This window comes from Paraburkholderia sp. GAS348, assembly GCF_050434205.1.
GTDB lineage: Bacteria > Pseudomonadota > Gammaproteobacteria > Burkholderiales > Burkholderiaceae > Paraburkholderia.
In genome coordinates this window covers 1-206,345 of the sequence record NZ_JBNPVT010000012.1, presented here as the reverse complement: position 1 = coordinate 206,345, position 206,345 = coordinate 1, and the positions used below count along the sequence as shown (strand labels likewise).

Annotated in this window: 174 protein-coding genes, 8 tRNA genes and 3 pseudogenes; 125 read left to right on the top strand and 60 right to left on the bottom strand. The window is 62.7% G+C overall.

The window, feature by feature from the left end; all coding sequences use genetic code 11:
- Positions 1–183 precede the first annotated feature (183 nt).
- From P3T22_RS21095 to P3T22_RS21070, 6 genes are all read left to right on the top strand, one after another.
- Positions 184–1,026 carry a DUF1223 domain-containing protein gene (locus P3T22_RS21095; protein ID WP_429326001.1) on the top strand — a complete coding sequence of 281 codons (843 nt, stop codon included), beginning with the start codon at positions 184–186 and terminating at the stop codon, positions 1,024–1,026.
- A gap of 45 nt (positions 1,027–1,071) precedes the next feature.
- Complete coding sequence (locus tag P3T22_RS21090) at positions 1,072–1,710, top strand: cytochrome b/b6 domain-containing protein (protein ID WP_063496686.1); 639 nt, start codon at positions 1,072–1,074, stop codon at positions 1,708–1,710.
- A gap of 42 nt (positions 1,711–1,752) precedes the next feature.
- Positions 1,753–2,556: a molybdopterin-dependent oxidoreductase gene (locus P3T22_RS21085; RefSeq protein WP_063496685.1), complete on the top strand. Its 804-nt coding sequence runs from the start codon at positions 1,753–1,755 to the stop codon at positions 2,554–2,556.
- Between the two features lie 124 nt (positions 2,557–2,680).
- The gene (locus P3T22_RS21080) at positions 2,681–2,929 is read left to right on the top strand and encodes a pentapeptide MXKDX repeat protein (protein ID WP_063496684.1); all 249 of its coding nucleotides are present in this window, start codon (positions 2,681–2,683) and stop codon (positions 2,927–2,929) included.
- 364 nt (positions 2,930–3,293) lie between these two features.
- On the top strand, positions 3,294–4,223 hold the full coding sequence (locus tag P3T22_RS21075) for an EamA family transporter (protein ID WP_429326000.1): 930 nt from the start codon (positions 3,294–3,296) through the stop codon (positions 4,221–4,223).
- Positions 4,224–4,440: 217 nt separating this feature from the next.
- Complete coding sequence (locus tag P3T22_RS21070) at positions 4,441–5,013, top strand: ferritin-like domain-containing protein (protein WP_063496682.1); 573 nt, start codon at positions 4,441–4,443, stop codon at positions 5,011–5,013.
- 291 nt (positions 5,014–5,304) lie between these two features.
- Here P3T22_RS21070 and P3T22_RS21065 read toward each other — a convergent pair whose 3' ends face one another.
- Positions 5,305–6,507, bottom strand: a complete 1,203-nt coding sequence (locus tag P3T22_RS21065) for an MFS transporter (RefSeq protein ID WP_063496681.1) — start codon at positions 6,505–6,507, stop codon at positions 5,305–5,307.
- A gap of 260 nt (positions 6,508–6,767) precedes the next feature.
- On the opposite strand from P3T22_RS21065, the gene P3T22_RS21060 reads away from it, so the two are divergent.
- Positions 6,768–7,253: a DUF2569 domain-containing protein gene (locus tag P3T22_RS21060; RefSeq protein ID WP_429325999.1), complete on the top strand. Its 486-nt coding sequence runs from the start codon at positions 6,768–6,770 to the stop codon at positions 7,251–7,253.
- Positions 7,254–7,271: 18 nt separating this feature from the next.
- On the opposite strand, the gene P3T22_RS21055 is transcribed toward P3T22_RS21060, so the two are convergent.
- From P3T22_RS21055 to P3T22_RS21030, 6 genes are all read right to left on the bottom strand, one after another.
- Positions 7,272–8,099 carry a phosphodiesterase gene (locus P3T22_RS21055; RefSeq protein ID WP_429325998.1) on the bottom strand — a complete coding sequence of 276 codons (828 nt, stop codon included), beginning with the start codon at positions 8,097–8,099 and terminating at the stop codon, positions 7,272–7,274.
- Between the two features lie 46 nt (positions 8,100–8,145).
- Complete coding sequence (locus P3T22_RS21050; protein WP_429325997.1) at positions 8,146–9,192, bottom strand: ABC transporter ATP-binding protein; 1,047 nt, start codon at positions 9,190–9,192, stop codon at positions 8,146–8,148.
- Positions 9,189–10,103, bottom strand: a complete 915-nt coding sequence (locus P3T22_RS21045; protein WP_063498010.1) for an ABC transporter permease — start codon at positions 10,101–10,103, stop codon at positions 9,189–9,191. Before P3T22_RS21045 ends, P3T22_RS21050 begins: the two co-directional genes overlap by 4 nt.
- Positions 10,104–10,135: 32 nt before the next feature.
- Positions 10,136–10,960, bottom strand: a complete 825-nt coding sequence (locus P3T22_RS21040; RefSeq protein WP_429325996.1) for an ABC transporter permease — start codon at positions 10,958–10,960, stop codon at positions 10,136–10,138.
- Positions 10,957–12,036 carry an ABC transporter substrate-binding protein gene (locus P3T22_RS21035; RefSeq protein WP_429325995.1) on the bottom strand — a complete coding sequence of 360 codons (1,080 nt, stop codon included), beginning with the start codon at positions 12,034–12,036 and terminating at the stop codon, positions 10,957–10,959. The genes P3T22_RS21040 and P3T22_RS21035 overlap by 4 nt, the downstream gene beginning before the upstream one ends.
- A gap of 162 nt (positions 12,037–12,198) precedes the next feature.
- Positions 12,199–13,254, bottom strand: coding sequence for a LacI family DNA-binding transcriptional regulator (locus P3T22_RS21030; protein ID WP_063496675.1), 1,056 nt, complete (start codon positions 13,252–13,254; stop codon positions 12,199–12,201).
- Between the two features lie 182 nt (positions 13,255–13,436).
- Between P3T22_RS21030 and P3T22_RS21025 the strand changes: the two genes are divergently transcribed.
- From P3T22_RS21025 to P3T22_RS21015, 3 genes are all read left to right on the top strand, one after another.
- A tRNA-Leu gene (locus P3T22_RS21025) sits at positions 13,437–13,521 on the top strand.
- A 427-nt stretch (positions 13,522–13,948) separates the two neighbouring features.
- Complete coding sequence (locus P3T22_RS21020) at positions 13,949–14,593, top strand: hypothetical protein (RefSeq protein ID WP_429325994.1); 645 nt, start codon at positions 13,949–13,951, stop codon at positions 14,591–14,593.
- 84 nt (positions 14,594–14,677) lie between these two features.
- Positions 14,678–15,181 (top strand): YgjP-like metallopeptidase domain-containing protein, encoded by a 504-nt coding sequence (locus tag P3T22_RS21015; protein ID WP_429325993.1) that lies wholly within the window; start codon positions 14,678–14,680, stop codon positions 15,179–15,181.
- 70 nt (positions 15,182–15,251) lie between these two features.
- Here P3T22_RS21015 and P3T22_RS21010 read toward each other — a convergent pair whose 3' ends face one another.
- Positions 15,252–17,585, bottom strand: a complete 2,334-nt coding sequence (locus P3T22_RS21010) for an FdhF/YdeP family oxidoreductase (RefSeq protein ID WP_429326005.1) — start codon at positions 17,583–17,585, stop codon at positions 15,252–15,254.
- 169 nt (positions 17,586–17,754) lie between these two features.
- Here P3T22_RS21010 and P3T22_RS21005 point away from each other — a divergent pair, with 169 nt between their 5' ends.
- From P3T22_RS21005 to P3T22_RS20960, 10 genes are all read left to right on the top strand, one after another.
- A complete protein-coding gene (locus P3T22_RS21005) occupies positions 17,755–19,188 on the top strand; it encodes a PLP-dependent aminotransferase family protein (protein ID WP_063496673.1) in 1,434 nt (477 codons plus the stop codon).
- Between the two features lie 41 nt (positions 19,189–19,229).
- Positions 19,230–19,538 carry a helix-turn-helix domain-containing protein gene (locus P3T22_RS21000; RefSeq protein ID WP_063496672.1) on the top strand — a complete coding sequence of 103 codons (309 nt, stop codon included), beginning with the start codon at positions 19,230–19,232 and terminating at the stop codon, positions 19,536–19,538.
- A gap of 221 nt (positions 19,539–19,759) precedes the next feature.
- Complete coding sequence (locus P3T22_RS20995; RefSeq protein WP_429325992.1) at positions 19,760–20,890, top strand: BMP family ABC transporter substrate-binding protein; 1,131 nt, start codon at positions 19,760–19,762, stop codon at positions 20,888–20,890.
- Between the two features lie 50 nt (positions 20,891–20,940).
- Positions 20,941–21,489 (top strand): nucleoside deaminase, encoded by a 549-nt coding sequence (locus P3T22_RS20990; RefSeq protein WP_429325991.1) that lies wholly within the window; start codon positions 20,941–20,943, stop codon positions 21,487–21,489.
- 288 nt (positions 21,490–21,777) lie between these two features.
- The gene (locus P3T22_RS20985) at positions 21,778–21,966 is read left to right on the top strand and encodes a hypothetical protein (protein WP_429325990.1); all 189 of its coding nucleotides are present in this window, start codon (positions 21,778–21,780) and stop codon (positions 21,964–21,966) included.
- Between the two features lie 196 nt (positions 21,967–22,162).
- A complete protein-coding gene (locus P3T22_RS20980) occupies positions 22,163–23,563 on the top strand; it encodes an FAD-containing oxidoreductase (RefSeq protein ID WP_429325989.1) in 1,401 nt (466 codons plus the stop codon).
- A gap of 92 nt (positions 23,564–23,655) precedes the next feature.
- The gene (locus P3T22_RS20975) at positions 23,656–24,003 is read left to right on the top strand and encodes a cupin domain-containing protein (RefSeq protein ID WP_429325988.1); all 348 of its coding nucleotides are present in this window, start codon (positions 23,656–23,658) and stop codon (positions 24,001–24,003) included.
- Positions 24,004–24,111: 108 nt separating this feature from the next.
- Positions 24,112–24,429, top strand: coding sequence for a hypothetical protein (locus P3T22_RS20970; protein WP_429325987.1), 318 nt, complete (start codon positions 24,112–24,114; stop codon positions 24,427–24,429).
- Positions 24,430–24,513: 84 nt separating this feature from the next.
- Positions 24,514–24,900, top strand: a complete 387-nt coding sequence (locus P3T22_RS20965; RefSeq protein ID WP_063496666.1) for a DUF488 domain-containing protein — start codon at positions 24,514–24,516, stop codon at positions 24,898–24,900.
- A gap of 90 nt (positions 24,901–24,990) precedes the next feature.
- Complete coding sequence (locus P3T22_RS20960; protein WP_429325986.1) at positions 24,991–25,479, top strand: metallophosphoesterase family protein; 489 nt, start codon at positions 24,991–24,993, stop codon at positions 25,477–25,479.
- Between the two features lie 149 nt (positions 25,480–25,628).
- Here the strand turns inward: P3T22_RS20960 and proP are convergent, their stop codons facing one another.
- The 3 genes from proP to argA form a co-directional block, all read right to left on the bottom strand.
- The gene (gene proP, locus P3T22_RS20955) at positions 25,629–27,131 is read right to left on the bottom strand and encodes a glycine betaine/L-proline transporter ProP (protein WP_236720845.1); all 1,503 of its coding nucleotides are present in this window, start codon (positions 27,129–27,131) and stop codon (positions 25,629–25,631) included.
- A gap of 772 nt (positions 27,132–27,903) precedes the next feature.
- The gene (locus P3T22_RS20950) at positions 27,904–28,179 is read right to left on the bottom strand and encodes an oxidative damage protection protein (protein WP_082855080.1); all 276 of its coding nucleotides are present in this window, start codon (positions 28,177–28,179) and stop codon (positions 27,904–27,906) included.
- 102 nt (positions 28,180–28,281) lie between these two features.
- Entirely contained in the window at positions 28,282–29,670 is a 1,389-nt protein-coding gene (argA, locus tag P3T22_RS20945; RefSeq protein ID WP_063496664.1) for an amino-acid N-acetyltransferase, read from the bottom strand.
- A gap of 23 nt (positions 29,671–29,693) precedes the next feature.
- Between argA and hrpA the strand changes: the two genes are divergently transcribed.
- A complete protein-coding gene (gene hrpA / locus P3T22_RS20940) occupies positions 29,694–34,196 on the top strand; it encodes an ATP-dependent RNA helicase HrpA (protein ID WP_429325985.1) in 4,503 nt (1,500 codons plus the stop codon).
- A 237-nt stretch (positions 34,197–34,433) separates the two neighbouring features.
- Here hrpA and P3T22_RS20935 read toward each other — a convergent pair whose 3' ends face one another.
- On the bottom strand, positions 34,434–37,220 hold the full coding sequence (locus tag P3T22_RS20935; RefSeq protein ID WP_429325984.1) for a YadA-like family protein: 2,787 nt from the start codon (positions 37,218–37,220) through the stop codon (positions 34,434–34,436).
- Between the two features lie 621 nt (positions 37,221–37,841).
- Here P3T22_RS20935 and P3T22_RS20930 point away from each other — a divergent pair.
- The 4 genes from P3T22_RS20930 (at position 37,842) to P3T22_RS20915 (ending at position 41,782) form a co-directional block, all read left to right on the top strand.
- The gene (locus P3T22_RS20930; protein WP_063496661.1) at positions 37,842–38,861 is read left to right on the top strand and encodes a beta-propeller fold lactonase family protein; all 1,020 of its coding nucleotides are present in this window, start codon (positions 37,842–37,844) and stop codon (positions 38,859–38,861) included.
- 46 nt (positions 38,862–38,907) lie between these two features.
- Complete coding sequence (locus P3T22_RS20925; protein WP_063496660.1) at positions 38,908–39,906, top strand: sterol desaturase family protein; 999 nt, start codon at positions 38,908–38,910, stop codon at positions 39,904–39,906.
- A gap of 195 nt (positions 39,907–40,101) precedes the next feature.
- Complete coding sequence (locus P3T22_RS20920) at positions 40,102–40,932, top strand: EI24 domain-containing protein (protein WP_429325983.1); 831 nt, start codon at positions 40,102–40,104, stop codon at positions 40,930–40,932.
- 19 nt (positions 40,933–40,951) lie between these two features.
- A complete protein-coding gene (locus P3T22_RS20915; RefSeq protein ID WP_063496658.1) occupies positions 40,952–41,782 on the top strand; it encodes a competence/damage-inducible protein A in 831 nt (276 codons plus the stop codon).
- Positions 41,783–41,984: 202 nt separating this feature from the next.
- Here P3T22_RS20915 and P3T22_RS20910 read toward each other — a convergent pair whose 3' ends face one another.
- Complete coding sequence (locus P3T22_RS20910) at positions 41,985–42,449, bottom strand: rhodanese-like domain-containing protein (RefSeq protein WP_063496657.1); 465 nt, start codon at positions 42,447–42,449, stop codon at positions 41,985–41,987.
- 439 nt (positions 42,450–42,888) lie between these two features.
- On the opposite strand from P3T22_RS20910, the gene glnA reads away from it, so the two are divergent.
- From glnA to P3T22_RS20890, 4 genes are all read left to right on the top strand, one after another.
- Positions 42,889–44,304, top strand: a complete 1,416-nt coding sequence (glnA, locus tag P3T22_RS20905; RefSeq protein ID WP_063496656.1) for a type I glutamate--ammonia ligase — start codon at positions 42,889–42,891, stop codon at positions 44,302–44,304.
- A gap of 234 nt (positions 44,305–44,538) precedes the next feature.
- On the top strand, positions 44,539–45,681 hold the full coding sequence (gene glnL / locus P3T22_RS20900; protein WP_063496655.1) for a nitrogen regulation protein NR(II): 1,143 nt from the start codon (positions 44,539–44,541) through the stop codon (positions 45,679–45,681).
- Positions 45,682–45,716: 35 nt separating this feature from the next.
- Positions 45,717–47,234: a nitrogen regulation protein NR(I) gene (gene ntrC / locus P3T22_RS20895; RefSeq protein WP_429325982.1), complete on the top strand. Its 1,518-nt coding sequence runs from the start codon at positions 45,717–45,719 to the stop codon at positions 47,232–47,234.
- 207 nt (positions 47,235–47,441) lie between these two features.
- Positions 47,442–49,862, top strand: a complete 2,421-nt coding sequence (locus P3T22_RS20890; RefSeq protein WP_429325981.1) for a prolyl oligopeptidase family serine peptidase — start codon at positions 47,442–47,444, stop codon at positions 49,860–49,862.
- An 89-nt stretch (positions 49,863–49,951) separates the two neighbouring features.
- On the opposite strand, the gene xth is transcribed toward P3T22_RS20890, so the two are convergent.
- Positions 49,952–50,728: an exodeoxyribonuclease III gene (gene xth, locus P3T22_RS20885; RefSeq protein ID WP_063496653.1), complete on the bottom strand. Its 777-nt coding sequence runs from the start codon at positions 50,726–50,728 to the stop codon at positions 49,952–49,954.
- A gap of 255 nt (positions 50,729–50,983) precedes the next feature.
- On the opposite strand from xth, the gene P3T22_RS20880 reads away from it, so the two are divergent.
- Both P3T22_RS20880 and P3T22_RS20875 read left to right on the top strand, forming a co-directional pair.
- The gene (locus P3T22_RS20880; RefSeq protein ID WP_063496652.1) at positions 50,984–51,271 is read left to right on the top strand and encodes a hypothetical protein; all 288 of its coding nucleotides are present in this window, start codon (positions 50,984–50,986) and stop codon (positions 51,269–51,271) included.
- Between the two features lie 202 nt (positions 51,272–51,473).
- Positions 51,474–51,550, top strand: a tRNA-Met gene (locus P3T22_RS20875).
- Between the two features lie 107 nt (positions 51,551–51,657).
- Here the strand turns inward: P3T22_RS20875 and P3T22_RS20870 are convergent.
- Positions 51,658–52,356: an aspartate/glutamate racemase family protein gene (locus P3T22_RS20870; RefSeq protein ID WP_429325980.1), complete on the bottom strand. Its 699-nt coding sequence runs from the start codon at positions 52,354–52,356 to the stop codon at positions 51,658–51,660.
- Between the two features lie 259 nt (positions 52,357–52,615).
- On the opposite strand from P3T22_RS20870, the gene P3T22_RS20865 reads away from it, so the two are divergent.
- Complete coding sequence (locus tag P3T22_RS20865) at positions 52,616–53,908, top strand: amidohydrolase family protein (protein ID WP_429325979.1); 1,293 nt, start codon at positions 52,616–52,618, stop codon at positions 53,906–53,908.
- A 169-nt stretch (positions 53,909–54,077) separates the two neighbouring features.
- On the opposite strand, the gene P3T22_RS20860 is transcribed toward P3T22_RS20865, so the two are convergent.
- From P3T22_RS20860 to fixL, 6 genes are all read right to left on the bottom strand, one after another.
- Positions 54,078–56,186 (bottom strand): M3 family metallopeptidase, encoded by a 2,109-nt coding sequence (locus P3T22_RS20860; protein ID WP_429325978.1) that lies wholly within the window; start codon positions 56,184–56,186, stop codon positions 54,078–54,080.
- Between the two features lie 408 nt (positions 56,187–56,594).
- Entirely contained in the window at positions 56,595–57,455 is an 861-nt protein-coding gene (gene folD, locus P3T22_RS20855; protein WP_063496649.1) for a bifunctional methylenetetrahydrofolate dehydrogenase/methenyltetrahydrofolate cyclohydrolase FolD, read from the bottom strand.
- A gap of 225 nt (positions 57,456–57,680) precedes the next feature.
- On the bottom strand, positions 57,681–58,622 hold the full coding sequence (locus tag P3T22_RS20850) for a DUF2950 domain-containing protein (protein ID WP_429325977.1): 942 nt from the start codon (positions 58,620–58,622) through the stop codon (positions 57,681–57,683).
- A 20-nt stretch (positions 58,623–58,642) separates the two neighbouring features.
- On the bottom strand, positions 58,643–59,971 hold the full coding sequence (locus P3T22_RS20845) for a DUF3300 domain-containing protein (protein ID WP_429325976.1): 1,329 nt from the start codon (positions 59,969–59,971) through the stop codon (positions 58,643–58,645).
- 581 nt (positions 59,972–60,552) lie between these two features.
- Positions 60,553–61,197: an oxygen response regulator transcription factor FixJ gene (fixJ, locus tag P3T22_RS20840; protein ID WP_011488992.1), complete on the bottom strand. Its 645-nt coding sequence runs from the start codon at positions 61,195–61,197 to the stop codon at positions 60,553–60,555.
- Entirely contained in the window at positions 61,194–63,710 is a 2,517-nt protein-coding gene (gene fixL / locus P3T22_RS20835) for an oxygen sensor histidine kinase FixL (protein ID WP_429325975.1), read from the bottom strand. Before fixL ends, fixJ begins: the two co-directional genes overlap by 4 nt.
- 275 nt (positions 63,711–63,985) lie before the next feature.
- On the opposite strand from fixL, the gene aceE reads away from it, so the two are divergent.
- The 3 genes from aceE (at position 63,986) to lpdA (ending at position 70,467) form a co-directional block, all read left to right on the top strand.
- Positions 63,986–66,682 (top strand): pyruvate dehydrogenase (acetyl-transferring), homodimeric type, encoded by a 2,697-nt coding sequence (gene aceE / locus P3T22_RS20830; RefSeq protein ID WP_429325974.1) that lies wholly within the window; start codon positions 63,986–63,988, stop codon positions 66,680–66,682.
- An 86-nt stretch (positions 66,683–66,768) separates the two neighbouring features.
- Positions 66,769–68,415: a dihydrolipoyllysine-residue acetyltransferase gene (aceF, locus tag P3T22_RS20825; protein WP_429325973.1), complete on the top strand. Its 1,647-nt coding sequence runs from the start codon at positions 66,769–66,771 to the stop codon at positions 68,413–68,415.
- Positions 68,416–68,688: 273 nt separating this feature from the next.
- Positions 68,689–70,467, top strand: coding sequence for a dihydrolipoyl dehydrogenase (lpdA, locus tag P3T22_RS20820; RefSeq protein WP_429325972.1), 1,779 nt, complete (start codon positions 68,689–68,691; stop codon positions 70,465–70,467).
- Between the two features lie 317 nt (positions 70,468–70,784).
- Here the strand turns inward: lpdA and P3T22_RS20815 are convergent, their stop codons facing one another.
- The gene (locus P3T22_RS20815; protein WP_063496642.1) at positions 70,785–71,357 is read right to left on the bottom strand and encodes a phasin family protein; all 573 of its coding nucleotides are present in this window, start codon (positions 71,355–71,357) and stop codon (positions 70,785–70,787) included.
- A gap of 775 nt (positions 71,358–72,132) precedes the next feature.
- On the opposite strand from P3T22_RS20815, the gene pbpG reads away from it, so the two are divergent.
- Positions 72,133–73,317 carry a D-alanyl-D-alanine endopeptidase gene (pbpG, locus tag P3T22_RS20810; RefSeq protein WP_429325971.1) on the top strand — a complete coding sequence of 395 codons (1,185 nt, stop codon included), beginning with the start codon at positions 72,133–72,135 and terminating at the stop codon, positions 73,315–73,317.
- Positions 73,318–73,420: 103 nt separating this feature from the next.
- Here pbpG and P3T22_RS20805 read toward each other — a convergent pair whose 3' ends face one another.
- Positions 73,421–74,227 carry an IclR family transcriptional regulator gene (locus tag P3T22_RS20805; RefSeq protein WP_063496640.1) on the bottom strand — a complete coding sequence of 269 codons (807 nt, stop codon included), beginning with the start codon at positions 74,225–74,227 and terminating at the stop codon, positions 73,421–73,423.
- Positions 74,228–74,406: 179 nt separating this feature from the next.
- Here P3T22_RS20805 and P3T22_RS20800 point away from each other — a divergent pair, with 179 nt between their 5' ends.
- Both P3T22_RS20800 and P3T22_RS20795 read left to right on the top strand, forming a co-directional pair.
- Positions 74,407–75,129, top strand: coding sequence for a (Fe-S)-binding protein (locus tag P3T22_RS20800; protein ID WP_063496639.1), 723 nt, complete (start codon positions 74,407–74,409; stop codon positions 75,127–75,129).
- A 159-nt stretch (positions 75,130–75,288) separates the two neighbouring features.
- Entirely contained in the window at positions 75,289–76,704 is a 1,416-nt protein-coding gene (locus P3T22_RS20795) for a lactate utilization protein B (protein WP_429325970.1), read from the top strand.
- Positions 76,705–76,787: 83 nt separating this feature from the next.
- Here the strand turns inward: P3T22_RS20795 and P3T22_RS20790 are convergent, their stop codons facing one another.
- A complete protein-coding gene (locus P3T22_RS20790; RefSeq protein ID WP_429325969.1) occupies positions 76,788–77,351 on the bottom strand; it encodes a hypothetical protein in 564 nt (187 codons plus the stop codon).
- Positions 77,352–77,620: 269 nt separating this feature from the next.
- On the opposite strand from P3T22_RS20790, the gene P3T22_RS20785 reads away from it, so the two are divergent.
- The 10 genes from P3T22_RS20785 (at position 77,621) to iscX (ending at position 84,955) form a co-directional block, all read left to right on the top strand.
- Entirely contained in the window at positions 77,621–77,860 is a 240-nt protein-coding gene (locus tag P3T22_RS20785; protein WP_063496636.1) for a hypothetical protein, read from the top strand.
- Between the two features lie 247 nt (positions 77,861–78,107).
- The gene (locus tag P3T22_RS20780; RefSeq protein WP_429325968.1) at positions 78,108–78,605 is read left to right on the top strand and encodes a low molecular weight protein-tyrosine-phosphatase; all 498 of its coding nucleotides are present in this window, start codon (positions 78,108–78,110) and stop codon (positions 78,603–78,605) included.
- A gap of 147 nt (positions 78,606–78,752) precedes the next feature.
- Positions 78,753–79,283, top strand: coding sequence for a Fe-S cluster assembly transcriptional regulator IscR (gene iscR / locus P3T22_RS20775; protein WP_063496634.1), 531 nt, complete (start codon positions 78,753–78,755; stop codon positions 79,281–79,283).
- 74 nt (positions 79,284–79,357) lie between these two features.
- Positions 79,358–80,581 carry an IscS subfamily cysteine desulfurase gene (locus tag P3T22_RS20770; protein WP_063496633.1) on the top strand — a complete coding sequence of 408 codons (1,224 nt, stop codon included), beginning with the start codon at positions 79,358–79,360 and terminating at the stop codon, positions 80,579–80,581.
- A gap of 61 nt (positions 80,582–80,642) precedes the next feature.
- Positions 80,643–81,056: a Fe-S cluster assembly scaffold IscU gene (iscU, locus tag P3T22_RS20765; protein WP_429325967.1), complete on the top strand. Its 414-nt coding sequence runs from the start codon at positions 80,643–80,645 to the stop codon at positions 81,054–81,056.
- Between the two features lie 163 nt (positions 81,057–81,219).
- Entirely contained in the window at positions 81,220–81,543 is a 324-nt protein-coding gene (iscA, locus tag P3T22_RS20760; protein WP_028199494.1) for an iron-sulfur cluster assembly protein IscA, read from the top strand.
- Positions 81,544–81,720: 177 nt separating this feature from the next.
- On the top strand, positions 81,721–82,248 hold the full coding sequence (gene hscB / locus P3T22_RS20755; protein WP_429326004.1) for a Fe-S protein assembly co-chaperone HscB: 528 nt from the start codon (positions 81,721–81,723) through the stop codon (positions 82,246–82,248).
- A 140-nt stretch (positions 82,249–82,388) separates the two neighbouring features.
- Positions 82,389–84,260 (top strand): Fe-S protein assembly chaperone HscA, encoded by a 1,872-nt coding sequence (hscA, locus tag P3T22_RS20750; RefSeq protein ID WP_429325966.1) that lies wholly within the window; start codon positions 82,389–82,391, stop codon positions 84,258–84,260.
- A 140-nt stretch (positions 84,261–84,400) separates the two neighbouring features.
- Positions 84,401–84,742 carry an ISC system 2Fe-2S type ferredoxin gene (gene fdx, locus P3T22_RS20745; protein ID WP_063496630.1) on the top strand — a complete coding sequence of 114 codons (342 nt, stop codon included), beginning with the start codon at positions 84,401–84,403 and terminating at the stop codon, positions 84,740–84,742.
- Positions 84,743–84,757: 15 nt separating this feature from the next.
- Positions 84,758–84,955, top strand: coding sequence for a Fe-S cluster assembly protein IscX (gene iscX / locus P3T22_RS20740; RefSeq protein ID WP_007181290.1), 198 nt, complete (start codon positions 84,758–84,760; stop codon positions 84,953–84,955).
- A 132-nt stretch (positions 84,956–85,087) separates the two neighbouring features.
- On the opposite strand, the gene P3T22_RS20735 is transcribed toward iscX, so the two are convergent.
- The 5 genes from P3T22_RS20735 to P3T22_RS20715 all read right to left on the bottom strand — a co-directional run bounded on the left by P3T22_RS20735 (position 85,088) and on the right by P3T22_RS20715 (position 92,031).
- Positions 85,088–85,816: a glycine zipper 2TM domain-containing protein gene (locus P3T22_RS20735; protein ID WP_429325965.1), complete on the bottom strand. Its 729-nt coding sequence runs from the start codon at positions 85,814–85,816 to the stop codon at positions 85,088–85,090.
- Positions 85,817–86,145: 329 nt separating this feature from the next.
- Complete coding sequence (lysS, locus tag P3T22_RS20730) at positions 86,146–87,702, bottom strand: lysine--tRNA ligase (RefSeq protein WP_429325964.1); 1,557 nt, start codon at positions 87,700–87,702, stop codon at positions 86,146–86,148.
- Positions 87,703–87,824: 122 nt separating this feature from the next.
- A protein-coding gene (prfB, locus tag P3T22_RS20725) for a peptide chain release factor 2 (RefSeq protein WP_148662171.1) occupies positions 87,825–88,929 on the bottom strand; the annotation gives its coding sequence in 2 pieces (ribosomal slippage) (positions 87,825–88,847 and positions 88,849–88,929; 1,104 coding nt in all).
- Between the two features lie 197 nt (positions 88,930–89,126).
- Positions 89,127–90,833, bottom strand: a complete 1,707-nt coding sequence (gene recJ / locus P3T22_RS20720; RefSeq protein ID WP_063496628.1) for a single-stranded-DNA-specific exonuclease RecJ — start codon at positions 90,831–90,833, stop codon at positions 89,127–89,129.
- A 16-nt stretch (positions 90,834–90,849) separates the two neighbouring features.
- A complete protein-coding gene (locus P3T22_RS20715) occupies positions 90,850–92,031 on the bottom strand; it encodes a regulator (RefSeq protein ID WP_429325963.1) in 1,182 nt (393 codons plus the stop codon).
- Between the two features lie 118 nt (positions 92,032–92,149).
- On the opposite strand from P3T22_RS20715, the gene P3T22_RS20710 reads away from it, so the two are divergent.
- The 6 genes and pseudogenes from P3T22_RS20710 to P3T22_RS20685 all read left to right on the top strand — a co-directional run bounded on the left by P3T22_RS20710 (position 92,150) and on the right by P3T22_RS20685 (position 98,494).
- On the top strand, positions 92,150–92,395 hold the full coding sequence (locus tag P3T22_RS20710) for a hypothetical protein (RefSeq protein ID WP_429325962.1): 246 nt from the start codon (positions 92,150–92,152) through the stop codon (positions 92,393–92,395).
- A gap of 339 nt (positions 92,396–92,734) precedes the next feature.
- Positions 92,735–93,988 carry a lipoprotein-releasing ABC transporter permease subunit gene (locus tag P3T22_RS20705; RefSeq protein ID WP_063498001.1) on the top strand — a complete coding sequence of 418 codons (1,254 nt, stop codon included), beginning with the start codon at positions 92,735–92,737 and terminating at the stop codon, positions 93,986–93,988.
- A complete protein-coding gene (gene lolD, locus P3T22_RS20700; protein ID WP_063496624.1) occupies positions 93,981–94,724 on the top strand; it encodes a lipoprotein-releasing ABC transporter ATP-binding protein LolD in 744 nt (247 codons plus the stop codon). Before P3T22_RS20705 ends, lolD begins: the two co-directional genes overlap by 8 nt.
- 47 nt (positions 94,725–94,771) lie before the next feature.
- On the top strand, positions 94,772–95,560 hold the full coding sequence (locus tag P3T22_RS20695) for a TatD family hydrolase (protein ID WP_063496623.1): 789 nt from the start codon (positions 94,772–94,774) through the stop codon (positions 95,558–95,560).
- A 121-nt stretch (positions 95,561–95,681) separates the two neighbouring features.
- Positions 95,682–96,620, top strand: a pseudogene (locus tag P3T22_RS20690) (ComEC/Rec2 family competence protein); the annotation flags it as partial.
- 68 nt (positions 96,621–96,688) lie between these two features.
- Complete coding sequence (locus P3T22_RS20685; protein WP_429325961.1) at positions 96,689–98,494, top strand: recombinase family protein; 1,806 nt, start codon at positions 96,689–96,691, stop codon at positions 98,492–98,494.
- On the opposite strand, the gene P3T22_RS20680 is transcribed toward P3T22_RS20685, so the two are convergent.
- Entirely contained in the window at positions 98,431–99,552 is a 1,122-nt protein-coding gene (locus tag P3T22_RS20680; protein WP_429325960.1) for a hypothetical protein, read from the bottom strand. The genes P3T22_RS20685 and P3T22_RS20680 overlap by 64 nt on opposite strands.
- A 56-nt stretch (positions 99,553–99,608) precedes the next feature.
- Complete coding sequence (locus P3T22_RS20675; RefSeq protein WP_429325959.1) at positions 99,609–100,391, bottom strand: PDZ domain-containing protein; 783 nt, start codon at positions 100,389–100,391, stop codon at positions 99,609–99,611.
- Positions 100,392–100,569: 178 nt separating this feature from the next.
- Between P3T22_RS20675 and P3T22_RS20670 the strand changes: the two are divergent.
- The 6 genes and pseudogenes from P3T22_RS20670 to ftsB form a co-directional block, all read left to right on the top strand.
- Positions 100,570–102,546, top strand: a pseudogene (locus P3T22_RS20670) (DNA internalization-related competence protein ComEC/Rec2); the annotation flags it as partial.
- Positions 102,547–102,653: 107 nt separating this feature from the next.
- Entirely contained in the window at positions 102,654–103,457 is an 804-nt protein-coding gene (locus tag P3T22_RS20665) for an alpha/beta fold hydrolase (RefSeq protein WP_063496621.1), read from the top strand.
- Positions 103,458–103,700: 243 nt separating this feature from the next.
- A complete protein-coding gene (locus tag P3T22_RS20660; protein ID WP_063496620.1) occupies positions 103,701–105,368 on the top strand; it encodes a CTP synthase in 1,668 nt (555 codons plus the stop codon).
- Entirely contained in the window at positions 105,365–106,219 is an 855-nt protein-coding gene (gene kdsA, locus P3T22_RS20655) for a 3-deoxy-8-phosphooctulonate synthase (protein WP_054038194.1), read from the top strand. The genes P3T22_RS20660 and kdsA overlap by 4 nt, the downstream gene beginning before the upstream one ends.
- A gap of 228 nt (positions 106,220–106,447) precedes the next feature.
- A complete protein-coding gene (gene eno, locus P3T22_RS20650; RefSeq protein ID WP_054038196.1) occupies positions 106,448–107,731 on the top strand; it encodes a phosphopyruvate hydratase in 1,284 nt (427 codons plus the stop codon).
- Between the two features lie 107 nt (positions 107,732–107,838).
- On the top strand, positions 107,839–108,270 hold the full coding sequence (gene ftsB / locus P3T22_RS20645) for a cell division protein FtsB (protein ID WP_063496619.1): 432 nt from the start codon (positions 107,839–107,841) through the stop codon (positions 108,268–108,270).
- 177 nt (positions 108,271–108,447) lie between these two features.
- Here ftsB and P3T22_RS20640 read toward each other — a convergent pair whose 3' ends face one another.
- From P3T22_RS20640 to P3T22_RS20630, 3 genes are all read right to left on the bottom strand, one after another.
- Positions 108,448–108,828, bottom strand: coding sequence for a hypothetical protein (locus P3T22_RS20640; protein WP_063498000.1), 381 nt, complete (start codon positions 108,826–108,828; stop codon positions 108,448–108,450).
- Between the two features lie 187 nt (positions 108,829–109,015).
- Complete coding sequence (hslO, locus tag P3T22_RS20635; RefSeq protein WP_063497999.1) at positions 109,016–109,966, bottom strand: Hsp33 family molecular chaperone HslO; 951 nt, start codon at positions 109,964–109,966, stop codon at positions 109,016–109,018.
- 64 nt (positions 109,967–110,030) lie between these two features.
- Complete coding sequence (locus P3T22_RS20630) at positions 110,031–110,555, bottom strand: gamma carbonic anhydrase family protein (protein ID WP_063496618.1); 525 nt, start codon at positions 110,553–110,555, stop codon at positions 110,031–110,033.
- Positions 110,556–110,845: 290 nt separating this feature from the next.
- On the opposite strand from P3T22_RS20630, the gene P3T22_RS20625 reads away from it, so the two are divergent.
- From P3T22_RS20625 to P3T22_RS20580, 10 genes are all read left to right on the top strand, one after another.
- A complete protein-coding gene (locus P3T22_RS20625; protein WP_429325958.1) occupies positions 110,846–111,766 on the top strand; it encodes a ferritin-like domain-containing protein in 921 nt (306 codons plus the stop codon).
- An 84-nt stretch (positions 111,767–111,850) separates the two neighbouring features.
- Positions 111,851–112,735: an alpha/beta fold hydrolase gene (locus P3T22_RS20620; RefSeq protein ID WP_429325957.1), complete on the top strand. Its 885-nt coding sequence runs from the start codon at positions 111,851–111,853 to the stop codon at positions 112,733–112,735.
- Positions 112,736–112,838: 103 nt separating this feature from the next.
- Positions 112,839–113,669 (top strand): 3',5'-nucleoside bisphosphate phosphatase, encoded by an 831-nt coding sequence (locus P3T22_RS20615; protein WP_063496616.1) that lies wholly within the window; start codon positions 112,839–112,841, stop codon positions 113,667–113,669.
- Positions 113,670–113,800: 131 nt separating this feature from the next.
- The gene (locus tag P3T22_RS20610; RefSeq protein ID WP_063496615.1) at positions 113,801–114,436 is read left to right on the top strand and encodes an L-threonylcarbamoyladenylate synthase; all 636 of its coding nucleotides are present in this window, start codon (positions 113,801–113,803) and stop codon (positions 114,434–114,436) included.
- A 47-nt stretch (positions 114,437–114,483) separates the two neighbouring features.
- Entirely contained in the window at positions 114,484–115,146 is a 663-nt protein-coding gene (locus P3T22_RS20605) for a site-2 protease family protein (RefSeq protein WP_063496614.1), read from the top strand.
- Positions 115,147–115,152: 6 nt separating this feature from the next.
- Positions 115,153–116,355, top strand: coding sequence for a tryptophan--tRNA ligase (locus tag P3T22_RS20600; protein ID WP_429325956.1), 1,203 nt, complete (start codon positions 115,153–115,155; stop codon positions 116,353–116,355).
- Between the two features lie 24 nt (positions 116,356–116,379).
- Positions 116,380–116,991, top strand: a complete 612-nt coding sequence (locus P3T22_RS20595) for a class I SAM-dependent methyltransferase (protein WP_063496612.1) — start codon at positions 116,380–116,382, stop codon at positions 116,989–116,991.
- Between the two features lie 43 nt (positions 116,992–117,034).
- The gene (dapA, locus tag P3T22_RS20590) at positions 117,035–117,949 is read left to right on the top strand and encodes a 4-hydroxy-tetrahydrodipicolinate synthase (protein ID WP_429325955.1); all 915 of its coding nucleotides are present in this window, start codon (positions 117,035–117,037) and stop codon (positions 117,947–117,949) included.
- A gap of 129 nt (positions 117,950–118,078) precedes the next feature.
- A complete protein-coding gene (bamC, locus tag P3T22_RS20585; RefSeq protein ID WP_063496610.1) occupies positions 118,079–119,218 on the top strand; it encodes an outer membrane protein assembly factor BamC in 1,140 nt (379 codons plus the stop codon).
- A 7-nt stretch (positions 119,219–119,225) separates the two neighbouring features.
- A complete protein-coding gene (locus P3T22_RS20580; protein WP_063496609.1) occupies positions 119,226–119,999 on the top strand; it encodes an MBL fold metallo-hydrolase in 774 nt (257 codons plus the stop codon).
- 143 nt (positions 120,000–120,142) lie between these two features.
- On the opposite strand, the gene P3T22_RS20575 is transcribed toward P3T22_RS20580, so the two are convergent.
- Positions 120,143–120,841, bottom strand: coding sequence for a Bax inhibitor-1/YccA family protein (locus tag P3T22_RS20575; RefSeq protein ID WP_063496608.1), 699 nt, complete (start codon positions 120,839–120,841; stop codon positions 120,143–120,145).
- A 335-nt stretch (positions 120,842–121,176) separates the two neighbouring features.
- Between P3T22_RS20575 and ndk the strand changes: the two genes are divergently transcribed.
- The 17 genes from ndk (at position 121,177) to P3T22_RS20490 (ending at position 140,767) form a co-directional block, all read left to right on the top strand.
- Entirely contained in the window at positions 121,177–121,602 is a 426-nt protein-coding gene (gene ndk, locus P3T22_RS20570; RefSeq protein WP_012433533.1) for a nucleoside-diphosphate kinase, read from the top strand.
- Positions 121,603–121,808: 206 nt separating this feature from the next.
- On the top strand, positions 121,809–122,960 hold the full coding sequence (gene rlmN / locus P3T22_RS20565; protein ID WP_063497997.1) for a 23S rRNA (adenine(2503)-C(2))-methyltransferase RlmN: 1,152 nt from the start codon (positions 121,809–121,811) through the stop codon (positions 122,958–122,960).
- A gap of 215 nt (positions 122,961–123,175) precedes the next feature.
- Positions 123,176–124,324: a helix-turn-helix domain-containing protein gene (locus tag P3T22_RS20560; protein WP_429325954.1), complete on the top strand. Its 1,149-nt coding sequence runs from the start codon at positions 123,176–123,178 to the stop codon at positions 124,322–124,324.
- 87 nt (positions 124,325–124,411) lie between these two features.
- A complete protein-coding gene (gene ispG / locus P3T22_RS20555) occupies positions 124,412–125,716 on the top strand; it encodes a flavodoxin-dependent (E)-4-hydroxy-3-methylbut-2-enyl-diphosphate synthase (RefSeq protein WP_429325953.1) in 1,305 nt (434 codons plus the stop codon).
- A gap of 47 nt (positions 125,717–125,763) precedes the next feature.
- Positions 125,764–127,104: a histidine--tRNA ligase gene (gene hisS, locus P3T22_RS20550; protein ID WP_429325952.1), complete on the top strand. Its 1,341-nt coding sequence runs from the start codon at positions 125,764–125,766 to the stop codon at positions 127,102–127,104.
- 66 nt (positions 127,105–127,170) lie between these two features.
- Entirely contained in the window at positions 127,171–127,800 is a 630-nt protein-coding gene (locus tag P3T22_RS20545) for a YfgM family protein (RefSeq protein ID WP_063496604.1), read from the top strand.
- A 75-nt stretch (positions 127,801–127,875) separates the two neighbouring features.
- Positions 127,876–129,021, top strand: coding sequence for an outer membrane protein assembly factor BamB (bamB, locus tag P3T22_RS20540; protein ID WP_429325951.1), 1,146 nt, complete (start codon positions 127,876–127,878; stop codon positions 129,019–129,021).
- A 430-nt stretch (positions 129,022–129,451) separates the two neighbouring features.
- Positions 129,452–130,789: a ribosome biogenesis GTPase Der gene (gene der, locus P3T22_RS20535; RefSeq protein WP_063496601.1), complete on the top strand. Its 1,338-nt coding sequence runs from the start codon at positions 129,452–129,454 to the stop codon at positions 130,787–130,789.
- Between the two features lie 167 nt (positions 130,790–130,956).
- Positions 130,957–131,193, top strand: a complete 237-nt coding sequence (hfq, locus tag P3T22_RS20530) for an RNA chaperone Hfq (protein WP_063496600.1) — start codon at positions 130,957–130,959, stop codon at positions 131,191–131,193.
- Between the two features lie 57 nt (positions 131,194–131,250).
- Positions 131,251–132,438, top strand: a complete 1,188-nt coding sequence (gene hflX / locus P3T22_RS20525; RefSeq protein ID WP_063497996.1) for a GTPase HflX — start codon at positions 131,251–131,253, stop codon at positions 132,436–132,438.
- A 49-nt stretch (positions 132,439–132,487) separates the two neighbouring features.
- Positions 132,488–133,858, top strand: a complete 1,371-nt coding sequence (gene hflK / locus P3T22_RS20520; RefSeq protein ID WP_429325950.1) for an FtsH protease activity modulator HflK — start codon at positions 132,488–132,490, stop codon at positions 133,856–133,858.
- A gap of 12 nt (positions 133,859–133,870) precedes the next feature.
- Positions 133,871–134,773 (top strand): protease modulator HflC, encoded by a 903-nt coding sequence (hflC, locus tag P3T22_RS20515; protein ID WP_063496598.1) that lies wholly within the window; start codon positions 133,871–133,873, stop codon positions 134,771–134,773.
- Between the two features lie 45 nt (positions 134,774–134,818).
- Positions 134,819–135,010 (top strand): DUF2065 domain-containing protein, encoded by a 192-nt coding sequence (locus tag P3T22_RS20510; RefSeq protein WP_054041860.1) that lies wholly within the window; start codon positions 134,819–134,821, stop codon positions 135,008–135,010.
- Between the two features lie 228 nt (positions 135,011–135,238).
- Positions 135,239–136,390 carry an ATP phosphoribosyltransferase regulatory subunit gene (locus P3T22_RS20505; protein ID WP_063496597.1) on the top strand — a complete coding sequence of 384 codons (1,152 nt, stop codon included), beginning with the start codon at positions 135,239–135,241 and terminating at the stop codon, positions 136,388–136,390.
- Positions 136,391–136,592: 202 nt separating this feature from the next.
- The gene (locus P3T22_RS20500) at positions 136,593–137,939 is read left to right on the top strand and encodes an adenylosuccinate synthase (RefSeq protein ID WP_063496596.1); all 1,347 of its coding nucleotides are present in this window, start codon (positions 136,593–136,595) and stop codon (positions 137,937–137,939) included.
- Positions 137,940–137,942: 3 nt separating this feature from the next.
- Entirely contained in the window at positions 137,943–138,527 is a 585-nt protein-coding gene (locus P3T22_RS20495; protein WP_063496595.1) for a phosphoribosyltransferase, read from the top strand.
- Between the two features lie 353 nt (positions 138,528–138,880).
- Complete coding sequence (locus tag P3T22_RS20490) at positions 138,881–140,767, top strand: potassium transporter Kup (RefSeq protein WP_063496594.1); 1,887 nt, start codon at positions 138,881–138,883, stop codon at positions 140,765–140,767.
- A 197-nt stretch (positions 140,768–140,964) separates the two neighbouring features.
- On the opposite strand, the gene P3T22_RS20485 is transcribed toward P3T22_RS20490, so the two are convergent.
- Positions 140,965–143,307 (bottom strand): Tex family protein, encoded by a 2,343-nt coding sequence (locus tag P3T22_RS20485; RefSeq protein WP_063496593.1) that lies wholly within the window; start codon positions 143,305–143,307, stop codon positions 140,965–140,967.
- 144 nt (positions 143,308–143,451) lie between these two features.
- Entirely contained in the window at positions 143,452–143,712 is a 261-nt protein-coding gene (locus P3T22_RS20480; protein WP_429326006.1) for a hypothetical protein, read from the bottom strand.
- Here P3T22_RS20480 and P3T22_RS20475 point away from each other — a divergent pair.
- From P3T22_RS20475 to P3T22_RS20465, 3 genes are all read left to right on the top strand, one after another.
- Positions 143,615–144,622 carry a hypothetical protein gene (locus P3T22_RS20475; protein ID WP_063497995.1) on the top strand — a complete coding sequence of 336 codons (1,008 nt, stop codon included), beginning with the start codon at positions 143,615–143,617 and terminating at the stop codon, positions 144,620–144,622. The two genes, P3T22_RS20480 and P3T22_RS20475, sit on opposite strands and share 98 nt — an antisense overlap.
- Before the next feature lie 128 nt (positions 144,623–144,750).
- Positions 144,751–144,969, top strand: coding sequence for a DUF465 domain-containing protein (locus tag P3T22_RS20470; RefSeq protein WP_063496592.1), 219 nt, complete (start codon positions 144,751–144,753; stop codon positions 144,967–144,969).
- Positions 144,970–145,032: 63 nt separating this feature from the next.
- Positions 145,033–147,333 (top strand): ATP-dependent DNA helicase, encoded by a 2,301-nt coding sequence (locus P3T22_RS20465; protein ID WP_429325949.1) that lies wholly within the window; start codon positions 145,033–145,035, stop codon positions 147,331–147,333.
- Positions 147,334–147,480: 147 nt separating this feature from the next.
- Here the strand turns inward: P3T22_RS20465 and P3T22_RS20460 are convergent, their stop codons facing one another.
- Together P3T22_RS20460 and P3T22_RS20455 are read right to left on the bottom strand one after the other, a co-directional pair.
- Complete coding sequence (locus P3T22_RS20460) at positions 147,481–147,750, bottom strand: hypothetical protein (protein WP_429325948.1); 270 nt, start codon at positions 147,748–147,750, stop codon at positions 147,481–147,483.
- A 231-nt stretch (positions 147,751–147,981) separates the two neighbouring features.
- Positions 147,982–149,232, bottom strand: a complete 1,251-nt coding sequence (locus P3T22_RS20455) for a cupin domain-containing protein (RefSeq protein ID WP_063496590.1) — start codon at positions 149,230–149,232, stop codon at positions 147,982–147,984.
- A gap of 32 nt (positions 149,233–149,264) precedes the next feature.
- On the opposite strand from P3T22_RS20455, the gene P3T22_RS20450 reads away from it, so the two are divergent.
- Entirely contained in the window at positions 149,265–149,807 is a 543-nt protein-coding gene (locus P3T22_RS20450; protein ID WP_063496589.1) for an FKBP-type peptidyl-prolyl cis-trans isomerase, read from the top strand.
- Here P3T22_RS20450 and P3T22_RS20445 read toward each other — a convergent pair.
- The 4 genes from P3T22_RS20445 to P3T22_RS20430 all read right to left on the bottom strand — a co-directional run bounded on the left by P3T22_RS20445 (position 149,787) and on the right by P3T22_RS20430 (position 156,324).
- Positions 149,787–151,142: a hypothetical protein gene (locus P3T22_RS20445; protein ID WP_429325947.1), complete on the bottom strand. Its 1,356-nt coding sequence runs from the start codon at positions 151,140–151,142 to the stop codon at positions 149,787–149,789. The two genes, P3T22_RS20450 and P3T22_RS20445, sit on opposite strands and share 21 nt — an antisense overlap.
- Positions 151,129–153,825, bottom strand: a complete 2,697-nt coding sequence (mutS, locus tag P3T22_RS20440; RefSeq protein ID WP_063496587.1) for a DNA mismatch repair protein MutS — start codon at positions 153,823–153,825, stop codon at positions 151,129–151,131. The genes P3T22_RS20445 and mutS overlap by 14 nt, the downstream gene beginning before the upstream one ends.
- 146 nt (positions 153,826–153,971) lie before the next feature.
- The gene (gene lplT / locus P3T22_RS20435; protein ID WP_063497993.1) at positions 153,972–155,270 is read right to left on the bottom strand and encodes a lysophospholipid transporter LplT; all 1,299 of its coding nucleotides are present in this window, start codon (positions 155,268–155,270) and stop codon (positions 153,972–153,974) included.
- 250 nt (positions 155,271–155,520) lie between these two features.
- Positions 155,521–156,324, bottom strand: coding sequence for an inositol monophosphatase family protein (locus tag P3T22_RS20430; RefSeq protein ID WP_063496586.1), 804 nt, complete (start codon positions 156,322–156,324; stop codon positions 155,521–155,523).
- 374 nt (positions 156,325–156,698) lie between these two features.
- Here P3T22_RS20430 and P3T22_RS20425 point away from each other — a divergent pair, with 374 nt between their 5' ends.
- The 3 genes from P3T22_RS20425 (at position 156,699) to P3T22_RS20415 (ending at position 158,803) form a co-directional block, all read left to right on the top strand.
- The gene (locus tag P3T22_RS20425) at positions 156,699–157,535 is read left to right on the top strand and encodes an RNA methyltransferase (RefSeq protein WP_063497992.1); all 837 of its coding nucleotides are present in this window, start codon (positions 156,699–156,701) and stop codon (positions 157,533–157,535) included.
- A gap of 236 nt (positions 157,536–157,771) precedes the next feature.
- Complete coding sequence (gene cysE / locus P3T22_RS20420) at positions 157,772–158,608, top strand: serine O-acetyltransferase (protein WP_063496585.1); 837 nt, start codon at positions 157,772–157,774, stop codon at positions 158,606–158,608.
- Positions 158,609–158,656: 48 nt separating this feature from the next.
- Entirely contained in the window at positions 158,657–158,803 is a 147-nt protein-coding gene (locus tag P3T22_RS20415) for a hypothetical protein (RefSeq protein WP_429325946.1), read from the top strand.
- Here P3T22_RS20415 and P3T22_RS20410 read toward each other — a convergent pair whose 3' ends face one another.
- The 4 genes from P3T22_RS20410 to P3T22_RS20395 form a co-directional block, all read right to left on the bottom strand.
- Complete coding sequence (locus P3T22_RS20410) at positions 158,804–159,601, bottom strand: UDP-2,3-diacylglucosamine diphosphatase (RefSeq protein WP_063496583.1); 798 nt, start codon at positions 159,599–159,601, stop codon at positions 158,804–158,806. It lies immediately after the preceding gene.
- 47 nt (positions 159,602–159,648) lie between these two features.
- The gene (locus P3T22_RS20405) at positions 159,649–160,143 is read right to left on the bottom strand and encodes a peptidylprolyl isomerase (RefSeq protein ID WP_063496582.1); all 495 of its coding nucleotides are present in this window, start codon (positions 160,141–160,143) and stop codon (positions 159,649–159,651) included.
- A gap of 178 nt (positions 160,144–160,321) precedes the next feature.
- Entirely contained in the window at positions 160,322–160,903 is a 582-nt protein-coding gene (locus P3T22_RS20400) for a peptidylprolyl isomerase (RefSeq protein ID WP_429325945.1), read from the bottom strand.
- A 48-nt stretch (positions 160,904–160,951) separates the two neighbouring features.
- Positions 160,952–161,683 carry a tetratricopeptide repeat protein gene (locus P3T22_RS20395; RefSeq protein WP_429325944.1) on the bottom strand — a complete coding sequence of 244 codons (732 nt, stop codon included), beginning with the start codon at positions 161,681–161,683 and terminating at the stop codon, positions 160,952–160,954.
- 256 nt (positions 161,684–161,939) lie between these two features.
- Between P3T22_RS20395 and cysS the strand changes: the two genes are divergently transcribed.
- The 6 genes from cysS (at position 161,940) to P3T22_RS20365 (ending at position 169,189) form a co-directional block, all read left to right on the top strand.
- Positions 161,940–163,337 (top strand): cysteine--tRNA ligase, encoded by a 1,398-nt coding sequence (cysS, locus tag P3T22_RS20390; protein WP_429325943.1) that lies wholly within the window; start codon positions 161,940–161,942, stop codon positions 163,335–163,337.
- Between the two features lie 47 nt (positions 163,338–163,384).
- A complete protein-coding gene (locus P3T22_RS20385) occupies positions 163,385–164,446 on the top strand; it encodes a DNA-3-methyladenine glycosylase family protein (protein ID WP_063496578.1) in 1,062 nt (353 codons plus the stop codon).
- A 127-nt stretch (positions 164,447–164,573) separates the two neighbouring features.
- Positions 164,574–165,545: an acetyl-CoA carboxylase carboxyltransferase subunit alpha gene (locus P3T22_RS20380; RefSeq protein WP_007181378.1), complete on the top strand. Its 972-nt coding sequence runs from the start codon at positions 164,574–164,576 to the stop codon at positions 165,543–165,545.
- A 48-nt stretch (positions 165,546–165,593) separates the two neighbouring features.
- Complete coding sequence (tilS, locus tag P3T22_RS20375; protein ID WP_429325942.1) at positions 165,594–167,126, top strand: tRNA lysidine(34) synthetase TilS; 1,533 nt, start codon at positions 165,594–165,596, stop codon at positions 167,124–167,126.
- Positions 167,127–167,638: 512 nt separating this feature from the next.
- Positions 167,639–168,889: an aspartate kinase gene (locus P3T22_RS20370; RefSeq protein WP_063496576.1), complete on the top strand. Its 1,251-nt coding sequence runs from the start codon at positions 167,639–167,641 to the stop codon at positions 168,887–168,889.
- Positions 168,890–169,095: 206 nt separating this feature from the next.
- Positions 169,096–169,189 (top strand) — tRNA-Ser (locus P3T22_RS20365).
- Between the two features lie 69 nt (positions 169,190–169,258).
- Here the strand turns inward: P3T22_RS20365 and P3T22_RS20360 are convergent.
- Positions 169,259–169,745, bottom strand: a pseudogene (locus tag P3T22_RS20360) (porin); the annotation flags it as partial.
- A gap of 334 nt (positions 169,746–170,079) precedes the next feature.
- Here P3T22_RS20360 and P3T22_RS20355 point away from each other — a divergent pair.
- From P3T22_RS20355 to P3T22_RS20330, 6 genes are all read left to right on the top strand, one after another.
- On the top strand, positions 170,080–170,427 hold the full coding sequence (locus tag P3T22_RS20355) for a hypothetical protein (protein ID WP_063496575.1): 348 nt from the start codon (positions 170,080–170,082) through the stop codon (positions 170,425–170,427).
- A gap of 251 nt (positions 170,428–170,678) precedes the next feature.
- Positions 170,679–172,688, top strand: coding sequence for an extracellular solute-binding protein (locus P3T22_RS20350; protein WP_236720843.1), 2,010 nt, complete (start codon positions 170,679–170,681; stop codon positions 172,686–172,688).
- A 40-nt stretch (positions 172,689–172,728) separates the two neighbouring features.
- Positions 172,729–173,766, top strand: a complete 1,038-nt coding sequence (locus P3T22_RS20345; protein ID WP_063497990.1) for a microcin C ABC transporter permease YejB — start codon at positions 172,729–172,731, stop codon at positions 173,764–173,766.
- The gene (locus tag P3T22_RS20340) at positions 173,766–174,872 is read left to right on the top strand and encodes an ABC transporter permease (protein WP_429325941.1); all 1,107 of its coding nucleotides are present in this window, start codon (positions 173,766–173,768) and stop codon (positions 174,870–174,872) included. The genes P3T22_RS20345 and P3T22_RS20340 overlap by 1 nt, the downstream gene beginning before the upstream one ends.
- A gap of 5 nt (positions 174,873–174,877) precedes the next feature.
- Positions 174,878–176,503: an ABC transporter ATP-binding protein gene (locus P3T22_RS20335; protein ID WP_429326003.1), complete on the top strand. Its 1,626-nt coding sequence runs from the start codon at positions 174,878–174,880 to the stop codon at positions 176,501–176,503.
- A gap of 137 nt (positions 176,504–176,640) precedes the next feature.
- Positions 176,641–177,306, top strand: coding sequence for a C40 family peptidase (locus tag P3T22_RS20330; RefSeq protein WP_429325940.1), 666 nt, complete (start codon positions 176,641–176,643; stop codon positions 177,304–177,306).
- A 200-nt stretch (positions 177,307–177,506) separates the two neighbouring features.
- Here the strand turns inward: P3T22_RS20330 and P3T22_RS20325 are convergent, their stop codons facing one another.
- The gene (locus P3T22_RS20325; protein WP_429325939.1) at positions 177,507–178,457 is read right to left on the bottom strand and encodes a patatin-like phospholipase family protein; all 951 of its coding nucleotides are present in this window, start codon (positions 178,455–178,457) and stop codon (positions 177,507–177,509) included.
- 415 nt (positions 178,458–178,872) lie between these two features.
- Here P3T22_RS20325 and gltX point away from each other — a divergent pair, with 415 nt between their 5' ends.
- From gltX to P3T22_RS20290, 7 genes are all read left to right on the top strand, one after another.
- A complete protein-coding gene (gene gltX, locus P3T22_RS20320) occupies positions 178,873–180,282 on the top strand; it encodes a glutamate--tRNA ligase (RefSeq protein WP_429325938.1) in 1,410 nt (469 codons plus the stop codon).
- Between the two features lie 122 nt (positions 180,283–180,404).
- Positions 180,405–180,480 (top strand) — tRNA-Ala (locus P3T22_RS20315).
- Between the two features lie 154 nt (positions 180,481–180,634).
- Positions 180,635–180,710: transfer RNA gene (locus P3T22_RS20310), tRNA-Glu, on the top strand.
- A gap of 94 nt (positions 180,711–180,804) precedes the next feature.
- Positions 180,805–180,881, top strand: a tRNA-Asp gene (locus tag P3T22_RS20305).
- 61 nt (positions 180,882–180,942) lie between these two features.
- Positions 180,943–181,018 (top strand) — tRNA-Glu (locus P3T22_RS20300).
- A gap of 95 nt (positions 181,019–181,113) precedes the next feature.
- A tRNA-Asp gene (locus P3T22_RS20295) sits at positions 181,114–181,190 on the top strand.
- A gap of 153 nt (positions 181,191–181,343) precedes the next feature.
- The gene (locus tag P3T22_RS20290) at positions 181,344–181,808 is read left to right on the top strand and encodes a GNAT family N-acetyltransferase (RefSeq protein ID WP_063496570.1); all 465 of its coding nucleotides are present in this window, start codon (positions 181,344–181,346) and stop codon (positions 181,806–181,808) included.
- 74 nt (positions 181,809–181,882) lie between these two features.
- Here P3T22_RS20290 and P3T22_RS20285 read toward each other — a convergent pair whose 3' ends face one another.
- Positions 181,883–182,752, bottom strand: a complete 870-nt coding sequence (locus P3T22_RS20285) for an AraC family transcriptional regulator (protein ID WP_063496569.1) — start codon at positions 182,750–182,752, stop codon at positions 181,883–181,885.
- A 221-nt stretch (positions 182,753–182,973) separates the two neighbouring features.
- Here P3T22_RS20285 and rraA point away from each other — a divergent pair, with 221 nt between their 5' ends.
- Both rraA and P3T22_RS20275 read left to right on the top strand, forming a co-directional pair.
- Positions 182,974–183,468, top strand: a complete 495-nt coding sequence (gene rraA / locus P3T22_RS20280; RefSeq protein ID WP_063496568.1) for a ribonuclease E activity regulator RraA — start codon at positions 182,974–182,976, stop codon at positions 183,466–183,468.
- 54 nt (positions 183,469–183,522) lie between these two features.
- A complete protein-coding gene (locus P3T22_RS20275) occupies positions 183,523–183,924 on the top strand; it encodes a gamma-glutamylcyclotransferase family protein (protein WP_063496567.1) in 402 nt (133 codons plus the stop codon).
- Positions 183,925–184,165: 241 nt separating this feature from the next.
- On the opposite strand, the gene aceB is transcribed toward P3T22_RS20275, so the two are convergent.
- Together aceB and P3T22_RS20265 are read right to left on the bottom strand one after the other, a co-directional pair.
- Entirely contained in the window at positions 184,166–185,776 is a 1,611-nt protein-coding gene (gene aceB / locus P3T22_RS20270) for a malate synthase A (protein WP_429325937.1), read from the bottom strand.
- Positions 185,777–185,859: 83 nt separating this feature from the next.
- Positions 185,860–186,711 (bottom strand): (S)-2-haloacid dehalogenase, encoded by an 852-nt coding sequence (locus P3T22_RS20265; protein WP_063496565.1) that lies wholly within the window; start codon positions 186,709–186,711, stop codon positions 185,860–185,862.
- Positions 186,712–186,888: 177 nt separating this feature from the next.
- Between P3T22_RS20265 and P3T22_RS20260 the strand changes: the two genes are divergently transcribed.
- Together P3T22_RS20260 and P3T22_RS20255 are read left to right on the top strand one after the other, a co-directional pair.
- On the top strand, positions 186,889–187,791 hold the full coding sequence (locus P3T22_RS20260) for a LysR family transcriptional regulator (RefSeq protein ID WP_063496564.1): 903 nt from the start codon (positions 186,889–186,891) through the stop codon (positions 187,789–187,791).
- A gap of 238 nt (positions 187,792–188,029) precedes the next feature.
- Positions 188,030–188,464, top strand: coding sequence for a universal stress protein (locus tag P3T22_RS20255; RefSeq protein WP_063496563.1), 435 nt, complete (start codon positions 188,030–188,032; stop codon positions 188,462–188,464).
- A 261-nt stretch (positions 188,465–188,725) separates the two neighbouring features.
- On the opposite strand, the gene aceA is transcribed toward P3T22_RS20255, so the two are convergent.
- From aceA to P3T22_RS20240, 3 genes are all read right to left on the bottom strand, one after another.
- Positions 188,726–190,030 (bottom strand): isocitrate lyase, encoded by a 1,305-nt coding sequence (gene aceA, locus P3T22_RS20250; RefSeq protein ID WP_063496562.1) that lies wholly within the window; start codon positions 190,028–190,030, stop codon positions 188,726–188,728.
- A gap of 486 nt (positions 190,031–190,516) precedes the next feature.
- The gene (locus P3T22_RS20245; RefSeq protein ID WP_429325936.1) at positions 190,517–192,133 is read right to left on the bottom strand and encodes a DEAD/DEAH box helicase; all 1,617 of its coding nucleotides are present in this window, start codon (positions 192,131–192,133) and stop codon (positions 190,517–190,519) included.
- A gap of 578 nt (positions 192,134–192,711) precedes the next feature.
- Positions 192,712–192,981, bottom strand: coding sequence for an acyl-CoA-binding protein (locus P3T22_RS20240; RefSeq protein ID WP_429325935.1), 270 nt, complete (start codon positions 192,979–192,981; stop codon positions 192,712–192,714).
- Positions 192,982–193,141: 160 nt separating this feature from the next.
- Between P3T22_RS20240 and tsaB the strand changes: the two genes are divergently transcribed.
- The 4 genes from tsaB to P3T22_RS20220 are packed head-to-tail and all read left to right on the top strand — an operon-like array spanning position 193,142 to position 196,701.
- A complete protein-coding gene (gene tsaB, locus P3T22_RS20235; protein ID WP_429325934.1) occupies positions 193,142–193,966 on the top strand; it encodes a tRNA (adenosine(37)-N6)-threonylcarbamoyltransferase complex dimerization subunit type 1 TsaB in 825 nt (274 codons plus the stop codon).
- A complete protein-coding gene (gene rimI, locus P3T22_RS20230; protein ID WP_063496558.1) occupies positions 193,963–194,457 on the top strand; it encodes a ribosomal protein S18-alanine N-acetyltransferase in 495 nt (164 codons plus the stop codon). The genes tsaB and rimI overlap by 4 nt, the downstream gene beginning before the upstream one ends.
- Positions 194,444–195,652 carry a uracil-DNA glycosylase gene (locus tag P3T22_RS20225; RefSeq protein WP_429325933.1) on the top strand — a complete coding sequence of 403 codons (1,209 nt, stop codon included), beginning with the start codon at positions 194,444–194,446 and terminating at the stop codon, positions 195,650–195,652. Before rimI ends, P3T22_RS20225 begins: the two co-directional genes overlap by 14 nt.
- The gene (locus P3T22_RS20220; protein ID WP_429325932.1) at positions 195,649–196,701 is read left to right on the top strand and encodes a DUF1853 family protein; all 1,053 of its coding nucleotides are present in this window, start codon (positions 195,649–195,651) and stop codon (positions 196,699–196,701) included. Before P3T22_RS20225 ends, P3T22_RS20220 begins: the two co-directional genes overlap by 4 nt.
- A 123-nt stretch (positions 196,702–196,824) precedes the next feature.
- Here P3T22_RS20220 and thiD read toward each other — a convergent pair whose 3' ends face one another.
- Together thiD and lplT (P3T22_RS20210) are read right to left on the bottom strand one after the other, a co-directional pair.
- The gene (gene thiD, locus P3T22_RS20215) at positions 196,825–197,631 is read right to left on the bottom strand and encodes a bifunctional hydroxymethylpyrimidine kinase/phosphomethylpyrimidine kinase (RefSeq protein ID WP_063496555.1); all 807 of its coding nucleotides are present in this window, start codon (positions 197,629–197,631) and stop codon (positions 196,825–196,827) included.
- A gap of 56 nt (positions 197,632–197,687) precedes the next feature.
- Positions 197,688–198,995, bottom strand: a complete 1,308-nt coding sequence (lplT, locus tag P3T22_RS20210; RefSeq protein ID WP_063496554.1) for a lysophospholipid transporter LplT — start codon at positions 198,993–198,995, stop codon at positions 197,688–197,690.
- 220 nt (positions 198,996–199,215) lie between these two features.
- Between lplT (P3T22_RS20210) and alr the strand changes: the two genes are divergently transcribed.
- From alr to P3T22_RS20195, 3 genes are all read left to right on the top strand, one after another.
- Complete coding sequence (gene alr / locus P3T22_RS20205) at positions 199,216–200,286, top strand: alanine racemase (protein ID WP_429325931.1); 1,071 nt, start codon at positions 199,216–199,218, stop codon at positions 200,284–200,286.
- A 149-nt stretch (positions 200,287–200,435) separates the two neighbouring features.
- Positions 200,436–201,812, top strand: coding sequence for a DNA repair protein RadA (radA, locus tag P3T22_RS20200; protein ID WP_063496552.1), 1,377 nt, complete (start codon positions 200,436–200,438; stop codon positions 201,810–201,812).
- A gap of 143 nt (positions 201,813–201,955) precedes the next feature.
- Positions 201,956–202,234: a DUF2866 domain-containing protein gene (locus P3T22_RS20195; RefSeq protein WP_063496551.1), complete on the top strand. Its 279-nt coding sequence runs from the start codon at positions 201,956–201,958 to the stop codon at positions 202,232–202,234.
- Between the two features lie 61 nt (positions 202,235–202,295).
- Here the strand turns inward: P3T22_RS20195 and P3T22_RS20190 are convergent, their stop codons facing one another.
- Both P3T22_RS20190 and P3T22_RS20185 read right to left on the bottom strand, forming a co-directional pair.
- Positions 202,296–203,366 (bottom strand): CaiB/BaiF CoA transferase family protein, encoded by a 1,071-nt coding sequence (locus P3T22_RS20190; protein WP_429326002.1) that lies wholly within the window; start codon positions 203,364–203,366, stop codon positions 202,296–202,298.
- A 235-nt stretch (positions 203,367–203,601) separates the two neighbouring features.
- Complete coding sequence (locus P3T22_RS20185; protein ID WP_063496550.1) at positions 203,602–205,536, bottom strand: ATP-binding cassette domain-containing protein; 1,935 nt, start codon at positions 205,534–205,536, stop codon at positions 203,602–203,604.
- 135 nt (positions 205,537–205,671) lie between these two features.
- On the opposite strand from P3T22_RS20185, the gene P3T22_RS20180 reads away from it, so the two are divergent.
- Positions 205,672–206,151, top strand: coding sequence for a glutathione peroxidase (locus P3T22_RS20180; RefSeq protein ID WP_429325930.1), 480 nt, complete (start codon positions 205,672–205,674; stop codon positions 206,149–206,151).
- On the opposite strand, the gene P3T22_RS20175 is transcribed toward P3T22_RS20180, so the two are convergent.
- Positions 206,094–206,345, bottom strand: a 252-nt coding sequence (locus P3T22_RS20175) for a hypothetical protein (RefSeq protein WP_429325929.1), incomplete at its 5' end; no start/stop codon positions are given. The genes P3T22_RS20180 and P3T22_RS20175 overlap by 58 nt on opposite strands.

The window sequence follows — 206,345 nt, the reverse complement described above, 5'->3', positions numbered from 1 at the left end:
GCGAACCGGTAATTCAGCGGGAAATCGCACGCGCAAGCCTCCTGAACATAGCTTCGGTCCTCATGACGGGGCGCTTTTCAACAGCCTGCTAGGCGAACATCCCAAGCCAGAATAAAAATCAGAATAGGCTGTCATAAGTGACCTCGTGGTCCGACAAACGTGCAGATCCTGATGGAGCACGCCATGCAAACCGCACGAACCCGCTACGCGAACCGGTATGCCACCCGCTACCTCACCCGCGTAATCGCGCTGGCCGTAGCGCTCGCGATCCTCTCGGCCAGCGGTCTGGCAAGCGCAGCCGCTGCCGTATGCGCGTCGCACAGCCCATCCCACCGCGTAGCGCTAGTAGAGCTGTACAGCAGCGAAGGCTGCAGCAGTTGCCCGCCCGCCGACAACTGGCTGAGCCAGTGGAAAAACAGCGGCGCAACCCAAAGCATCGTGCCGTTGGCCCTGCATGTGGACTACTGGAATAGCCTCGGCTGGACCGACCGTTTCTCGCAGCATCGCTTTACCGAACGTCAGCAAACCCTCACCGACCTCTCCGGCGGCCACACCATCTACACGCCTGAGGTCTTCGTATCGGGCCGCGAACTGCGCAGCTGGTCGCAACGCGACAGTTTTCAGAGCCGTGTCGGCCAGGTCGTCGCCGAACCCGCTCGGGCGAACGTGGCGCTTGAACTGAAACACGAGGCGAAGGGTGCCTTCAATGTCGATGCGCAATTCACCAGCAAGGCGGCGGACGCAACGGGCTTACTGAATGCCTACGTCGCGGTCTACCAGAACGCGTTGAACTCGCAGGTCAGAGCCGGGGAAAACAGCGGCGCAATGCTGCATCACGAACGCGTCGTGCGGCAATGGATCGGCCCGGTGCCGCTCGTTGCCGGTAACGCGCAAATCCGCCGCGATATCCGCATCGACGATGCCGATGCCAACGCGCCGGCTGACACCTTCGGCGTCGTCGCTTTCGTCGAAAACGCCGCGACCGGCGAGGTGTTGCAAGTGGGCGAACTGGCCGCCTGCAATTGATCGCGCGACGCCCCCCGCAGCGCCCCCATTCAATCGGAGATTCTCATGGCAACGCCTCATGCTCTCAGCGAAACCGCTCCGCCCGCCACGCCGAAGAGCGGCACGATTCATCCGGTGTGGGTGCGCGTCACGCATTGGCTCAACGCACTCGCAGCCATCCTGATGATGCTGTCCGGCTGGCGCATCTACGACGCGTCGCCGATCTTCAAAAGCTTTACGTTCCCCACGGCGATCACGCTCGGCGGCTGGCTCGGCGGCGCGCTGCAATGGCACTTCGCGGCGATGTGGCTGCTGGTCTTCAACGGCCTGCTGTATCTCGCCCTGAACCTGATCAGCGGGCGCTTCGTGCGCAAGTTTCTGCCCCTCTCGCCGCGCGCCGTGCTGCACGACTTCGTCGCCGCGCTGACCGGCAAGCTCTCGCACGCCGATCTGCGCGTCTACAACGCGGTGCAGAAATTCGCTTACGTGTTCGTCGTCTGCGATCTGATCGTGCTGGTGCTCTCGGGCCTCGCGATCTGGAAATCCGTGCAGTTTCCGCTGCTGCGCGAGTTGATGGGCGGCTACGACAACGCACGCGTCGTCCATTTCTGCGCCATGTCACTGATGGCAGCGTTCATCGCCGTGCATCTGGTGATGGTGGCCCTCGTGCCGCGTTCGCTGCTGGCGATGCTGCGCGGACGCTAAACCGCTGATCCACGGAAACGCAAAGCTTAAGGACATCGAATCATGACCACGCCCGATACACAACCCGGTCGAAAGCTCGCCCCTAGGCCTGACAATCAGCTTGACCGCGAATCGATCCTGATCGATGCACGGCGCGAACTCGCGATGCCGTCGCGGCGCCTGTTCGGCAAGCGGCTCCTGACGCTCGGCGGCCTGTCGATGCTGACCGGCTGCTCGCTCACCGACAACGATTCGGTCAACGCATTCCTGACGGCCGTATCGCGTCTGAACGACCGCGCGCAGGCCGCACTGTTCGATCCGAAACAACTCGCGCCGACCTACACCGAAGCGCAGATCACGCGGCCGTTTCCATTCAATGCGTTCTACGGCATCGAGGACGTGCCCGATGTCGACGCCTCCGACTACAAGCTGAAGATCAGCGGCCTCGTCACCGGTCAGCGTGTCTGGACCTTGCCCGAGTTGTACGCGCTGCCGCATGCCGAGCAGATCACGCGGCACATCTGCGTGGAAGGGTGGAGCGCGATTGGCCGCTGGGGTGGCACGCCGTTTGCCGATTTTCTGCGGCGCATCGGCGCGGACACGAGCGCGAAGTACGTCGGCTTCAAATGCGCCGACGACTACTACGAAAGCATCGACATGCCGACCGCGCTGCATCCGCAAACGCTGCTCACGTTCTCGTACGACGGCGAGCGCCTGCCCGCGAAATACGGCTTTCCGATGAAGCTGCGCATGCCGACCAAGCTCGGCTACAAGAATCCGAAGCACATCGTCGAGATGTTCGTCACCAACACGTTCCCCGGCGGCTATTGGGTCGACCAGGGCTACAACTGGTTCGGAGGCTCCTGACGCGCGCGGGTCGGCGCTTGCACAGACGAATGCGCGACCCCGGGCGGCAGAAGCTTCGGAAATACCCCGGCATCACCTGGAAGCCGGTTTAGATTCACCATCCATAACGAAACGGAGTCATCCCATGAAAAAGTTCGCAATCGCAGCAATGGCCGTCGCCCTCCTGACCAGCGGCGGCGCCGCGTTCGCTCAGGCAAGCGGCGCAATGTCCAACGATGCGATGTCGAAGGACACGATGTCGAAGGATTCGATGTCCAAAGACACCATGTCGAAGGACAGCATGAAGAAGGACACGATGAAGCACGACAAGATGAAAAAGGGCAACGACGCGACGGGCATGAAGCACGAAGCGTCGGGCGCGATGGCCAACTGAACGTGGCCGGCGATGCCGCTTGCATAGCTTGAGCGCCGGAATCACGGGCGGCTCAAAAGCCGGGGGACGTCCCCGGCTTTTTGTTGCAAGCACGCAAAAAAGTTACGATTCTTTCAATCGATGCGGTGGGCGCTTACTGCATAATGCGGTGCGCGCCGAACATTTGGCGCGTGTCAGCCGCGGATCGATTCCGATCGACCGCCGCGGCGTTGTGGCCCCATTGGCCATCTATCGTCTTTCCGTTCCACCGACATGTCCGCCAGCCTCGCCCGTCAGACCGCATCGCCGATGCGGTGTCCGCCATCCCGCCACAGGGTCTTCAGCGGGGGCGCAGCACCTCGAGCGGCATGGGCGGATTGAACGCATGTCGCCGCAACTCCCAAGCCGTTTTTCGCGTGGTTTCCCGATCCGTTTGCCGCAGTCCCGCAATGGGCAGATCGCGCTCGCGCTCGCGGTCGTTTATCTCGTGTGGGGCTCGACATATCTCGCCGTGCACGTCGCGCTCGGTTCGTTTCCGCCCTTGCTGCTCTCAGGTCTGCGCAATCTGTTTGCCGGGGTAGGGCTCTTCATCTTTGCGGCGCGCCGCAATCCGGTCTGGCCGAGCGCGGGTGAAATCCGCAACGCCGGCCTTGTCGGCACGATGCTGGTCGGCTTGTCGAGCGGCATGCTCGCCTACGGCATGCGCACCGTCGGCACCGGCACCGCGGCCGTGATGGTTGCGACCGTGCCGCTGTTCGCGACGGTGATCGCGGCGGTGGCGGGGCGCAAGATCGGCAGAGGCGAGTGGTTCGCGGTTGGCCTCGGACTGGTGGGCATCGCGATCCTGAGTCACGGCGACAGCGCGCCGGGATCGGCGGGCGGCAGCCTGGCGATTCTGTGCGGTGCGCTTTTCTGGGCAGGCGGCGCGCATCTGGCCGGACGGCTGAAGTTGCCGTCGGACCTGTTTCTATCGACGTCGTTGCAGATTGGCCTCGGTGGCGCGATGTCGACGATGGTCGCCTGGGTCTCGGGCGAGCGGATGATGGAAGTGCATTTTCTGCCGGTGCTGGCCTTCGTCTACCTGATGCTGATCGGGACGATGACCGCCTATGTCGCGTACGGCTTTCTGATCCGGCATACGAGTCCGATCATCGCCAGCAGTTGCATGTACGTGAATCCGGTGGTTGCGGTGGCGCTCGGTGCGGTGTTGCTCGGCGAGCCGGTTACGCATTCGACGGTGATCGCGACGATCGTGATTCTGGCCAGCGTAGGGTTGTCTTTCTGGTTCGATTACCGGAAGAAGGGGCTCGCCTGAAGAGCGGCGGTGGCTTGCTGTCGGCTGCCGGTCGCACGCTTGAGTTTCTCCGCGAGGTCCGGTTCGCCTCAGGGTCTCTTTACGCGGATACCAACAAGGAGAGTCGCCAGCTCGGTGTATTCCGAACGTAGACGAATACGCCGTCCTTACGCCGGCGTATCAGGCGCGATTCGTGCGGGATACGCAATTCCCCAACACTCGATAAAGGAGAATTTCAATGGCGAAGTCTTCTGGCACCCAAGGCGCAGCATCTCAATTCAGCGATTCGTTCGTGATGGACATCAAAAAGATCCGCGACGACGCGCGTAAGCACATGTCGGATGGTCCGGTCACGCAAAGCTATGGTGCGGATCGTGACACGGTGCTGAAACTGCTCAACGACTCTCTGGCCACCGAGATCGTCTGCGTGTTGCGCTATAAACGACATCATTTCATGGCCAAGGGCATCAACTCCGAGGCGGTGGCTGCCGAGTTCGCGGAGCATGCGGCGGAAGAACAGGAGCACGCCGACCGCATCGCCGAGCGTATCGTGCAACTTGGCGGCGAGCCGGATTTTGCACCGGATGGTCTGACGACGCGTTCGCATTCGGAATACAAGGAGGGCGGCAATCTGACGGACATGATTCGCGAAAACCTGGTCGCCGAGCGTATTGCGATCGATACGTATCGTGAGATCGTGCGTTATCTCGGCGAGAAGGATGTGACGACGCGCCGTCTGTTCGAAGAAATCCTCGCTGTCGAAGAAGAGCATGCCGACGACATGGCCGATCTGCTCGAGGGCCGCGAGTAACCCGGTCGAAAAGCGGACGTTGAAAGCCAGGGGGCGAGAGGCGCCGGTTGGCCGCAACGCGAATGGCCGCTTGCGCTGCCGCGCTTGTTCGGGTGGAGATTGCCGGTGCTGGCGGGTCTGGATGGTTTCCCGCGCCGGCAATCTCTGCAACTTTTACCGCTGTGGTTCTGCATCTTCGGCTGAGGCGCTGCCGGAGGTCATTACAAAGTCTGCATTGGAGCAATCCTGTTGCACGGACACCAGACCGATAATTGGCGGTGCGCGTTTTGCTCCAGAACCCCAGCTCATGTATCAGCGTAGACCGGACGTGGCGGGACGCTTCAAATGATTCCACGCCGCCAGCCCGGCAAAACCAACCCCAGCGACACTCACCCCAAGCCACCCAAACGTCGGCCAAACCAAAGCGCCGACCCCCGACCCGACAGCACCACCAATAAAATAAGCCACCATATAAACAGTATTCACGCGACTCCGCGCTTCAGGCTTCAGCGCATAAATCCGCGATTGATTGGAAATCTGTGCAGCCTGCACACCAATATCGAGGATGATCACACCAATCACCAATCCAGCAATACTCTTCGCCGACAAGGCAAAAACAACAAACGAAATCGCCACCAGCGCAATCGACACCGTGATGATCGCCTGCGGTCCGCGTCGGTCGGAAAATTTGCCGGCGAGCGGCGCGGCCATCGCGCCGGCCGCACCGACGATCCCGAATAAGCCGGCGGCCTGCGGCCCAAGATGAAACGGTGCGCCCGCCAGCAATAACGCCAGCACCGACCAGAAAATGCTGAACGCCGCGAACATCGCCGCCCCGGTCAACGACGCTTCACGCAGCGCGCGATGCTCCACCACCAGGTGCCACATCGAGACCAGTAGCTTGCCGTACGGCAACGTCGACGTCGGCCTGCTCTTCGGCAGACGCATGATGATCACCACCGCCAGCACCAGCAGCGCGACGACCGAAGCGCCGAACACCGCGCGCCAGCCGAAGTACTCGCCGACAATGCCCGCCGCAGTCCGTGCCAGCAAAATCCCCAGCAACAGTCCGCTCATCACCGTGCCAACGGCATGGCCACGCTCGGACGCAGGCGCGAGTTCGGCAGCGAACGGCACCGCCTGCTGCGCGATGGTGGCGAGCACCCCGATCGCGAGGCTGGCGGCAATCAATACGGACAACGTCGGCGCCGCCGACGCCAGCACCAGCGCAACGCACATGCCCGCGATCTGCAACAGGATCAGGCGGCGGCGATCGAAGCGGTCGCCGAGCGGCGCCAACAACAGCATTCCGGCTGCATAGCCGAGCTGCGTCATGGCTGGCACCGCGCCGACCCACGACGCGCCGTTCGGAAACGACTGCCGGAAATCGTCGAGCAGAGGCTGGTTGTAATAGATGTTGGCGACTGCCACACCGGCAATCGTCGCGAGCAGAAGCAGCAAGCCGCGCAACGACCGGTCGGCGGAAGCGGGAGTAGAAGCGTCGGATGTGGACATGAGAGGGGACTGTCGATGGACCGGCCCATGCGCGGCCCTCAAGCGTGCCGATCATACCGGAGCAGGAAAGATCGTGCTGACGGTCCCTGATGCGCGCTGCGCTGACAGGCGGACGTAAAGGCAAAGCGGGCGAGAACCAGGCGCCGCGAAACCGCGAACTGGAAGCTGCATTGAAAGCCCTGTGGAAAAAATGAGATGGTCGTTCGGTTTTCGTTCGTAGAATCGGCGCGCGCAATAAGATCCATCACGTGACCGATTTCATGAACACAAGCTCGAAACCCGAAACCCGACGAATCAGCGGCTGGCTGCTCGTCGCCCTGATCTGCCTCGCCGCATGGGCGCTATCAACCGCAGTCGCATTGCGCGATCCACTCAAACTCATGCTCGAATGGGAATTGCTGGCGGTATTCGTGCGCCCTGAAACACACGGCTGGTATCGCACCGTGATCGCGATGGTCGGCTGCGACGTGATCATCGGGTCGTTCATTATTGCCGGCGCAGGCTGGCTCGCGTTGCTCGCGCGGCGTAAATCCGCACGCTTTCCAGTACAGGTGCAGGCATGGCTGTTGGCCATCGTCGTCATGCGAACCATCGCCTATCTGCTCGGCGAGCACATGACCCACGCCATTGGTATCGCCATCGCCATCCCATTCGATGGCTTCATTCAGGCCGTTGTGGCCGCCGCGCTCGGGATACCGTATTTCAGGCTGTCCCGGCGCGTACAGCAAACTTTTGTCGCCGCCTGAAGCGGCGCGGCGGCATCGTCAATCGATCAACTCGCCTTCAGATTCGTAAAACGGATACGGCCCATCGGCTTTGTCGACATACGCATGATGCGTGACGATGCCCGTCGCCGGATCGTAGCGATGCAGCGCATAGGCGGGCGGCTCCATCACGAATGCCGAGGGCGCATCCTCGCGCAGATCGAGTCCGACCTGATGCGCGGGCGCTGGCACCGCCGACGCAATCGTGCCGCCAAACCGCACGAACATCGGCCGATGCACATGGCCGGAGATCACCCGCTCGACGTTCGGATAACGTGCGATCAACGCGGCGAGCTTGTCGGCGGCAACGGGATCGAGCCGCAATTCATCCATGTGCCCGATGCCGCAAACGAACGGCGGATGGTGCAACGCGACCACCGTCGGCTTGCCTCGTGCGGCATCGAGTTGCGTCGCGAGCCACGCGAGACGTGCGTCGCACAAATTGCCGGCGCTTTCGCCCGGCACCATCGAATCGAGTGCGATCACCCGCAGCGGTCCGACATCGACCGCGTATTGCACGAACTCGCCGCCACTGTGCAATTCGGCGCGATCGGGAAATGCCGCGCGCAACGCAGCACGTTCGTCGTGATTGCCCACCATCAGGAAGTAGGGGATCTCGAGCGGTGCGAGCAGGGTTTTGAGGTGCTCGTACTGCTCCGGATCGCCCTGGTCGACGAGGTCGCCGGTCATGATCACAGCGTCGGGGCGCGGCTCCAACGCATTGAGCGCGGCGACAGTGCGCGCGAGATAGGCGCCGGTGTCGACGCGGCGGTAAGCCAGCGCGCCGTGCCGTTTGATATGCAGGTCGCTAATTTGAGCCAGCAGCATGGGGAGGTCCTCTTTTATAGTGCGCTAAAAACACAGCGCTATCTCATTACGATAGCGCAATCAGCGCGTCCTGCACGATCGAAATCCCGACCGGCGTGCCGCGCGCGAGTTCTACGCGGCCCGCGACGTCGATCAGCAAAGCGTCCGGTGCGGCGCCGCCGATCGTCAGCCGGGTGCGCTCGCCGAGAAACGCCGTGCTTTCGATATGGCCGCGCAATTGTGCGTTAGCCGGGTCGGCAAGGGTCGCGTCTTCGGGACGAAAGAAAAATTCGTGTGCCGCGCTTGCGCCCGCGGAGCCTGAGGGCAGCGGTACAGCGCCGCCGGTTGTCGTCAGCAGGCCATCGCGCCGCTCGCCGGCCAGCCGGTTGATCGTGCCGACGAATTGCGCGACCGTGCGATTCGCCGGACGGTAGTAGATGTCGCGCGGCGAACCGATCTGCTCGATGCGCCCGGCGCTCATCACGACGATGCGGTCGCCGAGTTCCATCGCTTCGGCCTGGTCGTGGGTCACGTAGACGGTCGTGATGCCCAGTTCACGCAGCAGCGTATTCATCTCGCTGCGCAAGGTGTCGCGCAAACGCGCGTCGAGCGCGGTGAGCGGTTCATCGAGCAGCAGCACGCGGGGTTGCACGGCGAGTGCGCGCGCCAATGCCACGCGCTGACGCTGGCCGCCCGAAAGCTGATCGATCGGCTTGTCCGCGTGGGCGGTGAGACGCATCATCGCGAGCAATTCGTCGACGCGTTGCCGCGCGGTCTCAGCCGGCACCCGTTTGATCTTCAGTCCGTAGCCGATGTTGCCGCGCACGGTCAGGTTCGGAAACAGCGCGTAGCTTTGGAACACCATGCCGACCTGGCGTTTTTCAATTGGCAGAGCCGTGACGTCTTCGTCGCCGAACGCGATGCAGCCGCCGGCATCGGGTGTTTCGAGGCCCGCGATCATGCGCAGCGTGGTGGTTTTGCCGCAACCGGAGGGGCCGAGCAGGACCAGTGTCTCGCCGGCGCCGATGTGCAGATCGAGCGGTTCGAGCACACGCGTGCCGCGGAACGTTTTCGCGCATTGCGTGAGCGTGATGGGAACGGAGTCGAGTTTCATGGCGTGGACGTCGGTGCAGACTTCGAATGGGAGGCGGCGGTGCGCTTTTTCCCCGCGCTGCGCTGGCCGGTCGCATCGACGCCGAGCCATTGCATCGCGACGAGCAGCGGCATCGTCATGATGAAAAACAGAATCGTGTAGGCGCTGCCGATTTCGATGCGTAGCGACGCATAGGTGTCGGCGAGACCGACCGGCAGCGTCTTGGTGTCGGGCGTGTGCAGCATCCACGTCAGGTTGAATTCGCCGATCGAGAGCGTCAGCACCGCCAGCGCACCGGCGACGATCCCTGGCCGCGCATTCGGCAGCACGATCGTGACGAAGCGTTGAAAGAAGCTCGCGCCGAGGCTCGCCGCGCCTTCTTCGAGCGTGCGCAGGTCGCTGCTCGCGCATACGGCAGCAACCGCGCGCACCATGAACGGCAGCGTGAACACCACATGCCCGACGACGATAAAAGCGACGCTCATGCGAAACATCGTGAAGCCGCCGTAGACCACCAGCAGCGCAAGCGCGGAAGCGAGGCCTGGCAGGGCGATCGGCAGCACCAGAAACTCTTCGATGATGCGCGAGAGCCGCGTCTTGCTGCGCGCCAGCACGTAGCCGGCGGGCACGCCGGTCAGCAGCGTGACCAGCAAGGTCGCCGCGGCCACTTCGAGCGAGAGAAATACCGAGCCGTGATACTGCGTCCACACTTCGCTGAGCCAGCGCAGCGTGAGTCCGCTCGATACGCCTTTGAAGTAGTTGACTGTGAGCCCGGCCATGATCGACATCACGACCGGCACGATCAGAAATGCGCACAGCAGCAGCGTAACGAGCCACTGACCGGCTGCCAGCCAGGTGCGTGACGTGGGCAGCCTGAGGCGCCGCGGGCGCGGCTTGGCAGCCGGCTGAAGGGGAGCACTGATGGAGTTCATCGACGTCTTGCTATCGGGTTTGGACACACCGCTCATGCGCTTGCCGCGACAGCCGAGCCGCTCACGCTGCGAGCGAACGCCAGTACGGCCCATGTGACGATGCCGAGCACGATCGAGAGACCCGCGGCTGTCACCATGTTCGCGTTCAGCGTGAACTCGGTGTAGATGGTCATCGGCAACACGTCGATGTCGGTGGCGAGTGTGAAGGCGGTGCCGAAGGCGCCCATCGCGGTCGCGAAACATACCGCGCCCGCCGAGATCAAGCCCGGCGACAACGCGGGCAACACGATGTCGCGCGTGATACGCCATGGCGATGCGCCGAGCGAACGCGCGGCTTCTTCGAGCGAGGCATCGAGCCTGGTCGCCGACGCCATCACGGTGACGATCACGCGGGGAATCGAGAAGTACAGGTAGCCGAGAAAGAGGCCGCTCATCGAGTAAGCGAACACCCAGCGGTCGCCGGTGAGTTTTAACGACAACGCGCCGATCAAACCCTGGCGTCCGGCGAGCATGATCACCATGAAGCCGACCACGACGCCTGGGAATGCCAATGGAAACGTCAGCAGCGCGAGCAGCGTGCGCTTTAGTGGAAACTCACGGCGCGCCAGCAGCAAACCGGCAATCACTGAAAGCACCAACGTCGCCGCCGTGACCGCTGCGGACAACACGACGGTCGCGCCGAGGCTCGACATGTAGCGTGGATTCGTCAGCATCGCGCGATAGGTTGCGAACGCGTTGCCGTTGCCGCTGATTTGTGCGAGCGCACCCATCGGCAGCAGCCAGAACGCGATGAAAACCGCCAGCGCCGGCGCGATCAATGCGATGCGCCAGCGCAGCGGGAATGTGACATCGTTCAATGCATCACCTGTAGATAGTGCTCTCCGAAGCTCGACTGCTTCCCGGCCATTTTGCCGAAGTCGACCGGCTTGGCGCGGGCATAGTCGCTTGCGGGCAGGAATCGGGCGGCGGTTTCCGGACTCCTTGCGTTCGCGCGCACCGGACGCAGATAGGCATCGGCCCACAGTTTCTGGCCTTCGTCAGACAGCACGAAATCGAGCACCTTCTTGCCGTTCGCTTCATGCGGCGCGCCCTTCACGAGACTCATCACGTATGGCACCGAGATCGTGCCTTCCTTCGGAATCACGAATTCGACGTTGGCGTGATCCTTGTACTTCGCGCGGTAGGCGTCGAAGTCGTAGTCGAGCAGGATTGGGATCTCGCCGGACATCACGCGCGCATAGGCGGTCTGCTTCGGCACGATCGGTGCGTTGGCCTTCAGTTTGCGGAACCAGTCGAGGCCCGGCTCGAAGTTGTCGAGCGTGCCGCCGAGCGCCTGATTCACCGCGACCGCGCCCGCGTAGCCGACAAACGCGCTCGACGGATCGAGGTAGCCGATCATGCCTTTGTACTCAGGCTTCAGGAGATCGGCCCACGAACGCGGGACCGGCTTGCCTTCGAGCGCGTCCTTGTTGACGAAAAAGCCCAGCGTGCCTGAATGGATTGCGAACCAGTAGCCTTGCGGGTCCTTCAGGTTCGCCGGAATGTCGTCCCAGTGCGCGGGCTTATACGGCTGGATGACGCCTTTGTCTTTCGCCTGGAACGCCGACGACACGCCGAGATACACCACGTCCGCGACCGGGCTCTTCTGCTCGGCCATCAGTTGCGCAATCGATTGGCCGGAGTTCTTGTTGTCGAACGGTACACGGATGCCGGTCTTTTGCCGGATCGCCTTGATCTGGCTCGCCCAGTCTGCCCATTCGGGCGGGCAGTTGTAGCAGATCGCGGTTTCGTCGGCATGGGCTGCTTGCGGCGCGAGGGCGGCGAGCGCTGCGGTGACGATCATGCCGGCCGACAACGCGGTGGCTGCCGTGCGGCCGAGGCGGCGGCAGAGCGGCTTGATCGAAGAAGCAACGCGTGTTGATAAGCGGATCACTGCGAGTCTCCTGGTGCGGAAGAGAGCGGGAGGTTCGGGGTTCGGAGTAGATGACGCAAATAGGGTGTTGCCAAGGGATGTTTCCAAACGATCTGTGAAAACCGTTCATAAAAACAGTGTGGGCAAACCGGCCCGGAGCGCGCGTACGTCTTACGCAAGCGACTAAGCAAACGGCTTCTCGGCCGCCGCCGAAGTTTCGTCGTGGTTCGAAATCGCCGCGATGGTGGCGCCTTCGCGCAAGCTGTGGGGCAACGTCAGCGTGAGCGACGTTTCCCCTAGTGTTTCGTAGGTGCCGGTTACGCGGGTCAGCAAACGCCGCCAGGCGGCGCAGCCGATCTCGCGATTCGGCGCGCAGACGCTTGCCAACGGCGGCGACAGCAATTCGCCCATGGCGAGTCCGTCGAAGCCGAGAATCGACATGTCGCGCGGAATCTGCAGGCGCGCACGGCGCAGGCCGCGCATCACGACCATGGCGAGCAGATCGTTGCTGCAGAAGAGGGCAGTCGGGCGGTTCGGGCCGCTGGTTAGATGAGCGAGCACGGACGGCGACAGTTCGTCGGCGTTGAAATCGACTTCGAGCGCGGGTGCGGGGGTGAGGCCGGCCTGCTGCATCGCCTGCGCGTAGCCGAGATGCCGTTGGCGGGCGCGGTCCGAGGCGGCCAGCGTGCCTGCGAGCATCAGGATGCGGCGATGGCCGTGCGCGATCAGCATGCGTACGCCATCGAACGCGGCGAGGCGGTTGTCGACCGAGACCGACGGACGCCGCACCGTGTCGTTATGCATCAGCACATAGAGCAGGCCGGCGCGGTCGAGCTCGTCGAGCAGCGGATGCGTGTCGGCATCGGCGACGGTCAGGATCAGGCCTTCCACGCGATGTTCACGCAGCGTTTCAATGGCATGGCGTTCGCGGTCGGCATCGTACTGGGTGGTCATCAGCATGAGCCGGTAGCCTTGCGCCGCGGCGAGCTCGTCGATACCTTGCAGGCATTCGGCGAACACGGGATTGGCGATCGTCGGCAGGATCACGCCGATCAGGCGCGTGCGCTCGCCGCGCAACTGCCGGCCTAGCGGGCTGGGGCGGAAATTAAGGGCGTCGATGGCTTGACGCACTTTGTCGAGCGTGACCGGGTTCACGGTATGCGGCGCGTTGATCGCGCGCGAGACAGTGGCGATGGAGAAGCCCGCGTGGGCGGCGACATCTTTGATCGTTGGGGTCATGGTTTCCGCTAGTCATGTAAACGTTTTCGCCAGCGGATTATCGGGAACGTTTGTGACTTGAGGATGACTCCAATTTTTGTCCCTGGCGGGCGAAGGTGAGGGTGGAGCGCGGCGGGATTGTGGCGGTTTGGTGCGCTCGACCGGCAATGGTAGAATTCGCGTCCACGTGCGGTCGTACCCCTGCCGGGGTGATGAAATTGGTAAACATAGCGGACTTAAAATCCGCCGCCTTACGGCTTGCCGGTTCAAGTCCGGTCCCCGGCACCACCCGCCCAGCAAAGGATTCGCGATTTTGCTTATTCCCGGCGAATCTGTGCGGTATGGGCTTTTTTGCCTTAAACCGGATTTCCCCTCTTCTGCCCGATCTTGCCAACGGCCGCTTAGGCCTGCCGATATGGTCGGCGCTCGCCCACATGTAGCCGACGAACCTGGTCGACCACGCATGCAAGTCGTTAGCGTCCTGTTCGGCATATTCGGGTGCCCACTTCTTGAGAGTCAACATTCTTTTCCTGCCATCCTTCCAGGTCGAACCTTTGTCCGTCACTTGGGCCTGCACGTAGTCGTCTATCGTGACGGATGGCCGCGTTGACAGGCCACATCGGCCCTCGGCGGCGAAGAGGCCGACAGAGATACCCCAAGCTCACGATTAATGTAAATTGATTGTTTTTGAGCATGCCTTTTGGCGGAGAGATCCATGAAGAACGGAAAACCGAAACGAACGCGTCGCGATGCAGACGGTCTTTTCCCCGACCTGCAGCAAAGCGATGCCCATTCGGCTAGCCGGCCCGATAACCCGTTCGGCGAAGAAACAGCCCGAACAACCGCTAGACGTGAGCGTGACGAAGCATCGCTCTGGAAAGACAATCTCGTTACCTTGCCTGCAGCGATCGAGTTGCCTCCGGGGTATGAGTCGGTGTCGCAGGTGCGCGAGTCGATGGAGCGGGCCTGGCGTATGAAATGGGTCCGTGAAAGCGGCAATGAGGTTGTCGCGGAATTTCCCGAGGGTTGGGCTGCGATTCGGCCGGCCAGCGGTGCGGTGGAGTTGCGGGACGCGAGCGGCGTGGTTCGGGCTGTGTACGGCTGGGCAGGGGATGCTGAAGTGAGACTGCTGCCGCGGTATCGGGTCGAATCGCAGGAGAACAGTTCGAGCGGTCTCGGCAGTCTGCTTGTCCGTGATCGCGAGAACGGACAGATTCTCGAGAGGTCGTCGACGTGGTCTGCTCAGACCGGGACTAACCACCCCGATTGGGCCCGACTGTCAGCTTGGCTCGACAAGCAGTATCCGCTTCATCGGGATCCGCTGCGGCTCTGGACGGATTGCGAAGCCAATCGCAGTTAGTTCGGCTCAACGCGAATCCGCATCCCGCTGCCTTTGCAGCGAGGCATGCGGCCCGTGCCGTCGCCACTCGCAAATAACCCCACCATGCAACACCTGAAATACCTGACCGGCTACCCTGCACATCTGCAAGAGAAGGTGAAAAACCTGATAGCCGACGAGCAACTAGGCCCTTACCTCGCGAAGCGGTACCCCGGCACGCACGCAGTGCAAACAGACCGGGCGCTATACGAATACTGCGCGGAGTTGAAGCGCGAACACCTGCGTAACGGCGCGCAAATCGACAAGGTCGCCTACGACAGCAAGCTCGACGTCGTGCGCCATGCGCTCGGGCTTCACACCAGCATTTCGCGTGTGCAAGGCGGCAAACTGAAGGCGAAAAAAGAAATCCGCGTCGCCTCGCTATTCAAGGATGCCGCGCCGGAATTCCTGAAAATGATCGTCGTGCATGAACTTGCTCATCTGAAGGAAAGCGACCATAACAAGGCGTTCTACCGCCTCTGCGAGTTCATGCAACCAGGCTACCACCAGATTGAATTCGATCTGCGCTTGTATCTCACGTACCGCGATCTGAAGAAAGATCAGACCTGAACGTCGAGCCTGGAGATTCACGTTCGATCCGAATCCCACGAAACTCGCAAACAAAGGCAACGGTCGGCCGTCAAGCAGCAACGGCTTCAACCATCTCAGCCGTCCCAACTGCCGACGCCGTCAACAACACCGGAATCGACTTCGAAGTCGGCGTCCCCGCGCCATCGGCGACCGAAGACAGCGGCACCAGCGGATTGGTTTCCGGATAATAAGCGCCGAGACATCCACGCGGAATGTCGTACTCCACTAGCAGGAACCCAGCCGCGTGACGCTCGATCCCATCGGCCCACACGCTCGTGATATCCACGCGCTGGCCCGCCACGAAACCCAGCATCGCGAGATCGTCCTTGTTGGCGAACAGCACACGCCGCTGCCCATACACGCCGCGATAACGGTCGTCGAGGCCGTAGATCGTCGTGTTGTACTGGTCGTGTGAACGCGTCGTCATCAAGGTCATCAGACGTTCGCCGTGCTCTGCGCGCGCCTGGTGAATCGGCGTGTCGACGTCGATCGCATGCACCAGGAATTGCGCCTTGCCGCTCGGTGTTTTCCAGATCCGCTCGCGCGACGCCACACCCAGGTGAAAACCGCCCGGGTTCTTGAGACGCTCGTTGTAATCCTGGAAGCCTTCGATCACCCGCGCGATGCCGTCGCGAATCAACGCATAGTCTGCTGCGTGAGCGAGCCAATCGACCTTGCTGCTGCCGAGCGTGGCGTGCGCCATGCGCGCGACGATGGCAATCTCCGACAACAGATTCGCCGAGGCTGGCTTGTTCATGCCGTACGAGATGTGCACCATGCTCATCGAATCCTCGACGCTCACGCCTTGCGCCACACCATTTTGAAGATCGATTTCAGTGCGCCCGAGCGTCGGCAGAATCAGCGCGTCGCGGCCGTGCACGAGGTGGCTGCGGTTCAGCTTGGTCGTGATGTGCACGGTCAGCTCGCACGAGCGCATCGCGTCCCATGTGCGTGGCGTGTCCGGCGTCGCGATCGAGAAGTTGCCGCCGAGGCCGATGAACACCTTCACCTTGCCGTCGAGCATCGCCTGGATCGTGTTGACGACGTCGAGACCATGCTCGCGCGGCGGCTCGAAATCGTAGACTTCGCCGAGCCGATCGAGAAACGCCTGAGTCGGTCTTTCCTCGATGCCGACTGTACGGTCGCCCTGGACATTCGAGTGCCCGCGCACCGGGCACAGGCCCGCGCCGCGGCGGCCGATATTGCCGCGCATCATCATCAGGTTCGACAGGATCTGCACCGTCGGCACGGAGTTCTTGTGCTGCGTGAGGCCCATGCCCCACGTCGAAATCACCGCGCGGCCCTTCACGTAGATGTCGGCGAGCTTCAGCACGTCTTCAAACGGCACGCCTGATTCGGCGACGATGGTGTCCCAGCTTTCGGCTCGCAAATCGTCGGCGAACGCATCGAAGCCGACCGTGTGTTCGGCGATGAACGCGACATCGAGCACGCGCGCGAGACCTGAGGCCGACGCTTCGTCGTCGAGTTCGATCACGCGTTTGGCGACGCCCTTGATCAGCGCGAAATCGCCGCCGACTTTCGGCCGGATGAACACGGAGCTGATCTTCGTGCTGCCCATCGTGATCATTTCGACCGGATGTTGCGGGCTTGCAAAACGCTCCAGGCCGCGTTCCTTCAGTGGATTGATCGACACAATGGTCGCGCCGCGCTTTGCGCACTCGCGCAGCTCGCCGAGCATGCGCGGATGGTTGGTCGCCGGATTCTGGCCGAAGATCAGGAGCGTATCGGCGTGCTCGAAATCGTCGAGCGTCACCGTGCCCTTGCCGATGCCGACCGTGTGCGGCAAGCCGCGGCTGGTCGCTTCGTGGCACATGTTCGAGCAATCGGGGAAATTGTTGGTGCCGTACATGCGCACGAACAACTGGTACAGGAACGCGGTTTCGTTGCTGGCGCGGCCCGACGTGTAGAAGGCGGCGCTGTCGGGATTGTCGAGCCGCAACAGGTGATCGGCGATCAGGTCGAATGCTTCGTCCCAGCCGATCGGCACGTAACGGTCGCGCACGGCGTCGTAGACGAGCGGGTCGGTCAGGCGGCCGTGTTGTTCCAACTCGAAATCCGACTGCGCCATCAGTTCTTCGACCGTGTGCTCCTCGAAGAAAACCGGCGTGACGCGCTTGCTGGTCGCCTCGGCTGCCACGGCCTTGACACCGTTCTCGCAGAACTCGAAGGTCGACGCATGCTCGCGATCCGGCCACGCGCAACCTGGGCAGTCGAAGCCGTCCGGCTGGTTCTGTTTGAGCAGCGTGCGGTAGTTGCCACCCGTCACCTTTTCCTTGATCAGGTTGATGGCGACATATTTGAGCGCGCCCCAGCCAGCGGCGGGGTGCGTATACGGTTCGATGCGAGCTTCGGGTTTCTTCATGATCTTGCGGCCGGATATGGCCTGGACGAGGCTTTTATGCCGATGCATGGAAGCCTACTGTGTTCCAAAAGCGGCGCAGCATACAGAAAATCGGAAAGCGGAGGGATACAGTTGCAGTTTATTCGTCATAGACTGGCGGTTCCGCCCACGCCTTTTTTGAGCCAGGTCCTTGAAACTGTACGAAAAACTCGCCGATGAAATGACCGAAGCCGTGCGCCGCGGCGTTTTCGCGGCGGGCGAGCGGATTCCCTCGGTGCGGCAGGCGAGCCAGCAGCACGGCGTCAGCATCAAGACCGTGCTGCACGCGTACGCATTGCTGGAAAGCCGGGGGATTGTCGAGACCCGTCCGCAGTCGGGCTATTTCGTGCGCGACGCGGTAGCGACGGCGGCAGCGCTCGACGAGCCGCGTCTGAGCCGCCAGCCGGCAGCCCAAACGCCACCGGTGGCCGCTGCGGTCGACGTGAGCCGCCTCGTGCTGTCGACCCTGCGCAGCATCCGCGCGCACGACGCCGTGCCGCTCGGCTCGCCGTACCCCGATCCGTCGCTGTTCCCATGGCGGCGCATCAACCAGTACGCGAATGCGATCGCCCGGCGCCACGCGAGCTGGAACCTGATCGACGACTTGCCGCCCGGCAATCCGGAGCTGATCCGCCAGATCGCGCGGCGCTATGCCGAGAACGGCGTGCCGGTCGATCCGGACGAAATCATCATCACGCTCGGTGCCACGGAGGCGATCAACCTCAGTTTGCAGGCGGTCGCCAAGCCGGGCGATACGGTCGCCGTCGAGTCGCCGACTTACTACGCGATGCTGCACGCCATCGAGCGTCTCGGCATGCGCGCCATCGAAGTGGCGACGCATCCGGTCCACGGCATCGATATCGAGGCGTTGGCCCAGGTCATCGCCCGGCAGAAGATCGCCGCGTGCATGGTGATGCCGAACTTCCAGAATCCGCTCGGTTTCCAGATGCCCGACGCGCGCAAGCAGCAACTGGTCGAACTGCTCGCTGCGCACGAGATTCCTGCCATCGAGAACGATGTCTATCAGGAGTTGTACTTCGGCGAGGCGCGGCCGTCGACCTTGAAGAACTACGACACCAAGGGGCTGGTGCTGCATTGCGCGTCGTTTTCGAAAAGCCTGACCGCGTCATACCGGATCGGTTGGGCCATGCCGGGGCGCTATCGCACGCAGGTCGAGAAGCTGAAATTTCTCAACACGCTGACTACGCCTTCGGTGCCGCAAGTCGCCGTCGCCGACTACTTGAGGCAGGACGGCTACGATCGCCATCTGCGGCATGTGCGCAAGGTCTACCGGCAGCAGGCGAGCATCATGACGGCGATGGTGCGGCGGTTTTTTCCGGCGGGCACGCGCATGTCGGCGCCGCAAGGCGGGTACGTGCTGTGGGTGGAATTACCCGAACGTGTCGATTCGATGCGGCTCTATCAGGCGGCGCTCGCACGCAGCATCACGATCGGGCCGGGCATGATGTTTTCGATGCGCGACGATTTTCGCCACTTCATCCGGCTCAATTACAGCTATCCGTGGACGGCGCAAACCGAGGCGGCATTGAAGACGCTGGGCGATCTGGTGGCGCGGATGGCTTGATGGGGCCTGGTAGCGCTTGAGAAAAGCGAGGAGACATCACGATGGCAGACGAAGAACTCGATTCGGTGCTGGTCGCCATACTGGCGCAGTTGTGGCGCGCGTATCAGGAAACGCCTGGCGGCGCGTGGTCGCTCGCCAGGCTTTCCAGGCAGGCGGACGTGCCGATGAGCGCCTTGCGGCGGCAATTGACAGCGCTGGTCGACGGCGGGCTGGTGGACGCCACCTTCACCGAGGAAGGCACGGGGACGGCGCGCCTGAGCGAGATCGGCCTGGGCTTGTGTGCGGCGCTGTTCGGCGAGGACGGTCCGCCAGACGATGAACCGGCCGGCCCAATGCCACCGGTTCATTGAGCTGCGGCCGAATTCGGCGCGAGGGCTTTGCCGATGTACTCGTTCGAAGATGTCGAACATGTCTGTCCGCGACCAAAATACAGATTTCGTTATGGGCGAGATAACGAATAATAATTTTTCCTCTGAAATTGACCTTCGAATATGGCCCCTTATGCTGGAGCCTTGCTCGGGACAATCCCGAGCGCTATGGCAGGCACCTGGAAACTATCTTCGGAGAATTCATGAAAGCAAAGCTGGCGCGAGTGCTGCATCACTCATTACGCATCAAAACCGTCCGGACCGTTCTCGGCGCAGCGCTCGGCGCGTCCCTCGCGTTCAGCGCCGGGGCGGCTGCAGCCGCAACCGCGCAACCGCTCGGCATCGCCTTTGTCTACCTCGGCAATCCCGGTGACGCCGGCTGGACCTATGCGCACGAGCAGGGCGTGAAAGAGGTCGAGGCGAAATTCGGCGACAAGATCAAAGTGACGCGCATCGAGAACGTGCCGGAGTCGGCGGATTCGGAGCGCGTGTTTCGCGAGCTGGCGTCCAAGGGCAACAAGATCGTGGTGGGCTCGAGCTTCGGCTTCCAGGATTTCGAGTTGAAGGTCGCCAAGGACTTCCCGGACGCCGTGTTCGAACATGCGACCGGCTACAAGAAGGCCGCCAACTTCGCCACCTATGATGTGCGGACCTACCAGAGCGCCTACCTGGCTGGGCTGGTCGCGGGTTATACGACAAAGTCCAACACGCTCGGCTTTGTCGGCTCGGTGCCGGTGCCGGAGGTGGTGCGCAACATCAACGCGTTCACGATGGGTGCGCGCTCGGTCAACCCGAATGCGCGCGTGAAGGTTGTGTGGATCAACAGCTGGTTCGACCCGGGCCGCGAAAAGCAGGCCGCCGAGACGCTGATCGGCCAGGGCGCCGACGTGCTGATCCAGAACACCGATTCGACGGCGACAATGCAAACGGCCGAACAGAAGAAAGTGCATGCATTCGGGTGGGACTCCGACATGAAGAAGTTCGGGCCGAATGCGCAACTGGGCGCATGCGTGAGCAACTGGGGCGTGTATTACACGCATCTGGTGCAGCAGGTGATGGCGGGCACGTGGAACAACTCGCCGGTGTGGTGGGGGCTGAAAGAGAAGGCGATCGATCTGGCCGACATCAACACGGACGCGGTGTCGCCGGCGGCGCAAAAGGCGTTGAACCAGACGCGTGACGACATCATCTCGGGCAAGCTCAATCCGTTTGCCGGTCCGATCGTGGATCAGTCCGGCACGGTGAAGGTCGCTGCGGGAAAATCCTTGAGCGATATGGAACTGCTGCGTTTGAACTGGTTCGTGCAAGGCGTGGACGGTTCGCTGCCGAAGTGATGAATTGACTGGTTCGCCTAACTCCTACTAAAGATTAAAGGAGATCGCCCGTGAGTCTTACCGTCCCGACCGATACCGGCGCCGCAGGCGTGGCGGCGACCTATCCGCCGCAGGGTCTAACGCCGACTCACGAGCAGATCGTGCGGCATCTGCGGCATTCGAGCCGGGTGGCCGAACGGGCGACGCTGCTGGGCCACCATCCGTTCGGCGCGGTGCTGGTCGGCCCGGATCAGGAGACCGTATTGATGGAGCAGGGCAATGTCGACACGGTGAATCACGCCGAGTCGGTGCTGGCTCGCGTGGCGGCGTTGAATTTCACGCCGGAGTACTTATGGAGCTGTACGTTGTACACATCGGTCGAGCCTTGCTGCATGTGCGCCGGCACGATGTATTGGGCCAATATCGGCCGCGTCGTGTTTGGCATGACCGAGAAGCGCTTGCTGGAGGCGACCGGCGATCATGCCGAGAATCCGACCATGAGCGTGGATTGCCGCTATGTGTTTGACCACTGCCAGAAACCCGTCGAGGTGATCGGTCCAGTGGCCGAGGTGGAGGGGGAGGTGATGGAGGTGCAGCGGCGGTTCTGGCTCGGCAGGTAGCGCTATGGCGGCGCACGCTCGCGCCAGACTGCCCTGACGCCTGCGGCCGTGGCCGTGGCCACCGGCGCCCGCCGACCACGGCGCAGGCGCAGCAAACCCATTTTGCCGGGCGGGCTAATCCCGCAATCTGACCCCACTGCCACAGGCATTCAGACTCGATTGTTCGGTTTGACGGACAAGTGCCTTCGCGTTCCTGGTATTTATCCGCGCCCCCGGTTTCCCTAAAATCCTCCCATCGAATGCAAATTCCGCGCCCCGCCGTTGCGGCTACGCGCGATGGGAGCCGTTATGCCAGCCTTGATTGCGAACCAGCTTTATCGGTCATCGGTGGTTCTGCCGATGGTCGCCCTCATGCAGGTGATGGTGTCGCAGGACTTCAACCTCGGCCAGGTTGGCTGGGTTGTCGCGACGCGCGGCGCGCAGGCCGCGCTGCAACGCTCGCGCGAATTCATCTGCGCCGCGCACTGCCGCGTCTGAACACAATCGGGCGCAATTCACACCCTATTCACACCGATCGGCCGGCGTCGTCCCCTGGACAGGGCGAAACGGGATCGCAAGCCGGGCACGGACGTCGCAGCGTGCAACAGAACCACCGAGAAAAGGGCGATAAAGGCAACGCGAGGCGCTGAGGGTAAGATGCTACGACCTGCATCCCAGCCTCGGGAGATCTGCCATGCCACAGCACTTCGACGCAGTCGTGATCGGCACGGGACAAGGCGGTGCGCCGCTCGCTGTCCGTCTTGGTCAAAGCGGCCGTAAAACTGCGGTTATCGAACGAGCTGCCTTCGGCGGGACTTGCGTGAATGTCGGCTGCACGCCGACCAAGTCTTATGTGGCCAGCGCCCGCGCGGCCCACGTGGCGCGTCATGCCGCGGACCTGGGCGTGCAGGTGAGCGGGGCGGTCAGCGTCGATCTGGCTGCGGTCAAGGTGCGCAAGGACAGGATCATCGGCCAATCGCGCGACGGCGTCGAGAAATGGCTGCGCGACGCGGCTAACGTCACCGTCTTCAACGGCCACGCGCGCTTCACCGGCGCGCATACGCTCGCCATCGGCGGCCCGGGCGGCGCGATGCCTGACGAACTCAGCGCCGACGAAATCTTCATCAATACCGGCACGCGCGCAAGCGTGCCGCCGCTCGACGGGCTCGAGCGCATTCGCTACTACACCAACTCCAATCTGCTCGACCTGACTGAATTGCCAGACCATCTGGCGATTGTCGGCGGCAGTTATATCGCACTTGAATTCGCGCAGGTTTTTCGCCGCTTCGGCAGCCGGGTGACGGTGCTGGTGCGCGGCGAGCGCGTGCTCACGCGCGAGGATGCCGACTTCGCCGGCTCCGTGCAGAAGGTGCTGGCACGCGAAGGGGTCGAGTTTGTCTTCGGCGTGCAGCCCTCGCGGGTCGAGCCGCATCCGCATCGAGACAGCGAGGTGTGCATCGGCTTTGCGCAGAACATTCCCGCGCTCGAAGCATCGCACCTGCTGTTCGCCACCGGCCGTGAACCGAATACCGACGACCTCGGCCTCGACGCCGCCGGCATCGCGACGGACCGGCACGGCACGATTCCCGTCGACGGCCAGTTGCGCACCAACGTGCCGGGCGTCTGGGCGATCGGCGACATCAACGGACGCGGCGCCTTTACCCATACTTCCTACGATGATTTCCAGATCGTCGTGGCCAATCTGCTCGACGGCGGCGCGCGCAGCGTCGACACGCGGATCATGACGTATGCGGTGTTCGTCGACCCGCCGCTCGCGCGTGTCGGGCTCTCGGAGGCCGACGTGCGCAAGGCCGGCCGTGATGCGCTGATCGCCACCATGCCGATGACGCGGGTGGGCCGCGCCCGCGAACGCGGCGAGACCGACGGCTTCATGAAGGTGCTGGTGGACGCACGGAGCAAGCAGATTCTGGGCGCGGCGATCCATGGCATCGAAGGCGACGAGGCGCTGCACACGTTCATCGACATCATGACGGCCGGCGCGCCGTATCCGACCTTGCAGTACGCCATGCACATTCATCCGACCATCAGCGAACTGGTGCCGACCTTGCTCGATGGACTCAAGCCGATGAAATGAGCGGTGCGCTCAGTGACAAGCGGGGTGGCGAGCGCGCGATGGGCGAACATGCGAGGCGGACGCAGGTGACGAGGACAGCCGGAGTACAAGCGATGAAACGCGTGATCGGTAGCGGCAATCTCTTCGATCCCGGCGCGCCGGCGCGCCTTGGCGAGCAAGTCGATGCGCTCGTGGAAGAAGCCGGCGTGAGCATCGAGCGGATCGTCTCCAGAGGGCACGCAAGCCCGCCGGAGTTCTGGTACGACAGTCCGCGCGCCGAGTGGGTCGTGCTGCTGAGCGGCGCGGCGACGCTCGAATTCGAAGGCGAGCGTGAGCCGCATCCGATGAAGCCGGGCGACCACGTGCTGATCGAAGCGCATTGCCGGCATCGGGTGGCATGGACGAGCGACACGGAGCCGAGCGTGTGGTTGGCGGTTTACTACCCTGGGGCTCGCCGCTGACTGATCGCCAGACCCCGCCGGACGGGTGGATGGGCGATCACCGATAGCTGAGATCACGTCACCCTAACGGGATTACACTCAAACTGGCACGTATCCTGGAGCGAGATCATGACTGATGCCGACCCCAAAAGCACTTTTCGCGGTCTTCCGTTGACCCCGGAACAGGACGCGGAAGTCAGACACTACATAAAAAAGCAGAAGCAACAGGGCGCGGAGTGGGACACGCCGGAACTGGCGGCCATGCTTCGAGACATGCTGGAACCGCCAGGCGATGACGACGTAGAATTCGATCCCGTCTTCGACGAAACGAAAGCGGCCGCGGAGCGTGCGGCCGCTTCGATCGACGAGGCGATGGACCCGATTGAAGCGAGCGAAGAGCGAAACGCAGCCATGGAAATCGAGGCGATGAAGGGTCTGAGGCGTTGAGCCTACATCGCAGAACCACTGACGAGCGGCGCTTATCGGTCCGGCAGGGGCGGTCGCGAGTCCACGACGAATCAGGAAAACAACATGAGCATTAGCATCGTGCAGCTTGGGTCTCCGAGAGCGGCTGACGAAGGTCTGCGTATCGGTACTGTTCGGCGGCCGCCACGCGGCGTACCCCGGACGGAATTCGCGACCCGCGACTATTACGATGTGTGGCTGCCTAATCTGTCGCCTGATGCGGAGTTGGTGAAAGAAGCCAAGGCGGTCGCGAGCGACGCCGATTGGACCGCGTTCGCGAAGAAATTCCGCGCGGAGATGAATGGCGGCGATGCCAGCAAGGTGTTGGACCTGCTTGCCGCATTGTCGAAAACGACAAACTTTTCCGTCGGTTGCTACTGCGAGGACGAAAGCCGGTGCCATCGCAGCATTCTCCGTCAGTTGTTAAACGAGCGGGCTGCGCTGATCAGGTGAGGCGTGCATGCGCGGCCGGCGCAGGTTTTGACGCGTGAGCTTGCAGAACATCAGTCAGCGGAGTGAGGCCGTTTGGCCGATACTGACATCATGACTTCGCGCGCCCAAAGCTCCCCAGCCACCCGAATCGGTTTGATCTCCGACACGCACAACCTCGTGCGCCCCGAAGTCCTGCAGTACCTCGCGGGCTGCGACGCGATCATCCACGCGGGCGATATTTGCAATCAGGCGGTGCTCGATGCACTCGCACAGATCGCGCCGGTCACCGCTGTGCGCGGCAATAACGATATCGACGAGCCAGCCGCCTCGCTGCCGACGCACGTCAAGCTGACCGTGCAGCAGGTGACGATCCTCGTCGTGCATGACATCGCCGACGTGGGCGACGATCTGCGCAGCGAAGGCATCGACGTGGTCGTGACGGGGCACTCGCACAAGCCCGCGATCAGCGAGCGCGACGGAGTGCTGTTCGTCAATCCAGGCAGCGCAGGGCCAAGGCGTTTCAAGTTGCCGATTTCCGCCGGTCTGCTGATCGTTGAAGGGGCGCACGCCAGCGCAACGTTCGATTCTCTGGTGACATAAAAAACGGGCCGGCAAATATCTGCCGGCCCGTTTTGGACATGCTCACGCTTATTGCTGTGGTTGCCTGCTGCCGCCCGTCATAGCGCTTGCAGGCGCTATGCGTACAACTTCAGCGGCTAGTTACTGCGCAACCCCGGCGCAACTCAGGATCAGGCACGCGCCGTAGCCGCGGCGGCGTAGCCTTCATCCATCTCCGCCGCTTCGCGCTCGCCGCGCAGCACCGCTTGCGCTTCCGCGCGCGTCGCCACGCACGGACCCGAGCCGAGCAGCGGCTTGCGGGCCGTTTCACGCAGTGCGAACACCGACACGATACCGATCAATGACGCGCCCATCAGGTAGTACGCGGGCATCATCAGATTGCCGGTGCTGTCGACCAGCCATGCCGTGACGAGCGGCGTCGTCCCGCCGAACAGCGACACCGAGATGTTGAAGCCGATCGCGAGCGCGCCGTAGCGGATCTTCGTCGGGAACAGCGCCGGCAGCGCCGACGGCATCACGCCGGTGAAGCACGACAGCAGCACGCCGAGAATCATCAGGCCGCCGAACACCGGCAGCACCGTGCCCATGCGAATCAGCAACAGCGCGGGAATCGACAGCGCGAACAGACCCACGCAACCGAACAGCATCACCGGCTTGCGCCCGATCGTGTCGGACAGGCGGCCGGCTGCCAGCGTCATCGGCATCATCAGCACCATCACGAGCAGCACGAGGAAGAGGCCGTGCGTTTCGTTGAAGTGCAGCGTGGCCGACAGATAGCTCGGCAGATACGAGAGCGCCATGTAATCGGTGACGTTGAAGATCAGCACGAGGCCGACGCACAGCAGAAGCGGCTTCCATTGCTGCATGAGCAACTCGCGGAAAGATTGCTTCGGCAGCGCTTTGTCTTCGGCTTCACGTTGCTCCGCCTGCTTCTTGAACGCGGGCGTTTCTTCGAGCTTCATCCGGATGTACAGACCGACCAGACCCAAAGGGCCCGCGATCAGGAACGGCACACGCCAGCCCCACGAGAGCAGCGCGTCGTTCGACAGCGTCGCCGTCAGGACCGCGACCGTACCCGCGCCGAGCACATAGCCGATCAATGTGCCGAACTCGAGGAAGCTGCCCATGAAGCCGCGGCGCTTGTCCGTCGAGAATTCAGCGATGAAGGTCGCGGCGCCGCCGTATTCGCCCCCCGTCGAGAAGCCTTGCACCAGGCGCGCGACCAGCAGCAACACCGGCGCGAAAATGCCGATTGTCGCGTAGCTCGGAATCAGGCCGATCGCGAAGGTGCCGATCGCCATCATGATCATGGTCATGGCCAGCACCCGCTGACGGCCGATGCGGTCGCCCAGCGGCCCGAACACCATGCCGCCGACCGGCCGCACGAGGAACGCCGCGGCAAACGTGCCGAAGGTGGCGATCAACTGCGCGGACGGGCTCGACGATGGGAAGAACACTTTGCCGAGCGTGACAGCGATGTAGCTGTACACGCCGAAATCGAACCATTCCATCGCGTTGCCGAGCGCCATGGCGCCGACGGCCCGCTTGAGGAGAGATTGGTCGACGACGGTGATGTCGTCGAGTGAGAGGCGTTGTTCTTCTTTGTGGTGTCGCCAGAAGCCGTTGCTGGAAGCGGTCAAGGTGAAAACTCCAATGACTGCGACGAAACTCATGAAAACGCGCATGAACGTTCCGCCACGGGTGCTGGGAAAGCGCAGTTTCGCGAGCAGAGCGATGGCGTCTCTCTCGCCCGAAGGCAATAGAAGGGGCGTGAAAAAGAAAATAAAACGCCCGTGCCTCGCGAATCATTCGCGAAAAAACACTCATCTAGATTGCGCTGACGGTTGCATCTGCGTGGCCGTGGAAGGGGGGCAGATGCATGAGGACGCTGGGGTGGCTGGAAGCTGGCCCACGCGCCGCTGGAAGGCTCGAAACGAAAAAGGCCGGTGCGCATTCGCCGCTCACGGTGTGAGATCGAGCGGAGAAACGTCCGACAAGCCTTCTTGTATAAAAACTATTCAATCCGGCCTTGGTACGCACTGCATGCCAAGTTTGAACTGAACGTGACTCGGGGTGAAATGCTGGCGAATTGCTGTTGGAACGATGCACATGGTAGCACGATGACAGAGGATCGTGCAAATCTGGGGCTCCGGGAGCGGCCCGCGTGAGACCCTCAACCCTTGCCGGGCGGGGGATTGAGCGGATTGCGGCGGTGTGGAAAGACGGCTTAAAAGTGGCCGGAAATGGACCGTTCGGTGAACCCGCCTGGCAGGAAAAACGAGGCACGGGCGAGCCAAAAAACGAAACCGGAACGCGTCCATCGGCGGCGTAAAAAGGACCGGGAAAGAGCGGAGGTTCACGCGAAAATCCGGGACATCGGGCGAAAAAAATCCGCGCACGCGGCGCGGATTTTCATGTCTGGCTCGAGTTCGCAGCCGCAAGCGCTTACTCGGCCGCCGGCGGCACGTAACCCTGCGCCGTATCCGCGCCTTCGCCGAAGAAGAACTTTTCGGTCTGCTTCATCAGATATTGACGTGCGCGCGGATCGGCCATGTTCAGGCGGTTTTCGTTGATCAGCATGGTTTGCTGCTTCAACCAGGCCTGCCAGGCTTCCTTCGAAATGCTTTCGTAGATCCGCTTGCCAAGTTCACCCGGCAGCGGCGGGAAATCGAGGCCTTCGGCTTCCTTGCCGAGCTTCGCGCATTGAACCATACGAGTCATGCTGTGCTTCTCCTTTGTCGACCGGAGTTAGTGCTTTAGCACTTACTCCGGTCCCATGAAAAAATAATTACCGTGGCGGGCAGTCGCTTTATATGGGGGCGCTCAGAGCTGTTTCATCAGCACGAGCGACTTGCGCTGCCAGTTATAGAGTCGGCGGCGGTCTTCCGGCAGGTCGTCGACCGTGACCTTGACGAAGCCGCGCTTCAAGAACCAGTGTTCGGTGCGCGTGGTGAGCACGAAAATCCGCGTGAGGCCGCGTGCCCGGGCGCGTTGCTCGATGCGCTTGAGCAGGCGCTCGCCGTCGCCGGTGCCTTGCGCTTCAGGCGCGACCGTGAGGCACGCCATTTCGCCGATGCGCTCCTGCGGATACGGGTACAGCGCCGCGCAGCCGAACAGCACGCCATCGTGCTCGATCACCGAGAAATGGTCGATGTCGCGTTCGATCTGATGGCGGCCGCGCCGCACCAGCGTGCCGTCGGATTCGAGCGGTTCGATCAGCGAGAGAATGCCGCCGACGTCGTCCGGCGTCGCTTCGCGCAGGCTTTCGAGGTTCTCGTACGAGATCATCGTGCCCACGCCGTCGTGCAGGAACAGTTCGAGCAGCAGGCTGCCGTCGAGCGCGTAGGGGATGATGTGCGCCCGCGCCACGCCGCCGCGGCAGGCGCGGATCGAATGCTTCAGATAGAAACCCGCGTCGCCGGTGACTTCGCCGCTTTCATGCAGCTTGTAGGCGTCGTCGAGCGACAGTTCGCGAATCAGTTCCGGCCCGTCTTCACCGGTCTCCATCAGGCCCGGCGTCTCGGTCAGGAACACGATTTTGTCGGCGCGCAGTGCGATGGCCGCCGCCGAGGCGACGTCTTCCATCGACAGATTGAAGGCCTCGCCGGTGGGCGAGAAGCCGAGCGGCGACAGCAGCACCAGCTTGCGGCTTGCGAGCGAATGGCGGATCGAATCCGCGTCGATCTTGCGCACCACGCCGGTGTGGGCGAAATCGACGCCGTCCAGAATGCCGACCGGGCGCGCCGTCACAAAGTTGCCCGACACCACGCTGATGTGCGCGTGCGCCATCGGCGTGTTCGGCAAGCCCTGGCTGATCGCCGCCTCGATATCCAGCCGCACTTCGCCGGCCGCTTCTTTCGCGGACTCCAACGCGCGCGCGTCGGTAATGCGCATGCCGTGCGAGAACTCGGATTCCACGCCGTGCAGGCTCATCTGCTCTTCGACCTGCGGCCGCGAGCCGTGCACCAGCACGATCTGGATGCCCATGGCCTGCAGCAGCGCGATATCGGACACGAGCGCATTCAGGAGCCCCTGATGCACCACCTCGCCGCCGAAACCGACGACGAACGTCTTGTTACGGAACGCATGGATGTAAGGGGCGACTGAACGCATCCAGTCGACAAATTGCGCGTGCTGGGCGAGGCCTTCCGTTGCGCCGGCGGGGGCCGGAACGCTCGCGGGCGCGGGGACGAGGTCGGTTTGGGAATTCATGCCGGGGATTATAATGCGCCCCCATGTCGAATGTACCCAAAAGTCCCGCTACGGCGAACGAGAATGCGGCGCCGGCCGCCGATCAGGCGAACGCCGGCGACGCGCAGCGCCGCAATGCGCAGGACGCTAACCGCAACACGCCACCGGCCGCGCGTGAGTCCCTGCGCTCCGCGGATGACGCGCGCGTGTCCGCACAGAAAAAAAACCAGCCACAGGGCGCGCGCCGCGAAGCGGGCGCGCAGGCGCCGAAAGCTGCGCATGAAGGGCGGAAGCCCACCCCACAGGGCGACGCTGCGCGCAGCCAGCCGACTTCCGGCGGCGTGGAGAAGCCCGCGCGCCGCGACGATGGACGCGGGCAGAGCGCGCTTCGCGGCCAACGCCAGCAGCAGGGCGATGAACGGCGCGCGCAGTCCGAAAACACGCGGGCTCCAAATCAGCCGAAGCGTGGCGACGGACGTGCCAATCAGCAAAGCGGTGCACCCGCGCAAAAATCGCCGCAAGCAGGCGATGCTCAAAACGGCCAGCCCCGTCGCGAGCCCCGTTCGCCGCGCGTTCAGCGCGTCGTCGAGCCAAATCCGATTCCGCCGATTACTTTCCCTGAAGCGCTGCCGGTCTCGGGCCGCCGCGAGGAGATTGCGCGCGCCATCTCGCAGAATCAGGTCGTGATCGTCTGCGGCGAGACTGGCTCCGGTAAAACGACCCAGCTGCCGAAAATCTGCCTCGAACTCGGGCGCGGTCTCGGCGCGGGCGGCACCGGCCTGATCGGCCACACGCAGCCGCGCCGGATTGCGGCATCGGCGACGGGCCGCCGGATCGCCGAAGAACTCGGCACGCCGTTCGGCGAAGTGGTCGGCTACAAGGTGCGGTTTACCGACAATCTTTCGCCGGGCGCGTCGGTCAAGTTGATGACCGACGGCATTCTGCTCGCCGAAACGCAGACCGATCCGCTGCTCAAAGCCTACGACACGCTGATCATCGACGAAGCGCACGAGCGCAGCCTGAACATCGATTTTCTGCTGGGTTATCTGAAAGAAATCCTCGTCAAGCGCCCCGATCTGAAGCTGATCGTGACCTCGGCGACGATCGACGCGGATCGCTTCGCACGCCATTTCGGCAGCGACGACAAACCCGCGCCGGTGATCGAAGTGAGCGGGCGTCTCTATCCGGTCGAGGTGCGCTATCGGCCGGTCGCGGAGGACAGCCCGGCAGTGAAGGCGGCGGAGGGGTCTTCCGCATCGTCTTCGCGTGAAAGGCCGAAGACCCAGCGCGAAACGGATCGCGATCTGATGGAAGCGATCGTCGACGCAGTCGACGAACTGTGCCGCGAAGGCCCCGGCGACGTGCTGGTGTTCCTGCCCGGCGAGCGCGAGATTCGCGATGCCGCCGAAGCGCTGCGCAAGCACCATCCGCCGCATACGGAAATTTTGCCGCTGTTCGCGCGTTTGTCCGCGGCCGAACAGGAACGCGTGTTCCGCACCTCGAACGCGCGCCGCATCGTACTCGCGACCAACGTCGCCGAAACCTCGCTGACCGTGCCGGGAATTCGCTATGTGGTCGATACGGGCTTGGCGCGCGTGAAGCGCTACTCGTATCGCAACAAGGTCGAGCAGTTGCAGGTCGAGTCGATCTCGCAGGCCGCCGCCAATCAGCGGGCAGGGCGCTGCGGCCGCGTCGCCGATGGCGTGTGTATCCGTTTGTATGAGGAAAGCGACTACCAGGGCCGCGTGCGCTTCACCGATCCGGAGATTTTGCGTTCGTCGCTGGCGTCGGTGATTTTGCGCATGAAGTCGCTGCATCTGACGGCGATCGAAACCTTCCCGTTCATCGAGCCGCCGCCGGGCCGCGCCATCGCCGACGGTTATCAATTGCTCAACGAACTGGGCGCCGTTGACGACGACAACCAGCTCACACCGCTCGGCCGCGAACTCGCGCGCTTGCCGCTCGATCCGCGCGTCGGCCGGATGATTCTTGCCGCGCGCGATCAGCAGGCGTTGAAGGAAGTGCTGATCATTGCCAGCGCATTGTCGGTGCAGGACCCGCGCGACCGGCCGATCGAAGCGCAGGAGCAGGCCGACCAGGCGCATCGCCGGTTCGCCGACGAGCGTTCCGAGTTCCTGCAATGGCTGAAGATCTGGAACTGGTTCGAAGAAGCGATCGCGCACAAGAAGTCGAACCGGCAATTGCAGGACGAGTGCCGCAAAAACTTCCTGTCGCAACTGCGCCTGCGCGAATGGCGCGACGTGCACTCGCAACTGCTGACGGTGGTGCGCGAACACGGCTGGCGTCTGAACGAGGCCGAGGCGACCTTCGAGCAGATTCACCTCGCGTTGTTGACTGGCCTGCTCGGCAACATCGGCCTGAAAGCCGACGACGAACCGTATTTCCTCGGCGCGCGCAGCATCAAGTTCTACCTCTGGCCTGGCTCGGCGCTGGTGAAGAAGGCCGGGAAGTGGGTGATGGCCGCGGAACTGGTCGAGACGAGCCGTCTTTACGCACGCTGCATCGCGAAGATCGAGCCGGAATGGATCGAGAAGATCGGCGAGCATTTGCTGAAAAAGTCGTTGTCCGAGCCGCATTGGGAAAAGCGCGCGGCGCAGGTGTCGGCGTTCGAGCGCGCGATGCTGTACGGCTTGCCGATCTATCACCGGCGCCGCGTGAGCTTTGGCAAACAGGACCCGGCGCGGGCGCGCGAGCTGTTCATTCGCGGCGCGTTGGTGGAAGGCGAATTCGATACGAAGCTCGCGTTCTTCGCGCACAACCGCAAGCTGCTCGCCGATATCGAGCAACTGGAACACAAGTCGCGCCGCCAGGACGTGCTGGTCGACGACGAGCTGATTTTCGGCTTTTACGATCAGGCGTTGCCGCAAGGTATTTACACTGGTGCGTCGTTCGAGCGCTGGTATCGCGACGAAGTGAAAAAGAGCGGTCAGCCGGAAGAGAAGCTGCGTCTGTTGTATCTGTCGCGTGACGATCTGATGCGGCACGAAGCAGCCGGCGTCACGACCGACCTGTTCCCGAAGCGGATGACGATGGCGGGCGTCGAGATGGCGCTCACGTATCACTTCGAGCCCGGTTCCCCGCGTGACGGCGTGACGCTCGCGGTGCCGCTGTATGCGTTGAATCAGGTCGACGCGCGACGCTGCGAATGGCTCGTGCCCGGCATGCTGAAAGAGAAAACGCAACTTTTGCTGAAATCGTTGCCGCAGAAGTTGCGGCGCCATTGCGTGCCGCTGCCCGAGTTCGCGGCGGGTTTCGTCGAGCGGCAGGGTGGTCCGCGCTTCGGCGCGGGCGGGTTGCTCGAATCGCTGATTGCGGACATTCGCGAGCAGACCCAGGTCGCGATGAAGCAATCGGACTTCAAGCTCGAGACGCTGACGCCGCATCTGTTCATGAACTTCAAGGTCATCGACGAGCATGGCCGGCAACTCGCGATGGGCCGCAACCTGTCGCAGCTGCGCGCTGAACTCGGCGGCCAGGCGCAGCAGCATTTTCAGAAGATTGCGTCCGGTGCGGCCGGGGCGGCGTTGGCGGATGCGGGCGGCGGTGGCGGCGTGGCCGCGGGCGCGCAAGCGAGCGGAACAGCCGGCGCGGCGAGCGGTGCGGCGTCACGAGGCAAGGGTGGCGCTGCGCCCGGTCCGCTTGCCGCGGCGCAAGACGGCGCGCAAGGCACCGCACTGTACGAAAGGCTGACGACATGGAATTTCGGCAAGCTCCCCGAGTTGCTCGAAATTCGCCGTGGCGGGCAGACGTTGTTCGGCTATCCGGCGCTGGTGGATCGCGGCACGCATTGCGACGTCGAGGTATTCGATTCACCGGACGAAGCCGCGCGCATCCATCGCGCGGGGTTGCGCCGGTTGTTCGCGTTGCAGCTGAAGGAGCCGATCAAGTATCTGGAGAAGAATCTGCCGGGTCTGCGTGAAATGGCCATGCAGTTCATGCCGCGCGGGACCCAGGAGGAACTGCGCGATCAACTGATCGACACCGCGCTCGACCGCGCCTGCCTGCAAGACCCGCTGCCGGCCGATGACGTCAGTTTCCATACGCGTCGCGACGAAGGGCGCAGCCGGCTGACGTTGTTGGCCCAGGAAATCGCCCGGCTGGTGGGGCAGATTCTCAGCGAATACGCGACGGTGACGAAAAAGCTGGCGCAGGCGAAGGCGTTCGCCGCTGCGCATGCGGACATGCAGAATCAACTCGATCAGCTGATCGGCAAACGCTTCGTGGTCGATACGCCCTATACGCAGCTGGCGCATTTTCCGCGCTATCTGAAGGGGATTGCGTTGCGCATCGACAAGCTGAAGGCGGACTCCGCACGCGACGCACGGCAGTTCGCCGAATTCCATCCGCTGTTGCAGAACTACCAGCGTGCGCTCGCGCAACGTGGTGGCGTGCTGGACACGCGCCTGTCGGAATTCCGCTGGTTGCTCGAGGAGCTGCGCATTTCGCTGTTCGCGCAGGAGTTGCGTACGCCCATGCCGGTATCGGTGAAGCGTCTCTACAAGGTCTGGGAATCGATGCAGCGCTGAGCGGCGGGTGGTTGGGGCGCTGCAGGTGCCCGCGCCGCTCGCGTAGTGTTAGCCGATGTGGTTCTTCACATGGCGTCGCGCAAAAAAAACGCGCGACGCCATTCCTTTTGAGAATGACGCCACGCGCAAAGGGCGCGAGCGCTTCCGGGCTCACGCCTGCTCGCTGCTGGTACAGCAACGCGATTGACTTCGATGTGACTGGCTCGGATCGAGCCGGTCACGCTTCTTGCCGAAGTTTTACCAGTGCATGCCTGCGCCGACCGACGCGCCGAACTGACCGCGTGAGTCGGTCGTGCCTTGCACCTTGTAGACCCACTTGCCGGTTTCCGACAGCTGCGACACGCCGATGGCCATTGCCGACTGGCCGCCATACTTGCCGCCCGCAATCGCCACCATGCCGTGACCCGGCAAGACCGCTTGCGGCAAGCCGGCTGCCGCCAGCGCCGATGCCGTGCCGCCGTACGAATCGCGACGGGCCGAGCGGATCTTGTCGTCGGTGTAGCTGTTAGCCTGGCCGACTGCGCCGCTCATGCTCTGCTGCAACTGATTGACGTTGACCGCGTCCGTGCCTTGCACGCCGGCTGCGACGTTGGTGATCTGACGCTCCTGACCTGCCGCGCCGACCGATACGGTGTTCGCGCGATCCGCGACCGAGCCTTGACCCAATGCCACCGAGTTGTCGGCGCTGGCGTTTGCCGCGGCACCGAGCGCGGTAGCGTTGTTGCCGCTTGCGATTGAATTCGCGCCCATGGCAATTGCGTTCGTGCCGGTGGCATTGGCGTTGGCGCCCATGGCGACCGAATGCGTGCCCGATGCCTGCGCAGCTTCCGTGTCGGTGTTGCCGTCGGCGCTGAAGAACGGCACGTTCGGATTCACGGTGATGTTCTGGACAGCGCTGCTGATTGCCGCGTTCAGTTGGCCGAGGTTGACGGCGTCGGTCGGATCCACGCCTTCGCCGACGTTGTGGATGACCGTGCCACCGCTGGCTGCATCGCCGCCGAGCGTCACGCTGTTCTTGTTGACGCTGCCGTCGGCGTTGGTGTCGTACATGACGGCGCCGTCGAGCTTGGCGGCGGTCTGCGCGCTGGCCTCTTTCAACTGGGCGACGTTGACCGCATCAGTGTCGGCGGTGCCGGCGGCGACGTTGGTGATCTGGCGCTCGCTATTGACGGAACCCACCGAAACGGTATTGGCGCGATCGGCAATCGAGCCTTGGCCGAGCGCGACGGCGTTATCTGCGGTAACGGCGGCCATGTTGCCCAGCGCAGTCGCGTTCGTGGCGAGGGCTTGCGCGCTTGCGCCGATCGCGGTGGCGCCTGCGATGTTCTCGCCACCTGTCGACAGCGGATCGTGGCCGGCGACTGCCTTCGCGCCGATGGCCACCGATCCGTCGCCGTTTGCCTCGGCCTGATTGCCGATGGCGACGCTGTTGTCGCCGCTGGCATACGCAGCATTGCCGCCAGCAAAGGCGTTCGTGCCGGAGGCGCTGGCGGCGGGACCCATCGCGACGGCGCGAAGACCGGTCGCGGCTGCGTCGTCGGTGCCGTCGTTGGCGCCGTTGGCCTGGAAGTAGCGCATCTCGCCGGCCGTCGCTGCGGTGATGGCGGCTTGCAACTGGCGCACGTTGACGGCGTCGGTGCCCGCGGTGCCGTCTGCGACGTTGGTGATCTGGCGTTGCATTGCGCTCGATCCAACGGACACCGCATTTGTCCGATCGGCCACTGAGTCTTGGCCTAGCGCCACGCTGTTGTCGCTATTTGCGGCGGCATTCGCGCCGAGCGCCACGCTGCCTGCGCCGAACGCATATGCGTTGGTGCCGAACGCGCCGGCCTGCGATCCGATTGCCTGAGAATCGGCCCCCATCGCGACAGAGTTCTCGCTTTGCGCCCACGACCCAGCGCCGACGGCGACGGCGCCAGCCGCCGATGCAATGCCCTGGTAGCCGATTGCAACCGAATTCACGCCGTTCGCTTGCGCGTTGTAGCCCACGGCCGAAGCGCCGGATGCTGTTGCGTGGGCGTCGCCCGGCGTCAGGGTGCTGTCGTTCGTGCGGACGTATTTGACGCCGCTACCGTTTTCCTGGATGTAGTTGCTGCTGGTGTCGCCAGCGATAGAGTAGAGTTGCGCGCCATTCACAGCGTCGGTGCTGGTGGCGGAAACCGTGCCTTGATGCACGTTCGTTATCGTTGTGCCGCCGGTTACGCCGCCGTCCGTTGATGCCGGACCGGCGAGCGTCACGCTGCTCTTGTCGGCAGGCGTTGTGTCGTACTGGACGCTATTTGCCGTGGCCGTTGCGATTTTGTTGTCGACGGCTTTGAGTTGGCTCACGTTGACGGCGTCGGTGTCCGCTGCGCCAGCGGCGACGTTGGTCAGGCGCCGTTCATTGCTCGCCGAGCCGACCGACACCTCGCCATGAGCCGTAAGGCCAGCGATGTCTGAATCGGCGGCGCCGAATTTTTCGCCCGATGCGGTTAGGTCGGCAGTCGTGGTGGACTTTGCGCCTAATGCAACGCTATTGACTGCGGTCGCCGTAGCGGCCGAACCTATGGCGACGCTGTCGGTAGCGGTCTTTGTAACGAATGCGTTCTCGCCAAACGCGACGCTGTTGGCTGCCGCGGCTTTACTCTGGAACCCGACTGCCACCGAACTGGCTCCGGTCGCTGCAGTGTTAGTGCCGAGCGCAATGGTTTCGCTGTTCAACGCACGAGCTGAGTTGCCAATCGCTATCGAATCGAGGGCGGCGGCTGTGGCTGTAGGGCCGGCGGCGATGGAGTTCATGCCATCGACCGCAAGGGCGTCGTCTGACCCATCGGCTAGTCCGCTGACGCTGAAATAATGATTGGCCGACGCCGGATCCGCGTAGGCAGCCGAAACGCTCCCCACCAACGCCGCCCCCGCCAGCACGACTTGCGCCATAGCCAGCTTCCGCGACGTCCCGCGTTTCGTCTTCGACCGAGTCGTTTCCGACGTAGCCACCCACGTGCCCGTCGCTTCACACCAAACCGATTTGTAGATCTTGTTCATTTTTTTCAGAAACTCCGCGGTTATTGCGTGCGTGGACTGCACGTGAAAGCGCGGCGACTCGAATCAGGCGTCATCGCCCTGGTATTTCGCGCACAAATAAGAACATATAGACCGCGGTTTTCCCCGTCGTCCGTTTTCTGTGTCCTGCTGAATTTTTCGCGCGTCCGAATCGCCTGCGTCACGCCCTTAAGTCCACAGGATTAAGTGCATGGGCGATGAACGGCGGGATTGTCAGGCGTGGCACGGCAGAGAGGGAATAAGCCAATTCCTAAACGGTTGAAAATAAATAATTGAATGTAATCTATTTTGATTAATTGAAATATAAATGCATAGAGCTAGGAAATATAAAGAATTATCTTTGTTTGTCTTATGTTTTGTTTAAAAACGTGAGAATGTAATAATTTTTTGTTTTGATTGAAAAGAGTTGCATTGTGAAAATCGGACGGAAGTTTTTCTTACGCGAAACCGACGTTACGTTGGTAGTGCAGCGGAATTAGCTGACAGCGTCGTACCGACATCCCGCCCGGTTTGCACTTTTCCGCGCGTCGCACCCGCATCCACGTCAACCGCTGGTCACAGCAAACGTTCTACAATGTCGGCTGTTCTCCGAAGTGAGTTTTCATGCGTAAATTTTTTCTTCCCGGCTGGACTGCCACGTTCGCCGCAGGCGCGGCGCTGGTCGCCGCCGCAGGCTTTTTTTCTCCGGCGGCCCACGCCAACAACGTGATCGTGCTCAATTCCGGCGAAGCCACGCTGAGCCTGATCGACGAGGCCACTCACCAGGTCGTCGGCACGGTGCCAACAGGTAAAGAACCGCATCACTTGATGGCCACGCCGGACAATTCGTCGCTGATCGTCGCCAACTCGGTGTCGAACAATCTGATGTTCGTCGATCCGAAGTCGGGCCAGGTTCAGCGCTGGGTCGAGAACATCGAGGATCCGTATCAGATCGGTTTCTCGCCCGACCGAAAGTGGCTCGTCACCACCGGGCTGCGTCTGGACCGCCTCGACATCTATCACTACGACAGCCAGAAGAACCAGATGACGCTGGCCTCGCGTCTGCCGCTCGCGGTGATGCCGAGCCACATGGCGTTCACCAATGACAGCAAGACGGTTTTCGTCACGCTGCAGGTGTCGGGCGAGCTGGCCGCTATCGATCTGGCCACGCAAACCGTCAAGTGGAAGATGAAGGTCGGTAAGGTGCCGGCCGGGCTGTGGATGACGCCGGGCGAAAAGTACCTGCTGATCGGCATGACCGGGGCGGATTACGTCGCGGTGGTCGACTGGCGCAATCAGAAAATCGTCAAGACAATCCAGACCGGCAAGGGCGCGCATAACTTCCGCTCGCTGGCTGACGGCAAGCATGTGGCGGTGTCGAACCGCGTCGCGAGCACGATCAGCATCATCGACGAAGACACGCTCACCAACGTGGGCGACATCACCGGCCTGATGCCGGGCCCGGACGACATGGAACTTTCCGCCGACAAACGCTATCTATGGGTGACTTTCCGCTTCGCGAAGCACGTCGGCATCATCGACCTGAACACGCGTAAGCTGATCCAGACGATTGCCGTCGGCCGTTCGCCGCACGGTATCTATTTCCTCAATCGCGCGCCGGTCACGGCGCCGAACGGCGCTTGACGCTGTCATCAGCGAACCGCCAGGAATGGAGTAACAGGCCGGCACGATGTTCCATCTGATTTTTTCTTCTCTCGGCAGCGCCGTCTCAGCGGTGCAGACGCTGCTGTACGTCGACGTGGTGCAGCCGCTGCTGTTCCGCTTCGATCTGATGGACTACGACGAAGACACTTACGATAGCCTTTATTGGGTGATCGTCGGCGTCTTCGAGGTGCTGGCGATGTACGCGATCCTGCGCCCGCTCGAGGCGCTGCGCCCGGTGGAGCAGTGGGGAAACCGCAAGGCAGTGCGCGTCGACGTGATCTACACATGGATCGCCAAGCTCGGCATCCTCAACCTGTTTTTCTTTTTCGCGCTGCAGCCGTTCTTCGACAACGTGCAGGCGTGGCTGCGGCTGCACAACATCGCGAGTATCGACTTCGACAATCTGTGGCCGGGTGTCACCACGCAGCCCCTCGTCACGTTCGCGATGTATTTGCTGGTACTCGATTTCGCCGGTTACTGGTATCACCGCTGGGAGCATCGGTTCGGCGTGTGGTGGGAGCTGCACGCGGTGCATCACAGTCAGCAGCAGATGTCACTGTGGTCCGACGACCGTAACCACCTGCTCGACAGTTTGTTGCAGGCTTCGTTTTTCGCAGCGATCGCACTGGTGATCGGCGTGCCGCCGTCGCAATTCGTCGTGCTGGTGGCGATCACGAACCTGGCGCAGAGCGTGCAGCACGCGAACATTCGTCTGTACTTCGGCTGGCTCGGCGAGCGCCTGCTGGTCAGTCCGACTTTCCACCGCCGTCACCATGCGATCGGCTACGGCCATGAAGGCCTGAAGTACGGTTGCAATTTCGGGGTGTTGTTCCCCTGGTGGGACATGCTGTTTCGGAGCGTGTCATGGAGCCGGGAGATGGAGCCGACCGGTATCCGTGACCAACTCGAAGGCCGGCGCTACGGTGACGGTTTCTGGGCGCAGCACTGGCTCGCCTTCGTGCGCATCGCCGGGCGGCTTTCGCCGAAGCGTCGCACCGAGGGCTGCGACGCCGCCCCGGTTTAAGCATTCTTCCGCTCACGCCGCCGGTTTTCCCGGCGGCGCGTCACGTGGTTTATCCTGTCCACGTTTGCACGCACGACCCTGGTTAGCTTTCTGTTCGGCATTCCGGTCAGTATTCCGATCCGTCCGCCGCACTTTTGGCCGGTTTGTCGCGCCGCTTCCCTTATTCCATCGTTTCGTTCACTGGCACTGGCTCGCATGAATGATCTGTTGCGCTCGTTCGGACGCGCGCTCGCAAGCGCGCTCCACCCGCGCATGCTCTGGCTGACCTTCCTGCCGTTTCTGGCGGCAACGGTCGGGTGGGGCGTGATCCTGTGGTTTTCCTGGCAGACGCTGATCGGCGCCACCCGCACGTGGCTCGAAAGCTGGTTGTTCACGCTCACGCTTTATCGTCTGTTCGACTGGCTCGGCTTTTCGGCGCTGCACGCGGCGATCGCGCCGTTCATTGTGATTGCGATGGCGATTCCGTTGATCGTCGTCACGGTGTTGCTCTTGATCGCCACGCTGTCGATGCCGGCGGTGATCCGCTTTCTGTCGGTGCGGCAATTCGCGGGCCTCGAAATGCGCCACGGCGGAACGTGGTACGGTAGTCTCGGTCAGGCGTTGTGGACCACGCTGGTCTGTCTCGTGCTGCTGATTGTCACGTTGCCGCTCTGGCTGGTGCCGCCGTTCTTCGCGCTGATTCCGCCGCTCCTGTGGGGCTGGCTGACCTATCGCGTGATGAGTTACGACGCGCTGGCGCTGCATGCCACGCGTGACGAGCGCCGCGCGCTGGTGCGGCGTTTCAGGTTGCCGCTGTTGTTGATCGGCATCGCGAGCGGACTGCTGGGATCGCTGCCTACGCTGTTGTGGGCGTCGTCGGTCTGGTTGATCGTGCTGTTCCCGGTGATCACCGCGGTGACCATCTGGATCTACGCGTTCATCCTCGTGTTCTCGGCGCTGTGGTTCGGCTACTACTGTCTGCGCGCGCTGCAACGCATGCGCGCGGAAGAGCACGGCCCGCGGCACGCGGCGCCGGTTCCCTACTGATTAAATGAAAGAGGCGGCAATGGCATTTGGCGTCATCATCATCGGCGACGAAATCCTGTCGGGCAGACGCGTCGACAAGCATCTGCCGAAGGTCATCGAGTTGCTGGGCGCGCGCGGGCTGTCGCTCGGCTGGGCGGAATACGTCGGCGACGAGCCGGAGCGCATCACGGCAACGCTGCGACGCACGTTCGCGTCGGGCGACATCGTGTTTTCCACGGGTGGCATCGGCGCCACGCCGGACGACCACACCCGTCAGTGCGCGGCCGCCGCGCTCGGCGTGCCGCTCGAACTGCATCCGGAGGCCGCTAAGCTGATTCAGGAGCGCATCCGCGATATGTATCCGGCGAACTCGGCTACGCCGCTCGATCTGGACGCGCCTGAGAACCGGCATCGTCTGAATATGGGCACGTATCCGCGGGGCGCATCGATCGTTCCCAACGGCTACAACAAGATTCCGGGCTTCTCGATCAAGCAGCATTACTTCGTGCCGGGTTTCCCGGTGATGGCGTGGCCGATGATCGAATGGGTGCTGGACACCCAGTACGCGCACCTGCATCACGCGATACCGCACGCGGAAAAGTCATTGCTGGTCTTCGAGCTTCCGGAGTCGCGCGTTACGCCGTTGATGGAAAAAATCGAACACGATTTTCCGGGTGTGCGCGTGTTCAGCCTGCCGAGCGTGGGCGATGCGGCGCGCGGCGGCGTGTATGCGCGGCATCATATCGATCTGGGTGTGAAGGGCGAGCCGGAAGCGGTGGCGGCGGCCTTCGTGAAGCTGCGCGAAGGCGTGCATCTGCTGGGCGGCGACATTGTCGAGCCCGAGGCGGCTGCGGCTAAACCGCGCGCTTGAGCCGCGCTTGAGCCGCGGATGATTCTCCGCACCCGCCAAACGTTGTTTGGGCGCGCTCGCGCCCGTGCCCGTGCCCGTGCCTAACTCAAGACTCAATGCATCATCGGCCTGTCACACGCAGCGCCGACGATGCGTCTAACTGCAATCCATCGCCCGCAGCCTGCGTGGGGCGAGCTGCAACGATCGGGCAAGCGCTCAGCATTCAGGCGCCGATCCACGGCAATCCGCGAAAGCACCAGCCCGACACCGTCTTCCGATGCCCCTGGGCGTCCTTGTCGCCTTCGAAGCCTTCCAGCAGGTCATACGCCTTGTCGTAGCCCGCCTGGGTGGCGGCGATCGCGGCGAGCTTCGAGCGCGCGGCGCTGCGGCACAAAAACAGCACCGGCGTATCGGGCGAGGCCGCATGGCTCAGTTGCTGAAGGAATTCCTGGTTCGGCACGGCGCCCGGATAGCGCGTCCATTCCACATGCACGTATTGCCCGTCGCCGATAACCGGCCGGCCGACCCAGTCGAGTTCGGCGCGGGTGCGCACGTCGACGAGACGCGTGCGCGGATCGAGTTGCAGCAGTTCGAACGCCTCGGCGGGCGATACCGCGCCCGCGTAGGGCAACTGGTTCTCGGTGCGGCGCTTGTCCGCCTGGGCGTACAACTGTTCGAGCGTGCTCATGAGCGCAAACCTCCTTCGGACCAAATGATCATTCTAGCGCGCAGCGTGTGGTGCGGATGCGGTTCAGAGACGGCATCCCGTCCGTGCGAAGCGGGAGGATGCGCGCTCAATGATGGTGCATATTTTTACAAATGCACCAAAATGGAGGCGGTAGTCGTTGTTGATTTTGTGGGCGCACTTAATCGGTGCGTGATGGGGCTCAAAGTTTTCGGGGCTGCATGCGGTTCGGTGCGTCCGTTCCCCGCAAACGCGCGCGCAGTGTCGTTTTGCGTCGGGTTGGCGCATACGTGGCATGGAAGCTGCTTTATTGATGTCGATCGATTTGTTCCAGCAGGCTTTTATGTTCGTCCTCAGCGATAGAGGGGTGGACGCGCCGGGGCGGGTCAGCTAGATTGGGCGGCGGCTGAACCCGCCGAATTCGTTAATCAGGAGATAGGTTATGAGTAAATCCGTGGCCGACGTCGTTCAACTCGTCAAAGACGAAGACGTCAAGTTTGTCGACTTCCGCTTCACCGACACGCGCGGCAAAGAGCAACACGTTTCGGTGCCGGTGTCGGCATTCGATGAAGACAAGTTCGAAAGCGGCCATGCGTTTGACGGTTCGTCGATTGCCGGCTGGAAGGGCATCGAAGCATCGGACATGCTGCTGGTCCCGGACGCGAACACCGCCTTCATCGACCCGTTCTACGAAGAGTCGACCCTCGTCCTGACCTGCGACGTCGTCGAACCGGCTGACGGCAAGGGCTACGAACGCGACCCGCGTTCGCTCGCGAAGCGCGCTGAAGCGTATCTGAAGAGCACGGGCCTCGGCGACACGGCCTTCTTCGGTCCGGAACCTGAATTCTTCATTTTCGACTCGGTCAAGTGGGGCACGGACCAGTCGGGCACGTTCGTCAAGATCGGTTCGGAAGAAGCACCGTGGTCCTCGGCGATGGACTTCGAAGGCGGCAACACCGGCCACCGTCCGGGCACGAAGGGCGGCTACTTCCCGGTCGCGCCGGTCGACACGTTCCAGGACATCCGTTCGGAAATGTGTCTGTTGCTCGAACAGATCGGCATCCCGGTCGAAGTGCATCACCACGAAGTCGCGGGCCAGGGCCAGAACGAAATCGGCACGAAATTCTCGACGCTGGTGCAACGCGCCGACTGGCTACAGCAAATGAAGTACATCATCCAGAACGTCGCGCACACGTACGGCAAGACGGCAACGTTCATGCCGAAGCCGGTGGTCGGCGATAACGGTTCGGGCATGCACGTTCACCAGTCGATCTGGAAAGACGGCACGAACCTGTTCGCGGGCAACGGTTACGCAGGTCTGTCGGAATTCGCGCTGTTCTACATCGGCGGCATCATCAAGCATGCTCGCGCGCTGAACGCAATCACGAACCCGTCGACGAACTCGTACAAGCGCCTCGTGCCGCACTTCGAAGCACCGGTGAAGCTGGCTTACTCGGCTCGCAACCGTTCGGCATCGATCCGCATTCCGCACGTGTCGAACCCGAAGGGCCGCCGTATCGAAACGCGCTTCCCGGATCCGATGGCGAATCCGTACCTGTGCTTCTCCGCGCTGATGATGGCGGGTCTGGACGGCGTGCAGAACAAGATTCACCCGGGCGAAGCGGCCGACAAGAACCTGTACGACCTGCCGCCGGAAGAGGATGCAAAGATCCCGACCGTGTGTGCCGGCCTCGACCAGGCGCTGGACGCACTCGACGCGGACCGCGAGTTCCTGACGCGCGGTGGCGTGTTCACGGATTCGATGCTCGACGCGTACATCGAACTGAAGACGGGCGAGCTGCAACGCTATCGTCAGTCGGTGCACCCGATCGAATTCGAAATGTACTACTCGCTGTAAGCGGCAATGGCGCTTCGCCCTTCAAACGGCGAAGCGCTTTGCCCGACGCTCGCGATCGGTCACGAAGGGACGGCGGCGCCGTCCCTTTTTTGTTAGACCCGAATGATTCGGCGCGCAATGACGCGCAAGGTTTGCGGCGTAGGGGCAATGAAGCCGGACAGTAGTTAGCACAACAAGCAGGGCAATAAGCGCTACACCTGATTGATCACCATCTCCTATCGGCCACACTGCAAGATGGTTCTGAAGAATTTGATGAAGGCAAGGAAAGGACACGAGCAGACGCTGTCGGACGACGCTCAGCTGGTGAGTTCCGGTTTGCTGCCGGGCTTCGAGGCATTGCCGACGGTTGTGCTGGTGCTCGAAAAGCGCACGCTGCGCGTGGTGTTTGCGAACCCGTCGGCGGAATCGATGCTTGATCTGTCGCGCAAGCAACTGAGGCAGATGGCATGGCAGGACATCTTCTCGAACGCCGACGAACTTGTCGCGACCATCTCCGCGATCGCCGCTCACCGTTTTCACGCGACGCATCTGGACGCCGTACTCGAGCGCCCGGGCCACGAGCCGCTGCATGTGCATGCGATCGTCGGCTTTCTGGAGAGCGCGCAAGACTACGTGCTGCTCGAACTGTTCGAGAATGAGCGGCATTTACGGTCTGACCGCGAGGAGCGCATCAATGACCTCACGTCGGTCAACAAACAACTGATCCGCAATCTCGCGCACGAGATCAAGAACCCGCTCGGCGGGATTCGCGGCGCGGCGCAACTGCTCGAGTTCGAACTCGGCGAGCGTCAGCGCGACGAATTGCGCGAGTACACGCAGGTCATCATCAAGGAATCGGACCGGCTGCAAACGCTGGTCGATCGCTTGCTGGAGCCGCACCGGCATCCGCATATCGTTGGCGACGTGAATATTCACGAAGTCTGCGAGCGCGTGCGCCAGGTGATTCTCGCGGAGTTTCCGCGCGGACTCACGATCGAGCGCGATTACGATGTGAGCGTGCCGGACCTGCGCGGCGACAAGGAGCAACTGATCCAGGCGCTGCTGAACATTGTGCGCAATGCTGCGGAAGCATTGCGTGAACGCATCTCGCAAGGCGACGCGCGCATCGAATTGCGTACTCGCGTTGCGCGCAAGATCACCGTGTCGAAACGCTTATGTAAGCTGGCACTGGACTTGCGTATCACTGACAACGGCCCAGGCATTCCCGAGGAAATCCGTGACCGCATTTTCTATCCGCTCGTGTCGGGGCGCGAGGACGGCAGCGGTCTTGGCCTGACGCTCGCGCAGACCTTCGTGCAACAACACGACGGGCTGATCGAAGTGGAAAGCCGACCGGGCCATACCGAGTTTCAGATTCTGCTGCCGCTCGACTGCTAACACCGAATGTATTTCAAGACTTCTGACCGACCTATATGAAGCCGATCTGGATAGTAGACGACGATCAATCGATTCGCTGGGTGCTCGAAAAAGCGCTCGCTCGCGAAAACTTCGCGACACGCAGCTTCGCGAACGTGCGCGAGGCATCGGCCGCGCTCGATCACGACAGCCCTCAGGTGCTGGTGTCCGACATCAGGATGCCTGGCGGCTCCGGCCTCGAATTGCTGCAAACCGTCCGTGACAAGGTGCCGGGCTTGCCCGTCATCATCATGACGGCGTTCTCGGACCTGGATAGCGCGGTCGCCGCATTCCAGGGCGGCGCGTTCGAATACCTCGCCAAACCGTTCGACGTCGACAAGGCGGTCGAGTTGATCCGCCGCGCGGTCGACGAAAGCATGCGCGTCGAACAGACGTGGGACGACCGCGTTGCCGAGGCGCCGGAAATGCTCGGCCAGGCGCCGGCGATGCAGGACATGTTTCGCGCGATCGGCCGGCTGTCGCATTCCTCGGCCACCGTGCTCATTACTGGCGAATCAGGCACCGGTAAGGAACTGGTCGCGCGTGCGTTGCACCGACATAGCCCACGCGCGAACGGTCCCTTCATCGCGCTGAATACGGCGGCGATTCCGAAGGATCTGCTGGAGTCCGAACTGTTCGGTCACGAGCGCGGGGCGTTCACCGGTGCGCAGGCCATGCGCCAGGGGCGCTTCGAGCAGGCCGAAAACGGCACGCTGTTTCTCGACGAAATCGGCGACATGCCGTTCGATTTGCAGACACGCCTGTTGCGTGTGCTCTCGGACGGCCAGTTCTATCGTGTCGGCGGTCACAATCCATTGCGCGCCAACGTGCGCGTGATCGCGGCGACGCACCAGAATCTTGAATCGCGCGTGCGTCAGGGCCTGTTCCGCGAGGACTTGTATCACCGGCTCAATGTGATTCGCTTGCGCTTGCCGGCGTTGCGCGAGCGCAGCGAAGACATTCCGCTGCTCACGCGCCACTTTCTGCAAAAGAGTGCACGCGATCTGGGCGTGGAGCCGAAGCGCGTGTCCGAAGATGCGCTCGCTCATCTGGCATCGCTGCCGTTTCCGGGCAATGTGCGTCAACTGGAGAATCTCGCCAACTGGCTCACGGTGATGGCGCCGGCGCAGACCATCGAGATCAAGGACTTGCCGCCCGATCTGGGTCCCGTGCAAGCTGGCGTGACCGATTTCGCGGGCGGGGGCAGTGGCGTGACTGGCACGGGTGAAGCAGGGCTTGCCGGAGGCGCGCCGATCAACGGCGCCAGCGCGGCCACGCATCCGGCTGCCGCTGCCGGCATGCCGGCAGCGGCGACCGTGAGCGCCTGGGAAAGCGGCTTGCGCACCGAAGTCGCGCGGATGCTGCGTGAGAATGCGGCCGACGTCATGGACGAACTCGCGCGCCGTTTCGAAGCGGCGGTGATTCGCGAGGCGCTGGATTTCACACGCGGACGCAAGGTGGAGGCGGCGGAGCGCCTCGGCATTGGCCGTAATACGATTACGCGCAAAATTCAGGAACTCAATCTCGAGCCCTGAGGTTTGCGGGGGCGAACGGGGCGGCTTGCCAGCCGCCCCGGCAGTTTTCGCTCGCTTAGGGCACTTATCAGGCCGCCCGTTGGACCGCTTGCTCGACAGCGCCATAAGCCGCGTCGGCGGCGCCTTCAACCGCTCCGGCACGGTGCGTCAAAGGCTCCCGGGCTCACGCAAGGCATAATCGACGCTGTTTTCATTCGACAGCTGACGATGCCCGATTCTCCTGCTTCTCCCGCTCCTTTCTCCTGGCCGCTTTCCCCCGATCCTTTTCTGTCGCTCGAGGCGCTCGACGACCCCGGCGCGCTCGCGTGGGTCGAAGCGCAGAACGCCCGCACGCGCGCCGCATGGTGCAGGAGCGCGGAATTCGAGTCGCTCAAACGGCGGCTTGCGGACGCTTATCTGCCGCGCGAGCGTCCGGTCATCCCCGATCGCTGGAAGGACTGGGCCTACGATCTGTGGCAGGACGAGCGCAATCCCAAAGGCATCTGGCGGCGCACGACGTGGGCGGCCTGGCGCAGCGGCGCGCCGGTCTGGCAGAACCTGCTCGACTTCGACGCGCTCGGTGCGGCCGAAGGCACGCCATGGGTCTGCGCCGACCTCGACATTCTCTATCCCGATGGCGATCGCGCGCTGATTACGCTGTCGCCGGGCGGCTCGGATGCGCTGGTTGTGCGCGAGTTCGACATCGACGCGCAGCGGTTTGTCGACGACGGTTTCGTGATTGCGAAGGCCGGCAAGCACACGGCTTCGTGGATCGACCGGGATACGCTGTACGTCGGCTGGGACAACGGTCGCAAGACGCTGACGCGCTCCGGCTATCCGCGCGAAGTGCGGCGCTGGACGCGGGGCACTGCGCTGGCCGAGGCGCCGGTGGTCTTCAAAGACGCGTTCGGCGACATCGGCGTGGAGGCGCACTACGATCCTGTCGAGCAACGTCACACGGTGGTGAGCAGCGTCGATTTCTTCGACTCGCACACGTATTACCTCGATAGCGCCGATGGCGCTTTGGAGGATGGCGTTGCGGGCAATGCTGCTAAGGCAGCTAAGGCAGCTAAGGCAGCTAAGGCAGCTAAGGCAGCTAAGGCAGCTGAGGCAGCTGAGGCAACTGAGGCAGCTAACGCAGCTAACGCAGCTAACACGGCTAACACGGCTAACACGGCAAATGCAGGCAGCGTTGCCAATAGCGTCAATGCCTGGCAGCAGTACGACGTGCCGTCGCACGTCGCGGTCGGCGGCTGGCAGGGCTGGCTGCTGCTGGAGCCGCGCCTCGATTGGGACTGCAACGGTATGCGCTATCCGGGCGGCGCGTTGCTGGCGATCCGCGAAGCCGCATTCTTGCGTGGCGAGCGTGACGTGGTGCCGCTTTTCACGCCGACATCGCAAACCTCCGCCTGCGAGTGGACGCACACGCGCAATTATCTGATCGTGTCGTACCTGGAGGACGTGCAGAGCAGGACCTCGCTGTGGATCCCCTCGCAAGCGGCTGATGAAGTCTGGCACTGGCATCAACGCCTCTTTCCGTCGCGTGACGACGTGCAAGCCAACGTCTCACCTGTCGAGCCGACATTGAACGACGAAGTGTTCGTTGATACCGACGATTATTTGCAGCCGCCTGCCTACTGGCTCGCCGATCTTGCCCGGGACGACTTGACCGATTGGGCGTTGCTCGACCGATGGCCGACTCAGTTCGATGCGACGCCGTTCGCGGTGACGCGTGGGCATGCGGTGTCCGCGGACGGCACGCGCGTGCCGTACACCGTGATCGGACCGCGGATTGCGCGACACGCTGCGCAAGGGCAGACTGCGCAGACTGTGCAGCAAGCGCCCGAGCAGACGTCCGAGCAGACGTCCGAGCAGACGTCCGAGCAGACGTCCGAGCAGACGTCCGAGCAGACGCCCGAGCAAACGCCCGAGCAAGCGCCCGAGCAAACGCGCCTCTGCCTGCTCAACGGTTACGGCGGCTTCTCGATTCCGTTACTGCCGAGTTATCTGACCGGGCCGGGCATTGGCTGGCTGGAGCGGGGCGGTGTGTATGTGGTGGCGCATATTCGTGGCGGCGGTGAGTTCGGCACGCAGTGGCATACGGCGGCGCAGGGCGAGCATCGGCAGCGCGCGTTCGACGATTTCATCGCGGTGGCGCAAGCGCTCATCAGCACAGGCGTGACCAGCGCCGCGCAACTCGGCATTCAGGGCGGCAGCAATGGCGGCCTGCTGGTCGCGGCGTGCATGGTGCAGCGGCCCGAACTGTTCGGCGCCGTAGTGTGCGAAGTGCCGCTGCTCGACATGAGCCGCTATCACCTGCTGCACGCGGGCGCGTCATGGATCGATGAATACGGCGATCCGGACGAGCCCGGCGAAGCGCGCGTGCTGGCGGCCTATTCGCCCTATCACCGCGTGCGGGCGGAAGTGGCGTATTCGCCCGTGCTGTTCACCACGTCGACTGCGGACGACCGCGTGCATCCCGCACACGCGCGCAAGATGGCCGCGCGCATGCAGGCGCTGGGTGTGCAAAGGGTCTGGTATCGCGAGAACATGGAAGGAGGCCACGGCGGCTCCGATGAGCTGGAGCAGGCCGAGCATGATGCGATGGTGTTCGAGTTCCTGTGGCGCTGTTTGAACGGCCCGGCGTAGGCTTCGGAAACGGGCCGACTGGCGGGCGCGACTGACGGTTCGCTCTGGCGTTGTTGAGGCCTCGCTTGAGGCCATGCGTGCGGCGCCGTTCAGCCGAGCTGTGCGACGACCGGTGCGTGGTCCGACGGCTGATCCCACTTGCGCGGCACCTTGTCGACATCGCAGGACGAGCAGATTTCGGCAAGGGCTTTCGACAGCAGAATATGGTCGATGCGCAGCCCCGCATTGCGGCGGAACGCCATCATCCGGTAGTCCCACCACGAGTAGATTTTCTCCGGCTGCTCGAACTGGCGGAACGCATCGACGAGACCGAGTTCAATCAGCCGCACGAATTCGGCACGCTCTTCGGGCGACACCAGATTCTGGCCTTCCCACGCTTTCGGATCGTGCACGTCGCGATCTTCCGGCGCGATGTTGTAGTCGCCGAGCAGCGCGAGCTTCGGATACGGCGCCATTTCGCTCGCGATCCAATCGTGCAGTGCGGCGAGCCAGCGCAGCTTGTAGGCGAATTTGTCGGTACCCGGCGCCTGGCCGTTCGGGAAGTACGCGGAGACGATGCGCACGCCTTCGATGGTTGCGGCGATCACGCGTTGCTGCGGGTCTTCAAAACCCGGGATGTTGCGCACGATGCTGCTTTCGTCGACGTTCAGGCCTTTGCGCACCAGGATGCCGACGCCGTTATAGGTCTTCTGGCCGGCGAACCAGCTCCGGTAGCCTTTTTCTTCGAGCTCGGCGCGGGGAAATTTGTCGTCGGTCAGCTTCAGTTCCTGCAGGCACAGCACATCGGTGTGGCTGGTTTCGAGCCAATCGATGACGTGCTGCAGGCGGACTTTGAGGGAGTTGACGTTCCAGGTGGCGATTTTCATGAAATTCTCACATTCTTGCTGGGCGAGGCTTTGTGGGGTACTGTCCCCGCGGTTTTGCCTTATTTTGCTTTAGCTGCCCCGTCTGGCGTCCCGGATTCGGGTTGGCCGGATCAGGTTGATTCCGATAGTCCCGCATCTTATCGCGCGAGACACGCGACGGTGAAAATTGCCTCGGCGTCCGTCGAAAATAAAAGCCCGATCCCGTCACGCCGCGGCGTATAGTGGGATCACCTTTACGCGCATCGGGGATGCATCATGGCCCAACTCTATCCAGCCCTTTATAAGGACTTCGAAGTGCATCCGCTAGTGTTTTCGCGGCAGTTCGACAAGTTCGACGGTCACAAGCGTCATGCCGAAGGTTACGACGTTGCGGTCCGCGTGTGCCGGCCGGGCGCCATCAGCGGCTCGAAGGCAAGCCGCGTATTTCGTCTCGTGCTGCCGTCCACGTTTTCCGATTTCGGCGTCGCGAAACGCAGCGCGAGCCAATACGGCGCGGACATCATCGACGGCAAAGTAGAAGGCGCGACCGTCGCGGATCTCTGAGGTGCCTGCTCATTTGCGGCGTCACTTGCGGCATCACTTGCGGCATCACTTGCTGCATTCACGTGCCGCCCGAGTGCGCCCGAGTGCGCCTGAGTGCGCCCGAGTGCGCCCGAGTGCGAATACGCGCGGCGCCTCGTCTGAAATTATTTCACCCGATTGTTTGACGTCTCGCGAACGGCCCTATACAATCGCTTTTCTCTGACGCGGGGTGGAGCAGTCTGGCAGCTCGTCGGGCTCATAACCCGAAGGTCGTAGGTTCAAATCCTACCCCCGCAACCAAGCATTGTTGAAAGCCCGCTAGCGCAAGCTACGCGGGCTTTTTGACTTCTGGCGCCTGCTGTTTCCTCATGCATGCGTCACGCGCACTAGCATTCAGTCTGCGGCTGTCAGTCCGACTCGATCGCCCATTCCACCGCCGCTTGAGCATGCAACGCGGTCGTGTCGAACACGGGAAGCGCCGAATCTTCCGGCTTGATCAGCAGGGTGATTTCCGTACAGCCGAGAATCACCGCCTGCGCACCCCGCGCAGCAAGTCCTTCGATCACGCGCTGATACACCGCCCGCGAAGCGTCATTGACGTTGCCGTGGCACAACTCGTCGTAGATGATGCGATGCACATCCGCGCGTTCGGCTTCGTCGGGAATCAGTGTCTCGAGGCCGTAGCGCTCGTGTAAACGTCCCGTGTAAAACGTCTGCTCCATCGTATAGCGTGTGCCCAGCAAACCGACCCGCTCGATTCCCGCCGCGCGCAGCGCGCTACCGGTCGGATCGGCGATGTGCAGGAACGGCACGTCGATCGCCTGTTCGATCGATTCAACCACGCGATGCATGGTGTTGGTCGCCAGTATCACCAGGTCGGCGCCGCCGCGTTCGAGCTGACGGGCGGCGTCGGCCATCTGTTCGCCGAGCGCGGTCCAGTCGCCCGCGCGCTGGTTGGCCTCGATCGACGCGAAGTCGACCGTCAGCAACAGGCTGCGGGCATTGTGGTGGCCGCCGAGGCGCGCCTTGGCGTGGCGGTTCATGAGCGTGTAGTACTCGGTCGACGATTCCCAACTCATTCCGCCGATCACGCCGATGGTTTTCATGGTCTTGCTCCGTTGGTGGATGATGCAGGCCGTTATGCGTCGAAGGAGAATGCCGACGCCGACGCCGAACGCTGAACGCTGAACGCTGAACGCCAGGCACCGAGCATTCGAAAGTCGAGTATAGGCGGGCGCCAGTGCACGCAGCCGGTACGGATTCCCCTCTGCGCACCGGTACGGCGACTTGCTAAAACGTCGCCACGCACTTTCTGGCGCCGATAGAATCGTAGTCACTCAAAGAGCGGTCAACAGGGAGCGAACCATGGATCTGATCATCCGCCGCGCGATGCTGCCGCCGAGCGCCGCGCCGCGTCACAAGCAGCCGGTCGACATCGGCATCGAAGCGGGCCGCATCGTCGCCGTCGAACCGAATCTAAGCGCAAGCGCACGCGAAGAAATCGACGCCGCCGGTTCGCTCGTTACGCCGCCATTCGTCGATCCGCATTTCCACATGGACGCGACGCTGTCGTACGGTCTGCCGCGCGTGAACGCGTCGGGCACCTTGCTGGAAGGCATCGCGCTGTGGGGCGAACTGAAGCCTGACCTCACGCAGGAGGCGCTGATCGAGCGCGCGCTGCAGTACTGCGACTGGGCTGTCGCGCGCGGTCTGCTGGCGATTCGCAGTCACGTGGATGTCTGTGATCCGCGCTTGCTCGCGGTCGAGGCACTGATCGAAGTGAAGCGCCGCGTCGCACCGTATCTCGACTTGCAACTGGTTGCGTTTCCGCAGGACGGCGTGTTGCGCAGCGCCGGCGCATTCGAGAATCTCAAGCGGGCGATTGCGATGGGCGTCGACGTGGTCGGCGGGATTCCGCATTTCGAACGCACGATGGCCGACGGCGCGCAGTCCGTGCGTATGCTGTGCGAGTTCGCGGCGGAGCAGGGCCTACGTGTCGACATGCATTGCGACGAATCGGACGATCCGATGTCGCGCCATATCGAAACGCTCGCAGCCGAAACGCAACGGCTCGGCTTGCATGGGCGCGTCACCGGTTCGCACCTGACCTCGATGCATTCGATGGACAACTACTACGTCAGCAAGCTCTTGCCGCTGATGCGCGAGTCGGGCGTCGCGGCGATCGCCAATCCGCTGATCAACATCACGCTGCAAGGCCGCAGCGACACGTATCCGAAACGGCGTGGCATGACACGCGTGCCGGAGATGATGGCAGCGGGCATCAACGTCGCGTTCGGCCACGACTGCGTGATGGACCCGTGGTACAGCCTCGGTTCGGGCGACATGCTCGAAGTCGCGCAGATGGGTTTGCATGTTGCGCAGATGACGGGCGTCGAGGGCATGCATGCGTGCTTCGACGCGGTCACGGTGAATGCCGCGCGTATTCTCGGTCTGGAAGACTTCGGCATCGCGCCGGGAAGCGCTGCCAATCTCGTGCTGCTCGACGCACGCGATCCGGTCGAAGCGATCCGTCTGCGCGCCGCGCGGCTCGCGGTGGTGAGCCGGGGCAAGGTGGTGAGCCGTGCGCCTGCTGCGCACGCGGCGTTGTCGCTGGAAGGGCGTCCTGCGCAGGTGGATTTCAAACTGCATCGCGCTTAAGCCGCGCGCCGCATACTGGTGCGAGAATGAAAAAGCCGGTAACTTTGAACTGCACCCCAAAAGTTGGACACCCGTCCAACGATTTGGGGTGTTTTTTCATGAGCAGGTCACCGGCTTGTTTATCGACGTCGGCGCGGTCCGCAACGCCGACTGCCGCTTCAACGCGAGATCAATGCGCCGCGCCAGGCGTCATGCCGTTGTGGCGCAACAAGGCATCGATATTCGGCTCGCGGCCGCGGAACGCCTTGAACGATTCCATCGCGGGACGGCTGCCGCCCACCTCCAGAATCTCCTTGCGATAACGCAGGCCGGTTGCCTGATCGAGCACGCTGCCACTCGCGGCTTGTGCGGCTTCTTCGAACGCGGCATACGCATCGGCGGACAGCACTTCAGCCCACTTGTAGCTGTAGTAGCCCGCCGCATAACCGCCCGCGAAAATATGGCTGAACGTGTTCGGCCAACGCGAGAACGCCGCTTGCGGCACCACGTGGAAACGCTCGTTGATCTCGCTCGCGAGTTCGGTGGCGTTCTTCGTACCGGACGCATCGAAACCGGTGTGCAGCTGCATGTCGAACATCGAGAACACGATCTGGCGCAACGTGCCGAGACCGCTCTGGAAATTCTTCGCGGCGAGCATCTTGTCGAACAGATCACGCGGCAGCGGCTTGGCGGTATCGACGTGCGAGGTCATGTCGCTCAACACGTCCCACTCCCAGCAGAAGTTTTCCATGAACTGCGACGGCAATTCAACCGCGTCCCACTCGACGCCGTTGATGCCCGACACGCCCAGTTCATCGACACGCGTGAGCATGTGATGCAGTCCGTGGCCGAACTCGTGGAACAGTGTGATCACTTCATCATGCGTGAAGCAGGCAGGCTTGCCGCCGACCGGCGCCGAGAAGTTGCAGGTCAGATACGCCACCGGCGTTTGCACGCTGCCGTGCGTGTGCTTGTGACGGCCACGCGCATCGTCCATCCATGCGCCGCCGCGCTTGCCTTCGCGTGCATACAGATCGAGATAGAACTGGGCGACGAGGCCGCGGTCCTGATTCTCGACGCGGAAAAAGCGCACGTCCGGATGCCAGACGGCCGCTTCGTCGCGACGGATGCGCACGCCGAACAGCGTTTCGGTGACCTTGAACAGGCCCTTGAATACGATGTCTTCCGGGAAATATTGTTTGACTTCGTTCTCGGAAAACGAATAGCGCTTCTGGCGCAGACGTTCGGCGGCGAACGTCATGTCCCACGGCTGCAGGTCGGTCATGCCGAGTTCGGTCGCGGCAAATTCGCGCAGTTCTTTCCAGTCCTGTTCGGCGTGCGGACGCGCGCGCGTGGCGAGATCTTCGAGGAAGGTCATCACTTGCGCCGGCGACTCGGCCATCTTCGGCGCGAGCGAGACTTCGGCGAAGTTGTTGTAGCCGAGCATGTGCGCTTCTTCCGCGCGCAGTTTCAGTTGTTCGGCGAGTACCGCCGTGTTGTCCCATTCCGGCTTGCCGTAGCCATATTGCGGACCGAGTTCCGACGCGCGCGTCACATACGCGCGGTACATCGCTTCGCGCATCGCGCGATTTTCCGAGTATTGCATCACCGGGAAATATGACGGGAAGTGCAGCGTGAATTTGTAACCGGTCTTGCCTTCGCGTTCGGCCGCTTCCTGCGCGGCTTCGATCACGTCTTCGGGCAGGCCGGCCAGTTGTGCCTCATCGCCGGCTTCGACGATATAGGTGTACGCGTTCGTCGCATCGAGCACGTGATCCGAAAACGCTTTCGACAACCCCGCCTGGCGTTCCTGCAATGCGGCGAAATGCGGCTTCTGGTCTTCCGGCAATTCCGCACCCGACAGGCGGAAATCGCGCAACGCGTTGCCCAGGATCTTCTTGCGCTCGCCCGTGAGCGAGGCGAAATCGTCGCTGGCGTTCAGTGCCTTGTACTTCTCGTACAACGCGAGATTCTGGCCGACGCTCGACCAGAATTCGGTCACGCGCGGCAGATTTTCGCCGTACACGGCGCGCAGTTCCGGCGTATCGGCCACGGCATTCAGATGGCCGACCACGCTCCAGGCGCGCGACAGCGGTTCTGTGGCGCGCTCGACCGGCTCGACCACGTCGGACCACGAAGCCGGTGTAATCGGCTGGGCGGCGCGCTCGACAGCGGCGGCTGCATCGGCGAGCAGGATATCGAGGGCAGGGGTGACGTGTTCGGGGCGGATTTCGCCAAAGCGCGGCAGGTCGGAGAAATCGAGGAGCGGATTGTCGTGCTTCGAGGGGGTAGTGGACATATGGCTTCCTGTCTGACGCGGGTGAACGGGTAATCGGTGCATCGACGGGCGCGCGCGAGGACGCCCCGATGACACTCCATGAGGACATTATTGGGGCGGGGCGCGCCGATTCCAATCCGTCGGCAGACAAATTATCAGATGTCGCGCGACTGCGTGCGCGGGAGCGAATGCCGCGCGCGGTTCAGACAGTGTTCGGGCGGCGGGCAGGCGCCGCGGTGTTGCCCCTGACTCGCCGCTCCCGCTGTGCAGCTGCACGCTGTACGAAGCCGGACGGTGGGAGTTGCTGCCCTGCCGCATTCTGGCTTTTTTCCCGGCGTGCTCAGGAGGATGGCTGGCGTGACGTATGGCGATCAGGCATTGAAGCCGTGCCTGCCGGCGAAACCGCTTCGCCGGCACGAGTTCGCGTCTTTAAGCCTTTGCGGCGGCTTCGCGCTCGGCGGCTTCGATCGTGTTGACGAGCAGCATCGTGATGGTCATCGGACCGACACCGCCCGGCACCGGCGTGACGTAGCCGGCCACGTCCTTGACACCCGCGAAATCGACATCGCCGCACAGCTTGCCGGCTTCGTCGCGATTCATGCCGACGTCGATCACGGCTGCGCCGGGCTTCACCATGTCCGCCGTGAGAATGTTGCGCAGGCCGGTGGCGGCGACCACCACGTCGGCGTTACGGGTATGGGCGGCCAGGTCGCGCGTCTTGCTATGGCAGATCGTGACGGTTGCGCCGGCTTCGAGCAGCAGCAGCGCCATCGGCTTGCCGACGATGTTCGAGCGGCCGATCACCACCGCGTTCGCGCCTTGCAACGGAATCTCATAGGCCGCCAGCATTTTCATCACGCCGTACGGTGTGCACGGGCGGAACAGCGGCCGGCCGGTCATCAGTGCGCCCGCATTGGCGACGTGAAAACCGTCGACGTCCTTTTCCGGCGCGATCGCCTCGATCACCTTGTGGCTGTCGATATGCGGCGGCAGCGGCAGTTGCACCAGAATGCCGTGGATGCGCGGGTCGCGATTCAGTTCGTCGATGCGCGCCAGCAGATCGGCTTCCGGCAGATCGGCCGGATAGCGGTCGAACGACGAACCAAGGCCGTTGTCATTACACGCCTTGACCTTGTTGCGCACGTAGACTTCGCTGGCCGGATTGTCGCCGACCAGCACCACGGCGAGGCCCGGCTGATGGCCGCGAGTGGTAAGGGCGGCGGCACGCGTGGCGACTTCGGCGCGCAGGGTCTTGGATAGGGCGAGGCCGTCGATCAGTTTGGCAGTCATGGTCGGTCGAGATGGGCAGTTTGGAAAGCGGAGCAGGGCGCAGGCGCGTGTGTGTGGCACGTGCGATGGCGCTTTTCACCGGAAACGGGGCGGCACATGAAAAGCGCGCGGCGCGAATCAGGGATAAGCAGCGCTGCAAAGTCCGACATTATACCGGCCTGGCATGGCGCGCCATGTACGGATTCCGGGTGGTACGCCGCCGCGGCTGCCGAACGGCTTCGCCCGCTATTCTTGCGCCGGCTGCCAGCTATCGTCCGGGTCGAACGATTTAATGACCGCTGCGGCGCGTGCGGATTGCGGCCCCAGGTTCTTTTGATAGACCTGACCGTCCTGATTGACGATAAAGCTCATCACACCGGTCTTGCCGTATTCAGCCGGCGAGGCGATCAGACCGAACCCTTTGGTTAGCACGCCGTTCTCCACGTAGTTTTGCGCGCCGCTCTTCGCGTGCGGACCTTGCGCCGTCAGAATCCGGTAGTGATACCCGTGATAGGCCTCTTTCGGGAGGGTGCCGTTGGGCATGGTGGCGGCGAGCGGTCCGAGCGGGCTTTCCCCTTCGCCGGGCGCCGTCGCCCAATACAGGCCGTCATGCTGGCCCTGCGTACTGACGAAGCGCTGTGCGTAGTGGTGGGTCAGGTTGTGATAGTCGTTTTGCGCGTCGAGGTAGGCGAGCGAGGTCAGGATCGCCGCGTGTTCGTTGCGGCCGATGCGGCGTGTCAGCATCTCGTCCTGCGCCGCGGGCGGATCGAAGCGCCAGCCGTGCGCGGCCTGCACGAGCGGAATCGGCAAGGTCCAGCCACTGTCGCCGACCGCCAGATGCGCGGTTGCGCGACCTTTGCTCTTCACCGGGTCCTCGACGATCTGATGGCTTTTCGACCATGCGCCAAGGAACTGGTAGATGTCGTCCTCGCCGATTCCTTCGGAAGGAATGAAGCGGTGAAAATCGTTGCCGAGCACGTGTTTGAGCGCACTTTCGTCGTTGCGGGCCAAGGCATCGACGAACGCATTGGCGGCGTCATCGGCAGTGGGATAGACCGCTTGGGCGTGTGCGGAAGTTGCGCCGAGCAGCAGTACCGGCGCCACCAGCAGGGTGCCGGCCGTGCTGAGGGCGACGGCGAGTGTCAGAGCGTGAGCGCGCAAGGCGCCGCGTCGAAATAAGCGAATCATTCGAGACTCCTCTTGATCGTTCAACGGTTGCGGCCGAATTGGCGCTCACCGCCGCCGGCCAGTCTGCCGCCACCACCGCCACCGCCGAAGTTGTTGCCGCCGCCACCACCACCGCGCTGGACGCCGCCGCCGTTTGCACCGAGACCACCGCCCGTGCGCTGCTGGCCGCCGCCATTGGCGCCGAAGCTGCCATTGCCGGAGCGGTTCGCTGCCGCGTTGCGGCTTGCCTGGCCGCGCTGCGTGTCCTGCCGCGCGGCGTTGCCGTCGCCGGCGCCGCGTAACGCGTTATCGCGATTGGCGTTCTGCGCGCGGTTTTGCAGATCGGCGTTCTGCGTGCCGCCCTGGTGGATCCCCTGCACGCGCTGGCTCGCGCTGCCGCTCAGGTTCTGGCCGGTCCGGTTCTGCAAGGTCTGCTGCGCCTGGGCGCGAGCCCCGTCGTCACGGCCGCGATAGGCATCGCGCTGCGTACCGCCGAGGTTGTTGTTGACGTTGCGGTTGACGTTGGTGTTGTTGACGTTGCGATTGACGTTGGTGTTGCGGTTCCAGTTCGTCGTGCTGCTATTTACATTGATCCGGTTGTTCACATTGATGTTGTTGTACCGGTTCACGTTGATGTTGACGTCATGCGTGTTCCAGTTGAAGCCGCCCCACAGCGAATTGGCAACGGCGACACCGGCGCCGAACGCAAGGCCGGTAGCGAAACCGGCCGCGATTGCATAACCGGGCGGCGGCGGGACATATACGGGCGGGTACGCGGGATAGGGCCAGGCGCCGTAGACGACAGTCGGGTTATACGTCGGCACGTACACCACTTGTGGATTGGCCGGCACGATCTGAATCGTGCTTTGTTCGACCACGACCTTCTGCTGTGAACTCGTCTTCAGATTGCCGGCGGCTTGCGCCTGTTTGCGCAAGCGTTGCACGGAGTCCATCACGTCGTTTGGCTGGGCCAGGAAGGCGTTGCCGAGTTGCGAGACCCAGTCGGGTTTCGACGCCATTGTCGCGAGGACTTGCGGGAAGGCGACCAGTGACTGCACGCTCGGGTCCCACGGCTCGGACGCGACCGCCTTGACGGCGTCGTCGCCTTGCAGCTTCGAGTTCGCTTTCGACCACGCGGCGGCAGCCTGCACGTCTTGCGGGAAGGTAGCGGCCATCAGCACCTGCGCGAGCAGTGCGTCGGGATAGAGCGCGATGGGCGCGGTCAGCGAATCGAGTTGCTGGTTCGACACCTTCGCAGGGCTTTGCGCATACACCGCGCTCGGCATGGCCAGACCGGCGAAGAGTGGCGTGCCCGCAAGTGCGGCGCAAACAAGCAACACACGCGAACGGTGTGCTCCGGATCGTTTCACGATGAAATCCTCGCGGTAGTGTTAGACATGCGAAGTCGATGCGCAGCGCATGCTGCGTTGCTCCGGTGCAATGAAATGTGGAACGTAGTTAGGAGGGCGGTGGATGGTTCAGGTGTGGCCGAACCGATCGATATGACACATACGCCAGCGAAGCAGCTATGCCACTTCACCTGCTTTGCATCACCTGGCGATGCCGAGTACGACAACTGCAGTTCATCTGTCCTGTGCTCATCGGGCATCAGCGATTCCTGCTAAGGAGTTCTGCGTAAATTAAGGGACGCAGACGGGCTTGTCAATCTTGTCAGAGGAAAGAAGTTATTGCCATGCGACGTGAGCGTATGCTGAGTAATGCGTAATGATTAGCGGATGCGGATGCGGATGCAGGTGCAGGTGCAGGTGCAGGTGCAGGTGCAGGTGCGTCGAGCCATGCCGCGCGTAGTTGCTGCGAAGCAGAGGGATGAGAGGAGGGAGGAAGGGGGGAAGGAAGGGAAGGAGGACGGAACGGGCCGGACTTTTCAACAGTCCGGCCGTTGAAACTCAGTCGCGCCCAGTGCGATGGGACGCGCCCGTTGTGCGTCTTGTTATTGCGCCGGTTGCGGCTTGTTCGACAGCGCGAGGCGCAGCAGATCGGCGACCGTGTTGACGTTGAGCTTTTCCATGATGTTCGCGCGGTGTGCTTCGACCGTCTTGATGCTGATCCCGAGGTCGTCGGCGATCTGCTTATTCAGGCGGCCCGCGATGATGCGCTCGAGCACCTGGTGCTCACGCGCGGTGAGTTTGCCCAGGCGTTCGGCCGCGGCGCGTTGCTGTTGCACGCTGGTGCTTTCGCTGCGCGCCTTGTCGAGCATGCGCTCGACCAGCTTGCGCAGTTCGGCTTCGTCGAACGGTTTTTCGATGAAGTCCATCGCGCCTTTCTTCATCGTCGAGACGGCCATCGGCACGTCGCCGTGGCCGGTCACGAAGATGATCGGCAGCGATGCGTTGTCGGCGATCAGGCGTTCCTGCAACTCGAGACCGCTCATGCCGGACATCCGCACATCGAGAATCAGACATGCGATCTGGCCCGGGTGCGTATGCGGCTGCCATGCGTCGATGAACTGCTCGGCGCTGGAGAAGCATTGCACGCGGTAGCCGTTCGCCTCCAGCAGCCAGCGCAGCGAATCTCGCACGGCCTCGTCGTCGTCGACGACAAAGACTGTTTCCTGTGTGGTGACTGGGCTGTTCATAGCTCTCCCGTAACGGTTTGTGGTGTCGGCGCCTCTGACCCGCCGTTGCTCGGGCCGTCAGGCTCTCCAATAGGCAGACTGCAATGGAACGTGGCGCCTGTGACGTGGCCGTCAGATTCGACGTTGTTGACCACCCACAGACGGCCGCGGTGCGATTCGATAATCGAACGGCAAATGTTCAGCCCCATGCCCATACCATCGGACTTGGTGCTGTAAAACGGTTCAAAGAGACGCTCGGCTGTCGCTTCGTCGACGCCCGGCCCCTGGTCGACGACGCTGATGCAGACAAACCCGCTCTCCAGTCGCACGACGACGCGAATCACGGGGTCGACCGCATTCGGGCGCGCATCGTACATGGCTTCGACGCCGTTCTTCAGCAGGTTCACCAGCACCTGCTCGATCAGCACCGGATCGACGTAAATCACCGGCAGGCGCGAGCGCAGATCGGTCACGATGCGAATCTTGCGCTTGCGCGCTTCGAGTTCGGCGAGCCCCACGGCGTCGGCCACGATGTCGGCCACGCGCGTGGCCTGGCGTTTCGGCTCGCTGCGTTTCACGAACTCGCGAATGCGCTTGATGATCATGCCGGCCCGCACCGCCTGTTGGGCGGTTTTCTCGAGCACGGGCAGGAGATTGTCAGGCGTCGTCCGACCGGACTTAACCAGCGCCACGGTTCCCGAGCAATAGTTATTGATCGCGGCGAGCGGCTGGTTCAGCTCGTGCGCGAGCGACGAGGCCATTTCGCCCATCGTCATCAGGCGGCTGGTGAACTGCAGCTTCTCGTCCTGCTGGCGCGAGAGCTCCTGAGCCTGCTTGCGGGTGGTGATATCGGTTGCGATCTGCATCTGCGCGAGGTGGCCGTCCACCCACTGGATGTACTGGCGGCGCACTTCGAACCATTTCTGGATGTTCTGCACGTAGACTTCCTGCGCATCGGCCGTGCTTTGGGTTAGCGCGGCGGCGGGCAGGCCCGCGTAGGTATCCACCATATCGATCGAATCGGACGAGGCCTGTGTGCTGTCGAACCCGCCGCCCGCCAATTCCAGATGGCCGTCCGGGCGAATGCCGAACAGGTGGCGGTAGTAGCGGTTGGCGAACAGCAGTTCGGCTTCATCGGCGGCCAGCACGGAGACGGCGGCGTCGAGACTTTCAAGCACGGTCGTGAAGCGCTCGTGCGCGGCGGCGAGTTCTTCGCGTGCGCGCTTCGGTTCGGTGATGTCGGTCATCGACGACATCCAGCCGGTCTGGCGGCCCGAGCTGTCGATCAGCGGCGATACATAGAGGCGAGCATGGAACAGCGAACCGTCCTTGCGGCGCACCCGCAACTCGAAGCCCGAAGAAGGCGCCTTGCCGCGCAGCGTCATGTCGAGCTGGCGTTGCATCTCAGGGTAGGCGTCGCGCGGCCAGTAAGCGAACGGCGCATTCTTGCCGACCAGATCGCTTTCATCCCAACCGGTCATGCGGCAGAAGGCCGGATTGACGTGAGTGATGCGGCCGTGCATGTCGAGCACACGCATGCCGATCAGCACCGAGTTTTCCATCGCGCGGCGGAAGAAGGCTTCGGCGTAGAGCGCCTGCTGCGCCTCGAAGCGTTGCCGCGTGTGCTTCCACAAACTCCACAGGCTCCACAGCACGAAGCACGACAGCCCGGCCACCAGCCAGACCAGCGTGTTGTTGGTGAAGTTGGTCATCTGCGGGAACGCGTAGACGCGCACCGAGACGCCCTGGCCAGGCGGATCGAGCGGCAGATCGTAGAACATGTCGCGCGGCAGGCGCGGACGGGTCGACGTGGTGGTCAACTCGCGGTTGTTCACGTCGATGATCGAGATTTTGTATTTGGCCGACAACTCGGGCGGAATGTCGTGCTTCAGGATCCCTTCGACCGAGAACACGGCGGCAATCGTGCCGAGGAAGTCGCGGTCGCGGTAGACCGGTGTCTGCAGCGTGATGTAGCCATTGCCGAGGTCGTCGTAGATCAGCGGCGAGTACACCTGGCGGCGCGTATTGCGCGCCTCGTTGAAGGCGGCTTTGACGGCTTCGTCCATCTGCGCGTCGTTCGGCTTGGCGAGGCGCTGGCCGAACACGGGGAGTGCGGTATTGGGCCAGCGCGGCTGCTGCTGGCTCGTGTACCAGTTCATGTAGAGGATCTCGGGATGCCCCTGCATGATGTCCGTGGTGGACACCTGGAATGAATGCGGATCGGCGTGGCCGGCGACAAGGTCGCGGGCGAGGGCCTGAATCTGTTCCTGAGCGCCGGTCATGGACAGGCGGATCTGCTGCTGCGCCCACGCGACATTGCGGTAGAGCGTGTCTTCCTGCTGCTGCTGTTCGCGCCGGTTCAGGCTCCACAGAATCAGGCTCATGACGACCAGGAACACCAGGATCGACAGCAGCGGCGTGAGCAAATAGGAGTTCGACCACCACGGTCCGTGGTGCCAGCGGGAGGACGGCGTCGAATCCGCCGGCGAACCGGCGGTGCGCGCCGAGCGAGCGAAAAGCCGTTCGGTCAACATGCGTGGCATTGTAGCGCAGCGGGTCACTAGCAAATGGCGCAAAAAAGCGCTGAAAGAACCGTTATTCGGCGCAAACTAGCCGACGTATCCGTCGATCGGCAGTCAAATCAGGTTGCGCCGCAACAATTTTTCGCATTATGAGAATCGATCTCGTAATTTGAAAATTTTGTTGCGCGGACGTCGGGACCCCTTTTACAATCGGCCGAAGCTGCCGCGGTCGTGCTTCGTCCGCGTCGTCTGTTCAAAGAGCGTTCCTCTACATCCAGGAGACGAGCATGTCCGCTGTACCCGACGAAGTCATGAAATATGTCGCCGCCGAAAAAGACGAAGATCCCCAGGAAACCGGCGAATGGCTGGAAGCGCTGGATGGCGTGATTTCTGCTGTGGGCCCCGATCGCGCTCACTACCTGATTGAGAAACAGATCGAATTCGCCCGTGTACACGGCGAGCATCTGCCGTTCTCCGCAAACACCCCGTACATCAACACGATTCCTGTGTCGCGTCAGGCGCCGATCCCCGGCGACCAGGACCTCGAACACCGGATTCGCTCGTACACGCGCTGGAACGCCATCGCCATGGTGCTGCGCGCGGGCAAGGACACGAACGTCGGCGGCCACATCGCCTCGTTCGCGTCGGCCGCCACGCTGTACGACGTCGGCTACAACCATTTCTGGCACGCACCGTCGGCCGAACATGGCGGTGACCTCGTGTTCGTGCAGGGCCACTCGTCGCCGGGTGTGTACTCGCGCGCGTTCCTGCTCGGCCGCCTGAGCGAAAACCAGCTCGACAACTTCCGTCAGGAAGTGGGCGGCGAGGGCATCTCGTCGTATCCGCACCCGTGGCTGATGCCGGACTTCTGGCAATTCCCGACCGTCTCGATGGGCCTCGGCCCGATCATGGCGATCTATCAGGCACGCTTCATGAAGTACATGCAGGCGCGCGGCATTGCGAAGACCGAAGGCCGCAAGGTCTGGGCTTTCCTCGGCGACGGCGAAACGGATGAACCGGAATCGCTCGGCGCAATCGGCATGGCCGGCCGCGAACGCCTCGACAACCTGGTGTTCGTGATCAACTGCAACCTGCAGCGCCTCGACGGTCCGGTGCGCGGTAACGGCAAGATCATTCAGGAACTCGAAAGCGAATTCCGCGGCGCCGGCTGGAATGTCATCAAGGTCATCTGGGGCAGCCGCTGGGATGCGCTGTTCCAACGCGACAAGTCGGGCGCGCTGATGCGCCGGATGATGGAAGTCGTCGACGGCGAATATCAGACGTACAAGTCGGAGTCGGGCGCGTTCGTTCGCGAGCACTTCTTCAATACGCCGGAACTGAAGGCGCTGGTGGCCGACTGGTCCGACGAAGACGTGTGGAACCTGAACCGCGGCGGCCACGATCCGCACAAGATCTACGCAGCGTTCACCGAAGCGACAAACGCCAAGGGCCAGCCGACCGTCATTCTCGCGAAGACGATCAAGGGCTACGGCATGGGCGAAGCCGGTCAGGCGATGAACATCACCCACCAGCAGAAGAAGCTGCACGTGGACCAGCTGAAGAAATTCCGCGACCAGTTCCGCCTGCCGATCTCCGACGACGACCTCGTCCACGTGCCGTACCTCAAGTTCGAAGAAGGTTCGAAGGAACTCGAGTACATGCGTGCCCGCCGTCAGGACCTCGGTGGTTATCTGCCGGCGCGCCGTCAGAAGGCCGAGTCGCTGCCGGTGCCGGCGCTGGACGCGTTCGAGCCGTTGCTGAAGGGCACGGGCGAAGGCCGCGAGATCTCCACGACGATGGCGTTCGTGCGGATCCTCAACATCCTGCTGAAAGACAAGGCGCTCGGTAAGCGCATCGTGCCGATCGTGCCGGACGAATCGCGTACCTTCGGCATGGAAGGCCTGTTCCGCCAGATCGGTATCTGGAATCAGGAAGGCCAGAAGTACATTCCGGAAGATTCCGACCAGCTGATGTTCTATCGCGAATCGGAAACCGGTCAGATCCTGCAGGAAGGCATCAACGAAGCCGGTGGTATGTGTGACTGGATCGCAGCCGCGACGTCGTACTCGACGCACGGCGAGATCATGATCCCGTTCTACATCTTCTACTCGATGTTCGGCTTCCAGCGTATCGGCGATCTGGCATGGGCGGCGGGCGATATGCGCTCGCGCGGCTTCCTGCTGGGCGGCACCGCTGGCCGCACCACGCTGAACGGCGAAGGTTTGCAGCACGAAGACGGCCACTCGCTCCTGTGGGCCGCATCGGTGCCGAACTGCATCAGCTACGACCCGACGTTCGGCTATGAACTCGCGGTCATCATGCAGGACGGTCTGCGCCGCATGGTCGCCGACCAGGAAGACGTGTACTACTACATCACGGTGATGAACGAGAACTACGAGCACCCCGCGATTCCGCAGGGCGATGCCGTAGCGGCCGACATCATCAAGGGTATGTACTCGTTCAGGAAGGCCGACGCTGACAAGAAGGCGCCGCGCGTTCAGCTGATGGGCGCGGGCACCATCTTCAATGAAGTGATCGCCGCTGCCGATCTTCTGAAGAGCGACTGGGGCGTTGCTGCCGACCTGTGGAGCGTGCCGAGCTTCACCGAACTGGCTCGCGAAGGTCACGAAGTGCAGCGCTGGAACCTGCTGCACCCGACCGAAGAGAAGAAGCTCTCGCACGTCGAGAAGTTGCTGAAGGACGCGCAAGGTCCGGTCATCGCATCGACCGACTACGTGCGCGCGCTGACCGAGCAGATCCGCGCGTTCGTGCCGCAGAAGTTCGTCGTGCTGGGCACGGATGGCTATGGCCGTTCGGACACGCGTGAAAAGCTGCGTCACTTCTTCGAGGTCGACCGCTACTGGGTCACGGTTGCCGCGTTGAATGCACTGGCAGATGAAGGCACGATCGAGCGCAAGGTCGTCGCCGAGGCGCTCAAGAAGTACAACCTTGATCCCGCCAAACCCAACCCGATGACCGTCTAAGGCATCATTCCCCGTGTGCCACGGCGTGCGCGCCTGCCCCTGATCGACAGGAGCAGGCGGCGTGCGCGGCCCAGGAGACACTAACAATGAGTCAAGCGATCGAAATCAAGGTGCCGGACATCGGCGATTACAAGGACATCCCTGTGATCGAGGTGCTGGTGAAGGCGGGTGATACCGTCGAGAAAGAGCAATCGCTCGTCACGCTGGAATCCGACAAGGCGACCATGGACGTGCCGAGCTCGGCCGCCGGTGTCGTCAAGGAAGTGAAGGTGAAGGTGGGCGACAACGTGTCGGAAGGCTCGCTGATCGTCGTGCTGGACGGCGCTGCAGGCGGTGCCGCTGCAGCGCCCGCTCCGGCACCTGCCGCCGCACCGGCTCCCGCGCCGGCCCCGGCCGCTGCGCCGGCTGCAAGCGGTGGTGGTCTGCAAGAAGTCAAAGTGCCGGATATCGGCGACTACAAAGACATTCCCGTGATCGAAGTCGCGGTGAAGGTCGGCGATCGCGTCGAGAAAGAGCAGTCGCTGGTGACGCTCGAATCCGACAAGGCGACCATGGACGTGCCGAGCTCGGCCGCCGGCATCGTCAAGGAATTGAAGGTCAAGGTGGGCGATACCGTGTCGGAAGGCTCGGTGATCGTCGTGGTGGAAACTGAAGGCGGTGCTGCTGCGCAGGCTCCGGCGCCTGCGGCAAAACCGGCAGCGCTCGAGAAGCCGTCGGACGCGCCGGCAACGCCATCGCCCGCTCCGGCTTCGCCGTCCGCGCTTGCACAGGCGCCGGTGATTCCGGCTGGCGAAGGCGGTGCTCGCCATGCGAGCCACGCTTCACCGTCCGTGCGCAAGTTCGCGCGCGAACTCGGTGTCGATGTGGCGCAAGTGCAGGGCACGGGTCCGAAGGGCCGTATTACGCAAGCGGACGTGACCGGCTTCATCAAGGGTGTGATGACGGGCCAGCGTGCTGCGCCGGCCGGCGCTGCCGCACCGGCAGCTGCGGGTGGCGGCGAGTTGAATCTGCTGCCGTGGCCGAAGGTCGACTTCACCAAGTTCGGCCCGGTCGATCCGAAGCCGCTGTCGCGCATCAAGAAGATCTCGGGCGCGAATCTGCATCGCAACTGGGTCATGATTCCGCACGTCACGAACAACGACGAAGCGGACATCACCGATCTCGAAGCGCTGCGCGTGCAGTTGAACAAGGAAAACGAAAAGGCCGGCGTGAAGATCACGATGCTGGCGTTCGTGATCAAGGCGGTGGTTGCCGCTTTGAAGCAGTTCCCGACGTTCAATGCCAGCCTCGATGGCGATAACCTCGTGTTCAAGCAGTACTACCACATTGGTTTTGCTGCCGATACGCCGAATGGTCTGGTTGTTCCGGTGATTCGCGATGCGGACAAGAAGGGTTTGATCGATATCGCGAAGGAAATGGCCGAGCTTTCGAAGGCTGCGCGTGATGGCAAGCTGAAGCCGGATCAGATGCAAGGTGGTTGCTTCTCGATTTCTTCCCTGGGCGGGATTGGCGGGACTCACTTTACGCCGATTATCAATGCGCCTGAAGTCGCAATTCTCGGGTTGTCGCGTGGCGCGATGAAGCCGGTTTGGGATGGTAAGCAATTCGTTCCGCGTTTGATTCTGCCGCTGTCGTTGTCGTATGACCATCGGGTGATTGATGGTGCCGCGGCGGCGCGGTTCAATGCGTATCTGGGTGCGATTCTTGCCGATTTTCGGCGTGTGATTCTTTGATCTGGTGATGGCGTTGCGCGGGGCGCGGGTTTTGTTTGTTTTTTGTCTGTTATCCGCGCCCTTCTGTAGAACCTGCTTTCTTAGTGGTCTATTAGCGTCGCCCCTGTGCGGGGCGGCACCTACTTTTCTTTGTCTTCCAAAGAAAAGTAGGCAAAAGAAAGGCGCGTCCTTGGGCGGACGGCAAAGGATGATTCTGTCCAGGGCGTTGCCAGCTTTTAGGCTGTTTTTTTCGGGTTCTTCACCTCATCACGATCAATAAGAGAAGGGGACACTATGAGTCTCGTCGAAGTAAAAGTGCCGGATATCGGTGACTTCAAGGACGTCGATGTCGTCGAAGTCAATATCAAACCGGGCGATGTCATCGAGAACGAACAGGCGCTGATGACGCTCGAGTCCGATAAGGCCTCCATCGAAGTGCCAAGCGATACTGCCGGCACCGTCAAGGAAGTGCGCGTCAAAGCCGGCGACAAAGTCTCGCAAGGCACAGTCATCGCGCTAGTCGAGTCGTCGGCGGACGCGGCGCCCGCTAAAGAGGCACCGAAGGCCCCGGCCAAAGAACCTGAGAAAGCGCCGGCGCAAGCCGCTGCTGCACCGAAAGCTGCCGCGCCCGCTCCGCAAGCCGGCAGCTTCTCCGGCAACGCGGATATCGAGTGCGACATGCTCGTGCTCGGTTCAGGCCCCGGCGGTTACTCGGCCGCGTTCCGCTCGGCCGATCTCGGCATGAAGACGGTGCTCGTCGAACGTTATTCCACGCTCGGCGGTGTCTGTCTGAACGTCGGCTGTATTCCGTCGAAGGCGCTGTTGCACACGGCCCTTGTTATCGACGAAGCAGAAGCGCTCGGCGCACATGGCATTACGTTCGGCAAGCCGCAAATCGATCTCGACAAGCTGCGCGACTTCAAGTCGGGCGTCGTCAAGAAGCTCACCGGCGGTCTCGCCGGCATGGCCAAGATGCGCAAGGTCGAAGTCGTGACGGGAACCGGCTCGTTCGTCGATCCGCATCACATGGAAGTGCAGACCGAAGGCGGCAAGAAGGTCGTCAGGTTCAAGCAGGCAATCATCGCCGCAGGCTCGGAAGCGGTGAAGCTGCCGTTCATTCCGGAAGATCCGCGGGTGGTCGATTCGACCGGCGCGCTCGAACTGCGTCAGATTCCGCAACGCATGCTGGTGATCGGCGGCGGCATCATCGGGCTCGAAATGGCAACGGTCTACGCCACGCTCGGCGCACAGATCGATGTGGTCGAAATGCTCGACGGCCTGATGGCCGGCGCGGATCGCGATCTCGTCAAGGTCTGGGAGAAGTACAACAGCAAGCGTTTTGCCAACGTCATGCTGAAGACCAAAACCACTGGGGCCGAAGCGAAAGACGATGGCATCTACGTGTCGTTCGAAGGCGAAAAGGCCCCCGCCGAAGCGCAACGCTATGACCTCGTGCTGGTCGCCGTCGGCCGTACGCCGAATGGCAAGAAGATTGGCGCGGACAAGGCAGGCGTCGCGGTAACGGATCGCGGCTTCATCGACGTCGACAAGCAGATGCGCACCAACGTGCCGCACATCTTCGCGATCGGCGATATCGTCGGTCAGCCGATGCTCGCGCACAAAGCCGTGCACGAAGCTCACGTCGCCGCTGAAGTGGCGCACGGCGAGAAGGCGTACTTCGATGCGCTGCAGATTCCGTCGGTGGCCTACACCGATCCGGAAGTGGCTTGGGCCGGCAAGACGGAAGATCAGCTGAAGGCCGAAGGCATCAAGTACGGCAAGGCGGTGTTCCCGTGGGCCGCTTCGGGCCGCGCGATCGCCAACGGCCGCGACGAAGGTTTCACCAAGCTGCTGTTCGACGAAGAAACGCATCGCGTGATCGGCGGCGGGATTGTCGGTTTGAACGCCGGCGACCTGATCAGCGAAGTGTGCCTCGCGATCGAAATGGGGGCGGACGCTACGGATATCGGTAAGACGATTCACCCGCACCCGACGCTCGGCGAGTCGATCGGGATGGCCGCCGAGTTGTACGAAGGCGTCTGCACCGACCTGCCGCCGCAGAAAAAGAAGTAATGCGGAAGGACCGCTCGCACCTGAGCGGTCCTTAAAGGCAGGCATAAAAAAATGGCGCATCCTGTAAAGGGATGCGCCATTTTTTTACGGCACGCAGCGTGGAGCATTTTCCGGCTGGGACATTGAACCCGCGTAAAACACACAGGAAACCGCGGGAAAAAAATCCCGGCTTTCGCCGGGCAAACGATACGCTGTTCAACGTATCGGAGCGTTCGGCCGTGCAGCGCGGCGTATAAGGGCTACGCACCGCCACCCGGCACCGTTGCTTTCGATACTGCCGGCTTTTGCCTGGCGGCAGGCCGGCTTGTTGTTGAATCTTAAACCGTCTTCTTTGCCGAGCGCGATGCTTGTGCAGCGGCTTGCGATGCTGCCTTCGATGCGGCCGTTGCGGCTGCATTGAAGTTGCTTTCAGCGATCTCGACAGCTTGCTTGGTCGCCTTGTGGACCGTTTCGTACGTGGTGTTGGCGGCGGTGATAGCCGACTTCATCACGGCGACAGCGGTTTCCGAGCCGGCCGGGGCATTCTTTGCAACATTTTCGACGAGCGCCTGGACCTTGCGGTTTTGCTCTTCGAATTGGGCTTCCGCGACGCGGGTGAATTCACCTTGCGTTGCCGAAACGATCTCATACACGTGACGGCCATACGACAGCGCCTTTTCAGCCACCGGCTGTGCGAGGCTTGCCTGCAGCGCCAGCAATTCCTGCGCGTCCTTCACCGACAGCGCGCGTTGGGCGTTTTCCTGACTTTCCGCGAGCGTCGATTTGACGACTTGCAGGTTCAGCTCAACCAGCTTTTCGACGCCTTCAAATGCTTTGGTCGTCAGGCCGAACAACGTTTCAAAGTTGGCTTTCTGGGCTGCGGCGAATTGCTCAGGGGTCAGCAGAGTCATGGTTTACGCTCCTGGATTGCGGCCTGTCTGTGCGGACCGCATTGGGTTAGTGGCAAGACGATTCAGGATCGTCTCCCCGGACCGCGATGTTTTGTGCATCGCAGCAATGGTTCCCATTCTAGGATGGTCACAACGAATGTCAAGCGCTTTTTGTGCGTCGCACAATATCGATAAATTACTGATAAAACAGTACGTTATACGGCAGGCATGACACTCGTGTGACGCAAGTTAATTTGTCCGTTGCACTGTGCTGGTGCGGGAGGAATCGGTACGTGTTACCGATTTCAAGGCCGATTTTGACCGCAAGGCGAGGGCGGCGCTGGTGCGAAGAAAGCAACAATGTGTTTGACAAAAAATCCATCAATTGGCCATCCCGATGTAAACCAGAAAGTGTCACGGAACGTTAATGCTCTATACCGGTCGAATGCGCGTTGGCGGTCTCCAGCAGGTGTTTAACAGCCTGCGGCGAAGCCCTGCAACGTTCCGGTGCGTCGGCAAGGCTTTACATGCCTGCGCTCTAACCGTATTTCCCCTGATCAAGGTTGTCTCGAAATTGCCGTTATGCTGAAAGAATCCCCTCGATTCTGGCGGTACAGGCGAGGCGAAGCGCGCGGGCGATCGTTTTTTTCGATCGAAGCGCGGCACTTATTTGTTTTTTTTTGCGATCGGAGCTTACAAGCCGGTTTAAGGAGCGCCCATAAGTGCTTCAAATTGCTAATTTTTCGTTGTTTTACTACACTTGCGGAAACCTCTCGCCGCTCCCTACCGAACACCCATGAAAACCGACATGTTTTCGTCGCTAAAAGCGATCCACGGCGCGGCGCGCAGCACCGCTCTGTCGGTGGCCGCCTCCATGGTCATCGCAGCGGCGTTCGCCACACCTGTCAGCGCTTTTGCTGACACGCCCGCCACCCCGGCACAAACCTCCAAACACGCGAAAGCAGCCAAAAAGCCCGCCGCGGCCACCGCCGACAAAGTGTCGGGCAAGAAGGCCGCCAACGGCGCCGCTGCGAACACCGCGGCCGCCGCAGGTGACGACGCACCGCGCGCGAGTGTCAAACGCAAGCGCGTGACGTACTCGTTGAACGGCCGCCACCACTCGGTGGTGCGCCGCGTCGCCTACGAGCCGCGTCAGCCTAGCGTCGGCCAGGCTTTCGGTCTGCACGAAACGCCGGACGCGCTGATGCTGCGTTCAAGCGTTGCCTACGTGATCGACCAGAACACGGGCGAATCGCTGTTCGACAAGAATTCGCGCGCCGTGGTGCCCATCGCGTCGATTACCAAGCTGATGACCGCGATGGTGGTGCTCGACTCGAAAGAGCCGATGACCGACCAGATCGAAGTCACCGACGAAGACCGCGATTACGAAAAGAACACCGGCTCGCGTCTGTCGGTGGGTTCGGTGCTCTCGCGTGAAGACATGCTGCACATCGCGCTGATGGCCTCGGAGAACCGCGCGGCCGCGTCGCTGTCGCGTTATTTCCCGGGCGGCCGTCCGGCGTTCCTCGCGGCCATGAACGCGAAGGCCAAACAACTCGGCATGACCGACACGCACTTTGAAAACCCTACGGGTTTGACGAGCCAGAACGTGTCGAGCGCGCGTGACCTCGTGAAGATGGTCAATGCGGCGTATCAGTATCCACTGATCCGCAAGTTCTCGACCGATCACAGCTACGAGGTGTACACGGGCAAGCGTTCGCTGGCTTACAACAGCACGAATGCGCTGGTGCGCAACCCGACGTGGGACATCGGTCTGCAAAAGACCGGTTTCATCAACGAAGCGGGCGAGTGCCTCGTGATGCAGGCAACCATTCACGGCCGTCCGATGATCATGGTGCTACTCGACTCGTCGGGTAAGTACTCGCGCTTTGCGGATGCAACGCGTCTGCGCACATGGCTCGACAATGGTGGCGATCAGCCGCGCATTACCAGCGCGGATGCCAGCGGCCCGGGCACCTGAAGTTGCCTTGACATGCTCGAGTGGCCGGTTTTCGGACCGGCCAGAAAAAAGGCCTCGCAAATTGCGAGGCCTTTTTATTGAGCCGGAGGAGGGCGGCGGCCGGCTAGGCGTGCTGGGAATGCGCATGCTCCTGCGGTGTCTGCGGGCGATAACCAAGCGATTCGGAAATCAACAGGGCCGTTTGGCTGAGCTGCCCGAGCCATGAGTCCTGCAAACGATCCGCTGGGGCGGACAGCGACAGGCCCGCAACCAGCTTGCCGGTGTCGTCGTAAATCCCCGCTGCAATGCAGCGCACGCCCAGTTCCAGCTCTTCGTTATCGCGCGCGCACGCCTGTTGGCGCACGTGCGACAGTTCGCGTTCGAGTTTGGTCAGATCGGTGATGCTGTTCTGCGTGTGACCGGACAGGCCGGTGCGCGTGGCGTACGCCCGCACGCGGGTCGATTCGTCTGCGGCGAGGAAGAGCTTGCCCACCGAGGTCAGATGCAGCGGCGCGCGCCCACCGATCGCTCGCACCACCTGCATGCCGGAGCGCTCGGAATAGGCGCGCTCTATATAGACGATCTCGTCGCCCTGACGCACCGACAGATTCACTGTCTGCCCGGTTTGACGGTGCAGCTCGCGCATCGGCGTGAGCGCCGCGTCGCGTACCGACAGCCGCGCCTTCACCAGATTGCCCAGTTCGAGCAGGCGCATACCGAGACGGTAGGTGCCGGGATCCGACCGGTCGACCAGCCGGCACATCACCATATCGTTCAGGATGCGGTGCGCGGTGGACGGGTGCAGCTCCGTGCGGATGGCGAGTTCTTTCAGGCTGACCGGGTCGCTATGCGCAGCGAGTGCATCGAGCAGGCGCATCATGCGTTCGATCACCTGGATCGAAGTTTTGGGATCCGGGTTCGTATCGCTCATGGGAGGAATCGGTTGGCGCGTCAAACAGCGGAAATTGATTGTATCCCGTATTGTGAAAAGAAGGGAAGCGCTTGGATGCGCTATTCCAATTTTACGTGGCGTTCGTCCTATGCCTTCTGGCCGTTGGTATTGTGCCGCAAACAGCGGATAATCAGGCACGTTTTCCCGAAGGAGGGCTCATGCGAGTCGGATTGTTCGTTACCTGCCTGATCGATCTGATGCGTCCGGAGATCGGTTTTTCGGTTATCAAGCTGATCGAAGGCGCCGGTTTCGAGGTCGTGGTGCCGCCCGCGCAAACCTGTTGCGGGCAACCCGCGTACAACTCGGGCGAGCGGCGCATCGCGCGCGACCTGGCCGAGAAAACCTTGCGCGAGTTCGAACAGTTCGACTACGTCGTGGTGCCGTCCGGTTCCTGCGGCGGCATGATCCGTGCGCATTACGGCGACCTGTTTGCGGACGATCCGGAACTGATGAACCGCTTTGGCCGGCTGCGGGCCAAAGTGTTCGAACTGACCGATTTCCTCGTCAATGTGGCCAAGGTGCAATTGCAGCCAGGTGAGTTCGCGGGCCAGGTGACTTATCACGATTCCTGTTCGGGGCTGCGCGAACTCGGCGTCAAGGCGCAGCCGCGCGCCTTGCTGGCGCAGGTCGGTGTGGCGGTGACAGAAATGAAGGATTGCGAGCACTGCTGCGGCTTTGGCGGCACCTTCGCGATCAAGTACGGCGACATCTCGACGGCGATCGTCGACGAGAAATGCGCGAATATCGGCGCGAGCGGCGCCGGCACGGTGGTGCTTGGCGACCTCGGCTGCATGCTCAATATCGAAGGCCGCTTGCGGCGCACTGGCGATACCACCACACGCGTGCTGCACATCGCCCAGGTGCTGGCCGGCGACGCTTAATAAAGTCGCTGCAGCGCCCAAAACCGGCGTGCTTGAGTCGGCGCACTCCATTCGCGCGCTTCACCCGTACGCTTCGCTCGCATTTCGCTTGCATTTCGCTTGCACATTTCAACTGCGCATTTCGCTCGCCCATTTCTCTCGAATACGCCCAAGGCCGCCATGCAAGTCCAATCGATGCATTTCAAGGCCCGCGCGGGCCAGAAACTCGCCGACCAGCGTCTGCAACAGAACCTCACCAAGCTGTCGACCAAGTTCGTGTCGGCCCGTGCCGCGGCCATGACCGCGATCGATTTTCCCGCCACCCGGGCCGCGCTGAAGGAGCGCCGCAATCGGGCGCTGGACAATCTCGACGTCTGGCTCGAGACCTTCGAACGTGAAGCGAGCCGGCGCGGCGTCACGGTCCTGTTCGCCGAGACGACGCAGGAGGCCGCGCGCCTCGTCGGCGATATCGCGCGCCGGCACGAGGTGAAGAAGGTGATCAAGACCAAGTCGATGGTCACCGAGGAAATGCGTCTGAACGAGGTGCTCGGGCAGATGGGCGTGCAATCGATCGAAACCGATCTGGGCGAATACATTCTGCAGATCAACGACAACGAGCCGCCCAGCCACATCATCGCGCCGGTCGTCCATAAAGATAAGGACGAGATCGCCGACCTCTTCGCGAAAACGCATGGCCGGCCGCGTCTGACCGAAATCGCCGACATGACCCGCGAAGCGCGCGAGATGCTGCGCCCGCACTTCATGACCGCGGACATGGGGGTGACCGGCGGCAACTTCGTGGTGGCGGAGACGGGTTCGGTTGTGCTTGTCACGAACGAGGGTAACGAGGGCATGTGCACGGTGATGCCACGCGTGCACGTAGCTGTGACCGGCATCGAGAAAGTGTTGCCTACGCTGGAAGATCTGGCGACGGCGATGCGTCTTTTGCCTCGCTCGGCCACCGGCCAGGCGACCTCGAACTATTTCTCCGTGCTGACCGGGCCGCGCGGCACGGGCGATCAGGACGGACCCGAGCATATGTATGTGGTGCTGGTCGACGGTGGGCGCACGGGGCTGATCGGCGGTGACTTTCAGGAAATGCTGCGCTGTATCCGTTGCGGCGCTTGCATGAATCATTGCCCGGTGTATCAGAAGGTGGGTGGTCATGCCTACGGCTGGGTTTATCCGGGTCCGATGGGATCGGTGCTGACGCCGAGCTACGTTGGGATCGACAAAGCGCTGGATCTGCCTCAGGCGGCGACTTTGTGCGGCGAGTGCAACAGCGTATGTCCGGTGGGCATTCCCTTGTCCGATCTGCTGCGCAAGCTGCGCGAAAAGCAGGTCGAACGGCACCTGCGGCCGTGGCGCGAACGAATGGGGCTCGCGGTGTGGGGTTTCCTCGCGCTGCACCCGGATGTTTATGCGCTCCTCACCAAGCTGGCGGTTCGCGTGCTGGAGCGAATGGGCGGGCGAAATCGTTCTATTGCGAGGCTGCCGCTAGGCGGCGCGGGCTGGACCAATACGCGCGATATGCCGGCTCCGGTTGGCCGTACGTTCAGAGAACTGTACGCCGCGCAACGCAGCCATATTGGCTGAGCGAGCGGCGCTGTCGTTCTATTTGCACGGCTGCTGGAAGGTGGCGCGAGACGGCGCCTACGCCTGTCCCCTTCCTTACCCGATCAATGATCTGTTATCCCTGGCTGGCGGCTGTAAGTGCCTCTGGCCGGCGCATTGCCTCCATTGCCGCGTCCACCGCCGTTGCCCGCTTGCTGTGGCGGCGGGGGCGGCGGGCTGCCTGCCCCCGGTCGTGGCGCATTGGACCCACTCGGTCCCCTCGGCCCGCCAACTGCGCCTTGAGGCGGCGGTCCTCCGTGCGGGCCGCCGCCGTTCGGCTGACCACGCCAGCCGCCGTTATCTCCGCGGTTTCCGTTGTTTCCATCGTTGCCATTATTCGGCCGTCCGCGATCCGGGTAACCCGGGTAGCCCCGATAACCCGGCCCCGGCCCGTAATAGCGGCCCGGCCCGTCGTAGTAACCCGGGCCCGGATAATTGCTGTAGCCCATATAGACGTTGGTTTGCGGCACGACCGGCACGCCGGTGGCATAGCCGTCGTACCCGTCATAGCCGCTGTAACCGTCGCCATAGCCGTTGCCGACCATCGGCGTGCCGTCCGGATAGACCGCGCAGCCGCCTAGCAAGGCAACAGCGAGCGTCAGGCCGGCAAGTGGAGCAATACGTTTCATTTGGAGGATCAGTGCGAAGATTTCGTGTCTGTAAGACAGCCATTATCGCCAACTGTCGCGCCCGTTTTGTATGTGTTTGTAAGGATTTCTTTTTCATGCCACGACGCAGGCCAACGTCGTGCGCGGCAAACCCGTCGATGCACTGTTCCATTCAGTGCAACGCTGTATCTCGCGCCCGTGGGTTTTTGCCGATTGTGGATTCCTATAGCATTTCGACTGGGCATAGTGGATCACGAGTTCACGAGCCCCTAATCGGAAGAAACAACATCATGAAAAAGACAATATCGGTGTACTGGCCCCTCGCTATCGTTGTGCCCCTTGCTGCGGCAGGCTATTTGCACATTTGCGGCGACGCTGCTTCGCGTGCCTCGCAAGCCCCGCTCGCTGCTGATCGATTGACGGCGGAACTGGCGCGCGCCGTCTCGTACGGCATGGTCGACAATGCGGCGAAGTTGCCGGCCAAACCGATGCGCGCCGTGACGGTAATGCCGCTGGCGGAAGCATCCTGAACGCGGCGGGGTTGGACGGTGCGTCGGGATGCCATCGCCTCGGTCGCTGCCGAACCGGCAGTGGGTTGGAGCGCGGCGGCGTCTGTGACCGAACCTGGCCCTCGCCGGCGCGGCGCGGCGTCCATGGCCGAATTCGGACGCCGGCAGAACGTGCCCAGCCTCCGGCGTGATTTGGTGCAGCTTTGTATAATCGCGGCACCGTTGCCTAACTGTCCATCCGCGGGCGTTTAGCGTCCGAAAGCCTCTGATGAAAACCGTGTCCGTCTGCTTCGTCTGCCTGGGGAACATTTGCCGTTCGCCGACCGCGGAAGGCGTGATGCGCCGACTGGTCGGCGAGGCGAAGCTTGCGGAACTCATTCTGGTCGATTCCGCGGGCACGGGAGACTGGCACATCGGCCAGCCGCCTGACGAGCGCGCGCAACGTGCGGCCAGCCGGCGAGGGTATGAGCTTGCCGCCTTGCGTGGACGTCAGATCGCGGCGGCCGACTTCGAGCGCTTCGACCTGCTGATCGCGATGGACGACAAAAACGTCGCCGCACTGCGCCAGGCTTGTCCGGCGGAGCAGCGTGACAAAATCCGCATGCTAATGGAGTTCGTCCCTGAGGCGGATGGCCGCTGGGGTGGCGCTCGCGAAGTCGCCGACCCCTATTTCGGCGGCGCAGAAGGGTTCGAGCAAGTGCTGGATCAATGCGAAGCGGCCTGCCACGGGCTGATCGCAGTGTTGCGCCCCCAACTGCTTGCGTAAGTCGGGTGGTCATCGGCGAACGTTTTTCGTCGACCGCCTTATCCAGTAATTAAGCAAATGACCCAAATCGCGATAGGGATACTTGACTAATTCACTCATGTATTTATACTTGACCAAACTTGTCGAGAATTGCGGTTCCCACACCATATGAGACTCACCACGAAAGGCCGTTTCGCCGTCACGGCGATGATTGACCTGGCACTGCGCCAGGAGCAGGGCCCGGTGACGCTTGCGGGTATCAGCCAGCGCCAGCATATTTCCCTGTCTTATCTCGAGCAGCTGTTTGGCAAGCTGCGTCGTCACGAAATCGTCGAGTCCGTGCGCGGACCGGGCGGCGGCTACAATCTGGCCCGCCGCGCTGAAGACGTGACCGTCGCCGACATCATCATCGCTGTCGACGAGCCGCTCGACGCCACCCAGTGCGGCGGCAAGGGCTCGTGCGAGGGCACCAAGCAGCACGACGGCCACTGCATGACGCACGAATTGTGGTCGACGCTGAACCAGAAAATGGTCGAGTACCTGGATTCGGTCTCCCTGAAAGATCTGGTCGATCAGCAGCGTTCGCGCGAAGGTGCGCCGGCGGTCTTGCGTGACCGGCGCAGCGAGGCGCCGGCGGTCGAACCCGCCCGCGTCGTGCCGAAAGGTCCTAATTCTGTTTTCAACATGGCCGGTTCCTAGGCGCGGCAATCTGAACGCACCGCAGCCTGATCAGGAACCCAGAAGCCAGAGTAATGACGTCCCCGGAGCAATTGATGAACAACGACACTCTCCACCTGCCCATTTACATGGACTACAGCGCGACGACCCCGGTCGATCCGCGCGTGGTGGACAAAATGATTCCGTACTTGCGCGAGCAGTTCGGCAACCCCGCATCGCGTAGCCACGCGTATGGCTGGGACGCGGAGCGTGCGGTCGAAGAGGCGCGCGAAAACGTCGCTGCGCTGGTGAATGCCGACCCGCGCGAAATCATCTGGACGTCAGGTGCAACGGAATCGGACAACCTCGCGATCAAGGGCGCCGCGCACTTCTATAAGAGCCGTGGCAAGCACGTCATCACGGTGAAAACCGAGCACAAGGCTGTGCTCGATACCTGCCGCGAACTCGAACGCGAAGGCTTTGACGTCACGTATCTGGACGTGAAGGACGACGGTCTGATCGACCTCGAGAAGTTCAAGGCCGCGCTGCGCCCGGATACGATTCTGGTCTCGGTCATGTCGGTGAACAACGAGATCGGCGTGGTCCAGGACATCGAGGCGATCGGCGAGATCACCCGTGAAAAGGGCATCATTTTCCACGTCGACGCGGCGCAAGCCACCGGCAAGGTCGAGATCGATCTGCAAAAGCTGAAGGTCGACCTGATGTCGTTCTCGGCGCACAAGACCTATGGCCCGAAAGGCATCGGCGCGCTGTACGTGCGCCGCAAGCCGCGTATCCGTATCGAAGCGCAGATGCACGGCGGCGGTCACGAGCGCGGCATGCGTTCGGGCACGCTGCCTACGCACCAGATCGTCGGTATGGGCGAGGCGTTCCGTATCGCTCGCGAAGAAATGGCGACCGAAAACGAACGCATCCGCATGTTGCGTGACCGTCTGCTGCGCGGCCTGTCGGACATTGAAGAAGTGTATGTGAACGGCGACATGGAACAGCGTGTGCCGCACAACCTGAACATCAGCTTCAACTTCGTCGAAGGCGAGTCGCTGATCATGGCTGTGAAGGATGTGGCGGTGTCGTCGGGTTCGGCATGCACGTCGGCTTCGCTGGAGCCGTCGTACGTGTTGCGCGCACTGGGCCGTAACGACGAACTGGCGCACAGCTCGATTCGCTTTACAGTCGGCCGTTTTACGACCGAGCAGGACGTCGATTACGTGATCAACCTGCTGAAGACCAAAATTTCGAAGCTGCGCGATCTGTCGCCGCTTTGGGAAATGCACAAGGACGGGATCGACATTTCGACGATCCAGTGGGCCGCGCACTGACGCGCCACTTAGCGTCGCGTAACGTATAGAACGCAGGTTGAAACGAAACTAGGAGTTAATCATGTCTTACAGCGCAAAGGTTCTGGACCACTACGAAAACCCGCGCAACGTCGGTTCCTTCTCGAAGGACGACGATGCAGTCGGCACTGGCATGGTCGGCGCACCGGCATGCGGCGATGTGATGAAGCTGCAGATCCGCGTGGGCGCGGACGGCATCATTGAGGACGCAAAGTTCAAGACGTATGGCTGCGGTTCGGCGATCGCGTCGAGCTCGCTCGTCACCGAATGGGTGAAGGGCAAGACGCTCGATCAGGCAATGTCGATCAAGAACACGCAGATCGCCGAAGAACTGGCGCTGCCGCCGGTGAAGATCCACTGCTCGATCCTCGCGGAAGACGCGATCAAGGCAGCGGTCGCCGATTACAAGCAACGTCACGGTGAAGCGGTCGTCGAAGGCGACACGCAACACGCGTAAGCGGCAGTCGAGCGCGTGGTTGAGTGCGCTCATTTGAGTGACTCGAAGCAGGCGGTGCGAGTAGAAGCGCACGTCCGGCATGAGCGATATTTGATGCAGGCAGGGTAGCAGCGTGTCAGTAGGCATAGGAATGCCGAACGCGCGCGGCGCAATGAGAAACGCTATGGCAATTACGTTGACCGAAAAGGCAGCACAGCACGTCCAGAAGTATCTGACTCGCCGCGGCAAGGGTGTCGGGCTGCGCGTAGGCGTGCGCACCACGGGTTGCTCGGGTTTGGCCTACAAGCTCGAGTACGTGGATGAACTCGCGCCCGAAGACGAAGTGTTCGACTGCAACGGCGTGAAGATCATTGTCGACCCGAAGAGCCTCGCCTATATCGACGGCACCGAACTCGACTTCGCACGCGAAGGGTTGAATGAAGGCTTCAAGTTCAACAACCCGAACGTGAAGGACGAGTGCGGTTGCGGCGAATCGTTCCGCGTGTAAATCGGCTCATTCCGCGTGCGGCGGATCAAAGGCGGCGCGGGCCGCCTTTTTAGTTTCATCCGCGCATCGGCTTGCTGCTTTTCGGCCGACCTTTGCTGCTGAACCTTCGCGGCGCTTTCGATTCGCGTTTTTAGCTTGCACCCCGGTGCGCTTTCCAGAATGGACTCCTTTTATCCGATGGTCTCGCTGAACGACAGCCACTTCGACCTGTTCGATCTGCCGGCGCGATTTGCGCTCGACGCAGCGGCACTCGATCATGCCTACCGCACGGTGCAGGCCCAGGTGCATCCGGACCGCTTCGCGGCGGCCGGCGACGCGCAAAAGCGCATCGCGATGCAATGGGCGACGCGCACCAACGAGGCGTATCAGACGCTGCGCGATCCGTTGAAGCGCGCGACCTATCTGCTGCACTTGCGCGGTATCGACGTCGATACGCATAACAATACGGCGATGGAGCCGGCGTTCCTGATGCAGCAGATGGAGTGGCGCGAAGGCATTGAAGACGCCGCCGCGGCGAAGAACGTCGGCGCGCTCGACGCCTTGCTGACCGAACTGCGCGACGAAGAACGCATGCGTTTCGACAAGCTCGGCGCGCTGCTCGACAGCGGCGCGGATCAGGCAGCGGGCGAGGCAGTGCGGCAGTTGATGTTCATCGAGCGGGTGGCGTCGGAAATCGGCACGCAGATCGAGCGGCTCGAGAGCTAGCGGTCCGGCGGTGCGGCGGCCTGGCGCGCGCCGGCACAGCGCATGAACAGGCACCCATAGCAGCCGTAGCAACGCATTTAGTAACGCATCCAGCAACGCAAAAATTCAGGACGGGGCCAAGCGGCTCCGAGAAGATCCAGATGGCCCTACTGCAAATCTCCGAACCCGGCATGGCGCCGGCGCCCCATCAGCGGCGTCTGGCGGTCGGTATCGATCTAGGCACCACCAATTCCCTCGTCGCCGCCGTGCGCAGCGGCGTGCCCGACGTGCTGCCCGACGAAGATGGCCATGTGCTGCTGCCGTCGGTGGTGCGTTACCTGGAAAAAGGTGGCCGCCGCATCGGCCGCACGGCCAAGGCTGAAGCCGCGACCGATCCGCGCAATACGATCGTGTCGGTCAAGCGCTTCATGGGCCGCGGCAAGGCGGAAGTGGAAGGCGCCGAAAACGCGCCGTACGATTTCGTGGACGCGCCCGGCATGGTGCAAATCCGTACTGTCGACGGCGTGAAGAGCCCGGTCGAAGTTTCGGCGGAAATTCTTGCGACGCTGCGCCAGCGCGCCGAAGACACGCTCGGCGACGAACTGGTCGGCGCAGTGATTACCGTGCCCGCATATTTTGACGAAGCGCAGCGCCAGGCGACCAAAGATGCCGCGCGCCTGGCCGGCCTGAACGTGCTGCGTCTCCTGAACGAGCCGACTGCGGCCGCGATCGCCTACGGTCTGGATAACGGCTCCGAAGGACTCTACGCGGTCTACGACCTCGGCGGCGGCACCTTCGATCTGTCGATTCTGAAGCTCACCAAGGGTGTGTTCGAAGTGCTCGCGGCGGGCGGCGATTCCGCGCTCGGCGGCGACGATTTCGATCACGCACTGTATCGCCACGTACTGGAGCAGGCAGGCATCGCGCCGAACACGCTCGCACCGGAAGACGTCCGCTTGCTGCTCGACAGCGTACGCGTGACCAAGGAGGCGTTGTCCGACGCGCCGAATGCGAAGGTGCAGGCGACGCTGTCGAACGGCACCCAGATCGATCTGACTGTCGGCGAGGCCACTTTCGAGGCCATTACTCAGGCGCTGGTTCAACGCACGCTTGGCCCCACGAAGAAAGCGCTGCGCGACGCCAAAGTGGCGACGAAAGACATCAAAGGCGTGGTGCTGGTCGGCGGCGCGACGCGCATGCCGGTGATTCGCCGCGCAGTCGAGTCGTTCTTCGGCCAGCCGCCGCTGATCAATCTGGACCCGGATCAGGTCGTCGCGCTCGGCGCGGCGATCCAGGCCGATCTGCTGGCGGGCAATCGCGGCGCCGACGGCGACGACTGGCTGTTGCTCGACGTGATTCCGCTGTCGCTCGGCGTCGAAACGATGGGCGGTTTGACCGAAAAGATCATTCCGCGCAATTCGACGATTCCGGTTGCCCGTGCGCAGGATTTCACGACCTTCAAGGACGGCCAGACTGCGATGGCGATCCACGTCGTTCAAGGCGAGCGCGAGCTCGTCAGCGATTGCCGTTCGCTCGCGCGTTTCGAACTGCGCGGCATCCCGCCGATGGCAGCCGGCGCGGCGCGGATCCGCGTCACGTATCAGGTCGACGCGGACGGCTTGCTGTCCGTGTTCGCGCGTGAACAGGGTTCGGGCGTGGAAGCGTCGGTAGTGGTCAAGCCTTCCTACGGTCTCGCCGACGACGACATCGCCAGAATGCTCGAAGAGAGCTTTTCGACCGCCGAAGTCGACATGCGCGCGCGCGCGCTGCGTGAGGCGCAAGTGGAAGCGCGCCGTCTCGTCGAAGCGACCGACGCGGCGCTTGCCGCCGACGCCGAATTGCTCGACGACAGCGAACGCGCCGAACTCGACGCGCTGCTCGCCGCCTTGCGCAACATCGCGGCAAGCGACAACGCCGACGCGATCGAAGCCGCGACCAAAACGCTCGCCGAAGGCACCGATGAATTCGCCGCCCGCCGCATGAACAAGGGCATTCGCCGCGCGCTGGCCGGCCGCAAGCTCGACGAGATCTGAGCATCTCGCGGCGGGGCCGCGTCATGCGCGCCAGCCGGCAATGAATCGCGCCGCGCGGACTTAAAAAGTCCGCGCGGCGCCAGTAAAATGGTACGGAGCCTGTTTGCGGCAGCCGTGCCGCAGACCCAAACGGAAAATGTATGCCTCAAATCGTTGTGCTGCCTCACGTCGAACTGTGCCCGGAAGGCGCGGTGATCGATGCCGTGCCCGGCAAGAGCATCTGTGACAGCCTGCTCGAGCACGGCATCGAAATCGAGCACGCGTGCGAGAAGTCCTGCGCGTGCACGACCTGTCACGTGATCGTGCGTGAGGGTTTCGCCGCCTTGACGCCGTCTGAGGAAGACGAGGACGATCTGCTGGACAAGGCGTGGGGGCTCGAGCCAGCCTCGCGTCTGTCGTGCCAGGCGACGGTGCCGGCCGGGCAGGATCTGGTTGTCGAGATCCCGCGCTATTCGATCAATCACGCGAAGGAAAATCACTAACTGGAGGATGCAGCCATGAAGTGGACCGATACGCAAGACATCGCGATGGCCCTGACTGACAAGCACCAGGACATCGATCCGCAGCAGGTGCGCTTCACTGATTTGCACCGTTGGGTCACCGAGCTGGAAGGTTTCGACGACGACCCTAACCGGTCGAACGAGAAGATCCTTGAAGCAATTCAGGCTGCATGGATCGAAGACGCGGATTACTGAACGCATTGCCGAGCTTTCCGCTGGCGGCGGGGCGCGTTTGATTGAGCTTGCGCTCCTGCTGCGGCAAAAAAAAAGGCGATTCCATCGGAATCGCCTTTTTTAATGCCTGGAGAATCATCAGGCTGCCAGCGGTCAGACTGCTACGAGCGTGCCGTTTTCGACCCGCACACGCTGACCTTGCTGGAACGGCGGCGCTTCGTGATAGGTGAAGTAGCGCGTCTTGCCGTTTTCCATCCGCACCCGCACGGAGTAGGAAGTCGTGCTGCGGATGTGCTTTTCAACCGAGTTACCGGCCAGGCCGCCGCCGAGCGCGCCCAGCACTGTCATCGCGGTCCGGCCGTTGCCGCTACCGAACTGGTTGCCTACTACGCCGCCGGCCACGGCGCCGCCGACAGCACCGATACCCGTGCCATGGCCTTCCTGTCGTACCGCCGAGACGCCTTCGACCGTGCCGCAGGTCGAGCAATAGGCCGGTTGCGACGGCTGTTGCTGAGCGTACTGCGGTGCCGGCTGGGCCTGTTGCTGCTGGGCGTACTGTTGTTGCTGCGGCGCCGCCGGGGCGGGCGCGCGTTGGGCCGGCGGCTGAGCCTGCTGTTCGGCCTGCTGTTGCGCTGCCTGTTGCTGTGCTGCCTGTTGCGCCGACAGATTGGCCGGCGCCGCCGAATCGACCACACCTGGTTGAGTGGTCACTTGCGCAGCCTGGGTCTGATCCGTTTGCGCGCCGCTGCTCGACGCCTTTGGGAACAGGCCCGTGACGGCCGCTGTCGCGGCAAGACTGGCGATGATCACCGCACCCGCAGCCGTAGCGACGAGCGGGTGAAGACGACGTTGTTGCGGGGGTTTGGTATCTGGACTATCCATGTTGGCCTCCGTCTGGAGCAGAGTCGACTGTTATTGAGACTGAGTGTCGGACAAATCGATCCCGGGAGGGTTTCAATTTGTAACCATTTCCCGGCAATCATCGTGGCTCTTTCGCGTCAAAGCTGCGCGCAGCGCGGCGGAGTGCCTGATTTCTTGCGGGTCCGCAGCAGCTTAAGAAAACCGCAGCCCAGCGGCGGATACGCGCCTTTTACCGATGGTTACAAACTGTCAGGTTTTAGCCGGCGGAGTTTTTCATGCACCTCAAGAAAAAACGCCCGGCATCGAGCCGGGCGATTTTTTGCGAGCCGTCGAGGCGAGCGACGCAACGATCAGTCTTCGCGGCGCAGATGCGGGAACAAAATCACGTCGCGAATGCTCGGGCTGTCGGTCAGCATCATCACCAGGCGGTCGATGCCGATGCCGCAACCGCCGGCCGGCGGCATGCCGTATTCCAGCGCGCGGATGTAGTCGGCGTCGTAGAACATCGCTTCTTCGTCGCCGGCGTCTTTCTGGTCGACCTGCTTCTTGAAGCGGGCAGCCTGATCTTCCGGATCGTTCAGCTCCGAGAAACCGTTGGCGATTTCACGGCCCGTGATGAACAGTTCGAAACGCTCGGTGATGCCGTCGAACTTGTCCGACGCGCGCGCCAGCGGCGACACCTCGATCGGGTAGTCGATGATGAAAGTCGGCTCCCACAATTGCGATTCAGCGGTCTCTTCGAACAGCGCCAGCTGCAACGCGCCGACGCCCGCGTTCAGGAACTGCGGCTGCGAGGCATCGACGCCGAACTTCTTCAGTTCCGTGCGCAGGAATGCGTCGTCGCCGAGTTGTGCGTCCGTGTACTGCGGCGCGTACTTCTGGATCGCCTGGCTGATCGTCAGGCGATGGAAGGGCGTGGCCAGATCGAGTTCACGACCCTGGTAGCTGATCGTCGCGCTGCCGAGCGCATCGACCGCCGCCTGGCGGATCAGTTGCTCGGTGAAGTCCATGATCCACTTGTAATCGGTGTACGCCGCGTAAAACTCGATCATCGTGAATTCCGGATTGTGGCGTACCGACACGCCCTCATTGCGGAAGTTACGGTTGATCTCGAACACACGCTCGAAGCCGCCGACCACGAGGCGCTTCAGATACAGTTCCGGCGCGATGCGCAGGAACATTTGCATGTCGAGCGCGTTGTGGTGCGTGGTGAACGGCTTGGCCGCCGCGCCGCCCGGAATCGGGTGCAGCATCGGCGTCTCGACTTCCATGAAGTCGGCGTCCGCCATGAACTTGCGGATCGACGACATCGCCTTGGTGCGTGCGACGAACGTCTTGCGCGTTTCCGGCGTGACGATCAGGTCGACGTAGCGCTGGCGGTACTTCATTTCCTGATCGGCCAGACCGTGGAACTTGTCCGGCAGCGGGCGCAGCGATTTCGACAGCAAACGCAGTTCGGTGCAACGCACCGAGAGTTCGCCCTTGTTGGTGCGGAACAGCACGCCGCGCGCCGCGACGATATCGCCCATGTCCCACTTCTTGAAGGCGTCGTACGTTTCCTGGCCGACGTCTGCGGGCGTAATGAAAAACTGGATCTGACCTGAACCGTCGCGTACGGTCGCAAAGCTCGCCTTGCCCATCACGCGTTTGAGCATCATGCGGCCGGCGATCGCGACTTCGAGCGGATTGGCTTCGAGTGCTTCCTTGTCGGTCTCGGCGTACTGCGTTTGCAGATCTTCGGCGTGATGCGTGGGGCGGAAATCGTTCGGATAGGCGACGCCTTGCTCACGCAGTTCGCGCAGCTTTTCGCGGCGTTCGGCCATGATCTTGTTGTCGTCCACCTCGGGTACGACATTAGGCTGGGCCGCATTAGGCTGGGCCGCATTCGGCTGGGTCGGTTCGGTCATGATGATTTGGTATTCGGTGGCCCGCATCGGGGTGCCCCACATGCGGGTGGCCAGTCAGTGAAAAACCTCAGGCGGTAAAAAGAGGCGGCGCGGCGATGCGATGCATGCCGCGCCGGTTGCGCTTAGACGCCCTGTTTCAGGCTGGCGCTGATGAACGGATCGAGGTCGCCGTCGAGCACGCTCTTGGTATTGCTGATTTCGACGTTGGTGCGCAGGTCCTTGATACGGCTGTTGTCCAGCACATACGAGCGGATCTGGTGACCCCAGCCCACATCGGTCTTGCCGGCTTCGAGCTTGTCCTGCTCGGCCTGGCGTTTGCGGATTTCCGCTTCGTACAGGCGCGATTTCAGCATGGCCATGGCTTCGGCGCGGTTGCGGTGCTGCGAGCGGTCGTTCTGGCACTGCACGACGATGCCCGATGGCATGTGCGTAATCCGCACCGCCGAATCGGTCTTGTTGATGTGCTGACCGCCCGCGCCGGACGCGCGGTACGTGTCGACGCGCAGATCGGCCGGGTTGATGTCGACTTCGATCGAATCGTCGATTTCCGGGTACACGAACACCGACGAGAACGACGTATGGCGGCCACCCGACGAATCGAACGGCGACTTGCGCACGAGGCGGTGCACGCCGGTTTCGGTGCGCAAAAAGCCGTAGGCGTATTCGCCTTCGATCTTGATCGTGGCGTTCTTGATGCCCGCGACGTCGCCTTCGGTCTGTTCCAGTATTTCGGTCTTGAAGCCCTTGCGCTCGCAGTAGCGCAGGTACTGGCGCAGCAGCATGGACGCCCAGTCGCACGCTTCGGTGCCGCCGGCGCCGGCTTGAATGTCGAGGAAAGCGTTGTTCGGGTCGGCCGGATTCGCGAACATCCGGCGGAATTCCATGTCGGCGACACGTTGTTCGATGCCTTGCGCGTCTGATTCGCAGGCGACGAGGGTTTCCTCGTCGTCTTCTTCGCGGGCCATGTCGAACAGGTCCTGCGCATCGCGCAAGTCGTTATCGAGTGACGTGAGTTTGCCGACGGTGTCGTCGAGCAGTTTTTTTTCCCGGCCGAGGGCCTGGGCGTGCTTCGAGTCGTTCCAGACGTCCGGGTCTTCGAGCTCCCGGTTGACTTCGATCAGACGTAATGCCTTGTCGTCGTAGTCAAAGATACCCCCGTAGCGAGTCCGCGCGCGTGCGCAGGTCCGCCAGAGAGGCTTCGATCGCGTTGAGACGTTCCGCTTCCATGTCGATCTTTTATAGCTTCGTAAAAAGGGGAAATTATAGCCGATCGGCGCCCCGCGCCGGAGGCTTGTGAGCAATCCGGCGCGGGTTTGGGGTTGATTTTGCAGTGATTTTCGACGCTTTGCGCGCAAGGCGGGCGGAACGTTGGCTGCGCGCAAGCCGCACACTAGAGGCGCTCGCGCGGGAACCTCGCCGCCGCTTCAGCTCGCCGCGTGCTCGACGATCAATTGCACTCGCGACACGCCATTCCACGTGTCGCTGGCCAACCGGTATGCAACGGTGGTGCGCGCGGGCAGCGTGTCGGTGTGATTGAACCAGATCGCGTTGAAACGCTGGCGGCCGCGCACGAGTTGCAGCTTCAGATGTTTGTCTTTGACCAGCGCCTGTGACGCGATATCGAATTCGCCGGAAAACACCGGCGCCGGAAAGCCCTGGCCCCATACGGCGGCGTCGAGCATTTCGACGAATTGCGGCGTGAAATAGGCGTCTTCGAGTTCGCCGTCGGTTTCGACCGTGCGCGACAGCGCTTCTTCAGAGAGCCATTCGCGGCCTACTGCCTCGAACGCGGCCGTAAAGCGCGGCACGTCGGCGGCGGCGATCGTCAGGCCCGCGGCCATCGCGTGGCCGCCGAATTTGACGATCAGGCCAGGCTCGCGCTTCGAAATCAGATCGAGCGCGTCGCGCAGATGGAAGCCCGAGATCGAACGGCCGGAGCCCTTGACGAGTTGGCCGCTGTCGTCGGCGAGCGCGAATGTGAACGACGGCCGGTGGAATTTCTCCTTCAACCGCCCGGCGACGATGCCGATCACCCCCTGGTGCCAACTCGGATTGAACAGCGTGATGGTGGTCGCGCCGTCAGGATTGATCGCCGAGAGGTCTTCGAGCGCCTGCTGCTGCATGCCGGCTTCGATTTCGCGGCGCTCGCGGTTCATGGTGTCGAGCTGCTGCGAGAGATCCCATGCGCGGCCGATGTCGTCGGTGGTCAGACACTCGATTCCGAGCGACATGTCCGACAGGCGGCCGGCCGCGTTCAGGCGCGGGCCGAGCGCGAAGCCGAGGTCGAAACCCGAGGCGCTGCGGGCGTCGCGCGCAGCGGCGCGAAAGAGGGCGGCGATGCCTGGCTGCATCTTGCCTTTGCGAATCCGCTGCAGACCTTGCGCGACCAGCACGCGGTTATTGCCGTCGAGCTTGACCACGTCGGCGACCGTGCCGAGCGCGACCAGATCGAGTAGACCATCCAGGCGCGGCTCAGGGAAAGCGTCGTTGAAGGCGCCGCGGCGGCGCAATTCCGCGCGCAATGCCAGCAGCACATAAAACATCACGCCGACACCTGCGATGCACTTGCTCGGGAATGTGCAGCCCGGCTGGTTCGGATTGACGATGGCGCGTGCAGCCGGCAGTTCGTCGCCGGGGAGGTGATGGTCGGTGACCAGCACGTCGATGCCGAGCGCATTGGCCGCTGCCACGCCGTCGACGCTGGCGATACCGTTATCGACCGTAATCAGCAGTTCCGGCTTGCCCGACGCGCTGCGGGCGGCTAGCGCGACGATCTCGGGCGTCAGGCCATAACCGTACTCGAAGCGGTTCGGCACCAGATACTCGATCTGGCCGCCGAACATGCGCAGCCCGCGCACTGCGACCGCGCAGGCGGTGGCGCCGTCGCAGTCGTAGTCCGCGACCACTAGCATGCGGCGTTTGCTCTGAATCGCATCGGCGAGCAGCGCCGCGGCGTCTTCGCAGCCCTTGAGCGCGGCAGGCGGCACGAGCCGCGCGAGACCGGTTTCGATTTCATCGGGCATGCACACGCCGCGCGCGGCATACAGGCGCGCAAGCACCGGATGCAGGCCATGGCGGGTGAGAACTTCGGCGTCGACAGGCGAGCCGGCGCGCGTAACGATTCGAGTCATTCGGAAAGGCCGTGGATCATTCGATGAAGAGCGAGGCGAGCACGCGCCGCCGCCAGAATTTGCGCAGGTCGCCACGTGTGACCGTGAGCGTCACCGAACCGGTGTCGCCGCACAGCGTCAGGCCCAGTTCGCCAAGCTGGCCCGACTGCAGTGCTGTCAGCGCCGGTTCGAACCAGTCGGTTTGCAACGCGGCGAAGGCGTCGTTCCAGCGCGCCCAGTCCTGCTCGATGTAGGGCGCGGAGAAGGGATCGAGTTCGACTAGCGTGGCGCCGTTGGCGTTGGCGTTGGCGTTTGCGTTGGTATTCGTGTTCGCGGATACGCCTCCAGGTATGTGACCCGAAGCGGTACCTGAAGCACCCCCCGCAGCGCGAGCTGCCATCAGCGCCGCGAAGGACGTCGGCGGTGCGCCCACGTCGACACCCGCCGTCATGGCGAGCCCCCGCGTGGCCGCCGCATCGGAGAAGACCCGCGCGAACGGGCTCGTCACGGGTTGCGCCGCGCCCTGTGCGTGAAACCAGATCGAGTTGACGGCCGGCAGGCCACGCGCCTCGCGCGCTTCATTGACCGGATGCTCGAACCACGCCATCTGCACTTCGTTTTGCAGCTTCATCCAGGCGCGCGACCGCTCGCCGGAGTGCGCCTCGTGCGGCAGCCAGATTTCGATGTTGCGGCCGCTCGCGCGCAACGGCGACGCCCCTGCCAGCGTGCCGAAGCCGTCGCCCGACAGGTACCAGCGGGCGGGCTTAGGCGCTTCGATGCGCACGCCGAGTTCCTCGATCAACGGCCGCGCGACCGCCAGCAGCACGCTGGCTTCGTCGTCGGACAGTTCGAGCGAGGCCGGATCGATCAGCACCAGATGGTCGTGCGCGATGCGAACATGCACCGGTTGCACACAAGCCCACGTGGCGGGGCCGGGGTCGCCGCCGTCGGCGCGCAGCATGTACGGGGCAAGCGGTGCTTCGTCGGCAGCCGCCGCGCCGCTCGGCAGCGCGCCAAACTGGCGCGCCACCCAGCGCTCGTGCGGCAGCGTGCGCTGAAAATCTTCGCCGATCACCCGTTCAACCAGCGTCGCGCGGGCGATCAGCCGGTCGAGGGCCGGACTCCGGATGTCGTGCAGGGCGGTGGAGGCGTCCGCTGCGGCGGGCAGCGCGAAGGGCAGGAGAAGATGGAGGCGGTTGGCGGGCATGATGCTGCGCATTGTAGGGCAAAGAGTGCGAGTATTCAGACCATATCGGTGGATTCGGGCGCCGCACCGAGCCCCTACGATCACAGCAGCCGAGCGCGGCGGCCCCGCGTCCATCAAGAGGGAGACCGACATGTCGCGTGAACTGAAAACCGAGCAGGAACTGCTTGCATTGGTCGTGAAAGCGCTCGATGCCAATCCGACCACGGCCGGCTGGATTCCGACCGGATTCCACGAGACCGTCGAGGACGAGGACGGCTGCAACTGGGATATCACCCATCTGCACCGCGACCGTAAGGATGCGGACGTGCGCGAAGTCGCGACCAGCCAGGCGGCCGGGATCATCAATGATCTGCGGGGCCGCTACAACCTGCGTTAGGGGAGGGGCCGGTCAAGGCGGGGCGGTGGGCCGCTGCGTTCACCGTGAGCCCAGCGTGCAAGGCCTTTGCGCGAGTCCGCGGCATTGTATGGCAAACTTCGCGCTTGATTGGCGGCAGTGGCAGCCGTGGCGGGGCGGCGGTTCCGGTGGCGCGGGGTTTGCCGAGCGCATCGGAAGGCACTGGAAGGCGCCGGAACATCATACCGGAACCATCCGGGTTGCCGCGACACCAATGATCACGACGCTCAGGCCGCACGACAGGCGCGACAGTTGCAGGTTGCCGCCGTCATGTGCAGCAAATGGCCCACGAGCAGCCGAAGAACGCAGAAAAGGATTCGCTTGAAATTTCCCTACGAATGGCAAATTGGCTGGCGCTACACCCGCGCCGGCAAACGCACGACCGGTAACGGCTTCATTTCCTTCATCGCGCTCGTGTCGATGTCGGGCATCGCGCTCGGCGTCGCCGCGCTGATTGTCGTGTTGTCCGTGATGAACGGTTTCCAGAAAGAAGTGCGCGACCGGATGTTGTCGGTGCTGGCGCACGTCGAAATCTTTTCGCCGACCGGTTCGATGCCCAACTGGCAACTGACCGCCCAGGAAGCGCGCCAGAACAAGGAAGTGATCGGCGCGGCGCCGTATGTCGAAGCGCAGGCGCTGCTCACGCGCCAGGACGCCGTGAGCGGCGTCGCGCTGCGCGGCGTCGAACCGACGCTCGAGCCCGACGTGTCCGATATCGGCCGCGAAATGAAGGGCGGCAAGCTGACCGACCTCGTGCCGGGCGACTTCGGCATCGTGCTGGGCGCGGACCTCGCCACCAATCTCGGTGTGACAGTCAACGACAAGATCACGCTGGTCGCGCCCGAAGGCACCATCACACCCGCCGGCATGCTGCCACGGCTGAAACAGTTCACGGTGGTGGGCATCTTCGAGTCGGGGCATTACGAATACGACAGCACGCTCGCGCTGATCAACATCAAGGACGCGCAGGCGCTGTTCCGGCTGCCCGCGCCGACCGGCGTGCGGCTGCGCCTGACCGACATGCAGCGGGCGCCGGAGGTCGCGCATCAACTGGCGCGCAGCTTGTCCGGCGATTTGTACATCCGCGACTGGACCCAACAGAACAAGACCTGGTTCTCGGCAGTGCAGATCGAAAAACGCATGATGTTCATCATCCTCACGCTGATCATCGCAGTGGCGGCGTTCAATCTGGTGTCGTCGCTCGTGATGACGGTGACCAACAAGCAGGCTGACATCGCGATCCTGCGCACGCTCGGCGCGCAGCCCGGTTCGATCATGAAGATTTTCGTGGTGCAGGGCGTGACGATCGGCTTTATCGGCACGGCGACCGGCGTCGCGCTCGGCTGCCTGATTGCGTGGAGCATTCCGTGGCTCGTGCCGATGATCGAGCATCTGCTCGGCGTGCAGTTCCTGCCGCCGTCCGTGTATTTCATCAGCGAACTGCCGTCCGAGCTGATTCCCGCCGACGTCGCGCGGATCGGCGTCATCGCGTTCCTGATGTCGGCGCTGGCGACCCTTTATCCGAGCTGGCGTGGTGCGAAAGTCCGTCCCGCGGAGGCACTGCGCTATGAATGACCGTTCCGCCAATTTATCCATGGTCTCAGAAGACACCGCGCTGCATCCCTACGTGCTGGAAGCAACCGGCATTTCGAAGTCGTTCGTGCAGGGTGGTCTCAATGTGCAGGTGCTTAACAACGCGCAATTGAACGTGCGGCGCGGCGAAAAACTGGCGATCGTCGGCGCGTCGGGGTCCGGCAAGAGCACGCTGCTGCATGTGCTCGGCGGCCTCGACGATCCGAGCGCCGGCCATGTCTCCGTAATGGGCAAGCCGTTTACGAAGCTCTCCGAGCGTGAACGGAACGACCTGCGCAATCGCGCACTCGGTTTCGTGTACCAGTTCCACCATCTGCTGCCGGAATTCACCGCGCTCGACAACGTCGCGATGCCGCTGCGGATTCGCCGCATGACGACCGAAGCCGCGCGGCGCGAAGCGCTCGCGGTACTGGAGCGGGTCGGCATGGGGCATCGGGCGAAGCATCGTCCGGGTGAACTGTCGGGCGGCGAGCGCCAACGTGTGGCAATCGCGCGGGCCTTGGTTACCAAGCCCGCCTGTGTGCTCGCCGACGAACCCACCGGCAATCTGGACGGCGGCACCGCCGACACTGTGTTCAACCTGATGCTCGAACTGTCGCAAACGCTCGACACCAGTTTCGTGATCGTCACGCACGATCCGGAACTGGCCGGACGCTGTGACCGGATCATGCGGCTGCGCGACGGCGTCTTGCACGAAGAACCGCCGGTGCCGGTCTAAGCACCGCGCGGACCGTGAGCGATGCTCTGCCGCTGACGAGGCGCGCCATGTGGATCGATACGCACTGCCATCTCGACGCTTCCGAATTCGACGCCGATCGCGATGAAGTCGCCGAAGCGGCGCGTCAAAGTGGCGTAGGGCGTATCGTGATTCCCGCGATCGGCCGCCAGAACTTCACGACGGTGCGTGAACTCGCGCACCGCATCGACGGCGGCGCGTATGCGCTCGGCATCCATCCCCTCTTTACACCAGGCGCACAGGAACGCGATCTCGACCTGCTGCGCATGGAAATCGAGGCGAGTCTCGACGATCCGCTGTTCGTCGGCATCGGCGAGATCGGCCTCGATTATTTCGTCGAAGGTCTCGACGATGCGCGCCAGCAGTTCTTCTACAACGGTCAACTTCAACTGGCGCGCGAATTCGATCTGCCGGTGATTTGCCACGTGCGCAAATCGCAGGATCAGGTGATCAAAGGGCTGCGGCGGCATCAGATTCATCGCGGCATCGCCCATGCATTCAACGGCAGTTTTCAGCAGGCTCAGGCATATATCGATCAGGGCATGCATCTCGGTTTCGGCGGCAATCTGACCTTCGAGCGGGCACGGCAAATCCGCCGCCTTGCCGGGCAATTGCCGTTCGACGCGCTGGTCGTCGAGACCGACGCACCGGACATCGCCCCCTCCTGGATGTACAAGCAGCGCAATTCGCCGGAGCAGATTCCGGCCATCGGCGCGAGTCTCGCGCAACTGCGTGGCATGACCGCCGACGAAGCCGCCCTAGGCACAACGGCTAACGCGCTCGCCGCGTTGCCGCGGCTTGCACTTTCCTCTGCATAATCGAACGCAATGGTTTGAGTGGTTCGCGCCGGGCGGAACCCACGCCCGGCGGCCCTGCTAACGCCTGCTCGCTGTGCGTTGCGCTGTCCGGCCACGGCTGGGCGGCACGGGCGGAGGGCGGATGCGGGCATGGTGGTGCGGGTTTGCGTTGGGGGTGATCGGGCTGCAGCGGCAGGCGGCGTTGCCGGATTGGCGTGGGTGGTGTGCGCTGGTACTGGTCGGGTGCGTTGCGATTCTTATCGCGGCGTGGGGATTGCGCCGCGGCGCTTCGGGCGAATGGAGCGGCGGCTCTCCAGGCGAAGGGTGTCGCTGTGCTTCGAGCGAAGGGGGCCGCGATACTTCTGGCGCATTGCGCCGCGGCGCTCCAGTCGTCGCGAACGCGCATGAGGCAGTTGCAAATTCGCGCATATGCCGCGGCTTGTCCAGCGCGCGCTTGCGTTCGGGCGTCGGCTGGGGCGCGGTGTGGATTGCGGCCATATGCGTGGGCTTTGGCTACGCTGCCTGGCGCGCGGAAATCCGGCTCGCGGTGAGCTTGCCGAGCGCTTGGGAAGGCCGCGATATCGACGTCGTCGGCAGCATCAAGGGGCTGCCGTCACGCAATGACAAGGGCGCGCGCTTCCTCTTCGAAGTCGAGTCGGCGGATGCGCCGATCGCCGCTTTTCCACGCGTGATCCAACTGTCGTGGATTGCCGAAGAAGCGCCCGCGCCGTTGCTCGAACCCGGCGCACGCTGGCGTTTGACCGTGCGGCTCAAACGCCCGCATGGCAATGCGAACTTTGGCGTGCGCGATGCCGAAGCCAGTTTGCTGGCGCGCAATGTACGCGCCACCGGCTACGTGAGCGCCCCGGCTCACGCATTGCGTTTGCCTGGCAACGCGCGTGGCGTCAGCGTGACGGTCGATCGCTGGCGCGCCGCGCTGCGTGCGCGCATCGACACGGTGCTCGCCGACGCACCGCACCGTGGGATTGTGGTGGCGCTCGCCATCGGCGCGCAGGACGAAGTCAGCGCGGCCGACTGGCTGCTGATGCGCGGCACCGGCACGAGTCATCTGGTGGCAGTTTAAGGGTGATGAACACATATCTAGGCTGGTAGAATGCGCTAACCGCGAAACACCAATACGGACGCCACTTGCCGACTGCCTACTCCTACATCCGCTTCTCTACGCCCGAACAGAAAAAAGGGGATTCGCTGCGCCGCCAGAAGGAACTCTCCGAGCAGTATGCCCGCGAGCATGGCCTGATACTGGATACCAGCCTGCATCTCCATGATCTTGGCGTCTCGGCCTACGACCGTTCGAATGTGACGCGTGGTGCTTTGGGTGCGTTTCTCAAAGCGATAGACGACGGACGCGTTGCTTCTGGTTCCTACCTGCTTGTTGAGTCACTGGACCGCCTGTCGCGTGACCGCGTGATTGATGCGCTAAATCAGTTTTTGTCGATTCTCGGAAAAGGCATCACGATAGTGACCTTGGCCGATGGCCGCATATATACGCGAGAAGGCGACAATACTACCGACCTGATCGTTTCGATCACGGTCATGTCGCGTGCACATGAAGAATCGCTTACGAAGAGTCGGAGACTGAAGGCGGCGTGGCAAAACAAGCGTGCACGCGTGGCCGAGAAGAAGATGACCGCCCGATGCCCTTTGTGGATGCGTCTAACGGAAGACGCATCTTGCTTTGAGTTCATACCCGAACGCGTGACGCTGGTTCGCGAAATGATCGGTCTTGGCAAGAATGGCATGGGACAGGCAGCAATCGCGAAAATGTTGAATTCGAGACAAATTCCTAGCTTCTCGGGCGGGCCGAACGGTTGGCATCCGTCTTACATACAGAAGATACTGACATCGCCAGCGCTCTACGGCGACTACCAACCGGGCATATTCGAAAACGGGAGAGTTGTGCCGCACGGCGACCCCGTTCCAAACTATTATCCAGCCGTCGTATCGAAGGACGAGTTCTATGCGCTTCAGTCGTTCCGGTCCCAAAATGCTGTTGGTGGCGGGAAAGCCAAAAAAGGCAGCACGGTTCCAAATCTGTTGAGCGGACTGCTGAAATGCGGCTACTGTGGTGCGCCGATGGTCATCGCCGGTGCAGCAGCAAAGCGAATCAGAAGTGAAGACGGAAAGGAAGTAGTGCGACCGCCGAAGAAGGTTCTGGTGTGCGACGGCGGACGACGTGGTTTGGGTTGTTACGCAGTGCAATGGGGACACCAAGATTTCGAAACAAGTTTCCTTTCCTTCTGTCGCGGTGTGGATCTGGACGGCTTGTTGGCGGAAGTAAGGAAGCCAACGGCACTCATAGGCGAACTTCGAACCGGCGACAGACTTGGTGCTGTCGAGACGCAAATCTCTGATACGAACAGGAAGATTGCCAACGTCCTTGGCGTGATCGAAGTTGGTGACGCACCCAGAACGATCTTGGACCGGCTTCGGACGCTCGAAGATGAACTTGACTCACTCACTCGCGATAGGGATCAGTTGCTGATCGAAATTCAGCAGCAGAAGGACTTAGATCAAGGTGCGGAAGTTATAGCGCGTTCAACGCGAACCCTGATCGAATCGATGCAGACCGTCGATGACATGGAGCGTTTCGAAGTTCGCGCCGCGCTAGCTGCCAAGTTGCGACGCTTTATTGAATCGGTCCGGCTTTATCCCGCAGGACGTTTGTACGATGTAAGTTGGATCGAAGGGCAGCGTGACTTACTCGTCAAATCAGGGCTTTCCGAGCGCGAAGTCAACGAATATGTGGACGAAATGTACCCCGCTGAACCCAAGAGACAAGGGCGTGGTCATCGTGGTCGATACGCGTCCCGAAAGGACATCGGGCGGTTCTTTGTCATCGCGACGAAGAATGGCGGCGTGCGCAACGTCTACCCTGACTTCGATGACCCTTCCGCTGCGAAGGTGAACATGGGTGTCGCAGACGCCTTGTAACGTTGTATCCGACATCTGTCGCCGCCGATCAGAACGCCGGAGCGGTCATCGCGCAGAAGTTTCACTTGCAGAAAGACTGGCGGCTCTCCGCTTTCGATACATCTGGGTGCAGCCACTAGGAGACGCCATGAGTCGGGTAGACGGGCAAGATATGACGGAACAGGAACTGATCGCTCATCTGCCAGTAACTTTCCACCCGCAGCTATCCCGATGCTCCACGCGCCGCCGATTGCCTTCTCGGACATTTTTCCCATCCAAGCCTTGACCTTCGGGCCGAATTGCTTTGTCTCGGCTACGGCCTTTGGATCATCATCGTCAACGGCGGCTTTCAGTTCATCTACGTCAGTTTCGCTGACGCCTGTGTCCTTGAAGGCTTTCGCCAACGCGGCGAAGTCGCCCTTCGTCACGGTGTTCGTGATAGTGGTTTGATTGTTGTTGCCGAAGACGAACGTTGCATTGTCCCCGAACACCGCTGACGCCAACATCCCCGGAGCGTCGATGCCTTTCGCTGCTTCCTTCATGTCGTCCTCCGCCACGTCACCTAATTCGTCTTGTAGATTGAGAGCGAAATCCAGTAAGCGGGAGCGGACTTCGATCAGCACATTAACAATCTGTGTAGGTTCGAACTGCACCCACGCACTGTCGATGTGGAAGCTGGATTCAATCGCACCCTTAGCGAGCGTGTGGTACCACTCGGGAGTGATGGGTCTACTTAGGGAACCATCGGACTTCGATAGTTGTTCCAATACCTGAATGGACTGACGCAGTTTCTCAACGCAAAACCTTTCTCGCACTTCTTTGGGTAGATGCGAGGTTGGCAATTGCGTCCCAGAATGCCGCCACGCCAAGTTGGACACGTTGCCATGAAGCCGCGTCGGGATAGTGCGGTAGTCGGGCACTAGACTATCCGATGGATACCCGTTCAGTTCGTCGTTCACCCATCCGGCAAGCTCCTTGTGCCCGATACGGTGCATCAACACCTTGGTTTTCAGAAGTGCGTCCGTCAGCGAACCGTCCTTGTCGCTCAACAGCGTCACGATGTCTTTTAGCAGTCGCATCTCGGCCTTGCGTTCGAAGGGATAACGCTACGGGCGCATTTTTCACGTCGGTCCGACTACGGCATCGGGTTGAGCTTAACTTCTTTGCTGAGTAGATTTCCGTTGCGAATGAATTCGATTTTGACTTGCTGCCCTGCGAATTTTTGAAGCAATTGCTGTAGCTCGCGCCCATCCGTAACGTCAGTCGATCCGACAGATTTCAGGATGTCGCCCTTTAACAGATCGACATCGTAGGCGGGTGTGTCCTTCTGGACAGCGTTTACCGTTACGCCTTTGTTTGTTTGAAGGATGGCGCGTTGCTGCGGAGTCAAGTCACGTATGTCGATCCCTAAGACAGGGTTTGGTTTGGCACGAATCCAGAAGGTAGCCATCTGGTCATATCGACGAACTGAGATCGGCACCATTGTCGTCGTCGTACCTGTCACGGTCGTCGTGGCGGTACCGTACCCACCGGAACCGAAGTAGTTGGTTGTCGCGGATGCTGTATTAGGTAATGTCAAGGGCATGGCAGTGTGTTCCGTGCCGGAGTACTTTTCGTACAGCAGAACTCGTACTGCCTTAACTGCTTCGGCCTGTTGCTTAACTTGATACTCGCGACCTTCCTTACCGTTAAACGAAGAGTAGCCCAGCAGACGGAAGCCATCTCCGAACATGACCTGATAGTCGGTCTCTGGGTCACTGCCGCGCATGATGACAGGCGGGTTATCGCTGACAACAACCCCGGTCGCCTTCGTTATGTCGATTCCGCCCGTAAGATCGTTGTAATACTGAGCGTATGGGTTCGCGCAGCCAGCAAGTACGACTGGAACAAAAGCGCACAGCAACGCACGTTTCAGCATGGTCTTCCCCGTTCGCGTGTTTCTTCGCTTGTTTGTATCTCTGAGGATTCTCACTCACGCAAGTAAAACCGGCAAGCCGAACAACGGTGCAGCAAGCGAGATGAAGTGCTGTAGTGGCCTTCACGCGTGCGAGATCCGTTGCTGACTTTGCTCAGGTCTCAGTTTGTGTGTTCTTCGCCATAATATTGCGATTTCGGGCTTGCACATTGGCTTTGTCGCGGGCCTTGCGGCGTGGCTCGCTGGGGCGGTGTGGCGGCGCTCCGGATTCATCGGCCGCAACTGGCCGTTGCTGCTGCCCGCGCAGGTCGTCGCGGTGACCTGCGGCGCGTTGTTCGCGGGGCTGCATGCGGCGTTGGCCGGTTTCAACGTGCCGGCGCAGCGCGCGCTATGGATGGCGAGTGTGGTGGCCCTCGCGTTTATCAGCGGGCGCAACGTCGCGCGATCGGTGGTGCTGGCGTGGGCGTTGGGGTTGGTGCTGCTGATCGATCCGTGGGCGGTGGTGGTGGCGGGATTCTGGCTGTCGTTCTGCGCGGTGGCGGCGATTCTGTTCGCGATGTCGGGACGGCCCCGTGTGCAGGATCATGAGCAGCGCCGCGACGAAGAGGGTGAGGGCGGCGTGACGCCGACAAGGCTCTCGCGCTTGTGGTCCGGCCTATGCCGCCGCGCTCGCGCTTTCGGAGAACGCGTGCGCAGCGCCGCGCATGTGCAGTTCGCGGTGACCGTCGCGCTTGCGCCGCTCACCGTTTATTGGTTCGCGCAGATTCCGTTGATCGGCCCGCTCGCGAATGCCTTCGCGATTCCGTGGGTGAGTCTGCTGGTGACGCCGGCGGTTTTGGCGGGCGTCGCGTTGCCCGCGCCACTCGATGTCTACGCCTTGCGCGCCGCGCATACCTTGCTCGACCTGCTGGCCGCGGGCTTGCAGATGCTGTCCGGTCCGGCATGGACGCTCTGGCGCTTGCCGCAGCCGGACGCGTGGACGCTCGCCGCCGCCGCGGTCGGCGTTCTGTGGTGTCTGGCGCCGCGCGGCTGGCCGCTGCGCTGGGCCGCGCCGCTCACGTGGCTGCCGCTGCTGATGCCGGCGCCGCCCGGGCCGCCGCATGGCAGCTTCCGTCTAACGGCGCTGGATATCGGTCAAGGCACCTCGGTGCTGGTCGAAACGGCGCATCACACGCTGCTGTTCGATAGCGGACCGGGGCCGGAATCGACGCATGCGGGCGAACGGGTGGTCGTGCCGTTTTTGCAGGCGCACGGCGTCACGGCGCTCGATACGCTGATCATCAGCCACGCCGATTCCGACCACTCGGGCGGCGCGCCGGCTGTGCTGGACGCGATCGAGGTGCGTCAAATGGTGGCGGCATTGGCGCCCGCGAATCCGCTATGGTCGAACGCAAAGCAACGCGGCGCGGACACGCTGCCCTGCGCGGCGGGGCAGCGCTGGCAGTGGGACGGCGTCGAGTTCGAGATGCTCTGGCCGGATGCCGGGCCGTTGCAAGGCAAACCGAATGCGCATTGCTGCGTGTTGCGGGTGAGTACGATGCCTGCAGCGGTGAGGCCGTCTGCCATGGCGAGCCCGCCGGCCGGGGTGAGCCTGTCACTCGCGCAAGGCAGGGCGGCTGCAGGGAGCATGCCGGCCGGAAGGGATCAAACGGCGCCCTTACGCATAGCGGCCCTGCTGGCGGCAGATATCGAAGCGCCGGTCGAACGCATCCTGCTCGCGCGCGATCGCGACGCGTTGCGCGCCCAGGTGCTGGTCGTGCCGCATCATGGGAGCAAGACCTCGTCGACCGAGCCGTTCCTCGACTCTATCGACCCGCTCGTCGCGCTATTTCAGGTAGGCTATCGCAACCGATTTCATCATCCGAACGCGGGTGTGTTCGAGCGTTACGAGGCGCGGCACATCGAGCTTGCACGCAGCGATGCGGACGGCGCGGTAAGGGTCGACGTGAACCCGGATTTCGACCCGGGTCTCAGCTTGGGCATCGAGCCCGAGGCAAGCGTGGGAAGCAGTGCGGGAGCCGGTCCGGGAAGTGACCCGAGAAGCGGTCCGGGAGGCGGTCCGCGAGGCAACTCAGGAAGCGGCCCGGGCCTGAACGGCGCCGCACTGATGCTCGAACGCTATCGCGACACGCAGCGCCGCTACTGGATGGATCGCTGATGGATTGCCGGCCGCACAGATAGAACAAATGCGCCGCTAGCCTCGGAGGCTGCACGAAAAGTCAGGTCCGAAGCTCGCGCGCTAAAACAGAACGGAGATAGCCGCAGGTGAAAAACATCATCCACTTCTCGCATGCGAACGGGTTTCCGGCGTCGACCTACCGGACGATCTTCGCCGAACTCGCCGACGACTATGAACTGCGCTCCATCGAGCGCATCGGTCACGACGCGCGTTATCCGGTCACGCAGGACTGGCCGCATCTGGTCGAGCAGTTGCTCGATGACATCAGCCGCTCGTACGAGCAACCGGTATGGCTGGTTGGCCATTCGCTCGGCGGCTATCTGTCGCTGATGGCCGCGCTGAAAAAGCCGCAATGGGTGAGGGGCGTGGTGATGCTCGATTCGCCTGTGATCGCCGGTTGGCGCAGCAGCATGCTGCGGGTATCGCAATGGACCGGGCTCGACGAACGCCTGTCGCCGGCGGCCGCCACCCGCACGCGCCGCACGCAGTGGGCAAGCCGCGACGAGGCGTGGCGGCACTTTCATTCGAAGCCGGCGTTCGCACGCTGGGACGAACGCATGCTGTCCGACTATATCGACTTTGGCATCCCGCAGAGTTCGTCCGACGGCGGCCGATCGCTCGCTTTCGACCGGCGCACCGAGTATCAGATTTATAAGACTTTGCCGCATACGCTTGGGCCCCGCCTCGCGCGCGGCGCCCCGGTGCCGGTGGGCTTCATCGCCGGCACGCATTCAAAGGAGGTGCGCCAGGCAGGTCTGGACGCTACCCGCCGCGCGACAGGCGGTCATGTGGAATGGATTGAAGGCAGCCATTTGTATCCGATGGAAAAACCGCTCGAAACCGCGCGCGCGGTGCAGCGGATGTTGCGCGAACTGGAGCGGGGGGCGTAGGGCCGCGCGCTGCGCGGCGCGCGCCTTCACCGGCGTGGCGGCCTGCTTATAGGAGGTGCCGCGGCGGTCGCGCTGGCGGCGCGCCCCGCTCATGCGGCTGGTCACCGCCGCGATAAACGGTGCATGATCGGCGACCGGCAATTGCCATTGCCGCGGCACACTTTCGTACCGCTGTCGCCAGGATTTTGCTGGGTTGAGACCCTGCTTTACGGTATAATCCGTTTTTCCCGCGAGCATCCAGCGATGACCAAATATGTTTTCGTCACCGGCGGCGTAGTATCTTCCCTCGGCAAGGGTATTGCCGCCGCTTCCCTCGCCGCGATCCTCGAATCGCGCGGTCTTAAAGTCACCCTCCTCAAGCTCGATCCCTACATCAACGTCGACCCCGGCACGATGAGTCCGTTTCAACACGGCGAAGTGTTCGTGACGGAAGACGGAGCGGAGACTGACCTCGACCTTGGCCACTATGAGCGCTTCATCAGCACGAAGATGCGCAAGGCCAATAACTTCACCACGGGCCAGATTTACGAATCGGTGATCCGCAAGGAACGTCGCGGCGATTATCTGGGCAAGACGGTGCAGGTCATCCCGCACATTACCAACGAAATCCAGGCGTTCATCGAACGCGGCGCGGCTTCCGCGACGTGCGGTGAGCCGGATGTCGCCATCGTCGAAGTGGGCGGCACCGTAGGCGACATCGAATCGCTGCCGTTCCTCGAGGCCGCACGTCAGATGAGCCTGCGCATGGGCCGCAACAGCGCGTGCTTCGTGCACCTCACGCTGGTGCCCTGGGTCGCGACCGCAGGCGAGCTGAAAACCAAGCCTACCCAGCACAGCGTGCAGAAGCTGCGTGAAATCGGCATCTCGCCGCACGTGCTGCTGTGCCGCGCCGACCGCCGCATTCCAGACGACGAGCGCGCGAAGATTTCGATGTTCTCGAACGTGCCGGAAGACGCGGTGATTTCCGTGTGGGACGCCGACAGCATCTACAAGATTCCGCAGATGCTGCACGATCAGGGTCTGGACGCGATCATCTGCGAAGAGCTCAAGCTCACGCCGAAGCCGGCCGATCTGTCGATGTGGTCGAATCTCGTCGAAAAACTCGAGCATCCGAAGCACGAAGTCACGATCGGCATGGTCGGCAAGTATGTCGATCTGACCGAGTCGTACAAGTCGCTGATCGAAGCGCTGCGTCATGCGTCGATGCATACGTCGACCAAGGTCAACATCGAATATATCGATTCGGAAGAGGTCGAGACGCAGGGCGTCGAGAGCCTCAAGCATCTGGATGCCGTGCTCGTGCCGGGCGGCTTCGGCCGTCGCGGCACCGAAGGCAAGATCGCCGCGATCCGCTATGCGCGCGAAGCGAAGGTGCCGTATCTCGGCATCTGCCTCGGCATGCAACTGGCCGTGATCGAATTCGCCCGCGACGTGGTCGGCCTGAAAGATGCGAACAGCACCGAGTTCGATCAGGACACCGAGAACCGCGTGGTCGCACTGATCACCGAGTGGTACGACCGTGAAGGCAAGGTCGAGAAGCGCACCGAAGAATCGGATCTGGGCGGCACGATGCGCCTCGGTTCGCAACGTTGCCCGATCAAGCCCGGCACGATGGCCGAAGAGATCTATGGCAAGGATGTGAACGAACGCCATCGTCACCGTTATGAAGTCAATAACCGCTTCGTGCCCCAGCTCGAAGCCGGCGGCCTTATCATCAGCGCCCGTACCCCGAGTGAGGACCTGCCGGAAATGATGGAATTGCCGCGCAGCATGCACCCGTGGTTCGTCGGCGTGCAGTTCCACCCGGAATTCACGTCCACGCCGCGTGACGGCCATCCGCTGTTCACGTCGTTCGTCGAGGCGGCGCTCGCCCATCATGAGCAGCTATCGGGTGTTGAGGAGAAAGCATGAAACTGGGCGATTTCGAAATCGGGCTCGACAAGCCTTTTTTCCTGATCGCGGGCACCTGTGTCGTCGAATCGGAACAGATGACCATCGACACGGCAGGCCGGCTGAAGGAAATTTGTGCGAAGCTGAACATTCCGTTCATCTACAAATCGTCGTACGACAAGGCTAACCGCAGCAGCGGCAAGTCGTTCCGCGGTCTGGGCATGGACGAAGGTTTGCGCATTCTGTCGGAAGTGAAGCGTCAGCTCGGTTTGCCGGTGCTGACCGATGTCCACGCCGAGCACGAGATCGAGCAGGTTGCGTCGGTGGTCGACGTCCTGCAAACGCCTGCTTTCCTGTGCCGTCAAACCGACTTCATCCACGCTTGCGCGCGCTCGGGCAAACCGGTCAACATCAAGAAAGGCCAGTTTCTCGCCCCGCACGACATGAAGAACGTGATCGACAAGGCGCGTGATGCGGCGCGTGAAGCCGGTCTTTCGGAAGACCGCTTCATGGCGTGCGAACGAGGTGTGTCGTTCGGCTATAACAACCTCGTGTCGGACATGCGTTCGCTTGCAATCATGCGCGAAACCAATGCGCCGGTCGTGTTCGACGCCACCCACTCGGTGCAGTTGCCGGGCGGGCAGGGCACGAGCTCGGGCGGTCAGCGCGAATTCGTGCCGGTGCTGGCGCGCGCCGCGGTTGCCGTCGGCGTGTCGGGTCTCTTCATGGAAACCCATCCGAAACCTTCGGAAGCCAAGTCGGACGGCCCGAACGCGGTGCCGTTGCATCGCATGGCCGATCTGCTCGAAACGCTAGTTACGCTCGATCAGGCCGTCAAGCGCGCGCCGTTCCTCGAAAGCGATTTCAACTGATTCAGGCATTCGCGGCGTGTCACGCCTCGTCCGCATAATCGGCTCAGTCGGTAGCATCGGCACGCGGCGAATGCACGCAATGGTCGTCGAAAGCATCGGGGTGCGTAGTGTGCTGGGGAGACCGGTGCTCTGCATGGGACCGGAGCAAGCGCTAAAGCGCTAACTCCGGATCGACCCGGCCGGTGCAGTTTCACAGTAAAGAATTCAACGTCATTTCTTGAGGAAACCATGAGTGCTATCGTAGATATCATCGGTCGAGAGATTCTCGATTCGCGAGGCAACCCCACCGTCGAATGCGACGTGCTGCTCGAGTCGGGCACGATGGGCCGCGCTGCGGTGCCGTCGGGTGCGTCGACGGGTTCGCGCGAAGCGATCGAACTGCGCGACGGCGAAGCCGGCCGTTACGGCGGCAAGGGCGTGCTGAAGGCTGTCGAGCACATCAACACTGAAATCTCCGAAGCGATCATGGGCCTCGACGCTTCCGAGCAGGCTTTCCTCGACAAGACCCTGCTGGAACTCGACGGCACGGACAACAAGTCGCGCCTCGGCGCGAACGCGATGCTGGCCGTTTCGATGGCTGTCGCGAAGGCCGCCGCTGAAGAAGCCGGCCTGCCGCTGTACCGCTACTTCGGTGGCTCGGGCGCGATGCAACTGCCGGTGCCGATGATGAACATCGTCAACGGCGGCGCGCACGCGAACAACAGCCTGGACATCCAGGAATTCATGATCGTGCCGGTCAGCCAGCCGACCTTCCGCGAAGCACTGCGCTGCGGCGCCGAAGTGTTCCACGCGCTGAAGAAGATCCTGTCGGACCGTGGCATGAGCACGGCCGTGGGCGACGAAGGCGGCTTCGCGCCGAACTTCGGCAGCAACGACGAATGCCTGTCGACCATCCTGCAAGCCATCGAAAAGGCTGGCTACCGCGCCGGTGAAGACGTGCTGCTCGCGCTCGACTGCGCAGCAAGCGAGTTCTACCACGACGGCAAGTACCAGTTGGCTGGCGAAGGCCTGCAACTATCGTCGACCGAGTTTGCCGACTACCTGGCGAACCTGGCTGACAAGTTCCCGATCGTCTCGATCGAAGACGGCATGCACGAAAGCGACTGGGCCGGCTGGAAGATCCTCACCGACAAGCTCGGCAAGAAGGTCCAACTGGTGGGCGACGATCTGTTCGTCACCAACACGCGCATCCTGAAGGAAGGCATCGAGAAGGGCATTGCCAACTCGATCCTGATCAAGATCAACCAGATCGGTACGCTCACGGAAACCTTCGCGGCGATCGAAATGGCGAAGCGCGCCGGCTACACGGCTGTGATCTCGCACCGCTCGGGTGAAACCGAAGATTCGACGATTGCGGATATCGCAGTCGGCCTGAACGCCGGTCAGATCAAGACGGGTTCGCTGTCGCGTTCGGACCGCATCTCGAAGTACAACCAGTTGCTGCGCATCGAAGAAGACCTCGGCGATATCGCCAGCTACCCGGGCAAGTCGGCGTTCTACAATCTGCGCTAATGGCTTGTTTGCTAGCGCCGACCGATGAGCCGGTTATCCTTCGTTTTTGATTGACCCCGCCGCCCTGCGTATAGCGCAGGGCGGCGTGTATTTATTGTGCTTACTTCATGCGGCTCGTTACTGCTGTCCTGATCGTTCTGCTGGCGCTGATCCAGTACCCGCTCTGGTGGGGGCACGGCGGCTGGTTACGCGTGCATGAGTTGCAGCAGCAGCTGGCGCAGCAACTGCAGAAGAACACTGATTCGAAGCTGCGTAACGAGCGGATCCAGGGCGAAGTCCAGGATTTGCAGAGCGGCACGGCAGCCGTGGAAGAGCGTGCGCGTTACGAAATGGGCATGGTGAAAGACGGCGAAGTTTTCGTACAGTTCGTCTCGCCGAATGCGCCGTTGCCGACCGCGAACACGCCTTCGGTCACCACGTCTACGCGCGGTGAGGTGTCGGCGGCGCCGCTGCATGTGGTGCCGAATCCGGAGTCGCGCGCGAAGCCGGATCGCAAGCATGGCGGGAAGGCGGCGAAAGACAAGAAGCCCACGCACTGAGTTAAATCAGGCGGTTTGAGCGCGCGGACGAACGCGAAACCAGCCGCGGGAACGAACGTAAAAGTGCTCAGGAAGACGAAAAAGGCGCGGTGAAAACCGCGCCTCTTTCGTTGGGCTTGCGATGCGTGCATCTCTGCCGAACCGCTATGCCGATTGTCCGGGAGCGCTTGTTTCGGCTTACCAGCCCCAGTACGGTGAGTAGCCTACGCCAACACCCGTACCCCAGCCGTGCCCCCAACCGCCACCGTAATAACTGCCGTACACGCTGACAGGCGGCGAGTAATAACGTGAATACGCCTGAGCGGCGTTTTCCGCGGCAATGGCCTGGTTCTGATCGGACAGCACCTGACGGTCGATCGCATCATAGCGTTCGCGTTCTTCCGGCGTGAGCGGCCGGGCGGTGCTGGCCATGCCGGACTGGTCGGCCGGCAGGCGGCTATAAATCGGCGATGGGCCCGGCGGGTCCATTACGCAGCCCGTAAGCGCAGCGCTGCTCGCGACGACGGTCAGCACGGCGAACGAGCGCATGCAATGCTTTAGCGAAGTAGGGATGTTCATTTTGATCTCCATCGGTCGGATCCCTAAGCAAACCATGCGCAGCGCGCACCGCCCACGATCCAACGCAACGATCGACGATAACGCGTCGCCCGAGCCCTGGTAAAGCAGCAGGCGACGCGTCATTTTACTGCCGCAACACCAGGCGTAACGGGCCGCCGGGGGGCGCTAGGGCCGCCGCCTGGCCGTTTCAGTGTCGCTGGTCGGCCGCTGGCGTCACTGCTTGTGAGAGCGCATTGGCGACAAAAAGTTGCGCCACGTCGACCGGATCGAATTCGTACCGTTGGTTACAAAATTCGCAATGAATCTCGACGTGACCGCGCTCTTCGATCACACCGTCCACTTCCTCCCGGCCCAGCATCTTCAGCATGGCGCCGACTTTTTCGCGCGAACAGCTGCATTCGAAGCGCGTCGTGGCCGGTTCGAAATGCTGCACGTTCTCCTGCCAGAACAGACGGCGGAAAATCGTGGCCGGTTCTTCCTTCAGCAACTCGTCTTGCGACATCGTGCCGCCCAGCGTGCAGACGCGCTCCCACGTGTCCGCATCCAGAGCGCCCGGGTGCGGGACAATGCCGCCGTCGCCCGGCAGCTTTTGCAGCAGCATGCCGACTGCGCGTTCGGTGTTCGCCGCGAGCCACAGGCGCGTGTCGAGCTGCTCCGAGTGGTGCATGTAGTGCTCGAGCACTTCGGACATCGACTTGAGCGGGCCGTCCACACCCGACAGCGGCACGATACTTTGATACGGTTGCTGGCCGGGCTGCTTGTCGCGCGGGTCGAGCGTGATCACGCAACGGCCATGGCCGCTCGCGTTGACCAGGTCGATCATGGTCGTGTCGTCGCCGATCGTATTGCCCGCTTCGCCGGAGAGCTTGGCGGTGGCGCGCATCGACAGGTCGGAGCTGCACTGCACCACCAGCATCTTGGCCGGGCCGTCCCCGAAAATCTGCATGACGAGCGTGCCGTCGAACTTGAGGTTCGCCGAAAGCAGCGCGCACGCGGCCATCATCTCGCCCAGAATCGTCCGCACGGGCGCCGGATAGTCCCGGCGCGTCAGCACTTCCTGCCACGTATTGCGCAGCGAAACGATCTCGCCGCGCACCGGCGCCGCGCTGAACATGAATTTTTGCAACTGGTCGCTCACAACTTTTCCTCGGTCGAATGACGCAGCCTGATGCTGCGCCGTGCGCGCCGCACGCGCCGGCTGATTAGCCGATGCGCACGAGCTGCGCCTTGAAATATTCGCGGCGCTCGGCATAGCTTGCCGTGCCGCGCTGCATATTGGCGATATCCGTCCCGGTCAGTTCGCGCACCACTTTGGCGGGCGCGCCGAGAATCAGCGAATTGTCGGGAAACACTTTGCCTTCAGTGACGATGGCGCCCGCTCCGACCAGACAGTTGCGGCCGATTACCGCACCATTCAAGACCACGGCCTGAATTCCGATCAGCGAACCCTCTTTGATCGTGCAGCCGTGCAGCATGACCTGGTGGCCGATCGTCACATTCGGCTCAATCGTCAGCGGGAAGCCCGGGTCGGTGTGCAGCACCGCGTTTTCCTGCACATTGCTGCCCGCGCCGAGGGTGATCGGCTCGTTGTCGCCGCGAAGCGTCGCGCCGAACCAGACGCTCGAATTTTCCTCGAGCGTCACATTGCCGATAATGTTCGCCGAATCCGCGACGAACACGCTTTCATGGATGGTCGGGGCGGCTTCGCCAAGCTTATAAATTGTCACGGTGTCTCCTCTTGATCGGTCGCTATGCGCTGCGCTGGCCGGCTGGGGCGGTAAGACGGCTTGCAGATCGGGCTGTAAAGCGGGGCCGCAAAACGCCTGAAGACAGCCTGATGGCCGCGATTGCCCTGCCGGCCCCGCGCAATAGGCACACGAGATGGTCGAATCTAGTATTGTAAACGGTTGTGTGGTTAGGCCGCTTGCCGGTGCCGCAAGCTGTCCGGCGCGCAGCCTTGGCGAACGCCGCGCCTTCCGTCTTGCCTCTTGCCTTGCCCATTGCCAATCTGGTTGCCATGAATTCCGCTGCTCCGTCTATTTCGTCCGCTGCGCCGGTATCGAATCCTGAGAATTGTTCGAATCGCGCGAATTGCGGGCGCACCGCGGCGCTGGCCGCATTGCGCGAAGCCGACCCGGCAGGCAAGGCAGCCGCGGTCCGCGAGTTGTATGCCGCGGTGCTCGACGGCAGCCTTGCATGCCATGCAGACCTCGAACTCGCCGAGCCGGCAGACCTGCCGGGCCGTCCCGCGCGCCCGGAACTGGTCGATCCGCGCAAACTGAAGCGCCGCAGCATGCAATCGCCCGAAGGGCGAGCCGTTTTGCTGCATGCGCTTGCGCACATCGAATTCAACGCCATCAATCTCGCGCTCGACGCCGTCTGGCGTTTTGCCGGCATGCCCGTCGCGTTCTACACCGACTGGCTCAAAGTTGCCGCCGAAGAGGCACATCATTTCTCGCTGCTCGTGGCGCGGCTTGCGGAATTCGGCCATGCCTATGGCGATTTTCCCGCACACGACGGCCTCTGGGACATGTGCGAGCGCACCCGTGCCGACGTGCTGGCGCGTATGGCGCTGGTGCCGCGCACGCTCGAAGCGCGCGGCCTCGACGCCTCGCCGCCAATCCGGGCCCGCCTGCAGCAGGCGGGCGACCAGGCATCCGCCGCGATTCTCGACGTGATCCTGCGCGACGAAATCGGTCATGTGCTGATCGGCAACCGCTGGTTCCGCCATCTGTGCGACGAAATCGGCCTCGATCCGCACGCGACCTATGCGCGCCTCGCCGACCAGTATCACGCACCGAAATTACGCGGTCCGTTCAATTTCGAAGCGCGCCGCGATGCCGGTTTCGACGAAACCGAACTGGCCGCGCTGGTCTCACTCGCCGGCCTCGAAGCCGAGCAGCCGGCCCGGCCGGCCGCTCCGACCCTGAGTGACTGAAGCCTTTTTCCATAGCCAGATCCCACGCATCGCCCGGCTATCTCGTTATAATCGAACGACCATTCTTTTTTGGGCGCGCCGTTCATGAATACCTCCAGGTCTGAATTCATCGCCGTGCGCGGCATCCGTCTGCACGTGCGGCGCTGGGGCAATCCGGACGCGCCGATGCTGTTCATGCTGCACGGCTGGATGGACGTGGCGGCGTCGTTCCAGTTCGTCGTCGACGCATTGGGCGGCGATTGGCAGGTGATTGCCCCCGACGTGCGCGGCTTTGGCCTGTCGGACTGGCCGGTCGCCGAGCACGGCGGCGGCGACTACTGGATGCACGACTACCTCGCCGATCTCGACGCGCTGCTTGACCACTACGCGCCGGCCGGCGAAGTCAATCTGGTCGGCCACAGCATGGGCGCGAACATCGTCTGCCTGTATGCGGGCGTGCGGCCGGAGCGGGTGCGGCGCGTGGTCGATCTGGAAGGCTTCGGTCTCGCGCCGGCGCACTCGGCGCAAGCGCCCAAGCGTTTGCGCACTTGGCTCGACGAGTTGCGTGAGCCGCCGCAGTTGAGGCGCTACGCTTCGCTGGACGACGTCGCGGGACGCCTGATCAAGACCAATCCGCGACTCGCTCCGCAGCGCGCGCAGTTCCTCGCACAGCATTGGTCCAGGCCGGACGGAGAAGGGCGCTTCATGCTACTCGCCGATCCGGCGCACAAACGGCGCGGGCCGACGCTGTACCGCCTCGACGAAGTGATGGCCGTGTGGAGCAAGGTCACCGCCAAAGTGCTGCACGTCGAGGCTGCTAACTCGCCCACGCTCGCCCACATCGCCCGCGAGATTCCGCTCGACGAATTCAAGGCGCGTTTCCAGGCTTTTCCGAACTGGCGTGAGAAAATCATCGACGAAGCGGGGCACATGGTGCATCACGACCAGCCGGAGCAGGTGGCCGCGCTGATCGAGGGCTTTTGCGCCTGAACCTTGCAAAAAGGTTTCGATGCAAGGTCCGCTATCGCGAGATAGCTCTGCGGGCACTTACTGCGTTGCAGTAAAATGAGTGCAGAACCTTCTCAAGACAAAGATGAACGCTGACCTCCACTGTCATTCCACCGTTTCTGACGGCCAGTTCGCGCCGGCCGATGTTGCGCGCCGTGCGCATGCGGGCGGCGTGACGCTGTGGGCGTTGACCGATCACGACGAACTGGGCGGCCAGCACGAAGCGCGCAGCACCGCAGAGGCGCTCGGCATGGGCTACGTCAGCGGCGTGGAGATCTCGGTGACATGGGCTTCGCGCACGGTGCACATCGTCGGTCTCGGCGTCGACCCGACGAGCGCTACGTTGATCGATGGCCTCGCGCGCACCCGCAACGGCCGCGCGGCGCGCGCCGAAGCAATCGGCGAACAGTTAGCCACGCTCGGCATTCCCAACGCCTACCAAGGCGCCCTGAAATACGTCTCGAACCCGGACATGATTTCGCGCACGCACTTCGCGCGCTTCATGGTCGAAAACGGCTACGCGAGCTCGACGCAAGACGTGTTCAACCGCTATCTCGGCGACGGCAAGCCCGGCTACGTGTCGCATCGCTGGGCGAAACTGGCGGACGCGGTTGGCTGGATTCAGGCGGCCGGCGGCGAGGCGATCATCGCGCACCCGGGTCGCTATGCGTACTCGCCGGTCGAATTCGATGCGTTTTTCGCTGAATTCATCGACCTTGGCGGCAAGGCGATCGAGGTGGTGACGGGTAGCCATACGCCGGATCAGTACCGCGAATACGCGGACGTCGCGCGCCGCTTCGGCTTTGAAGCCTCACGGGGTTCCGACTTCCATGCACCCGGCGAGGGCCGCATCGATCTCGGCACGCTGCCGCCGCTACCTTCCGATCTCAAGCCCGTCTGGGAACGCTGGCTGTGATCGCGCGCCGTGCCGCGGCGGCACGATCTGCGCGAACGTCCTTGTCCGAAGGGCGTGCGCTCGCCCGATCCTCCGCCCGACTTTCCATTCGAGTTTTCGTGCACCGTCACCCGTAGCCACTGTTAGCCAAAATGTCCCAATACTTTCGGCTTCACCCGGATAATCCGCAGCCGCGCCTCGTCAAGCAGGCCGTGCAGATCATCAATGACGGCGGCGTCGTCGCGCTGCCGACGGATTCCAGCTACGCGCTGGCCTGCCATCTCGACGACAAGGACGCGGTCGAGCGCTTGCGGCGGATTCGCGGGCTCGACGAGAAGGCCCTGCTGTCGCTGCTGGTGCGCGATCTGTCGGAGCTGGCGAACTTCGCGATGGTCGATAACCGACAGTACCGTCTGATCAAGTCGGTCACGCCGGGTCCTTATGTTTTCGTATTGCAGGCCACCAAGGAAGTGCCTCGGCGCCTCTCGCACCCGTCGCGCAAGACGATCGGCCTGCGGGTGCCGGATCACGTCATCACGCTGGCGATTCTCGAAGAGCTCGGCCAGCCGCTGCTCGGCTCCACGCTGATCATGCCGGGCGAAACCCAGCCGCTGAACGACCCGGAAGAAATCCGCGAGCGGCTCGAGAAGCAGTTGGACCTGGTGATCGACAGCGGCCCATGTGTGTGCGAGCCGTCCACCGTGATCGATTTGAGCGGTGCCGAGCCGGTACTGGTGCGGGCAGGGCGCGGTTCTCTCGCGCCATTCGGTCTCGAAGAGACGGCATGAGCGAAAGCGGACAGACGCACGCAATCGCGTTGTTACAATAGCGAGTTATGGATTCTTCCCTGATACAGACCGTTGCGGTTTACGCGTTGCCGGTGATCTTCGCGATTACGCTGCATGAAGCCGCGCACGGCTACGTTGCTCGCTGGCTCGGCGACAATACCGCGTACGTGCTCGGCCGCGTCTCCATCAATCCGATGCGGCATATCGATCCGCTCGGCACGATCGCGATTCCCTTGCTGTTGTACTTCGCCACTAGCGGCGCGTTCATGTTCGGGTACGCGAAGCCCGTGCCGGTCGCTTTCGGCAATCTGCGCGATCCGCGTTGGGGCAGCCTGTGGGTCGCGGCCGCCGGGCCGGCCTGCAATTTCGTGCAGGCGCTGGTGTGGGGCCTGATCGGCGTCGCGCTCGCGGTACTGGGCGTCGACGAACCTTTCTTCACACGCATGGCGGCCGCCGGCGTCGGCGTGAACCTCGTGCTCGGCGTGCTCAACCTGTTTCCGCTGCCCCCGCTCGACGGCGGCCGCGTGCTGATGGCGCTGTTGCCGCCGCGGCAGTCAATCGCGCTGTCGCGCCTCGAGCCGTACGGCTTTTTCATCGTGATGGCGCTGGTCATGACGGGCACGCTCACGCGCTATTGGCTTAGCCCGCTCGTGACGCTCGGCTACGGTGCGATTACCGCCATTCTGACTCCACTTGTTTCGCTTTTCTAAATAACCATGTTCCCAGACCGTATCTTCTCCGGCATGCGGCCCACCGGGTCGCTGCACCTCGGCCACTATCACGGCGTGCTGAAAAACTGGGTGCGGCTGCAGTCCGAATACCCGTGTTTCTTTTGCGTGGTCGATTGGCACGCGCTGACGACGCACTACGAAACACCCGAAGTGATCGAAAAGAACGTGTGGGACGTGCTGATCGACTGGCTCGCTTCGGGCATCGATCCGGCGCAGGCTACGCTCTTCATCCAGAGCAAGGTGCCCGAGCATGCGGAACTGGCGTTGCTGCTCGGCATGAGCACGCCGCTCGGCTGGCTCGAACGCGTGCCGACCTACAAGGAGCAGCAGGAGAAGCTGAAGGACAAGGATCTGTCCACCTACGGCTTCCTCGGCTATCCGGTGCTGATGGCGGCGGACATTCTGCTGTACCGCGGCTCGCTCGTGCCGGTTGGCGAAGACCAGGTGCCGCACGTCGAAATGACCCGTGAAATCGCGCGCCGCTTCAACTACCTGTACGGCCGCGAACCGGGCTTCGAAGAGAAGGCGAACGAAGCCGCGAAGAAGCTGGGCGGCAAGCGCGCCAAGCTTTATCACGAGCTGCGCAACGCCTATCAGCAGGAAGGCGACGACGAAGCGCTCGAACAGGCGCGGGCGATGTTGCAGGAATCGCAGAGCCTGTCGATGAGCGATCGCGAGCGTCTGTTCGGCTACCTCGAAGGTTCGCGCAAGATCATTCTGGTCGAACCGCAGGCCATGCTGACGGAAGCGTCGCGCATGCCGGGTCTGGACGGCCAGAAGATGTCGAAGTCGTACGGCAACACGATCGGCCTGCGCGAAGATGCGGAAACGATCACGAAGAAGGTCCGCACCATGCCGACCGATCCGGCCCGCGTGCGCCGCACCGATCCGGGCGATCCGGACAAGTGCCCGGTGTGGCAGCTGCACCAGGTCTACACGGACGAAGCCACGCACGAGTGGGTGCAGAAGGGCTGTCGAAGCGCGGGTATCGGTTGCCTCGAGTGCAAGCAGCCGGTGATCGAAGGCATTCTGCGCGAGCAGCAGCCGATGCTCGAGCGCGCGCAGAAGTACATGGACGATCCGTCGCTGTTGCGCGCGATCGTCGCCGACGGCTGCGACAAAGCCCGCAAGTACGCCACGGAAACGATGCGTGAAGTCCGCGAGGCGATGGGCCTGTCATACAACTGATAACTGATCGTCTGCGCTGACGCGATGAGCACTCCCGTTGCCTTGCCGGACGGTTCCTCGCACGGAATCGGCGAACCGTCGCGCTGGGTGCGCCAATGGGCGCATCTGGTCGCGGCGGGCGGCGCGGTGCTCGACGTCGCGTCGGGCGCAGGGCGGCACGCCCGGTTCTTTGCGTCGCGGGGTCATCCGGTGACCGCGCTCGACCGCGATGCGGCCGCGCTAGACTTCATGCGCGACGAGCCGCTCATTACTACGCTTGCGGCTGACATCGAAGGCGCCGCATGGCCCTTGCCCGCCGACGCAGAATTTGCTGCGATCGTGGTGACGAATTACCTGCACCGGCCGCTGTTTCCGCAGCTGTTGCGCTCGCTCGCGCCCGGCGGCGTACTGGTTTACGAGACCTTCGCGCAAGGCAACGAAAGCGTCGGCAAACCGTCTAATCCGGCGTTTTTGCTCGCGCCCGGCGAGCTGCTCGACGTGGTGCGCGGCCACCTTCGTGTGGTCGCATTTCAAGACGGATTTCTCGCGCAGCCGCGCCCGGCTTACGTCCAGCGGATATGCGCAATTATGGAGGCGGATCGCTCAGCCGAGCGCGCAGAGGCGGGACTTCCGCCTTGTTACGAGTTGGCTGGTTAATCCGCTACAATCGCGGTTTACCTGATCAAATTCATGGCGTTTCATGACTAACGGCAATCAAAGCAGCACTGGCGGCGTTCAGATTCGCGGCAGCATCCCTGCCATCATTACTCCGATGCTCGAAGACGGCGGCCTCGATCTGCCGGCGTTTCGCAAACTGATCGACTGGCATATCGCAGAGGGCACGAACGCACTGGTCGTGGTCGGCACGAGCGGCGAGTCGGCCACGCTGTCGGTCGAGGAGCACGTGCTGATGGTCAAAACCGCAGTCGAGCACACGGCGGGCCGGATTCCGGTGATCGCGGGCTCGGGCGGCAATTCCACCACTGAAGCCATCGAGCTCACGCAGCAGGCGAAAGACGTCGGCGCGGACGCCACGCTGCAGGTCGTGCCGTACTACAACAAGCCGACCCAGGAAGGCATCTATCGCCACTTCGCGAAGATCGCCGAAACCGTCGATCTGCCGGTGATCCTGTACAACGTGCCGGGCCGTACGGTCGCGGACATGAGCAACGAAACGATTCTGCGCTGCGCGCAGGTGCCGGGCATCATTGGTGTGAAGGAAGCGACGGGCAACATCGATCGCGCCGCGCATCTGATCAAGTCGGCGCCCGCGCATTTCGGCATCTACAGCGGTGACGATCCCACGGCGATCGCGCTGATGCTGCTTGGCGGCCACGGTAATATTTCGGTCACCGCGAACGTCGCGCCGCGCGCGATGAGCGATCTGTGCAAAGCCGCGCTTGCCGCAGACGCGAAGACCGCCCGCGAAATTCATTTGAAACTCCTGTCGCTGCATAAGAACCTGTTCATCGAGTCGAATCCGATTCCGGCGAAATGGGCGTTGCAGCAACTGGGTCGTGTGCAGGGCGGAATCCGCCTGCCGCTCACGCCGCTCGACGCGCAATACCACGAAGTGGTGCGTGCCGCGCTGCGCGAAGCGGGTCTGCTGGGCTAAGCGGGCTCGACCCGGCACCCCCAGCGTCAACGAAAGCCTGTCACCGGCACTCCCTTAACCGACGTCGATCCAGCCCACGTTCCCGGCACACAGAACCAGGCACCGCGTTTTAGCATCACGAAGGACCTCATGAAACGTTCCGCACTTTCCCTCCACGCAACCCGCATGGCGGCGCTGGCGCTTGCCCTGGTAACGCTCGCCGGCTGTGACACGCTGAACGACTGGTTCGCCTCCGACCGCGTCAACTACAAGGGCGCGGGCAGCGCACCGGCGCTCGCTGTTCCGGGCGATCTGAGCACGACGCCGACCGATCAACGCTACGTGGCGCCGCCGGCCAATCTGGCGCTGGGCGGCGCGCAGCAACGCGCGGTCACGGCAGCAGGCAATTCCACCGAAGGCCAGCCGAATGCGCAAGACCCGCTGGGCATGCACATCGAGCGTGACGGCGATCGTCGCTGGCTGGTAGTCGACGGCCGCACGCCGGAACAACTGTGGCCGCAGTTGCAGGAGTTCTGGCAGGAGAACGGTTTCGCCCTGAAAACCGATGCACCGGCTACCGGCATCATGACCACCGACTGGGCTGAAAACCGCGCCAATATCCCGGACGACTGGTTCCGCCGCACGGTCGGCAAGGTGATCGACTTCGCCTACTCGTCAGGCACCCGTGACAGCTTCCGCACGCTCGTGTCGCGCGGCCCGGCTGACACCACGGACATTTCGATCACGCATAGCGCGATGGAAGAAATGCTGACGGGTCAGGACAAGACGTCTTCGCGTTGGGAAGAGCGTCCGCGTGATCCGGCTCTGGAAGCACTGTTCCTGACCAAGCTGATGCAGAAGTTCGGCCTGACCGAAGCGCAGTCGAAGCAACTCCTGACCGATGCCCGCCCGGCCACCGCGCCGGCAACGATCGACCAGAGTGCAGGCGCATCGACGCTCGACCTGCAGGAGTCGTTCGACCGCGCATGGCTGCGCGTGGGTCTCGCGCTCGACCGCACGAACTTTACCGTCGACAACCGCGATCGCGCGAAAGGTATTTACTACGTGCGTTACGCAGACTCGATGCAGGAGCTGAAGAAGGAAGGGCTCTTCGGCAAGCTGTTCTACAGTGGCAATTCGTCGAAGAAGCCGGGTCAGGAATTCCTCGTCAATGTGCGTTCGAAGGGCGACACCGTGACGCAGGTAGCGGTGGTGGATGCGAACGGGCAGGTGGATAACTCGTCCGACGCGCAGCGCATCGTGACGTTGCTGCACGCACAACTGAACTAAGCGGGCTGTGCGCTTCGCCAGTCTCGGCAGCGGCAGTGAAGGCAATGCCTTGCTGGTGGAAGCGCAAAGCGGCGCGACCACCACGCGCGTTCTGCTTGATTGCGGCTTTTCGGCCAAGGAAGTCGAGCGGCGTCTGACGCGGCTCGGCGCGGGCGTCGAGGGTCTCGACGCCATTCTGATTACACATGAACATAGCGACCACATCGGCAGCGCGCTGACGCTGGCGCGCAAGTGGTCGATTCCGTTGTACATGAGCTGGGGCACCGCCCGCGCGGTAGGTGCCGACGAAGCCGATGTCGACCTGCAAGTACTGTGGGGCGACGAAGCGGTGGCGATCGGCGACCTGAGCATCCTCCCTTACACCGTTCCTCACGACGCCCGCGAGCCGCTGCAATACGTGCTCTCCAATGGTGCGAGCCGGCTTGGCGTGCTGACCGACGTCGGCACTTCCACGCCGCACATCAGCGCGGTGCTGAGCGGCTGCGACGCGCTGGTGCTCGAGTGCAATCACGATGTGCGGATGCTGGCGGGCAGTCGGTATCCCCAATCGCTGAAGGCGCGCATCGGCGGCAATCATGGGCATCTGAACAACGAGGCGGCGGCCGAAATCCTCGCCTCGCTCGACCGCTCGCGCTTGCGGCATCTGGTGGCCGCACATCTGAGCCAGCAGAACAACTCGCCGGAACTGGCGCAGGCTGCCATGGCGGGTGTGCTGGGTGCGGCGCCGACCGAAGTGGTGGTCGCTTCCCAGGATGAAGGCTTCCCCTGGCTGAGCTTGTGATCCGTCTCTGATTACCGGGCATCGCCGTGCTCGGCGATTCACTGTTGACACGCCGGCAATGCAATGAAAGAAGCCCATGACGATTGCTCGCCATGGGCTTTTTCTTCAAGGCCGGCGTTTTGGCGCCGCGCCTTGCATCAGACTTAGTTGCGGTTGCCGCCGAAGATGCCGAGCAGCGCGAGCAGGTTGACGAACACGTTGTACAGGTCCAGGTAGATCGCGAGGGTGGCAGTGATGTAATTCGTTTCACCGCCGTTCACGACGCGCTGCACGTCGAACAGCATGTAGGCCGAGAAGATCGCGATTGCCAGCACCGACACCGTCAGCATCAACGCCGGCAGATGCAGGAACACGTTCGCGACCGAAGCCAGCAGCAGCACGACCACGCCCATGAACAGCCACTTGCCGAGACCCGAGAAGTCACGCTTGCTGACCGTGGCGATCGTTGCCATGGACGCGAAGATCACACCAGTGCCACCAAAGGCGAGCATGATCAGCGACGGGCCGTTCGAAAAACCGAGCACGAAGCTCAGGATGCGCGACAGCATCAGGCCCATGAAGAACGTGAAACCGAGCAGCACGAACACGCCGATGGCGCTGTCTTTGGTTTTCTGGATGGCGAACATGAAGCCGAAGGCGATCGCGAAGAACGCCAGCATGCTCATGCCGGGGCTGGTGGCGGCGAACAGCGAGAAACCGGTGGCTACGCCTACCCAGGCGCCGAGCACTGTCGGAATCATGGACAGCGCGAGCAGCCAGTAGGTGTTCCGTAGTACGCGGTTGCGTGTTTCGACCGTGCTGACCGCGCCATTGCGGCCAAAGCTATACGGATGATCGTTCATGGTCTCTCCTTACCTCAGAAGCGTGTTGCGTAATGGTTGTGTGGCGGGCTATGTAGCGGGCTATGTAGCGGGTTGTGCAGCAGATTGTGCGTCGGGTAGTGCGGCGCCGGCCGGGATGCTTGCCGCCAGTCGCAGGGTGTTCATTCCTAAGATTGGCGCGGTGGCAGGGAGTTTCAATACCCCGAAAATGTCCACACGGCCTACGCTACCAGTATTCGCGAACTTCTGCCCGGAGTCTTTCAGTGCTGTAAGGGATCAATCGCAATCATACACGGGAACATGCTACAATAGCGGATTCATTTGAATCTGTAACCTCTTAATTTTTTGGAGTTTTTATGGCGATCGAACGCACCCTGTCGATTATCAAGCCGGACGCAGTGGCCAAGAACGTGATCGGTCAGATCTACAGCCGTTTCGAAAACGCTGGCCTGAAGATCGTGGCTTCGCGCATGGTTCACCTGTCGCGCGCTGACGCAGAGAAGTTCTACGCTGTGCACGCTGCACGTCCGTTCTTCAAGGACCTGGTTGATTTCATGATCTCGGGCCCGGTGGTCGTGCAAGCGCTGGAAGGCGAAAACGCGATCCTGAAGCACCGTGACCTGATGGGTGCAACCGACCCGAAGAAGGCAGAAAAGGGCACGATCCGCGCCGACTTCGCCGACAGCATCGACGCTAACGCGGTGCACGGTTCGGACGCCGCTGAAACGGCTGCAGTTGAAATCGCGTTCTTCTTCCCGCAAGTGAACGTTTACTCGCGTTAAGCGGGTTTGAGCCAGGTTTGAGCGGGTTAGCGTTGTAGAGGCGCTATCCGCGCGATTCGTGTGCAGCCGTTGAATTTGTCGCACGAATCCGCACGAACAGCCTGGCAAAGTAGTAAGGTAAAGCAGCAGGAATGGGCGCGAACGGCATTGCGTTCATGCAGCTTGTTGCATGAACGTAGTCTCGCACTGAAATGGCAGGATTCGATATGACGAGCAGTCCCACCGTCAACCTTCTCGATCTCGACGCCCAAGGGCTGGTCGCTTATTGCGACAGCCTGGGCGAGAAGCCGTTTCGCGCCAAGCAATTGCAGCGCTGGATCCATCAGTACAACGCTGCCGACTTCGACGGCATGACCGATCTGGCGAAGTCCTTGCGCGAAAAGCTTAAAGGGCGCGCAACGATCACGATGCCTGGCATCGTCAGCGACAATATTTCGACCGACGGCACACGCAAGTGGCTGATCGACGTCGGCAACAGCAACGCGGTTGAGACCGTTTATATCCCCGAAGAAACGCGTGGCACGCTGTGCGTGTCGTCGCAGGCCGGGTGCGCAGTCAACTGCCGTTTCTGTTCGACCGGCAAACAGGGTTTCTCCCGCAATCTCACCACCGGCGAAATCATCGGCCAGCTGCGCATGGCCGAGTTCGCGCTGCGCGCGACGCGCGGCACGGACGGCGGCCGCGCCACGGGTGGTGACGGAAAAGGCGAGCGCGTCGTCACGAATGTGGTGATGATGGGCATGGGCGAGCCGCTGCTCAATTACGACGCGGTGGTGCCCGCCATGCGTCTGATGCTGGACGACAACGCGTACGGCCTGTCGCGCCGGCGCGTCACGCTGTCCACCTCGGGTGTGGTGCCGATGATGGACCGGCTCGGCGCCGATCTGCCGGTGGCGCTCGCGGTATCGTTGCATGCGCCGAGCGACCCGCTGCGCGACATGCTGGTGCCGCTGAACAAGAAGTATCCGCTGCGCGAGTTGATGGCCGCTTGTCAGCGCTATCTGAAGGTTGCGCCGCGCGATTTCATTACGTTCGAATATTGCATGCTCGACGGCGTGAACGACAGCGAAGCGCAAGCGCGCGAATTGCTGGCCGTAACCCGCGACGTACCGTGCAAGTTCAACCTGATTCCGTTCAATCCGTTCCCCGAGTCGGGCCTCATCCGCTCGAAGCCGGAACAGATCAAGCGGTTTGCACAAGTGCTGATGGACGCGGGCGTCGTCACCACAGTGCGTAAAACACGCGGCGACGATATCGACGCTGCCTGTGGTCAGTTGGCCGGTGCGGTGAAAGACCGCACGCGCCTCGCTGAGCGCACCGGGAAGGCGGCGAAGGTGATCGAGGTTCGCGCCGTGTAATCGCGCGAGGCGGCAGGGCGTGGCGTTCGGAAGAGCGCTATCGGGGTGCGTAAAACCCCCCACGCCATCCGCGATTGAAAAGAAAGTTTGCAGAAGCGATCGGAAGCGGCACATAAGGCCGCGCATTTTGTTATAAACGGTCTGCGATTCGGGCGTGAGGCTTTGGTCCGTCCGGGTTGCACAAGTGAAAAAGAATCGACGCGAAAGGATTTGGGATGAGTGAGCCGCAGCACCCGCAGCCGCAGGACACAGACGCAAACGAAGGCCATCCGGCGCCAGTCGCCCGGGCGGTGGTGCAGCCTGTTGTACAGCCGGGCCTGGCTGGCTTGGTCAGTTTGGATTCCCTGGCAGCGGTTGGCGCGCGCTTGACCCAATTGCGTGAATCGAAAGGCTGGACGATCGAAGATGTGTCGGCGCGCCTGAAGGTATCCGTCACCAAGTTGCATGCGCTCGAATCGGGTGACATTAGCCATTTGCCGGACACGACCTTCGCGCTCGGCGTGGTGCGCAGCTACGCGAAGATGCTCGGCGCCGATCCCACGCCATTCACGCAGGCGTTGCGTCGCGAGAAGGGCGTGCCGGCGCCGGATCTGTCGATGCCGGCTTCGTCCGGCAAGGATTTGCCGCGTGGCCGCGTATCGCTGTCGCTTGGCGGCAGTGGGCAAAAGAGCCACTCGTGGCTATGGGGCATTGCGGCGGTCGTCGTCGCGGTGATTGCGCTCGGCATGTGGCATACCAATGGCGGTGATTCGTCGGCATGGCTCGCCCGGTTGAAGGCGGGCGCTAACGGCGCCGCGGGTGGCGCGACTGGAGCATCGGGCGCGGTGGCGCAGGGTCAGGCGGCAGGTTCCGAGGCAACCGCAGAAGACGCTGCTTCCGCTCCGGAAACGCAGGCCGCAGCGGATAACGCAGCGTCGGCTACGCCGATGCCCGCGCCGCTCGCGACCGGTACGGCGCCGTCGTCCGCACCGGCTGTCACGGCAGCAGCGGTCGCGCCGAAGGCCGGTTCGCAGGCACAGGCTGCGGCGCAAGGCGCGAGCGTGCCGGTGGTCGCCGCGATAGGCGCATCGGCCGCGGCGGATATGGCAACTGCGGCAACCGCAACGCCGGCCGCGGGTGAGGCGATTATCGCGTTGCGCGTAACGCAAGACAGTTGGTTCAGCGTGCGTGGCAAGGACGGCAAGGAGCTGTTCTCCGGCCTCGTGCACGCGGGCGATACGAAGGAAGTGACAGGCGCGGCGCCGTTCAAGGTCACGGTCGGCAACAAGGTGGGTCTCGAGTCGCTTACGCTCGATGGCCAGCCAGTCGATCCGTCGAAATATTCGGCAGCCAAGGGTAATGTGGCGCGCTTCGCGTTGCCCTGATTAGATACGGTATGCGTCGCGGCCAACCGGGTTGCGGCGCTTTTTCAATTTATGCGCTACGTCTTTTGTGTGGCGCATGCGGCGTAAATGGGTTTTTCGATGCAATCCGAAGCTCAATCCCAATCCAGTAGCAAGGTCGTTTCAAACGAGCCGGTATTTGGCGGCCACGCTGCGCGGCGCAAGTCGCACGCGGTCGATGTCCGTTGGGGCGGACAGCTCGTCACCATCGGCGGCGATGCGCCCGTGCGCGTCCAGTCGATGACCAACACCGACACCGCGGATGCGATCGGCACAGCGATCCAGATCAAGGAACTGGCGCAAGCCGGTTCGGAACTGGTGCGTATCACGGTCAACACGCCGGAAGCGGCGGCGGCCGTGCCGGCGGTGCGCGAGCAGCTCGACCGCATGGGCGTGTCGGTGCCGCTGGTCGGCGATTTTCATTACAACGGCCATTTGCTGCTGCGCGATTACCCCGCGTGCGCGGAGTCGTTGTCGAAGTACCGGATCAACCCGGGCAATGTCGGCCACGGCGCCAAGCGCGACACGCAGTTCGCGCAAATGATCGAAGCGGCGGTGAAGTACGACAAGCCCGTGCGGATCGGCGTCAACTGGGGCAGCCTCGATCAGGACCTGCTCGCGAAGATGATGGACGAAAACGCCGCGCGTTCCACACCGTGGGAAGCGCAGAGCGTGATGTACGAGGCGCTGATCCAGTCGGCGATCGGCTCGGCGGAGCGCGCGGTCGAAATCGGCCTCCCGCGCAACAAGATCATTCTGTCGTGCAAGGTCAGCGGCGTGCAGGATCTGATCGCCGTGTATCGTGAACTCGCGCGCCGTTGCGAATTTGCGTTGCATCTGGGTCTGACCGAGGCGGGCATGGGGTCGAAGGGTATCGTGGCGTCGACCGCGGCGTTGTCGGTGTTGCTGCAGCAAGGCATCGGCGACACGATCCGTATCTCGCTGACGCCGGAACCGGGTGGCCCGCGCACAGGCGAAGTGATTGTCGGCCAGGAAATTCTGCAGACCATGGGCCTGCGTTCGTTCACGCCGATGGTGATCGCGTGCCCGGGTTGCGGCCGCACGACCAGCACGCTGTTCCAGGAACTGGCGTCGCAAATCCAGACCTATCTGCGTACGCAGATGCCGGTGTGGCGCGATCAATATTCTGGCGTCGAGAAGATGCACGTGGCGGTGATGGGCTGTATCGTCAACGGTCCGGGCGAATCGAAGCAGGCGAATATCGGCATCAGCTTGCCGGGTTCGGGCGAAAATCCGGCCGCGCCGGTGTTCATCGACGGTGAGAAGGTCAAGACGCTGCGCGGCGAAAACATCGCGCAAGAATTCCAGCAAATCGTGAGTGACTACGTCGAGCGCCGCTATGGCCGCGCCTAAGCTGGCCGCGCCTAAGCACTCAACTAAATACCGTCAATCAAAGACAGATGACTGAACAGAAGAAAAAGCTCGACAAGCTGTCCGGCGTGAAGGGCATGAACGACATCCTTCCGCAGGAAGCCGGGCTGTGGGAATTTTTTGAAACGACCGTCAAGTCGATGCTGCGTTCGTACGGATACCAGAATATTCGTACGCCGATCGTCGAGCATACGCAGTTGTTCAAGCGCGGTATCGGCGAGGTGACCGATATCGTCGAGAAAGAGATGTACAGCTTCACGGATTCGTTGAACGGCGAAAACCTGACAATGCGCCCGGAAAACACGGCGGCTGTCGTGCGTGCGGTGATCGAGCACAACATGCTGTACGACGGTCCGAAGCGTCTGTGGTACATCGGCCCGATGTTCCGTCACGAGCGTCCGCAGCGCGGCCGTTATCGGCAGTTCCATCAGGTCGGCGTGGAAGCATTGGGCTTTGCCGGCCCGGACGCCGACGCTGAAATCATCATGATGTGCCAGCGGCTGTGGGACGACCTCGGCTTGATGGGCATCAAGCTCGAACTCAATTCGCTGGGTCTCGTGGAAGAGCGCGCGGCGCATCGCGTCGAGTTGATCGCGTACCTCGAAAAGCATATGGACGTGCTCGACGAAGAGGCGAAGCGCCGTTTGTACACGAACCCGCTGCGCGTGCTCGACACGAAAAATCCGGCGATGCAGGAAGTCGCGCAGAACGCGCCCAGGCTGATTGATTTTCTCGGCGAAGAATCGCGTGCGCACTTCGAAGGCCTGCAGCGCATTCTGAAGGCGAACAACATTCCGTTCACGATCAATCCGCGTCTCGTGCGTGGTCTCGATTATTACAATCTGACCGTGTTCGAATGGGTGACGGACAAGCTCGGCGCGCAAGGCACGGTCGCGGCCGGCGGCCGTTACGATCCACTGATCGAACAGCTCGGCGGTAAACCGACTGGCGCGTGCGGCTGGGCAATGGGTGTCGAGCGTATCCTCGAGTTGCTGAAAGAGGAACAACTCGTGCCGGAAGACGAAGGTTGCGACGTGTACGTGGTCCATCAGGGCGACGCGGCGCGTGAACAGGCCTTTATCATCGCCGAGCGTTTGCGCGATACCGGCCTCGACGTGATCCTGCATTGCAGCGCGGACGGTCAGACGGCGAGCTTCAAGTCGCAAATGAAGCGTGCCGACGCGAGCGGCGCGGCATTCGCGGTGATCCTTGGCGAAGACGAGATCGCCAACGGTACGGTCGGCGTCAAGCCGCTGCGCGATACAGCCGCTAACGGCGGTAAAAACGAGCAACATAACGTGCCCGCCGAAGACTTGACCGAATTTCTAATCAATGCGATGGTTGCAACCGCCGAAGACGGCGACGACTGATCGCGATGTCGCCGAGCCTCCTGGCTCGACACGCACACGTATCAAGAACGAGGAAATCGCCGGGCGATGAGTTACCACGACGAACAAGAATCGATTGAAAGTCTGAAGGCATGGTGGACGCAGTGGGGCAATGCAACCACGTGGATCGTGCTGGTGGCATTGGTTGCCGCTGCCAGCTGGAACGGCTGGAATTTCTGGCAGCGTCGTCAGGCGGCGGAAGCCGCGGTGCTGTACGACCAGGTGCAGCAAGCCGTTGCATCGGGCGACAAGGCGAAGATCACACGCGTCGCCACCGACATGGAAGACAAGTTCAGCCGTACCGCGTATGCGCAGATGACCGCGCTGGGCGCAGCCAGGGCGCTGTACGCCGCGGGTGACGAAGGCGCCGCGAAGGCCCAGCTGCAATGGACCATCGATCACGCAAAAGACGACGAGTTCAAGCAGATCGCCAAGCTGCGTCTGGCTTCGCTGCTGCTCGACGACAAGGCTTACGACCAGGGTCTCGCACTGCTCGCCGAGCCGCAGTCCGATGCGTTCAAGAGTGTTGTGGCAAATGGCCGCGGCGACCTGCTCGCTGCAGAGGGCAAGCGTGACGATGCGCGCGCGGCCTACAAGCTTGCGCTCGACTCGCTGTCGAAAAACGATAGCTCGGCACGCCAGTTGATTCAGTTCAAGCTGGACGCGCTGGGCGGCTAATTGCCGCATGCAGCGCGCCGCATGACACGACCAACCGGTCTCCTTTAATTAATTTCCTGAATGCTTCGTCCACCGATGAATCTGCTGAAACGTTACGCTGTGCCCGTTGCCTGTGCGATGACCGTCCTCACCATGGCGGCTTGCTCATCCACGAAAGACGAGCGCCGCGTGCCGACGCCGCTCACCGAGTTCAAACCCGTGCTCGACGTGCAGCAGGCGTGGAAGGCCAGCGTGGGCAAGTCGGGTCGTTATCTGTTCTCGCCGGTCGCGGTCGGCAACGCGGTGTACGCGGCTGGCGCGAACGGCTCGGTTGCCAAGATCGACGCGCAAACCGGCCAGGACGTCTGGCGCGTCAAGCTGCATGAGGACCTGTCCGCAGGTGTCGGCAGCGACGGCACGCTCACGGCGGTCGGCGGCCTGAAGGGCGATGTCTACGTGCTCGGCGCGGACGGCAAGCAATTGTGGACCGCCAAGGCGCCTGGTGAAATCATCTCGCCGCCGCTGGTCGGCAACGGCCTCGTGGTGGTGCGTACGGTCGACGGTCAGATCGTCGCGTTCAATGCGCAAACCGGCGAGCAGAAGTGGAACTACCGCAACCGCGCGGTGCCGCTCAATCTGCGCGTCTCGTCGGGCATGACGTTCGCGGGCGACGCGGCTGTGCTGGCGGGCTTCCCGGGTGGCGCGTTCGCCGCGATCAACCTGCAGACCGGCGACAACTACTGGCAGACGCCGGTGTCGTATCCGAAGGGCGTCACGGAAGTGGAGCGCATCAATGACGTGACGGGTCCGCCCACGCTGATCGGTTCGGAAACCTGCGCGGTGACGTTCCAGGGCCAGATTGGCTGCTTCGATGCGAACTCGGGCCGCGCGCTGTGGGAAAAGGCGTTCTCGAGCACGAGCGGCCTCGCGCAGGACGACCGCGCCGTGGTGGCGGCCGACGACTGGTCGGTGGTGTCGGCATTCGATGCCAACAGTGGTGCGCCGCTCTGGAAGAACGACAAGCTGAAGAACCGCGACCTCAGCGTCCCATTCATACTGGGTCACGCTGCCGTGCTGGGCGACTATCAGGGTTACGTGCATTTCCTGTCGCGCGACGACGGCACGCTCCTGGCCCGTGTGAAGACCGACGGCAGCCCGATTACCGCAGCGCCGGTGCTGGCCGGCGAGACGCTGGTCGTCCTGACGCACGACGGCGACCTGTACGGCTACCGCCCGCGCTAATCGCGCAGGCTGGGTGGTCAGGCGTGCAGGCCGGCATTGCCGGCCGCACGCGTTTTTGTTGTGCAGCAGAAGCAGAGTAACTAGAAGAATTCCGCCGGACTGGCTGGTCCGGCAAGTCGGATCAGAAACGGCCCATGTGGCCATCGGTGGCTGCTTGCGGCGCCACCTTCGACGGCACCTTGGTCGATACGCAGAGAATCGTATCGGATTGGCGTGCGGGCCGTCGGGCAAGAAAGACTGAACCTGGCGGCCCATTGGCGCTGCCCCAAACAGCCAAACTCTCGTCCGCTTTGGGTGCGCATATTGACAGCGCAGCCGGAGCTGGCCGAATTCGTGATAATTTTCGTCAAACGCTGCCGTGTAGCGGCCGCATGGCGTCGCTACGCGGGCGGTCGATTTCGATCCCGCGTTTCACCGTGAACAACATCTGATGAAACCCGTTATTGCCCTGGTTGGGCGCCCCAATGTGGGGAAATCCACGCTTTTCAACCGTCTCACGCGCACGCGTGATGCGCTGGTTGCCGACCTGCCCGGTCTCACCCGCGATCGCCATTATGGCGAGGGGCGCGCCGGCGACCGGCCGTATCTGGTCGTCGATACCGGCGGCTTCGAGCCGGTCGCGAAAGAAGGCATCCTGCACGAGATGGCGCGTCAAACTCGCCAGGCGGTCGAGGAATCCGACGTCGTCGTGTTCATCGTCGACGGCCGCAACGGCCTCGCGCCGCAGGACAAGACGATTGCCGACTACCTGCGCAAGACCGGCCGGCCGATCTTCCTCGTCGTCAACAAGGCGGAGGGGATGAAGTACACCACGGTGGCCGCCGACTTCTACGAACTCGGTCTCGGCGACCCGCGCGCAATTTCGGCGGCGCACGGCGACGGCGTCACCGAAATGATCAATGAGGCGCTGGGTGTCGCGTACGCCGGGCAGCCGGAAGAGAGCGACGAGGAAAAGCAGGCGCACGGCGTGAAGATCGCGATCGTCGGCCGGCCGAACGTCGGCAAGTCGACCTTGATCAACGCGCTGGTGGGCGAAGAGCGCGTGATTGCGTTCGACATGCCGGGCACCACGCGCGATTCGATCTACGTCGACTTCGAGCGTCAGGGCAAGCCCTACACGCTGATCGATACGGCCGGTTTGCGTCGCCGCGGCAAGGTATTCGAAGCGATCGAGAAGTTCTCGGTGGTGAAGACGCTGCAGTCGATCTCGGACGCGAACGTCGTGATCCTGCTGCTCGACGCACAACAGGATATTTCCGAACAGGACGCGCACATTGCCGGTTTCGTGGTGGAGCAGGGCCGTGCGCTGGTCGTCGGCGTGAACAAGTGGGACGGACTCGATTCGCATGTGCGCGAGCGCACCAAGGCAGACATCGAGCGCAAACTAAAATTTCTCGATTTCGCCAAATTCCACTTCATTTCCGCTGCGGAAAAAACCGGAATCGGCCCGCTGATGCGCTCGGTCGACGACGCCTACGCCGCCGCCATGGCCAAGCTGCCGACGCCGAAGTTGACGCGCGCGCTGATCGAGGCAGTGGAATTCCAGCAACCGCGCCGACGCGGTCCGGTGCGCCCGAAATTGCGTTACGCGCACCAGGGCGGACAGAATCCGCCGATCATCGTGATTCACGGTAATGCGCTCGATGCGATCACCGAAACGTACAAACGCTACCTCGAAAACCGCTTCAGGGAAACTTTCAAGCTGACTGGGACTCCATTGCGCATAGAGTTCAGATCGTCGACGAACCCTTACGCGGACAAAGGCTGAAACCCAGGCTGAAACCCAGGCTGAAACCCGCGTGTGTGCTGGGTTTGGCCGGCTGGCCAGCCCGCTCGCGCAAGAATGAAAATCGGCTATAGTGTAGCGGTTGACGGCGGATCTCTTTTTCCTTCGTCGTCGATTCAGTCAACCTGCAAAAAAATACGGAGTTTGCTATGAGCAACAAAGGGCAATTGTTACAAGACCCGTTTTTGAACGCACTGCGTAAAGAGCATGTGCCGGTGTCGATCTACTTGGTCAACGGCATCAAGCTTCAAGGGAACATCGAATCGTTCGACCAGTACGTCGTGTTGCTCCGGAATACGGTCACCCAGATGGTTTACAAGCACGCAATTTCTACGGTCGTGCCTGCGCGTCCGGTGAATTTCCACCCGGATACCGAACAGTCCTAACCCCCGTCGCGGCCGGCGTAGCGTCGCCCGTTGGCGATTACTCCCGGCCGCCTCATTTTGATACCGTCCAATTTGATCAATGCAGCGCTTGTCGGCATCGACTTCGGTAAGATCGATTTCGAAGCCAGCCTTGAAGAACTCAGCCTGCTCGCGCAAAGCGCGGGCGCGAATCCCTTAGTCACCCTCACGGGGCGCCGGTCCAGTCCCGATGCCAAGATGTTCGTCGGCAGCGGCAAGGCCGAAGAATTGCGTCTTGCCTGTGAGGCGAACGACATCGAACTCGTCATTTTCAATCACGCTCTGGCGCCTGCGCAGCAGCGCAATCTGGAGCAGGCGCTTAACCGCCGCGTGATCGATCGCACCAGCCTGATTCTCGATATTTTTGCGCAACGCGCCCGCAGCCACGAAGGCAAGCTGCAGGTGGAGCTCGCGCAGTTGCAGTATCTATCGACGCGGCTAATCCGCGCATGGACCCACCTTGAACGCCAGAAAGGCGGTATTGGTTTGCGCGGCCCCGGTGAAACGCAGCTCGAAACCGACCGCCGTTTGATCGGCGAGCGCATCAAGGCGCTCAAAACCCGCCTCGAAAAACTGCGCCGTCAGCACGGCACGCAGCGCCGCGCGCGCAGCCGCAATCAGACGATGTCCGTGTCGCTCGTCGGCTACACGAACGCGGGCAAATCCACACTTTTCAATGCGCTGACGAAGGCCCAGGCGTACGCCGCCGACCAGCTATTCGCCACGCTGGATACCACGTCCCGCCGTGTCTATCTCGGCGACGAAGCCGGCCAGGTGGTGGTGTCCGACACAGTCGGTTTCATCCGCGAATTGCCTCACCAACTGGTGGCGGCTTTCCGCGCCACGCTCGAGGAAACCATCCACGCCGACCTGCTGCTGCATGTGGTCGACGCGTCGAGCGCCGTGCGCCTCGATCAGATCGATCAGGTGAACGAGGTGTTGCACGCCATCGGCGCGGACACGATTCGCCAGGTGCTGGTGTTCAACAAGATCGACGCCGTGCCGGAGTTGGCGGCCCGTGGCGACGCGGTCGAGCGGGATGAGTATGGTAATATTTCGCGCGTCTTTTTGAGCGCGCGCACGGGGCAGGGGCTGGATACATTGCGCGCTGCCATCGCTGAAATCGCTACTGCCGAACCTCTCTCCGATACGCTGGTCGATCTGTCGGAAGAAGACCGGTCGGCAGCACCACGCGAGGACCGCAAGGTCTCAGAACTCGGGCACTGACCCGCTCCAATTGCACTGACCCGCTGTCTACTCTGGTGAACGAACACAGGTGAACGATTACAACGAGCGGAGTATCTGGCTGCGCATGCGCGCCATGCTTTCACTGAACGATCCGCGCTGGGGCCGGGGCGACGGCAATGGCGACCGCCAACGACCCAACGAACCCAAGCGTCCGCCGACCAAGGACGGTGAAGGCCCGCCCGATCTCGACGAGATGTGGCGCGATTTCAACCGCCGTTTGAGCCGGGTGTTCGGCCGCAAGGGCGGCGGTGCGGGCGGTGGCCGTCCGGACAACGGTCGCGGCGCGCGCATCGGTGTGGGCATCGTGATCGGCGTGTTGATTGCGATCTACCTCGGCAGTGGCGTGTTCGTCGTGCAAGATGGCCAGGCCGGCGTGGTGATGCAGTTCGGCAAGTATCGCTACACTGCGGGGCAGGGTGTGCATTGGCGCCTGCCGTATCCGTTCGAAGCGCATGAGCTCGTCAATATCGGCCAGATCCGCCAGGTGGAGATTGGCCGTAACAACGTGGTGCGTCTCGCCAACGTGAAGGACGCGTCGATGCTCACGCACGACGCCGATATCGTCGACGTGCGGTTTTCCGTGCAATACCAGGTGAGCAAGCCGACTGATTATCTCTTCCGCAGCGTCGATCCCGATCAGAGCGTCATGCAGGCCGCGCAGGCGGCGGTGCGCAGCATCGTTGGCGCTCGCAGCGCCAACGACATCCTCTATCAGGACCGCGAAGCAATTCGCCGGCAACTGATGGCGTCGATTCAGCAATCCCTGGATGAATACCAGTCCGGCGTTGCCGTGACCGGTGTCACGATTCAGGGCGTGCAGGTGCCCGACCAGGTGCAAGCCGCTTTCGACGATGCCGCCAAAGTGCGTCAGGACAACGAACGCGCCAAGCGCGAGGCGCAGGCCTATGCCGCCGAGCTGCTGCCGCGCGCGCAAACCGACGTCGCGCGCCAGATCGACGAAGCGAAAACGTATAGCGACAAGACCGTGGCGCAGGCGCAAGGCGATGCCGAGCGCTTCAAGCAGGTCTACGCGCAGTACTCGAAAGCGCCTGCTGTGATTCGCGAGCGCATGTACCTGGAAACCATGCAGCAGATCTATTCGAATACGACCAAGGTGTTTGTGGACAGCAAGAGCGGCAATAACGTGCTGTATCTGCCGCTCGACAAGCTGGTCGAGCAGACTCGCCAGCGCGTTGCTGAAGTTGCTGCCGCTTCTGGCACCGCCGTTGCGTCAGGTGCAGCCGTTCCGCAAGCCGCGAGCAGCGCTGCTGCACCGTCTGCCGCTGCTTCCGCACCCGCCGCGGTCTCGACGCCTGCCAGCCAGGCTGCAGCCAGCAGCGACGCACTCCGTTCACGCGACTCCTTCCGCAGCCGTATGCGCGAAGACGACGTTCAATAAGGAGCGCACATCATGAACAAGATCATTGCGCTCGTCGTTGCCTTAGTCATCGTGCTGTTTGCCGCGTCGTCGACGGTATTCGTGGTCGACCAGCGGCATCTGGCTGTGCTGTCCTCGCATGGCGATACCGCGCCCGTTTTGCTCGGCCCAGGCCTGCACGTGAAGCTGCCGCCGCCGTTGCAAACGGTCACGCTGGTCGATAACCGCATCCAGTCGCTCGACGCGCCGGATGAAGATCGCTATGTCACGTCGGACAAAACCGATCTGCTGGCCAACCCGGTCATCAAATACCGTGTGACCGATCCGCTGAAGCTGCTCGCCGAAACCAAGGGCGATGTGCAAAGCCTGTCGGACCGCCTGGCGCTGCTGTCGCGCAGCGCGCTCGGCGACGCGTTCGGCAAGGTCACGCTGACCGACGCGCTTGCGAAGCAACAGGCCGTTGCCGACGAAGCACGCGGCGCGATGGACAAAGCCGCGGCATCGCTGGGCGTGTCGGTGCTCGACGTGCAACTCACGCGGGTCGATTTCCCGGCGGCGATGGCCGACTCGGTCTACAAGCGGATGATCGCCGCACGCGAGCAGGCCGCGGCCGACGAACGTGCGAAGGGCACGGCCGAGGCCGACCAGATCAAGGCGGACGCCGTCGGCCAGCAACAGGCGATTCTCGCGGACGGCTATCGTCAGGCGCAGACTATCAAGGGCGAGGGCGATGCCAAGGCGGCGGAAATCGCGGCCGAGGCATACGGCAGCGACCCGCAGTTCTATCAGTTTTATCAAAGCATGCAGGCGTACAAGAACACCTTCAAGCCAGGCGACGTGATCGTGGTCGACCCGAGCAGCGAGTTCTTCCGCTTCATGCGTAGCCCGACCGGCGCCGCCGCCCCGGACGCTCCCGCGGCACCGCGCAAACACTGATAACCGGAAACGCCGCGGCATCCGCATCGCGGCCTCTTCATTCGCATGGACATAGCCGGCTCGTTACTGCTCGCGATCGCATTGATGCTGATTATTGAAGGGATGTTTCCCTTCGTTTTTCCGAGCGCCTGGCGCGACACGTTCCGTAAAATAGCGGAACGGCCCCCGCATCAGATTCGCGTCGGCGGGCTGGTCGTGATGGTGCTCGGGTTAATCCTGCTGTTCATCGTGACCTGAAGGGACGCTGCACAGCGCTCGTCGCTGCGTGCCATCGCGATGGTGATATGCGTGGCAACAGCGGCGTGCACCAGCGCGAGCGTTCTGGCGCGGGCCAAGGCCGGCTGAGGGGCTGCGAAGGGCAGTTCCGACGCCTGCGAAAACCGCCAGAATAGAGCCGTCGCCCGCCATTCACACACACTTACCGGCGCCCCCAGTCGCCGTGTTCAACGTCGTAGGACTGTATCGATGTCGACCTGGTTACTTCCCGAGAATATCGCCGACGTGCTGCCGTCGGAAGCCCGCAAGATCGAAGAGTTGCGGCGCCATTTGCTGGACCGTTTCCGCTCGTACGGCTACGAGATGGTGATGCCGCCGCTGCTCGAGTACATCGAGTCGCTGCTCACCGGCGGCGGGCACGATCTGAATCTGCGCACGTTCAAACTCGTCGATCAGATGTCCGGGCGCACGCTCGGTCTGCGCGCCGACATTACGCCGCAGGTCGCGCGTATCGACGCGCATCTGCTGAATCGTCAGGGCGTGACGCGTCTTTGCTATGCCGGCAATGTGGCGCATACGCGTCCGCGCGGGCTGCACGCCACGCGTGAGCAGATCCAGATCGGCGCGGAAATCTACGGTCACGCCGGTCTCGAAGCGGATCTGGAAATCCAGCAGTTGATGCTCGACGCGCTGCGTCTGGCCGGCCTCGCGAAAGTGCGCCTCGATTTGTGTCATGCAGGCGTGCTCGCTGCGCTGATCGAAGGGGAGCCTGCTGCTGCCGAATTGGGTCAATCGCTCTATGACGCGTTGGCTGGCAAGGACGTGCCACGCCTCGTCGAGTTGACCGCCAATCTCACGCCGGTCACGCGCGACGCATTGCGCTCGCTTCCCGCGCTCTACGGCGACGCTTCGGTGCTCGACGAAGCCCGTGCACGCTTGCCGAACGCACCGGCCATCGCGCGCGCGCTCGACGACCTTGCATTCCTTGCGAGCCAGGTGAACGGTGCCGAGGTGATGATCGACCTGGCCGATTTGCGCGGCTACGCGTACCACAGCGGGGTGATGTTCTCGGCCTATGTCGACGGCGTGCCGAATGCGGTTGCGCGCGGCGGCCGTTACGACCACGTCGGCCAGGCCTACGGCCGCGCGCGCGCGGCCACCGGCTTCTCGCTCGATTTGCGCGAGGTCGCTCGCATTTCTCCCGTCGAGGCCCGCAGCAGCGCGATTCTTGCTCCCTGGCAGCACGACGAAGCGTTGCGCACCAGCGTTGCCGCGCTGCGTAACGCAGGTGAAGTCGTGATCCAGGCGCTTCCTGGTCACGAGCACGATCTGGACGAATTCGCCTGCGACCGCGTGTTGGTCGAGCGCAACGGCGCGTGGGTGGTCGAGCCCCGTCCCTGAGCCCGCATAGATAGACCGCTCGCGGGGTGACCCAAGGGCATTTCAGAAGGCGTCCAAAGCGTCGCCGGACCCGGCGCGGCTACTCGCCGCGCTATTTTCGATATACCCACCATAACGTGCATACCGTTGAGCGGAAACGGAAAAATTCGGAAGGTTCCGCGAACATAGGTAGAATACGTTTTTAACCAGCTTACGAAACAACATGTCTGCCAGCGCAGTGAATGTGAACCCCGGGCGCAACGTCGTCGTCGTGGGGACCCAGTGGGGTGATGAAGGCAAGGGCAAGATCGTCGACTGGCTGACGGACCACGCTCAAGGCGTCGTTCGCTTCCAGGGCGGTCACAATGCCGGTCACACGCTTATCATCGGCGGCAAGAAAACCATCTTGCGTCTGATTCCGTCGGGCATCATGCATCCCGGCGTCGCGTGCTATATCGGCAATGGCGTCGTGTTGTCGCCGGAAGCGCTGTTCAAGGAAATTGGCGAGCTCGAGGCCGCCGGGGTCGATGTTCAGAATCGCCTCTTCATTTCCGAAGCCACCACCCTGATCCTGCCGTACCACATTGCTATCGACCAGGGCCGCGAAGCGCGCCGTGGCGCGAGCAAGATCGGCACCACCGGCCGCGGCATCGGCCCGGCCTACGAAGACAAGGTGGCGCGCCGCGGCTTGCGCGTGCAAGACCTGTTCGAGCCGGAAAGCTTCGCCGAACGTCTGCGTGAAAACCTCGATTATCACAACTTCGTGTTGACGCAATACCTGGGCGTCGCCGCGGTCGACTTCCAGCAAACGCTCGACACGATGCTGAGCTATGCCGATCGTCTGAAGCCGATGGTGACCGACGTGTCGCGCCGTCTCTACGACGAAAACGCAGCCGGCAACAACCTGCTGTTCGAAGGCGCGCAAGGCACGCTGCTCGACGTCGACCACGGCACCTATCCGTACGTCACGTCGAGCAACTGCGTGGCCGGTGCGGCTACTGCGGGCGCAGGCGTCGGTCCGCAAAAGCTGAACTACATCCTCGGCATCACCAAGGCGTATTGCACGCGTGTCGGTTCGGGCCCGTTCCCGAGCGAACTGTACGACGCGGATAACGCCGCGCGTCAGGAACCCATCGGCCTGGAACTTGCCAAGGTCGGCAAGGAATTCGGCTCGGTCACCGGCCGTCCGCGCCGCACGGGCTGGCTCGACGCCGCCGCGCTGCGCCGCTCGATCCAGATCAACGGCGTGTCGGGCCTGTGCATGACCAAGCTCGACGTGCTCGACGGCCTCGACGAAGTGAAGCTCTGCATCGGCTACACGGTCGACGGCAAGCATGTCGACCTGCTGCCGCGTGGCGCTTCGGAAGTCGCGCGCTGCGTGCCGGTGTACGAAACCTTCGCGGGCTGGAAGGAAAGCACCGTCGGCATCACCGAATGGGACAAGCTGCCGGCCACCGCGCGTGCTTATCTGACGCGCGTGCAGGAAGTCGCGGGCATTCCGATCGACATGGTGTCGACCGGTCCGGATCGCGACGAAACGATCCTGCTTCGTCATCCGTTCAAGGTTTAAGCCATGGTGCAAGGTGTACCCATGATTGCGATGAAAGATCCGCGTAACGATGACAAGAACCTGTGGGTCGGCTGGGACGAGTATCACCGGCTGATCGAACTACTCGCGTTGGCCGTGCACGAGTCGGGCTGGAAGTTCGACAAGATCCTGTGTCTCGCGCGCGGCGGTTTGCGCGTCGGCGATCAGCTCTCGCGTATTTACGATCTGCCGCTGGCGATTCTCGCCACCAGTTCGTACCGCGAAGCGGCCGGCACGGAGCAGGGCGATCTCGACATCGCGCAATACATCACGATGACGCGCGGCGAGCTGCACGGCAATGTGCTGCTGGTCGACGATCTGGTCGATTCCGGTGTGACGCTGGCACGCGTGCAGCAACATCTGAAAGAACGCTATCCGGCGATCACGGCGGTGCGCTCGGCGGTGCTCTGGTACAAGGGCTGCTCGAAAGTGAAGCCTGACTACCACGTGCAGTATCTGCCTACCAATCCGTGGATTCACCAGCCGTTCGAGGAATGGGATACGGTTCGCCCGCATAACCTCGGTGCGTGGATCAAGCGCGGTATGCAGCAGGAGTCGTCGGGCACGTGATGCGTGCTACGACGCCGTACTTATCGCGGCGTAGCCAGTGCAGTGCCTGCAGAACGGAGTCCGGTTGGGCTCCGTTTTTTTATGTGCGCCGTATATGCATTGTGTGTGAGTGCGGGGTGCTAAGCGCCTGCTTGGTGTGTATGTCGTAGCGCGGGCTAAGAACGGTGCGGCGCTCCGCGGAATGCGCTCGCCAGCGCCGGCGAAACGCCTGACGCAGCAGACGCGCCCAAATCGCGGTGCTACACTTCGCGGACCATCCACGTGGTGTATCCACAACAAGCCGGGCGGCGCTAGGCGGGCAGTTTAGAATAGCGGTCGTTTTTTCCGCTCAGGGAACGGATTTCCTCGCGTCTATGACAGATAACAATCACGTGCACAAACAGCCTCTGCCTTCCCTCGCAATTGCCGCGATCGGAGTGGTATTCGGCGATATCGGCACGAGCCCGTTGTACTCGTTGAAAGAGGCCTTCAGCCCGTCGCATGGCATTCCGCTGACCGATCAATCGATTCTGGGCGTGATCTCGCTGCTGTTCTGGGCGATCGTGATCGTGGTCGGCATCAAGTATGTGTTGTTCGTGATGCGCGCCGACAACAACGGCGAAGGGGGTGTCCTCGCGCTGATGGCGCTGGCGATGCGCTCTATCGACCAGAAGTCGAAAATGGCCGGCTTGCTGATGATGCTCGGCATTTTCGGCGCCTGCATGTTCTATGGCGACGCGGTGATTACGCCCGCCATCTCGGTGATCTCGGCAGTCGAAGGTCTGGAGATCGCGGCGCCCAATCTGTCCCATCTCGTGTTGCCGCTTACCATGGTGATCCTCGTGCTGCTGTTCTGGATTCAGCGGCACGGCACGGCCACCGTCGGCCGCCTGTTCGGCCCGATCATGGTGCTGTGGTTCCTGGTGCTCGCCGCCCTGGGTCTGTGGCACATCATTCAGTCGCCGAACGTGATCCGCGCGCTGAATCCGTACTACGCCTACACCTTTATGGCCGCGCACGTGTTGCAGGCTTATGTGGTGCTCGGCTCGGTCGTGCTGGTGCTGACCGGCGCGGAAGCGCTCTACGCCGACATGGGCCACTTTGGCGCCAAGCCGATCCGGATGGCCTGGTACGTCCTCGTGATGCCTTCGCTGGTGCTGAACTACTTCGGCCAGGGCGCGCTGCTGATGCATGACGCGAAGGCGATCGAAAACCCGTTCTTCCTGCTCGCGCCGGATTGGGCGCTGCTGCCGCTCGTGGTGCTATCGACGGTGGCGACCGTGATCGCGTCGCAGGCGGTGATTTCCGGTGCCTATTCGCTGACGAGCCAGGCGATCCAGCTCGGCTACGTGCCGCGCATGAAGATTCTGCATACGTCGGAACTGGCGATCGGCCAGATCTATGTGCCGGTGGTGAACTGGATGCTGTTGTTCATCATTCTGTGCATCGTGCTCGCATTCAAGAGTTCGGATAACCTCGCCGCCGCGTACGGTATTGCGGTGACGGCCACTATGGTCATCACCACGATCCTCGCCTGCGTCGTCATGGTGAAGGTATGGAACTGGAACAAGTTCCTCGTGGCGATGATCATCGGCGTGTTCATGGCGGTCGACCTGGGCTTTTTCGGCGCCAATCTGCTCAAGGTTGCGGAAGGTGGCTGGCTGCCGCTTGGCATTGGCGCGCTCCTGTTCTTTTTGCTGATGACCTGGTTCAAGGGCAGGATGATCGTCAAGGAGCGTACGGCGGCTGACGGTATTCCGCTTATGCCGTTCCTGCAAGGCCTGCTCGCGCATCCGCCGCACCGCGTCTCGGGTACCGCGATCTATCTGACGGGCAGCGATTCACTCGTGCCGGTGAGCTTGCTGCACAACCTGAAGCACAACAAGGTGCTGCACGAGCGCACCATTTTCCTGACCTTCGTGACGCTCGATATCCCGTACGTGAATGACGCGGAACGCGTGACGGTCAAGGATCTCAACGGCGGCTTGTACCTCGTCAAGGCGGCATACGGTTTCAACGAAACGCCTGACGTGAAGGCGGTGTTGCTCGAGGTCGGCCGCACGCACGACATGACGTTCGAGTTGATGGACACGTCGTTCTTCCTCGCGCGCGAAACGGTGGTGCCGACGCAGTTGCCGGGCATGTCGGTGTGGCGCGAACGTGTGTTCGCATGGATGCATCAGAACGCCGCCAAGCCGACCGATTTCTTCAGCATTCCGGCCAATCGGGTGGTGGAATTGGGAACGAAGATCGAGATTTGAACGCGGACCCAGGATCGTAAGCGCCTTGCATGCCGAGGTGTGGCGAGCGACCAGCGACAAAAAAGCCCACGCAATCTTGCGTGGGCTTTTTTTTGCCGCTGGCTTGTCCTGACCCGGGCGTCAACCTATGTCAGGACGGGTCGCGCACAGTCTCGTGAACGTCAGCATGCGACTCAGTCACGCGCTGAAGAACCCGCTTACTTCTGTTTGAGCTTGGCGAATGCAGCAGCCATTGCGCCACCTGCTTCCGGCTCACGCGAGCGCTGTTGCTGCGCGCCGCGTCCACCGCCGCCGGAGCGGCCGCGATCCTGCTGGGCGCCGCCACCGCTGCGCGGCGCGGCTGCCGCGCCGAACTCGTCGTCCAGACGCATGGTCAGCGCGATGCGCTGGCGCTTCACATCGACTTCCAGCACCTTCACCTTGACGATCTGGCCGGCCTTGACTACTTCGTGCGGGTCTTTGATGAACTTCGTCGACATGGCCGACACGTGCACGAGACCGTCCTGATGCACGCCGATGTCGATGAACGCACCAAAGGCCGCCACGTTGGTCACGACGCCTTCGAGCACCATGCCCGGCGTCAGGTCGCTGACCTTCTCGACGCCTTCGCGGAAGGTCGCTGTCTTGAACTCGGGGCGCGGGTCGCGGCCCGGCTTTTCGAGTTCCAGCAGAATGTCGCGTACGGTCGGCAGGCCGAAGCGTTCGTCGACGAATTCCGCCGGCGACAGGCCGCGCAGGGCGTCGCGATTGCCGAGCACCTCGCCGACATGCTTGCTGATCTTCGCGAGCATGCGCTCCACGACCGGATAGGCCTCCGGGTGAACCGACGAGCGGTCGAGCGGATTCTCGCCATTGTTGATGCGCAGGAACCCGGCGGCCTGTTCGAAGGTCTTGTCGCCCAGACGCGGCACCTTGCGCAGATGTTCGCGCGACGGGAACGGGCCGTTTGCATCGCGATAATCGACGATGTTGCGAGCCAGCGTTGCGTTCAGACCCGACACGCGCGCGAGCAATGCGACCGAGGCCGTATTGGCATCCACGCCGACCGCGTTCACACAGTCCTCGACCACCGCGTCGAGCGAGCGGGCCAGTTCGCGCTGATTCACGTCGTGCTGGTATTGGCCGACGCCGATCGCCTTCGGGTCGATCTTCACCAGTTCTGCGAGCGGGTCCTGCAGACGGCGCGCAATCGACACGGCGCCGCGCAGCGACACGTCCATGTCAGGGAATTCCTTCGCCGCGAGTTCGGAGGCCGAGTACACCGACGCGCCGGCTTCCGAGACGACGATCTTCTGCAGCTTGAACTCCGGATGACGCGCGATCAATTCGCTTGCAAGCTTGTCTGTCTCGCGCGACGCGGTGCCGTTGCCGATACTGATCAACTCGGCCTGCGTCTGTGCGCAGATGCGCGCCAGTTTCGCGATCGAGCCGTCCCAGTCGCGGCGCGGCTCGTGCGGATAAATCACGTCGGTGGCGAGCACCTTGCCGGTCCGATCGACCACCGCCACTTTCACCCCGGTGCGCATGCCCGGATCGAGGCCGATCACGGCCTTCGGACCCGCCGGCGCGGCCAGCAGCAGGTCCTTCAGGTTGCGCGCGAACACGCGAATCGCTTCGTGTTCGGCTTCGTCGCGCAGGTTGGTCAGCAGTTCGTTTTCGATGTGCGGCTGCACCTTCACGCGCCAGCACCAGCGGCACACGTCGGAGAGCCACTTGTCGGCCGGGCGGTTCTGGTTGGCGATGCCGAAGTGGCGGGCAATCAGCGCTTCGCCCGGATGCGGCACCTGCGCGTCGAGCTCTTCGCCAAGCCCCAGCTTGACCATCAGCACGCCCGCGTTGCGGCCGCGGAACAGGGCCAGCGCGCGATGCGACGGCACGGTCTTGATGGTTTCGGCGTAGTCGTAGTAGTCGCGGAATTTCTCTTCTTCCGCGTTTTCCTTGCCTTCGACCACTTTCGACGACACCACGCCCTGGTTGAACAGGTAATCGCGCAGCTTGCCGAGCAGGTCCGCGGTTTCGCCGAACTGCTCGGAGAGGATGTCGCGCGCGCCGTCGAGCGCGGCCTTGATGTCGGCGACGCCTTTCTCGGCGTCCACGTAGGCGGCGGCTTCGGCTTGCGGGTCGAGCAGGGGATTCGCCAGCAGCGCGTCGGCGAGCGGCTGCAGGCCGGCTTCGCGGGCGATCTGCGCGCGCGTGCGGCGCTTGGGCTTGTACGGGAGATACAGGTCTTCCAGCACCTGCTTGCTGTCGGCCCCTTCGATCGCGGTGCGCAGCTCGTCAGTGAGCTTGCCCTGTTCGTCGATGCTGGCGATGATCGCGGCGCGCCGGTCTTCCAGCTCGCGCAGATACAGCAGGCGCTCCTCGAGATTACGCAGTTGCGTGTCGTCGAGATTGTCGGTCACTTCCTTCCGGTAGCGGGCGATGAACGGAACAGTCGCTCCTTCGTCGAGAAGTTGCACCGCGGCCGCGACCTGGCGCGGCTGGACGGACAGTTCGGCGGCGATGCGCTGTACGATCTTGAGTGCTACGGTTTCCGTCATAAGGTCTTGGTGTTCCTGCTACTCAATCAAAGGTCGCGCACTAAGGGGGCACGCCGGGCACGCCGGGCACGCCGGTGCACGCTGGGCGTGCGCGCTGCGACCAGGTTGCTGGAGCGGGGCATTTTGCCATAAATGCCAAAGGGCTCAACCGCAGGATGATAGAATTTCGGGCATGTTCCGTTGACCATTTACGACGTTGCCAACCTCTTTGTCCCTCAACCGCCTGGGCTCCCGCTTGGTCTCTCGCTCGTCACACTTGCCGCCTTTTTCGTCGCCGCGTTTGGTGCGCTCGCCGCTTACGTCGCTCATGTCGGCCTCGCGGTCCGTGTTCAGGTCGGCGTTTCCGTTCAAGCGGGCGCTTTTTGCTTCGTGCGCCGCGTGCGTCATGGCTGCGGCGCTAGCCATGTCCGCGCCAGCGGCGGCGCAATCCGCAGCGCCGCTCGAGGCCGCCAGCAGTCTCGTGCCGGCAGCCGCTTCGGGCGCACGGGCAGCGAGCGCGGCGGGCGCAACGAGCACCACGAACGGCACGGGCGCGGGGAATGCCGGGAATGCGGGTACTGCCGGTGGCGCTGAGAATGCCGACAACCCGGCCTCGCCCGACAGCGCATTCGACGCGCGGCAGAAAGTCCTGGATCAGCGCACCGAGGAAAATGACTACCGTTACGCGGTTGCCGAACACGATTGCTACAGCAAGTTCTTCGTCAACCACTGTCTGAGCAAGGCGCGCGACAGCATGCGTTCGGTGCAGGCCGACATTCGCAAGGAACAGCTCGCGCTCGACGGCGAACAGCGTGTCCAGCGCGCCCGCCAGCGTGACGAGCAGGCAGCGCTCAAGCGCGCACAAGACGAAGCGAGCGCGCCGCAACGCGCCGCCGCCGACGCGCGTAACGCGCAAGCCTACGAAGACAAGCAGCGCCAACACCAGCTCGACCAGGCGCAGCGCACAGCCGAGGCGCCCCAGCGCAGCGCCAACGCAGAAGCCTATCAGCAGAAGCAGCAACAGCACGCGCTGGATCAGGCGCAGCGCGGCATCAGTCCGTCGCAGGCCGCAGCCAACAGCCAGGCGTACGATCAGAAACAGGGCGACTTCCAGCGCAAGCTCGAGCAAGCGCGTCAACAGGGTGCGCAAAAGGCGCAGGAGCGGGTGGAGAAGCAGCAGAGCTTTGAAAAGAAGCAGGCTGATGCGGCGCAACACAAAGCCGACGTTGAGGCCCGTCAGAAGCAGGCGGCCGAGAAGGCCGAGCAGAAACGTCAGGACCAGTTGAAAGAGCAGCAGCAACTTGAAGAACAGCAAAAGCAGCAACAGCAACAATAGGTGTGCTGTAGCGGGTTCTGGTAGGGTTGTGCAGGGCAGTAGTCGCCGTAACGCGTTTTAAGCCGGACAGCAACCTCAGGCACTGGGCTGCGCCACGCAGCCTGTGCCGCTTACGAGAGGAGGCGAGCATGCGCGATCAACATCACGTCATCACCGCGGACACACTTCGCGACCGGATTCTGCAACTGGAATCGGAGCATAGTGGGCTCGATCGCTTGATCGACCGAATGTCGGATGAGCTCGGCATCGACGACTTCGAGTTGCAGCGCCTGAAAAAGCGCAAACTCAAAGTCAAGGACACCATCATCTTGCTGCAATTGCAGCTCGAACCGGACGCACGCGCCTGAGTTCGCGGCCTGGCAGGTGCCGGGTCGCGCCGCGCGCGCCGGACTTTGCAGGAAACGCTTGCCTTGAATTCACCGCTTGAAACTTCACCACACGCCACGACGGGCGATGATGCTCCGGCGGCCGGCGCTCCGGCGGCCGGCACTCCGGTGGCCGGCACTCCGGTGGCCGGCACTCCGGCGCCGCGTCCTGCCGCGTCTGCGCTCGCCGCATCATTGAATCCACGCCGCGTCGCCGAACTGGACGACATCTTCGCCGACAACGGGCTGCTCGCCCGTCAGATCGATGGCTATCGCTCGCGCGCCTCGCAGATCGAGATGTCGCGCGCCGTCGCGGCGGCCATGGAAGCGTCGGGCCGCGCCATGCCGGAGCCGGCGATGTTCGAGGCGCAAAAGCGTCCGGCGCGGCGTTTGCAAACGGCGGGCACGGATGCTGTAGCGCAAGCCGCCGAAACCGACGAGTCGAACGGTCTCGACGGCAGCGAAAACACGCTGATCGTTGAAGCGGGCACAGGTACCGGCAAGACCTACGCGTATCTGGTGCCGGCCATGCTGTGGGGCGGCAAGGTGATCGTCTCCACCGGCACCAAGCATTTGCAGGATCAGCTCTTTCAGCGCGACATCCCGACGGTGCGCGATGCGCTCGCCGTGCCGGTCTCGGTGGCGATGCTCAAGGGCCGCGCGAACTACCTGTGTCATTACTATCTGCAGCGTACTGCGGATAACGGCCGTCTGCCGTCGCGCCAGGAAACCTCGTATCTGCAGGACATCATTCGCTTCGCCAAGATCACGCGCACCGGCGACAAGGCCGAACTCGCGAGCGTGCCGGAAACGGCGGCGGTGTGGCCGATGGTCACGTCCACACGTGAAAACTGTCTCGGCCAGGAGTGCGCGCACTACAAGGATTGCTTCGTCATGCAGGCGCGCCGCGAGGCGCAGCAGGCCGACATCGTGGTGGTCAATCACCATCTGTTTTTCGCCGACATCATGTTGCGCGATACGGGCATGGCTGAATTGCTGCCTACGGCGAACACCATCATCTTCGACGAAGCGCATCAACTGCCGGAAACCGCGACGCTGTTTTTCGGCGAGACGCTTTCCACCACGCAATTTCTCGAACTCGCGCGCGATTCCGTGGCGGAGGGGCTAGGTCATGCGCGCGAGTCGGTTGACTGGGTGAAGCTCGGCTCGACGCTCGAACGCGCGGCGCGTGACGTGCGGCTCGCCTTCAAGGAAGACTCGGTGCGCTTGTCGATCGGCCAGTTGCCCGACGATCATCCGTTATTCCCCGCGCTCGAAACGCTTGAAGCCGAGCTCGACGCATTGACCGCTGCGTTGGCCGGTCAGGCCGAGCGCGCCGAATCGATCGGCGCGTGTTTGCGGCGCGCACGCGAGTTGCAAGGCGTGCTTGCGGGCTGGACGACACCGCCCACCGAGACCGAACGCGCAGCCGCTGACGCTGCCCCGGCAGACGCCAAGACCGAACGCGCCGATCCGAATGAAAAGGTGCGCTGGATCGAAGTCTTTGCGCATACGGTGCAGTTGCACGAAACGCCGCTGTCGGTCGCGCCGATCTTCGCGAAGCAGCGCGCCGGCGTGCCGCGCGCGTGGATCTTCACGTCGGCGACATTGTCGGTGCGGGGCGACTTCACGCACTATGCGGCGCAGATGGGCCTGAACGCAAAACGTTCGATGACGCTGCCGAGTCCCTTCGACTATCCGACGCAAGGGCTTCTGTACGTGCCGCGCAATTTGCCGCAGCCTTCGTCGCCGATGTTTACCGACGCCGTGTTCGACGCTGCATTGCCGGCGATCGAAGCATCGGGCGGTGGCGTATTCATGTTATGCACGACGTTGCGTGCTGTGGACCGCATCTCGACCAAGCTACGCGACACCATCGAGGCGCGCGGCTGGGACTATCCGCTGCTCGTGCAGGGTGATGCGAGCCGTACCGAGTTGCTCGATCGCTTCCGTGCGTACGGCAATGCGATTCTGGTGGGCAGTCAGAGTTTCTGGGAAGGCGTGGACGTGCGTGGCGATGCGCTCTCGCTGGTCGTGATCGACAAGCTGCCGTTTGCGCCGCCCGATGACCCGGTTTTGTCGGCGCGTCTGGATGCGCTGACGAAGAAAGGCTTGAGCCCGTTTGCGGTCCACCAGTTGCCGCAGGCCGTGATTACGCTCAAACAGGGCGCAGGCCGTCTGATCCGCGCTGAGACCGATCGCGGCGTGCTGATGATCTGCGACACGCGTCTCGTCGACAAGCCGTATGGGCGCCGCATATGGCAGAGCCTGCCGCCGTTCAAGCGCACACGTGAGATCGAAGTCGTGCGCGAGTTCTTTGAAGAGAACGCAGCGCCGGCTCAATAGGCGATTAAGTGATGCCGTTCTGAAAAAACGGCGTTTAAATGACAAAAAGCCACGGATGTGAATCCGTGGCTTTTTGCTTTACCGCCCGGGAAATCGAGGTGATTTCCCGATGCGGTTTTCGCCCAGAGGCGAACCCTATGCGACAGCTTACTGGCTTGCGCCCGAAGCCGGAGCAGCAGCCGAAGCAGCAGCGCCTGCGTCCGAAGCAGCGGCCGTAGCCGAAGCAGCAGCATCGCTCGCAGCAGCAGCAGCAGCAGCACCCGACGCAGCAGCAGCAGCGTCCGAAGCAGCAGCAGCCGGTGCCGAAGCGGCAGCAGCGTCGCTAGCAGCCGGTGCAGCGGCCTGATCGTTGCTCTTGTTGCATGCAGCCAGTGCAACAGCTGCCAACAGGGATGCTACGAGGAGGGATTTCTTCATGATCACGTCCTTTTATGGTTAAAGGTAAGCAACAGCGCAAAATAATACCGGTAATGTGCTCCAACACCGACCTGGGCCGCTGGTGGAGACGCTCTTTTGACGAGCTAGAATCTTCCCTACGGCTTGGGCGGAAATTATATGCACTTTCGTACTGACAATCCATAAATCCGGGGTCAATACGTTGTCTTTCTCATACAAAATTTCACAGTACGGTATAACAGGCGGGCAGAGTTACGCAAGCTCGCCCACTTGTATCCAGCCCGCACAATACCACTCGTGAAGCAGTGCTGTCACCGACGAATCGTGTGAGAGTGTTACAAAGCGTTTCGCACTCATACACCGGTGGTCGGCGAGGTCAAACAGCCACTTTTTTGCGCCGTCAAACGGCATTTTTTCTCCATTTACGAAGAAAAAACGGCGGTTGTACAACAAATTAGTCTTGCGGTCCAGTCGAATACCGGACTTCGTTGCCTGACTGATAAAACGGGCTTCATTAAGCGGTCGTTGCGGGGGATCAAAGACGACGCTCGGCTTCGGTTCGCTGAGGTAAGTGCCGAGGAACGACGCTATGTCCTGTTCACTCCACTTGACTCCCGCAAGGATTGCGCCAACGCGTTCGATCAAGGCGGCGGGCAGTTCGGCCGGGCGGTCCACGGCGGGTTGTTGCGGGTCGCGATAGAGCGCATCAGGCCGCGCCGCCGACTCGCCGCGCTCGGCCAGATGGTAGAGGAACTGCGCGGTCAATTCTCCCGCTGACGGGGCGCGAAAACCGATCGAGCAGGTCATGCATTCGCCTTCGGCGACACCGTCATGCGCGATATGCGGCGGCAGATACAGCATGTCGCCCGGTTCGAGCAGCCATTCCTGTTCCGGCTCGAAATGCTGTAAAACTTTCAACGGCAAATCCGGCTGGAGCGTCAGATCCTTCTGCGCACTGATCCGCCACCGGCGCTTGCCTTTTACTTGCAAAAGAAACACATCGTAGGAATCGAAGTGAGGGCCGACGCCGCCGCCATCGCTCGCATACGAAATCATCAGATCGTCCAGACGCGCGTCCGGCACGAAGCGGAAGCGGTCGAGCAAGGCACGCGCGCGATCGTCGTACAGGTCCACACCTTGCACGAGCAAGGTCCAGGCGCGCTGCTTCACCGACGGCAGTTCGTCAGGCGCGAACGGGCCGTGCTCGAGTTGCCATTTGTTGCGAAAGTGCGTGATCAGCCGCGCTTCGACTTCGTCCTGATCGGCCAGCTCGAAAAACGCTTCGCGCGACAGCGGCGCCTCCACGTTCGGGATCGCCTGGCGGATCAGCAGCGGCTTCTTCTGCCAGTACCGGCGCATGAATTGCGACGGTGTCAGATTGCCGAGCAGCGGCGTGGGCGTGTCGGGCGAGGGCGGGAGGCCAGGGAGCGCCGGCTTCGAAGCCGACGAAGATTTCCGTGCCGAAGCTGCATCGGCCGGGTGGTCAGTGGGCCGCTTGGGCATCGTATAATGTGAGTTGTATTCTGGAGAATCGAATGAAAATCGTAAAGAACACCGTCGTGTCGGTCGCTTACAAGCTATCGGATGCGCAGGGCAATCTGATTGAAGAAAGCGACGAGCCGATGGTCTATCTGCACGGCGGCTATGATGGCACGTTCCCCAAGATCGAGGAAGAGCTCGACGGCCACGAGGCCGGCTTCGAGACCCAGATTCAGCTCGAGCCGCAAGACGCGTTCGGTGAGTACGACCCCGATCTCGTGAAGATCGAGCCGCGCGATCGCTTCCCGGAACCGCTTGAAGTCGGCATGCAATTCGAAGGCACGCCGGAAGAGGGCGATGAGGATCTCGATTCGCTCGTCTACGTGGTGACCGACGTGGCAGAAGATAAAGTCGTGCTCGACGGCAACCATCCGCTCGCCGGCATGGCGCTGCGCTTCGCGCTGACCGTCAAGGACGTGCGTCCGGCTACTGAGGACGAAATCCAGCACGAACACGCGCATGGCGCAGACGGCCTCGAAGTACTCGATGACGATGACGACGAAGCCGAAGACGACAAGTCAGGGCCCACGCTGCACTGAGCTTGCGGGCGTCCCGGGAGCGCCTGAAGGCGCACCCGGTGCACGCGGCAAAACCGCCGCATCGGGCGGGGCGGACATGGCGGGCCCATAATCGCCGCTGCCGTCGTCCGCCGGTCTGCGCTGCGGCTGGTCGGGTTGAACCGGTTGTGGCTGCCCGGGCGTCGGCAACAACGGCGGCAATTCGGAAGCGGGGCCTAACGCAGGCACAGCCGGCATCGAAGCTGACGGTTCTTCACGCGGCGGCGCAGGCGGCGCCGCAGGCATCGGCATTTGCCTCGGCACCTCGCGCACACTCACGCGGAACGGCGGTTTCCTGCCGAAATCCGCTTCAATCTGAATCCACTGGTTAAGACGATCACGCGGCGCAAACGCGACACGCGTGAGATTCGTTACCAGCATCCCCTTGTCGTTGCGTAGCGGCTGATCGATCACGAAGCCGGCGCTCGCACGTTCATCGTCACAATGAATCACCAGCACGGGTCCGCGGAAAGTCTGTGCGAGTTTGACGAGGCTGCGTTTGAATTCCAGAAAACCGTCGCGGCGCGTGTTGCGCGCAAAGCGCAGCCACGCAAAACGGTCGGGCCGTTCGTAACGTTCCGGATCAGGGTCACCCTGAATGAAGACGACAATCGCGCGCGCTTCGCGGCGTTTGGCGTATTCGGCGGCGTGCTCGAGCCAGAATGCGTTGGCGATCACGCGGTCTTCGAACTCGCCGTTGCGGCCGCCCGCAGTCAGGTAGTGATTGTTCGGACCCGGCGCGTTCAGGCCGACAAACACGGTATCGCCGACTTGCCAGCGCACGTTCTCCCGGAACGGACGAAAGCGTGACACTTCGCTCTCGCGCGTCAATGCAATCGGGTTTTGACCCATCGACGTGGAGTCCGTGAACAGGGTCTGGCGCAATTGATCGAGCCGCTCGACCGGGTCGAAGCCGCCGGCCTCAGCCGTGCCGCAGTTGGCCCAGTCGTGCTGGCCCGGAATGAAGAAGAGGGCGGGCCGCGACGTTTCGAGCAACGCGTGGCGCCGTTCGTATAACGCATCGCGGCAGGCTTCTTTCGCGCCCTTCAGATTGCCGTCATAGACGATGAACGATACGTCGCGGTCGCGGCCGATCGCCTCGATCAGGCGTTGCGTGGGCGCTTCGTCGGCGGGGTTTTGCATCGTGCTGGCGACGACCGCGAAGGCATAGCGCGGCGCTTCGGCGTGCGCCAGCGGGGCAAACGCGACGAGCCCCACCAGCGACGCGAAGCCGCTCGTGAGCGTGAAGGCGAGGGTCAGCGCCGAGCAAAGTTTGCGCGGACGCTGCTGAGGCCTGTGTGCGTCAATGATCTGCATCCGGCGCGGCGGCCAGCTCGTGCAGTTCGTACAGCAGATCGAGCGCTTCGCGCGGGCGCAGATCGTTCGGGTCGATTGCGCGCAAACGCTCGACGAGTAACTGCATGGCCGGCGATGCCGCCGCCGATGCCGGCGTGTCATGGCGTTGATCGCGTTCGTCGTCGGCGTCTTCGACCAGCATGGGCATGGGTGCGGCGAACAGATCGAGTTGCGGTGCGGGTTGCGCCGCCGATTGCTGTTCGAGATGCGCGAGATGCTTGCGGGCCGCGCGGATCACTGCGTTCGGCACACCGGCCAGTTGCGCGACCTGCAACCCGTAACTCTGATTCGCCGGACCTTCACTGACCGCGTGCAGGAACACAATGCCGTGCCCATGCTCGACTGCCGACAGGTGCACATTGGCCGCCTGTGGAAACTCGGCGGGCAATTGCGTCAATTCGAAGTAGTGCGTGGCGAACAGCGTATGACAGCCGTTGTGCGAGAGCAGGTGCCGCGCGATGGCCCACGCTAGCGCCAAGCCGTCGAACGTCGACGTGCCGCGCCCAATCTCGTCCATCAGCACGAGACTTTGCGGGGTCGCGTCGTTCAGGATCGCCGCCGCTTCTGTCATCTCCACCATGAAGGTCGAACGGCCGCCGGCCAGATCGTCCGCCGCGCCGATCCGCGTGAAGATGCGATCGATCGGACCGAATGCCGCGCGTCGTGCCGGCACATAGCTGCCGACGTACGCGAGCAACGCGATCAGCGCAGTCTGCCGCATGAAGGTCGACTTACCGCCCATGTTCGGGCCGGTGATCAGCAGCAGTTTGCGCTCCGGTGTGAGCGTGCAGTCGTTGGCGATGAACTGCTCGACCTGCGCCTCCACAACCGGATGCCGGCCCTGTTCGATTTCGATGCCGGTATCCGGCGAAAACGTCGGCGCGACCCAATCGAGGGCGCGGGCGCGCTCGGCGAAGGCAGTCAGCAGATCGAGTTCGGCGAGTGCTGCGGCGACCCGCTGGCAATCCGGGATGAAAGGCAGCAGCGCTTGCAGCAACGCGTCGTACAGCGAGCGTTCGCGGGCCAGTGCGCGCTCCTGCGCGGACAGCGCCTTGTCTTCGAACGTTTTCAGTTCCGGCGTGATGTAACGCTCGGCGTTTTTCAGCGTCTGCCGGCGGCGGTAGTCGTCCGGCACCTTGTCGGTCTGACCGCGCGTGACTTCGATATAGAAGCCGTGCACCTTGTTGTACTCGACCCGCAGATTGCCGATGCCGGTGCGCGCCCGTTCGCGCGTTTCGAGGTCGATCAGGAACTGTCCGCAGTTCTCCGAAATATCTCGCAACTCATCGAGTTCCGCATCGTAGCCGCGGGCGATCACGCCGCCGTCGCGCACCATGGCGGAGGGTTCTTGCGCGACCGCGCGCTTGAGCAGTTCGACACACGCTTGCGGCGGTTCCAGCGACGCGTCGATACGCGCCAGCGAATCCGCATTGGACGAAACGGCCGCGAGTTGTGTGCGCAACTCGGGCAAGGCGATGAATGTATCGCGCAGGCTCGACAGATCGCGAGGCCGCGCCGACAGCAGCGCGAGACGCCCGGTAATCCGCTCGATGTCGGAGATCTGCCGCAACGCGCCGCGCAGCGTTTCGACGCCTGCGCCCGGCGGCGCGTCGAGCAATGCGCCGATGGCCTGCTGACGTGCTTGCGCCACAGCGGCTTCGCGTGGGGGATGGTGCAGCCAGTGACGCAGCAGACGGCTGCCCATCGTCGTGCAGCAGGTGTCGAGCAGCGAGCACAGTGTGGGCGATTCGGTGCCGCGCAGCGTTTCCGTGAGTTCAAGATTGCGGCGCGTGGCAGGGTCGAGCCCGATATATTCGGACTCGTACTCGACCTTCAGGCTGCGCACGTGACGCAATTGCTGGCCTTGCGTGGCCGCCGCATACAGCAGCAGCGCGCCCGCCGCGCCGCATGCCGCCGTCAGCGAATGCGCTCCGAAGCCATCGAGGCCGGCCACCTCCAGTTGATCGCACAGACGCTGTGTGCCCGAGGTGATATCGAAGTGCCAGACCGGCACGCGGGTGAGGGCGCCGGCGTTGACGGGCGGCGTCCAGCTCGCAGAGTCCGCGAGGGTGTCGGCCACCAGAATTTCTGCGGGACGAATCCGTTCGAGCGCGGCGGCTACCTGGTCGGGCGCGACTTCGGCGAGGCGCAATGCGCCGCTCGCCAGATTCAGCCACGCGAGCCCGATGCTCGTTGCGACGCCGCGGCGGTTATGCGCGACGCACAGCGCCATCAGATAGACGTCGCTCTTGTCGGACAGAAGTGCCGCGTCTGTCAGTGTGCCCGGCGTGACCACGCGCACGACTTTGCGCTCCACGGGCCCCTTCGACGTAGCCGGATCGCCGATCTGCTCGCAAATCGCGACGGATTCGCCGAGCTTCACCAGCTTGGCCAGATACTGTTCGACCGCGTGATGCGGCACGCCCGCCATCTTGATCGGGTTGCCCGCCGACGCGCCGCGCTGCGTAAGTGTTAAATCGAGCAAACGCGCAGCCTTTTCCGCATCTTCGAAAAAGAGCTCGTAGAAGTCGCCCATCCGGTAAAACACCAGCGTGCCGGGATGATCCGCCTTGATGCGCAGGTACTGCTGCATCATCGGCGTGTGTTGTGCGACGTCATTGGCCGCTGCGGTTTGAATGCCCATCCTTGGTGTCTTCTTGCGTAAGCTGTTCAGGGCGTGAGTTTAACCTGCCGGCGCGGCGAGCGGACCCTGGCCGGACGGCCAATCCGCGAAGCATTTCAGACCGCGAGGCGAATTCTCGTGCCAACTGGGCGGCGCTCGCCATGCCGTCACTCTTCCACCAGCGCCCGCATATCCACCGTGCGCTCATTCACGGCACTGCGCCGTTTTGCGAGCCACATCATGAACGTGATGAAGCTGCCGAACACGACGATGATCCATTGCGCCGGCATCTTGGCGATGAGCAGCAGCGCGTAGGCGCCGAGCATCAGCAGCACGGCCAGGTTCTGGTTGAAATTCTGCACCGCGATCGAATGGCCCGCGGAGAGCAGCGTCGCGCCGCGATGCTGAAGTATCGCGTTCATCGGCACGATAAAAAATCCGGACAGCGCGCCGAGCAGAATCATCACAGGATAGGCGAGCAGGATATAGATCGGCAGGACATACGAGCCGATACGAATGCCGGCGCCGGCCGGAAACATGTCCTTGTTATAGAACGCCACGGCGATCGCGACCGCGCCGGTGAGGATGCCGATCGGCAGCACGCGCAGCGAACGGCGCAACGGAATCAGCGCGGCCGCGGCAGCCGCACCGACGGCGATGCCGAGACCCGTGACGCCTTGCATCACGGCGGCCTTCGACAGCGACAAGCCGAGGTTCACGTTCGCCCATTTGAGCACTAGCAATTGCAGTGTGACCGCGCCACCCCACATCAGCGTCGTGACCCACAGCGCGATCTGTGCGAGCTTGTCGGCCCACAGCACGTTGAAGCAATGATAGAAGTCGCCGACCAGTTTCTTCGGTTCGGTCAAACGGTTCGGATAGCGCGCGCCAGTGTCGGGAATGAAGACGTTGATTCCCGCTGCAATGGCATAGGTGAGCATCACCGCGAACATGGCCAGATCGGCGGAGGAGCGGATCAGAGGCAAATGCGCATGGGCGACGAATTTATCGGCAACGGTGCTGATCAGCGCGCCGCCGACCATCGTGCCGACAATGGTCGACAGGACGGTGGCCGATTCGAGCCACGCGTTCGCCTTGACGAGTTTTGCCGCGGGCAGGAGCTCGGTGAGAATGCCGTATTTGGCCGGTGAATATGCGGCCGCGCCAAAGCCGACCACGCCGTACGCGATCATCGGATGAACGCCGGCGATCATCATCAGGCAGCCGCTCGCCTTTAGCGCGTTGGAGATGAACATGACGTGCCGCTTTTGCATCGCGTCGGCGAACGCGCCGACGAAGGGAGCGAGCAACACGTAAGAGATGGTAAAGAAAATCTGCAGCAGCGGCGTGACCCAGGCGGCCGAACGGATCACCGACAGCAAGGCGATGGCGGCGATCAGCAGTGCATTGTCCGCGAGCGACGAAATGAACTGCGCCGCGATGATTGTGTAGAAGCCTTTTTTCATGAAGCGGATCGGAAACTGCGCGGAAGTCTGGCGCGAAGCAGGGCGCTGCAAAAAAACGCGCGAAACGCAGCCGGCGATCGAGCATGCCGGCGCGGCCTCCCGCTTTGTAGCACGAACGCCTGCCGGATGCAGGCGCGCCAACGAAAAGCGGCCGCAGCCGCTTTTCGTGTTGCCGATGCCGGCGCAGAGCGGGCCGGATAACGGGTTTTGGCTCCAGACCTGAGACCACAGACCTCAGAAACCCGAGACCTTAAGCCGATTGCTGACGCGTACGGCTGTAGCGCGACAGGATCGGGATCATCTGCGCGTAGACCTTCGGATTGCCCGCGACAATTTCGCCAACGTGCAGGAAATCCGAGTCCCCCGTGAAATTGCCGACCAGACCGCCGGCTTCAGTGATCAGCAGGCTGCCCGCGGCGACGTCCCACGGATTCAGGCCTTGCTCGAAGAAGCCGTCCATCCGGCCCGCGGCGACGTTGGCCAGATCGAGCGCGGCGGCGCCCGGACGGCGCAGGCCGGCGCAGGCTTCGGTCATTTCGGCGAACTGGCGGCCGTACGCTTCGAGACCGTCCTTTTCGCGGAACGGGAAGCCGGTGCCGATCAGGCCATCAGCGAGGCGGTCGCGCTTGGCGACACGAATGCGGCGGTCGTTCAGGAACGCGCCGCGGCCGCGCGAAGCGGTGAACAGGTCGTTGCGGGTCGGATCGTAGACCACGGACTGCGTCACGATGCCCTTGTGGGCGAGCGCGATCGACACGCAGTAGTACGGGAAGCCGTGGATGAAATTGGTGGTGCCGTCGAGCGGATCGATGATCCACTGATATTCGGACTCGTTGTCCGACTTGCCGGATTCTTCGGCGAGGATGGCGTGATCGGGGTAGGCGGTCTTGAGCGTGTCGATGATCGCAGCTTCAGACGCTTTGTCGACCTCCGTGACGAAATCGTTGTGCTGTTTCTTGCTGACCTGGAGGAGATCGAGGTCGAGCGACGCGCGGTTGATGATCTGGGCTGCGCGGCGCGCGGCCTTCACAGCAATATTGAGCATGGGATGCATGAGACTGGATCCTTGTGCCGGGGCAGCACGGCTGCTTACCGGTAAATGAGCGCGGGATGAGCGCTAATTGAGCGCCATCGAGGGGCGCGGAAACAGCACGGAACGCACGTCCGGTAAAGGACCGGTGCGCATTCCGCCGACGGAGACGAATTGAATAAGAACGAGGCGCCGGATTTTTCGTAGGCGAAAGCCGGGCGCGAATATTGGTATTTTACCTGAGTCCGGGCGCCGCGGCAGCGGTTGCGGTCCGGCACGCGGTATGTTGGTCGGTGAGCGCGCGTTTTGTGCGGCCATCACATGCAATTCACGCGCAATTCGGAGCCGATGCGGGGTTGGCGCTACCATACGCGTTCTCTAGCCTGCCGAGTTTCATCGTGGACCACACCCACCATTCTTCCGATCCCGCCGTCGCGGACCTGCGTGGCGGTTTTACGTCGACGCGCTTCGTGCTCGTCGAGCCCAGCCATCCCGGCAACGTCGGCGCCGCGGCGCGCGCGCTGAAAACCATGGGATTCTCGCGCCTCGTGCTGGTGTCGCCACGCATGCCGCACGTGCAAAGCGATCCGGAAGCCATTGCCATGGCGAGCGGCGCCGACGACGTGCTGGCATCCGCGCACGTCGTGCCGACGCTGGCCGACGCGTTGAGCGGCGTGCATTGGTCGGTCGCGCTGACCGCGCGGCTGCGCGAGTACGGGCCGCCGCAATGGACGCCGCGTGCCGCGGCCGGTGCCGCGCATGAACAGGCGATGCATGGAGAGATCGCGCTGGTGTTCGGCAATGAACGCACGGGTTTGTCGAATGAGGACGTCGAGCGTTGTAGCGCACTCGCGCATATTCCGGCCAATCCGGCCTATAGCTCGCTCAATCTTGCGCAGGCCGTGCAGGTATTGGCGTATGAATTGCGCACGGCGTATTTGTCGGACGGCGAGGCAAAGCCCGCGGCGCCTGCCGCGGCTCAAGCGTCCGCAGGGCAGGGCGAGCCGGCCGGCGCACGGGCGGCGAGCGACGAAATCGAAAGCATGTATGCGCATCTGGAAAGCGCGCTGGTTGCGCTCGAGTTTCTCGATCCGGCCAATCCGAAAAAGCTGATGTCGCGTTTGCGGCGCCTGTTCGCGCGTTCCGGTCTGGAGCGGGAGGAAGTGAATATCGTGCGCGGCATCGCCAAGCATATTCTGCTGAAGACCAAGCCGCCGGGGGGCGACGCTTCTTAAGGGGCGTGGGCCTTAACGGCGACCCGGTGGCCCCCCAGCTTCAACCCTCCGGCGCACCAACCGCCCCCGCCATCGACGACCTTGCCGGCAGCGTGGGCTTCCGGCAGGTTTTGCGCAATCGTCCTACAATCGCTCGAAACGTTCTAAGCAAAGCTGCCGATCTGCTATGCGGCAAGCATCCGCGGTGCGTGGTGTTTCACGCATGCGGCCTTTTCCCCCACGACACAGTCCCTGCCATGTTCACGAGACTTCGCGAAGACATTGCCACGATCCGCGAGCGCGATCCCGCCGCCCGCAGCGCCTGGGAAGTCCTCACGTGTTACCCGGGGCTGCACGCGCTCGTGCTGCACCGGCTCGCGCACGCATGCTGGCAGGCCAGACGCCGCTGGCTCGCGCGGTTCGTCTCGCAGATGGCGCGTTTCATGACCGGTATCGAAATCCATCCAGGCGCGACGCTGGGCCGCCGCGTGTTCATCGATCATGGCATGGGCGTCGTGATTGGCGAGACAGCGCAAGTCGGCGACGACTGCACGATCTACCAGGGGGTGACGCTCGGCGGCACGTCGCTTACACGGGGTGCGAAGCGCCATCCGACGCTCGAGCGCGGCGTGATCGTCGGGGCGGGGGCGAAGGTGCTCGGCGGCTTTACGATTGGCGCAGACGCGAAAATCGGCTCGAATGCGGTGGTCACGAAGCCAGTGCCGGCAGGCGGCACGGCGGTGGGCAATCCGGCCCGGATCATCGTCCCGGCGGCGGCTGCCATGGCGTCAGCCGCTGCGTCCGATGCGGAGTCTGGCGGCGCCGCACGCGACGCCAAACGCGCGTCCAAAAGCAGCGCATTCTGCGCGTACGGCATCACGCCGAATGCGGACGATCCGGTCTCGCTCGCGATTCACGGCCTGATCGATCACGCCGCCACGCAATCGAAGCGTATCGACGAAATCGTCGACGCGCTGGAGCGGCTGGGAACAAGTCTGGCAGGACTGCAAGGCGCCGATGCGGCGCTGCTCGATTTGCGGCGCCTGTCCGCTGCTATTGCAGGAAAGGTGGAAGGCGTCGCGGCGGAGCGCTAATCCTCCGCCAATTGCGCGGGAGCGCTTGTCGCGAGACGCCGGCGAATCATGCCCATGCCCATGCGCGCGCGCTGGCAACCGGCAAACCGGCAACCGGCAAACCGGCAAACCGGCAAACCGGCAAACCGGCAACCGGCAACCGGCAACCGGCAACCGGCAACCGGCAACCGGCAACCGGCAACCGGCGTGCGCTGATCAATCCAGCGGCAACGCCCGAATCCCCTCCGCATCGATCCGCAGATAACCGCCACGGCGCTTGCCGTGGTCGAGATCCCAGTCCGGCAAAACCCAGCGCATGCCGCCCGGCTCGCGATGCCGCGCCGGCCGGTGCGTGTGCCCATGAATGATCGTGGCCGTTTTCGACGACTTGAATAATGCAGCGACGGCCTTCTCCGTCACGTCATACTTCGGCGAAATCGGGCGCGAGCGGCCTAGCTCGCTTTTCGAACGCATATTTTCCGCAAGCGCCTGACGCCAGCGAAACGGCCACGCGAGAAACAGCATCTGCGCGACACGGATACGCGCAAAGCGGCGGAAAAATTGATAGCCGCGATCCGCGGTGCACAGGCCGTCGCCATGCGCGAGGGTGATACGTGTGCCGAATGCGGTGATCACGAACGGATCGGGCAACCAGATCGCGCCGGCCGCTTTCATGAAGCGCTTGCCGAGCAGAAAATCGCGATTGCCGTGCATGATGTAGAGCGCGATGCCGCGCTCCGACAACGTGTGCAGCAACGCCGCCAGCCGCGCGACGAACGGCTCGACGAGCATGTCGTCGCCGACCCAGTACTCGAACAGATCGCCGAGAATGAAAACCGAATCCGCCTGCTCGGCCGTGACGCGAATGAAGTGCTCGAATGCGGCGACCGTGTGCGGAATCGCCTCGCTCAGATGAATATCGGAGAGGAAAAAAAACGGGCGTGCGGCGTGCGGGCGTTTGCCCTCGCCAGGCACGCCCGCGGCGACGCTTCGCAGCGGCGTTTCTTGCAGCATTGAAGGTGCCTGATTTCAGTTCAAACGGGTTGGCCCTGATCGGACGCTTAGTCGACGATCACCGCTTTTTCGATCACGACGTCGTCGGCCGGCACGTCCTGATGGAAGCCCTTCGAACCCGTCTTGACCTTCTTGATCTTTTCGACGATGTCCATGCCTTCGACGACCTTGCCGAACACGGCGTAGCCCCAGCCCTGCGGCGTCGGCGACGAGTGGTTCAGGAAGTCGTTATCGTTGACGTTGATGAAGAATTGCGCGGTCGCCGAATGCGGGTCGTTGGTACGAGCCATCGCGACCGAGCCGTTGACGTTCTTCAGGCCGTTGTTCGCTTCGTTGGTGATCGGCTCAGCCGTCGGCTTCTGCTTCATGCCGGGTTCGAAACCGCCGCCCTGGATCATGAAGCCGTCGATCACGCGGTGGAACACCGTGTTGTCGTAGTGACCGGCCTTCACGTAGTTGAGGAAGTTCTCAACCGACTTCGGCGCCTTTTCAGCGTCCAGTTCGAGTTTGATGACGCCGTGGTTCGTGTGCAGTTCAACCATGATGGAATCCTTTGATGAACGGGTGGGTTAAAAGGCGCGGCCGCCCGTCACGTGAGATGCGATGACGACGGGCCGCGCCGGGTGTATAGATTTAGCGTTGACTTCCCGTGCAGCGTGCCTGGTGCTGTCCGTGCTGTTTCAGTGCTGCTTTTGTTCTGCGTTGTCCTGCCTGGGTCTGTTACTTGCCGACAACCGTGGCCGATTCGATCACGACCGGCTTTTGCGGCACGTCGCTCATCGGGCCACGCGTGGTGGTGGGTGTGCCTTCGATCTTCTTCACAACGTCCATGCCGCTCGTGACCTTGCCGAACACCGCGTAGCCGTTGCCGTCCGGATTCGGATAGTCGAGGCCGGCGTTGTCCACCGTGTTGATGAAGAATTGCGCGGTGGCCGAATCCGGATCGCTGGTGCGCGCCATGGCGAGCGTGCCGGCGGCGTTCTTCAGACCGTTACGGCTTTCGAGTGGAATCGGCGCGCGCGTGGGCTTCTCGGCGAAGCTCTGCGTATAGCCGCCGCCCTGAATCATGAAGCCGCGAATCACCCGATGGAAAATCGTGCCGCTGTACTGGCCGGACTTCACGTAGTCGAGGAAGTTGGCGACGGTTTTCGGCGCCTTCTCAGGATACAACTCGACGCGGATGTCGCCTTCCGTGGTCTTGAAGAGGACGGACGGATGCGCGGCCTGCGAACCGGACTGGGCAAAGGCGGGGGCATTTGCGATCAGGGCGGCGCTGCCGAGCGCCAACATCAACCATTTCATGAAGATCCTCAGGGTTGGATAAACGTGTTGCCGAAAACGATGACAGTGTTAGCGCGACGGCGCCATGTAGGGCGGCATGGCGAGCGAGCCATTTGCGCCGCCGTACTGGAAACTCGGTGTCTGCGTCATGTCTGAGGTAGCGCGCGGGGCGCTCGCCTCGGCGGGCGCGGCGGCGGCTTTTTTCACCGGCGTTTTGCTCTTGGGCGGCGAGATGACGTTCTGGATGTCGGCGAGGCGCTGCGAGGTCGTGGCGCTGGCTTTGCCGAGGCTCTGCGCGCGGCGGTACGCTTCGTTGGCCATGCGCAGATACAGATCGCCGAGATTCTCGTACGCGAGGCCGTAGCCCGGATTCACCTTGGTCGCCGTTTCGAGCGCGGCGCGTGCTTCCGCATAACGGCCGTGCTTCGCGTAGAGCGCCGCCAGGTTGTTATACGGCTCGGGCAGCTCGGGATACATTTCCGTGAGTTCGGTGAACGCGGTGATCGCCTCGTCGTCGCGATTCAGATGGGCCAGCACCGTGCCGCGCTTGAACCTGGCTTGCGCGTCGCGCGGATTCGAGGCGATGCGCGCGTCGAGTTGGGTGAGCGAGGCTTGCCAGTCTTTCTGCGCAATCGACGCGTCGATCTCCGGCGTGTTGTCACGCACGGCGGGCCCCTGCGGCATCGTGGCGGCTTTCTGCGCGTACGCGGCAGCACCCGGCAAGACCGTGAGGGCGACGGCGCAGAATGCCGTCGCGGCGAGGGTCGCAGCACTGCGCGCGCGGCCGCTGGAAGGTTTCATAGGCTCAGGTCTGGATGTTATACTCCGACCCATTCTAACAAAAGGTCTGCGCGTTCCGTCGAACCGCAAACTCTCTTTTCGTCACTCGTGGTCGTCTCCGCCTTGATCGCAGCCTGACCGCCGCACCAGGTGCACCGGTTTGCTGCTGTGCGTGTTGCAGCATGGAACGCACCCGCCGTTTTCTCGCGGGGGCGCCCTATGCCCGAAACAACACGAAACACATTGCGGATTTCTTTCGGCCCACGCACCGTTCTCTATGGAATCACTGCGCATCTACAACACGCTCGCGCGTGACAAGCAAACTTTCGTGCCGATGCAAAATGGCGTCGTGCGGATGTACGTCTGCGGGATGACCGTGTACGACTATTGTCACGTCGGTCATGCGCGCGTGATGGTCGTGTTCGACATCGTGCAGCGGTGGTTGCGCACGCTCGGTTACGACGTGACCTACGTGCGCAATATTACGGATATCGATGACAAGATCATCCGGCGTGCGGTCGAGAACGGCGAAACGATCAAATCGCTGACTGATCGCTTCATCGAGGCGTTGCACGAAGACGCGGACGCGCTCGGCATCGAGCGGCCCGATCTGGAGCCGCGCGCCACCGATTTCATTCCGCAGATGCTCGGCATGATCGAGAAACTCGAGGCGAACGGCTACGCGTATCAGGCGGCCGACGGCGACGTGAACTACGCGGTGCGCAAGTTCGCGGGCTACGGCAAGCTGTCGGGCAAATCGCTCGAAGATCTGCGCGCCGGCGAACGCGTCGCCGCGAACGACGCGAAGCAGGACCCGCTCGACTTCGTGCTGTGGAAGCCGGCGAAGCCGGGCGAACCGGCGGACACCGGCTGGGAGTCGAAGTACGGGCGCGGCCGGCCGGGCTGGCACATCGAATGCTCGGCCATGGGCTGCGCGTTGCTCGGCGAACATTTCGACATTCATGGCGGCGGTCAGGACCTGCAGTTTCCGCACCACGAGAACGAAATTGCACAGAGCGAAGCTGCGACCGGACAAACCTTCGTCAATTACTGGATGCACAACGGCTACGTACAGATCGACAATGAGAAGATGTCGAAGTCGTTGAATAACTTCTTTACGATCCGCGAAGTATTGGCGCAGTACGATGCCGAGGTCGTGCGGTTTTTCATCGCGCGTGCGCATTACCGGTCGCCGTTGAATTACAGCGACGTTCATATCGACGACGCGCGCAATGCCCTCGCGCGGTTGTATACGGCGCTGAAAGACGTCACACCGGACGGCGCGGAGCTCGACTGGAACGAGGCGCATGCGCAGCGTTTCCAGGCAGCAATGAACGACGACTTCAACACGCCGGTTGCGGTGTCGGTGTTGTTCGAGTTGGCAACTGAAGTGAACCGCACGCGCGACCCCGCGCTGGCCCGTCAATTGCGCTCGCTCGGCGCTTTGCTCGGGTTGCTCGGCCGAGAGCCGCGTGCCTATCTGCAGCAGGCTGCGGGCGCCGCCGCGGAAGGCGCGCTCGACGCCGCCGCGATCGAAGCGAAGATCGCCGCGCGCGTGGCCGCCAAGCAGGCAAAAGACTATACGGCAGCAGACCGGATCCGGGCCGAATTGCTCGAGTCCGGCGTTGCACTTGAAGACAAACCCGGCGGGTTGACCGAGTGGCGGCGCGTGTGAGCGCACCTCGACCTTCCCTTTGATCGACTCGCCAGGCAGGAGGCAGGATGGCAACGGCCACGAAGACGCCGGCTAAACGAGCCACGTCTCAAACAAACGCGGCAGCCGCAGCAAAGTCGACACGAACGTCGGCTCGTGCGGATAGCGGCGCGGTAAAGAAAGCGTCGTCGAAAGCCGCCGGGGTGGCGGCGAAGACAGGTGCGGGCGCAGCGGCGGGCGCAGTGAAGAAGGCTGCGGCCAAGCGCGTGCTGAACGGCGCGTCGGCGTCCGCGCCCGCTGCGAAGCGCGCCAAGGCACCGCGTGCAAAAAGCAATGGCGCGTTGCCTGCCGAACTCGCCGGCGACGTGCAGGAACTTGCGCGCATTACGCACGAAGGGCGCGAAGGCGAAGTCGTGCGCAAGACGCGCGCGTCATCGAGTGCGGGCGGCGAAGCAGGGGGGGGCGCTGAACTTGCGGTGCCGGTGCAGATCGGCGGCCTCACGCCTGAAGTCACCCGTCCGGCGTATTGGGACAAGGCGTGTGCGGACCTCGTCAAGCGCGACCGTATTCTGAAGAAGCTGATTCCGAAGTTCGGCCCGGTGCATCTGCTGAGCCGTGGCGATCCGTTCGTCACGCTCGCGCGTTCGGTGGTCGGGCAGCAGATTTCGGTGGCGTCCGCGCAAGCCGTCTGGGCGAAAGTCGAGGCGGCATGTCCGAAGCTCGTGCCGCAGCAGTTCATCAAGCTCGGTCAGGACAAGCTGACCGCGTGCGGCCTTTCCAGGCGCAAGGCCGAATACGTGCTCGATCTCGCGCAACACTTCGTGTCGGGCGCGTTGCATGTCGGCAAATGGACGTCGATGGACGACGAGGCGGTGATCGCCGAACTCACGCAGATCCGCGGCATCGGCCGCTGGACCGCGGAAATGTTCCTGATCTTCAATCTGTCGCGCCCGGACGTGCTGCCGCTCGACGACCTCGGCCTGATCCGCGCGATCAGCGTCAATTACTTTAGCGGCGAGCCAGTTACGCGCAGCGAGGCGCGTGAGGTTGCGGCAAACTGGGAGCCGTGGCGCACGGTCGCCACGTGGTATATGTGGCGTAGTCTCGATCCGTTGCCGGTTGACTACTAAGAAGAGAACAAGAAGCGGACCGTTTAAAAAACTATCAATTGTTAAAAATTGATAGTTGCGAGAGGGTTTTGACATCGGCGCGCGCGGTTAGAATACGCGCTGCCGGTAAGTCCAAGGATTACAACCAATGAAGACCACCTTTCTGGATTTCGAACAGCCGATCGCTGAACTCGAAGCGAAGATCGAAGAATTGCGCTTCGTGCAGGACGATTCGGCCGTCGATATTTCGGAAGAGATCGAGCGGCTGTCCAAGAAGAGTCAACAGCTCACTAAAGATCTGTACGCGAACCTCACCCCATGGCAGGTTTCGCAAATCGCCCGACACCCCCAGCGCCCGTACACGTTCGACTACGTGAACGAGCTGTTCACCGATTTCCACGAGCTGCACGGTGACCGCAACTATGCGGACGATCTGTCGATCGTCGGCGGCCTCGCGCGTTTCAACGGCCAGGCCTGCATGGTGATCGGCCATCAGAAGGGCCGCGACACCAAGGAGCGCGCGCTGCGCAACTTCGGTATGCCGCGTCCGGAAGGTTATCGCAAGGCTGAACGCCTGATGCGTCTCGCCGAGAAGTTCGGCTTGCCGATCTTCACGTTCATCGATACGCCGGGCGCCTACCCGGGGATCGGCGCGGAAGAGCGCGGCCAGTCCGAAGCGATCGGCCGCAATCTGTACGTGATGGCTGAACTGAAGACGCCGCTGATCGCCACGATCATCGGCGAAGGCGGTTCGGGCGGCGCGCTCGCGATTGCCGTCGGCGACAGCGTGCTGATGCTGCAGTTCTCGACCTATTCGGTGATTTCGCCGGAAGGTTGCGCGTCGATCTTGTGGAAGAGCGCCGCGAAAGCGCCGGAGGCCGCGGAAGCGCTCGGCCTGACCGCGCATCGTCTGAAAGCGCTCGGTCTGATCGACAAGATCGTCAACGAGCCGCTCGGCGGCGCGCATCGCGATCCGAAGGGCATGGCCGCCATGTTGCGCCGTGCGCTCGCCGATTCGCTGCGCCAGTTCCAGGGCATGAGCATCAACGACCTGCGTCAACGCCGTTTCGAACGGTTGATGTCGTACGGCAAGTTCAAGGAAACGACGCCGGGTGCGTAAGCCCGCGCGCGTTTTCTTTCGTCCTTCGGCGCTTCACGCGCTAGCGACGTGACTCCCACCACCGATTCGCCCGCCGACCGCCTCGTTCTTGAGGCGGTCGGCGCGGCGCTGTCCGCGCTGCCTGCGGATGGGCGCATTGCGGTGGCGTTCAGTGGCGGCGTCGATTCGAGCGTGCTGCTCGATGCGGCGGCGCGTGTCGCGGGCGCGTCGCGTTGTGTCGCGCTGCATGTGCATCATGGCCTCAGCGCTCACGCCGACGCGTGGCTTGCACACTGCGAGGCGTTTGCACAGGAACGTGGCGTCGAATTCGCGGCGCAGCGCGTCGAAGTGCCGCGTGACGCGGGCGTGAGTGTCGAGGCCGCGGCGCGCGATGCGCGTTACCGCGCGCTGGACGCAATGTGCGCAACACGCGCCGTGCACACGCTATGGCTCGCGCAACACGCTGACGACCAGGCGGAGACGGTGCTGTTGCAACTGCTGCGCGGCGCGGGCCTGGCGGGTCTGGCTGCAATGGCGCCCGAGTATTGGCCGGCGGGCGCCTCTGCGGTGCGCGTGAGACCTTTGCTGCACCTGCTGCGAGCGCAACTCGAACAGTATGCGAACGCCCGCGATCTGCGCTGGATCGACGACGAATCGAACGCCGACACACGTTACGCGCGCAACGCATTGCGCCACGAGGTGACACCGGCGCTGGCCGTCCACTTTCCTGGTTTTCGCGACGCACTCGCGCGCACGGCGGCGCATGCGGCATCGGCGCAACGTCTGCTCGACGATCTGGCGCGCATCGATCTGGACGCAGCCGTGCGCGATGAAGGCCGTGCGCTATCGCATGACGCGCTGCTCACCCTCGGCGACGATCGCGCGCTCAACCTGCTGCGCTACTGGATGCGCACGCTGGGTCTCGTCGCTGCATCGACCGCGCGTCTGACCGACGCTTTGCGCCAGTTGCGCGAAGTCGGGGAAGCCGGCGAGGGCCATAACCTGCGTATCGATCATGCGGGGCAGGCGTTGCGCAGCTATCGCGGTCTCGTCTACTGGGAAGCGGGCGAAAGCAGCGAAGCCGCCGACGAAACCGCGCTCACCGAGCGCGCAGTCAGTGAACTCGCATGGCAGGGTGAAGCGATCTGGCGTTTGCCGCAATGGCGAGGCACGTTTGTGTTTGTCGCTGTCGCGGCGAATCTGGACGGCGAGGCCGGCGCTGTTTCCGATGGCGATGGTGGTGCAGATGCCGATTGCGATGGCGACGCCGACGCGTGCGGCAATGCCGATGCAGCGCGGGGCGATCCGGATACGTTTCCCGTCAGCGTTCTACGCGGGGCATTGTTGAGCGCGCGATCGCGCAGCGGCGGCGAACGGATGCGCACGAGCGCCGCACCCGGCAGCCCGAGCCGCACGCTGAAAAACCTGTTCCAGGAGCGAGGCATTCCCGCATGGAAGCGTGACGTGCCGCTGCTTTACGTGGGCGGCGATCTGCTATTCGTGCCCTTGCTCGGGCTGAACCGCGCAGCGTTGCCCGAACAGGTCAATGCGGCCGAGCCGCGTGTCAGGATCATTTGGCGCGACGATCTGCTGATTGCCTGATTGCCTGATTGCCTGATTGCCTGATTGCCTGATTGCCTGATTGCCTGACCGCCTGACCGCCTGACCGCCTGACCGCCTGACCGCCTGACCGCCTGACCGCCTGACCGCCTGACCGCCTGACCGCCTGACCGCCTGACCGACCAGTCGGACAGGCGGACTATCTATCCGGTGAATCGCCGAACCAGGGCGCAAAACCGCACCGGATAAGCTTTTTCAGGCCGTAATATGGGCCATTCGACGGGCATTTCGGCTTGTCTTTTTGCGCTCGATCGGGTAATTTAACTTGTTTGCCCGACCCGATTTCGCGGTCGCTGTCGTCGGTTTGCGATCGTGATCCGTCGTTTCCGGTAAGCCACTAGCGACCATTCCCGGGCAAATCCGCGCGTGCTGCACGCGCGCTGCATCTGCGCCGCCACACACTTTGCCGTCGTTCACAAGACGTTGCGCTCCTGTGCTTTTGTGCGGTCGTCTCCAGCGCGCCAGCGCGGTTTATCCTCCAGTTCAGAACGACAATGGCACTCATCGTACATAAATACGGCGGCACCTCGATGGGCTCGGTCGAGCGCATCAAGAACGTCGCCAAGCGCGTCGCGAAATGGCACAAGGCTGGCCACAAGATGGTCGTCGTGCCGTCGGCAATGTCCGGCGAAACCAACCGCTTGCTCGGTCTTGCGAAAGAAATCACGAGTCAGCCGAGCCCGCGCGAACTCGACATGATTGCCGCTACCGGCGAGCAGGTCAGCTCGGGACTGCTGGCCATCGCGCTGCAGGAAGCCGGCATCGACGCGGTCAGCTATGCCGGCTGGCAAGTGCCGGTCAAAACGGATAGCGCGTTCACGAAAGCACGCATAAGCGAAATCGACGGCGAGCGCGTGCTGCGCGATCTCGACGCGGGCAAAGTGGTGGTGATCACCGGCTTCCAGGGTATCGATCCTGACGGCCACATCACCACGCTCGGGCGCGGCGGTTCGGATACGTCCGCTGTCGCGGTCGCTGCCGCATTGAAAGCCGACGAGTGCCTGATTTACACGGACGTCGACGGCGTCTACACGACCGACCCGCGCGTGGTGGAAGAAGCGCGCCGCCTCGATCGCGTGACGTTCGAAGAGATGCTGGAAATGGCAAGCCTGGGTTCCAAGGTGCTGCAGATCCGCTCGGTGGAATTCGCCGGCAAATATCAGGTGAAGACGCGTGTGCTGTCGAGCCTGACCGATCCGCTCATCCCGCTCGACACTGAAATGAAGTCGGGCACCCTGATTACTTTTGAAGAAGACGAGACCATGGAAAAAGCAGTCATCTCGGGCATCGCGTTCCAGCGAGACGAAGCTCGTATCGCCGTGATGGGGGTGCCCGACAGGCCGGGCATCGCATATCAGATTCTCGGCCCGGTGGCGGACGCGAATATCGACGTCGACATGATCATCCAGAACCAGAGCGTCGAAGGTAAAACCGCCTTCACGTTCACGGTCGGCCGCGGCGACTATCAGCGCGCCATGGAGATCCTCACTACCCAGGTGAAGGGGCATGTGCAGGCTGAGCAGGTCTTGGGCGATCCGAAGGTGTCGAAGGTGTCGGTGGTCGGCGTCGGCATGCGCTCGCACGTGGGTATCGCGAGCACGATGTTCCGCACGCTGTCGGAAGAGGGCATCAATATCCAGATGATCTCCACCTCCGAAATCAAGATTTCGGTGCTGATCGACGAGAAGTACATGGAGCTCGCCGTGCGCGCGCTGCATAAGGCGTTCGAACTGGATCAGGTGTAATTTGCTGCACGCGGGGCGGAGCGAGGTGATGTGAGCAGGCGCACCGCGTCTCCGAATGCATGACTGCATGCCAGGGCAACGTGAATAAATTGCGTCGTCGATGACAAAACTGGCACAAAAAATGTTCGGTAGACATTGACCTTCGCGGTTCGGCCCGCTATTATCTTGGCTTCGTTGCGCTGACTCCCTGCGCAACCGAAAGTTTGGGAGACGTGGCCGAGAGGTCGAAGGCACTCCCCTGCTAAGGGAGCATCTGGGCCAAAACCTGGATCGAGGGTTCGAATCCCTCCGTCTCCGCCAGCAATGGCGGCAAGCCCCGCAGAGTTTAGGCTCTGCGGGGTTTTGTTTTTGTGCCGCTCGCACTCAGCATCAAAACGCGTGGCGCAACCCGATCATGCCGACGAATTGCGATGGCCCTGACGATGGCGTCGTATTCTGCGAGTCGCCGACCACAGCCACTGCGTCAGTCATGCTCGTCCCCGTGCTGCCCGCAGCAACCAACGTCTTGCCCCGCGCATGCTGATACGCCTCCAATGCGTATAACGTCGTGCGTGTGGAGAGGGAGTACGTCTGCTCGAGCGAAATCTGCTGATAGCGTGCAGCATCGCTGATGCCATTCGCATTGCTGGCTTGCGTGTAGCTGTAGCCGGCACCGACAGTGACGGCTGGCGTGATCCGGTACGTGGAAATCACGCCGTACGTATTGAACACGCCTTCGTCGGTGAACAGCGAACCGGAGCCCGGCGCGTACTGCACGTTCGAATTGGTTTACGCCGACCATCAGGTCCTGGTGGATGTAGCGAGCCGCTGCGGCGAACAACTGCGCGCTGCGTGCCGCAAGAATGCTTCGATATCCTACTGATATGCGGGACGCCAATACCGCGGTCACAAGACCGATCGAGGAGGCGGCGACCGGATTCCCGGCGCGTGCGCGAGCAGCGGCTAGAATTGCCTCGCAGCGGCGAGGGCGGTGAAAGATGGGTAATTGGCCGGCGGATGGGCGACTAACGGCAAGGCGGCCTGATTGCACTGGCACTACTTTTTCACCAGAACTTTGTCCAATGTAACGAGACGTAACCGGGCGGTCAGCAGCGCGATGTTATGCATCAGTTATTACAAAGTTGAAATACGCGGATGGCTGCCTTGCGCTATATTTCGGCCAACAACACATTCGTCAAAAGGGGTGATCAATGAAGTCCGCGCGTCTTGTTCCACTTCTGATCGGGGTTCTCGGGTTGGCTGCGTCGGGTGCTGCAATGGCCGGCGGGGTCAACATTGGTGTCAACATCGGCATTCCCGCGCCGGTCTACGTGGCCCCGGCTCCGGTCTATGCACCGCCTCCGCCGCCTCCGCCGCCCGTCGTCTACCAGCCTGCTCCCGTGTACTACGGTGGCCCGACGATCGTGATCGGCTGGCACGGCGACCGCTACTGGGACGGCCGCCGCTACTGGGCGCGTGACGACTGGTATCGTCATCATCCTCCGGGCCGCTACGATTACGGCCGCGACCACTACGACAATCGTCGCGGCTGGCACTAAGCCGCTAAGCCAAGGTTGAACCCGCAATGGAGTCGAAAAAAACCGCCGGTTGGGCGGTTTTTTTATTGCGCTCGCGAAACCAGCAGGCCCGTCAGCAGGATACGTTTACCAGCGAGGAAGCCCATGAATTCTTCCAATGAGGTTTGCTCACCACGCGCGTGAAGGTCGGGCAGATCCGATGCGCGGACAGCGCGGGTTTATTGGGTAGAATTCTCTCGCATTGCAATTGCCCACTGACCAACAAGGCCCCTATGACAACTGGCTCGCGATGGGTTCAAACGCCTCAAGCACCTTGGTGCAGCGTGATTCACAGGCTATCGCGTGTCGGTCTACCGGTTGTGCCGCGGGTTGTGCCACGTTCCTGGCGCTCGGCGTGCGCCGCCGCACTGTGCAGCGTGTCTGCCCTGGCTGGTTTGCTCGCGGCGCCCGAGGCCCATGCGGCCTATGCGATCGCGCAATACGGCGAGCCGAAATATCCGGCCGGTTTCAAGCACTTCGACTACGTCAACCCGGATGCGCCAAAAGGCGGCACGCTGGTGCTGGCCAATCCGAGTCGGCTTACCAGTTTCGATAAATTCAATCCGTTCACACTGCGCGGCAATACCGCACCGGGCGTCGATCTGCTGTTCGAAAGCCTGACCATCGGCAGCAGCGACGAAGTGGCCTCCGCCTATGGCCTGCTCGCCGACGACATCGATATCGCGCCCGACGGCCTGTCGACCACGTTCCACATCAATCCGCGCGCCCGGTTTTCGAATGGCGATCCGGTCACTGCCGACGACGTCAAGTTTTCGCTCGACACGCTGAAAAGCCCGCAAGCTGCGCCGCAATTCGCATCGATTTTCGGTGAGATCACGCGTGCGGTAGTGGTGGATCCGCGTACGATCCGCTTCGAGTTTCATCAACGCAATCGGGAGTTGCCGTTGCTCGCGGGCAGCATGCCGGTCTTCTCGCGCAAGTGGGGGATGAAGCCGGATGGCAGCCGGATCGCATTCGACCAGCTGGCGTTCGAGAAGCCGATCGGAAGTGGGCCGTACCTGATCGAACAGTACGACAACGGCCGCACGATCACCTACCGGCGCGACCCGAACTACTGGGGCGCGGCGCTGCCGGTGCGCGTCGGCATGAACAATTTCGATCGCATTGTTTATAAGCTGTATTCGGATAACGTCGCGCGGCTGGAAGCGTTCAAGGCGGGCGAATACGATGCGATGGTCGAATACGTCGCGCGCAATTGGGTGCGGCGCGACGTCGGCAAGAAGTTCGATAGCGGCGAGTTGATCAAGCGCGAATTTCCGCAGCACAACGGCACCGGCATGCAGGGCTTCATGCTCAATCTGCGCCGGCCGTTGTTTCAAGACGTGCGGGTGCGCAAGGCGCTCGATCTCGCGCTCGATTTTCAGTGGCTGGACCGCCAGCTGTTCTTCAATCAGTACACGCGCATCGACAGCTTCTTCGCCAATACGGATTTGCAGGCGAAGGGTCTGCCTGCGCCGGGCGAACTCGCGCTGCTCGAACCATGGCGCGCAAAACTCGATCCTGCGGTGTTCGGTCCGCCGCCGAAGCAGCCGGACACGGATCCGCCGGGTTCGCTGCGCGCCAATCTCCTGCAGGCGCGTGCCTTGTTGCAGCAGGCAGGGTGGACTTATCGCGACAACGCGCTGCGTAACGCCAAAGGCGAGCCGTTCCAGTTCGAGATCCTCGACGATTCCGGGTCGGCCGCGCAAATGGAGCCGATCGTCGCGACGTTCATCCGCAATCTGCAGAAGCTCGGCATTACCGCCACGTTTCGGGTGTCCGATTTCGCTGTCTATCAGAAGCGTCTCGACGCATTCGATTTCGACACGACCACGATCCGCATGCCGGACGTGCAGGTGCCAGGATCGGAGCAGATCGACCGCTTCGGCAGCAAAGCCGCGGACACCCCGGGCTCGGACAACATGATCGGGTTGAAGTCGCCGGCCGTCGACGCGATCCTGAACGCGCTCGTGCATGCGCAGACGCGCGAGCAACTGGTCGACGCGACACACGCGCTCGACCGCGTGCTGATGCATGGCTACTATGTGGTGCCGCACTGGTACAGCGCGACGCATCGGGTGGCGTTCAAGCGCGGGCTTGCGTGGCCTAAGACCTTGCCTTTGTACTATGGAGCGGAAGGCTGGATCACGTCGATGTGGTGGTATGCCCAGCCGCACCCGCCGCACCCGCCGCACCCGCCGCAACCGCCGCAACCGCCGCAGCCGCAAGCTCAGGCGCGCTAAAGCGTCATTCATTCACCGCCTTCGCACCGGAAACGCCGCCATGTGGAGCTACATCCTCAAACGCCTGTTGTTGATGATCCCGACCTTGCTCGGCGTGCTGACGCTGACCTTCGCCGTGATCCAGTTCGTCCCGGGCGGCCCGGTCGAACAGATGCAGCACGAGCTGCGCAAAGGTGCGGAGAACGGCGCGCCGTTCGGTCTGCGCTCGCATACCGGCGTCGACGCGCAGCAGATCGCGCAATTGAAAGCGCTGTATGGCTTCGACAAACCGCCGCTCGAACGCTATGTCCTGATGCTAAAGCGCTTCTCGACGTTCGACCTTGGCCAGAGCTATTTCCGCCACCAAAGCGTGTGGTCGCTAATCGTTTCGAAGTTGCCGGTGTCGATCAGCATCGGCTTATGGACGTTCTTTCTGACTTACCTGATATCGGTGCCCTTGGGCATCGCCAAGGCGGTGCGCAACGGTTCGCGCTTTGATATCGCGACGAGCCTGGTCGTGTTGGTCGGTTACGCGATTCCGGGCTTTGTATTGGGTGTGCTGTTGCTGGTGCTGTTCGGCGGCGGCAGCTTCCTGCAGCTCTTCCCGCTGCGCAATCTCACCTCGGACAACTGGGCGCAGCTGAGTGTTGGCGGCAAGATCGTCGACTACCTGTGGCATATCGCGTTGCCGATCACGGCCTCGGTGGTAGGCAGCTTCGCCGTCGTCACGATGCTGACGAAAAACGCCTTCCTCGACGAAATCCGCAAGCAATACGTGCTGACCGCGCGCGCCAAAGGTTTGTCGGAAAAGCGCGTGCTGTGGAAGCACGTGTTTCGCAACGCGTTGCTGCCGTTGATCGTCGGTTTTCCGGCGGCGTTTATCGGTGCATTTTTCACCGGCAGTCTGCTGATCGAGACGCTGTTTTCGCTCGACGGACTCGGCCTGTTGTCGTACGAATCCGTGGTGCGGCGCGATTATCCGGTCGTGCTCGGCACGCTGTATCTGTTCACGCTGATCGGTCTTGCGACCAAGCTGATCTCCGATCTTTGCTATGTGTGGGTCGATCCCCGCATCCAATTCGAACAACTGGAGCGCTGATGAATCGAGCCCGCCTTTCAGCCGATGCGGCGGTGCGCACCGAACCGGTTCGCGCGTTCGTGTCGCCAACGCCGGCGCGCCGCGTCTGGCAGCGTTTTCGCCAGCAGCGACTGGGCTACTGGAGTCTGATCATCTTCGTCGTCGCGTTTGCGGTGAGCCTCGCCGGGCCGTTGTGGTCGAACGACAAGCCGCTCGTGGTGCGCTACGAAGGGCAGTTGTATTTTCCAATGTTCAAGACCTACGCGGAGACCACCTTCGGCGGCGACTTCCCGACGCCCGCCGATTATCTCGATCCGTATATCAAGCATCGTTTCGATACGCCGGGTAACTTCGCGGTGTATCCGCCGAACCGGTATTACTACGACACGCTGAATTATTTCTCGAAGGCGCCGAACCCGGCGCCGCCGTCGCGCGATAACTGGCTCGGCACCGACGACCGGGGCCGCGATCTCTTCGCGCGTCTTCTGTACGGTTTTCGCGTGTCGGTGGAATTCGGGCTGGTGCTGACCTTGATTGGCACCGTACTCGGGATTGCCGCGGGCGCTGTGCAGGGTTACTTCGGAGGGCGTACGGATATCATCGGGCAGCGTCTGATAGAAATCTGGAGCGCCATGCCGGAGCTTTACCTGTTGATCATTTTCTCGTCGATCTTCGAGCCGGGGTTCATTCTGCTGATCGTGCTGCTGTCGTTGTTCGGCTGGATCGGCTTGTCCGATTACGTGCGCGCGGAGTTTCTGCGCAACCGTCAGCAGGACTATGTGCGTGCGGCGCGGGCGATGGGGCTCTCGAACGGGCAGATCATGTGGCGGCACGTATTGCCCAACAGTTTGACGCCGGTGATCACGTTTTTGCCGTTCCGCATGAGCGGCGCGATTCTCGCGCTCACCAGCCTCGACTTTCTCGGCCTTGGCGTGCCATCGCCGACGCCGAGCCTCGGCGAACTGCTTGCGCAAGGCAAGGCGAATCTCGACGCTTGGTGGATCTCGTTGTCCACTTTCGGCGTGCTGGTCGCGATGCTGTTGCTGCTGACGTTCATGGGCGATGCGCTGCGTAATGCGCTGGACACCCGCATCTCCGATGCCATGCGAGCGGGAGGCAACCAGTGAGCGCCATGGTGGAGAACGACGCAAAACAAGGCACACTGCCGCCGCTGCTTGAACTCGATCGTCTGCATGTGACCTTTGGCGATACGGTCGCGGTGAACGACGTGACGCTCGCGATCCAACGCGGCGAGCGGGTCGCGCTGGTCGGCGAATCGGGCTCGGGCAAGAGCGTGACCGCGCTGTCGATCCTGCGTCTGTTGAGCGACGCGCAGGTCAGCGGGGCGATCCGTTTCGACGGCCAGGATCTGCTCGCCAAAAGCGAGCGCGAGATGCGCGGCATGCGCGGCTCGGACATCGCGATGATCTTCCAGGAGCCGATGACGGCCCTCAATCCGCTCTATACGGTCGGTGACCAGATTGCGGAGACGATCGTCGTGCACGACGGCGTAACGGCGAACGAAGCGCGTAAGCGCGCCGTCGCGTTGCTGGGGCGCACGGGCATCGCCGAGCCCGGCAAGCGTGTGAATAGCTATCCGCATCAGCTCTCGGGCGGTCAGCGGCAGCGCGCGATGATCGCGATGGCGCTCGCGTGCCGCCCGCGCCTGTTGCTGGCCGATGAGCCGACCACGGCGCTCGACGTGACGATCCGCGCGCAGATCGTCGAACTGCTGCTGGAACTGCAACGCGACGAAGCCGAGAAGCGCGGCATGGCTGTGCTGCTGATCACGCACGACCTGAATCTGGTGCGCCATTTCGCACAACGCATCGCGGTGATGGAGAAGGGCGTACTCGTTGAGAGCGGGCCGGTCGAGCAGGTGTTCGAGTCGCCGCAGCATCCGTACACGCAACGTCTGCTGGAGAGCCGTCCGCAGCGCACGGTGGTCCCGGTGCTGCCGATTTCACCCGTGCTGCTCGAAGCGCGCGATGTCTCAGTCGATTTCAAAACGAAACTGCCGGGCTGGAGCGGCTGGTTTCGCTCGGGGCATTTCCGCGCGGTCGCCGATGCGAGCGTGTCGGTGCGCCAGGGCGAGACGCTGGGGATCGTCGGCGAATCGGGTTCGGGCAAATCGACGCTGGCGATGGCCTTGCTCGGTCTGCAACGCACCGCGCACGGCGAGATCGAGTTTCAGGGCCGGGCGCTCGGCAGCTATCGCGGCGCCGAACAGACCGCCTTACGCTCGAATATGCAAATCGTCTTTCAGGATCCATTTAGTTCGCTTTCGCCGCGCCAGACCATCGAGCGGATTGTCGGCGAAGGGCTCGCGCTGCATCGGCCGCAGATGAGTCTGGAGGCGCGGCGCGACAAGGTGGTGTCGGTCCTGCGCGAAGTCGGTTTGGACCGCACGGTGATGTACCGCTATCCGCATGAGTTCTCCGGCGGTCAGCGTCAGCGGATTGCGATCGCGCGCGCTCTGGTGCTGGAGCCACGCATCCTGATCCTCGACGAACCGACCAGTGCACTCGACGTGTCGATCCAGCAGCAGGTGCTGAAATTGCTTGCCGGGTTGCAACAGAAGTACAACCTCGGCTTCGTTTTCATCAGCCACGATCTGGCCGTGATTGGGGCGATGGCGCATCGTGTCGCGGTTATGCAAAACGGTTCAATCGTCGAAAGCGGGGGCGTTGAGCAGATTTTTGCGACACCGGCGCACCCTTACACCCGAAAGCTGCTGAAAGCAGTGCTTGACGACTGATTTTGTACTCTTTCACCAATTGGGTGCGTGTCTCGATTGTATTTTTCTATTTGTTTTGACACACGAATACTTACTGGCTAGTATCGACCAAACTTTTTTCCGTAGCCCACTGATTTTTAGGCAAAAAATACCGACCAATGCAGCACAGAAACCTAACCCAGGCTTGCACGCGCGTCGTCGCCGGGATGTTCATTGGCGTCTTGATGGCAGCAGCTCCCGGCGCGTTCGCCGACGAAGTCAGCAGTTTTAATCAGAATGCCTCATATTCGACCCCTGGCGGGTCGAATTCTTTGTCCCCCCTCAATTCGCAATCAGCCGCTCCCGACAGCGACGGCGGCGCCAAATCGTTCCTGTCCGGCATGGCCGGCAAAGCGGGCGACGTGGTGGTCGGCGCGCTGAACATGATCGGCGTTCGCTATCGTTGGGGTGGTAACACGCCCGATTCGGGGCTCGATTGCAGCGGCTTCGTTCGCTACGTGTTCCAGGACACGCTCGGTATGGCGCTGCCGCGCCGCGCCGAGGAAATGAGCCGCGTCGGCGAGAAGGTGCGCGTCAGCGACCTGAAGCCGGGCGATCTGGTGTTCTTCAACACGATGCGCCGTACGTTCTCGCACGTCGGCATCTACATCGGCGACAACAAGTTCGTGCATTCGCCTTCCACGGGCAGCACGATCCGCGTCGACGATCTGGATAGCGGCTATTGGGAAAAGCGTTTCACGGGTGCACGCCGGATCGAGACGTCCTATCAGGACGGCGAAGATCTGCGCAAGCGCGTGAATGCTTCGATCGGCGGTGATCAGTAACGGGTTCAGCCCGCACTGGCCGTTCTGGTGTGAAAAAAGCCTGCTTCGAACGAAGCAGGCTTTTTGCGTTTGGGTGCTTGCCGATATATCGGCGAATCTTCCGTGCCCTATCCCAGCCTGTGCCTGTGCCGGTGCCGGTGCCGCATGGGTGACGGCAGCCGGAGCGCGCCGGCCGGTGTAACCGGCGTTACCCCGGGGGGTTAAACCGCAGCGCGGCTTGCGGTTAACTTGCGTTGCAACTCCGGCATCATCTTCGCCACCGCTTCCTCTCCAGCCAGGATCGCTGCGTTGCGCTGCGAGAAATCGCTGCCGCTCATCGCGGCCAGATTCGGCCGGATCACGATGTCGGCGTATTTGTCGAGTTCATAGGCCTTGATCGTCTGGCCCATGATCGTGAAAGTCTGCATCAGCACGTCGAACGAACTGGCGGTAAGGCCGCTTTCCGGGCGCTGCGAGATGTCTACGGCGATCACGAAATCCGCGCCCATCTTGCGCGCAAACGAGGCGGGCACCGGGCTCACCAGACCGCCGTCCACATATTCGTGCCCGCCGATCTTCACTGGCTCGAAAATCGACGGCACGCTGCACGATGCGCGCACCGCAATGCCGGTGTTGCCGCGCTGGAACAGGATCGGCTGGCCGGTTTTCAGATCGGTGGCGACTACGCCCAGCGGCTTGACCATCTTCTCGATCGGACGGTTGTTGAGGGTCGTATTCAGGTAGTTCTGCAGCGCGACGCCTTGTAGAAAGCCGCGCGTGCGAAACGGCATGGCCCAGTCGCTGATCGACGCTTCGTCCATGGTCAGCGCGAGCTTGTTCAGCGCAAAGCCGTTCATCCCCGAGGCGTACAGCGCACCGACTACCGAACCTGCACTGGTGCCGGCCACGAGGTCGACCTGAATATTGCGCGCCTCCAGTGCCTTGATCACGCCGATGTGCGCGAAGCCGCGTGCTGCGCCGCCGCCTAGCGCGAGCCCGACGCGGACCGGCCGCTGCGGTTTGTCGAGCGGTGGCGTGTTGGCGGCGGGCGTGGCGGCAACCGCCGCGCTATCGGTCTTGCTGCCGCCGGTCGTGGTGCAGGCGGCCAGCACTGCGGAGGCGGCCGCCAATGAGAAGTTGCGACGGGCGAGGCGAGGGGATGACGGTTTCAACGAGTTCTCCAGCAGCGGCACCGGCGCCGTAGTCGGCGCAACCTGTACCGCGATCAGGCGGATAGTCAAACGGACAGGACCGCCGGCGGCGATTCCATACGCTGTGGTTCTATCTCCACCCGCAGCGCGCGCACATCATAAATCAAAGCTCCGGGCGCGCGTCGGCCCGGTAATGAAACGTTGCAGAGGAAACCTTCGGGCGTCCTGAGGCACGCTTCCTGCGCGTCCTGTGTGCTGGTCCCCGGCCATTCGGACGAGGGCAGGCAACGCGGGTTCGGAAGGTATAATTCGGCTCTTGCATTTATTTCCCTCGTGCCCGTGTAAGGTGTTTTCTGCTGCACGGGCGCGGTCCGCTGCCGCGCTTCACTGGCGATGTCCGCCTCGGCGCCGGCGCCTGTCTTCCGAGTAACCGCTAATGACCACCTCCGTTCGTACCCGTTTCGCACCGAGTCCCACCGGCTTCATCCACCTCGGCAACATTCGCTCCGCGCTTTATCCGTGGGCGTTCGCGCGCAAGATGAAAGGGACCTTCGTGCTGCGGATCGAGGACACCGACGTCGAGCGCTCCACCTCCGAATCCGTCGATGCCATTCTCGAAGGCATGGCGTGGCTTGGCCTCGATGTCGACGAAGGCCCGTTCTACCAGATGCAGCGCATGGACCGTTACCGCGAAGTGCTCAGGCAGATGCAGGACGCGGGGCTCGTGTACCCGTGCTACATGTCGACGGAAGAACTGGACGCGCTGCGCGAGCGTCAGCGCGAGGCCGGCGAAAAGCCGCGCTATGACGGCACGTGGCGCCCGGAACCCGGCAAGGTCCTGCCGGAGCCGCCGGCGGGCGTGCAGCCCGTGCTGCGCTTCCGCAATCCGCTCACCGGTGTAGTCGCATGGGACGACGCCGTGAAGGGCCGCATCGAAATCTCGAACGAAGAACTCGACGACCTCGTGATCGCGCGTCCGGACGGCACGCCGACCTACAACTTCTGCGTGGTGGTCGACGATCTGGACATGCGCATCACCCACGTGATTCGCGGCGACGATCATGTGAACAACACGCCGCGCCAGATCAACATTCTGCGTGCGCTCGGCGGTGAGCCGCCGGTCTATGCACACTTGCCGACCGTGCTGAACGAGCAGGGCGAGAAGATGAGCAAGCGTCATGGCGCGATGAGCGTAATGGGTTATCGCGACGCCGGCTATCTGCCGGAAGCGGTGGTCAACTATCTGGCGCGGCTGGGCTGGTCGCATGGCGACGCGGAAATCTTCACGCGTGAGCAGTTTGTCGAATGGTTCGATCTGGAGCATCTGGGCAAATCGCCGGCTCAGTACGACCACGACAAGCTGAACTGGCTTAACGCTCACTACATCAAGGAAGCGGACAACGCGCGCCTCGCGGAACTCGCCAAGCCGTTCTTCGCCGAGTTGGGTATCGACGAAGCCGCCATCGCGCAAGGCGCCGATCTGACGGCGGTGGTGGGCTTGCTGAAGGACCGCGCGTCGACGGTGAAGGAAATCGCCGAAAACGCCGCGATGTTCTATCGCGTGCCGGCGCCTGCTGCCGAGGCGCTCGCGCAGCACGTCACGGACGTCGTGCGGCCGGCGCTTGCCGATCTGGCTGCCACGCTCAAGACGGCGGAGTGGACCAAGGAAGCAATCGCCGCGGCATTGAAGGCAACGCTCGGCGCGCATAAGCTGAAGATGCCGCAACTGGCCATGCCGGTTCGTCTAATGGTGGCGGGCACCACGCACACGCCGTCGATCGACAGCGTGCTGATGCTGTTCGGGCGCGACGTCGTCGTCAGCCGTATCGAAAAAGCGTTGGCCTAAGTGCGTTCGCGCTTACCTTGAGAGGGTTTGCATGCGGCTTGCGAAAAAAGTCGCATGCAATTGCTCAAAGGGTATTTACAAAGCGCAAATTGGCCTCTAGAATCTCGTTTCTGTTCTGCAAGGGGGGTATAGCTCAGCTGGGAGAGCGCTTGCATGGCATGCAAGAGGTCAGCGGTTCGATCCCGCTTACCTCCACCATCAGAGCAGAGTGAAGTGGTTCCGAAGTCTGGAGCTTGTAGCAAAAAAGACTTCACAAACGGCTGTAACGTAGTTAGAATATCGGTCTTTGCTGCTGACGAAGCGAAATTAGCGAAAGTTAGCAGCAAGATAAAGACAGATCTGAAAAGATTATGTCCCCTTCGTCTAGAGGCCTAGGACATCACCCTTTCACGGTGAGTACAGGGGTTCGAATCCCCTAGGGGACGCCAAACATCAGCGTCGCTTTAGTATTCGATAAGAATGAGTAAAGCAGCGCAGCTTGCAGAGAAATAACCGACGCTCGCAAGCCAGGGTGTAAAGACTGGAGTGGTAGTTCAGTCGGTTAGAATACCGGCCTGTCACGCCGGGGGTCGCGGGTTCGAGTCCCGTCCACTCCGCCAGACAAAGCCCGTTCATACAAACCTGAACGGGCTTTTTCATTAAAGGTGTAAGCAGTACGTTGTCCCCTTCGTCTAGAGGCCTAGGACATCACCCTTTCACGGTGAGTACAGGGGTTCGAATCCCCTAGGGGACGCCAGGACATCGGCGTCGCTCATTGAGCAGAATCAGTGAGCAGTATGAGCGATGCAGTTGGTAAGTGAGCCAGGCTCACAAGCCACGGTGCAAAAATCTGGAGCGGTAGTTCAGTTGGTTAGAATACCGGCCTGTCACGCCGGGGGTCGCGGGTTCGAGTCCCGTCCGCTCCGCCAGATTTTAAGAAGCCCACTTCGAAAGAAGTGGGCTTTTTTTATTTCCGCAGCCGGTCTGCCTGGGTATCGTCCGGGTATGCTCGGGACAAACAGCCATTGCCAGCGCGCGTAGCCTGTTTTACCGTTGACCCGACCCACCTTCGTCGTTCCACCATGTTCGATCCAACCGAAGCTCCGTCACCGTTTCATCTGCGCCGCGCCAGCATGGACGATTTCGAGTTCGCCGAGGCGCTGACTCGCAATAACATGGGGGGCTACTATCACCGGCACCATCTGGTCTGGCGTGGCGATCTCTTTCTCGGTAGCTGGCGCGAGTCGGAAAATTTCATTCTCGAAGTGGACGGCGAGCCGATCGGCGTGCTGCGCATCACGCAAGAAGGCGATTCGCTGCATATCCGCGACGTGCAGATCGCCGAAGGGCATCGGCGGCTCGGCGCCGGCACGTATCTGCTCGACATGTCGCATCAGTGGGCGCGCGAGCGCGGACTGCGCGAGTTGCAGTTGCGCGTGTTCGTCGACAATCCTGCCGCGCGGCTGTATCAGCGCAAGGGGTACAAGCCGACCGGGCCGCGTCTGGCGCAACTCGGGGCGATCCGTCATCTGGCGCGGCGCGTCTGACACTCTGCGGCTCGTGGCTCGTGGCTCGTGGCTAATGGCTAATGGCTGGTGGCTAGTGGTTACGCGTTACGCCGTCACTTTTGGGCGGTCTCTTCGTCCGCCTCTGTATCATCACGATCCCCGCTCTCCACGCGATGTTCAGCGCCTCGCTCAATAAACGCACGCGGACTTTTGCCGAAGGCCCGCCGGAACATCGCCGAGAACGCACTCTGGCTCTGATATCCCAGTTCTTGCGCGACATGCGAAAGCGGCCGCCCCTGGCTCAATAGCGGAATGGCGCGCGCAAGAATGGCCTGCTGACGCCATTGCGAAAAGCTCACGCCCAACTCCTGACGAAACAGCCGCGCAATCGTGCGCGTACTCGCACCGACACTCGATGCCCATTGTTCGAGCGAGTCGCCGTGCGTCGGGTCCGCGATCACTGCCTCGCACAACGCGCGCAAGCGCTTCTCGTTGGGCATCGGCACGGACAGCGGCAGTGGCTCCGAGCGCGTCAGCTCGTCGAGCGCGAGCGCGCCTAACAGTTGTTCGCGTGTGGCTGAAATGCCGGGCGTATCGAGCGCGGCGATGACTTCGCGCAGCAGGTCCGATACTTCGACCACGCGCGGCGTATCCAGTCCGGCCGGGACGGTGCTTTCGGTAATGTAGAGCGTGCGCAAAAACGCGTCTTCGACCGCGACCACTTCGTGTGTCACATGCGGCGGCACCCAGATCGCACGGGATGGCGGCACCATCCATGTCGTGCCGGTCGTCGCGACCCGCAGCACACCGCGCGACGCATAGGCCACCTGTGCCCACGCGTGCGTGTGTCGCGCGATACGCCAACCCGACGGTATCGGCCGCGAGCGCACGCGGATGGGGTGCGTTGGGGTCGGCTGGAATTCGGGAGGGATGTCAGCGAAGTGAACCTGGCTCGGCTGGACTGAGTCAGCGGACGAATTCATGTTGAAGATCGATCCAAAGGATGGAACTCGAAGAGACGCGAAGCCTGTAAACATGCAACCCATGAGCACGGGGCGCCTAAGCCCCGCGTCTTCGGGCGTGGATCAGGGAAGCGCGACCCAAAGGTGCGGACCTAAAACCACTGCGGGCCTCTCATTGTAGGTGTTACGTCGGAGTCAACGTTGCATAATGTCCCGATTGCACGGATCCCGAGGAGAACCCCATGAGCTTTGCAACCGCTGACTTGTGCGATGCACACGAGGACCAACTGGCGTCGGGCACGCTGCGTGTGCTAGAGCCGGTGTTTCATCTCTTCAGCCGCGCCGAGTCTTTCAGCGGCGAGGTGGTCACGCTAAAGGTGTTCGAAGACAACGCACTCGTGCGCGCCACGCTGGAGGAGAAGGGCGCGGGCCGGGTGCTGGTGGTCGATGGCGGTGGCAGTCTGCGTTGCGCGCTGGTAGGCGGCAACCTCGCGCAAATCGCCGAGCAGAACGGCTGGGCGGGCATCGTGCTGAACGGCTGCGTGCGCGATACGCTTGAACTCAATGAAGTCGATGTTGGCGTGGCGGCGTTGGCGACCTGCCCACGGCGTGGCCAGAAGCGCGGCACGGGCGAGCGCGACGTGCCGGTGCAATTGCCGGGTGCGCTGGTGCGTCCGGGCGAATGGATCTACGCGGATATCGACGGCGTGCTGGTGGCGAGCGCGTCGCTGAAATGAACCCCGGCAACAGCCGAGGCAAGCCGAACCCATCATCAAGGAGAGCAAACGACGATGCAGACCGTTTTTGTATACGGCACATTGCGTGCCGGTGAAGTGAACGACCTCAGAGATGCTGCGGTGCGCAACGACGTCGCCGCGCCGAATCTGCTCGGTACGGCCACGGTGCGAGGCCATCTATTCGACTTCGGCTTGTATCCGGGCCTGGTGGTCGACGAAGCGGGCGTGGACGTCACGGGCGACGTCTACGAAATCGACGATGGACTGGTTGCGGTGCTCGACGAGATCGAAGCGGTATATCCCGGTGTCGAAGATCGCTTCCTCGCGCGAGAAGTGATGGTGAAAGTAGACGGTAACGTCGTGAACTGCCGCTTCTATCCGGTCGCGCCCAATGCGGTGAAGGGCCACCCGGAAATCAGGTCAGGCGATTGGGTCGAGTATCGCAGCACGCGCTGAGGGGCGGCATGGCTAGCCCAGGGCGAGCGCACCACGAGCACCTGGCGGAACATAAAGGAAGCGTAACCACCACATAACGAGCTCATCGCGAGAGCAAAAAAACGGCCCGGCAGGCATGCGCCTGTCGGGCCGTCCGGTCGGTCAGCCTTGCGACCCGGGCCGCTCTTTCATCTTGCGTGGCTGGTGAAAGCGGGCCTGGTACGACGTCGTTATTGCTGATGCCCGAGGCGGCTCAGATGCCTCAGATTTCCTCGTACAACGGCAGCGTCAGGAAGTCGGTGAACTGCTCCGACGTCGACATTGCTTCGAAGATTTGTGCAGCGCGGTCGTACGGCTTCGTATCGCCGCCAACGGCCTGCTTCACCTTGTCGAGCTCTTGCGCCGACAACTCGCGCACCATCTCGGCCGTAACCTTGCGGCCGTCTTCGAGCTTGCCCTTCGGCGAGCGAATCCATTGCCACACTTGCGAGCGCGAGATTTCCGCGGTGGCGGCGTCTTCCATCAGGTTGTGAATCGGCACGCAGCCATTGCCCGCGAGCCACGAACCCAGATAGTGAATGCCGACGTTGATGTTGTTGCGCAGACCGCCTTCGGTGATCGGCGCTTCCGGGCGGAAGTCCATCAGGTCGGAGGCGGTGACGAGCACGTCGGCGCGTTGCTTGCCGATCTGATTCGGCTTGTCGCCGAGCACCTTGACGAATTCTTCCATCGCGATCGGCACGAGGCCCGGATGCGCGACCCAGCCGCCGTCGTAACCGTCGCCGGCATCGCGTGCCTTGTCCGAGCGCACACCGCCCATTGCCTTGTCGTTCGCCGCCGGATCGTTCTTGATCGGGATCAGCGCGCTCATACCGCCGATTGCCGGTGCGTTGCGGCGATGGCAGGTCTTCAGCAGCAGCAGCGCGTACGCACGCATGAACGGCGAGGTCATCGTGATCTGCGAGCGGTCGGCGAGACAGAAGTCCTTGTCGCTCTTGAACTTCTTGATCGCCGAGAAGATGTAGTCCCAACGGCCGGCGTTCAGACCCGAGCTGTGTTCGCGCAACTCGTACAGGATCTCGTCCATTTCGAATGCGGCGACGATCGTTTCGATCAGCACGGTCGCGCGAATCGTGCCGCGCGGCACGCCGACGGCTTCCTGGGCGGCGAGGAAAATGTCGTTCCACAGGCGCGCTTCCAGGTGGCTCTCCATCTTCGGCAAATAGAAGTAGGGCGCCGTGCCGCGTGCGATCTGTTCCTTCGCGTTGTGAACCATGAAGAGCGCGAAATCGAAGATGCCACCAGAGACGCGCTTGCCGTCCACCGTCACATGCTTTTCGTCCAGATGCCAGCCGCGCGGACGCACGATCAGTGTGGCGATCTTGTCGTTCAGCTGGTACGACTTGCCGTTCTGTTCGAGCGAAATCGTGCGGCGCACCGCGTCCTTCAGATTGATGTGGCCGGTAATCTGGTTATCCCAGCTCGGCGCATTCGAATCTTCGAAGTCGGTCATGTACGAATCCGCGCCCGAATTCAGCGCGTTGATGATCATCTTGCGCTCGGCCGGTCCGGTAATTTCCACGCGGCGGCATTGCAGATCTTGCGGCAGCGGCGCGATCTTCCAGTCGCCTTCGCGCACGCTTTTCGTTTCGGCGAGGAAGTCGGGCCGCTCGCCGGCGTCGAGCCGTTTGGTGCGCTCGGCACGCGCCTGCAACAGCTGCTGACGGCGCGGTTCGAACGTGCGATGCAGCGCGGCGACGAGTTCGAGCGCTTCGCGGGTGAGGATCGCTTCATAGCCCGGCTTGATCTCAGCCGTGATTTCCATGCCCTGCGGCAGCTGCAGCGATGATTGCGATGACAGCGGATTCGCCATGGTTTCTCCTTGGTCGGTCAGATTGCAAAGGTGCAAATGTTGAGATGCGATTGAATTGCGTCGTGGGATCCAGGTGGTGGCTGTCATGCGCCAGGGCTGTGGCGCGTGCGGCTGCCACCTGGATTACCCGTGCTGCCCGTGCCGCTATTGCGGCCGGGCGACGCGAGGGACTTCAGAAAAGCGAGCAGATCGTTCATGCCTCCGCCCGTGCCATGCGGCGTGACGCCCAGCTCTTCGGCTGGTGCGTTTTGCCGGTTAAGCCAGAAAGTCGTGAAGCCGAACCAGCTCGCGCCTGCCACGTCCCAGCCGTTCGACGACACGAAGACGATCTCGCGCGGGTGCGCGTCGAACGCTTGTGTGCCGAGCGAATAGGCCGCGGGCGAGGGTTTGTAGGCGCGCACTGCGTCGACGGATAGAACATGGTCGAACAGGCCCGTCATGCCGGCGCTCTTCACGGCGATGTCGAGCATTTGCGGATTGCCGTTCGAGAGGATGGCAAGACCGGGCCGTGACGCTGCCCCAGCTTTGCTGCTTGCGGGCGCAGGTGCGGACCTGGACGACGCCGACGGCGCGTCGCGCAACTGGCGCAGCGCGGGCACGGCATCGGGAAAAGCGGACAGGCACGCATATTCGTCCATCAAGCGCTTCTCTGCCGCGCGGCCGAGCGTGAGATGCAGCTTCTTGGCGGCAAAGCGCAACGCGTCGAGCGTAATGTCCCAGAACGGCCGGTAATGCGCGCCGGGTTCGCCGGCCGGATCGGCGAGCGTGCGCAACTGCGTGTATTCGATCTGTTTTTGGCGCCACAACTGCGAGAGCGCATTGCCGTGGCCCGGGAACATCTGCTCCGCGGCAGCAATCACCGAATGCACGTCGAAAAGCGTGCCGTACGCGTCGAAAATCACTGCTTTAGGGAAGGGTGTCGTTGTGGCCGACATTGCCGTGCGCTCCTATCAGAGGTCAGGACGAATTGTATTAGTGATGCTCTATGCTAAAAAAGAGGCTAAAGATCACTTGATCTTTTACTTTCATGCACCTAATCTGACGCGCACCGACCACTATCTCCGCGCAGCGCCCCGAGCGGACTTCCGTCGGGGTGCTGCAGCTCCGCAACCATGGACCGTTTCAAGCAGATCGAGACATTCGTTACCGTCGCGGCCAGGGGCAGCCTGTCTGCCGCGGCGCTTGCCGAAGGTGTCGCGCCCGCCATCATCGGCCGCCGCATCGATGCGCTCGAAGAGCGACTGGGCGTCAAATTGCTGGTGCGCACCACGCGCAAGATCACGCTGACCTTCGAAGGCTCGGCGTTTCTCGAGGATTGCCAGCGCGTCATCCACGATATGCAGAACGCCGAGGCCAGCGTGTCGGCGGGGGGCGTGAAGGCGAGCGGCCATTTGCGGCTGTCGGCGCCAGCCGGGTTTGGGCGCCGGCACGTTGCGCCGCTGGTGCCCGCTTTCACCGTCGCGCATCCGGATGTATCGATTACGCTCGACCTGTCCGACCGGCTGGTCGATCTCGTCAACGAGGGGTTCGACTGCGCCGTGCGCCTGGGCGAGCTGCCGGATTCGTCGCTGGTGTCGCTCAAGCTCGGTGAGAACCGCCGCGTATGCGTGGCTTCGCCGTCGTATCTGAGCCGGCGCGGATCGCCGCACACCCTGGCCGATCTCGCGCACCACAACTGCCTCGCGCTCGGCGCGAGCGCCAATCAGCAGCGCGGCTGGATGTTCCAGCAGGGCGACAAGGTCGTGTCGATCAAGGTATCCGGCACGATGGAATGCTCGGACGGCGCCGTGCTGCATGAGTGGTGCCTTGAAGGGTATGGACTCGCATGGCGCTCGTGGTGGGAGGTCGGCACGGATATCGCGGCTGGCCGGCTGGTCAGCGTGCTCGACGAGTTCGCCGCGCCGCCGATCGGCATCCATGCGGTTTTTCCGCAACGCCGGCATTTGCCGCTGCGGGTTCGGCTGTTTCTGGACTTTCTCAAGCATACATACGGCCATCCGGATTACTGGAACTGAGGCTGCCTGAAGGGCACCGAAGGGCAACTCGGGCGCAACTGACGTCACGCGATCTGGCGCAATGTCACCCGGCGCAATTGCGGCGCGGACCCGCGCAGCGGGTTTCCGATATGCGGGCAGACCCGCACGATGGCCTTGACCTCATTTTCTGCGCACTACAATCGATTGAAGCGGCTTCCATGCCGAGCCTCGTGGGACGCTGAGGCCGCGCTGCGCACAGCCGGCGACGGAGGGCATCATGTTCAGGCACATCCTGGTTCCGACCGATGGTTCAGACCTGTCACGCAAGGCGATAGACGGCGCCATCGATCTCGCGCAGGCTGTCGGCGCTCGTGTTACCGCCTACGCCTGTCTGCCGCAATATCCCTACTCGCCGTTCTCCGACGTGGTGATCGAGCCGCCGGTCGAGTTTCTGCAGCGCAGCGAGCGCGAAGCGCACGTGCATCTGCGGGAAGTGGAGCTGGCGGCACGCCGTGTCGGCGTCGCGTTCGACAGCCGCACCAGCGTGCATCCGGCGCCGTATCTCGGCATCATCGAAGCCGCGGAGCAGGGTGGCTGCGACGTGATTTTCATGGCTTCGCATGGGCGGCGCGGTCTTGGCAGTCTGCTGATCGGCAGCGAGACGCAGCGGGTCCTGACGCATACGAAGATTCCAGTGATCGTGTACCGCTGAGGTATCTGCCCGCGATTCGCGTCGAGGGCAGGTACGGCGTAGCAAAAAAAGCGCCGGCGCTGAGGCCGGCGCGTTCCTCCGGTCCCATGCAAGATGGTTGCTGCTGCCATCACTCCCAGATTCCAGCCATCAGGGCTGCCGGCGTATTTCAGCCCTGATGGCTACTCCTCCCTGACGGCGGCCCTCTAACGGGGCCGCTTTTTCGTCTGCCTTGCCGTTCTCGCGATCAGACTTCGATGTGACCGATGTGACCGATGTGACTTAAGCGACCTTCTTGTCGAAGAACTGTTCGTCTTCCGTCGAACCGTGCAGCGCGGTCGTCGACGCGTCGCGCTCGACCGTTTGCGTCACGGCGTCGAAGTAGCCGGTGCCGACTTCGCGCTGGTGCTTGACCGCGGTGAAGCCCTTTTCGGCCGCAGCGAATTCAGCCTGCTGCATTTCGACGAAGGCGGTCATCTGGTTGCGGGCATAGCCGTGCGCCAGGTTGAACATCGAGTAGTTCAGCGCGTGGAAGCCAGCCAGCGTGATGAACTGGAACTTGTAGCCCATCGCGCCGAGTTCGCGCTGGAACTTGGCGATGGTTGCGTCGTCCAGGTTCTTCTTCCAGTTGAACGACGGCGAGCAGTTGTACGACAGCAACTGGTCCGGGAATTCCTTGTGGATCGCGTCGGCGAATTTCTTCGCGAACTCGAGGTCTGGCTTGCCGGTCTCGCACCAGATCATGTCGGCGTACGGCGCGTAGGCGAGGCCACGCGAGATCGCCTGTTCCAGACCCGGCTTCGTACGATAGAAACCTTCCACCGTGCGTTCGCCCGTCAGGAACGGCTTGTCGTTGTCATCCACGTCCGACGTGATCAGGTCGGCGGCTTCCGCGTCGGTGCGCGCCAGCAGCACGGTCGGCGCGCCGGAGACGTCGGCAGCCAGACGCGCTGCGGTCAGCTTGGCGATGTTTTCGCGGGTCGGCACGAGTACCTTGCCGCCCATGTGGCCGCATTTCTTCACCGAAGCGAGTTGGTCTTCGAAGTGCACGCCTGCCGCGCCGGCTTCGATCATCGCCTTCATCAGTTCGAATGCGTTCAGCACGCCGCCGAAACCGGCTTCCGCGTCGGCCACGATCGGTGCGAAGTAGTCGATATAGCCTTCGTCGCCGGGGTTCTTACCTTCCGACCATTGGATCTGGTCGGCACGCGTCAGCGTGTTGTTGATACGTTTCACGACGAGCGGCACCGAGTTCGCCGGGTATAGCGACTGGTCCGGGTACATTTCGCCGGCCACGTTCGCATCGCCCGCCACTTGCCAGCCCGACAGGTAGATGGCCTTCAGGCCGGCCTTGACCTGCTGCATCGCCTGGTTGCCGGTCAACGCGCCGAGCGAGTTCACGAACGGCTCGTTGTTGACGCTTTCCCACAGCTTTTCCGCGCCGCGCTTGGCAAGCGTGTGCTCCACTTGCAGCGAGCCGCGCAGACGGATCACGTCTTCAGCGGTGTACGTACGCTTCACGCCTTTCCAGCGCGGATCGGTTTCCCATTGCTGTTGAAGTTGCCTGGCTTGTTGTTCGCGCGACATGGTGTGCTCCTTGGTTGCCTGTAATGGACGGGTGACTCTGTCGACCACTTACTCTGATCCTATGCACGAAACTTGCGGTCTTCGCCGAAGCGCTTGGCCCGTTGAGGCGTTTCGTTTCGTGAAGTCTTATATAAGAGTCTAGGCAAGCCGGCCGTCGCACAATAGCTACCGATGAGTGTTTTTTAAATATTTATTTTCGTTAAAAATCAATTAATTACGTCATACGTTTCGCATTAAGAAACGTCTTTTCCCATCTTGCAATAGAGTGTCTTGTGCCGTGCAGCACGATTTTTTACGACGCAAAAAAATTTTCCACATCGTGAAATGTAGGCGATCAACAAAGTACGGGCGAAAAAAAACCGGCGCATGAGCACCGGTTTCTTTCGACTGACGGGCGGCGCGGGGCCGTCCGGGTCTTTTCAGGCCGCCTTACGTACTGAACGAGCTACGTAAATAGCGCTTGCCTGTGAGCAGTTGAGTCGCTGCTTAGCTGCCGCGACGCGCCGTACGCGGACCGTCGCTGCGGCGTGCGCCGTAGCCACCGTCGCGCGAACCGCCGCCGAAGCCGCCTTCACGCGAACCGCCGCCGGCCGACTTGCCTGCCCAGCCGCCGCCATTGCCGCTACCGCTGCGCGAACCACCGCCGTTACCAGCCGGCTTGCCAGCGCCGCTGCCGCTACCGAAACGACGGCCACCGCCATTGCCACCGCCCGGACGGCCACGGCCGCCAAAGCCAGGACGGCCATTGCCCGACGGAGCCGACTTGCGCGGCTCGAAGCCTTCGACGACGTTGACCGGCAGCGGGGTGCGCACGAAACGCTCGATGCGCTTGAGCGCGCCCTGTTCCGCGTGGTGCACGAGGCTCACTGCGATACCCGAGCGGCCAGCACGGCCAGTGCGGCCGATACGGTGCACGTAGTCTTCAGCGAACTTCGGCAGGTCGTAGTTGAATACGTGCGTGATGCCCGGGATGTCGATACCGCGGGCGGCGACGTCCGTTGCCACCAGCACGCGCACGCGGCGCTCGCGCAGGGCGCGGATCGTGCGATTACGTGCGCCCTGCGGCAGATCGCCGTGCAGAGCAGCCGATTCGAAACCGGCGTCGGCCAGACGGCCAGCCAGTTGGTCAGCGTCCATCTTGGTTGCCGTGAAGACGATAGCCTGGTCGAGGCCTTCGTCACGCAGCAGATGGTCGAGCAGACGATCCTTGTGATCGCGGTCGTCAACGTAGTGGACGGTTTGCGCGATGTTGGTACGTTGTTCGAGGCGTTGAACGATCTCGATGCGTTCCGGATCCTTCAGCAGGCGGCCGGTCAGCGAACCGATCTTGCCGTCGAGCGTGGCCGAGAACAGCATGGTTTGACGCGTAGCCGGCGTAGCGGCAACGATCGTGTCGATGTCTTCGATGAAGCCCATGTCGAGCATGCGGTCGGCTTCGTCGAGTACGAGGATCTGCAGTTGCGACAGATCGATACGGCCGCGTTCCAGGTGGTCGATCAAACGGCCCGGCGTAGCAACCAGGATTTCCGGGTTCTTTGCCAGCAGCATCAGTTGTTGACCGTAAGCGACGCCGCCCAGAATGCTGACGGTGCGCAGACGCTTGAGGTGCTTGCCGTACGTGGCAGCGGCGGTGGTGACCTGCATCGCGAGTTCGCGGGTCGGCGTCAGAACCAGCATGGTCGGACGGGCAACCGGTTGCGGACGGCGCGTGCGGGCGCCGTCAGCCGGACGCGGCTCACGCGGCTGGCTGGCTTGTGCCTTTTGCAGTTGCGAAAAACGCTCGATGGCGGGCAGCATGAACGCGGCGGTCTTGCCCGAACCAGTCGGGCTCGAGACCATCAGATCGCGGCCGGCGATGCCAGCGGGGATTGCGCGTTGCTGAACCGGAGTCGGGTTTTGATAACCAGCGGCGGTCAGGGCGGAGACGACATCCGCGGAGAGACCGAGCGACGCGAACGACGGGCCGCTCGGCGCTGCGGCTTCTGCGGCGACAGCTTCCGGAGCAGCAGCAACGGCTGCGGCTTGAGCGGGAGCGTCGGCGAAACCGAGGGCTTGATCGGCGATGGCGTTCAACGGGCTGCTGGGGGTATTGCTCGAAGTCATGAGAATCCTTGGTAAATCCTTGGTACACACGGAATTAAAACGTCGGCGCCAATCGGCATACCCAAGTCGTCGGATTCAGCGAGCAATGAAGCAGCGAGCAAATCGAAAAACGGGGGCAGCTCGCGACAATGAAGGCGAGCTTTTCGTTAGAAGCTGTATCGGATGCGACATGCCAACACGGCGTGCCGCCAGCCTGGGACATGATCGCCCGTAGGGGGCTAGGCAGGAGGGGACAGGTTCTAAACTGGATTGGAGCTAAACGCTACGAGGCGCTGCGCCGCAAAGGCCGCTAGAGGAAAGCCGGGCAAAGCAGTGAAGCGCAGGCAGCATTGTATAGGGTTTTGTTGCACTGCGCCACCGTTAAGAAGTTTCCTAGTGGAAAAGTTTCGTTTGGCGGCCCGAATGGGCTTAAGGAGCCTGCTCACTGGTTCTGCCTAAGAACCTGCCCGCAGGGCCGCCTGAAGAGGCGTGCCCACGGGCCGCCTTAGGAACCACCATAAGCGGCTTTCCTTGCCGTGGTCATTCCGGGGTGGCCGCGGCCTGCGGTTCCGGCGGCGGATTTCGCCACAGGGGCAGATTCAGGCGGCGGTGCCGCTCTTGAGGGCCTCGATCAGTTCGACGTATTGCTGCTTTGCCGCGTCCTGATCGGTGCCCTTGAGTGCGGCCCACGCATCGTACTTATATTTGCCGACGATATCGGTGAAGCCTGGTTTGTCGCCATGGACGTCGCCGTCGGTGGCCTGCTTGAAGAGGGCGTAAAGTCGAAGAAGGGTAAGGTTGCCCGGACGCTCGGGCAGTTGCCTGGCATCTTCCTGGGCCTGGACGAATTGCGCGTTGATGTCTGTCATTGTGGTTTTGCCTGGCTGGCGGGTTGGTTTTGGCTGGGCCGATGATCATAACAACTGCATGCTGCCGCGGGGCCGAGGGCTTATTCCAAACACCCGTGCCCGCCGGGAGGGCAAACCCAAAACCAAGTCCGCACGCGCCGTGCCGATTACAATACGGTCCATGACTCAAACTGTGCTTCTTGCCCTCGATACCTCGACCGAATTCTGCTCGGTCGCGCTCCTGTCCGCCGTTGGCGGCGCGGTGAGCCAGACAGTGGACCCAAGCCGTGCCGAACCCCGGATCTGGGTGCGTCACGAGCAAACCGGTGCGGTCTCCAGCACGCGTCTCTTGCCCGCCATTCGCGAACTTTTCGACGAAGCCGGTCTGAAACTGGCGGATTGCCACGCTATCGCCTTCGGCTCCGGCCCCGGCTCATTCACTGGTCTTCGCACTGCGACGGGCGTTGCTCAAGGCCTCGCGTTCGGCCTGAACCTGCCGGTCGTGCCGGTTAGCACGCTGCTGGCCTGCGCGGAAAGCGCACGGCTGCGCGATCCGTCGGCGACCCGCGTGCTCGCCGCGCTCGATGCCCGGATGGACGAAATCTATTGGGCCGACTACGCGTGGGATGCAGCCCTGGGCGAATGGCGCACGCTTCAGCCGGCTTCGCTCGACGCGCCGGAACAGCTCGTTTTGCCCGACGTCCCCTTCACGCTGGCAGGCAATGCTGCTGCCGCCTTCGGCGCGCGGCTGCCCGCCGCCGCGACCGCGCGAATCGTCGACGGCGAAGCGCTGCCGCATGCGGTGCCGCTTGCGCACGCCGCGCTGCGCGCGTTTCGCGCCGGCCGCACCGTGCCCGCCGACCAGGCCGCACCGGAATACATTCGCGACAAGGTCGCTCAGACCACGGCGGAGCGGGCAGCCGAAAAAGCTGACAAAGTCGCCAAGGCCGAGCAGGCTGCCGCCAGGTTGGCGCACGACGCGCATCAAGGCGAGGGCCGGCAATGAGCGGCGTGTTGCTGGCGGACCGCTATATGTCGCCGATGACCGAAGCCGATCTGGACGAGGTCGCGGCCATCGAAAAGATCGCCTACGAATTCCCCTGGAGCCGCGGCAATTTCGGCGATTCGCTGCGCAACGGCTATTTCGGCATCTGCATGCGTCACGTAACCGGCGCGCTGATCGGCTATTGCGTGCTGATGCCGGTGGTCGATGAAATGCATCTGCTCAATTTGTGCGTGACACCTGCCGCGCAAGGCGCCGGCGCCGGGCTCGCGCTGCTGCGCGAAGCGGTGCGCATAACGCGCGCCGAGAAACTCGAAGGCCTGCTGCTCGAAGTGCGGCCGTCGAATCATCGGGCTATCCGGCTTTACGAGCGCTTCGGCTTTGCGTCGATTGGCCGGCGCAAAAACTATTATCCGGCGCGGCATCGCAGCCGGGAGGACGCCATCGTGATGCGTTTCTCGTTTGCCACGGAGGGCGCAGATGGCGCTGCATGAATCGGTACTGGAAGAGTTCGGACTGGCGCCGCTGTGGGTGCGTCGAGGCATGTCGGTGGCTCAGGAGAGCGCAGTCGATACCGGCGTCGAGCAGGGCGCTGGTGCGTTAGCGGATCAGGCGGTGCGTCGCGACGATCTGCGTGTGACGGCGCGTGAAGCATCATCGGCCGAGCTTGCGCAGGATAGTCGGCAGGCGGCGCCCGTGACCGGCACGCCGCGGCCCGCGACGCGTGCGGGCGAAGCGCAGCAAGCTGATGCCGCGCGAGCGCAGGGCGAGCGTCGCGCGCCGCCAGCAGCGCAGGAGCAGGCGCGGATGCAGGTACCGGCCGATGCACGGCAGGCATCGGAGGCATCGCAGGAATCGCAGGAATCGCAGGAATCGCAGGAATCGCAGGAATCGCAGGAATCGCAGGAATCGCAGGAATCGCGGGAATCGCGGCCATCGCCGCAGTCGCCGCAGTCGCCGCAGTCGCCGCCGTCGCCGCAGTCGCGAGCCTCTGAGCCACCGGCATTCGACATTCCGCCCGATGACGATTTCGCATGGTTCGACGATCAGCCGGTCCACGCTCCCGCTGAAGCGCGCCGCGAGGCGCCCGAGCCCTCTTTGATCCAGACACTCGACTGGGACGCGTTGAGCGAACAGGTCGCGACTTGCGAACGCTGCCGACTGTGCGAGAAACGCACGAACACGGTTTTCGGCGTCGGCGATCGCCATGCCGACTGGATGCTGATCGGCGAAGCGCCGGGCGAGAACGAAGACCGCCTGGGTGAACCGTTCGTGGGCCAGGCCGGCAAGCTGCTCGACAATATGCTCCGTTCGCTGACGCTCGCGCGCGACAGCAACGTCTATATCGCCAACGTGATCAAGTGCCGCCCGCCGGGCAACCGCAATCCCGAACCGGACGAAGTCGCGCGTTGCGAGCCTTATCTGCAACGCCAGGTCGCGCTGGTCAAGCCGAAGCTGATCGTCGCGTTGGGCCGCTTCGCCGCGCAAAGTCTGCTGAAAACCGATGCGAGCATTTCGTCGCTGCGCGGCCGTGTGCACGAATACGAAGGAGTGCCGGTCATCGTCACCTATCACCCGGCATATCTGTTGCGCAGCCTGCCCGACAAGGCGAAGGCCTGGGCAGACCTGTGCCTCGCGCGCGATACGTGGCTTGCGGCGGGCGGCGTGCCGTCCCACGCGGCAAAGTGACGGACGCGAGCGGGCCGGCGGCGCGCCTCGCCGTCGCGCCCGGCCTGTCCGCTGCGTTTCTCGGGAAGCTGCTCGACACATTGCGCGAACCCGCAGTACGCGATCTCGCATGGTTGCTGCTGAGCGCCGATTTGTTGCGCGCGCAACCACCGGTGGGTGTGCTCGCCAGTCCTTTCGACTCGCCGCGGGAAGCGGATGCAACCGTCGACTGGTTACGCGCGCTGGACGCCGATCCGGCCGACTTGCAGCGCGATCTTGCCGCAACGCGTATTACGCGTCTTGGCCGCTACGCCGAATGGCTGCTCGGATGGTTCCTGCAGCATGGACCGACGGCGTGGCTGGTCGCGGCCGGCGTGCCATTGCGGCGCGAAGGCGTCACGCTCGGTGAATGCGATTTTCTGGTGCAAACGCGGCAGGGCGCACGGCTGCACTGGGAGTTGGCGGTGAAGTGCTATCTGCATGCCGGCGAAAGCCGAACGCAGTCGGCGGCGCGATTAGCAGACTACGTTGGCCCGAATCTGAAAGACCGCTTCGATCTGAAGCTCGCGCATGTGCTGAATCATCAACTGCCGTTGAGCGCGCGTGAAGAGTTCGCCTCGGTCGGCTATGCAGGGCCATGGACGCCGCAGATGTTTATCAAGGGCTGGCTGTTCTATCGTGCGGGCGAAACACCTGCCGATCCTGTCGAACTCGATCCGTCGCACGGACGTGGCTGGTGGGTCACGCACAACGATTGGCCGGACTTTGCCGCGGCGCATGCGCAGACGTGGCGCGTGCTGCCGCGCCTGGAATGGCTTGCGCCGAGACGGCACGAGTCAGACGCGGCGGGTACGCGGGGTGAGGTGGACGGCGTGGGATCCGCCTTTGTCGATGCCCGCACGCTCGCTGGGCAAACCTCACATCTGCACGGACCGACGATGGTCGCGGCGTTCGTCGATGACGGCGCAGGTAACCGCATCGAACGCTCGCGTGGCTTTATCGTGCCTAACGAATGGCCTGAGCTGGCGCAGGCCTACTCGCGGCAACCGCGGGGGCCGCAAGAGCAATAAGCGGGACGCAAGCACTAGCGGCATAGAGCCGTGCAACGCAGCGGCTAGTGCCTCCGCGATGCCGATGCGCTTTGGGCCTCACGCCACCGCCGATAAAAACGATGCCGAAGCTCTTTCGGCCTCTCACCACCACCGATAAAAATGATGCACCGGCCCCACGCCGCTGCCGACGTCGAGCCGATCGCTCGCCTGCAACGCGCCGGTCAGATACAGCTTGGCGTCGGCGACCGCGCTCGCCAGGTCGGCGCGCTGCGGAATCAATGCCGCAATTGCCGACGACAGCGTGCAGCCCGTCCCATGCGTATTCTTCACCGGCACGCGCGGGCCGGAGAGGCGCAGCGTGCCGCTATCCTGGACGAGCCAGTCGGGACTGTCCACCGCGCTCAGATGACCACCCTTCATGAGCACCGCCCGCGCGCCAAGCGCACGCAGCGCTTCACCCTGTTCGACCATGCCGGCTTCATCGGTGGCAGCTTGCACGCCTAGCAAAGCGGCGGCTTCCGGCAGATTGGGCGTCAGCAGATCGGCCAGCGGCAGCAACTCGTCACGCACGGCCGCAACCGCATCCGGCAGCAGCAGCGCGTGATTGCTCTTCGAGATCATCACCGTGTCGAGCACGACGTGCTTCGGCTTGTGCCGTCGCAGCGCGTCGGCGACCGCGCGCGCGATCGGCGCATTCGCCAGCATGCCGATTTTCACGGCATCGATACGGATGTCGTCGAACACCGCATCGAGTTGCGCGGTAACGAAGGCGGGCTCCGGCGCATGAATCGCCGTGACGCCGCGCGTATTCTGCGCGGTGAGCGCGGTGATCACGCTCGCGCCATAGGCGCCGAGCGCCGAGAAAGCCTTCAGATCGGCCTGAATGCCGGCACCGCCGCCGGAATCGGAACCGGCGATTGTCAGCACATTGGGAATGGGTTGAGTCATGGCAAAGCGAGGAAAGGGGGGAAGGCGTGGGCAGTCAGTGCACGGCCCGTCGTGCGTCAATGCTTGACTTCGCCAATCAGCGCGACCGAGTCGAACGCGCGTTGGTTCGCCTGGTGGCGCCGCATCACCAGCCACATCATCAGGCAGACGAAGGTGCCGAATAGCACGATCACCGCCGCGACCGGCACGTCGAGCCAGACCAGCACGGCGTACAGGCACAGCATGATGAGCACTGAGAGGTTTTCGTTGAAGTTCTGCACGGCGATCGAGTGGCCCGCCGACAGCAGCACGTGGCCGCGATGCTGGAGCAGCGCATTCATCGGTACGACGAAAAAGCCCGACAGGCCGCCGACGATCATTAGGAATATATACGCGACGATCAGATAGCCCGGCACATGCACACGGCCGAAATACAGGCCCCAATGCGCGGGGAACAGATCGCGTGTGTAAAAGGCCATCAGCATCACGGCGATGCCCATCATGATGCCGACCGGAAGTACCGACAGCGACTTCTTTAACGGCACGCGCGAGGCGGCGAAAATCGCGCCGGCCGCCACGCCCACTGCCACCACCGCTTGCAGAATCGCGGCTTCCGAAAGCGACATGTTCAGCGACACCTCGGCCCACTTCAGCACGATGAATTGCAGCGTCGCGCCGGCGCCCCAAAAAAGCGTGGTGACGGCAAGCGAGATCTGGCCGAGCTTGTCGCGCCACAGCACGAGAAAGCAGTCGGCGAAATCGGTGACCAGCTTGATCGGCCCGCGTTCCTGTCGCGGATAGCGCGCGCCGGTGTCGGGAATGCGCAGATTGAAGAGCGCCGCGATCACGTAGATGGCCATGATCACCAGCATCGCCGCTTCAGCAGGCGTGTTGACCGTGGGGATGTGGTGCCTGAGGATCGGTGCGGCAATGTGCGGGCTGATGAGCGCGCCGCCGAGCACGGTGCCGAGAATGATCGAACCGACCGTGGTGCCTTCGATCCAGCCGTTCGCCGCGACCAGCCGGTCAGGCGGCAGCAGTTCGGTGAGAATGCCGTATTTGGCGGGCGAGTAGGCCGCTGCGCCAAAGCCGACGATGCCATAGGCGAGCAACGGATGCGCGCCCACCAGCATCGTGATGCAACCGACTACTTTGATGGTGTTGGTGATGAACATCACGTGCCCTTTCGGGCGGGAGTCCGCAAAGGCGCCCACGAAGGCGGCCAGAACGACGTATGACAGCACAAAGAACAACTTGAGCAGCGGCGTCATCCAGTTCGGGGCGTGAAGATCTTTCAGCAGTGCGATAGCAGCGATCAGAAGCGCATTGTCGGCCAGCGACGAAAAAAACTGCGCGGCCATGATGGTGTAAAAACCTTTTTTCATCTGATGCGATGCTGTCCTCGCTGCGGGGTCTATCCGCCCCGGCCGTGTGCAAGGCGTCCGGGCTTATGCCGTTCGAAATGGGTTGTGCGCACGGCTTTATATCACGAAAATAGCTGGATTCGGACTAGCAAAATCCTTGATCGCACCGCCCAGCGGGCTGCCGAGCGCTGAAAACGCCCTGTAAGCTCCTGATTCGCAAGCGTCTTTACGAAAATTACCTATGCCGCGCCCGCTCTCAGCCACGATTCACACTGCCGCACTCGCCAATAATCTCGCCGTGGCCCGGCGTTACGCGCCAAAATCCAAGATCTGGGCCGTGGTCAAGGCGAACGCCTACGGGCACGGCCTCGCGCGTGCTTTTCCCGGCTTGCGCGCAACCGACGGCTTCGGTCTACTCGACCTCGAAGAAGCCGTGAAGTTGCGTGAATTGGGCTGGGCCGGGCCGATTCTGCTGCTTGAAGGCTTCTTTCGTCCGACCGATGTCGATGTGATCGACCGCTACAGTCTGACCACAGCGCTGCACTCGGACGAACAGCTGCGCATGCTGGAAATGGCGCGTTTGTCCAAGCCCGTCAATATCCAGTTGAAGATGAACACCGGCATGAACCGCCTCGGTTACACGGTGGAAAAATTCCGCTCCGCGTGGGAGCGTGCGCGGGCCTGCCAGGGCGTCGGCCAGATTACGCTGATGACCCATTTCTCGGATGCCGACGGCGAGCGCGGCATCACCCATCAAATGGAAGCGTTCGAGCGCGGCGCGCAAGGCATTGCCGGCGCGCGCAGCCTCTCGAATTCGGCGGCGACGCTGTGGCATCCCGCAGCGCACTTCGACTGGGTGCGCCCGGGCATCATGTTGTACGGCGCCTCGCCCTCGGGCGTCACGGCCGCGATCGCAGGCACCGGCCTGCAACCGGCCATGACCCTCGCCTCCGAACTGATCGCGGTGCAGACGCTCGCCGAAGGCAATACGGTTGGCTATGGTTCGGCGTTCAAGGCGCGCGCGCCGATGCGCATCGGCGTGGTGGCCTGCGGTTACGCGGACGGTTATCCGCGGGTTGCGCCGGAAGGCACGCCGGTGATCGTCGACGGCGTGCGTACGCGGATCGTCGGACGGGTGTCGATGGACATGCTGACCGTCGACCTGACGCCGATCCCGACGGCCAACGTCGGCTCGCGTGTCGAGTTGTGGGGTACGTCGCTGCCGATCGACGATGTCGCGCAGGCATGCGGCACGATCGGCTACGAGCTGATGTGTGCGGTAGCGCCGCGTGTGCCGGTGCGTGCGGAGTAAGGCGCGGCGCTGACAGGCCGGGTGAGAGCCGCGCCGGCGGCCTCCATGGCGCTCGCGAAGAGGGTCCCAATGACGATTGCTGTGAGTTCCTCCTTGAGGAGACTCAGCGAGCGCATCAATTCAAAGAACAGCAACACAGGCAAGAGCGCGTGGCTAAACAGAAGACGTTGTACATCTGCAGTGAATGCGGCGGCCAGTCGCCGAAGTGGGCCGGGCAGTGCCCCTCATGCAATGCGTGGAACACGCTGGTGGAATCGGTCGCGGAAACGCCGTCCACGCATCGCTTTCAATCGCTCGCCAAGAGCGCGCCGGTGCGGCGTCTCGCCGATATCGACGCGTCCGACGTACCGCGCTTTTCGACCGGCGTCAGCGAGTTCGACCGCGTGCTGGGCGGCGGTCTCGTACCGGGCGGCGTGGTGCTGATCGGTGGCGATCCGGGCATCGGCAAATCGACGCTGCTGCTGCAATCGCTCGCGGAAATTGCCGCGGATAAACGCGCGCTCTATATCAGCGGCGAAGAATCGGCGGCGCAGATTGCGTTGCGTGCGCAACGGCTTTCGTTGCTGGAACCTGGCTCGAAGGCCAGCGAGCTGCAACTGCTGGCGGAAATCCAGCTGGAGAAAATCCAGGCGACCATCGCCGAGCAGCGGCCGGACGTCGCGGTGATCGACTCGATTCAAACCGTTTATTCCGACGCGCTGACCTCGGCACCCGGGTCGGTCGCGCAGGTGCGCGAGTGCGCGGCGCAATTGACGCGCATCGCCAAACAGTCGGGCACCACGATCATCATGGTCGGCCACGTCACCAAGGAAGGCGCGCTCGCCGGGCCGCGCGTGCTCGAGCATATCGTCGACACGGTGCTGTACTTCGAGGGCGATACGCATTCGTCATTCCGCTTGGTGCGCGCGATCAAGAACCGCTTCGGCGCGGTCAACGAACTCGGCGTGTTCGCGATGACCGAGCGCGGTCTGCGCGGTGTCGCCAATCCGTCGGCGTTGTTTCTGTCGCAGCACGAGCAATCCGTGCCGGGCTCGTGCGTGCTGGTGACGCAGGAAGGCACGCGGCCGCTGCTGGTCGAAGTCCAGGCGCTGGTCGATGCGGCCAACGCGCCGAATCCACGGCGTCTTGCCGTGGGGCTGGAACAGAACCGACTGGCGATGCTGCTGGCGGTGCTGCATCGGCACGCCGGCATCGCCTGTTTCGACCAGGACGTGTTCCTGAACGCGGTGGGCGGCGTGAAAATCACCGAGCCCGCGGCCGATCTGGCCGTATTGCTCGCGATTCACTCTTCGATGCGCAACAAGCCGCTGCCCAAGGGGCTTGTCGTATTCGGCGAAGTGGGCCTTGCCGGCGAAATCCGGCCGTCGCCGCGCGGTCAGGAGCGTCTTAAGGAAGCGGCCAAACTGGGCTTTTCAGTCGCGGTCATTCCGAAGGCCAATGCACCCAAGCAGCCGATCGAAGGCTTACAGGTTGTTGCGGTCGAACGGATCGAACAGGCCATCGACCGGGTCCGCACGCTTGAATAGACGGGGCTTCGGCGCCTGCGGGCGCCCTTCGGTCCGTAATGCCCGGTAAATATCTCCATATTGGTTGTAACCTGCCGGACATTCCTTTTTCCTAAGCTGGTAGGGCATTGCATCCCTTCTGATGCCCGAAAAAGGATTGCGCCTTGAAACAGTCATATGAAACCGTAGCCGAGCGGCCGATGCAGGTGCGCGGCTGCCGCGTCTCCGCGCCCATTCGCCAGCCTTGGGGCGGCGCTTGCCGGATTGTCGAGTGGATCGACACGGCAGGGCAGATCTCGCGCCGGGTGGTGGCCGAAGATGTCACCGCTGCCGAAGTGCGCGCGACGATCAACCGTCACGTGGAAGGCCGCAAGCATTTTCTGTACGACGACGAAAAGACGCCGCGCCAGGTTTTGCCGCGGCAGACGGCGGTGCGGCGCTGAGATTTGGGGGGCGGCAGGAGGGTTGTTCGACGCTGGCTTAAGCTGGCTGCCCGTTGGCGGTTTAACCGATCCGACGCTCGTCGTCCCCGGCGTTGTTTCCGTTTTTATCGTGGTTCATCGCCGCGTACGCCTCTGGATTGAACAGCGGGTGCTGCGCGGCTTCCGCCGCGGTCAGCACCGGCGAGACGCAGCAGTCCAGCGACTCCAGTAGCAATACCCATTCCTCCAGCGGGCGCTTGGCGATCAGGTCCGCAAGCTCCTGCGTCAACGCGGCAGCGTCCGGGCCGCCGATTGCCTGGCCGAGGCTCCAGTGGCGCGTCGCCCATTCGGGCCGGTCCAGCGCCATGCACAGCGTTTCCCAGAACTTCAGTTCGAGCGCGCCAACCGCGAGCCAGCGATTGTCGAGCGTCCGATACAGGTTGTAGCAGGGCACGCCGCCGTTCAGCAGACCGGCGCCGGCGGCTGGCGCGGCGCCTTCATTGGCGAGCGCCACTTGCGCGACGAGGTTGTGCGCATGCGTGGCATGCGTCATCGATACGTCGACGAAGCGGCCAAGGCCGCCGCGCGACACGTGCCATAACGCGGCGAGAATCTGCGTCACCGCGCTCAACGCGCCGCCGAGCAGGTCGGCAATCTGGAAATTCGGCAGAATCGGCGCGCCGTCGCGGCCCGCCAGCTGATCGAGCACGCCCGCGTAGCCGATGTAGTTCAGATCGTGACCGGCATGGTCGACAAACGGACCGCTCGCGCCGTAACCGCTGATCGCGCAATAGACCAGCCGCGGATTGAGCGCGCGGAGGGTTTCGTAGCCGACGCCGAGGCGCTCCATCACGCCGGGCCGGAAACTCTCGATTAGCACATCCGCTTCGGCTGCGAGCGCGCGCAATACATTGCGTCCCGCTTCAGATTTGAGGTCGAGGCGCGTTTCGCGCTTGCCGCGATTCACCAGCCGGTAAAACGCGCCGGGGCGGCCTGCTACGCGGTCGCTGGACGACTGCATCATCGTGCGGGTGGGATCGCCCGCACCGGGCGCTTCGATCTTCAGCACGTCGGCGCCGAGTTCCGCAAGCCGCAAGGCAGCCACCGGACCGGGCAGCAGGCGCGTCAGGTCCAGCACGCGCAGGCCTTGCAGCGGAGCAGGCGCCGCCACGGCTGACGACGCAGCTGACGGCTTGGCTGAAGACGCAGACAAAGACAAAGACGCAGACAAAGACGCAGACAAAGACGCAGACAAAGACTCGGATAGAGACTCAGATGAAGACGCAGATGAAGACGCAGATGAAGACGCAGATGAAGACGCAGACGGGCTCACGGGTGACAAGGGCTACCTCCGATCGATGCCGGCGCGGTCCAGAAACAGCCTGCCGCTAGCCGATTTGTTCGAGTTCCTCGTGAGTCTCGAGCCATTCGGCTTCGAGCGTTTCGAGGCGCGCGTTCACATCTGCCTGACGGCGGATGGCCTCCGTCAGTTTGCTCTTCTGCTCGGGTTCATAACTAGCCGGATCGACGACGAACGCATCGAGCGTCGCCTTTTCCGCGTTGAGCGCGTCCATTTCCTTTTCGATCTTCGTGATGCGGCTTTGCAGCGGTTTTTTCAGGTGCGCGAGCTTCTGACGCGTTTCTGCTTCGAGACGGCGTTGCTCCTTGCGATTGACGCCGTTGTCCGCGCTATCCGCGCCGTTCGACGCCGTGCCCGCCTTCAGCGCCGCGCGTTGTTCCGCGGCATGTTCCAGTAGCCAGTCGCGGTAGTCGTCGAGATCGCCGTCGAATTCCTGCAGACGGTGCTTCGCGACCAGCATGAACACGTCAGTGGTGGCGCGCAGCAGATGCCGGTCGTGCGACACCAGAATCAGCGTGCCCTCGAATTGCGCGAGCGCCATGGTCAGCGCGTGACGCGTTTCGAGATCCAGGTGGTTGGTCGGCTCGTCGAGCAGCAGCAGATTCGGCTTTTGCCAGATGATCAGTGCGAGTGCCAAACGGGCTTTTTCGCCGCCTGAGAAGGGCGCGATTTTTGCGGTCGCCATCTCGCCGGAAAAGTTGAAACTGCCGAGGAAGTCGCGCAATTCCTGTTCGCGCGTATCCGGCGCAAGACGCGCCAGATGCTGCAGCGGCGTGTCGTCCGGGCGCAGCGTTTCGAGCTGATGCTGCGCGAAGTAGCCGATGCGCAGTCCCTTGCCTTCGCGCACATGGCCGCCGAGGGCTTCGAGCGTGCCGGCGAGCGTTTTGATCAGCGTCGACTTGCCTTGGCCGTTCGCGCCGAGCAGGCCGATGCGCTGACCGTTCTGGATCGACAGCATGACATGGTCGACGATTGGAATTTCGCCGTCTTCACCGCGATAGCCGCAGCGCACGTCTTCCATCACCATCATCGGATTCGGTGCGGAATCGGGTGTGCGGAATTCGAACGTGAACGGCGAGGACGCATGCGCCGGCGCGATCATCTCCATCTTTTCGAGCGCCTTCACGCGGCTTTGCGCCTGGCGCGCCTTGGTGGCCTGCGCCTTGAAACGGTTGATGTAGCTCTGCAGATGCTCGACCGTGCGCTGTTGCTTCTCATACGCGCTTTGCTGCAAGGCGATTTGTTGCGCGCGCAGGATTTCGAACTGCGAATAGTTGCCGCCGTAACGCTTGATCTGCTGCTGCTCCAGATGCAGCGTGACATTGCAGACCGAATCGAGAAATTCGCGGTCGTGCGAGATCACGATCAGCGTGCCCGGATAACGGTTCAACCAGTCTTCAAGCCAGACGATCGCGTCGAGATCCAGGTGGTTGGTCGGTTCGTCGAGCAGCAGCAGGTCGGAGCGGCACATCAGCGCCTGCGCCAGGTTCAGCCGCATGCGCCAGCCGCCCGAGAAGCTGCTGACCGGCTCGCGTGTCTGATCGAGCGTGAAGCCGAGGCCGAGCAGTAAGGCTTCGGCGCGAGCGGGCGCAGTGTAGCCGTCTGCGTCAGCGAACGCAGCGTGCGCTTCGCCTTCGGCGGCGCCGTCATGTGCGGCCGACGCTTCGGCGATGCACCTTTCGATCGCGCGCAACGCGGCGTCGCCGTCGAGCGTATAAGCGAGGGCGGTTTTGTCCGCCGCGGGCGTTTCCTGCGCAACGTGGGCGATCTGCCAGTTTGGCGGGATAGAGAAATCGCCGCCGTCGGCGTGCAGTTCGCCGAGCAGCACGGCAAACAGCGTCGACTTGCCCGCGCCGTTCGCCCCCACCAGGCCGGCCTTTTCTCCGGGGTTGAGGGTGAACGTGGTGTTTTCGAAGAGCGGTTTGGTGCCGCGCGCGAGGCTGAACTGGTTAAAGCGGATCACGAAGAGGCCGGTCGAAGAAAAACGCTATTTTAGACTGCCGGGGCTGACACCGGGCGGAGAGCCAGGATCGGCCATTCGGCCGACTGTACCGGTGCAGCTTTTGGCATAGACTGACGGCTTTCACGGGGAGAGCACATGACATCGATTTATTCGTTTTCTGCACGTACGCTCGGCGGCGAGGAAGTGAGCCTCGAGCGCTATCAAGGCAAGGTCTTGCTGATCGTCAATACGGCGAGCGAATGCGGGTTCACGCCGCAGTACGCAGGCCTGCAAAAGGTCTATGACACATACGCGGCGCGCGGACTCGCGGTGCTCGGTTTTCCGTGCAACCAGTTTGGCAAGCAGGAACCGGGTGACGCCGAGCAGATCGGCAGTTTCTGCGAAAAGAACTACGGCGTGACCTTCCCGATGTTCGACAAGATCGACGTGAACGGCACCAATGCGCATCCGCTGTTCCGCTATCTGACGGGCGAGGCGCCGGGCTTGCTGGGGCTCGAAGCGATCAAATGGAACTTCACCAAGTTCCTGATCGGCCGCGACGGCAATGTGGTGAAGCGCTATGCGCCGCTGACCAAGCCCGAGGCGATTGTCGAGGACATCGAAAAGCTGCTGTAACGCGCGGCGCAGCCGGAATCGAAGCCGAAGCCGAAGCCGAAGCCGAAGCCGAAGCCGAAGCCGAAGCCGAAGCCGAAGCCGAAGCCGAAGCCGAAGCCAAAGCCAAAGCCAAAGCCAAAGCCAAAGCCAAAGCCAAAGCCAAAGCCAAAGCCAAAGCCAAAGCCAAAGCCAAAGCCAAAGCCAAAGCCAAAGCC

Excerpts from the sequence above, each read along its gene's own strand:
- P3T22_RS21095 (WP_429326001.1), top strand. The coding sequence starts at position 184 with ATGCAAACCGCACGAACCCGCTACGCGAACCGGTATGCCACCCGCTAC.
- P3T22_RS21090 (WP_063496686.1), top strand. The coding sequence starts at position 1,072 with ATGGCAACGCCTCATGCTCTCAGCGAAACCGCTCCGCCCGCCACGCCG.
- P3T22_RS21085 (WP_063496685.1), top strand. The coding sequence starts at position 1,753 with ATGACCACGCCCGATACACAACCCGGTCGAAAGCTCGCCCCTAGGCCT.
- P3T22_RS21080 (WP_063496684.1), top strand. The coding sequence starts at position 2,681 with ATGAAAAAGTTCGCAATCGCAGCAATGGCCGTCGCCCTCCTGACCAGC.
- P3T22_RS21075 (WP_429326000.1), top strand. The coding sequence starts at position 3,294 with ATGTCGCCGCAACTCCCAAGCCGTTTTTCGCGTGGTTTCCCGATCCGT.
- P3T22_RS21070 (WP_063496682.1), top strand. The coding sequence starts at position 4,441 with ATGGCGAAGTCTTCTGGCACCCAAGGCGCAGCATCTCAATTCAGCGAT.
- P3T22_RS21065 (WP_063496681.1), bottom strand. The coding sequence starts at position 6,507 with ATGTCCACATCCGACGCTTCTACTCCCGCTTCCGCCGACCGGTCGTTG.
- P3T22_RS21060 (WP_429325999.1), top strand. The coding sequence starts at position 6,768 with ATGAACACAAGCTCGAAACCCGAAACCCGACGAATCAGCGGCTGGCTG.
- P3T22_RS21055 (WP_429325998.1), bottom strand. The coding sequence starts at position 8,099 with ATGCTGCTGGCTCAAATTAGCGACCTGCATATCAAACGGCACGGCGCG.
- P3T22_RS21050 (WP_429325997.1), bottom strand. The coding sequence starts at position 9,192 with ATGAAACTCGACTCCGTTCCCATCACGCTCACGCAATGCGCGAAAACG.
- P3T22_RS21045 (WP_063498010.1), bottom strand. The coding sequence starts at position 10,103 with ATGAACTCCATCAGTGCTCCCCTTCAGCCGGCTGCCAAGCCGCGCCCG.
- P3T22_RS21030 (WP_063496675.1), bottom strand. The coding sequence starts at position 13,254 with ATGACCCCAACGATCAAAGATGTCGCCGCCCACGCGGGCTTCTCCATC.
- P3T22_RS21020 (WP_429325994.1), top strand. The coding sequence starts at position 13,949 with ATGAAGAACGGAAAACCGAAACGAACGCGTCGCGATGCAGACGGTCTT.
- P3T22_RS21015 (WP_429325993.1), top strand. The coding sequence starts at position 14,678 with ATGCAACACCTGAAATACCTGACCGGCTACCCTGCACATCTGCAAGAG.
- P3T22_RS21010 (WP_429326005.1), bottom strand. The coding sequence starts at position 17,585 with ATGAAGAAACCCGAAGCTCGCATCGAACCGTATACGCACCCCGCCGCT.
- P3T22_RS21000 (WP_063496672.1), top strand. The coding sequence starts at position 19,230 with ATGGCAGACGAAGAACTCGATTCGGTGCTGGTCGCCATACTGGCGCAG.
- P3T22_RS20995 (WP_429325992.1), top strand. The coding sequence starts at position 19,760 with ATGAAAGCAAAGCTGGCGCGAGTGCTGCATCACTCATTACGCATCAAA.
- P3T22_RS20985 (WP_429325990.1), top strand. The coding sequence starts at position 21,778 with ATGCCAGCCTTGATTGCGAACCAGCTTTATCGGTCATCGGTGGTTCTG.
- P3T22_RS20980 (WP_429325989.1), top strand. The coding sequence starts at position 22,163 with ATGCCACAGCACTTCGACGCAGTCGTGATCGGCACGGGACAAGGCGGT.
- P3T22_RS20975 (WP_429325988.1), top strand. The coding sequence starts at position 23,656 with ATGAAACGCGTGATCGGTAGCGGCAATCTCTTCGATCCCGGCGCGCCG.
- P3T22_RS20970 (WP_429325987.1), top strand. The coding sequence starts at position 24,112 with ATGACTGATGCCGACCCCAAAAGCACTTTTCGCGGTCTTCCGTTGACC.
- P3T22_RS20965 (WP_063496666.1), top strand. The coding sequence starts at position 24,514 with ATGAGCATTAGCATCGTGCAGCTTGGGTCTCCGAGAGCGGCTGACGAA.
- P3T22_RS20960 (WP_429325986.1), top strand. The coding sequence starts at position 24,991 with ATGACTTCGCGCGCCCAAAGCTCCCCAGCCACCCGAATCGGTTTGATC.
- proP (WP_236720845.1), bottom strand. The coding sequence starts at position 27,131 with ATGAGTTTCGTCGCAGTCATTGGAGTTTTCACCTTGACCGCTTCCAGC.
- P3T22_RS20950 (WP_082855080.1), bottom strand. The coding sequence starts at position 28,179 with ATGACTCGTATGGTTCAATGCGCGAAGCTCGGCAAGGAAGCCGAAGGC.
- argA (WP_063496664.1), bottom strand. The coding sequence starts at position 29,670 with ATGAATTCCCAAACCGACCTCGTCCCCGCGCCCGCGAGCGTTCCGGCC.
- hrpA (WP_429325985.1), top strand. The coding sequence starts at position 29,694 with ATGTCGAATGTACCCAAAAGTCCCGCTACGGCGAACGAGAATGCGGCG.
- P3T22_RS20935 (WP_429325984.1), bottom strand. The coding sequence starts at position 37,220 with ATGAACAAGATCTACAAATCGGTTTGGTGTGAAGCGACGGGCACGTGG.
- P3T22_RS20930 (WP_063496661.1), top strand. The coding sequence starts at position 37,842 with ATGCGTAAATTTTTTCTTCCCGGCTGGACTGCCACGTTCGCCGCAGGC.
- P3T22_RS20925 (WP_063496660.1), top strand. The coding sequence starts at position 38,908 with ATGTTCCATCTGATTTTTTCTTCTCTCGGCAGCGCCGTCTCAGCGGTG.
- P3T22_RS20920 (WP_429325983.1), top strand. The coding sequence starts at position 40,102 with ATGAATGATCTGTTGCGCTCGTTCGGACGCGCGCTCGCAAGCGCGCTC.
- P3T22_RS20915 (WP_063496658.1), top strand. The coding sequence starts at position 40,952 with ATGGCATTTGGCGTCATCATCATCGGCGACGAAATCCTGTCGGGCAGA.
- P3T22_RS20910 (WP_063496657.1), bottom strand. The coding sequence starts at position 42,449 with ATGAGCACGCTCGAACAGTTGTACGCCCAGGCGGACAAGCGCCGCACC.
- glnA (WP_063496656.1), top strand. The coding sequence starts at position 42,889 with ATGAGTAAATCCGTGGCCGACGTCGTTCAACTCGTCAAAGACGAAGAC.
- glnL (WP_063496655.1), top strand. The coding sequence starts at position 44,539 with ATGGTTCTGAAGAATTTGATGAAGGCAAGGAAAGGACACGAGCAGACG.
- ntrC (WP_429325982.1), top strand. The coding sequence starts at position 45,717 with ATGAAGCCGATCTGGATAGTAGACGACGATCAATCGATTCGCTGGGTG.
- P3T22_RS20890 (WP_429325981.1), top strand. The coding sequence starts at position 47,442 with ATGCCCGATTCTCCTGCTTCTCCCGCTCCTTTCTCCTGGCCGCTTTCC.
- xth (WP_063496653.1), bottom strand. The coding sequence starts at position 50,728 with ATGAAAATCGCCACCTGGAACGTCAACTCCCTCAAAGTCCGCCTGCAG.
- P3T22_RS20880 (WP_063496652.1), top strand. The coding sequence starts at position 50,984 with ATGGCCCAACTCTATCCAGCCCTTTATAAGGACTTCGAAGTGCATCCG.
- P3T22_RS20870 (WP_429325980.1), bottom strand. The coding sequence starts at position 52,356 with ATGAAAACCATCGGCGTGATCGGCGGAATGAGTTGGGAATCGTCGACC.
- P3T22_RS20865 (WP_429325979.1), top strand. The coding sequence starts at position 52,616 with ATGGATCTGATCATCCGCCGCGCGATGCTGCCGCCGAGCGCCGCGCCG.
- P3T22_RS20860 (WP_429325978.1), bottom strand. The coding sequence starts at position 56,186 with ATGTCCACTACCCCCTCGAAGCACGACAATCCGCTCCTCGATTTCTCC.
- folD (WP_063496649.1), bottom strand. The coding sequence starts at position 57,455 with ATGACTGCCAAACTGATCGACGGCCTCGCCCTATCCAAGACCCTGCGC.
- P3T22_RS20850 (WP_429325977.1), bottom strand. The coding sequence starts at position 58,622 with ATGATTCGCTTATTTCGACGCGGCGCCTTGCGCGCTCACGCTCTGACA.
- fixJ (WP_011488992.1), bottom strand. The coding sequence starts at position 61,197 with ATGAACAGCCCAGTCACCACACAGGAAACAGTCTTTGTCGTCGACGAC.
- fixL (WP_429325975.1), bottom strand. The coding sequence starts at position 63,710 with ATGTTGACCGAACGGCTTTTCGCTCGCTCGGCGCGCACCGCCGGTTCG.
- aceE (WP_429325974.1), top strand. The coding sequence starts at position 63,986 with ATGTCCGCTGTACCCGACGAAGTCATGAAATATGTCGCCGCCGAAAAA.
- aceF (WP_429325973.1), top strand. The coding sequence starts at position 66,769 with ATGAGTCAAGCGATCGAAATCAAGGTGCCGGACATCGGCGATTACAAG.
- lpdA (WP_429325972.1), top strand. The coding sequence starts at position 68,689 with ATGAGTCTCGTCGAAGTAAAAGTGCCGGATATCGGTGACTTCAAGGAC.
- P3T22_RS20815 (WP_063496642.1), bottom strand. The coding sequence starts at position 71,357 with ATGACTCTGCTGACCCCTGAGCAATTCGCCGCAGCCCAGAAAGCCAAC.
- pbpG (WP_429325971.1), top strand. The coding sequence starts at position 72,133 with ATGAAAACCGACATGTTTTCGTCGCTAAAAGCGATCCACGGCGCGGCG.
- P3T22_RS20805 (WP_063496640.1), bottom strand. The coding sequence starts at position 74,227 with ATGAGCGATACGAACCCGGATCCCAAAACTTCGATCCAGGTGATCGAA.
- P3T22_RS20800 (WP_063496639.1), top strand. The coding sequence starts at position 74,407 with ATGCGAGTCGGATTGTTCGTTACCTGCCTGATCGATCTGATGCGTCCG.
- P3T22_RS20795 (WP_429325970.1), top strand. The coding sequence starts at position 75,289 with ATGCAAGTCCAATCGATGCATTTCAAGGCCCGCGCGGGCCAGAAACTC.
- P3T22_RS20790 (WP_429325969.1), bottom strand. The coding sequence starts at position 77,351 with ATGAAACGTATTGCTCCACTTGCCGGCCTGACGCTCGCTGTTGCCTTG.
- P3T22_RS20785 (WP_063496636.1), top strand. The coding sequence starts at position 77,621 with ATGAAAAAGACAATATCGGTGTACTGGCCCCTCGCTATCGTTGTGCCC.
- P3T22_RS20780 (WP_429325968.1), top strand. The coding sequence starts at position 78,108 with ATGAAAACCGTGTCCGTCTGCTTCGTCTGCCTGGGGAACATTTGCCGT.
- iscR (WP_063496634.1), top strand. The coding sequence starts at position 78,753 with ATGAGACTCACCACGAAAGGCCGTTTCGCCGTCACGGCGATGATTGAC.
- P3T22_RS20770 (WP_063496633.1), top strand. The coding sequence starts at position 79,358 with ATGAACAACGACACTCTCCACCTGCCCATTTACATGGACTACAGCGCG.
- iscU (WP_429325967.1), top strand. The coding sequence starts at position 80,643 with ATGTCTTACAGCGCAAAGGTTCTGGACCACTACGAAAACCCGCGCAAC.
- iscA (WP_028199494.1), top strand. The coding sequence starts at position 81,220 with ATGGCAATTACGTTGACCGAAAAGGCAGCACAGCACGTCCAGAAGTAT.
- hscB (WP_429326004.1), top strand. The coding sequence starts at position 81,721 with ATGGTCTCGCTGAACGACAGCCACTTCGACCTGTTCGATCTGCCGGCG.
- hscA (WP_429325966.1), top strand. The coding sequence starts at position 82,389 with ATGGCCCTACTGCAAATCTCCGAACCCGGCATGGCGCCGGCGCCCCAT.
- fdx (WP_063496630.1), top strand. The coding sequence starts at position 84,401 with ATGCCTCAAATCGTTGTGCTGCCTCACGTCGAACTGTGCCCGGAAGGC.
- iscX (WP_007181290.1), top strand. The coding sequence starts at position 84,758 with ATGAAGTGGACCGATACGCAAGACATCGCGATGGCCCTGACTGACAAG.
- P3T22_RS20735 (WP_429325965.1), bottom strand. The coding sequence starts at position 85,816 with ATGGATAGTCCAGATACCAAACCCCCGCAACAACGTCGTCTTCACCCG.
- lysS (WP_429325964.1), bottom strand. The coding sequence starts at position 87,702 with ATGACCGAACCGACCCAGCCGAATGCGGCCCAGCCTAATGCGGCCCAG.
- recJ (WP_063496628.1), bottom strand. The coding sequence starts at position 90,833 with ATGACTCGAATCGTTACGCGCGCCGGCTCGCCTGTCGACGCCGAAGTT.
- P3T22_RS20715 (WP_429325963.1), bottom strand. The coding sequence starts at position 92,031 with ATGCGCAGCATCATGCCCGCCAACCGCCTCCATCTTCTCCTGCCCTTC.
- P3T22_RS20710 (WP_429325962.1), top strand. The coding sequence starts at position 92,150 with ATGTCGCGTGAACTGAAAACCGAGCAGGAACTGCTTGCATTGGTCGTG.
- lolD (WP_063496624.1), top strand. The coding sequence starts at position 93,981 with ATGAATGACCGTTCCGCCAATTTATCCATGGTCTCAGAAGACACCGCG.
- P3T22_RS20695 (WP_063496623.1), top strand. The coding sequence starts at position 94,772 with ATGTGGATCGATACGCACTGCCATCTCGACGCTTCCGAATTCGACGCC.
- P3T22_RS20680 (WP_429325960.1), bottom strand. The coding sequence starts at position 99,552 with ATGCGACTGCTAAAAGACATCGTGACGCTGTTGAGCGACAAGGACGGT.
- P3T22_RS20675 (WP_429325959.1), bottom strand. The coding sequence starts at position 100,391 with ATGCTGAAACGTGCGTTGCTGTGCGCTTTTGTTCCAGTCGTACTTGCT.
- P3T22_RS20660 (WP_063496620.1), top strand. The coding sequence starts at position 103,701 with ATGACCAAATATGTTTTCGTCACCGGCGGCGTAGTATCTTCCCTCGGC.
- kdsA (WP_054038194.1), top strand. The coding sequence starts at position 105,365 with ATGAAACTGGGCGATTTCGAAATCGGGCTCGACAAGCCTTTTTTCCTG.
- eno (WP_054038196.1), top strand. The coding sequence starts at position 106,448 with ATGAGTGCTATCGTAGATATCATCGGTCGAGAGATTCTCGATTCGCGA.
- ftsB (WP_063496619.1), top strand. The coding sequence starts at position 107,839 with ATGCGGCTCGTTACTGCTGTCCTGATCGTTCTGCTGGCGCTGATCCAG.
- P3T22_RS20640 (WP_063498000.1), bottom strand. The coding sequence starts at position 108,828 with ATGAACATCCCTACTTCGCTAAAGCATTGCATGCGCTCGTTCGCCGTG.
- P3T22_RS20625 (WP_429325958.1), top strand. The coding sequence starts at position 110,846 with ATGAATTCCGCTGCTCCGTCTATTTCGTCCGCTGCGCCGGTATCGAAT.
- P3T22_RS20620 (WP_429325957.1), top strand. The coding sequence starts at position 111,851 with ATGAATACCTCCAGGTCTGAATTCATCGCCGTGCGCGGCATCCGTCTG.
- P3T22_RS20615 (WP_063496616.1), top strand. The coding sequence starts at position 112,839 with ATGAACGCTGACCTCCACTGTCATTCCACCGTTTCTGACGGCCAGTTC.
- P3T22_RS20610 (WP_063496615.1), top strand. The coding sequence starts at position 113,801 with ATGTCCCAATACTTTCGGCTTCACCCGGATAATCCGCAGCCGCGCCTC.
- P3T22_RS20605 (WP_063496614.1), top strand. The coding sequence starts at position 114,484 with ATGGATTCTTCCCTGATACAGACCGTTGCGGTTTACGCGTTGCCGGTG.
- P3T22_RS20600 (WP_429325956.1), top strand. The coding sequence starts at position 115,153 with ATGTTCCCAGACCGTATCTTCTCCGGCATGCGGCCCACCGGGTCGCTG.
- P3T22_RS20595 (WP_063496612.1), top strand. The coding sequence starts at position 116,380 with ATGAGCACTCCCGTTGCCTTGCCGGACGGTTCCTCGCACGGAATCGGC.
- dapA (WP_429325955.1), top strand. The coding sequence starts at position 117,035 with ATGACTAACGGCAATCAAAGCAGCACTGGCGGCGTTCAGATTCGCGGC.
- bamC (WP_063496610.1), top strand. The coding sequence starts at position 118,079 with ATGAAACGTTCCGCACTTTCCCTCCACGCAACCCGCATGGCGGCGCTG.
- P3T22_RS20575 (WP_063496608.1), bottom strand. The coding sequence starts at position 120,841 with ATGAACGATCATCCGTATAGCTTTGGCCGCAATGGCGCGGTCAGCACG.
- ndk (WP_012433533.1), top strand. The coding sequence starts at position 121,177 with ATGGCGATCGAACGCACCCTGTCGATTATCAAGCCGGACGCAGTGGCC.
- rlmN (WP_063497997.1), top strand. The coding sequence starts at position 121,809 with ATGACGAGCAGTCCCACCGTCAACCTTCTCGATCTCGACGCCCAAGGG.
- P3T22_RS20560 (WP_429325954.1), top strand. The coding sequence starts at position 123,176 with ATGAGTGAGCCGCAGCACCCGCAGCCGCAGGACACAGACGCAAACGAA.
- ispG (WP_429325953.1), top strand. The coding sequence starts at position 124,412 with ATGGGTTTTTCGATGCAATCCGAAGCTCAATCCCAATCCAGTAGCAAG.
- hisS (WP_429325952.1), top strand. The coding sequence starts at position 125,764 with ATGACTGAACAGAAGAAAAAGCTCGACAAGCTGTCCGGCGTGAAGGGC.
- P3T22_RS20545 (WP_063496604.1), top strand. The coding sequence starts at position 127,171 with ATGAGTTACCACGACGAACAAGAATCGATTGAAAGTCTGAAGGCATGG.
- bamB (WP_429325951.1), top strand. The coding sequence starts at position 127,876 with ATGAATCTGCTGAAACGTTACGCTGTGCCCGTTGCCTGTGCGATGACC.
- der (WP_063496601.1), top strand. The coding sequence starts at position 129,452 with ATGAAACCCGTTATTGCCCTGGTTGGGCGCCCCAATGTGGGGAAATCC.
- hfq (WP_063496600.1), top strand. The coding sequence starts at position 130,957 with ATGAGCAACAAAGGGCAATTGTTACAAGACCCGTTTTTGAACGCACTG.
- hflC (WP_063496598.1), top strand. The coding sequence starts at position 133,871 with ATGAACAAGATCATTGCGCTCGTCGTTGCCTTAGTCATCGTGCTGTTT.
- P3T22_RS20510 (WP_054041860.1), top strand. The coding sequence starts at position 134,819 with ATGGACATAGCCGGCTCGTTACTGCTCGCGATCGCATTGATGCTGATT.
- P3T22_RS20505 (WP_063496597.1), top strand. The coding sequence starts at position 135,239 with ATGTCGACCTGGTTACTTCCCGAGAATATCGCCGACGTGCTGCCGTCG.
- P3T22_RS20500 (WP_063496596.1), top strand. The coding sequence starts at position 136,593 with ATGTCTGCCAGCGCAGTGAATGTGAACCCCGGGCGCAACGTCGTCGTC.
- P3T22_RS20495 (WP_063496595.1), top strand. The coding sequence starts at position 137,943 with ATGGTGCAAGGTGTACCCATGATTGCGATGAAAGATCCGCGTAACGAT.
- P3T22_RS20490 (WP_063496594.1), top strand. The coding sequence starts at position 138,881 with ATGACAGATAACAATCACGTGCACAAACAGCCTCTGCCTTCCCTCGCA.
- P3T22_RS20485 (WP_063496593.1), bottom strand. The coding sequence starts at position 143,307 with ATGACGGAAACCGTAGCACTCAAGATCGTACAGCGCATCGCCGCCGAA.
- P3T22_RS20475 (WP_063497995.1), top strand. The coding sequence starts at position 143,615 with ATGTCGGCCTCGCGGTCCGTGTTCAGGTCGGCGTTTCCGTTCAAGCGG.
- P3T22_RS20480 (WP_429326006.1), bottom strand. The coding sequence starts at position 143,712 with ATGGCTAGCGCCGCAGCCATGACGCACGCGGCGCACGAAGCAAAAAGC.
- P3T22_RS20470 (WP_063496592.1), top strand. The coding sequence starts at position 144,751 with ATGCGCGATCAACATCACGTCATCACCGCGGACACACTTCGCGACCGG.
- P3T22_RS20460 (WP_429325948.1), bottom strand. The coding sequence starts at position 147,750 with ATGAAGAAATCCCTCCTCGTAGCATCCCTGTTGGCAGCTGTTGCACTG.
- P3T22_RS20455 (WP_063496590.1), bottom strand. The coding sequence starts at position 149,232 with ATGCCCAAGCGGCCCACTGACCACCCGGCCGATGCAGCTTCGGCACGG.
- P3T22_RS20450 (WP_063496589.1), top strand. The coding sequence starts at position 149,265 with ATGAAAATCGTAAAGAACACCGTCGTGTCGGTCGCTTACAAGCTATCG.
- P3T22_RS20445 (WP_429325947.1), bottom strand. The coding sequence starts at position 151,142 with ATGCAGATCATTGACGCACACAGGCCTCAGCAGCGTCCGCGCAAACTT.
- mutS (WP_063496587.1), bottom strand. The coding sequence starts at position 153,825 with ATGGGCATTCAAACCGCAGCGGCCAATGACGTCGCACAACACACGCCG.
- lplT (WP_063497993.1), bottom strand. The coding sequence starts at position 155,270 with ATGAAAAAAGGCTTCTACACAATCATCGCGGCGCAGTTCATTTCGTCG.
- P3T22_RS20430 (WP_063496586.1), bottom strand. The coding sequence starts at position 156,324 with ATGCATCCCATGCTCAATATTGCTGTGAAGGCCGCGCGCCGCGCAGCC.
- cysE (WP_063496585.1), top strand. The coding sequence starts at position 157,772 with ATGTTCACGAGACTTCGCGAAGACATTGCCACGATCCGCGAGCGCGAT.
- P3T22_RS20415 (WP_429325946.1), top strand. The coding sequence starts at position 158,657 with ATGCCCATGCCCATGCGCGCGCGCTGGCAACCGGCAAACCGGCAACCG.
- P3T22_RS20410 (WP_063496583.1), bottom strand. The coding sequence starts at position 159,601 with ATGCTGCAAGAAACGCCGCTGCGAAGCGTCGCCGCGGGCGTGCCTGGC.
- P3T22_RS20405 (WP_063496582.1), bottom strand. The coding sequence starts at position 160,143 with ATGGTTGAACTGCACACGAACCACGGCGTCATCAAACTCGAACTGGAC.
- P3T22_RS20400 (WP_429325945.1), bottom strand. The coding sequence starts at position 160,903 with ATGAAATGGTTGATGTTGGCGCTCGGCAGCGCCGCCCTGATCGCAAAT.
- P3T22_RS20395 (WP_429325944.1), bottom strand. The coding sequence starts at position 161,683 with ATGAAACCTTCCAGCGGCCGCGCGCGCAGTGCTGCGACCCTCGCCGCG.
- cysS (WP_429325943.1), top strand. The coding sequence starts at position 161,940 with ATGGAATCACTGCGCATCTACAACACGCTCGCGCGTGACAAGCAAACT.
- P3T22_RS20385 (WP_063496578.1), top strand. The coding sequence starts at position 163,385 with ATGGCAACGGCCACGAAGACGCCGGCTAAACGAGCCACGTCTCAAACA.
- P3T22_RS20380 (WP_007181378.1), top strand. The coding sequence starts at position 164,574 with ATGAAGACCACCTTTCTGGATTTCGAACAGCCGATCGCTGAACTCGAA.
- P3T22_RS20370 (WP_063496576.1), top strand. The coding sequence starts at position 167,639 with ATGGCACTCATCGTACATAAATACGGCGGCACCTCGATGGGCTCGGTC.
- P3T22_RS20355 (WP_063496575.1), top strand. The coding sequence starts at position 170,080 with ATGAAGTCCGCGCGTCTTGTTCCACTTCTGATCGGGGTTCTCGGGTTG.
- P3T22_RS20350 (WP_236720843.1), top strand. The coding sequence starts at position 170,679 with ATGACAACTGGCTCGCGATGGGTTCAAACGCCTCAAGCACCTTGGTGC.
- P3T22_RS20345 (WP_063497990.1), top strand. The coding sequence starts at position 172,729 with ATGTGGAGCTACATCCTCAAACGCCTGTTGTTGATGATCCCGACCTTG.
- P3T22_RS20340 (WP_429325941.1), top strand. The coding sequence starts at position 173,766 with ATGAATCGAGCCCGCCTTTCAGCCGATGCGGCGGTGCGCACCGAACCG.
- P3T22_RS20335 (WP_429326003.1), top strand. The coding sequence starts at position 174,878 with ATGGTGGAGAACGACGCAAAACAAGGCACACTGCCGCCGCTGCTTGAA.
- P3T22_RS20330 (WP_429325940.1), top strand. The coding sequence starts at position 176,641 with ATGCAGCACAGAAACCTAACCCAGGCTTGCACGCGCGTCGTCGCCGGG.
- gltX (WP_429325938.1), top strand. The coding sequence starts at position 178,873 with ATGACCACCTCCGTTCGTACCCGTTTCGCACCGAGTCCCACCGGCTTC.
- P3T22_RS20290 (WP_063496570.1), top strand. The coding sequence starts at position 181,344 with ATGTTCGATCCAACCGAAGCTCCGTCACCGTTTCATCTGCGCCGCGCC.
- P3T22_RS20285 (WP_063496569.1), bottom strand. The coding sequence starts at position 182,752 with ATGAATTCGTCCGCTGACTCAGTCCAGCCGAGCCAGGTTCACTTCGCT.
- rraA (WP_063496568.1), top strand. The coding sequence starts at position 182,974 with ATGAGCTTTGCAACCGCTGACTTGTGCGATGCACACGAGGACCAACTG.
- P3T22_RS20275 (WP_063496567.1), top strand. The coding sequence starts at position 183,523 with ATGCAGACCGTTTTTGTATACGGCACATTGCGTGCCGGTGAAGTGAAC.
- aceB (WP_429325937.1), bottom strand. The coding sequence starts at position 185,776 with ATGGCGAATCCGCTGTCATCGCAATCATCGCTGCAGCTGCCGCAGGGC.
- P3T22_RS20265 (WP_063496565.1), bottom strand. The coding sequence starts at position 186,711 with ATGTCGGCCACAACGACACCCTTCCCTAAAGCAGTGATTTTCGACGCG.
- P3T22_RS20260 (WP_063496564.1), top strand. The coding sequence starts at position 186,889 with ATGGACCGTTTCAAGCAGATCGAGACATTCGTTACCGTCGCGGCCAGG.
- P3T22_RS20255 (WP_063496563.1), top strand. The coding sequence starts at position 188,030 with ATGTTCAGGCACATCCTGGTTCCGACCGATGGTTCAGACCTGTCACGC.
- aceA (WP_063496562.1), bottom strand. The coding sequence starts at position 190,030 with ATGTCGCGCGAACAACAAGCCAGGCAACTTCAACAGCAATGGGAAACC.
- P3T22_RS20245 (WP_429325936.1), bottom strand. The coding sequence starts at position 192,133 with ATGACTTCGAGCAATACCCCCAGCAGCCCGTTGAACGCCATCGCCGAT.
- P3T22_RS20240 (WP_429325935.1), bottom strand. The coding sequence starts at position 192,981 with ATGACAGACATCAACGCGCAATTCGTCCAGGCCCAGGAAGATGCCAGG.
- tsaB (WP_429325934.1), top strand. The coding sequence starts at position 193,142 with ATGACTCAAACTGTGCTTCTTGCCCTCGATACCTCGACCGAATTCTGC.
- rimI (WP_063496558.1), top strand. The coding sequence starts at position 193,963 with ATGAGCGGCGTGTTGCTGGCGGACCGCTATATGTCGCCGATGACCGAA.
- P3T22_RS20225 (WP_429325933.1), top strand. The coding sequence starts at position 194,444 with ATGGCGCTGCATGAATCGGTACTGGAAGAGTTCGGACTGGCGCCGCTG.
- thiD (WP_063496555.1), bottom strand. The coding sequence starts at position 197,631 with ATGACTCAACCCATTCCCAATGTGCTGACAATCGCCGGTTCCGATTCC.
- lplT (WP_063496554.1), bottom strand. The coding sequence starts at position 198,995 with ATGAAAAAAGGTTTTTACACCATCATGGCCGCGCAGTTTTTTTCGTCG.
- alr (WP_429325931.1), top strand. The coding sequence starts at position 199,216 with ATGCCGCGCCCGCTCTCAGCCACGATTCACACTGCCGCACTCGCCAAT.
- P3T22_RS20180 (WP_429325930.1), top strand. The coding sequence starts at position 205,672 with ATGACATCGATTTATTCGTTTTCTGCACGTACGCTCGGCGGCGAGGAA.